146 protein-coding genes, 1 tRNA gene and 1 pseudogene are annotated in these 163037 nt (G+C 71.8%); 62 read left to right on the forward strand and 86 right to left on the reverse strand.

Annotated features, from left to right (window positions below; all coding sequences use genetic code 11):
- Window positions 1-165 precede the first annotated feature (165 nt).
- The 4 genes from ABZ862_RS26710 to ABZ862_RS26725 all read right to left on the reverse strand — a co-directional run bounded on the left by ABZ862_RS26710 (window position 166) and on the right by ABZ862_RS26725 (window position 4251).
- On the reverse strand, window positions 166-1866 hold the full coding sequence (locus ABZ862_RS26710) for a methylmalonyl-CoA mutase family protein (RefSeq protein WP_360962882.1): 1701 nt from the start codon (window positions 1864-1866) through the stop codon (window positions 166-168).
- 145 nt (window positions 1867-2011) lie between these two features.
- On the reverse strand, window positions 2012-2350 hold the full coding sequence (locus tag ABZ862_RS26715) for a DUF3817 domain-containing protein (RefSeq protein WP_360962885.1): 339 nt from the start codon (window positions 2348-2350) through the stop codon (window positions 2012-2014).
- Window positions 2351-2395: 45 nt separating this feature from the next.
- Window positions 2396-2920: a MarR family transcriptional regulator gene (locus ABZ862_RS26720; protein WP_360962887.1), complete on the reverse strand. Its 525-nt coding sequence runs from the start codon at window positions 2918-2920 to the stop codon at window positions 2396-2398.
- Window positions 2921-2931: 11 nt separating this feature from the next.
- Window positions 2932-4251 (reverse strand): MFS transporter, encoded by a 1320-nt coding sequence (locus ABZ862_RS26725; RefSeq protein WP_360962890.1) that lies wholly within the window; start codon window positions 4249-4251, stop codon window positions 2932-2934.
- A gap of 140 nt (window positions 4252-4391) precedes the next feature.
- Here ABZ862_RS26725 and ABZ862_RS26730 point away from each other — a divergent pair, with 140 nt between their 5' ends.
- Window positions 4392-5372 carry a DUF5937 family protein gene (locus ABZ862_RS26730; protein WP_360962893.1) on the forward strand — a complete coding sequence of 327 codons (981 nt, stop codon included), beginning with the start codon at window positions 4392-4394 and terminating at the stop codon, window positions 5370-5372.
- A gap of 203 nt (window positions 5373-5575) precedes the next feature.
- Here the strand turns inward: ABZ862_RS26730 and ABZ862_RS26735 are convergent, their stop codons facing one another.
- Complete coding sequence (locus ABZ862_RS26735) at window positions 5576-5869, reverse strand: MTH1187 family thiamine-binding protein (RefSeq protein WP_360962895.1); 294 nt, start codon at window positions 5867-5869, stop codon at window positions 5576-5578.
- Complete coding sequence (locus ABZ862_RS26740; protein ID WP_360962898.1) at window positions 5866-6210, reverse strand: DUF3817 domain-containing protein; 345 nt, start codon at window positions 6208-6210, stop codon at window positions 5866-5868. Before ABZ862_RS26740 ends, ABZ862_RS26735 begins: the two co-directional genes overlap by 4 nt.
- A gap of 205 nt (window positions 6211-6415) precedes the next feature.
- Here ABZ862_RS26740 and ABZ862_RS26745 point away from each other — a divergent pair, with 205 nt between their 5' ends.
- The 4 genes from ABZ862_RS26745 to ABZ862_RS26760 all read left to right on the forward strand — a co-directional run bounded on the left by ABZ862_RS26745 (window position 6416) and on the right by ABZ862_RS26760 (window position 9068).
- A complete protein-coding gene (locus tag ABZ862_RS26745) occupies window positions 6416-7048 on the forward strand; it encodes an AIM24 family protein (RefSeq protein ID WP_360963243.1) in 633 nt (210 codons plus the stop codon).
- Complete coding sequence (locus ABZ862_RS26750; protein ID WP_360962901.1) at window positions 7048-7698, forward strand: AIM24 family protein; 651 nt, start codon at window positions 7048-7050, stop codon at window positions 7696-7698. The genes ABZ862_RS26745 and ABZ862_RS26750 overlap by 1 nt, the downstream gene beginning before the upstream one ends.
- Window positions 7699-7742: 44 nt before the next feature.
- Window positions 7743-8498 (forward strand): AIM24 family protein, encoded by a 756-nt coding sequence (locus ABZ862_RS26755; RefSeq protein WP_360963246.1) that lies wholly within the window; start codon window positions 7743-7745, stop codon window positions 8496-8498.
- Window positions 8499-8591: 93 nt separating this feature from the next.
- Complete coding sequence (locus ABZ862_RS26760; protein WP_360962904.1) at window positions 8592-9068, forward strand: MarR family transcriptional regulator; 477 nt, start codon at window positions 8592-8594, stop codon at window positions 9066-9068.
- A 238-nt stretch (window positions 9069-9306) separates the two neighbouring features.
- Here the strand turns inward: ABZ862_RS26760 and meaB are convergent, their stop codons facing one another.
- Together meaB and ABZ862_RS26770 are read right to left on the reverse strand one after the other, a co-directional pair.
- The gene (gene meaB / locus ABZ862_RS26765; protein ID WP_360963249.1) at window positions 9307-10263 is read right to left on the reverse strand and encodes a methylmalonyl Co-A mutase-associated GTPase MeaB; all 957 of its coding nucleotides are present in this window, start codon (window positions 10261-10263) and stop codon (window positions 9307-9309) included.
- An 82-nt stretch (window positions 10264-10345) separates the two neighbouring features.
- Window positions 10346-11557: an acetyl-CoA C-acetyltransferase gene (locus tag ABZ862_RS26770; protein WP_360962907.1), complete on the reverse strand. Its 1212-nt coding sequence runs from the start codon at window positions 11555-11557 to the stop codon at window positions 10346-10348.
- Between the two features lie 146 nt (window positions 11558-11703).
- Between ABZ862_RS26770 and mce the strand changes: the two genes are divergently transcribed.
- The 7 genes from mce to ABZ862_RS26805 all read left to right on the forward strand — a co-directional run bounded on the left by mce (window position 11704) and on the right by ABZ862_RS26805 (window position 21802).
- On the forward strand, window positions 11704-12144 hold the full coding sequence (gene mce / locus ABZ862_RS26775; protein WP_360962909.1) for a methylmalonyl-CoA epimerase: 441 nt from the start codon (window positions 11704-11706) through the stop codon (window positions 12142-12144).
- A 237-nt stretch (window positions 12145-12381) separates the two neighbouring features.
- Entirely contained in the window at window positions 12382-16224 is a 3843-nt protein-coding gene (gene scy / locus ABZ862_RS26780) for a polarized growth protein Scy (protein ID WP_360962912.1), read from the forward strand.
- 256 nt (window positions 16225-16480) lie between these two features.
- Entirely contained in the window at window positions 16481-17419 is a 939-nt protein-coding gene (locus tag ABZ862_RS26785; RefSeq protein ID WP_360962915.1) for a cellulose-binding protein, read from the forward strand.
- Window positions 17420-17620: 201 nt separating this feature from the next.
- Window positions 17621-18634 carry an ABC transporter ATP-binding protein gene (locus tag ABZ862_RS26790; RefSeq protein WP_360962918.1) on the forward strand — a complete coding sequence of 338 codons (1014 nt, stop codon included), beginning with the start codon at window positions 17621-17623 and terminating at the stop codon, window positions 18632-18634.
- Window positions 18635-18637: 3 nt separating this feature from the next.
- Window positions 18638-19408, forward strand: coding sequence for an ABC transporter permease (locus ABZ862_RS26795; protein WP_360962921.1), 771 nt, complete (start codon window positions 18638-18640; stop codon window positions 19406-19408).
- Window positions 19409-19616: 208 nt separating this feature from the next.
- On the forward strand, window positions 19617-20918 hold the full coding sequence (locus tag ABZ862_RS26800; RefSeq protein ID WP_360962923.1) for an ABC transporter ATP-binding protein: 1302 nt from the start codon (window positions 19617-19619) through the stop codon (window positions 20916-20918).
- Complete coding sequence (locus ABZ862_RS26805; protein ID WP_360962926.1) at window positions 20915-21802, forward strand: ABC transporter permease; 888 nt, start codon at window positions 20915-20917, stop codon at window positions 21800-21802. The genes ABZ862_RS26800 and ABZ862_RS26805 overlap by 4 nt, the downstream gene beginning before the upstream one ends.
- 47 nt (window positions 21803-21849) lie before the next feature.
- Here the strand turns inward: ABZ862_RS26805 and ABZ862_RS26810 are convergent, their stop codons facing one another.
- On the reverse strand, window positions 21850-22188 hold the full coding sequence (locus ABZ862_RS26810; RefSeq protein WP_360962929.1) for an ATP/GTP-binding protein: 339 nt from the start codon (window positions 22186-22188) through the stop codon (window positions 21850-21852).
- Window positions 22189-22413: 225 nt separating this feature from the next.
- On the opposite strand from ABZ862_RS26810, the gene ABZ862_RS26815 reads away from it, so the two are divergent.
- Complete coding sequence (locus tag ABZ862_RS26815) at window positions 22414-23442, forward strand: LLM class flavin-dependent oxidoreductase (RefSeq protein ID WP_360962932.1); 1029 nt, start codon at window positions 22414-22416, stop codon at window positions 23440-23442.
- Between the two features lie 148 nt (window positions 23443-23590).
- Here ABZ862_RS26815 and ABZ862_RS26820 read toward each other — a convergent pair whose 3' ends face one another.
- A complete protein-coding gene (locus ABZ862_RS26820) occupies window positions 23591-23983 on the reverse strand; it encodes an SCO5389 family protein (protein WP_360962935.1) in 393 nt (130 codons plus the stop codon).
- Between the two features lie 249 nt (window positions 23984-24232).
- On the opposite strand from ABZ862_RS26820, the gene nucS reads away from it, so the two are divergent.
- The gene (gene nucS, locus ABZ862_RS26825; protein WP_360962938.1) at window positions 24233-24904 is read left to right on the forward strand and encodes an endonuclease NucS; all 672 of its coding nucleotides are present in this window, start codon (window positions 24233-24235) and stop codon (window positions 24902-24904) included.
- Between the two features lie 58 nt (window positions 24905-24962).
- Here the strand turns inward: nucS and ABZ862_RS26830 are convergent, their stop codons facing one another.
- On the reverse strand, window positions 24963-27515 hold the full coding sequence (locus ABZ862_RS26830; protein WP_360962940.1) for an ATP-binding protein: 2553 nt from the start codon (window positions 27513-27515) through the stop codon (window positions 24963-24965).
- Window positions 27516-27892: 377 nt separating this feature from the next.
- Window positions 27893-28216, reverse strand: a complete 324-nt coding sequence (locus tag ABZ862_RS26835; protein ID WP_360962943.1) for an STAS domain-containing protein — start codon at window positions 28214-28216, stop codon at window positions 27893-27895.
- Window positions 28217-28559: 343 nt separating this feature from the next.
- Between ABZ862_RS26835 and ABZ862_RS26840 the strand changes: the two genes are divergently transcribed.
- Window positions 28560-29132: a cob(I)yrinic acid a,c-diamide adenosyltransferase gene (locus tag ABZ862_RS26840; protein WP_360962946.1), complete on the forward strand. Its 573-nt coding sequence runs from the start codon at window positions 28560-28562 to the stop codon at window positions 29130-29132.
- A 25-nt stretch (window positions 29133-29157) separates the two neighbouring features.
- Here the strand turns inward: ABZ862_RS26840 and ABZ862_RS26845 are convergent, their stop codons facing one another.
- Genes ABZ862_RS26845 through ABZ862_RS26860 form a run of 4 tightly spaced genes read right to left on the reverse strand, consistent with a single transcriptional unit; the run spans window position 29158 to window position 32110 of the window.
- A complete protein-coding gene (locus ABZ862_RS26845; RefSeq protein ID WP_360962949.1) occupies window positions 29158-29415 on the reverse strand; it encodes a hypothetical protein in 258 nt (85 codons plus the stop codon).
- Window positions 29412-29873 carry a hypothetical protein gene (locus tag ABZ862_RS26850; RefSeq protein ID WP_360962952.1) on the reverse strand — a complete coding sequence of 154 codons (462 nt, stop codon included), beginning with the start codon at window positions 29871-29873 and terminating at the stop codon, window positions 29412-29414. Before ABZ862_RS26850 ends, ABZ862_RS26845 begins: the two co-directional genes overlap by 4 nt.
- Window positions 29874-29925: 52 nt before the next feature.
- The gene (locus ABZ862_RS26855) at window positions 29926-31392 is read right to left on the reverse strand and encodes a HAMP domain-containing sensor histidine kinase (RefSeq protein WP_360962955.1); all 1467 of its coding nucleotides are present in this window, start codon (window positions 31390-31392) and stop codon (window positions 29926-29928) included.
- A gap of 19 nt (window positions 31393-31411) precedes the next feature.
- The gene (locus tag ABZ862_RS26860; RefSeq protein ID WP_360962957.1) at window positions 31412-32110 is read right to left on the reverse strand and encodes a response regulator transcription factor; all 699 of its coding nucleotides are present in this window, start codon (window positions 32108-32110) and stop codon (window positions 31412-31414) included.
- Between the two features lie 272 nt (window positions 32111-32382).
- Here ABZ862_RS26860 and ABZ862_RS26865 point away from each other — a divergent pair, with 272 nt between their 5' ends.
- Together ABZ862_RS26865 and ABZ862_RS26870 are read left to right on the forward strand one after the other, a co-directional pair.
- Window positions 32383-34209 carry a glycoside hydrolase family 18 chitinase gene (locus ABZ862_RS26865; protein ID WP_360962960.1) on the forward strand — a complete coding sequence of 609 codons (1827 nt, stop codon included), beginning with the start codon at window positions 32383-32385 and terminating at the stop codon, window positions 34207-34209.
- 339 nt (window positions 34210-34548) lie between these two features.
- Entirely contained in the window at window positions 34549-34815 is a 267-nt protein-coding gene (locus tag ABZ862_RS26870) for a hypothetical protein (RefSeq protein ID WP_360962963.1), read from the forward strand.
- Here the strand turns inward: ABZ862_RS26870 and ABZ862_RS26875 are convergent.
- The 26 genes from ABZ862_RS26875 to ABZ862_RS27000 all read right to left on the reverse strand — a co-directional run bounded on the left by ABZ862_RS26875 (window position 34794) and on the right by ABZ862_RS27000 (window position 64195).
- Entirely contained in the window at window positions 34794-35240 is a 447-nt protein-coding gene (locus ABZ862_RS26875) for a DUF2550 domain-containing protein (protein ID WP_360962965.1), read from the reverse strand. The genes ABZ862_RS26870 and ABZ862_RS26875 overlap by 22 nt on opposite strands.
- A gap of 144 nt (window positions 35241-35384) precedes the next feature.
- Window positions 35385-35759, reverse strand: a complete 375-nt coding sequence (locus ABZ862_RS26880) for a F0F1 ATP synthase subunit epsilon (protein ID WP_360962968.1) — start codon at window positions 35757-35759, stop codon at window positions 35385-35387.
- A gap of 149 nt (window positions 35760-35908) precedes the next feature.
- Window positions 35909-37345, reverse strand: coding sequence for a F0F1 ATP synthase subunit beta (gene atpD, locus ABZ862_RS26885; RefSeq protein WP_360962971.1), 1437 nt, complete (start codon window positions 37343-37345; stop codon window positions 35909-35911).
- The gene (locus ABZ862_RS26890) at window positions 37342-38262 is read right to left on the reverse strand and encodes a F0F1 ATP synthase subunit gamma (RefSeq protein WP_360962974.1); all 921 of its coding nucleotides are present in this window, start codon (window positions 38260-38262) and stop codon (window positions 37342-37344) included. Before ABZ862_RS26890 ends, atpD begins: the two co-directional genes overlap by 4 nt.
- A 21-nt stretch (window positions 38263-38283) precedes the next feature.
- On the reverse strand, window positions 38284-39873 hold the full coding sequence (atpA, locus tag ABZ862_RS26895) for a F0F1 ATP synthase subunit alpha (RefSeq protein ID WP_360962976.1): 1590 nt from the start codon (window positions 39871-39873) through the stop codon (window positions 38284-38286).
- 183 nt (window positions 39874-40056) lie between these two features.
- Window positions 40057-40872 carry a F0F1 ATP synthase subunit delta gene (locus ABZ862_RS26900; protein ID WP_360962979.1) on the reverse strand — a complete coding sequence of 272 codons (816 nt, stop codon included), beginning with the start codon at window positions 40870-40872 and terminating at the stop codon, window positions 40057-40059.
- Complete coding sequence (locus ABZ862_RS26905; RefSeq protein WP_360962982.1) at window positions 40869-41414, reverse strand: F0F1 ATP synthase subunit B; 546 nt, start codon at window positions 41412-41414, stop codon at window positions 40869-40871. The genes ABZ862_RS26900 and ABZ862_RS26905 overlap by 4 nt, the downstream gene beginning before the upstream one ends.
- 40 nt (window positions 41415-41454) lie before the next feature.
- Entirely contained in the window at window positions 41455-41694 is a 240-nt protein-coding gene (atpE, locus tag ABZ862_RS26910; RefSeq protein ID WP_360962985.1) for an ATP synthase F0 subunit C, read from the reverse strand.
- Between the two features lie 87 nt (window positions 41695-41781).
- Window positions 41782-42552 carry a F0F1 ATP synthase subunit A gene (atpB, locus tag ABZ862_RS26915; protein ID WP_360963251.1) on the reverse strand — a complete coding sequence of 257 codons (771 nt, stop codon included), beginning with the start codon at window positions 42550-42552 and terminating at the stop codon, window positions 41782-41784.
- A 273-nt stretch (window positions 42553-42825) separates the two neighbouring features.
- The gene (locus tag ABZ862_RS26920) at window positions 42826-43263 is read right to left on the reverse strand and encodes a hypothetical protein (protein ID WP_360962988.1); all 438 of its coding nucleotides are present in this window, start codon (window positions 43261-43263) and stop codon (window positions 42826-42828) included.
- Between the two features lie 301 nt (window positions 43264-43564).
- The gene (locus tag ABZ862_RS26925) at window positions 43565-44986 is read right to left on the reverse strand and encodes an MraY family glycosyltransferase (RefSeq protein WP_360962991.1); all 1422 of its coding nucleotides are present in this window, start codon (window positions 44984-44986) and stop codon (window positions 43565-43567) included.
- A 176-nt stretch (window positions 44987-45162) separates the two neighbouring features.
- Window positions 45163-46422, reverse strand: a complete 1260-nt coding sequence (glyA, locus tag ABZ862_RS26930; protein ID WP_360962994.1) for a serine hydroxymethyltransferase — start codon at window positions 46420-46422, stop codon at window positions 45163-45165.
- 407 nt (window positions 46423-46829) lie between these two features.
- Window positions 46830-47504: a protein-tyrosine-phosphatase gene (locus tag ABZ862_RS26935; protein ID WP_360962997.1), complete on the reverse strand. Its 675-nt coding sequence runs from the start codon at window positions 47502-47504 to the stop codon at window positions 46830-46832.
- Window positions 47501-48148, reverse strand: a complete 648-nt coding sequence (locus tag ABZ862_RS26940; protein WP_360963000.1) for an L-threonylcarbamoyladenylate synthase — start codon at window positions 48146-48148, stop codon at window positions 47501-47503. The genes ABZ862_RS26935 and ABZ862_RS26940 overlap by 4 nt, the downstream gene beginning before the upstream one ends.
- Window positions 48149-48203: 55 nt before the next feature.
- Window positions 48204-49049, reverse strand: coding sequence for a peptide chain release factor N(5)-glutamine methyltransferase (prmC, locus tag ABZ862_RS26945; RefSeq protein WP_360963003.1), 846 nt, complete (start codon window positions 49047-49049; stop codon window positions 48204-48206).
- Window positions 49050-49236: 187 nt separating this feature from the next.
- Window positions 49237-50313 carry a peptide chain release factor 1 gene (gene prfA, locus ABZ862_RS26950; protein WP_360963006.1) on the reverse strand — a complete coding sequence of 359 codons (1077 nt, stop codon included), beginning with the start codon at window positions 50311-50313 and terminating at the stop codon, window positions 49237-49239.
- Window positions 50314-50430: 117 nt separating this feature from the next.
- Window positions 50431-50655, reverse strand: coding sequence for a 50S ribosomal protein L31 (rpmE, locus tag ABZ862_RS26955; protein WP_190206740.1), 225 nt, complete (start codon window positions 50653-50655; stop codon window positions 50431-50433).
- Window positions 50656-50924: 269 nt separating this feature from the next.
- Entirely contained in the window at window positions 50925-52085 is a 1161-nt protein-coding gene (locus ABZ862_RS26960; protein WP_360963009.1) for an LCP family protein, read from the reverse strand.
- Between the two features lie 242 nt (window positions 52086-52327).
- Window positions 52328-54193: a trypsin-like serine protease gene (locus ABZ862_RS26965; protein ID WP_360963011.1), complete on the reverse strand. Its 1866-nt coding sequence runs from the start codon at window positions 54191-54193 to the stop codon at window positions 52328-52330.
- A 208-nt stretch (window positions 54194-54401) separates the two neighbouring features.
- Entirely contained in the window at window positions 54402-56528 is a 2127-nt protein-coding gene (rho, locus tag ABZ862_RS26970) for a transcription termination factor Rho (RefSeq protein ID WP_360963014.1), read from the reverse strand.
- 405 nt (window positions 56529-56933) lie between these two features.
- The gene (gene thrB, locus ABZ862_RS26975; RefSeq protein WP_360963016.1) at window positions 56934-57851 is read right to left on the reverse strand and encodes a homoserine kinase; all 918 of its coding nucleotides are present in this window, start codon (window positions 57849-57851) and stop codon (window positions 56934-56936) included.
- Between the two features lie 469 nt (window positions 57852-58320).
- On the reverse strand, window positions 58321-59379 hold the full coding sequence (gene thrC / locus ABZ862_RS26980; protein WP_360963019.1) for a threonine synthase: 1059 nt from the start codon (window positions 59377-59379) through the stop codon (window positions 58321-58323).
- Window positions 59380-59385: 6 nt separating this feature from the next.
- Window positions 59386-60675, reverse strand: coding sequence for a homoserine dehydrogenase (locus tag ABZ862_RS26985; protein WP_360963254.1), 1290 nt, complete (start codon window positions 60673-60675; stop codon window positions 59386-59388).
- A gap of 293 nt (window positions 60676-60968) precedes the next feature.
- A complete protein-coding gene (lysA, locus tag ABZ862_RS26990) occupies window positions 60969-62360 on the reverse strand; it encodes a diaminopimelate decarboxylase (protein ID WP_360963022.1) in 1392 nt (463 codons plus the stop codon).
- Between the two features lie 165 nt (window positions 62361-62525).
- Window positions 62526-63518: an ArgS-related anticodon-binding protein NrtL gene (nrtL, locus tag ABZ862_RS26995; protein ID WP_360963025.1), complete on the reverse strand. Its 993-nt coding sequence runs from the start codon at window positions 63516-63518 to the stop codon at window positions 62526-62528.
- Between the two features lie 185 nt (window positions 63519-63703).
- Entirely contained in the window at window positions 63704-64195 is a 492-nt protein-coding gene (locus tag ABZ862_RS27000; protein WP_360963257.1) for a response regulator, read from the reverse strand.
- Window positions 64196-64325: 130 nt separating this feature from the next.
- On the opposite strand from ABZ862_RS27000, the gene ABZ862_RS27005 reads away from it, so the two are divergent.
- Window positions 64326-64397 (forward strand) — tRNA-Arg (locus ABZ862_RS27005).
- 143 nt (window positions 64398-64540) lie between these two features.
- Here the strand turns inward: ABZ862_RS27005 and ABZ862_RS27010 are convergent.
- Window positions 64541-65296, reverse strand: a complete 756-nt coding sequence (locus ABZ862_RS27010) for a hypothetical protein (protein ID WP_360963028.1) — start codon at window positions 65294-65296, stop codon at window positions 64541-64543.
- 304 nt (window positions 65297-65600) lie between these two features.
- On the opposite strand from ABZ862_RS27010, the gene ABZ862_RS27015 reads away from it, so the two are divergent.
- Complete coding sequence (locus tag ABZ862_RS27015) at window positions 65601-65798, forward strand: hypothetical protein (RefSeq protein ID WP_360963031.1); 198 nt, start codon at window positions 65601-65603, stop codon at window positions 65796-65798.
- 131 nt (window positions 65799-65929) lie between these two features.
- Here ABZ862_RS27015 and ABZ862_RS27020 read toward each other — a convergent pair whose 3' ends face one another.
- The 6 genes from ABZ862_RS27020 to ABZ862_RS27045 all read right to left on the reverse strand — a co-directional run bounded on the left by ABZ862_RS27020 (window position 65930) and on the right by ABZ862_RS27045 (window position 70526).
- Entirely contained in the window at window positions 65930-67057 is a 1128-nt protein-coding gene (locus ABZ862_RS27020; RefSeq protein ID WP_360963034.1) for a tyrosine-type recombinase/integrase, read from the reverse strand.
- A 195-nt stretch (window positions 67058-67252) separates the two neighbouring features.
- The gene (locus ABZ862_RS27025; RefSeq protein WP_360963037.1) at window positions 67253-68092 is read right to left on the reverse strand and encodes a transposase family protein; all 840 of its coding nucleotides are present in this window, start codon (window positions 68090-68092) and stop codon (window positions 67253-67255) included.
- A 57-nt stretch (window positions 68093-68149) separates the two neighbouring features.
- The gene (locus tag ABZ862_RS27030; protein WP_360963040.1) at window positions 68150-68608 is read right to left on the reverse strand and encodes a hypothetical protein; all 459 of its coding nucleotides are present in this window, start codon (window positions 68606-68608) and stop codon (window positions 68150-68152) included.
- A gap of 124 nt (window positions 68609-68732) precedes the next feature.
- Window positions 68733-69329, reverse strand: a complete 597-nt coding sequence (locus ABZ862_RS27035) for a DUF429 domain-containing protein (RefSeq protein ID WP_360963043.1) — start codon at window positions 69327-69329, stop codon at window positions 68733-68735.
- Between the two features lie 127 nt (window positions 69330-69456).
- A complete protein-coding gene (locus ABZ862_RS27040) occupies window positions 69457-69654 on the reverse strand; it encodes a DUF397 domain-containing protein (RefSeq protein ID WP_360963046.1) in 198 nt (65 codons plus the stop codon).
- Window positions 69651-70526, reverse strand: a complete 876-nt coding sequence (locus ABZ862_RS27045) for a helix-turn-helix transcriptional regulator (protein ID WP_360963049.1) — start codon at window positions 70524-70526, stop codon at window positions 69651-69653. Before ABZ862_RS27045 ends, ABZ862_RS27040 begins: the two co-directional genes overlap by 4 nt.
- 160 nt (window positions 70527-70686) lie before the next feature.
- On the opposite strand from ABZ862_RS27045, the gene ABZ862_RS27050 reads away from it, so the two are divergent.
- Both ABZ862_RS27050 and ABZ862_RS27055 read left to right on the forward strand, forming a co-directional pair.
- Window positions 70687-71202, forward strand: coding sequence for an ATP-binding protein (locus ABZ862_RS27050; RefSeq protein ID WP_360963052.1), 516 nt, complete (start codon window positions 70687-70689; stop codon window positions 71200-71202).
- 104 nt (window positions 71203-71306) lie between these two features.
- The gene (locus tag ABZ862_RS27055; RefSeq protein WP_360963055.1) at window positions 71307-71480 is read left to right on the forward strand and encodes a hypothetical protein; all 174 of its coding nucleotides are present in this window, start codon (window positions 71307-71309) and stop codon (window positions 71478-71480) included.
- Window positions 71481-71702: 222 nt separating this feature from the next.
- On the opposite strand, the gene ABZ862_RS27060 is transcribed toward ABZ862_RS27055, so the two are convergent.
- A complete protein-coding gene (locus ABZ862_RS27060; RefSeq protein ID WP_360963058.1) occupies window positions 71703-72437 on the reverse strand; it encodes a calcium-binding protein in 735 nt (244 codons plus the stop codon).
- 474 nt (window positions 72438-72911) lie between these two features.
- Between ABZ862_RS27060 and ABZ862_RS27065 the strand changes: the two genes are divergently transcribed.
- Both ABZ862_RS27065 and ABZ862_RS27070 read left to right on the forward strand, forming a co-directional pair.
- Window positions 72912-73901, forward strand: coding sequence for an alpha/beta hydrolase (locus ABZ862_RS27065; RefSeq protein ID WP_360963060.1), 990 nt, complete (start codon window positions 72912-72914; stop codon window positions 73899-73901).
- 70 nt (window positions 73902-73971) lie between these two features.
- A pseudogene (locus ABZ862_RS27070) lies at window positions 73972-74094 on the forward strand (VOC family protein); the annotation flags it as partial.
- A gap of 12 nt (window positions 74095-74106) precedes the next feature.
- Here ABZ862_RS27070 and ABZ862_RS27075 read toward each other — a convergent pair.
- The 4 genes from ABZ862_RS27075 to ABZ862_RS27090 all read right to left on the reverse strand — a co-directional run bounded on the left by ABZ862_RS27075 (window position 74107) and on the right by ABZ862_RS27090 (window position 78105).
- On the reverse strand, window positions 74107-74502 hold the full coding sequence (locus ABZ862_RS27075; protein WP_360963063.1) for a DUF6083 domain-containing protein: 396 nt from the start codon (window positions 74500-74502) through the stop codon (window positions 74107-74109).
- Between the two features lie 166 nt (window positions 74503-74668).
- Entirely contained in the window at window positions 74669-75988 is a 1320-nt protein-coding gene (locus tag ABZ862_RS27080; RefSeq protein ID WP_360963066.1) for a phosphoribosyltransferase family protein, read from the reverse strand.
- Window positions 75989-76061: 73 nt separating this feature from the next.
- Window positions 76062-77492 (reverse strand): RtcB family protein, encoded by a 1431-nt coding sequence (locus ABZ862_RS27085; protein WP_360963068.1) that lies wholly within the window; start codon window positions 77490-77492, stop codon window positions 76062-76064.
- A gap of 127 nt (window positions 77493-77619) precedes the next feature.
- Window positions 77620-78105, reverse strand: coding sequence for an archease (locus ABZ862_RS27090; protein WP_360963071.1), 486 nt, complete (start codon window positions 78103-78105; stop codon window positions 77620-77622).
- A 229-nt stretch (window positions 78106-78334) separates the two neighbouring features.
- Between ABZ862_RS27090 and ABZ862_RS27095 the strand changes: the two genes are divergently transcribed.
- Window positions 78335-84346 (forward strand): ATP-binding protein, encoded by a 6012-nt coding sequence (locus ABZ862_RS27095; RefSeq protein WP_360963074.1) that lies wholly within the window; start codon window positions 78335-78337, stop codon window positions 84344-84346.
- Entirely contained in the window at window positions 84343-86376 is a 2034-nt protein-coding gene (locus ABZ862_RS27100; protein WP_360963076.1) for a hypothetical protein, read from the forward strand. The genes ABZ862_RS27095 and ABZ862_RS27100 overlap by 4 nt, the downstream gene beginning before the upstream one ends.
- Before the next feature lie 18 nt (window positions 86377-86394).
- Here ABZ862_RS27100 and ABZ862_RS27105 read toward each other — a convergent pair whose 3' ends face one another.
- The 3 genes from ABZ862_RS27105 to ABZ862_RS27115 all read right to left on the reverse strand — a co-directional run bounded on the left by ABZ862_RS27105 (window position 86395) and on the right by ABZ862_RS27115 (window position 89173).
- Window positions 86395-87060: a response regulator transcription factor gene (locus ABZ862_RS27105; RefSeq protein ID WP_360963079.1), complete on the reverse strand. Its 666-nt coding sequence runs from the start codon at window positions 87058-87060 to the stop codon at window positions 86395-86397.
- A 35-nt stretch (window positions 87061-87095) separates the two neighbouring features.
- On the reverse strand, window positions 87096-88262 hold the full coding sequence (locus tag ABZ862_RS27110; RefSeq protein ID WP_360963260.1) for a histidine kinase: 1167 nt from the start codon (window positions 88260-88262) through the stop codon (window positions 87096-87098).
- A 71-nt stretch (window positions 88263-88333) separates the two neighbouring features.
- Window positions 88334-89173, reverse strand: a complete 840-nt coding sequence (locus ABZ862_RS27115; protein WP_360963263.1) for a CPBP family intramembrane glutamic endopeptidase — start codon at window positions 89171-89173, stop codon at window positions 88334-88336.
- A 303-nt stretch (window positions 89174-89476) separates the two neighbouring features.
- On the opposite strand from ABZ862_RS27115, the gene ABZ862_RS27120 reads away from it, so the two are divergent.
- Window positions 89477-90976, forward strand: coding sequence for a hypothetical protein (locus ABZ862_RS27120; RefSeq protein WP_360963082.1), 1500 nt, complete (start codon window positions 89477-89479; stop codon window positions 90974-90976).
- A gap of 81 nt (window positions 90977-91057) precedes the next feature.
- Here the strand turns inward: ABZ862_RS27120 and cobT are convergent, their stop codons facing one another.
- The 3 genes from cobT to ABZ862_RS27135 form a co-directional block, all read right to left on the reverse strand.
- Window positions 91058-92182 (reverse strand): nicotinate-nucleotide--dimethylbenzimidazole phosphoribosyltransferase, encoded by a 1125-nt coding sequence (gene cobT / locus ABZ862_RS27125; RefSeq protein ID WP_360963085.1) that lies wholly within the window; start codon window positions 92180-92182, stop codon window positions 91058-91060.
- Window positions 92183-92643: 461 nt separating this feature from the next.
- The gene (locus ABZ862_RS27130; protein ID WP_360963088.1) at window positions 92644-93138 is read right to left on the reverse strand and encodes a hypothetical protein; all 495 of its coding nucleotides are present in this window, start codon (window positions 93136-93138) and stop codon (window positions 92644-92646) included.
- Window positions 93139-93206: 68 nt separating this feature from the next.
- Entirely contained in the window at window positions 93207-94103 is an 897-nt protein-coding gene (locus ABZ862_RS27135) for a DUF2249 domain-containing protein (RefSeq protein ID WP_360963091.1), read from the reverse strand.
- Window positions 94104-94866: 763 nt separating this feature from the next.
- Here ABZ862_RS27135 and ABZ862_RS27140 point away from each other — a divergent pair.
- From ABZ862_RS27140 to ABZ862_RS27150, 3 genes are read left to right on the forward strand one after another with little or no spacing between them, the layout of a single operon-like run.
- Window positions 94867-97329, forward strand: a complete 2463-nt coding sequence (locus ABZ862_RS27140) for a nitric-oxide reductase large subunit (protein WP_360963094.1) — start codon at window positions 94867-94869, stop codon at window positions 97327-97329.
- Window positions 97326-97697, forward strand: a complete 372-nt coding sequence (locus ABZ862_RS27145; RefSeq protein ID WP_360963097.1) for a hypothetical protein — start codon at window positions 97326-97328, stop codon at window positions 97695-97697. The genes ABZ862_RS27140 and ABZ862_RS27145 overlap by 4 nt, the downstream gene beginning before the upstream one ends.
- A gap of 37 nt (window positions 97698-97734) precedes the next feature.
- Window positions 97735-98517 (forward strand): helix-turn-helix domain-containing protein, encoded by a 783-nt coding sequence (locus ABZ862_RS27150; protein ID WP_360963100.1) that lies wholly within the window; start codon window positions 97735-97737, stop codon window positions 98515-98517.
- 180 nt (window positions 98518-98697) lie between these two features.
- On the opposite strand, the gene ABZ862_RS27155 is transcribed toward ABZ862_RS27150, so the two are convergent.
- Window positions 98698-99501 carry an NERD domain-containing protein gene (locus ABZ862_RS27155; RefSeq protein ID WP_360963103.1) on the reverse strand — a complete coding sequence of 268 codons (804 nt, stop codon included), beginning with the start codon at window positions 99499-99501 and terminating at the stop codon, window positions 98698-98700.
- 100 nt (window positions 99502-99601) lie between these two features.
- Between ABZ862_RS27155 and ABZ862_RS27160 the strand changes: the two genes are divergently transcribed.
- From ABZ862_RS27160 to ABZ862_RS27175, 4 genes are all read left to right on the forward strand, one after another.
- Window positions 99602-100108: a dual specificity protein phosphatase family protein gene (locus ABZ862_RS27160; protein ID WP_360963106.1), complete on the forward strand. Its 507-nt coding sequence runs from the start codon at window positions 99602-99604 to the stop codon at window positions 100106-100108.
- Between the two features lie 108 nt (window positions 100109-100216).
- Window positions 100217-100840, forward strand: a complete 624-nt coding sequence (locus ABZ862_RS27165) for an SH3 domain-containing protein (RefSeq protein ID WP_360963108.1) — start codon at window positions 100217-100219, stop codon at window positions 100838-100840.
- Window positions 100841-100881: 41 nt separating this feature from the next.
- Window positions 100882-102348 carry an FtsW/RodA/SpoVE family cell cycle protein gene (locus tag ABZ862_RS27170; RefSeq protein ID WP_360963111.1) on the forward strand — a complete coding sequence of 489 codons (1467 nt, stop codon included), beginning with the start codon at window positions 100882-100884 and terminating at the stop codon, window positions 102346-102348.
- A complete protein-coding gene (locus ABZ862_RS27175; protein WP_360963114.1) occupies window positions 102345-103796 on the forward strand; it encodes a penicillin-binding transpeptidase domain-containing protein in 1452 nt (483 codons plus the stop codon). Before ABZ862_RS27170 ends, ABZ862_RS27175 begins: the two co-directional genes overlap by 4 nt.
- Before the next feature lie 73 nt (window positions 103797-103869).
- On the opposite strand, the gene ABZ862_RS27180 is transcribed toward ABZ862_RS27175, so the two are convergent.
- A complete protein-coding gene (locus tag ABZ862_RS27180) occupies window positions 103870-104976 on the reverse strand; it encodes a ferritin-like domain-containing protein (protein WP_360963117.1) in 1107 nt (368 codons plus the stop codon).
- Between the two features lie 173 nt (window positions 104977-105149).
- On the opposite strand from ABZ862_RS27180, the gene ABZ862_RS27185 reads away from it, so the two are divergent.
- The 4 genes from ABZ862_RS27185 (at window position 105150) to ABZ862_RS27200 (ending at window position 108551) form a co-directional block, all read left to right on the forward strand.
- Window positions 105150-106088: a diiron oxygenase gene (locus ABZ862_RS27185; protein WP_360963119.1), complete on the forward strand. Its 939-nt coding sequence runs from the start codon at window positions 105150-105152 to the stop codon at window positions 106086-106088.
- Between the two features lie 147 nt (window positions 106089-106235).
- On the forward strand, window positions 106236-106925 hold the full coding sequence (locus tag ABZ862_RS27190; protein ID WP_360963122.1) for a TetR/AcrR family transcriptional regulator: 690 nt from the start codon (window positions 106236-106238) through the stop codon (window positions 106923-106925).
- On the forward strand, window positions 106918-107256 hold the full coding sequence (locus ABZ862_RS27195; RefSeq protein ID WP_360963125.1) for a hypothetical protein: 339 nt from the start codon (window positions 106918-106920) through the stop codon (window positions 107254-107256). The genes ABZ862_RS27190 and ABZ862_RS27195 overlap by 8 nt, the downstream gene beginning before the upstream one ends.
- Before the next feature lie 101 nt (window positions 107257-107357).
- The gene (locus ABZ862_RS27200; protein ID WP_360963128.1) at window positions 107358-108551 is read left to right on the forward strand and encodes an NlpC/P60 family protein; all 1194 of its coding nucleotides are present in this window, start codon (window positions 107358-107360) and stop codon (window positions 108549-108551) included.
- Between the two features lie 26 nt (window positions 108552-108577).
- On the opposite strand, the gene ABZ862_RS27205 is transcribed toward ABZ862_RS27200, so the two are convergent.
- From ABZ862_RS27205 to ABZ862_RS27225, 5 genes are all read right to left on the reverse strand, one after another.
- Entirely contained in the window at window positions 108578-109825 is a 1248-nt protein-coding gene (locus tag ABZ862_RS27205) for a styrene monooxygenase/indole monooxygenase family protein (protein WP_360963131.1), read from the reverse strand.
- A 91-nt stretch (window positions 109826-109916) separates the two neighbouring features.
- Window positions 109917-110492 (reverse strand): ATP/GTP-binding protein, encoded by a 576-nt coding sequence (locus tag ABZ862_RS27210; RefSeq protein ID WP_360963266.1) that lies wholly within the window; start codon window positions 110490-110492, stop codon window positions 109917-109919.
- A gap of 70 nt (window positions 110493-110562) precedes the next feature.
- Window positions 110563-111027 (reverse strand): DUF742 domain-containing protein, encoded by a 465-nt coding sequence (locus ABZ862_RS27215; RefSeq protein ID WP_360963134.1) that lies wholly within the window; start codon window positions 111025-111027, stop codon window positions 110563-110565.
- Window positions 111024-111527, reverse strand: a complete 504-nt coding sequence (locus tag ABZ862_RS27220) for a roadblock/LC7 domain-containing protein (RefSeq protein WP_360963137.1) — start codon at window positions 111525-111527, stop codon at window positions 111024-111026. Before ABZ862_RS27220 ends, ABZ862_RS27215 begins: the two co-directional genes overlap by 4 nt.
- Entirely contained in the window at window positions 111524-114691 is a 3168-nt protein-coding gene (locus tag ABZ862_RS27225) for a nitrate- and nitrite sensing domain-containing protein (RefSeq protein WP_360963140.1), read from the reverse strand. Before ABZ862_RS27225 ends, ABZ862_RS27220 begins: the two co-directional genes overlap by 4 nt.
- A 401-nt stretch (window positions 114692-115092) precedes the next feature.
- Between ABZ862_RS27225 and ABZ862_RS27230 the strand changes: the two genes are divergently transcribed.
- Entirely contained in the window at window positions 115093-115881 is a 789-nt protein-coding gene (locus ABZ862_RS27230) for a hypothetical protein (RefSeq protein ID WP_360963143.1), read from the forward strand.
- A gap of 156 nt (window positions 115882-116037) precedes the next feature.
- Here ABZ862_RS27230 and ABZ862_RS27235 read toward each other — a convergent pair whose 3' ends face one another.
- Window positions 116038-116487, reverse strand: a complete 450-nt coding sequence (locus tag ABZ862_RS27235) for a MarR family transcriptional regulator (RefSeq protein ID WP_360963269.1) — start codon at window positions 116485-116487, stop codon at window positions 116038-116040.
- A gap of 460 nt (window positions 116488-116947) precedes the next feature.
- Between ABZ862_RS27235 and ABZ862_RS27240 the strand changes: the two genes are divergently transcribed.
- The gene (locus ABZ862_RS27240) at window positions 116948-117775 is read left to right on the forward strand and encodes a lysozyme (protein WP_360963271.1); all 828 of its coding nucleotides are present in this window, start codon (window positions 116948-116950) and stop codon (window positions 117773-117775) included.
- 158 nt (window positions 117776-117933) lie between these two features.
- Here ABZ862_RS27240 and lon read toward each other — a convergent pair whose 3' ends face one another.
- The 5 genes from lon to ABZ862_RS27265 form a co-directional block, all read right to left on the reverse strand.
- Window positions 117934-120357, reverse strand: a complete 2424-nt coding sequence (lon, locus tag ABZ862_RS27245; protein ID WP_360963146.1) for an endopeptidase La — start codon at window positions 120355-120357, stop codon at window positions 117934-117936.
- 89 nt (window positions 120358-120446) lie between these two features.
- Complete coding sequence (locus ABZ862_RS27250; RefSeq protein WP_360963149.1) at window positions 120447-121514, reverse strand: rhomboid-like protein; 1068 nt, start codon at window positions 121512-121514, stop codon at window positions 120447-120449.
- Window positions 121515-121703: 189 nt separating this feature from the next.
- Window positions 121704-122126 (reverse strand): hypothetical protein, encoded by a 423-nt coding sequence (locus ABZ862_RS27255; RefSeq protein ID WP_360963151.1) that lies wholly within the window; start codon window positions 122124-122126, stop codon window positions 121704-121706.
- Window positions 122123-122497, reverse strand: coding sequence for a hypothetical protein (locus ABZ862_RS27260; RefSeq protein WP_360963154.1), 375 nt, complete (start codon window positions 122495-122497; stop codon window positions 122123-122125). Before ABZ862_RS27260 ends, ABZ862_RS27255 begins: the two co-directional genes overlap by 4 nt.
- 96 nt (window positions 122498-122593) lie before the next feature.
- On the reverse strand, window positions 122594-125956 hold the full coding sequence (locus tag ABZ862_RS27265) for an AAA family ATPase (protein WP_360963157.1): 3363 nt from the start codon (window positions 125954-125956) through the stop codon (window positions 122594-122596).
- Between the two features lie 129 nt (window positions 125957-126085).
- On the opposite strand from ABZ862_RS27265, the gene ABZ862_RS27270 reads away from it, so the two are divergent.
- The 7 genes from ABZ862_RS27270 to ABZ862_RS27300 all read left to right on the forward strand — a co-directional run bounded on the left by ABZ862_RS27270 (window position 126086) and on the right by ABZ862_RS27300 (window position 135809).
- Window positions 126086-126850: a spermidine synthase gene (locus ABZ862_RS27270; RefSeq protein ID WP_360963160.1), complete on the forward strand. Its 765-nt coding sequence runs from the start codon at window positions 126086-126088 to the stop codon at window positions 126848-126850.
- Between the two features lie 124 nt (window positions 126851-126974).
- A complete protein-coding gene (locus tag ABZ862_RS27275) occupies window positions 126975-127715 on the forward strand; it encodes a response regulator transcription factor (protein WP_360963163.1) in 741 nt (246 codons plus the stop codon).
- 104 nt (window positions 127716-127819) lie between these two features.
- The gene (locus ABZ862_RS27280; protein WP_360963166.1) at window positions 127820-128875 is read left to right on the forward strand and encodes a HAMP domain-containing sensor histidine kinase; all 1056 of its coding nucleotides are present in this window, start codon (window positions 127820-127822) and stop codon (window positions 128873-128875) included.
- Window positions 128876-129157: 282 nt separating this feature from the next.
- Window positions 129158-133015, forward strand: coding sequence for a multifunctional oxoglutarate decarboxylase/oxoglutarate dehydrogenase thiamine pyrophosphate-binding subunit/dihydrolipoyllysine-residue succinyltransferase subunit (locus tag ABZ862_RS27285; protein WP_360963169.1), 3858 nt, complete (start codon window positions 129158-129160; stop codon window positions 133013-133015).
- A 128-nt stretch (window positions 133016-133143) separates the two neighbouring features.
- Window positions 133144-133323, forward strand: coding sequence for a DUF6104 family protein (locus ABZ862_RS27290; RefSeq protein WP_360963171.1), 180 nt, complete (start codon window positions 133144-133146; stop codon window positions 133321-133323).
- A 535-nt stretch (window positions 133324-133858) separates the two neighbouring features.
- A complete protein-coding gene (locus ABZ862_RS27295) occupies window positions 133859-134737 on the forward strand; it encodes a DUF4097 family beta strand repeat-containing protein (RefSeq protein WP_360963174.1) in 879 nt (292 codons plus the stop codon).
- Between the two features lies 1 nt (window position 134738).
- The gene (locus tag ABZ862_RS27300; RefSeq protein ID WP_360963177.1) at window positions 134739-135809 is read left to right on the forward strand and encodes a PadR family transcriptional regulator; all 1071 of its coding nucleotides are present in this window, start codon (window positions 134739-134741) and stop codon (window positions 135807-135809) included.
- 44 nt (window positions 135810-135853) lie between these two features.
- On the opposite strand, the gene ABZ862_RS27305 is transcribed toward ABZ862_RS27300, so the two are convergent.
- The 4 genes from ABZ862_RS27305 to ABZ862_RS27320 form a co-directional block, all read right to left on the reverse strand.
- Window positions 135854-136447 carry a Clp protease N-terminal domain-containing protein gene (locus tag ABZ862_RS27305; RefSeq protein ID WP_360963179.1) on the reverse strand — a complete coding sequence of 198 codons (594 nt, stop codon included), beginning with the start codon at window positions 136445-136447 and terminating at the stop codon, window positions 135854-135856.
- Window positions 136447-136656: an HTH domain-containing protein gene (locus ABZ862_RS27310; RefSeq protein ID WP_360963182.1), complete on the reverse strand. Its 210-nt coding sequence runs from the start codon at window positions 136654-136656 to the stop codon at window positions 136447-136449. The genes ABZ862_RS27305 and ABZ862_RS27310 overlap by 1 nt, the downstream gene beginning before the upstream one ends.
- Window positions 136657-136767: 111 nt before the next feature.
- The gene (locus tag ABZ862_RS27315) at window positions 136768-137733 is read right to left on the reverse strand and encodes a zinc-binding dehydrogenase (protein WP_360963184.1); all 966 of its coding nucleotides are present in this window, start codon (window positions 137731-137733) and stop codon (window positions 136768-136770) included.
- A gap of 177 nt (window positions 137734-137910) precedes the next feature.
- On the reverse strand, window positions 137911-139143 hold the full coding sequence (locus ABZ862_RS27320; protein WP_360963187.1) for an NADP-dependent malic enzyme: 1233 nt from the start codon (window positions 139141-139143) through the stop codon (window positions 137911-137913).
- Between the two features lie 581 nt (window positions 139144-139724).
- Between ABZ862_RS27320 and ABZ862_RS27325 the strand changes: the two genes are divergently transcribed.
- The 4 genes from ABZ862_RS27325 (at window position 139725) to ABZ862_RS27340 (ending at window position 143260) form a co-directional block, all read left to right on the forward strand.
- The gene (locus ABZ862_RS27325) at window positions 139725-140687 is read left to right on the forward strand and encodes an ABC transporter substrate-binding protein (protein WP_360963189.1); all 963 of its coding nucleotides are present in this window, start codon (window positions 139725-139727) and stop codon (window positions 140685-140687) included.
- Window positions 140688-140719: 32 nt separating this feature from the next.
- Window positions 140720-141646, forward strand: coding sequence for an amino acid ABC transporter permease (locus ABZ862_RS27330; RefSeq protein WP_360963192.1), 927 nt, complete (start codon window positions 140720-140722; stop codon window positions 141644-141646).
- Window positions 141643-142443, forward strand: coding sequence for an amino acid ABC transporter ATP-binding protein (locus ABZ862_RS27335; RefSeq protein WP_360963195.1), 801 nt, complete (start codon window positions 141643-141645; stop codon window positions 142441-142443). The genes ABZ862_RS27330 and ABZ862_RS27335 overlap by 4 nt, the downstream gene beginning before the upstream one ends.
- A 193-nt stretch (window positions 142444-142636) precedes the next feature.
- A complete protein-coding gene (locus tag ABZ862_RS27340; RefSeq protein ID WP_360963198.1) occupies window positions 142637-143260 on the forward strand; it encodes a CGNR zinc finger domain-containing protein in 624 nt (207 codons plus the stop codon).
- Here the strand turns inward: ABZ862_RS27340 and sodX are convergent.
- Window positions 143167-143601: a nickel-type superoxide dismutase maturation protease gene (gene sodX / locus ABZ862_RS27345; protein WP_360963201.1), complete on the reverse strand. Its 435-nt coding sequence runs from the start codon at window positions 143599-143601 to the stop codon at window positions 143167-143169. The two genes, ABZ862_RS27340 and sodX, sit on opposite strands and share 94 nt — an antisense overlap.
- 144 nt (window positions 143602-143745) lie before the next feature.
- Here sodX and sodN point away from each other — a divergent pair, with 144 nt between their 5' ends.
- Window positions 143746-144141, forward strand: a complete 396-nt coding sequence (gene sodN, locus ABZ862_RS27350) for a superoxide dismutase, Ni (RefSeq protein ID WP_020136639.1) — start codon at window positions 143746-143748, stop codon at window positions 144139-144141.
- A 161-nt stretch (window positions 144142-144302) separates the two neighbouring features.
- Here the strand turns inward: sodN and ABZ862_RS27355 are convergent, their stop codons facing one another.
- Together ABZ862_RS27355 and ABZ862_RS27360 are read right to left on the reverse strand one after the other, a co-directional pair.
- The gene (locus ABZ862_RS27355; protein ID WP_360963204.1) at window positions 144303-145511 is read right to left on the reverse strand and encodes an acyltransferase; all 1209 of its coding nucleotides are present in this window, start codon (window positions 145509-145511) and stop codon (window positions 144303-144305) included.
- Between the two features lie 81 nt (window positions 145512-145592).
- Window positions 145593-146165 (reverse strand): hypothetical protein, encoded by a 573-nt coding sequence (locus ABZ862_RS27360; RefSeq protein WP_360963207.1) that lies wholly within the window; start codon window positions 146163-146165, stop codon window positions 145593-145595.
- A 132-nt stretch (window positions 146166-146297) separates the two neighbouring features.
- On the opposite strand from ABZ862_RS27360, the gene ABZ862_RS27365 reads away from it, so the two are divergent.
- The 3 genes from ABZ862_RS27365 to ABZ862_RS27375 are packed head-to-tail and all read left to right on the forward strand — an operon-like array spanning window position 146298 to window position 147950.
- A complete protein-coding gene (locus ABZ862_RS27365) occupies window positions 146298-146708 on the forward strand; it encodes a helix-turn-helix transcriptional regulator (protein ID WP_360963210.1) in 411 nt (136 codons plus the stop codon).
- Window positions 146709-146734: 26 nt separating this feature from the next.
- Window positions 146735-147151 (forward strand): VOC family protein, encoded by a 417-nt coding sequence (locus ABZ862_RS27370; RefSeq protein WP_360963213.1) that lies wholly within the window; start codon window positions 146735-146737, stop codon window positions 147149-147151.
- Between the two features lie 25 nt (window positions 147152-147176).
- Window positions 147177-147950 (forward strand): VOC family protein, encoded by a 774-nt coding sequence (locus ABZ862_RS27375; RefSeq protein ID WP_360963216.1) that lies wholly within the window; start codon window positions 147177-147179, stop codon window positions 147948-147950.
- Here the strand turns inward: ABZ862_RS27375 and ABZ862_RS27380 are convergent.
- The 3 genes from ABZ862_RS27380 to ABZ862_RS27390 form a co-directional block, all read right to left on the reverse strand.
- On the reverse strand, window positions 147925-148338 hold the full coding sequence (locus ABZ862_RS27380; protein ID WP_360963274.1) for a YciI family protein: 414 nt from the start codon (window positions 148336-148338) through the stop codon (window positions 147925-147927). The two genes, ABZ862_RS27375 and ABZ862_RS27380, sit on opposite strands and share 26 nt — an antisense overlap.
- 373 nt (window positions 148339-148711) lie before the next feature.
- A complete protein-coding gene (locus ABZ862_RS27385; protein ID WP_360963219.1) occupies window positions 148712-149857 on the reverse strand; it encodes a family 2 encapsulin nanocompartment cargo protein polyprenyl transferase in 1146 nt (381 codons plus the stop codon).
- Window positions 149858-149972: 115 nt separating this feature from the next.
- A complete protein-coding gene (locus ABZ862_RS27390) occupies window positions 149973-151379 on the reverse strand; it encodes a family 2B encapsulin nanocompartment shell protein (protein ID WP_360963222.1) in 1407 nt (468 codons plus the stop codon).
- A gap of 294 nt (window positions 151380-151673) precedes the next feature.
- Here ABZ862_RS27390 and ABZ862_RS27395 point away from each other — a divergent pair, with 294 nt between their 5' ends.
- Both ABZ862_RS27395 and ABZ862_RS27400 read left to right on the forward strand, forming a co-directional pair.
- Window positions 151674-152267, forward strand: coding sequence for a peptidoglycan recognition family protein (locus ABZ862_RS27395; RefSeq protein ID WP_360963224.1), 594 nt, complete (start codon window positions 151674-151676; stop codon window positions 152265-152267).
- A gap of 285 nt (window positions 152268-152552) precedes the next feature.
- Window positions 152553-153428 carry a pyridoxal-phosphate dependent enzyme gene (locus ABZ862_RS27400; RefSeq protein ID WP_360963277.1) on the forward strand — a complete coding sequence of 292 codons (876 nt, stop codon included), beginning with the start codon at window positions 152553-152555 and terminating at the stop codon, window positions 153426-153428.
- A gap of 73 nt (window positions 153429-153501) precedes the next feature.
- On the opposite strand, the gene ABZ862_RS27405 is transcribed toward ABZ862_RS27400, so the two are convergent.
- Window positions 153502-155097 (reverse strand): Na+/H+ antiporter, encoded by a 1596-nt coding sequence (locus ABZ862_RS27405; protein WP_360963279.1) that lies wholly within the window; start codon window positions 155095-155097, stop codon window positions 153502-153504.
- Window positions 155098-155157: 60 nt separating this feature from the next.
- Between ABZ862_RS27405 and ABZ862_RS27410 the strand changes: the two genes are divergently transcribed.
- The 3 genes from ABZ862_RS27410 (at window position 155158) to ABZ862_RS27420 (ending at window position 157250) form a co-directional block, all read left to right on the forward strand.
- Complete coding sequence (locus ABZ862_RS27410) at window positions 155158-155418, forward strand: UBP-type zinc finger domain-containing protein (protein WP_360963227.1); 261 nt, start codon at window positions 155158-155160, stop codon at window positions 155416-155418.
- Window positions 155419-155685: 267 nt separating this feature from the next.
- The gene (locus tag ABZ862_RS27415) at window positions 155686-156099 is read left to right on the forward strand and encodes an anti-sigma factor (RefSeq protein WP_006136266.1); all 414 of its coding nucleotides are present in this window, start codon (window positions 155686-155688) and stop codon (window positions 156097-156099) included.
- A gap of 17 nt (window positions 156100-156116) precedes the next feature.
- On the forward strand, window positions 156117-157250 hold the full coding sequence (locus tag ABZ862_RS27420; RefSeq protein WP_360963230.1) for an RNA polymerase sigma factor SigF: 1134 nt from the start codon (window positions 156117-156119) through the stop codon (window positions 157248-157250).
- Between the two features lie 208 nt (window positions 157251-157458).
- Here the strand turns inward: ABZ862_RS27420 and ABZ862_RS27425 are convergent, their stop codons facing one another.
- Entirely contained in the window at window positions 157459-157953 is a 495-nt protein-coding gene (locus ABZ862_RS27425; RefSeq protein ID WP_360963233.1) for a hypothetical protein, read from the reverse strand.
- Between the two features lie 182 nt (window positions 157954-158135).
- Between ABZ862_RS27425 and ABZ862_RS27430 the strand changes: the two genes are divergently transcribed.
- Together ABZ862_RS27430 and ABZ862_RS27435 are read left to right on the forward strand one after the other, a co-directional pair.
- A complete protein-coding gene (locus ABZ862_RS27430; protein ID WP_360963236.1) occupies window positions 158136-159104 on the forward strand; it encodes a diacylglycerol kinase family protein in 969 nt (322 codons plus the stop codon).
- A gap of 320 nt (window positions 159105-159424) precedes the next feature.
- The gene (locus ABZ862_RS27435) at window positions 159425-159682 is read left to right on the forward strand and encodes a WhiB family transcriptional regulator (protein ID WP_003992873.1); all 258 of its coding nucleotides are present in this window, start codon (window positions 159425-159427) and stop codon (window positions 159680-159682) included.
- 203 nt (window positions 159683-159885) lie between these two features.
- On the opposite strand, the gene ABZ862_RS27440 is transcribed toward ABZ862_RS27435, so the two are convergent.
- The gene (locus ABZ862_RS27440; RefSeq protein WP_360963282.1) at window positions 159886-161352 is read right to left on the reverse strand and encodes a PAS domain-containing sensor histidine kinase; all 1467 of its coding nucleotides are present in this window, start codon (window positions 161350-161352) and stop codon (window positions 159886-159888) included.
- A gap of 783 nt (window positions 161353-162135) precedes the next feature.
- Here ABZ862_RS27440 and nagB point away from each other — a divergent pair.
- Window positions 162136-162921, forward strand: a complete 786-nt coding sequence (nagB, locus tag ABZ862_RS27445) for a glucosamine-6-phosphate deaminase (protein WP_360963240.1) — start codon at window positions 162136-162138, stop codon at window positions 162919-162921.
- Window positions 162922-163037: the final 116 nt, after the last annotated feature.

The raw sequence follows: 163037 nt of genomic DNA on the forward strand, positions 1-163037 counted from the left end.
CCCAGACCCCCCTTGTCGGCCCTTCGGGCCTCGTCCTCAAACGCCGGACAGGCTGACTTCCAGCCCCTCCGGCGTTTGAGGAGCGGGGGTACGGGGGCAGCGCCCCCGTGACGGGACGGGAAGGGGCGGCGGGGGCGAAATCCGCGCCGCAGGCACCCCCCGTCCTCAGAACCCCGGAGGCTCCACGTACACCCCCCACTCCTCCCGCAGCACCCCGCAGATCTCCCCCAGCGTCGCCTCCGCCCGCGCAGCGGCCAGCATCGGCCCGATCAGGTTTCCCCCGTCCCGCACCACCGCGACCATCCCCGCCAACGCCTCCCGCACAGCACCCTCGTCCCGCCGGGCCCGCCGCTCCCCCAGCGTCCGCACCTGCTCCCGCTCCACCTCGTGGCCGACCCGCAGGATCTCCAGATCCCCCGTCACCGACCCCTCGTGGACGTTGACGCCCACCACCCGCTTCTCCCCCTTCTCCAGCGCCTGCTGGTACCGGAACGCGGACTCCGCGATCTCCCCGGTGAACCACCCGTCCTCGATCCCCCGCAGGATCCCGGACGTGACGGGCCCGACCGGATGCCGCCCGTCCGGATGCGCCAGCAGCCCCCGCTCCTTGATCTGTTCGAAGACCGCCTCGGCCTCCGCCTCGATCCGGTCCGTCAGTTGCTCGACGTACCACGAACCACCCAGCGGATCCGCGACGTTGGCGACCCCGGTCTCCTCCATCAGCACCTGCTGCGTACGCAGGGCGATCTCGGCGGCCTGTTCGGAGGGCAGCGCGAGGGTCTCGTCGAGGGCGTTGGTGTGCAGCGAGTTGGTGCCGCCCAGCACGGCGGCCAGCGCCTCCACCGCGGTGCGCACCACGTTGTTGTACGGCTGCTGCGCCGTCAGCGACACCCCCGCGGTCTGCGTGTGGAACCGCAGCCACTGCGCCTTCTCGCTCCGCGCGCCGTACACGTCGCGCATCCACCGCGCCCAGATGCGCCGCGCCGCGCGGAACTTGGCGATCTCCTCGAAGAAATCGACGTGGGCGTCGAAGAAGAAGGAGAGACCCGGCGCGAACACGTCGACGTCCAGCCCCCGCGACAGGCCGAGTTCGACGTATCCGAAGCCGTCCGCCAGCGTGTACGCCAGTTCCTGAGCGGCCGTCGAGCCGGCCTCCCGGATGTGGTACCCGGACACCGACAGCGGCTTGTAGTCGGGGATGCCGGCGGCGCAGTACTCCATCAGGTCGCCGATCAGCCTCAGATGCGGCTCGGGCTCGAAGAGCCACTCCTTCTGGGCGATGTACTCCTTGAAGATGTCGGTCTGCAGCGTGCCGTTGAGCACCGCCGGGTCGACACCCTGCCGTTCGGCGGCGACGAGGTACATGCAGAACACCGGGACGGCGGGCCCGCTGATGGTCATCGAGGTGGTGACGTCGCCCAGCGGGATGTCCCGGAACAGCACCTCCATGTCGGCGGCCGAGTCGATCGCGACCCCGCAGTGGCCGACCTCGCCCAGCGAGCGGGGGTCGTCGGAGTCACGGCCCATGAGCGTGGGCATGTCGAACGCGACGGACAGCCCGCCGCCGCCCGCCGCGAGGATCATCTTGTAGCGCTCGTTGGTCTGCTCGGCGTTGCCGAACCCGGCGAACTGCCGGATCGTCCAGGTGCGCCCCCGGTAGCCGGTCGGATGGAGCCCCCGGGTGAAGGGGTACTCCCCCGGCCAGCCGATCCGGTCGAAGCCCGCGTAGGTGTCCCCGGGCCGGGGCCCGTAGACGGGATCGACGGGGTCACCGGACAGCGTCGAGAAGTCCGCGTCCCGCTTGCGTGCGGCGTCGTACCGGGTCTGCCAGCGACGGCGACCCTCTGCGATGTCGTCAGCGTCCATGCGGCAAATTTACTAGGACGTCCAACTAAATGTCGACGGGAAACCAGGACGTCCCGGGAGCACCCCGGGAACACCCTGGAAACGCCCTGGTGGAAGCAGCGGCCGGACGAGCCGGACAGCCGAACGGGGCAGACGGCCGGACGGGTCAGACCTTGGCCACCGCGGGCGCCGGAGCCTCGACCCGGCCCTCCAGCTCATGGCTGATCTTCCGCTCCACGAAAAAAGCGGCGGTCGGGATGGTCCCGGCGAGCAGGACCCACAGCTGCTTGGCGACCGGCCACTTCGCCTTGGAACCGAGGTCGAAGGCGACGACGAGGTAGACGACGTAGAGCCAGCCGTGCGCGATGGCGACGACACGGGTGAAGGAGGTGGCGCCGTCGACGTCGAGGCCGTACTTGGCGATCATGCTCAGGCAGAGCAGGACCAGCAGGACACCGGTGGTGTAGGCCATGACGCGGTAGCGGGTCAGCACGCTGCGTTTCATGCGTACGAGCGTAACCACCGGTTTGGGCAGATCTTCGACCGCCCCCTACGGGGCCGAGCGCGCGTCGTCGTCGAAGTCCCGCGCCGCGACCCGCAGCGGGCGCAGCAGCGCGAAGATCTCCGCGCACTCCTCCGCGTCGTAGACGCCGAGCCCGAAGTCCATCGCCATGAGGTCGCCGGTGGCGGCCTCCACGACCTCGCGGCCCTTGTCGGTGATGGAGGCGAGGGTGCCGCGCCCGTCGTTGGGGTTGGGCCGCTTGTCGACCAGACCGGACCTCACCAGCCGGTCCACCGTGTTGGTCACGGAGGTGGGGTGCACCATGAGCCGCTCGCCGATCTTCGACATGGGCAGCTCGCCGGCCTTGGAGAAGTTCAGCAGGACGAGTGCCTCGTAGCGCGCGAAGGTCAGCCCGTACGGTTTGACGACCGCGTCGACCTCACCGAGCAGGATCTGCTGCGCCCGCATGATCGAGGTGATGGCGGCCATCGACGGGACGTTTCCCCAGCGCTGTTTCCAGAGCTCGTCGGCGCGGGCGATGGGGTCGAACGGGAGACTGAGGGGCTTCGGCACGTCATCAGACCTTACCCGCCGGTCACATTCCGGTCAGCACTGTCTCGGTCTTCGGTCGCCCGCCGTCCGTCCGCGCCGCCCTGCCGGGCCGCGCCGGCCACCACCGCCGTTGTCCCCTCCGCCCCGGCCGTCGCCCCGCTGCGCCGGGCGGCCCGCGCCAGCAGCGCACAGCACGCCGCCCCCACCACCCCGGCCCCCGCCACGGTGGCCCGCACCCCGGCGAACTCCGCCACCACGCCCGCCAGGGCCATGCCCGTCCCCTGCACGGTCATCAGCCCGGCCGTGAGCAGCGTCATCGCCCGCCCGCGCAGTTCCTCGGGCACCGTCCGTACGAACCACTGGTCCAGGCCCAGCGTGTACGCGGATCCCGCGCCGGAGACCAGCAGGAGCAGCAGCGACACGCCGAGCCCGGGCCGCAGGACGTACCCGGCGTACGGCAGCAGGGTCAGGCAGACCAGCGGCAGCGCGATCCGTTCCCGCGCCGCCGGCCGCAGCCGGGCGCCCGCCCAGATCTCCCCGGCGATCGTGCCGAGCGGCAGCGCGCACATCAGCAGCCCGAGTCCGGTGGACCCGGCGCCGAGATCGTCGGCGTACGGCGCGGCGAGCGCCTCCGGGGCCACGGCGAACAGGGCCGGCAGCCAGAAGAGCAGCAGCAGGACGCGCACCCGGCGGTCGGCCAGGACCAGCCGGGCGCCGCGCAGCGAGCCGGTGAGCAGCGCGCCGCTCCGCCGGGTCCGGGCCGGGCGGCGGCGGGTGCCGAGGCGCAGCAGGGCGGCGGAGGCGAGGAAGGTGCCGACGGTGATCAGCAGGGCGTGGCGGGGCGCGAGGACGGTGAGGAGCAGCCCGCCGAGGCCGTACCCGGTGAGCAGGGCGCTCTGGGAGACGATCCGCAGCAGGGAGCGGCCGAGGACGAAGAGGTCGCCCTCGCCGAGGACGTCCGCGAGGGTGGCCATCCGGGTCCCGGCGAACACCGGGGAGACGACGGCGATGGCGCAGCGCAGGGCGAGCAGGACGGCGAGGGGGGCGCCGGGCGCGGCCATCCCGGCGACGCAGGCCGCGCACACCAGGTCGCAGCCGACCAGCACCCGGCGGGCGGGGAGGCGGTCGGCGAGCCCGGCGAGGAGGGTGCCGCCGGCCAGGTAGGGCAGGAAGCCGAGCGCGAAGGCGAGGGCGCTCATCAGGGGGGAGCCGGTGAGGTCGTAGACGAGGACGGAGAGGGCGATCTCGGTGACGACGACGCCGAGCATGGACAGGGTGTGGGCGGCGAAGACGGCGCGGAACTCGCGGACGGCGAAGACACGGGCGTAGCCGCGGGCGGGCTGGTCGGGCATGACCGCAGCGTGCCGGGACGGGTGCCCCGCGCCGTAGAGTTTCGGCAGCAGCCGAATCTTCCCGGGTCCGGGGCCGGGCTCGGGCCTGGACCCGGGCTCGGACCTGGACTCGGACTCGGCCCCGTCGACGGAGCACTCCCATGCCCTCACTCCTGCACTTCGGTGAGGAGGACTTCCTCCGCTGTCGCTTCGCCGTGTCACCGCTGTGGGAGACGCAGCAGGTGGTGCGGACCCTCAAGCGTCCGGAGCGGCACGGCTACCACCCCCGCTGGCTGCGCCGCGCCCGTGCCGCGGCGGCGTCGCTGGACCTCACGCCGCTGTGGCTGCTGATGCCGCGCCGGGGTCACAACCCCGAGTGGCTCTCGCCGCCTCCGGCGGGGCCCGCGGCGACGTTCGAGGAGGAGATCGCGGCGGTCCGGGCGGCGGACCCGGCGGCGGCCCGCGCGGACACGGCGCGGTCGCTGGCGGCGACGCCCGGTGCCGCCGGGTCCGCGCACGGGCGGGCGTGGCTGGCGGATCCGGAGCGGATGGTGCGTGAGCTGGCGGACGCGCTGGAGGAGGTGTGGCACACGCTCGTCGCACCCGACTGGCCCCGGCTGCTCGCCCTGCTGGAGGCGGACATCGCCTTCCACTCGCGCCGGCTGGCCCAGGTGGGTCTCGGCGGTCTGCTGCCGGAGATCGCCCCGGGCTGCGAGTGGCGGGCCGGGACGCTGACGGTCGCGTTCCGGGGCGAGTACGAGCGGCATCTGGACGGGCGGGGCCTGGTGCTGATGCCGAGCGTGTTCATCTGGCCGGACGTGGTGAGCACCTTCGAGCCGCCGTGGCAGCCGACGCTGGTGTATCCGGCGCGCGGGATCGGCGGGCTGTGGGGCGAGCGGGACGGCCGGACCCCGGACGCGCTGGTACGGCTGCTGGGGCGGGGCCGGGCGGCGGTCCTGACGGCGCTGGAGGAACCGGCCGGCACGACGGAGCTCGCCCGCCGTCTGGAGCTGGCGCCGTCGTCGGTGTCGGCGCATCTGACGGTGCTGCGCGACGCGGGGCTCCTCACGGCGCGGCGCTACGGGCACCGGGTGCTGTACGAGCGGACACCGCTGGGGATCGCACTGATGTCGGGCGAGTGATCCGGGCACCCGGCCCATGACGACCGCCCTGCCCGTGACGACCGCCCCGCGCGGAGCGACGCCCGACGGCTGCGGCACGAAGCCACGCCCGACGGCTGCCGCGCGCGGGGTGAGACCCACCGACCCCGGCGCGCCACATGACACCCGCCGTCCGGCGCGCCGGGTGACGCCCGGCGGCTGCTCCGCGAGGCGACGCCCGGCGGCTACCGCGCGAGGTGACGCTCGACCGTCTCCACCTTGGAGGTGAGCCCGTCCGTCACGCCGGGCCGGATGTCCGCCTTGAGGACGAGGGACACCCGGGGCGCCCGCGCCTCCACGGCGGCGACGGCACGCCGGACGACGTCCATCACCTCGTCCCAGTCGCCCTCCACCGAGGTGAACATGGCGTCGGTGCGGTTCGGCAGCCCGGACTCCCGGACCACCCGTACGGCGTCGGCGACGTACTCCCCGACGTCCTCGCCGACCCCGAGCGGGGTCACGGAGAAGGCGACGATCATGCCTGCACCACGCCTTCCTCGCGGGCGCGGGCGGCGACGACCGCGTCCTCGGCCTCGCGGCGCAGCCTGCGCTCGGCGAAGAAACCGCCGGTGGGCAGCACGGAGAGGACGAAGTAGAAGGCGGCCGTGCCCGCGCTCCACCTGGCGCGGTTCCAGGCGTCGGCCCAGAAGACGACGTACAGGATGAACAGGACGCCGTGGACGGAGCCCATGACGGGTACGGCGTTGAAGTCCGTGGTCCGCTTGAGTACCGAGCACAGCAGCAGGAGGAGGAAGGAGACGGCCTCGGGGGCCGAGACCAGGCGGAGACGGCGGAGGGCGGTGGCGGTCTTGAGGTCCACGGATCACCTTCGGTCGGGGGCGTGGCGGTTCCCGCGGCCGGTCCACGGCGTCGCGCGGTCTGCGGGTCCGCACGGCTTGTGAACACGGGCACAAGGGCCCGCTCATTCTCGCAAACGGCGCCCCCGCTGCCGGGCGCGGGGTCGGCAGGGGCCCTGTGACCCCCTGTCGGAGGGCGCTGCCTGCGGTTATCTTCGCTCCGTGGCGATGTTCCGACTTCAAGGCAGCAAGGTGCTGGCCGTCGACGTGACCGGGGACGCCGTGAAGGCGAAGAACGGCTCCATGGTCGCGTACGACGGGCAGATGGCCTTCAAGAAGATGAGCGGCGGCGGCGAGGGCCTCCGGGGGATGGTGACCCGGCGGCTCACCGGCGAGCAGATGACGGTGATGGAGGTGCGGGGGCAGGGGACGTGCTGGTTCGCCGACCGGGCCACCGAGATCAACCTCGTCACCCTCCGGGGTGACACGCTGTACGTGGAGGCGAGCAATCTGCTCGTCACGGACGCCGGGCTGCGCACCGGGACGACCTTCACGGGACTGCGCGGCGCGACCCAGGGCAACGGGCTGTTCACGACGACCGTCGAGGGGCACGGACAGGCGGCGATCACCTCGGACGGCCCCGCGGTGGTGCTGCGGGTGAGTCCGCAGTACCCGCTGACCGTCGACCCGGGCGCGTACATCGCGCACCAGGGCAACGTGCGGCAGTCCTTCCAGTCCGGGGTGACCTTCCGCACCTTCTTCGGCGAGGGCGGCGGCGAGGCCTTCCAGGTCCGCTTCGAGGGCGACGGCCTGGTCTACGTCCAGCCCAGTGAGCGGAACACGATCGCGGGGGATCTCTGATGGCGTTCCGTGAGCTCAACTCCAAGATGCTCGAGGCGACCGTGATGCCCGGTCAGCGGCTGTTCAGCCAGCGCGGGGCGATGCTCGCCTACAAGGGCGAGGTGTCGTTCACGCCGAACATGCAGGGCGGCCAGGGCGGGATCATGTCGATGATCGGGCGCCGGGTCGCGGGCGAGGCGACACCGCTGATGACCGTGGAGGGCAGCGGCACGGTGTTCTTCGGGCACGGCGGCCACCACGTCCAGGTGATCGAGCTCGCCGGGGACACCCTCTACGTCGAGGCGGACCGGCTGCTGGCCTTCGAGGGCACGCTGCGGCAGGGCACGATGTTCATGGGCTCGCAGGGCGGGGTCATGGGCATGGTGCGCGGCCAGGTGACCGGGCAGGGCCTGTTCACCACCACCTTGCAGGGGCACGGCGCGGTCGCCGTGATGGCGCACGGGGGCGTGTTCGAGCTGCCGATCACCCCGCAGCGCCCCGTCCACGTCGACCCGCAGGCCTACGTCGCCCACCACGGCGACGTCCGCAACAAGCTGTCGACCGCGCTGGGCTGGCGGGACATGGTGGGCCGGGGCTCCGGCGAGGCCTTCCAGCTGGAGCTGAGCGGCAGCGGCACGGTGTACGTCCAGGCCTCGGAGGAGAAGCTGTGAACGCCCCTTACCCCGGTGCCGGCGGCCCGGTCGTGCACGACCCGATGACCCTGCCGGTGGACGACAACGTCAACAAGTACACCTTCTGCGTGGAGCTCAAGAGCGGGCAGTGGTTCCTTCAGAAGGGCAAGATGATTGCCTACTACGGGTCGATCGACTTCAACGGCGTCGGGCACGGGCGGCTGGACCGTCTGGTGCGTACGTCGTTCCATTCGCCACTGCACGCCAGCGACTGGGTGGTGGCGGAGGGCTCGGGCAAGATGCTCCTCGCCGACCGGGCCTTCGATGTGAACTCGTACGACCTGGACGACGGCAATCTGACCATTCGCTCGGGCAACCTTCTCGCTTTTCAGCCAACTCTGTCACTCAAGCAGTCCATCGTTCCGGGGTTTCTGACCCTGATCGGGACCGGCAAGTTCGTGGCCGCGTCGAACGGTCCGGTGGTGTTCATGGAACCGCCCATCCGGGTGGACCCGCAGGCACTGGTGGGCTGGGCCGACTGCCCCTCCCCCTGCCACCACTACGACCACGGGTACCTCACGGGTGTCATGGGCGGTCTACGTGCGATGACGGGCCTCGGCGGGGCCTCCGGGGAGGAGCACCAGTTCGAGTTCGTCGGGGCGGGCACCGTACTGCTCCAGTCCACCGAGACCCTGATGGCCGAGCAGGCCACCGGCACCCCTCCGGCACAGCCCGGAGTGCCCGGCGGAGGGGCCCCTTCCGGGGGTCACGCACCGCAGGCCGGGGCACCGCGCCTTCCCGGACAGCTGGGAGATCTCCAGCGGCGCTTCGGGCTGTGAGCGGTAATCTGCGGAGTGTGACGATCGAACGCGTGCGCACTGTCACACCACCCTCACTAGTTCATCTTTCAACTTTTTAGGTAGACTTCATTCATGGAGACCGAGACGGCCACGCGCTGGCTGACCGACGCCGAGCAGTGCGCCTGGCGCACCCACCTCGAGGTCAACAGGCTGTTGACGTATCAGCTCGAGAAGGATCTGCAGCCGTTCGGCCTGACGATCAACGACTACGAGATCCTCGTCAATCTCTCCGAGTCCGAGGACGTACGGATGCGGATGAGCGACCTCGCCTCCGCCACCCTCCAGTCCAAGAGCCGGCTCTCGCACCAGATCACCCGCATGGAGAACGCGGACCTGGTGCGCCGCGAGAACTGCGAGTCCGACCGGCGCGGGCTGTACGCGGTGCTCACCGAGCACGGCATGGAGACGATGCGGAAGGTCGCGCCGCACCATGTCGCGTCGGTGCGCCGCCACTTCATCGACCTGCTGTCCCCCGAGGCGCTCGTCGAGCTGGACAAGGCCCTGAAGCCCATCGCGGACCACCTCCGCGGCCAGCGCGGCCGCCCGTGACCTCGGCGACCGGCCCCGGCGACTGAACCCCGGCCCCCCGTATCGGCAGGCGGAACCCCACCGGGCCCCCCTGCCGATACGTTTCTGCTGCCCCAGCCGGCACGCCGGGACGCTCCCGGCCCCGGCGCGGCCCGCCGCCATGGCCCGTGCGGCCGGTCAGGCCGGAGGGAACGGGCGGCGCCCATCGGTCCGGGCGTGCCGGACCCCCGCGTCTCCCGGTCGATCCGCCGGACAGGCCCTACGCGGTCGTCAGGCTCGCCACCAGTTCGTCCGCCGCGCGGTACGGGTCGGTCTCGCCGGACACCACGCGTTCCGCGAGAGCGGTCAGGTGGCGGTCGCCGTGCAGGTCGCCGATGCGTGCGCGCAGGGCGGTGACGGCGATGGTCTCCACCTCGTGGGCCGCGCGGGCCAGGCGGCGGGCCGTGAGGACGCCCTGCTCCGCCATCCAGGCGCGGTGCTTCTCCAGGGCCTGCACGAGTTCCCCGACGCCCTCGCCCCGGGAGGCGACCGTCCTCACGACGGGCGGGCGCCAGTCGCCCGGCGCGCGGGCCTCGCCGAGGCCCAGCATGTGGTTGAGTTCGCGCGCGGTGGCGTCGGCGCCGTCCCGGTCGGCCTTGTTGACGACGTACACGTCACCGATCTCCAGGATCCCCGCCTTGGCCGCCTGGATGCCGTCGCCCATCCCGGGGGCCAGCAGGACGACGCTGGTGTCGGCCTGGGAGGCGATCTCCACCTCCGACTGGCCCACGCCGACCGTCTCGACCAGGATGACGTCGCAGCCCGCCGCGTCCAGCACCCGGATCGCCTGCGGCGCGGCCCAGGCGAGGCCGCCGAGGTGGCCCCGGGTGGCCATGGAGCGGATGTACACACCGGGGTCGGAGGCGTGCTCCGACATCCGGACCCGGTCGCCGAGCAGGGCGCCCCCGGAGAACGGCGAGGACGGGTCGACGGCGAGCACGCCGACCCGCCTGCCCTGCTCCCGGTACGCCGTCACCAGCGCCGACGTCGTCGTGGACTTGCCGACGCCGGGCGAACCGGTGAGGCCGACGACACAGGCGTTGCCGGTGAGCGGGGCGAGGGCCGCCATGACCTCCCTGAGCTGCGGGGACGCCCCCTCGACCAAGGAGATCAGCCGGGCCACGGCCCGCGGCCTGCCGTCCCTGGCCTGGGCCACCAGAGAGGGGACGTCCTGCATCACAGCTCCGATCACTCCGTTCCGGTACTCCTGGCTGCGGAGGGGCGACCGCCCCCGCACGGGCGGTGTCCCCGTCGCCGGCTCAGGCCTTCGGCACCCGCACGATCAGCGCGTCGCCCTGACCGCCGCCCCCGCACAGGGCCGCCGCGCCGACGCCGCCGCCCCGGCGCTTGAGCTCCAGCGCCAGATGCAGCACCAGACGGGCGCCGGACATCCCGATCGGGTGACCCAGGGCGATGGCGCCGCCGTTGACGTTGACCTGGTCCGTGGACACGCCGAGGTCCTTCATCGACTGGACCGCGACCGCCGCGAACGCCTCGTTGATCTCGATGAGGTCGAGGTCGGAGACCTCGAGCCCCTCCTTCTTCAGGGCGTGCAGGATGGCGTTGGACGGCTGCGACTGGAGCGAGTTGTCGGGGCCCGCCACATTGCCGTGGGCGCCGATCTCGGCGAGCCACTGAAGGCCCAGCTCCTCCGCCTTGGCCCTGCTCATCACGACGACCGCGGCGGCACCGTCGGAGATCTGCGAGGACGTGCCCGCGGTGATCGTGCCGTCCCGGGTGAACGCCGGGCGCAGCCGGCCGAGGGACTCCGCGGTGGTCTCGGCGCGGATGCCCTCGTCCTGGCTGAAGACGACCGGCTCGCCCTTGCGCTGCGGGATCTCCACCGGGGTGATCTCGGCCTCGAAGACGCCGTTCTTCTGCGCGGCGGCGGCCCGCTGGTGGGAGAGGGCGGCGATCTCGTCCTGCTCGGCGCGCCCGATGCCCAGGCGGGTGTTGTGCTTCTCCGTGGACTCGCCCATGGCGATGTTCTCGAAGGCGTCGGTGAGGCCGTCGTACGCCATGGCGTCGAGGAGTTCCACGGCGCCGTACTTGTAGCCCTCCCGGGACTTCGGGAGCAGGTGCGGGGCGTTGGTCATGGACTCCTGGCCGCCCGCCACGACGATGTCGAACTCACCCGCACGGATCAGCTGGTCGGCCAGCGCGATCGCGTCGAGCCCGGACAGGCACACCTTGTTGACGGTGAGCGCCGGGACGTTCATCGGGATGCCCGCCCGGACGGCCGCCTGGCGCGCCGGGATCTGCCCCGCCCCGGCCTGCAGCACCTGGCCCATGATCACGTACTGCACCTGGTCGCCGCCGATGCCCGCGCGGTCCAGGGCCGCCTTGATCGCGAAACCGCCCAGGTCGGCGCCTGAGAAAGACTTGAGGGAGCCCAGCAGCCGTCCCATAGGCGTGCGTGCGCCCGCCACGATCACCGAGGTGGCGCTGTTCGTTCCTGACGTTCCTGACATGAGGTGCGATCCCCTTTCAGCTGCACAAGCTGAGGAGTGAACGAGGGTTTACCCGAATGTACTGAGCGGTACCGTGCCCGTCATCGGGCCGTCGGTGTGATCGCGCGCACGTTGCGTAACCATCCGGGGAGCGCTGCACTGACTACATGCTGACGCGAATCGACCACATCGGGATCGCCTGTTCCGACCTCGACGCGACCGTCGAGTTCTACCGTGCCACGTACGGCTTCGAAGTGTTCCACTCCGAGGTCAACGAGGAGCAGGGCGTGCGCGAGGCCATGCTGAGGATCAACGGGACCTCGGACGGCGGCGCCTCCTACCTCCAGCTGCTGGAACCGACCCGCGAGGACTCCGCCGTGGGGAAGTGGCTGGCGAAGAACGGAGAGGGCGTTCATCACATCGCTTTCGGTACGGCGGACGTGGACACGGACGCCGCGGACATCAGGGACAAGGGGGTACGCGTTCTGTACGAGGAGCCACGACGCGGCTCCATGGGGTCGCGGATCACCTTCCTGCACCCCAAGGATTGCCACGGTGTACTGACAGAACTGGTCACTTCGGCGGCAGTTGAGTCACCTGAGCACTGACCCTCGTACATATGGGCCGGTAGGGTTGGGGGCGGTCGCCGCTCCCACCAGGGTGACCGGGTCCTGTCGTCTGCGACGGCGGGACCGGGCCGGGGTCCGGGTTTCGGGGGACGAGCGTCGGGGCAGCAGCCCGTGCTCCGCCGTATGATCTGACACCATTCCCCGGGGGCCCCGTCCGGCGGATGGACGGAGCTCGTGTGGACAGGCTTGCGACCACGGGACGGATGGGACCGCGCAGTGCGGGGCTACGAACGCCAGGAGCGAGAGCCGGCGGCTGACGTCGACAGTCTCTCTCGGTTCGAGGCCGAGATGGACCGGCTGAAGACCGAGCGGGAAAAGGCGATCCAGCACGCCGAGGACCTCGGCTACCAGGTCGAGGTGCTGCGCGCCAAGCTTCACGAGGCGCGCCGCACCCTCATGTCCCGGCCCGCCTACGACGGCGGCGACATCGGCTATCAGGCAGAGCAGATGCTGCGCAACGCGCAGCTGCAGGCCGATCAGCTGCGCGCCGACGCGGAGCGCGAGCTGAGTCAGGTCAGAGCGCAGACGCAGCGCATCCTGCAGGAGCACGCCGAGCAGGCGGCGCGGTTGCAGGCCGAGCTGCACGCGGAGGCGGTGACGCGCCGCCAGCAGCTGGACCAGGAGCTGGCCGAGCGCCGGCAGACCGTCGAGTCGCACGTCAACGAGAACGTGGCGTGGGCCGAGCAGGTGCGGGCGCGCAGCGAGTCGCAGGCGCGCCGGCTGGTCGACGAGGCGCGTGCCGAGGCCGAGCAGGCCATGGCCGCGGCCCGCGCGGAGGCCGAGCGGGTCGCGCTGGAGGCCCGCCAGCGGTTGCAGGCCGACGCGGAGGCGGCGCGTGCCGAGGCGGAGCAGCTGCTGCGCCGGGCCCGTACGGACGCCGAGCGGCTGCTGAACGCGGCTTCCACGCAGGCGCAGGAGGCCACCGACCACGCCGAGCAGCTGCGCAGCTCCACGGTCACCCAGTCGGAGGCGGCGCGCCGTGAGGCCGCCGAGGTGAGCCGGGCCGCCGAGCTGCGGATGGCCGAGGTGGAGACGTCGGTGCGCGCGGCGCGTGCCGAGGCGGAGAAGGTGCTCGCCGAGGCGAAGGAGGCCGCGGCGAAGGCGCTGGCGAGCGCCGAGTCGACGAACGAGCAGCGCACCCGGACGGCGAAGGAGCAGGTCGCCCGGCTGGTCACGGAGGCCACGAAGGACGCCGAGACCACCAAGGCGGAGGCCGAGCAGGTCGTCGCGGACGCCCGTACGGAGGCCGAGCGGATCGTCGCGGAGGCGTCCGAGAAGGCCCGCACGCTCACCGCGGAGGAGTCGGCCTCCCAGCTGGCGAAGGCGGCGAAGACCGCCGAGGACGTGCTGGACAAGGCGTCCGAGGACGCCCGGCAGACCATCCGGGGCGCCGCCGAGGAGGCGGAGCGGATCCGTTCCGAGGCGGAGGCCGAGGCGGACCGGCTGCGCGGCGAGGCGCACGACATCGCCGAGCAGCTCAAGGGCGCCGCGAAGGACGACACCAAGGAGTACCGCGCCAAGACCGTCGAGCTCCAGGAGGAGGCGCGGCGGCTGCGCGGGGAGGCCGAGCAGCTGCGGTCCGACGCGGTCGCCGAGGGCGAGCGCATCCGGGCCGAGGCACGGCGTGAGGCCGTCCAGCAGATCGAGGAGGCGGCGAGGACCGCCGAGGAGCTGCTGGCCAAGGCGAGGGCCGACGCGGACGAGCTGCGGCAGGCCGCCACGGCGGACAGCGAGAAGGTCCGCACCGAGGCCATCGAGCGGGCCACGGCGCTGCGCCGGCAGGCCGACGAGGCCCTGGACCGCGCCCGTAAGGACGCCGAGCGGCAGCAGGCCGAGGCCACCGAGCGGGCCGGGGCGATCGAGGCGGACGCCGAGCAGGCCGCGCGGGAGCTGCGGGAGCAGACCGAGCAGGCCGTCGCGGACCGGCAGGCGCAGGCCGCCGAGGAACTGGAGCGGCTGAAGGCGGAGGCCGAGGAGCGGCTGACCGGCGCCGAGCAGGCGCTGTCCCAGGCCCATGAGGAGTCCGCCCGGATCCGCCGCGAGGCCGGTGAGGAGACGGAGCGGCTGCGCTCCGAGGCCGCCGAGCGGATCCGTACGCTGCGCCAGCAGGCGCAGGACGAGGCCGAGCGGCTGCGTGACGAGGCCGCGGCGGACGCGTCGGCGTCCCGCGCGGAGGGCGAGAACATCGCCGTACGGCTGCGCTCGGAGGCCGCCGCGGAGGCGGAGCGGCTGAAGGCGGAGGCGCAGGACACCGCGGACCGGATCCGCAGCGAGGCGCAGGCCGCCGCCGAGCGGCTCGCCACCGAGGCGTCGGAGACGCTGGCCGCCGCGCAGGAGGAGGCCGTACGGCGCCGTCGTGAGGCCGAGGAGCTGCTGGGCACCGCGCGGGCCGACGCGGACCAGGAGCGTGAGCGGGCCCGCGAGCAGAGCGAGGAACTGCTGGCCTCCGCCCGCAACCGGGTCGAGGAGGCGCAGGCCGAGGCGACCAGGCTGGTCGAGGAGGCCGACCGGCGGGCCACGGAGATGGTGTCCGCGGCCGAGCAGCACGCCCAGCAGGTGCGGGAGTCGGTCGCCGGGCTGCACGAGCAGGCGCAGGACGAGATCCAGGGTCTGCGGTCGGCGGCCGAGCACGCGGCGGAGCGGACGAAGCGGGAGGCCGAGGAGGAGTCGGACCGGGTCCGCGCGGACGCCTACGCGGAGCGGGAGCGCGCCACCGAGGACGCCAACCGGGTACGCCGTGAGGCGCGCGAGGAGTCGGAGGCGGCGAAGGCGCTCGCCGAGCGCACGGTCACCGAGGCGATGACCGAGTCGGAGCGGCTGCGTTCGGACGCGGCGGAGCACGCCCAGCGGGCGCGCACCGAGGCCTCGGACACCATCGCGCAGGCCGACCACGACGCGGACCGCACCCGGGCCGACGCCCGCGAGGACGCCAACCGGATGCGGTCGGACGCGGCGACGCAGGCCGACACGCTGATCACCGAGGCGCGCAACGAGGCGGAGCGGCTCCAGACGGAGACCGAGCGGGAGGCCGAGCGGGTCCGCTCGGAGTCGGTCGCCGCGGCGGAACGGCTCGTCGAGGACGCCGCCGGGGACGCGGAGCGGCTGCGGGCCGAGGCCGCCGAGACGGTGGGCGCCGCCCAGCTGCACGCCGACCGGGCCCGGCACGACGCGCGGCAGCTCAAGGCCGACGCGGAGGCGGCGGCGGACCGGATGCTGACGTCGGCGCGCACCGAGGCGGAGCGCACGCTGGACGAGGCGCGCAAGGACGCCAACAAGCGGCGTTCCGAGGCGGCCGAGCAGGTCGACACGCTGATCACGGAGACCGCCGCCGAGGTGGACAAGCTGCTGTCGGAGGCGCAGCAGCAGGCGCACAAGACGACCGCGGAGGCGGAGGAGCGGGCCGACTCGATGGTGGGCGCGGCCCGCACCGAGGCCGACCGGCTGGTCGCCGAGGCGACGATCGAGGGCAACTCGCTGGTGGAGAAGGCCCGTACGGACGCGGACGAGCTGCTCGTCGGTGCGCGCCGGGACGCCACGGCCATAAGGGAGCGGGCGGAGGAACTGCGCGACCGCGTCACGAGCGAGATCGAGACGCTGCACGAGCGGGCCCGCCGTGAGGCCGCGGAGACCATGAAGTCCACCGGCGACCGCTGCGACGCGCTCATCAAGTCGGCGGAGGAGCAGCACGCCAGGGCGCAGGCGAAGGCGAAGGAGATCGTCTCCGAGGCCAACTCCGAGGCGGGCAAGGTCCGTATCGCCGCCGTGAAGAAGGCGGAGGGCCTGCTCAAGGAGGCCGAGCTGAAGAAGGCGCGGCTCGTGAAGGAGGCCGAGGACCTGAAGGCCGAGGCGATCCGCGAGGCGAAGGCCACGGTCGAGGAGGGCAAGCGCGAGCTGGAGATCCTGGTGCGCCGCCGCGAGGACATCAACGCGGAGATCTCCCGGGTGCAGGACGTCCTGGAGGCCCTGGAGTCGTTCGAGGCGCCGGGCGGCGGCACGGGTGTGAAGGCGGGCGCCACGATCGGCGGTCCGCGGGCCGGGGGCAAGGGGTCGGACGGGTAACGGGGCTGACGGGTGACCGGTCCGCCGGGCCGGGTTGCGGTTGGGCGGCACTTTGTCCGCCGACCACCGCTGCTCACATCGGTCGCTTCGTGCCCCTTTCGGGGCATTTCGGTGATCGTTTAACGAGTCAACCCGGGTTCAGCCACTCAAAAGGGGTGTCATTCTCCAGATCAAACGCGCATCCGCTCGATGACACACCGTTTTGGCCCCTAGGATTCCACCTATCACCTCACCGGTCTCATTCGACAGGAACCCCATGAGCGACACTTCCCCCTACGGCTTCGAGCTAGTGCGGCGTGGGTACGACCGCGCTCAGGTGGACGAACGGATCTCGAAGCTCGTCTCCGACCGTGACAGTGCTCTGGCCCGCATCACCGCTCTGGAAAAGCGCATCGAGGAGCTGCACCTCGAGACGCAGAACGCCCAGGCCGCGATCACCGACGCCGAGCCGTCGTACGCAGGCCTCGGCGCGCGTGTCGAGAAGATCCTGCGTCTCGCAGAGGAAGAGGCCAAGGATCTGCGCGAGGAGGCCCGCCGCGCCGCCGAGCAGCACCGCGAGCTCGCGGAGTCGGCCGCCCAGCAGGTCCGCAACGACGCGGAGTCCTTCGCCGCGGAACGCAAGGCCAAGGCCGAGGACGAGGGCGTCCGGATCGTCGAGAAGGCCAAGAGCGACGCGTCGCAGCTGCGTACCGACGCGCAGAAGGACGCGCAGTCCAAGCGCGAGGAGGCCGACGCCCTCTTCGAGGAGACCCGCGCCAAGGCCGCGCAGGCCGCCGCGGACTTCGAGACGAACCTCGCCAAGCGCCGCGAGCAGTCCGAGCGCGACCTGGCCTCGCGTCAGCAGAAGGCCGAGAAGCGCCTGGCGGAGATCGAGCACCGCGCCGAGCAGCTCCGTCTGGAGGCGGAGAAGCTGCGCACCGACGCCGAGCGCCGGGCCCGTCAGACGGTCGAGACGGCCCAGCGCCAGGCCGAGGACATCGTGGCCGACGCGAACGCCAAGGCCGACCGGATCCGCTCGGAGTCCGAGCGCGAGCTGGCCGCCCTCACCAACCGCCGCGACAGCATCAACGCGCAGCTGACGAACGTCCGCGAGATGCTCGCCACGCTGACCGGCGCCGCGGTGGCCGCCGCGAGCAGCCCGGCCACGGACGACGAGCCGATCTCCCGCGGAGTCCCGGCCCAGCAGTCCCGCTGACGCACCTCCTCTCTCGAACGCCGGACGGGCACATCCAGCCCCTCCGGCGTTTGAGGAGCGGGGGTACGGGGGCAGAGCCCCCGTGACGGGACGGGAAGGGGCGGCGGGGGCGGAACACCCTCTGGCTCTCCCTCCCTCGCACCCGGGCACCGAACCCCACGCCACCTTGCGGGGACCGCCCCCGCGGCCTAGCGTGACCGCATGATCGAGCTGGCGGGCCTGACCAAGCGGTACGGGGAGAAGGTCGCGGTCGACGACCTCACCTTCACCGTCCGCCCCGGCCTCGTCACCGGCTTCCTCGGCCCCAACGGCGCGGGCAAGTCCACCACCATGCGGATGATCCTCGGTCTCGACCGCCCCACCGCCGGCGACGTCCGGATCGACGGCACGCACTACGACCGGCTCAAGGACCCGCTGACGTACATCGGCGCCCTCCTCGACGCGCAGTCCGTGCACGGCGGACGCAGCGCCTACAACCACCTGCTGTGCCTCGCCCAGAGCAACGGCATCCCGCGCGCCCGGGTGGCCGAGGTGCTGGACACCGTCGGGCTCACCGCGGTCGCCCGGAAGAAGGCCAAGGGGTTCTCGCTCGGCATGGGCCAGCGGCTCGGCATCGCGGGCGCGCTGCTGGGCGATCCGCGGATCCTGATGTTCGACGAGCCCGTCAACGGCCTCGACCCCGAGGGCATCCACTGGATCCGCAACCTGATGAAGTCCCTCGCCGCGCAGGGCCGTACCGTCTTCGTCTCCTCCCACCTGATGAGCGAGATGGCCCTGACCGCGGACCACCTCGTCGTCATCGGGCAGGGCAGACTGCTCGCCGACACCTCCATGGCGGACTTCATCGAGCGCAACTCCCGCTCGTACGTCCGTATCCGCACCCCGCAGCGCGAACGGATGCTCGACGTGCTGCACGAGGCGGGGATCACCGTCGTCGAGGCGGGCGGTGAGGCCCTGGAGGTCGACGGGCCCCGGGCCGCGGAACTCGGCGGACTGGCCGCCCGGCACCAGCTGGTGCTGCACGAACTGAGTCCCCGCCAGGCGTCCCTGGAGGAGGCGTTCATGCAGCTGACGGCGGAGTCGGTGGAGTACCACGCGCACACCGGCACCGGGATCGACAGCGCGGGCGCCGGCATGGACAGCGCGGGCGCCGACGGCGGCGGAGTGGCTCCGGCCCGGCAGCAGTGGGGCGCCGGCTGGAAGAAGGAGAGCTGAGACGTGGCGGCCTCGCAGGTCATCCGGTCCGAATGGACGAAGATCCGTTCCGTCGCCTCCACGGTGTGGACGCTGTCGCTGGCCGTGGTGGTCTCCATCGCCCTCGGCATGCTCGTCTCGGCGCTGTCCCGCAGCCAGTTCGACCAGCTCAGCCCGCGTGACCGGCTCTCCTTCGACCCGACCTACATCAGCTTCGCCGGGATGAGCCTCGGCCAGCTCGCGATGATCGTCTTCGGGGTGCTGGTGGTGTCCAACGAGTACAGCACCGGCATGATCCGTACCTCCCTCGCGGCCGTTCCGCAGCGCGGCACCTTCCTGTTCGGCAAGATCGCGGTGGCGGCCGTCCTCGCCCTGGCGGTCGGCCTGGTCACCGGCTTCGCGGCGTTCTTCCTCGGCCAGGCGGTGCTCGGCCCGCACCGCGCCGGGATCGGCGACCCGGGCGTGCTGCGCGCGGTCCTCGGCGGCGGCCTCTACATGGCCCTCATCGCCGTCTTCTCGATGGGCGTCGCCGCGATGCTGCGCTCGCCGATGCTGTCCCTCGGCATCCTGATGCCGTTCTTCTTCCTGATCTCCAACATCCTCGGCAACGTCGACGCCACGAAGAAGGTCGGCCGCTATCTGCCCGACCAGGCGGGCAGCCGCATCATGCGGGTGGTCACCCCGATCGGCGACGACACGCCGTACGGGCCCTGGGGCGGGCTCGGGATCATGGCACTGTGGGTGATCGCGGCGCTCGCCGGCGGCTACCTGCTGCTGAAACGCCGGGACGCCTAGCGCCTGTCCGGCGCCGGGGAGGGTGAAGCGGGACGGACCGAGGGCGAACCGGGACGGACCGGGAGCGAACCGGGACGGACCGGGCGACGTTCGCCACACCTGGTGTTTTTACCTCCCCTTGAGCGGAACCGTCAGCGCATCGATAAGCTCCTAACCCTTACGGGGGGCATGTGCCCCGCTGTCCTGAACCTCTCGATGGGTGCGGAGCATGATCGAGGCAGTCGGCCTGACCAAGCGCTACGGCGACAAGACCGCTGTGTACAACCTTTCCTTCCAGGTGCGCCCCGGCGCGGTGACCGGCTTCCTGGGCCCCAACGGCTCCGGCAAGTCGACCACCATGCGGATGATCCTGGGCCTGGACAACCCCAGCGCGGGTCAGGTGACCATCGGCGGCTACCCGTACCGCAAGCTGCCGAACGCCCCCCGCCAGGTCGGCGCCCTGCTCGACGCCAAGGCCGTGCACGGCGGCCGGCACGCCCGCAGCCATCTGCTGTGCCTGGCCCAGCTGTCCGGCATCCCGCCCCGCCGGGTCGACGAGGTGCTCGGCGTGGTCGGCCTCCAGGACGTGGCGCGGCGGCGTTCCAAGGGCTTCTCCCTCGGCATGGGCCAGCGCCTGGGCATCGCCGCGGCGCTGCTCGGCGACCCGCAGGTCCTGCTCTTCGACGAGCCCGTCAACGGCCTCGACCCCGAGGGCATCCTGTGGGTGCGCAACCTGATGAAGGCGCTCGCGGCGGAGGGCCGTACCGTCTTCGTCTCCTCCCATCTGATGAGCGAGATGGCGCTGACCGCCGACCACCTCATCGTGATCGGGCGCGGGCAGCTGCTCGCCGACATGAGCGTGCAGGACTTCATCGCCGCCAACTCCGCCGGTTTCGCGCGGGTGCGCACCCCGGACACCGAGCCGCAGCTGCGCGAGAAGCTGACGTCCGCGCTCACCGAGGCGGGCGGCCAGGTGCTGCCCGAGCAGGACGGCGCGCTGCGCGTCATGGGGCTGCCGCTGCCGCGCATCAGCGACCTCGCGCACGACACCGGCGTACGGCTGTGGGAGCTGTCGCCGCACCAGGCGTCGCTGGAGGAGGCGTACATGCGGATGACGCAGGGCGCCGTCGACTACCGCTCCACCGCCGACCAGAAGGCGGGGCTCATGCAGCCGCTGCCGCCCGGCTTCCAGCCGCCCGCCCCGGTGCCGGGGCAGGGCCAGCCCGGCTGGTACGCCCCGCCGCCGCCCGGACAGGGCGGCCACCCCTTCGCGATGCCGGCGGGCGGCCCGCCACCGGGGCAGCCGGGTCCCTACGGCGCTCCCTACGGCCCGCCGCCGGGCGGCGCGGGCGGCGGCACCCCGAACCCGTACGCCGCCCCGGCCGCACCCGCGGCCCCCGCCGCACCGCCTTCCCCGGCACAGCCGCAGCAGACCCCGGCCCAGCCGCCCGCGGGCACGCCCGCTCCCGCCGAGGCATCCGCCGCCGGCCGGCCCGCCACCGACCTCACCAAGCCCGAGGACGCCCGATGACCACCCCCCAGCCCCCGATGCCGCAGGCCGCGCAGGCCGCGCCGCCCGCGTGGCAGCAGGCCCCCGGCGCCCCGTACCCGACCTACACCTCGCCCATCCCGATCGTGCGCACCCATCTCGGACACGCCCTCGCCTCGGAGTGGACGAAGATCAGGTCGGTGCGCTCGACCCTGTGGACCCTGGGCGTGTTCGTGGTCCTGGTGGTCGGCATCGGCCTGCTGGCCGGTGTCATCGTCGCCGACGCCACGTCCGGCGAGTCGGACTACAGCGACGGGACCGCGCTGTCCCTCGGCTTCTTCGGGCTGCTCCTCGGCAGCATGTGCGTCATGACGCTCGGCGTGCTGACCACCGCCTCCGAGTACGGCACGGGCATGATCCGCACGACCGCCACCGCGTGTCCCTCCCGGGTGCGGGTGCTGGCCGCCAAGTCGATCGTGTTCTTCACGGTGGCCTTCGTGGTGACCCTGGCGGCGGTGTCCTTCGTGGCCGTCGTCCAGGTCGGTCTGGTGGACGCGGCGCACGCGCCGACGACCGCGGAGTGGTTCAAGGGCACGGTCGGCGTCAGCCTCTACATCGCGCTGCTCGGGCTGCTGTCCCTGCTCATGGGCTCGATCGTGCGGCACTCGGCGGGCGCCATCACCATCATGATCGGCGCGGTGCTCGCCCCGCTGGTGATCGCGCTGTTCATGTTCTCGTCCTCGCTGGAGAAGGTGCGCACCGCCCTCTTCGAGTACTCGATCCCCAACCAGCTCGCGGTGTTCTACTCCACCTCGCTCAGCGACAGCGGCGGCCCGAGCGGCTGGGACCCGCTGTGGATCATGATCGGCGTGACGGCCCTGGCGTTCGGCGGCGCGTGGGCGCTGCTGGAGAGCCGGGACGTGTAGGCGCCGGCGGACCGGGGTCCGGCCCGCACGCCGTACCGGCGGCGGGGTCAGAACCTCGGCGCGTTACGGGACCGCTGCACCCGCGTGGTGCGGCGGTCCTTCGCGTTCCAGCACGCCTTGTGCCAGTGCCTGCGGTCGTCCACGCCCGCGTGCTGGGGCCAGGCCACCACGTGCGGGACGCCGGAGGGGATCGTCTGGTCGCAGCCCGGGCAGCGGTACGTCTTGCCCGCGGCGGTGGCGCCCGCCACGTGCCGCACACTCCAGTCCTCGCCCTGCCAGTTCTCCGAGGACTGCCAGCCGCCGTACCGGTCCGAGCGGTCGTCGCCGGCGCCGCGGTCCGCGGCGGCTGCCCTGGGGTCCTTGGGTCGGTTGCGGCGCGGAGACACGGAACACCTCACGGATGCGTACGGGGAACGGGGACCCTGTCCAGCCTACGCGGCACGGACAGGGGTATGCGTAGGCGGCCAATCATGACAAGTCACCCTGTGCGCCGCCCCGTTCTCCGGAAAATCCGCAAATCTCTTCGCCAGGCCGTGTCCTCGGCACGTGTCGCCCGGTTATGCGGGGTGGGGGAGCTCCGTGTCGGAGCCGAGGAAGCGGGAAAGCACAGCATGCACGTGGGAAGTTTCGTACTGGCGGCCCAGTTCCCGGGCCAGGGCCAGGGGGAGGCGCTGCACCGGGCGGTGCGTTCGGCGGAGGCCGCGGAGGAGGCCGGACTCGACTCGGTGTGGGTGGCCGAGCACCACTTCGTACCGTACGGGGTCTGCCCGTCGGCCGTCACGCTGGCGGCGACCCTGCTGGGGCGCACCCGGCGCATCAGGGTGGGTACGGCGGTGAGCGTGCTGCCCACCGTGCATCCGGTCGCCCTCGGCGAGCAGGCCGCGCTGCTGCACCTGACGAGCGGCGGGCGGTTCTCGCTGGGCGTGGGCCGCGGCGGGCCGTGGGTCGATCTGGAGGTCTTCGGCGCGGGCCTCGCGGCCTACGAGGAGGGGTTCCCGGAGTCGCTGGACCTGCTGCTGCGCTGGCTGCGCGAACCGGCGGTGTCGGCGTCGGGCGGACGGTTCGCGTTCCGTGAGGTTCCGGTGGTGCCCCGTCCCGCCGAGGCGCTGACGGACGCCTCCGGGCCCGAGGTGCTGGTCGCCTGCACCTCGCCCGCGAGCGTGCGTCTCGCGGCCGGGCGCGGGCTGCCGATGCTGCTGGGGATGCACATCGGGGACGAGGACAAGGCCGCGATGGTCGCCCTGTGGCGGGAGGAGGCGCGGGCGGCCGGGCACGGGGCGGACCGGATCCGCGCGGCGGGCCATGTGTCCGCCGGTGTCGTCCAGATCGCCGACCGGCGCACGGACGCGGTGGAGACCCTGACGAAGGCCATGCCGGGATGGCTGAAACAGGGGCTGGAGGCGCATATGACCGTGGACGGCCGGCCGCGCTCGATGCGTGATCCGCTGGCCTACACGGAACTGCTGTGCGGCCTGCACCCGGTGGGCCCGCCGCGGCTGTGCGCCGACCGGCTGGCGGCGACCTCGGAGCGCACCGGGGTCACGCGGTTCGCGCTGCTCGTCGAGGGCTCGGGCGATCTGACGGCCACCGAGGAGAACGTGCACCGGCTCGGTACGGAGGTGCTGCCGCAGCTGCGCTGAGCCCGGCGGCCGCAGCCGCGCCGGGCCCGGCGGCGTGCGGGGCAACTCCCCTTGCCCCGCACGTGACCCGCCGCCCCACGGTGAGCGCGCCTCCCGTGGGGAGCGGCAGGCCGGGGCCGGCCGCGCGAGCGGTCCGGCCCGCCGCGCGTCAGCAGTCTCTGAACTCCGGGGACTGGTTGAGCACCTGGCTGCGCACCGAGGTGAAACGGGCCAGGTTCTGGTCCACCGAGGTGCCCACCGGGAACACGGCGACCCGGTGGCAGTTCTGGAACGCCAGCCGGACACCGAAATGCCGTTGGAGCGCGCCGCGTATCGCGTCACTCGCCAGCGCGCGCAGCAGCTGACCGCGCGCGTGCTCGTCCGGCGGGGGCGTCCGGTTGTCGGCGAACGGTCCGCCGTCGACCTTCAGCTGGGCCACCAGGGAACTGATCATCTCCCATGCGTAGGGCAGGGAGGTCCGGACGCAGTCGACGAATTCCGCTTCGTCGACCTCGCCTCGCTCGGCCTGTTCGAGTAGGGCCGGTGAGACGTCGAGCGACATGGGTTCTCCTCTCGCACCCCCGCGGGTGCGGGGGTTGCCGGACACTGGTCACGGGGAGTCGGCGATATCGGCCACGGTGCGTACACGCGCCGCGACCTCCCGTTCCCTACCGTAGGCAGCGGACGGTGACCGCACCAGCAGAACCCGGACACGGGGCGCCCCCTTTGAGCCCTTAATCGGCCACGGGGGAACACGGGTTTTCCCGGGCGAATCGCGCCGGGCCCGGCGGGTCGAGTAGCGTTGCGCACCATGCGTCTCGTCATTGCCCGGTGCTCCGTCGACTACGCCGGCCGGCTCACCGCCCATCTCCCCACGGCACCCCGTCTGATCCTGGTGAAGGCCGACGGCAGCGTCTCGGTCCACGCGGACGACCGGGCCTACAAGCCCCTGAACTGGATGTCGCCGCCCTGCACGCTGAAGGAGGGCTCGGGCGACGAGGACGGTGTGTGGACCGTCGTCAACAAGGCGGGCGAGAAGCTGATCATCACGATGGAGGAGATCCTCCACGACTCCTCGCACGAACTCGGCGTCGATCCCGGCCTGATCAAGGACGGCGTGGAAGCGCACCTCCAGGAACTGCTCGCCGACCGCATCGACACGCTCGGCGCGGGCTACACGCTCATCCGCCGCGAGTACATGACGGCCATCGGCCCGGTCGACATCTTGTGCCGCGACGCCTCCGGCGGGACGGTGGCGGTGGAGATCAAGCGGCGCGGTGAGATCGACGGGGTGGAGCAGCTCACCCGGTACCTGGACCTGCTGAACCGCGACCCGCATCTCGCCCCGGTCCGGGGGGTGTTCGCGGCCCAGGAGATCAAGCCCCAGGCGCGGGTCCTCGCCACCGACCGGGGCATCACCTGCCATCTGATGGACTACGACGCCCTGCGGGGCATCGAGGACGACAAACTCCGCCTGTTCTGACCGTCCCGCCCGCTCCCGGGGCCGCACCTCCGCGGCCCCGGGGGCGGGTGACGTGCTGTCAGATCAGTGGGGGCGACGTCGAGTCGGACGGGGTGACGGCCGAACTCGTCGTCACCGCCGGAGCACTGGACGTGGGGCCGCTGGCGGAGGCCGACGTGGACGGGCTGGCGGAGCCGCTCTCGCTCGGCGTCGGTCCCGTCGAGGGCGGCGTCGACCTGGACGTCGAGGGCGACGGCTTGGACGGCGACGGCTTCGGGCTGGACGGCTTCGTCGTCTTCGAGGGGCTCGACGGCGTACGACTGGCCGCGCCCGAGCGGCGCGTCCCCGTGGGGTCCGGCGCCGGGACCACCGCCGGGGGCGTCGGGTCGTCCGAGGTGCCGTAGGTGCCGTCCGGACCGGGGTCGGTGGGCCTGCTGGTGGCTTTCCCCGTGTCGCCCTTGCCGGCCTTCTTGGGCGTGACCGCGCCGAGGTCGCCGTCGTCCAGGCCCACGCTGATGGACGGGTTGACGCCGACCTGGTCGGAGGGGTTGTCGGCGCTGTCGTGGGACGTCATGCCGAGCGTCACCACCGTCCCCAGCAGCGCGACGAGCACCGCGCCGGACCCGGCCGCGACCAGGTTGCGCCGGACGGGCCTGCGTACGCCCCCGCCGGCGGGCGGCTTCGTGGCGTCGTAGGCGATCAGCGTCGCCGTGGCGTCGTTCGACCCGGGCGGGAGGGCCGCGCGCACGGCACCCGGCGGCAGCGCCCGCTCGTCGCCGTACCCGTCGTCGAACTCCTCGCCGATCAGCGCGGCCAGTCCCAGCGCCGTGCCGGTGCGGTCCGCGACCAGGGCCAGTGCGCGGCGGCCCGCGACGGTGCCGCGCTTCTCGGCGAGCGCGGCGTGCAGGCGGATGGACGCCTCCAGTTCGGCGCGGGCGCGGTCCATCTCGCCGAGGCAGAGGGCGAGGACGCCCAGTTCGTGGCGGAAGTACGCCTGATCGGAGACCGCGTCGGTGAGCCGGGCGGCCTCGGCCCCGGCGCGCAGCGTCTGTTCCCAGGCGTTCCAGTCCAGGCCCGCGGCGAAGGCGGGGGCGGCGGTGCGGGCCAGCCGCAGGGCGAGGGCCGCCTGGGCCTCGTCGATCTCGGCGGCCGGGGCCGGGGGCTCGGCGGTCTCGAAGGGGGCGCCGGTGTCGAACGGGCCGGCGGGCTCCGGGGCGGCCGGCGGCACCAGTACGGCCAGGGCCGCCAGCACCGCGTCGGCCTCGGCGCACACCCGTTCCGGGGTGACCGACGGATGCCCGGCCCACCAGGTGTAGTGCTCGGCGGCGGTGCGGGCACCGGCGCCGAGGTCGTCGGCGTATCCGGCGGCGGCCAGCTGGGCGACCGCTCCGGTGGTGAGCCGGTAGCGGGAGCCGACCGCGGTGACCAGGCCGCAGCCCGCGAGTTCGCCGAGCGCGGCGTCGGCGTGGGTGTCACCGACCAGGGCGGGCAGATGCGCCTGGTGGGGCAGCTCGCCGCCGAGGGCGACGGCGAAGCGCAGGGCGGCGCGGGCGGAGAGGCCGAGCCGGGACGCCAGCAGCGCGGCCGGTCCGGCCGCCTCGCCGACGGACGGCAGCGGTATCTGCTCGCCGTCGTCCACGGCGCCGTCCGGAGCCTCGGCGGGGACGTCGGCCGGGGGCACGTCCTGGAAGACGCCGAACTCCTCGACGGCGTGCGTGCTGGCCCGCAGCCGGTCGCGCTGCCGCAGCAGGGCACCGGCCTGGACGAAGCGCAGCGGCAGGCCCTCGGACTCGAACCAGAGGTCACCGGCCCAGTGCTCCTCCTCCTCGGTGAGGGAGCGTCCGGCGGCGGCCTCCAGGAGGCGGACGCTCGCGGCGCGGTCGAGGCCGGTGAGGACGACGTCCGCGACGTCCGAGTCGGCGGCCGGGGCGGGGGCCTCCGGGGTGGTCGCGATCAGGAAGGCGCACTCGGGCGTCGCGTCGAGCAGCTCCTCCAGCTGGGCGCCGCCGAAGGCGGCGTCGTCGAGGACGACGACCGCGCCGATCTCCCGGACCAGCTCCAGCAGTTCGTCCCGCTCGGGGCGGTACAGGGGGGCGCGGTGGACGGCGTGGAAGAGGTCGTGGAGCACGTCGTCCGTGGTGCGGCGGAAGCCGCTGAGGCGGACGACGCCCTGGGGGGCGAGGTCCGCGCAGTCCTCGGCGACGAGGTCGAGGAGCCGGGTGCGGCCCGAGCCGGGTGCGCCGACCAGCCGTACGGAGCGGCCCCGGGCGAGCAGCCGGACCAGTTGCTCGCGGTCCTCCTGACGCTCCAGCAGGGGCAGGGCGGCCTGGAGGGGACCGGGTGGCACGGGAGGCCGGGCGGCGCGTTCGGTCTCGGCACGCTCGTCAGGGGTGCGCTTCTCGGGGCGGGCGGGGCGCTGGGCGGGCGGGCACACCTCGATCTCGCTGCCGTCGACCGGATTGACCGTCAGCAGGTACTCGCCCGTGACGAGCCGCGCGGTCCGCGCGAGGGCCGGTGCGCTCGCGCCGAAGTCCGTGGTGAGGGATTCCCGGGGCGTCCGCCGGCCGGCCGCGAGTGCGTCGCCGTCGCCCCCGTCGCCGTACGCTTCGGGTCCCGCGTTGTTCGGGTCCATAGGTCCTAGCCCCCAAAAGCGTCGCTGTGCTCTGAAGCCCCTCCCGGCCTTGCCGCACACCGCGCTGTCGCTTCTGGTCCGGGCCCGCGCGAGGGTACGTACAGCGGCGGGCGTCCGCACCCTAAACCTTTGGTAAGTATCTCCGACAGTCCGGGTACCGCGCTGCCCGGGACATCACGTTCTCATGAGAATTGCACGTCAGATGCGCTTCACCCGGAACGCCCGGCTCGCCCCGCTCGTCCGTCCTCCGGCGGACCACCCGGACATCTCCGGCAAAACCGAGGGGACAACTCCGGCCATATGGCCGGTCCGTCACCCTGCCGCACCCTCACCGCACCGGCCCCGTACGGCCGGCCGCGGCCCGACGGCGACGAGGATCACACCCGCGGCAGGGACTCCGCCGCGAGGCCTCCCTCGACGGTGAGGATCCGGTGCAGCCGGGTGGCCACCAGCAGACGCTGCATCTGCGGCGGCACACTGCGCAGCACCAGGCGCCGGCCGCAGCGGCCGGCCCTCCGGTGGACGCCCATGATCACCCCGAGTCCGGTGGCGTCCCAGGAGTCCAGTCCGGACAGGTCGAGCACCAGATCACCGGCCCCGTCGTCGACGGCCGAGTGCAGGGCCGTACGGGCGTCCGCCGCGCTGCGTACGTCGAGGCGGCCCCCGACGACCAGTTCTGCGTGGTCGCCCCTGATGTACATATGCGCTCCCCGTGAGTGCCGTGTGGTGGACGCGGTGCTGTGCGCGGTACTGCGCGCGGCGTGCGCGACGGGGGACGCGGTGCCGTTCTCCGCGAACTCCGTGACGCAGGCTGTGCAACGTCTGACTGCTTCAGCGGCACAGCGGTTGCCGCTCGTAAGCGAACCGGTACCGATTTCACCCGCAGGGGTGAGCAGTGTGGCGCATGCCGTGCTCAAATGCGCCCTTCACCGGACACTAGCGCCCGGGAACGCACTCTGTGACCGCCAAGTAACGCGTTTCACGTCTCAGGGCGTGAGACGCCTGTCACGTCCGGCACACGGGCGGTCGGTCTAGATTGGCCGCATGGTCAATCTGACGCGTATCTACACCAGGACCGGCGACCAGGGCACCACGGCCCTCGGGGACATGAGCCGCGTCGCCAAGACCGATCCGCGCATCACGGCGTACGCCGACGCCAACGAGGCGAACGCGGTCATCGGCACCGCGATCGCGCTGGGCGGTCTGGAGGCGGAGGTCACGGAGGTGCTCACCCGGGTCCAGAACGACCTGTTCGACGTGGGCGCGGATCTGTCCACACCGGTGGTGGCGGAGCCGAAGTTCCCGCCGCTGAGGGTGGAGCAGTTCTACGTCGACCGCCTGGAGGCGGACTGCGACCGTTTCAACGAGCGCCTGGAGAAGCTGCGTTCCTTCATCCTGCCCGGCGGCACCCCGGGCGCGGCGCTGCTGCACCAGGCCTGCACGGTCGTCCGCCGCGCCGAACGCTCCACCTGGGCCGCCCTGGAGGTGCACGGCGAGACGATGAACCCGCTCACCGCGACCTATCTCAACCGGCTGTCCGATCTGCTGTTCATCCTGGCGCGGACGGCCAACAAGGCGACCGGGGACGTGCTGTGGGTACCGGGAGGGGAGCGCTGAGCCGGGTGCCGCCCTCCCGGCACCCTCACTTGCCGGCGTCGCCCGCCGCGTCGGAGTCGACTGCCGCGGCGGCGGACTCGGCGGCGTCGGCCTTCTTCCGCATCTCCGCGTAGCCCGACGGCACGGCCGACTCCCGGGCGGCGTTCTGCGCGGAGTTCGGGGCGGACTTCTGCGGGGCCGCCGTGCCGCTGTGGCCGTGCCCTGCGCAGCCCGCGGTGAGCAGCACCACGGCGGTCGCGAGGGCCGCCGCGACCGCCAGGACCGGCCGGGACCGGCGCGTCACTTCGTGCCCGCCGTGTAGCCGTTGTCCCGGCACCAGGTGCGGACCTCGCCGAGGTCCTTCTGACGCTGCTTCAGCATGCCCGGCAGGGTCTTGCGGAACTCCAGCCGGTGCTTGAGGTAGGTGGCGATCTCGTCGTGGCCGGCCTTCTCGGCGTTGTCCACGCGCAGTTGCAGCCGGGCGACCGAGCCCCGGGTGGCGGAGTCGCCGCCGAGGCGTGCGAGGGCGCGGTCGATGCGCCGGTCGATCTTCGGCACCCGCTTGCAGAGCGCCTCGGCGCCGTCGCCCGTCGGAGCGGCGGCGGGTGCGGTGGCGGCCGGTGCGGTGGCGGGTGCGGCCGACGGGGTGGTCCCGGCGGCCGAGGCGCTTCCGGCGGCCTGTGCGGCGCCCGCCGTGCCGGTCAGCACGACCGTCGCGGCGAGCCCCACGAGCAGGACGCGAGCCCTTCGTCGTTCGAACATCTCTGTCTCCGTTTCCGCGGACGGCCCCCATGTCCGTCCGGCGGGACGCAGCCTAGGAAGGCTCTTTGGGGAAACTCTGTGACCGGTTTGCCCCGGCTGTGCCGATCAGCCAGTCCCGCCGCGCGGGCAGGCTCCCGCCGCCGGACGGCAGCCGCACCTCGAAGCGTGCGCCGGTGCCTCCCGGCCCGCCGGCCACGGTGACGCTCCCCCGGTGCAGCGCGGCCTGCTGGGCCACCAGGGTCAGCCCGAGGCCGGAGCCCGCGCTGCCGGGTCCGCGGTGGAAGCGCTCGAAGATCCGGTCGCGGGCCTCCGCGGGCACCCCGGGCCCGCGGTCGTCGACGGTCACCACGACCTGGTCACCCACACCGCGCACCCCCACGGTGACGTCCGCCCGGCCCTGCGCGTCGCCGCCGTGCGTGAGGGCGTTGCCGAGCAGGTTGTCGAGCAGCAGCCGCAGTCCGGGCTCCCAGCCGTGCACGGTGAGGCCGGGGGCGGCACGCAGGATGATGCGGGCGTCCGGCACGCGGCGGCGGGCGTCGGCGACGGCCGCGTCGGCCGCCTCGGTCACGTCGACCGTGCGGAAGGCGTCCGCCTCGACGAGGTCGCCGCGCCCGAGTTCGCGCAGCATGACCAGCAGGCCCAGCAGCCGGGCGTGTTCGCGGTGCAGGTCGGTGAGGACCTCGGTGCGGTCCGGGTCGGGCAGGCCGGGGTGGCCGGTGAGGATGTCGAGGTTGGTGCCCATGCTCATCAGCGGGGTGCGCAGTTCGTGCGCGGCCGCGGAGGAGAACGAGCGGGCGGTGCCGAGGGCCTCGGCGGCGCGGGCGGCCTGTTCGTCGTAGCGGGCGAGCACCGTCCTGACGGTGGCGGCCAGTTCGTCGACCTCGGTGACGCCCGTGGGTTCGGGGCCGGGGCGCCGGGCGGTGGTGCGCGGGTCGAGTCCCGCGGTACGGCGGGTGAGGCGGCGCAGCGGGCGGGCCGCGCCGGTGGCCGCGGACCAGGCGAGCAGCCCGGACAGCGGCGCGGCCAGCAGCGCCATGGACAGCACCCGGCGCCGGACGAGACGGAGCTGGGTGTTGTCCGCGGTGTCGGGGGCGAACACCCATACGGTGCCGGACGCCCGGCTGTCCCGCACCGGCAGGGACAGCGTCCGCCAGCTGCGGCCCGCGGCACGGACGGTGACGGGGGTCGCGGCGGACGCGGGGAGGACCACCGAGAGGCCGGGCTGGGGGCCGCCGCGGAAGTCGGCACCGCCGGGCCCCACGACCCGTACTCCGACATCCAGGGCGGCGCTGTAGAGCCGCCGCTCGCGGGTGTCGGCGACCTTGGGCCGGTCGTTGGCGGTGGCCCGCAGCAGCAGTCCGGCATCGGGCAGGACTGCGGCGGCGCGCTCGCGCAGATGGTCGTCCTCGGCGCCGTGCAGATCGTGTGCGACCAGGCGCAGCAGCAGCCAGCCGGAGGCCAGCACCAGGACGGGGACGGCGCAGCCGACGGCGAGGCCGATCCGGGTGGACAGTCTCACGGCTTCCTCCTCCCCGCGCTCACGGGTTCTCCCGCAGGACGAAACCCACGCCCCGTACGGTGTGCACGAGGCGGGCGGCGCCGCCGGCCTCCAGTTTGCGGCGCAGGTAGCTGACAAAGGTGTCGACGGTGTCGGTGCGCACGTCGAAGTCGTATCCCCAGACCCGGTCGAGGAGTTGGTCGCGGGTGAGGACCAGCCCGGCGTTGCGGGCGAGGACCTCGAGGAGTTCGAACTCACGGCGGGTCAGTTCGAGGCGCCGGCCGTCGCGTCGCGCGGTGCGGGCCGCGGGGTCGATCTCCAGGCCTGCCACCCGCAGCACCTCACGGCCGCCCGACGGCGGTCTGCGGCGCAGCAACGCCCGCAGTCTGAGAACGAGTTCCTGGAGGGCGAACGGCTTCACGAGATAGTCGTCACCGCCCGCCTGGAGCCCGGCGATGCGGTCGGCCGTCTCGTCGAGCGCGGAGAGCATCAGCACCGGGAGGTCCCGGCCCTCGGCGCGCAGCCGGGCGCACACCTCGGTGCCGCTGAGGCCGGGCATCGACACGTCGAGCACGACGACGTCCGGTTCCGTGGCGGCGATCACGGCGAGGGCCTCGGTGCCGTCGGCGGCGGTGCGCACCGCGAAGCCGCTCAGCCTGAGCCCGCGCTCCAGGGAGCGCCGGATGGCCGGGTCGTCGTCCACGACGAGCACGGCGCCGGACGGTCCGGGTTCGGTCATGCACGCCTCCTCACGGTGCCTCACGGTGCGGTCAGGGTACGACGTGGTCCGCGACGGAACGCGAGGTGCGAGCGGGTACGGGCGGGCGCGGCAGGGGCGCCGTCGGCGCGCCCGATCAATACCCCATATCCGAAAGGAAGTTGAGGATCAAGCCGACCTACGGGACGAGTGGTCCAGACCTATTGACCAATGGTCCAGACCTTCCTATCCTCTCGACACTGAGGGTGTGAAGGCTCAGTCACGCCCCCTCCCCCCATACCAAGGAGGCGCTTGTGCGCTTCAGACACAGAGCTGTGGCGGGTTTCGCGACCCTGCTGCTTCCGCTCGCCGGTCTGGTAGGACTGGCGAGCCCCGCTCAGGCCGCGTCCACCGCGACCGCCACCTTCGCCAAGACCCAGGACTGGGGCACCGGCTTCGAGGGCAAGTGGACCGTCACGAACACCGGCTCCAGCGCGATCAGTTCCTGGACGATCGAGTGGGACTACCCGTCCGGCACCTCGGTCACCTCCGCGTGGGACGCGGACGTGACCAGTTCCGGTACCCACTGGACCGCCAAGAACAAGTCCTACAACGGCTCGATCGCCGCCGGTGCCTCGGTGTCGTTCGGCTTCAACGGCACCGGCTCCGGCTCGCCGAGCAACTGCGCCCTGAACGGCGGCAGCTGCGACGGCGGCACCACGGTTCCCGGTGACAGCGCGCCGTCCGCGCCGGGCACCCCGACCGCCTCCGGCATCACCGACACCTCGGTGAAGCTCAGCTGGAGCGCGGCCACCGACGACAAGGGCGTCAAGAACTACGACGTCCTGCGCGACGGTTCGAAGGTCGCCACGGTGACCGACACCTCGTACACGGACTCCGGTCTGACCGCCGGTACCGACTACTCGTACACCGTCCAGGCGCGGGACACCGCCGACCAGACGGGTCCCGCGAGCGGCTCGGTCGCCGTGCACACCACCGGCGGCGGGACCACTCCCCCGACCACCGGTGACAAGGTCAAACTCGGTTACTTCACCGAGTGGGGCATCTACGGCCGCAACTACAACGTCAAGAACCTGGTGACGTCCGGCTCGGCCGCCAAGATCACGCACATCAACTACGCCTTCGGCAACGTGACCAACGGCCAGTGCGCGATCGGCGACTCCTACGCCGACTACGACAAGGCGTTCACCGCGGACCAGTCGGTCAGCGGCGTCGCCGACACCTGGGACCAGCCGCTGCGCGGCAACTTCAACCAGCTGCGCGAGCTGAAGGCCAAGTACCCGAACATCAAGGTGCTGTGGTCCTTCGGCGGCTGGACCTGGTCCGGCGGCTTCGCCCAGGCGGCGGCCAACCCGGCCGCGTTCGCGCAGTCCTGCTACAACCTGGTCGAGGACCCGCGCTGGGCCGATGTGTTCGACGGCATCGACATCGACTGGGAGTACCCGAACGCCTGCGGTCTGAGCTGTGACACCAGCGGTGCCGCGGCCTACAAGAACCTGATGGCCGCGCTGCGGTCCAAGTTCGGCTCCGCCGCCCTGGTCACCGGCGCGGTCACCGCGGACGGTTCCGCCGGCGGCAAGATCGAGGCCGCCGACTACGCGGGCGCCGCGTCGTCCGTGAACTGGTTCAACGTGATGTCGTACGACTTCTTCGGCGCCTTCGACGCCCAGGGCCCGACCGCCCCGCACTCCCCGCTCACCTCGTACAGCGGCATCCCGAAGGCCGGGTTCGACACGGCCGACGCGATCGCCAAGTACAAGGCGATCGGGGTGCCCGCGAGCAAGCTGCTGATCGGCATCGGCTTCTACGGCCGCGGCTGGACCGGAGTCACCCAGGACGCTCCCGGCGGCACCGCCACCGGCCCGGCGCCCGGTACCTACGAGCAGGGCATCGAGGACTACAAGGTCCTCAAGACGTCCTGCCCGGTCACCGGCACCGTCGCGGGCACCGCGTACGCCCACTGCGGCACCAACTGGTGGTCCTACGACACCCCGAGCACGATCGCCGGAAAGATGACCTGGGCCAAGAACCAGGGCCTCGGCGGCGCGTTCTTCTGGGACTTCAGCGGTGACACCAGCAACGGTGAACTGGTGAGCGCGGTCAGCAGCGGCCTCGGCTAGACCGGAGCCCCCAGGGGCACCACCGGTCACTCGAACCGCACCTCACCCAACCCCCCACCCCGTCGCGGGCGGACCCCCACGGTCCGCCCGCGGCGGGCTTTTCCGTGCGCCGCGCACGCCCCCGGCGTGCGCGGTACGGGGCCGATCGGTACCAGCGGCGGGAAGGTCGGCGGGTGAAGAGTGACCCTGGAAACCGGAACACTCTGTAAGAGACAGAGTGCATCGGACTACGACACGACCACCACGACCACCACGACACCGCCCCACCACGGGACCACCACACTGCGGCACGACGAAGCAGTGACACAGCGACGCGACAGCGCACGCGGGGGAAGAAAAATGAAACGCCGCACCAACCGGGCCGACAGGCCCAGCAGCTCCCACCGGTACAGCACCACCGAACGCCGCGCGCTCGCGGCCCTCGGCACCGTCACCGGTGCCGCCCTGGCCACCCTGCTGGCCACCTGCCCGGTCACCGTCACGGTCACCGTGTCGCTGAGCCCCGAGCAGCGCACCGTGGTGGTCGGCCGGGCCGGCGCCGGTCTCGACGACGGGCCCCGCCCGGTGTGCCCCGTGCTGCCGTCTCAGGCCACGTTCACGCGCTGACCGGGAGGGGCCGCCTCCAGCCAGGCGAGGAAGCCGGTCAGGGCGTCGTCGCTCATCGCGAGTTCGAGGCGCGTGCCGCGGTGCAGACAGACCAGGATCACCGCGTCCGAGAGCAGCGCGAGCTCTTCCTCGCCGTCGGGGACCCGGCGGCCGGCCACCTCGATGGACGAGCGCTCCAGCGCCCGGCGCGGCCGGGGGGCGTAGGAGAACACGCGGTACCACTCGACGCTGTCACCGCTGTAGCGGGCGACGCCGTAGCTCCAGCCCTTGCCGCTGGGGTCGGGTTTCTCCGGCACGTCCCAGCGCAGCGAGCAGTCGAAGGTGCCGCCGGAGCGCTGGATCAGTCTGCGGCGCAGGCCGAAGACGAACAGCCCCACGGCCACCAGGGCCACGACGATTCCGCACACAGTCAGAGCGAGGACCATCGACACCGACCTCCTCGTCTCCTAGGTACCGAACAAACAGGTAACGTAACGGAAAAATCATCCGGATTCGCCTCAGCCGCGGCCGGCTCCGGATTGCTCCGGTGCCGACCGCGGCTGAGGTACGTCATCGCTCGCAGCGCTGGTTCAGCGCGTGGTCACCGCCCGCAGGCGGACCTCCGCGCGGCGTTCCGCCAGGGCGTCCGCCGCGCGTTGCGCGCGTTCCAGGGCCCGCTCCGCGCGCTGGACGTCGATCTCCTCGGAGAGCTCGGCGATCTCGGCCAGCAGCGAGAGCTTGTTGTCGGCGAACGAGATGAAACCGCCGTGCACCGCGGCGACGACCGTTCCACCATCACTCGTCCGGATGGTCACCGGGCCCGACTCCAGCACACCGAGCAGCGGCTGGTGACCGGGCATGACGCCGATGTCGCCGGAGGTGGTGCGCGCGACGACCAGGGTGGCCTCGCCGGACCAGACCTGGCGGTCGGCGGCGACCAGCTCGACGTGCAGCTCAGCAGCCAAGGAAGGCTCCTCGGGTCATCACCCGGCGGTAGTGCCGGGTGTGGGTCGATTCTATCGGGCGTGACGGGAGGGGCCGGACACACCCCGGGGCGAACGGTGCCGCCCCGGGACGGGAGCTGTCCGGGCCCTTCCCGGTCGGAGCGCGGGGGTCAGGAGACGCCCAGCTCCTTCGCCTTGTTCTTCAGGTCCTCGAGACCGCCGCACATGAAGAACGCCTGCTCGGGGAAGTGGTCGTACTCGCCGTCGCAGATCGCGTTGAACGCGGCGATCGACTCGTCGAGCGGCACGTCCGAACCGTCCACACCGGTGAACTGCTTGGCGGCGTGGGTGTTCTGGGACAGGAAGCGCTCCACGCGACGGGCACGGTGGACGACGAGCTTGTCCTCCTCGCCGAGCTCGTCGATACCGAGGATCGCGATGATGTCCTGGAGGTCCTTGTTCTTCTGCAGGATCGTCTTGACGCGCATGGCGGCGTCGTAGTGGTCCTGCGCGATGTACCGCGGGTCCAGGATGCGGGACGTGGAGTCCAGCGGGTCCACGGCCGGGTAGATGCCCTTCTCCGAGATCGGACGGGAGAGCACCGTCGTCGCGTCGAGGTGGGCGAAGGTGGTGGCCGGGGCCGGGTCGGTCAGGTCGTCCGCGGGGACGTAGATCGCCTGCATCGAGGTGATCGAGTGACCGCGCGTCGAGGTGATGCGCTCCTGGAGGAGGCCCATCTCGTCGGCCAGGTTCGGCTGGTAGCCCACCGCGGACGGCATACGGCCGAGCAGGGTGGAGACCTCGGAGCCGGCCTGGGTGAAGCGGAAGATGTTGTCGATGAAGAACAGCACGTCCTGCTTCTGCACATCGCGGAAGTACTCCGCCATGGTCAGACCGGCCAGGGCGACGCGCAGCCGGGTGCCCGGCGGCTCGTCCATCTGGCCGAACACCAGCGCGGTCTTGTCGAGGACGCCGGACTCTTCCATCTCCGCGATGAGGTCGTTGCCCTCACGGGTGCGCTCACCGACGCCCGCGAAGACGGAGACGCCCTCGTGGAGGTTGGCGACACGCATGATCATTTCCTGGATCAGCACGGTCTTGCCGACGCCGGCACCACCGAACAGACCGATCTTGCCGCCCCTGACGTACGGGGTGAGCAGGTCGACCACCTTCAGGCCGGTCTCGAACATCTCGGTCTTCGACTCGAGCTGGTCGAACGCCGGGGCCGTGCGGTGGATGGTCCACCGCTCGCCCTCGTAGGCCTCTTCGGAGTTCAGCACCTCACCGAGGGTGTTGAACACCTTGCCCTTGGTGTAGTCGCCGACCGGGACGCTGATGCCCGACCCCGTGTCGGTCACCGCGGCCTGGCGGACCAGGCCATCGGTGGGCTGCATCGAGATGGTGCGGACCACGCCGTCGCCCAGGTGCTGGGCGACCTCCAGGGTCAGCGTCTTCCGCTGGCCCTCGTTCGCCGGGTCGGCGACCTCGACGTGCAGGGCGTTGTAGATCTCCGGCATCGCGTCGACGGGGAACTCCACGTCGACGACCGGGCCGATGACCCGGGCGACGCGGCCCGTGGCCGTCGCGGTCTCCACAGTGGTGGTCATGAGCGGTCACTCCCCGCGGTCGCGTCGGCCAGGGCGCTGGCGCCACCGACGATCTCGCTGATTTCCTGGGTGATTTCGGCCTGGCGGGCCGCGTTGGCAAGTCGGGAGAGCGTGTTGATCAGGTCTCCCGCGTTGTCGGTCGCCGACTTCATCGCGCGGCGGGTGGCCGCGTGCTTGGAGGCGGCCGACTGGAGCAGCGCGTTGTAGATCCGGCTCTCGACGTACCGCGGCAGGAGGGCGTCGAGGACTTCCTCCGCCGACGGCTCGAAGTCGTACAGCGGAAGGATCTCGTCCTTGGCGGACGACTCCTCCGCGACCTCGTCGAGGCGCAGCGGCAGCAGGCGCCTGTCGGTCGCCGTCTGCGTCATCATCGAGACGAACTCGGTGTAGACGATGTGGAGTTCGTCCACGCCGCCGTCCGCCGTCTCCTTCTCGATGGCCTCGATCAACGGACCCGCGACCTGCTTGGCGTCCGCGTAGGCGGGCTCGTCGGTGAAGCCCGACCACGATTCCACGACCGTGCGCTCGCGGAAGTTGTAGTGGGCCAGACCGCGGCGGCCGACGATGTACGTGTCGACCTCCTTGCCCTCGGCCTCGAGACGGGCGGTCAGGTGCTCCGCCGCCTTGATGGCGTTGGAGTTGAAGGCGCCGGCCAGTCCGCGGTCGCTCGTGAGGAGCAGCACCGCGCAGCGGCTCGCCGACTCCGCCTCGGTGGTCAGCGGGTGCTTGGTGGTCGATCCGGTACCCACCGCCGTGACCGCGCGGGTGAGCTCGGTCGCGTACGGCGTGGAGGCCGCCACCTTGCGCTGCGCCTTGACGACGCGCGAGGCGGCGATCATCTCCATCGCCTTGGTGATCTTCTTGGTCGCGGTGACGGATCGGATGCGACGCTTGTAGACCCGGAGCTGGGCTCCCATGAGTCAGGTCCCTTCCTTACGTCACTTGGCGGCGGCGGGCGCGTCCTCGCCGAGCAGCTTGCCGTCCGAGGTCTCGAACTGCTTCTTGAACTCGGCGATCGCGTCGGCGATGGCGGTGAGGGTGTCGTCCGACATCTTGCCGCCCTCCTTGATGGAGGTGAGAAGTCCCTGCTCCTTGCGGTGCAGGTACTCGAGGAGCTCCTTCTCGAAGCGGCGGATGTCGTTCACCGGGACGTCGTCCATCTTGCCGGTGGTGCCGGCCCAGATGGAGATGACCTGGTCCTCGGTGGCCATCGGCTGGTACTGCGGCTGCTTGAGCAGCTCGACCATCCGCTGACCGCGGTCCAGCTGGTTCTTCGACGCGGTGTCCAGGTCGGAACCGAAGGCGGCGAACGCCTCCAGCTCACGGAACTGGGCGAGGTCCACGCGGAGCCGGCCGGAGACCTGGCGGATCGCCTTGTGCTGGGCGGAACCACCGACGCGGGAGACCGAGATACCGACGTTCAGCGCGGGGCGCTGACCGGCGTTGAAGAGGTCCGACTCCAGGAAGCACTGGCCGTCGGTGATGGAGATGACGTTGGTCGGGATGAACGCCGAGACGTCGTTGGCCTTCGTCTCGACGATCGGCAGACCGGTCATCGAGCCCGCGCCCAGCTCGTCGGAGAGCTTCGCGCAGCGCTCCAGCAGGCGGGAGTGCAGGTAGAAGACGTCGCCGGGGTAGGCCTCGCGGCCCGGCGGGCGGCGCAGCAGCAGCGACACGGCGCGGTAGGCGTCGGCCTGCTTCGACAGGTCGTCGAAGATGATCAGGACGTGCTTGCCCTCGTACATCCACTGCTGGCCGATGGCCGAACCGGTGTACGGCGCCAGGTACTTGAAGCCGGCCGGGTCGGACGCCGGGGCGGCGACGATGGTCGTGTACTCCAGGGCGCCGGCCGCCTCGAGGGCGCCGCGCACGGAGGCGATCGTCGAGCCCTTCTGTCCGATGGCGACGTAGATGCAGCGGACCTGCTTGTTCGGGTCGCCGGTGCGCCAGTTGTCGCGCTGGTTGATGATCGTGTCGACGGCCAGGGCGGTCTTGCCGGTCTGGCGGTCGCCGATGATCAGCTGGCGCTGGCCGCGGCCGATCGGGGTCATCGCGTCGACGGCCTTGTAGCCGGTCTCCATCGGCTCGTGCACCGACTTGCGCTGCATGACCGTGGGGGCCTGCAGTTCCAGGGCACGGCGGCCGGACGTCTCGATCTCGCCGAGGCCGTCGATCGGGGCGCCGAGCGGGTCGACGACGCGGCCGAGGTAGCCCTCGCCCACCGCCACGGAGAGCACCTCACCGGTACGGGTGACCGGCTGTCCCTCCTCGATGCCGCTGAACTCACCGAGGACGATGGCACCGATCTCGCGCTCCTCGAGGTTGAGGGCGAGGCCGAGGGTGCCGTCCTCGAACTTCAGCAGCTCGTTGGCCATGGCCGAGGGAAGTCCCTCGACCTTCGCGATGCCGTCGCCGGCAACGGTGACCGTACCGACCTCCTCGCGCGAGGCCGCGTCCGGCTGGTACGACTGGACGAAGTTCTCCAGCGCGTCCCGGATCTCCTCCGGCCGGATCGTGAGCTCCGCCATCTGGGTTCCCTGCTCTCCTTGTTGGGCCCGAAGTTTCACTTGGGGGGTTGGGGACTCCCCCCAATTCGAGGTGAATCCTCTGCACGGCCCAACCAGGGCCGTAATGAGTTCGTAGTGCTGTTGTGGGTCGACCGCGCCGGCGGGCCGGTGCCCGGCTGCCGCCGGGCCGGCGCCTCGGAACGGTCAGCCCGCCATGCGGCGGGCCGCGGTGTCGAGCCGGTCGGCGACGGAGCCGTTGATGACCTCGTCGCCCACCTGCACCCGCATCCCGCCGACGACCTCGGGGTCGACGTCGAGGTTGAGGTGCATGGTGCGGCCGTAGAGCTTCGCCAGGGCGTCGCCCAGGCGCTGCTTCTGCCGGTCGCTCAGCGGGACCGCCGAGGTGACGACGGCGACCATCCGGCCCCGGCGCTGCGCGGCGAACCCGGACAGGGACTCGAGTCCCGCCTCAAGGCTACGTCCCCGCGGCGCGGTGACCAGGCGCGTGACCAGACGCTCGGTGACGGCGTCGGCACGCCCGCCGAGCAGGCGGCGCAGCAGCTCCGTCTTGGCGGCGGCGGTGGCCGTGTGGTCGGTCAGCGCGGCGCGCAGCCCGGTGTTCGAGGAGATGATCCGGCTGAAGCGGAACAGTTCGTCCTCGACGTTGTCGAGCGTGCCGCGGCGCTGGGCGGCGGTGAGGTCGGCGGTGTCGGCCAGCTGCTCGAGGGCGTCCACCAGGTCGCGGGGCTGCGACCAGCGGGAGCGCACCATGCCGGACAGCAGGTCGGTGGTGGCGTCGCCGATCTGGGCCGACAGCAGGCCCCGGACGAGCGTCGCCTTGGCCTCGCCGGCCTGCGCCGGGTCGGTGAGGACCCGACGCAGCGACACCTCTCGGTCGAGCAGCGCGGTGACGGCCGCCAGCTCGTCGGCGAGCCGGACGGCGTCCACGGACCGGGAGTCCGTGAGCGCGTCGAGACGCTCGCGTGCGGCTGCCAGGGCCTCGCGGCTCGCTCCGTTCATCGCGCGGCCTCGGCCTTCTCCTCGAGCTCGTCGAGGAAGCGGTCGATGACACGGCTCTGGCGGGCGTGGTCCTCGAGGGACTCGCCGACGAGCTTGCCGGCCAGGTCGGTGGCGAGCTTGCCGACGTCCTGGCGCAGGGCCGACGAGGCGGCCTTGCGGTCGGCCGTGATCTGGGCGTGACCGGCGGCGACGATCTCCTCGCGCTGCCGCTGGCCCTCGGCCCGCATCTCGGCGATGAGGGCGGCACCCTGCTCCTGCGCCTCCTGGCGCAGTCGCGCGGCCTCGTGCCGGGCCTCGGCGAGCTGGGCCTTGTACTGCTCGAGGACGCTCTGTGCCTCGACCTTCATGGTCTCGGCTTCTTCGATACCGCCTTCGATCGCCGCGCGGCGCTCTTCCAGGACCTTGTTGATGGTCGGGAGGAGCTTCTTCCAGAAGAAGAAGAACACGATGGCGAAGGCGATGGTGCCGACGAGCAGCTCGGGCCCCGGCGGGACGAGGGGGTTCTCCTCCTCGGCCGCCAACTGAACCAGGTTGGCGATCACATCAGTGCCTTTCGTGGATACGTGCTGGGTAAGAAGGGAATTACTTACCGAACACGAACGGCATAACGATGCCGATGAGGGCGAGGGCCTCACAGAAGGCGAAGCCGAGGATCTGGTTGGCGCGGATCAGGCCGGCCGCCTCGGGCTGGCGGGCGAGGGCCTGGGTGCCGTTACCGAAGATGATGCCGATACCGATGCCGGGGCCGATCGCGGCGAGGCCGTAACCGATGGAACCGAGGGAACCGGAGACGCCGGCGGCGAGCTCGATGGCAGCGGACATGCCGTTTCTTCCTTCTCTGTTACGAACCGGTGGGGGTTGGCCACCGGACGAATGGTGGGTGGGTGCGGACGGGGGGTCCGGGGCGGCTCAGTGGTGCTCGGCCAGCGCGCCCTGGACGTAGGAGCAGGCCAGCAGTACGAACACGTACGCCTGGATGGCCTGGACGAAGAGCTCGAAGAGGATCATGACGATGGTCATGATGAACGAGACGCCCGCCGCCGGGATCATGTAGCTGTTCAGCAGGTACCAGCTGGCGACGGTGAACATCACGAGCAGCAGGTGACCGGCGAACATGTTCGCGAAGAGTCGCACGGCGTGCGTGAAGGGGCGGACGATCAGGTTCGAGAAGAACTCGATCACGACGACCAGCGGCAGCACCGCGCCGAGGGACTTGTCGAAACCGGTGAGGTTCTTCACGCCGCCGGTGAAGCCGTGCTTCTTGAACGTCAGGACCACCCAGGTCACGTAGACGATCGCGGCCAGCACCGCCGGGTAGGCGATGATCGACGAGACCGGGAACTGGGCCAGCGGGATCACGGACCACACGTTCATGATCCAGACGAAGAAGAACAGCGAGACCATCAGCGGGACGAACTTCTCGCCCTCGCGCTTGCCGAGCGTCTCGTAGACGATGCCGCGGCGTACGAAGTCGTAGCCGGCCTCGCCGATCATCTGGAGCTTGCCCGGCACGACCTTGGCCTTGCCGAACGCCGCGTAGAAGAAGGCGATGACGAGCACGGTGGTGACGAGCGCGAGCAGCATCACCTTGTTGAACTCGAAGCCCCCGACGGTGGCCAGGGGGGCGAACAGGAACGAGTGCAGGCCCGGAGCCGGGAAGCCGCACCCGTTGTCGGACATGATCCGGCAACTCCAGTCAAAGGCGAGCTGGGTCTGGTCAGCACTCACCGCGGGCTCCTTCGGCGTGACGCATGGGTACGGCAACCTCGTTGTGTCGGCGCGGCGCGCAGCCGCGGATCGGCACCGGACTGGTGTTACGGATGGGGGAGCGGCTGGGGGGCCTCGAGCCTCGCGACGGAACAGGCGTCAGCTCGGATGCCCGCGCCCTCGATGCCGCAGTTGGCACCGGACGATAGCAGGAGGTCTCCCACGTCTTTATCCCGCCCCTACCACTCACGACCTCGACCCGGTCCCGGCAGCCCCGCCGCTGTTCACCGTGTCCGGATCGATGTAGAAGATCTTGGACTTGAGGTGCGCGCGGGCCTGTGCCCCCATCCACACCACGGTGCAGATGACGAGCGACAGCGCGAACGCCCTGGGGTTGAAGAGCGACGTGTGCTTGAAGACGGCCACGAAGATCATGAGCAACAGGAGCTGGGCGACGTAGAGCATCAGGCCCATGGCCTGGAAAAGCTGGGGAAGAGCCTTCGCCGTCCACTGGAGGACGACGATACCCAGTCCCATGAAGAGCAGCGTCAGCACCAGTCCCACGGCCGCACCGGTCGCGCCTTCACCGCCGGCCACCGCGCCGCTGACAGCGACAGCGATGGCGCCGACGGCCGCGGTCGGGACCGCGATCGGCAGGAGACTCCGGACGTCATGGGACGGCATGGCGGCAACTCCGCTTTCAAGGGGGGGCAGGGTGTCGTCATGGACGAGCGTAGACCCGGTCGGAGGAGCGATCCCTCACGCCAATAGACCGTCGCGCTAGGGCCCTTCGGCTCTATCCGGGGTTTAGTGAACGGTATCACAAACTATTTGATGAGGTCTTTACCTGGTAGGTGTGCGCGCTGTCACACATGAGTATGACAGCGCGCGTCTGTGCAGAATCCGGGTCTTTATGTCTGGTATTAACCCGCTCTGCACTCCCACGAATTGGCAACGCTTTAGTCAGATTCTTACCTTGGGACCTTCAGCGGGACGACCCGGTCTTGCGCCCGCCGGTGAAACGTGCTGTGCGTCCCCGGAGGGCGGTGGCACCGTTCACGCGGTTCGCTCCGGCCCCCGCGGACACCCCGGCACCGACCGGAGCACAGTCCTGGGGGTCCGTTTGACATTCCGGCTCCGGGGCGTCCGGCTGCCCGCTTTCCTGTGCGTTTTCCTGCCCGTTCTCCTGGGCACCGTCCGCTGCGTCCTCCGTCACGTCGTGCTGTGCGGCGACCAGCGACCGGCGGCGGTAGCGCGGCGGCACGAAGGCCTCGGCCCAGCGCGGGGCACGCGGCGTGAAGCGCGGCAGCAGGAGCAGGAGCAGGCCGACGGCGCTGAGGAACACCACCCCGAGGACGATCCACATCGACGCGGAGTTGACGGAGTAGCCGAGGGCGCCGAACGCGATCAGGGCCGACCAGAAGTACATGATCATCACGGCCCGGCTGTGCGAGTGGCCGATCTGCAGGAGCCGGTGGTGCAGATGGCCGCGGTCGGCGGCGAACGGCGACTGGCCGCGCCAGGTCCGGCGGACGATCGCCAGCACCAGGTCGGCGGTGGGCACCGCGATGATGGTGAGCGGCAGCAGCAGCGGGATGTACACGGGCACCGTCTGGTGCACGGCCGCCTGCTCGGACCCCGCGAACAGCGAGAGCGCGTCGGGGTCGACCTGCCCGGTGATCGAGATGGCGCCCGCCGCGAGCACCAGGCCGATGAGCATGGAACCGGAGTCGCCCATGAAGATCCGGGCCGGGTGCATGTTGTGCGGCAGGAAGCCGAGGCACATGCCCATCAGGATCACCGCGAAGAGGGTGCCGGGGGCGGCGGCCTCGATGCCGTACGAGTACCAGATCCGGTAGGCGTACAGGAAGAACGCCGCCGCCGCGATGCACACCATGCCGGCCGCGAGACCGTCGAGACCGTCGACGAAGTTCACCGCGTTGATGGTGACGAGGACCAGGCCCACCGTCAGCAGCGTGCCCTGCCACTGGGTGAGCGCCACGTTGCCGACACCGGGGATGGGCAGCCACAGGATCGTCAGACCCTGCATGACCATGACGCCGGCGGCGATCATCTGGCCGCCCAGCTTGATCAGCGCGTCGATCTCGAACTTGTCGTCCAGGACACCGATCAGCCAGATCAGCGCGGCGCCGGAGAGCAGGGCGCGCGGCTCGTTCGACTTCGCGAACACGTCGTTGAGGTTGTTCAGGTGGTCGGCGGTGAGCAGCCCGGCGCACAGTCCGAAGAACATGGCGATGCCGCCGAGGCGCGGAGTGGGCTCCCGGTGCACGTCACGTGCCCGGATCTCCGGCATGGCCCCGGCCACGATCGCGAACTTCCGCACCGGCCCGGTCAGCAGATACGTCACCGCGGCCGTGATGCAGAGCGTCAGGAGATATTCACGCACGGGCTTCCCCACAGGTCTCGCTGGCCATCTCAGCCACACACCCTAGCGAGGGATGCATACGGGTGAGGACTTCCGGGTAGCGAGGATGGTTGCACGTGTGGCTGTGCACGGCTCTCTCCACTCCGGCGACCACCCCGTTTCGGCCGGAAGTGTCGTGGACATCGTGGCACGAACCGTCACCGGGGATATGGCGGGAACCCTGCGGTGAGTTCCCGTACCCGCTCCCGCAGGTCCGCCCCGCCGGTGTCCGTCACGCCGGCCCGCAGCGCCCGTGCCATGAACTCGGCGATCCGCCCCATCTCCTTCTCCCCCATGCCCTGGGTGGTGACGGCGGCGGTGCCGAGCCGCAGTCCGCGGGCGTCGCCGCCGGCGTCGCCGTGGGGCAGCGCGCAGCAGTCGAGCACGATCCCGGCGGCGGCGAGCCGCGTCTTGGCGGCCCGTCCGTCGGCTCCGAGCGGCCCGGGGTCCACGGTGATCAGATGGGTGTCCGTCCCCCCGGTGGTGACCGTGAACCCCTCCTCCTCCAGGGCGTGCGCGAGGACCCGGGCGTTGTCGACGACCTGATGGGCGTAGACGTCGAACGCCGGGGCGGCGGCCTCGCCGAACGCGACGGCCTTGGCGGCGACGGAGTTCATCTGGGCGCCGCCCTGGGAGAACGGGAACACGGCCCGGTCGACCCGCTCGGCCAGCTCCGCCCCGCACAGGATCATCCCGCCGCGCGGCCCGCGCAGCACCTTGTGCGTGGTGGCGCAGACGATGTCGGCGTACGGCACCGGGCTGGGCGCCGCTCCCCCGGCGACGAGCCCGATGGGGTGGGCGGCGTCGGCGATGAGAGAGGCGCCCACCTCGTCGGCCACCTCGCGGAACGCCGCGTAGTCGATGTGCCGGGGGTAGGAGATGGACCCGCACACCACGGCCTTGGGCCGGTGCGTACGGGCGAGGGTGCGGACCTGCTCGTAGTCGATGAGCCCGCTCTCCGCGTCGACGCCGTAGGAGACGAAGTCGAACCAGCGGCCGGAGAAGTTGGACGGCGAGCCGTGGGTGAGGTGACCGCCGTGGGGCAGCCCGAGGGCGAGGACGGTGTCTCCGGGGCGCAGCAGGGCGGCGTAGGCCGCCAGGACTGCGGAGGAGCCGGAGTGGGGCTGCACGTTGGCGTGGGCGGCGCCGAAGAGCGACCTGGCCCGGTCGATCGCGACGCGCTCGACGGCGTCGACGATCTCGCACCCGCCGTGGTGCCGGGCGCCGGGGTATCCCTCGGCGTACTTGTTGGCGAGGGGCGAGCCGAGCGCGGCGAGGACGGCGGGCGAGGTGAAGTTCTCGGCGGCGATCAGCTGGAGCGCGCCCTCCTGCCGCTCGGCCTCCGCGGCCAGCAGCCCGGCGATCTCGGGATCCTGCCGCCCCGGCACATCCGTCTCAAGGCCGCGCACAACCGCCATGACACTCTCCGCACCACGTCGACGACGACGTAACCACCCCCAATGTAGGCCCATCCCCCCTGCCCCGCCCGCCACCCGGGACCGACCCCCGCCCGGGTCACGGGAGCGGTCCCAGAAGAGGTCACGGGTGGGGTCCCGGGTGTGGTCACGGCAGTGCACCAGGGCCGCGGGGCGCAGCCCCGCAGGGGGTCCCGGGGCGCAGGGGCGCAGCCCCGCCGGGGTCACAGGGGCACAGCCCCGCCAGAGGGTCCCGGGGCGCAGGGGCGCAGCCCCGCCGGGGTCACAGGGGCGGAGCCCCTGGGGACGGGAACGGGTAGGGGCGGCGGGGGCGAGATCCTCCCCGGCCGGCCCGCCCGACGCGCACCGTCACCCCCGCAACCGGCGCGGCAGCGCAACCGCCCCCGGGATCACATCCGGGCCGGAACCCCGGTCAGCGCCGTCACCACAGGATCCAGCGCCTCGTTTATCTCGTCCCCGATGGACCGGAAGAACGTCAGCGGCGCCCCGTAGGGGTCATGGACCTCGTCCGCCTCCGCCGTGGGCGCCAGCAGCCACCCCCGCAGGGCGGCAGCCGCCCGCACCAGCGCCCGCGCCCGCGCGACGACCCCGTCCTCCAGCGGAGGCAGCGTCGCCGGGTCGATGGCCCGGACCAGCCGGGTGAACTCCTTGAGCGTAAAAGTCCGCAGCCCCGCCGAATGCCCCATCGAGATGACCTGCGCCCGGTGGTCCCGCGTAGCGGTCAGCACCAGATCCGCCCGGATCACGTGCTCGTCGAGCAGTTCCCGCCCCACGAAGCCGGAGGCATCCGCCCCGAAGTCCGCCAGCACGGTCTCCGCGTTGGCCTCCATGGGCGCGCCCTCGTGCCCCCACGTCCCCGCGCTCTCCACGATCAGCCCGCCCCACAGCGGGTCCCCCAGCCGGTCCGCGACGGCATGCCGGGTCAGCCGCTCCGTGATCGGCGAGCGGCACACGTTGCCGGTGCTGACGTGGAGGATGCGGAAGCTGTCGGTGGGGATCCCCGGAGTCACCAGGTGTCCCATCTCCACCCCGTTGCCTATGCCACGCCCCTCAGGGGCAGTCAATTCGCCACCTCGAGGTCGGGTACCACCTTCCGCAGCTCCTCCGCGCCGATGGCCCCGGCCCGCAGCAGCACCGGCACCTCACGGCTGACGTCGACGATCGACGAGGGCACGTTGCCCGGCGTGGGGCCGCCGTCGAGGTAGACGGAGACCGAGTCGCCGAGCATGTCGCGCGCGGCGTCGCAGGTCTCCGGCGAGGGGTGACCGGTGAGGTTGGCGGAGGAGACGGCCATCGGGCCGACCTCGGTCAGCAGCTCGATGGCGACGGGGTGCAGCGGCATCCGGACGGCGACCGTGCCCCGGGTGTCCCCCAGGTCCCACTGGAGGGACGGCTGGTGCCGGGCGACGAGGGTGAGCGCGCCCGGCCAGAACGCGTCGACGAGTTCCCAGGCGAGCTCGGAGAAGTCGGTGACGAGGCCGTGCAGGGTGTTCGGGGAGCCGATGAGGACGGGGGTGGGCATGTTGCGGCCACGCCCCTTGGCGTCCAGGAGGTCGGCCACGGCTTCCGAGGAGAACGCGTCGGCACCGATGCCGTAGACCGTGTCGGTCGGCAGGACCACCAGCTCGCCGCGGCGGACGGCGGACGCTGCCTCACGCAGACCGGTAGCGCGGTCGGTCACGTCATTGGTGTCGTATCGCCGAGCCATGTCTAGCGGGCCTCCTCGTACACGTACTGCTGGGGGAATGAGGTCTGGGGGGTGGTCACGGCAGCGCCTTGCGGGCGGTGGCGAAGCGGGGCCGCCGGTTGAGGTCGGGGTGGTCGGCGGCGTCGGCCCAGCCCCGTTCCTCGGTGAAGATCCACGGCACCTGCCCGCCCTGGGTGTCGGCGTGCTCGATGACGACGACCCCACCGGGGCGCAGCAGCCGGTGCGCGGTGCGTTCGATGCCCCGGATGAGGTCGAGGCCGTCCTCGCCGGAGAACAGCGCGAGCTCGGGGTCGTAGTCGCGGGCCTCGGGGGCGACGTACTCCCACTCGGTGAGCGGGATGTACGGCGGGTTGGAGATGACCAGGTCGACATGGCCGTCGAGGTCGCGGAAGGCGTCGAGGGCGTTGCCCTGGCGCAGGTCGACGCGGGAGTCGGCCATGTTCTTGCGGGTCCAGACGAGGGCGTCCTCGGACAGTTCCACGGCGTGCACGCGGGACCGCGGGACCTCCTGGGCGAGGGCGAGCGCGATGGCGCCGGAGCCGGTGCACAGGTCGACGATGCGCGGCTCGACCACGTCCATGGCGCGGACCGCGTCTATCGCCCAGCCCACCACCGACTCGGTCTCGGGCCGCGGCACGAACACCCCGGGGCCGACCTGGAGCTCCAGATAGCGGAAGAAGGCCCGCCCGGTGATGTGCTGCAGCGGTTCACGCTGCTCGCGCCGGGCGATGACCTCCCAGTAGCGGGCGTCGAAGTCGGAGTCCTTGACGGAGTGCAGCTCGCCCCGCTTGACCCCGTGCACGAACGCGGCGAGCTCCTCCGCGTCGGTGCGCGGCGAGGGCACGCCGGCGTCGGCCAGCCGCTGGGTGGCCTGGGCCACCTCTGCGAGCAGCAGGTTCACGCGAGTCCTCCGAAGTGTCCGGTACGAGGGATCCGGCCGGGGCCGGGCGGGTGCGGGGGGTGGGGGCGAGTGGGGGGCGAGTGGGGGCGGGCGGGGTCCGGCCGGTCCGGGACCGGTCGCTCCGGGGCCGGGGGTCCGGGCCGCGACCGGGCCGGTCCCGGGACCGGGGCCCGGCCGGGGCCGGTGGTCAGGCGGCCGCCAGTTTGGCCGCCGAGTCCGCGTCGACGCACGCCTGGATGACCGCGTCGAGCTCGCCGTCGAGGACCTGGTCGAGGTTGTACGACTTGAAGCCGACGCGGTGGTCCGAGATGCGGTTCTCCGGGAAGTTGTACGTGCGGATCTTCTCGGAGCGGTCCACGGTGCGGACCTGGCTGCGGCGGGCGTCGGCGGCCTCCCGCTCCGCCTCCTCCTGCGCGATGGCGAGCAGCCTGGAGCGCAGGATGCGCAGCGCCTGCTCCTTGTTCTGGAGCTGGCTCTTCTCGTTCTGGCAGGAGGCGACGACGCCGGTGGGCAGGTGGGTGATGCGCACCGCGGAGTCGGTGGTGTTGACGGACTGGCCGCCGGGTCCGGAGGAGCGGTAGACGTCGATGCGCAGGTCGTTGGGGTTGACCTCGACGTCGACCTCCTCCGCCTCGGGGGTGACGAGGACACCGGCCGCGGAGGTGTGGATGCGGCCCTGGGACTCGGTCGCCGGGACGCGCTGGACGCGGTGCACGCCGCCCTCGTACTTGAGGCGGGCCCAGACGCCCTGGCCGGGCTCGGTGGCGCCCTGGCCGCCCTTGGTCTTCACGGCGACCTGGACGTCCTTGTAGCCGCCCAGCTCGGACTCGGTGGCGTCGATGATCTCGGTCTTCCAGCCGACGCGCTCCGCGTAGCGCAGATACATGCGCAGCAGGTCACCGGCGAACAGGGCGGACTCGTCGCCGCCGGCGCCCGCCTTGATCTCGAGGATGACGTCCTTGTCGTCGCTGGGGTCGCGCGGCACGAGCAGCAGGCGCAGCTTCTCGGTCTGCTCCTCGCGCTGCTTCTCCAGCACCTTGACCTCGGCGGCGAAGTCCGGGTCGTCGGCGGCGAACTCGCGCGCGGTCTCGACGTCGTCGCCGGTCTGCTTCCAGGAGCGGTACGTGGCGACGATCGGGGTGAGCTCGGCGTAGCGCTTGTTCAGCCGGCGCGCGTTGGCCTGGTCGGCGTGGACCGACGGGTCGGCGAGCTGTTTTTCCAGGTCGGCGTGCTCTGCGACGAGTTCCTCGACGGCCTCGAACATCTGGGGGCTCCTGAGTGGTGCTGCTGCGGGTGGCGGGGAAGGGCGGGTGACCAAAAACGCCGGTCCCGGCGGCACCCCGGGCAGGGGTGCCGCCGTGGACCGGCGGTCTGGGACTCGCTACTTCTTGGAGCCGGCCGCAGCCTTGCCGAAGCGGGCCTCGAAGCGGGCCACTCGGCCACCGGTGTCGAGGATCTTCTGCTTGCCCGTGTAGAACGGGTGGCACTCGGAGCAGACCTCGGCCCGGATGGTGCCGGACTGGATCGTGCTGCGGGTGGTGAACGACGCGCCACAGGTGCAGCTGACCTGCGTCTCGACGTACTCGGGGTGGATTTCGCGCTTCAAGGTGTCTCCTAGATTTCGGGAGGGCGCCGGGTCGCCGCCGCGGGATGCGGGGGCGTGAACCGGAGCCGACGTACCAGTCTGCCAGGACTGGCCGTATCCCCCAAAACCGGGGACGGCCCTGTGGTATTCCCAGGGCCTCCGGGACCTCGCCGCCTGTCCGGGGAGCCTCGCCCGGGGCCCTGCCGCGGCCCTGCTGCGGCCCTGCTCGGGGCCTTGCCGCGGGTGCCGCCGCGGGTCCTGCGGGGTCCTGCCGCGGGTGCCGCGCGGTCCTACCGGGCGGAGGCCGTCGCCTTGCCCGACGCCACGGGTGTGGCCGACGTCACCACGCCCTTGGCCTCGCCCGTGGCCGTGCCCTTGGTGGCGCCCGCCGGGATCGGCAGGTCGTTCTCCAGGGCGGTCCAGACGAGCCTGGCCTGCGCCTCGGCGACGATCACGCGGTTCGGGTTCGCGGGGTCGTACCGCACCGGCATCGTGATCATCTTCATCTTGGACGAGCTGATGCCCTTGAGGCCGTAGGCGAACGACATCAGGGAGTTCACCGAGCCGAGGTCGGAGTCGGTGGTGACGGCACTGGTGGCGGTGTCGCCGAGGTCGAGCAGCTGTTTGTAGTTGCCCAGGATGCCGATGTGCTTGACCTGGTCGACCAGGGCCTTCACGAACGCCTGCTGGAGCTGGATGCGGCCGAGGTCGGAGCCGTCGCCGACACCGTGCCGGGTGCGGACCAGTCCGAGGGCCTGCTGCCCGTCGAGGGTGTGCGTGCCGGCCTTGAGGTCGAGGTGGCTCTGCGGGTCCTCGATGTCCCGGGTGGTGGTGACCTGGACGCCGCCGAGTTCGTCGATGAGCTTCTGGAAGCCCTTGAAGTCGACCTCGAGGTAGTGGTCCATCCGGAGCCCGGTGAAGGACTCGACGGTCTTGACGGTGCAGGCGGCGCCGCCGGTGGAGTACGACTCGTTGAACATGACGTGCGAGGCGGCCGGGTGGGTGGCGCCGCCGGTGTCCGTACACCGCGGCCGGTCGACGAGGGTGTCGCGCGGTATGGACACGACACTCGCCTTCTTGTGGCCCTTGTACACATGGATGATCATCGCGGTGTCGGAGCGCGCGCTGCCGTCGTCGGTGCCCCCGCCGAGCTTCTTGTTGCCGCCGGAGCGGCTGTCGGAGCCGAGGACGAGGATGTTCTCGGAGCCGTTGTCGGCCTTCTGCGGCCGGTCCGTGCCGAGCGCCTGGTTGATGTCGACGGTCCTGATGTTGCCGTTGAGCCTGAACCACAGGTACGCGGCCCCGCTGCCGCCGATCACGACCACGGCCGTCGCCGTCCAGGCCATGATCCTCAGGGCCTTGCGGCGCGAGCCGCTCACTCGGTGACCGGGGCCCTCACTGGTGCCGTTCTCCCCCGTTATGCCGGGTTCCGGCGTGCTCTCGGCAGACATGCGCTCCTCGGTTCTGTGTCTCCGGTCGGTTACCCCCTGCGTTCAGGGTCAGGCCCGGTGCGGGCGACATCGGCGCACGGCACCATCGTCACCCCGACGGGTCAGACGGCGAAACTCGGGAAAGGGTTGCACAGCGTGGCCGGAGGTCCCGGAGCGTCCACGAGGGCCGCCGGGAAGGCCGTGGAACGCGGAGTGCCCACCGCCTGGGGGCGGTGGGCACTCCGGGGTGAGCGGTGACCCGATCAGCCGATGAGGTCGTACTTCTGGTAGCCCGTGCCGAGCGAGACGCGGGTGCCGAAGATCGTGCTGCTCGCCGAGCCGGTGCCCGGGTACAGGTACAGCGTGCCGCCGGTCGTCCGGGCCAGCAGGTCGGCCTTGCCGTCGCCGGTGAAGTCGCCCACGGCGGCCAGGCGGTTGTAGCCGGTCCAGGCGCTGCGCACCTTGATCCGGGCCGAGAACGCGGCGCTGCCGGTCTTGCCGGTGCCCTTGTAGAGGTACAGGTCGCCGGTGCTGGACTTGCGGGCGAGCAGGTCGGCCTTGCCGTCGCCGGTGAAGTCACCGTGCCCGACCACCGCGTTGTACTGGCTCCACCCGGTGCCGACCGAGACCCGCGTGCCGAAGGTGCCGTTCCCGTTGCCGGGGTAGATCCACAGCGTGCCGCCGGAGTCGACGGACAGCAGGTCGGGCTTGTAGTCGCCGGTGACATCGCCCGGGGTGATGATCCGGGTGCGGGTCTTCCAGTTGGAGAAGAGCTTCGAGGTGACCCAGGAGCCCGAGGTGCGGGCCGAGTTGATCACGAAGTGGTCCCAGTAGACGTCACCGGTGGAGCCGACCCGGTAGATGTCGTCCTGGTAGCCGTCCCGGTTCAGATCGCTCTGGGTGTAGAGGTTGACGGCGCTCCAGCTGCCCAGGTTGGTCGTCGTGCCGAAGGACGTGCCCTTGGAGTCCTTCTCGTAGCCGGTCTTCGTGGAGGAGTTGCGCAGGAAGACGTCGGCCTTGTTGTCGTAGTAGCTCAGGTTGCTGTCGTCGGCCTGCGGGTAGGCCGCGCCGACGTACGAGCTCACCTTGGTGAAGACGCTGTAGGCGCCCTTCGCCACGCAGTCCGTGACGCCCCAGGAGACCACGCCCGCGATCCGGCCGTTCACGACGAGCGGTCCGCCGGAGTCACCGTTGCAGGCGGTGGTGGTGCCGGTGTCGCTGCCGGTGGCGGGCTTGCCGGCGCACACCATGTGGCCCTTGACGAACTTGACGGTCCCGGTGCCGTAGGCGCCCGAGCAGGTGGTGTCGGACTGGATCGGCAGCGTGGCCGTCTTCAGGGTCTGCGAGATGTCCTGCGTGGTGGAGCTGGTACGGCCCCAGCCGTAGAGCTTCCCGGAGGTGCCGGCCGCGTAGGAGGCGGTGTCACCGGAGGTGACCATGCGGATCGGCGTGGCCTTGACCGGGACGGCCAGGGTGAGCACGGCGATGTCGTTGTTGATCGTCGTCGAACTGTACGACGGGTGGTTCCACTGCCGGAGCAGACCGGTGGCCTGGCCGCCGTGGAGGTCCGTACCGCCTGCGCCGTCGTCGGTGGGCTGCTGGTCGGTGCCGGTGATGATCGCGCCGTTGGCCTTCCAGTTGTAGCCCTTGACGCAGTGCGCGGCGGTGAGGATCTTCGACGGCGAGATCACCGAGCCACCGCAGAAGAAGCCGATGTCGTCGGTGGTGGACGCGGTGCCCTTGTCGTCGTAGTACCAGAGCTGCGCCATCCAGGGCGCGGAGCTGATGGTGGTCGTGCTGCCGCCGATGATGTACGGGCTGACCGTGCCGCTCGACGTGCCGGTGCCGGTGCTGCCGGACGTGGCCGCGCTGAACGACGCCTTGGAGGTCGTCCGGCCAGGAACGTCGTCCTGGGTGAGAGCACCGGCGACGCGCCGCTTCAGTTCGGTCTGCGACGGCGAGCCCTGGACGGTGGGCTTCGCGGTCGGCTTGGGAAGCGCCGGGGCCGCGTTCGCGGTCGAGGTCAGGAGCGCCGCCGTGACGGCCGCGGCGACACCGGCCCCGGCCAGGGGCAGCGCGAAGCGTATCCGGCGTCTGTGGCGAGCCGTGCCGGACGTGGCTGTGGACAAGAGAGTCCCCCCATTGAGACATGTTTCAGGGGGGCGCGCAGAGGGCGCCCCTCCGTACTGCGCCGAAAGGCCGCCCGATGTTACAGCTGCGAACAGCTGCGTACCGGGCGGCCTGTGTGCAGGCTGTGCCTAGCCTAGTCGGCGACCATGTCCCAACCGAAGCCGATTAGACGGCCGTTGAGGCAAATTCAGGCCAAATGAGACCGGCTCAGTCGCCGTTTCCAGGTGTCGGAGTGGTCTTCTGGATCTGCATCAGGAACTCGATGTTCGACTTGGTCTGCTTCATCTTGTCGAGGAGCAGCTCGATCGCCTGCTGCTGGTCGAGCGCGTGCAGCACCCGGCGCAGCTTCCAGACGACGCCCAGCTCCTCGTTGCCGAGCAGGATCTCCTCCTTGCGGGTACCGGACGCGTCGACGTCCACCGCGGGGAAGATGCGCTTGTCGGCGAGCTTCCGGTCGAGCTTGAGCTCCATGTTGCCGGTGCCCTTGAACTCCTCGAAGATCACCTCGTCCATGCGGGACCCGGTGTCCACCAGGGCGGTGGCGAGGATGGTCAGCGAGCCGCCGTCCTCGATGTTGCGGGCCGCACCGAAGAAGCGCTTCGGCGGGTAGAGGGCCGTGGAGTCGACACCACCGGACAGGATGCGGCCGGAGGCGGGGGCGGCGAGGTTGTACGCACGGCCCAGACGCGTGATCGAGTCGAGCAGGACGACGACGTCGTGACCCAGCTCCACCAGGCGCTTGGCGCGCTCGATGGCGAGCTCGGCGACCGTGGTGTGGTCCTCGGCGGGACGGTCGAAGGTCGAGGAGATGACCTCGCCCTTCACCGACCGCTGCATGTCGGTGACCTCTTCCGGACGCTCGTCGACGAGGACGACCATCAGGTGGCACTCGGGGTTGTTGTGGGTGATCGCGTTGGCGACCGCCTGCATGATCATGGTCTTGCCGGTCTTCGGCGGGGCCACGATCAGACCGCGCTGGCCCTTGCCGATCGGCGACACCAGGTCGATGATCCGGGTCGTCAGCACACCCGGGTCCGTCTCCAGGCGGAGGCGGTCCTGCGGGTAGAGCGGGGTCAGCTTGTTGAACTCCGGGCGGCCACGGCCGTGTTCGGGCGCCATGCCGTTGACGGAGTCCAGGCGGACCAGCGCGTTGAACTTCTCGCGGCGCTCGCCCTCCTTGGGCTGGCGGACCGCGCCGGTGACGTGGTCGCCCTTGCGCAGCCCGTTCTTGCGGACCTGGGCGAGGGACACGTACACGTCGTTCGGCCCCGGCAGGTAGCCGGACGTGCGGATGAACGCGTAGTTGTCGAGGATGTCCAGGATGCCCGCGACGGGGATCAGGACGTCGTCGTCGGCGACCTGCGGCTCGGGACCCATCTCGTCACGGCCGCGACGGCCCCGGCGGTCCCGGTAGCGCCCGCGACGGCCGCGCCGGCCGCCGTCGAAGTCGTCGTCGTCCTGCGGACCGGTGTTGCGGTCCTGACGGTCCTGGCGGTCCTGACGGCCGCCCTGCTGCTGGCCCTGCTGCGGGCGCTGGCCGCCCGGACCGGCCTGGCCCTGCTGCTCGTCGCCCTTGCCGCCCCGGCGGTCGCGGTCACCGCGGTCCCGGTCGGTGCGGTCGGCACGGTCGGTGCGGTCCCCGCGGTCGGTACGGTCCCGGCCGCGCTCACGGCGGTCACGGCGGCGGCCCTCGGCGCCCTCACCGGCGTCGCCCTGCGGCTGCGCCTGGGTCTGGGGCTGCGTCTGGGTCTGCGCCTGCTGGGCGGGCGCCTCGGCCCTGGGCTCGTTCCTGGCCTCCGTCTTGGCCTCGGCGGCGATCGTCTCGGCGCTGCCGGAGGCGCCGCCCGCGGGGCTGCCCGCGTCGGCGGTGGCGCGGCGCCGGCGGCGCTCGACGGGAGCGGCCTCGTCGGCGGCGGTCTGCTCGGCGGCGGACGCCTTGGGGGACGGCTGGCCGGGGATCTCGATCTGCTGCGCGGCGGCGGCCTGCTCGGCGGGGGCCGCGGCGGCCGAGTCACCCGTACGGGTCTTGGAGGTGGCGCGGCGCTTCGGCTTGGCCTCGGCGGTGTCGCCCGCGGCCGTCGCCTTGGGGGCGGGGGCGCCGCCGGCCTGGGCCTCCTTGATGACCTCGATCAGCTGGCTCTTGCGCATACGCGCGGTGCCCCTGATACCGAGGCCGGATGCGACCTGCTGCAACTCGGCCAGCACCATGCCCTCGAGTCCGGTGCCACGGCGCCGCCGGGAGCCGGCACCGGTGGCAGGCGCGGAGGCGTCCGTGGCGGGCGCGGCAGCGGTCTCCTCGACACGTGCGCCCATCAGATCGGTGGTGTCGCTCACGAAGGGTCCTTCCCTGGAGCGGACGTCGGCCTGTCTGGCTCGGCGACCGGTTGTGCTGTCCGGCTTCGGTCCTGATTCGGTGAACCAAGCCGGTGCGGTGGTCCGCCTGAACGGCGGAAGAGATATCTGGTGATGGCGCCACCTCGAGTCGTGACACCCGGTGTCACGTGGTGGGGTCGCACCGATTCCGGAGCGTGCTGCCCTGTGGGCCGTTCAGTGCGCGCGTACGGCATATTGCCCGGATACGACGTACGGAACACAGTGCGGCTTGGGGAGCTCCCGGAAGAATGTCTGTCCCGGACGGGGACAACAAGCACCTCGCCATGGTGGGGTCGGGTGCAGACTTGAGATTAACACTACCGGATCCAACAAACATTCCCCCTCTCCACATCCGGCATTCGGGTGTCAGGACGCAAGCGGCAGCACGCTCGCTCCCCGCATGTCGAGGGCGAGCCGGTTCGCGGCCCATTCCGGACCGGCCAGGGCCTGCACCTTGTCGGCGGTGGCCTCGTCGGCCAGCGCCATCACCGTCGGTCCGGCACCGGAGATGACGGCGGGGACGCCGTCGGCGCGCAGCCGGTCGACGAGCGCGGCGCTCTCCGGCATCGCCGGCGCGCGGTACTCCTGGTGCAGACGGTCCTCGGTGGCGGGCAGCAGCAGCTCGGGGCGCCTGGTCAGGGCCTCGACGAGCAGGGCGGCACGGCCCGCGTTGGCGGCGGCGTCGACGTGCGGCACGGTGCGCGGGAGCAGTCCGCGCGCCGTCTCGGTCAGGACCGGCTTCCCGGGGACGAAAACCACCGGAACGATGGAACCCGCGGGCTCCATCCTGATGGCGCGGGCGGCGCCGCTCTGCATCCAGGAGAGGGTGAACCCGCCCATCAGGCAGGCGGCGACGTTGTCGGGGTGGCCCTCGATCTCGTTGGCGAGCTCCAGCAGCGCGGTGTCGTCGAGTTTCGTGTCGCCGCCTATGGTCACGGCACGCGCGGCGACGATGCCCGCGCAGATGGCGGCGGAGGAGGAGCCCAGGCCGCGGCCGTGCGGAATGCGGTTCGCGCAGACGATCTCGAGGCCGCGCGGCTGTCCGCCGAGGATGTCGAAGGCGGTGCGCAGGGACCGTACGAGCAGGTGTTTTTCGTCACGCGGCAGCGTTTCGCCGCCCTCTCCCGCGATGTCGATGTGCAGCCCGGAGTCCGCCACCCGGACGACGACGTCGTCGTAGAGCCCCAGTGCGAGGCCGAAGGCGTCGAAGCCCGGGCCGAGATTGGCGCTGGTGGCGGGGACGCGCACCCGTACGGCGGCGGCGCGGAACGCTGGACCGGCCATCGCTCGTTGACTCTCCTTGAGCTTGAGCTGCGTGATTCTTGACGATCGGAATGCGTGGAGCGGAATGCGGGAACCGGGGATCGGGGCTGGGAACGGGGAATGCGGCACGGCCGGCATGGGACGACGGCCTCTCGCCCGCGGCGGCGACGCGGGGGCAGCGCGGCGCCGGGCCGGATGCGACCGTGCGCGCCCGGGTCCGGACGGGTACGGACGCGGCGGCGGCCTGTGCGGCGGGCGGGTTGAGTACAGCTTATCGAAGGAAGGTTCCCTCACGACATAGGGCGCACAGGAGGCGCACGATGCGTGTCGCCGGCCTCTTGTGCACCCCTCGTGCCGTGCTCGGTCCTTACCTCAGCCGTACTCCGGACTTCAGCCTGCCGTCGGATCCGCGGTCGGGTCCGCCGTCGGGACTCGCCCTCGGACCTGCCGTCGGATCCGGCGTTCGGCCGGGACCGGGGTGGCGGTCAGGTCAGACGAGGCCGAGGCGCTCGGCCGCCGTGGCGGCGTCGACGGGGACGGTGACCGGCTGCGGTGCGCCGGCGACGGCCCAGTCGGGGTCCTTCAGCCCGTTGCCGGTGACGGTGCAGACGATGGTCTGGCCGGGATCGACCTTGCCCTGCTCGGCGGCCTTCAGCAGACCGGCGACGGAGGCGGCGGAGGCGGGCTCCACGAAGACGCCCTCCTGGGCGGCCAACAGCCGGTAGGCGCGCAGGATCTCACGGTCCGTCACCTCGTCGATGAGCCCGCCGGACTCGTCGCGCGCGGCGAGGGCGTACTGCCAGGACGCGGGGTTGCCGATGCGGATGGCGGTGGCGATGGTCGACGGGTCCTTGACGACCTCGCCGCGCACGATGGGCGCGCTGCCGGACGCCTGGTACCCCCACATGCGCGGGGTCCGGGAGGCGATGCCGTCGGCGGCGTACTCCTTGTAGCCCTTCCAGTACGCGGTGATGTTGCCCGCGTTGCCCACCGGCAGGACATGGACGTCGGGCGCGTCGCCGAGCATGTCGACGATCTCGAAGGCGGCCGTCTTCTGCCCCTCGATACGCACCGGATTGACCGAATTGACCAGGGCGACGGGGTAGTTGTCGCTGAGGGCGCGGGCGAGGTCGAGGCAGTCGTCGAAGTTGCCGTCGACCTGGAGGATCTTGGCGCCGTGGACGAGGGCCTGGCCCATCTTCCCTATGGCGATCTTGCCGCGCGGTACGAGCACCGCGCAGACCATCCCGGCCCGTACGGCGTAGGCGGCGGCGGAGGCGGAGGTGTTGCCGGTGGAGGCGCAGATGACGGCCTGGGCACCCTCCTCCTTGGCCCGGCTGATGGCCATGGTCATGCCGCGATCCTTGAAGGACCCGGTGGGGTTGGCGCCCTCGACCTTGAGATGAACGTCACACCCGGTGCGCTCGGAGAGAACCTGCGCGGGTACGAGGGGCGTACCGCCTTCGCGGAGCGTCACGACCGGCGTGCTGTCGGACACCGGAAGCCGGTCCCGGTACTCCTCGATGATTCCGCGCCACTGATGGGTCATTGCTGGTTACTCTCCTTCAACCCGCATGATGCTGGCGACACCCCGCACGGTGTCGAGCTTGCGCAGCGCGTCGACGGTCCCGGAGAGGGAGGCGTCAAAGGCGCGGTGCGTGACGACGACGAGGGACGCCTCGCCGTCCTTCCCCTGCTGCCGAACGGTATCGATGGATACGCCGTGTTCGGCGAACACGGTGGCGACCTGGGCGAGGACACCCGGTTTGTCGGCCACGTCGAGGCTGATGTGGTAGCGCGTGACGACGTCGCCCATGGGCGAGACGGGCAGCGCGGCGTAGGCGGACTCGCCGGGTCCGGTGGCCCCGTTGAGCCGGTTGCGGCAGACGGCCACCAGGTCGCCGAGCACGGCGGAGGCGGTGGGGGCGCCGCCGGCGCCGGGCCCGTAGAACATGAGCTGCCCGGCGGCATCGGACTCGACGAACACGGCGTTGTAGGCGCCGCGCACGGAGGCGAGCGGGTGGCTGAGCGGGATCATGGCGGGATGCACGCGCGCGGTGACGGACCCGCCGTCCGCGGCCCGCTCGCAGATGGCGAGCAGCTTGATGGTGCAGCCCATCTCCTTGGCGGAGGCGAAGTCGGAGGCGGTGACCTCGGTCATGCCCTCGCGGTAGACGTCGTCGAGCCGCACGCGGGTGTGGAAGGCGATCCCGGCGAGGATGGCGGCCTTGGCGGCGGCGTCGAACGCCTCGACGTCGGCGGTCGGATCGGCCTCCGCGTACCCGAGGGCGGTGGCCTCGTCCAGGGCCTCCTGGTACCCGGCGCCGGTGCTGTCCATCTTGTCGAGGATGAAGTTGGTCGTCCCGTTGACGATGCCGAGCACGCGGTTGACCTTGTCCCCGGCGAGGGACTCGCGCAGCGGCCGGATGAGCGGGATGGCACCGGCGACGGCGGCCTCGTAGTAGAGGTCCCGCCCGTTCTCCTCGGCGACGGCGTGCAGGGCGGCGCCGTCCTGGGCGAGGAGGGCCTTGTTGGCGGAGACGACGGAGGCGCCGTGCTCGAAGGCGGTGGTGATGAGCGTACGGGCGGGCTCGATACCGCCGATGACCTCGACGACGACATCGAGGTCGCCGCGTTTGACGAGGGCGGTGGCGTCGGTGGTGACGAGGGAGGGGTCGATGCCCTCCCGCACCTTGGAGGGCCGCCGGACGGCGACACCGGCGAGCTCGACGGGAGCCCCGATCCGGTTGGCGAGATCGTCGGCGTGCGTCGTCATGATGCGCGCCACCTCTGAGCCGACAACCCCACAGCCCAGCAGCGCCACCTTCAGCGGACGCGTACGCATCATCCGACCTCGTCTCCTCATACGGTCTGTACCGTCATACGGCGTGAGCGGCCGCCTGACGCTGCCGCCGTCCCGTTCCGTCCCGTTCCCGTTCCGCTCGTACCGCCTGCACAGATGACTCTGGCACACCCGGTGAGTGGTCCGCGCGGACATGGTCCTTCGATGCAACAAGTCTCACTCACCGGACCGGGCTTTTTGTGCCCGGTCCGGATGGTGAGACATGTATTTCATTTCCCCGGAGCCGGAAAACGGAAGATCTTCGACGCTCCGGAGTCCTTCACCGTCCCCTGCTGTCACCCGACGTCGAGACGGAGGAGATCCTCCTCGGTCTCGCGGCGGACGATGACACGGGCCCGGCCGTCGTCGACGGCGACGACGGGCGGCCGGAGGGCATGGTTGTAGTTGCTCGCCATGGACCGGCAGTAGGCACCGGTGGCCGGTACGGCGATGAGGTCGCCGGGCGCGAGGTCGGACGGCAGGAAGGCGTCCTTGACGACGATGTCCCCGCTCTCGCAGTGCTTGCCGACGACGCGGACGAGCATGGGCTCGGCGTCGGAGGCCCGGGAGACGAGGGAGACGCTGTACTCGGCGTCGTAGAGGGCGGTCCGGATGTTGTCGGACATCCCGCCGTCGACGGAGACGTACGTCCGCAGCCCCTCCAGCGGCTTGATGGTGCCGACCTCGTAGAGGGTGAAGGCGGTGGGCCCGACGATGGCGCGCCCGGGCTCGACGGAGATCCGGGGCGTACGGAGGCCGGCGCGCTCGCACTCCCGGGTGACGATCTCGGTGAGGGCCTTGGCGATCTCGTAGGGCTCGCGGGGATCGTCGTCACTGGTGTAGGCGATGCCGAGCCCGCCCCCGAGGTCGATCTCGGGCAGCTCGACCCCGTGCTCGTCACGGATGTCGCGCAGCAGCCCGACCACGCGATGGGCGGCGACCTCGAAGCCGGACATGTCGAAGATCTGGGACCCGATGTGGGAGTGGATCCCGATGAGCTCGAGCCCGTCGAGCATCAGCGCGCGCCGCACCGCCTCGGCGGCCTGCCCGCCGGCGAGCGGAATCCCGAACTTCTGGTCCTCGTGGGCCGTGGCGATGAACTCGTGGGTGTGCGCCTCGACACCGACGGTGATCCGGATCTGCACGCGCTGCCGCCGGCCGAGGCCCTGGGCGATGTGGGCGACGCGCACGATCTCCTGGAAGGAGTCGAGGACGATCCGCCCGACCCCGGCCTCGACGGCGGTGGTGATCTCCCGCGCGGTCTTGTTGTTGCCGTGGAAGGCGATGCGCTCGGCGGGCATCCCGCCGGAGAGGGCGGTGGTGAGCTCGGTCCCGGAACAGACGTCCAGGTTGAGCCCCTCCTCCTCCAGCCACCGCACGACGGCACGGGAGAGGAACGCCTTGCCGGCGTAGAAGACGTCGGCGCCGGGCCCGAAGGCGGTACGCCAGGCACGGGCCCGCTCACGGAAGTCGGCCTCGTCAAGGATGTAGGCGGGGGTGCCGAACTCCTCGGCGAGCCGCTTCACGTCGACCCCGCCGACGCTGACGACACCGTCGGCCCCGCGGCTGACCGTCTCGGCCCACACCTTGGGGTCGAGGGTGTTGAGGTCGGTGGGCGGGGCGGAGTAGTGACCCTCGGGAAGGACGTCGGCGTGACGGGGTCCGGCGGGGTGGGCGGAACGGCTCATGGTGGCGGGGCTGCTCTCTCGTCTGTCTCGGCGATGTTTGTAATGTTTGTGATGTTTTTGATGTCTGTGGTGTCTGTGGTGTCGGTGTTTTTGAAGGTCGGCGGATATGCCCGCCGGCCGCCTGGGCATGCCATGGGCCCGTACGACCGGCGGCGCGCCCGTCCCTCAGAGGTGATCGGGGGCGTCGATGCCGAGGAGGGAGAGGCCACCGGCGAGCACCGTCCCGGCGGCGTCGGCGAGCGCGAGCCGGTCCCGGTGGGCGGCCGAGGGTTTCTCGTCGCCGAAGGGCAGGACGGTGGGCGCGAGGGCGAGCACGGCATCGGCGAGGGTGACGAGATGCCGGGCAAGACGATGGGGCGCACGGTCGGTGGCCGAGGCGGCGAGGACGCGGGGGTGGGCGGTGAGGGCGGCGACGAGGCCGTCGGCGCCCCCGGTGTCCGTGCCGGGCAGCTCGCTGTCGGGGGTGTAGCCGAGGCGGGCGGCGTTGCGCAGCAGGGCCCGGGTGCGGGAGTGGGCGTAACGGACGCGGAAGAGCGGATTGGCCTCGCGCTGCACGAGATGGTCGGCGGTGATCCGCGGCCGGTCGTGCGGGGCGGGATACAGCAGGGCCCAGCGGGCGGCGTCGGCACCGAGAGGGGCGGGATCCTCGGGCGAGGGCACGGGCCGGAGGTTCACCGGCTCACCGTGCCCGATCTCGACCCGCCCGCCCTGCGACCCGACGATGCGTACGAGCGCGTCGGCGACGACTTCGGCACGCACCTCGTACGGCACGCGGAGTTCGACGACCTGCCCGGCGAGGGTGTCGCTGTGCCCGTAGGCGTGACCCTGGGCGCGGATCCGGCCGACGAGGGCACGGGCCGCGGCGGTACGGGTGCCGGTGTCGAGGCTGATGTTGAGGAACCCCGGCCCGGTGACGTCGACGCGGGCGACTCCGGGGGCGGCGGCGAGACGGGAGCGGAGGATCTCGGCGACGCGGAGGGGGGGCTGGTGGGCGGGGCGGGCGAGCTGGAGGGCGACGTTGGTGGCGTAGTCCCCGCACCCCCCGGGCCCGGGCACCTCCACGACAACGTCCTCGGGCACCTCCACACTGAGCTCCCCTTCGACGACGGCGCGACGCACGGCATGCAGCACGATGCGCGAGAGCTCGACGGGGGTCACGGACCCAGCGTAGGGGAGGAGAGGGGGAGAAAAGCGAGCGGGTTTGCGGGCTTCCCGCGATGTGGACGCCCCCGAGCCCCGAAGGCACAGAGAGCCGAAGATCCACAGAACAGCGCTCCGAAAACCGGGGCAGAGCCCACTGCCCCTCAGGACCAGACGCCAGACCCAGGCGTCAGGACCAGAGGTCAGGACCAGGCGGACGACTCAGGAGCAGCCTCCCGAGGCACATCACACCCGCCGACCCCCCGCCGGGCCCCTCCCTCAAGAAGACGCCGAACGAGCTGAACCAGCTCGGCGGGATCGAAGGGCTTGGCAAGAAACGCATCGACACCGGCATCGAGCCCGCTCTCGACCTCGAACTGACTGCACGCACTGATGATCGCGAGCGGCAGATCCCGGGTCCGGGGATCGGCCCGCAGCAGGGCAGCCGTCCGCAGCCCGTTCAACCGGGGCATCACCACATCCAGGGTGACGAGGTCGGGCCGCACCTGATGGACGACTTCCAGACACTCGACACCATCGACCGCGGTCACGACCTCGAGCCCCTCCAGCTCGAGATTGACCCTGATCAGCTGGCGGATGACCTTGTTGTCGTCCACAACAAGCACCCGACCCGACGCGCCTGGCACAACTCGAGAGTAGGTCGGACCCGGCCACCGCGTCCGGCTTTTCCCCACTTCCACCCCCGTACGAGGTACGACCCCACCCCCCGCTGACCCACCGGGCCACCCCTAAACCGTTCATGAACACCCGGCCGGAGCTGGTAGTGTTCTACCCGTCGCCGCGAGCAAGCGCTCAACGCCAGACGCCCCCGTAGCTCAGGGGATAGAGCAACGGCCTCCGGAGCCGTGTGCGCAGGTTCGAATCCTGCCGGGGGCACTTCGCCTCAACCAGCACAATCATGCGGTTGACCAGCGCAGATGCCTTGAACAAAGAGCCGGACTCAGTCTCACTGAGTCCGGCTCTTTATCGTTGCTGCGCGTCGATCGCGATAGACCTGCGATAGATGGGACCGCCTGACCTCAACTCGGAGACGGCTCAGGCGGCTCCTTGAGCCGATCAACGTCAAGCCAGTAGAGGTTCCTCAACCGTTCGTAGTCGAAGAAACTCCCCTGCGGCTCTCGCCTCACGGTCAGAAGGCCATACCCCCGCAGCTCTTTGGTCGCCTTGGTCCAGGTGTCGGAAGAGAGGCCATAGAGCCGGCGCTTCTCCGTCGAAACGTACTGGGGTTCGCTGTGCCCGCCCAGCGCATCCATGAGAACGAGCAGGAGCGCGATCGCCGTCGGCGACAGTTCCAGCACCCAGCCTCTTGTCCAGAACTCCACAGGTACGCCGATGTACCGACCTTGCTCTATGGGGCGGACGTACTCACGCCCGTTCCCAGCGGCGCTGCACAGCGTGATCGCAGGCGGACTGCCCCAACGGGGGGTGAGCTTGATGAATTTGTTGTCCGCGAGCCACTTCAGGTTGCGCACCACGTTCCGATCACCGGTTGGCGGGTCCAGTGCCAGCAACTTCGCCCATGACTTCGGCTTGGGTGGCGCCTTGAGATCGAAGGGCTTGCTCGTAGCCATCATCGTGATGCACATGTAGAGCCGAAGCCTGACAGAGCCTCCTCGGCCACCCTGAATCATGCGAGCCAACGGTGCGGGGCGTTCTTGCCCTGCCTTGGCGGTGACGAACTCCGGCGGAAACGGCACGTTGCCGGTGCGCTTGGACCTTGCCGCCGCTCCCCGCAAAAGCTCTTCCGCCTCGGCGCGCAAGTCGAGATTTTCCAAGATCTTTTGCCTTCCTGCAGGAGAAACAGGGGTGTGGGGGTACTGGGGTCATGGGGGTCATGGGCGTTCTTCCTTATAAGGATTCCGCCATGGTCGTCAAACTACAGCAGCACAGCAGCGCAATAGCCATGGCCAAAGAGGCTAACGAAGCCTGCGTTAGCGTTCTTATCCTCCTTCACAAACGCATCACAGGCCATTTGACCTGCGACTTTACCTCCTGCGAAGGTTCTTCATGTAGCTAGCCCACTTACCAGTTCGCTAGCCGCAGCGACCCCCTGGACCCGTTCGAGAGGAACTACGCACCATGGCCAACACCGACATGTCACTCCGCGGCCTCTGGGCAGCGATCATCATGACCGTCGCCCTGACCATCGCCACTGCCACTACAGGCATCTTTTGGAGCACCGGCACGCAGGTATCAGCGGCACTGGGAGCAGGTGGCGCGGCTTTCATCGGTGCCGCCACGCTTGGGATCACAGTTCGAAGGTTCGTTGCCGGTTGATCGACGGATGTACGGTCACTCCGCCTTGATCACTACGGCCCGCAAGGCACGGCACGCTCCGCCCGCCAAGCAGGGAACGCCCGGCAACGGCTCGCAGCCCGGCATTCCCTGCATCGGCACCAGAGGGAGACTCAGTCGCCGCCTGCACCTTCTGGCCAGTCGAGTTCCTTTTCGATCTTCTTGTTCATGGCCTCCTCCTGACCGTAGATGCACCCTTCGTAGACGCGGTGAATGACCTCGGGCGAGTTGCCGACCCGCCGGGCAACCTCCGCAACGGGCACGCCGGCGTTCAGCCACGTTGTGATGCAGGTGTGCCGCAGGTCGTACGGCCGGCCCCCGAGGATGGAAGCCTGAAGGTCCGGCGAGAGTGCGTACTCCCGAGCGTCCCGCCACACGCGCCAATAGGTGCTGCTGCCCACGAGACCGCCCCGCTCGTTCGTGAAGAGCCGCCCGTCCTTGGCCGTGCCGAAGTCCTTCAGGTGGGCGCGGAGCATGGCCACGAGCGGCGGGGGGATCGGGACAGGCCGGTCTTCCTTGGCCTCCCTGGACTTCAGGCCGCGCTTGTCGTGGCGCTCTCCGCTGTCTGTCCACTGCTTGCCCGACACGGGGTGTGTGTCGTGAAGCGTCAGAACGCCCCACCCCTTCTCCGGGAGGAAGCAATCAGCCTTCCTGAGGCCGACAGCCTCACTCGGGCGGAGCCCGGCGAAGTACATGACCGCGTAGAAGCCCACCAGGCGCCGGCCCTTCTTGCGGTCCCATGTCCCGACGTACGAGACCGAGGCGAGGAGTTGCGCAGCCTGCGTCTTGTTCACGAGAACGCGGGGGTCCACACGATCCGATGAACCACTCTTCACCCTCTTGATTGCGGTGAGCGGGTTCTCAGCCAGAAGCTTGCGCTCGATGGCGTATTCAACCGCAGTGTTGAGAGCGCGCCGACGGCGTCGCGAGGTCTCCCCCGCCGCGGGGGTACCGTCCAGTTTGAAGGAGATCCGATACTGAACATCGCGAAGAATCTTCGGGTCTTCCAGCGAGGAGACGAGAAGTGATTTCTTGGATATCCACCGATAGGCGTCCTCAAGTTCCTCCGGCGGGTCCAGTTCGGCGTTCTTGGGAATGACCGCCCACCGGAAGGCGAGGCGCAGCTCTTCCGGTGACGGCATTTTCTGTTCCTGCTCCACCAACGCCAGCGTCACCGCGGCGAGCCCGTCGGCGATGCCCTCACGGGTCTTGGCAGCAGCGGTCGGCCAGCGCATCGCCATGTACTCGCGACAGAACGCGAACCAAGGCAGTTCCTCACGAGCTTGCTCCGCACTGGCCTCTGCCCGTACCTCGGATTCAGGCAGACCATCCGTGAAGCCCCGCCATCTTGAATTTGTAGGTCAGCGGGGTGGTGTGATCGCTGAGGGGCGTACTCGCCCTGGTCGTGGGCGGCTGTCTTCGCTCTTGATCATCCGTCAGCGGTTGACCTCAAGGTTCGTGAGTACGAGCAGGGCCCATAGGAGACCGGTGGCGCGGGCGGGGTCGGTGCGGAGTTTGGTGAGGGTGCGCCACATCTTCAGGTTGGCGAAGCCGTGTTCGACGGGGGCACGTCCAGCGGCCAGGACGCGGTTGGCCTGCTTCTGTCCCGGGGTGAGCTTGTGCCAGCGGGTGGCCTTGTAGCCGGTGACGATGACCAGGTCGTCGGGGTTCTCGGGTTTGTCCACGCCGATGAAGCCGAGGTCACCGAGTGCACCGAGGCCGGCCGCCCGCAAGTGCTCGACGATCTTGTCGTGGCGGGCGGCGGTGGCGTCGTGGGTGCGTCCCGGCCGGGACGCGGAGATCCAGAGCAGGCGGCCCTTCTCGTCGGTGAGCGCGAGGAAGTGCAGGCCGTGGCGGTGGTGCTTGCCCGAGTAGTTGGGCCGGTCGTCGCGTCCGGTGCGGCGACCGGTGGGGATGAGGGTGCCGTCGATCAGAACGACTTCGCCGCCCCTCCTGGCGATCTTCTTCAGGGCGCGGTCCAGGCGCGGGGAACGGGCCGCGAGCAGAGCAATCAGCTCATCTCTCCAGCGCCGTATGGTCGTGTCCCCGACCCGGTTGCCGCCGGCCATGTCGGCGATGCGCTGGTCGTGGCGGAGCACGGCGAGCACGATGACGACGATCTGTCCGGGCGGCAGGACGCGCCACCGTGAGCCGATCTCCTTGATGTGGCGGCGGAGCAGGCCGGCGCAGTATTCGGTGGTTTTCCGGGACACCGGCAGGCGGCACTGGTAGACAGGGAAGCCGGTGTCCCCGGCGGGCTCGTTGATCTTCTTCATGCACACGTCGGAGTCAACGGCCGTCGGGGGCACGCCGGTTACGGCCTCGTGCCGGTTCTACGGCGTGAGCTGGAAGCGCCCGTCGGGCAGCTTGCGCAGCCAGCCCCGGCCGGACAGCTTGGTCAGCTTCCCACGCAGTGGCTCCAGTCGCCCCTTGACCTCGACTTCAAGGCCCAGGGGGCGGCCGACGTCCTTGACGCGTACCGGGCCGCCTGCCTCCCGGACGATCTTCATGATCCGCTGGTAGTCCGGCGGCAGCGCCTCCTCGTCGATTCCGGTCCCGCGGTGCGGGACCAGCAGCACGCCACGGCCGGCGACCTGCGCGGGCACCGCTTGTGCGGTGGCCTTCTCCGTCTCCAGCTGAGCGTGCATGCGCTCCCATACACGTATCGCCGCAGCGAGATCCTCGCGCTCCGCCCGGACGTCCTCGAGTCGTTCGACCAGGAGCTTCTCCTCCTCGTCGAGTTCGGCCCGACGGGCGGCGACGCGTTCGGCGACTTCGCTGATCTCCGTCATCCCGCGAGCCTACGAACCCGCCCCGCCTCGTGACCTGGAAACGGACAGACCGCCCATGACCGGTGCCGGACGATCAAGACGGCGGACTCCTGCCCGCCACCAGCCCGAGGACCCCTCCACAACATCACGCCAGCCCTCGTGAACAGCGGAAATCAAGTTGGCGGGGCTTCACGGGGATACGGTTCGCCTCGCCGAGCTCGTCCGGTAGGACGATGCCGGCCTCGGCCAGCAGAGAGCGGCGCAGGGCCTCGCCGCGCCACGTCTTCTTGGCGTAGGCCAGGGGCACTCCGGCAGCCAAGGTGCAGAAGGACACCTCAGGGTGCACCTCGTGGATCCGCTCGTCGGCGAGCCAACACGCCCGCGCCTCGGACATCTTCGGTTTCAGCGCCCACGCCTGCCGGCTCAGCCGATTGCCGGTGAGCTCCTGGCATCGGTCGGCGGCTGCCACGTAGTCCTGTTCCTGCCACGCCGTCCTTGGCGCCACGAGGAAGACGCTGCTGCGCCGCACCCCGAGCAGTGCCTTGGCCGCAAGATCCGCTGCCCGCCAGCCTTTCTCCACCAGGCCCAACGGCATGTCCACTGCGATCGCGTCCACCTCGGCGGCGCGCTCGATCAGTTTCTCGAGCCGGACATCCACCAGGCTGCCCGCGTACACGCCGTCCGTGAGCCTGATCCCGACCCACCCCTGCTTACCGCAGGCGTCGATCCCAAGGACGTTCATCGCCCTCCATCCCTCGCGCACGAGCCCACGCCGGAGCGGAAACCGAAGGCGCGACGTAGCGGCGCCCACGGTTCCGGGAACTGTCGGTCGCCGCCGTTCCCATCCGGGGTACGGGCCATCGCCCCGATTATCGGGGTCGTCCCGTGAAGCCTGCGAACGCCGCCCAGCTCTGCCGGGTGAAGACGATCTGGGCTCGGGTCGGTTTCTTGGAGTCCCGCACGTGGACGGCGTTCGGTGTGGTGGCGAGTTCCAGGCAGGCGCCGCCCTCGTTGCCACTGTAGGTGCTCTTGAACCAGGCGAGTCGTGCGGAGTCCTCGGTGGTCATCGGTCCGTCTGCATCCTTTCGATCAGCTCCAGGGACTCACACGGCGTGAGTGCCTGAGCTCTGAGGGTGCTGTAGCGTGCGGCCAGAATACGGACCTCCTCGACATCCGTCGCCAGTCTTGCGCTGTTCTGGACCTCCGTGTACCCGACCTGCGGCTTCCCCTTGGGAGTCAGGAGGATGAACGCCCCTCCCATTCCCGCATGCTCGCTCCTGTCGGCCGGCATCACCTGAAGCTCTACGTTGCGCAACCGGCCGAGTCGCACCAGTTGTTCCAGCTGCTCCTTGTGCACCTCCCAGCCTCCCAGTGGCCGGCGCAGGGCGGCTTCCTCGATCACGGCAGTCACCATAGGCGGAGGCCAACAGGTGAGGATCGTCTGGCGGTGGAGCCGAGAGGCGACCCGGCGTTCGATCGTCTCCTCGTCGAGCAGCGGCTTCCGCATTTCGTAGAGGGCCCGCGCTCGCCGTTCCGTCTGGAAGAGGCCCGGGATGTCGTGGCTGCTGTAGTCGTTGACCTCCACCGCCTCCGACTCCAGCCGTGCGTAGTCCCTGAACCATGCCGGGTGCCGAACTCGTGCCTTGGCCTTCGCCCTTGCCACGTCCTCCTTGGTCGCCTTCAGCAGGCCGCGGGCGTCCAGGAGGTCGTCCACCGCGTCCAGGAACTCCGGTTGCGGTGTCCGGCGGCCTCGTTCGATGGAGGAGATCAGGTCCTCGCCGTAGCCGAGGCGGTCCGCCAGTTCCCGCTGGGTCCAACCCGCGCGTTCGCGCAGCAGTTTGATCTGTCTCCCGATCGCGCGGTTCAGGTCCGTCATGCCGTCCCCGTCGTCCGGGGGCTCCGGTCGCTGTTCGCCGGTGCGGTCGACGTCCGCACCCATACCCGTGGTCCTGTCCGTCACCGGGACACCGCCCTTCGGTCGTAGGTCTGTCCGGTTGCGCCCGACGCCTCCGACGGGCGACCTTCCGTGTCGGTACGGGCACTCTCCGTACCGATTTCGGTGCTGGCCAGCGTAAAGTCGTCCGGGCACGCTCTGTCACATGAAGTCGGAAATCTCACCCGCTCGTGAGCACAGCTCGCCGGCCGGCTGCCTCTTCTTCAGGCAGCAGTTCAGTTCCACCGAACGCGGAGCCCGCCTCGCCCGGCTGCTCGCCGTGCAGCAACTCGTCGACTGGGGCTGGGATCGGGACGGTGAGGGTGTGGCCGACGCTGCCCTGGTTGTTGCGGAACTCAGTACCAACGCCGTTGTGCATGGGCGGCTGCCCGGGCGGGGCTTTCTCCTCAGCCTCGCCCTGACGGCAGCGGCGGGCGGGGCGTCCGTCTCGCTGCGCATCGAAGTCGCCGACAGCCGCGGTGAGCTGGCGCCCCATCCGGATACGCGCAACCAGCCCTGGGACGAGCACGGCCGCGGGCTGCTCATCGTCCAGTCGCTTGCGGCGCGTTGGGGCACCGTGCCGCGTCCGCCGTCCGGGAAGACCGTCTGGGCGGTCATCGACCTCGCTGATGGTGGCGCTTCGAGGCCGGGACCCGTTCACTCTGTTCCCTGCGTGGGGTGACAGGGCGGGAGCCATGGGCAGTGTGGCGGGCTCAGCCCCCGGTCACCCACCGCACCGCCGCGACCCCTCCGAGGAGCAGGGCCGGTCCTACCCACCACCACCGCATGACCCGACGTATCGGCGGAAGCAGCCACAACACCGCCGCCGCGCCCGCCGCAGTGATGGTGAGGACGCAGGACAGCACGATGCCGGCGTATGCGTCGTCGTCCCAGGGTCCGGACGGCCGGATGGCCAGTGCGGTCCAGCAGAAGTACGCAGCGATCAGGGTGAGCAGGTAGCAGGAGGTGAGCTCCTGGTGCTGCGTCGGGGCCGCTCGGCGGGGACGTCGGCGAAGTCGCTCTCCGCCTTGCCGGGCCAGGTGTTCCGATGCGATGACAGGGCCGGGCAGCGGCTCGTCGCCCGGGCTGCCGTGTTCCGGTTCGCCGGCCGAGGCGGGGATCCGGCTCCTGGGGAGCGTTACCGCCTCGGCGTGCGCGAGCGCCGGAGCCGCCGGGGCTCGGTTACCGCACGTCGACGTAGTCGCTGGTGGAGGTCTTGGCGGAGGTGGTCGTGGTGCCCGCGAAGTTCCACCGCCAGTAACCGTCGGCGGTGGCGGTGACCGTGGTCTTCAGGGCACCGCCGCTGCCGGTGTTCACCGTCTTCACGGTGGTGTAGGTGCTCGTACCCTTCTTGCGGAACTGGAGCTTCACGGGCTGACTGGTGTAGCCGTGGTACTGGTAGTCGTCCCAGCTCGCGCGCTTGAGCACGCCCGTTACGGTGAGCGTCTTGTTCTTGGTCACCGGTTCCGGGGACGCGTTCGTCGTCAGCGTGCTCGCGCGCTTGAGGCGGAAGCTGTCGATGCGCTCGTCCCACCGGTAGTCGTCATCGAGAGCGTCCACCCAGGAACCGACGTACCAGGTACCGGCCATGCTGTTGTCCAGGTCGACCCGCGGGTCGAAGGTGAACGAGTGCGTGCACTCGCTGTCGCTCTCGCAGTAGGTCGTGTCGTTGGCGTACCCGTAGCCGGGGCCTTCCAGAGTGGTGTCCGCCGACAGCAGGCCCCAGTCGTCGTAGGCGTAGATCGTCACGTCGAACGACTTCGCGTACGTGGTGCCGACGACGACGCTGGAACCGTTGTTGACGGTCGCGCCCAGGATCTCGGTGTCGCCATAGCCTCCGTCGGCGTAAGCCGCCGGAGCCGCGAGGCCGATGACGCCGAGCGCGGCGGCGACAGACAGCGCTACGCGCTTGCCCATGTGGTGTCTCTCTTTCTTCCAGGTCACCGCGCGCACCGAAGTGCGCCGGTGGCCTTACAAGCAACCTCGTCGGCGCGGTCCTCCCTCAGCTGCCGGATGTGCGGTTGAGGGAGCGTCACGTGCCGTAGGTCAGGTGGTGAACAGTGAGTTTCACAGAAGGTCACACCTTGTGCAGCCCTCATGGTGATCTTGTGATGGAATTGAAAACATGCACTTCGGAGACCTTGTTCGCTCCGTTGTCCTCGGACGGATGGAGCGTCAGGCGTCCGCGTCCGCCGAGTCGTCGCAGTTCTCCGAGTCGTCGCCGTGCTCCTCGGCGTCAGGGCCGCAGGTTCGGTTTGCCGGTTCGGCAAAACGGTTCGGCTTCTCCGGGCCGGGGTGCGCAGGATCGTCGTGGAGCCCGTGGAGCGGCAGGTCAGGCCGGTTTCGGTGAGGCTCGGCAGTGGTGACGGCACACGGTTCCGGAGGCGACGTATGGCACAGCACAGCTCGCAGTTCACGCACCGGTCGGTCGTCACGCCGGGCGGGGGCCGGGTGCATCTCGTCGAGCAGGGGGACGGGCCGCTGGTGCTGCTCGTCCACGGGTTTCCGGAGTCCTGGTACTCGTGGCGGCATCAGCTGCCGGTCCTCGCGGCGGCGGGGTACCGGGCGGTCGCCGTCGATGTACGCGGCTACGGGCGCTCCAGCAAGCCGGGCGCGAAGGATGCGTACAGGATGACGGAGCTGGTGGCGGACAACGTCGCCGTCGTGCGTGCCCTGGGCGAGGAGTCGGCCGTGGTCGTCGGGCACGACTGGGGCGCCGCCATCGCGGCGAACTCCGCGCTGCTGAGGCCGGAGGTCTTCCGTGCGGTGGGGCTGCTGAGCGTTCCCTACGCCCCGCGCGGCGGGCCGCGGCCGAGGGACGTCTTCGCCCGGATGGGTGGCGGGGACGAGGAGTTCTACGTCTCGTACTTCCAGGAGCCCGGCCGGGCCGAGGCCGAGATCGAGCCGGACGTACGCGGCTGGCTCGCGGGCTTCTACGCGGCTCTGTCCGCCGACACCATGCCCGGGGGCGGTGCGCCGGACCCGCACTTCGTCAGCGAGGGCGGGACCCTGCGCGACCGGTTTCCCGTCGGGCGGGTGCCCGGGTGGCTCGGTGAGGAGGACCTCGACTTCTACGCCGGCGAGTTCGAACGCGCCGGTCTCACCGGGTCGCTGAACCGGTACCGGAACATGGACCGCGACTGGGAGGACCTCGCCGCTCTCGACGGCGCCCCCGTCACGCAGCCGTCGCTGTTCATCGGTGGCGCTCTGGACGCCTCCACCACCTGGCTGGCCGACGCGATCGACGCCTTTCCGGTCACGCTTCCGGGGCTGGTCTCCTCCCATGTCCTCGACGGATGCGGCCACTGGATCCAGCAGGAGCGCCCCGCCGAGGTCAATCGGCTCCTGACCGGCTGGCTCTCCGCTCTGCCTGCCGTCTGACGTCCGCCCACGCACGTCCGCGGGCGCACGCCCACAGGCGCGTCCGGAGCGGGTGTCCAGGATCATCGGCATGGCGCTGCGGCCTGTGCCGATGAACATCAAGGCTGTTGGTCCCTCGGCGGTCGGCCGGTTCCGGGCTCGGGCTCTCGGCCGGAACGCCTACAGCACCGGCCTGACCACCTGTGTCGGCCCCGGCCGGCAGCCGTCATCCGGCATCCGGCCACCGGTCCGGGAGCCGCGGTGGCTGCGGCGGCGGTTCCGGAGCCGACCGGCGCTCCGCGCGGCGGGCGTTCTCGGCGCGGAGGGTCGTCAGCCATGGCCAGAGATCCGGCAGCGGCTGCGCCGAGCACGCCAGGCGGTGTTCGACGCGGCAGCGCTGATACGGGTCGGGCGGACACACTCCGTAGACGGTGACGCGTCCGTCCGACAGGACGATCCAGCGGTGCTCCGCCGGCACCAGGTGGGCCAACGGCGTCATGTCCGGCTCCAGCAGCACCCAGTCGTACTCGAGGGTCGCCACCCGGTCCTGCGGCAGCCCGCAGTACGGGCAGCACGACTGCCCCCCGTTCAGCCGCCGCGGCCCTTCTTCCCCATGCCTCATAGGGTGAGGTTCGGTAACCGGACGGCACCTGCGTAGAGCGCGAACCGGACGGGAAGGACGGGGCAGTTGCTCATCAGCGGGCCTGAACACGACGCGGTAGGTGCAGTCAGCATCCAAAGGCTGCCGGTACGCGGCCGATATGCGACGGAGCCGGGTTCCGGCGGACTCAGCCCACCCTGTGCGGGATCGGGGCCATGTGGTCGGTGAACCAGTCCCTGGCCAGGTCGGTGACCTGTTCCAGGGTGCCGGGTTCCTCGAAGAGGTGGGTGGCGCCGGGGACGATCTCCAGGCGGTTCTCGCAGCGCAGGCGGGACTGCGCCTCCCGGTTGAGGTCCAGGACCAGGTGGTCGTGGCTGCCGACGATCAGCAGTGTCGGGGACGGGACGGCGGGCAGGCGGGGGCCCGCCAGGTCGGGGCGGCCGCCCCGGGAGACCACCGCCGCGATCCCCGTGTCCGGCTCCGCCGCCGCCCACAGCGCCGCCGCCGCGCCCGTGCTCGCGCCGAAGTAGCCGACCGCCATGCCCCCGGTCTCCGGCTGTCCGCGCAGCCAGGCCGTGGCGTCCACCAGGCGGCGGGCCAGCAGGTCCGTGTCGAAGACGTTGGCCCGGTCCCTCTCCTCCTCCTCGGTCAGCAGGTCGAAGAGGAGGGTCGCCAGACCGGCGCGGTTCAGGCCGGCGGCCACGAAGCGGTTGCGCGGGCTGTGGCGGCTGCTGCCGCTTCCGTGGGCGAAGAGCACGGCTCCGACGGCGCCTTCGGGTACGGTCAGCCGGCCGCGCAGTACGGTCGTACCGGCTTGTACGTCCGTCTCGCGGTCCTGCTCGGTCCCGGTCGTCCGGTGGGTGTCCCGCGGGTGGGTCCGTGCGGCTCTCAGGCAGGCTACGACCTCCTCGTCCTCCGTCTGGGCGAAGTCGGCGTAGAACTGGCCGATCGCGTAGAAGTCACGGGGCGTGTACGGGCATACGACGTCGTCCGCGTCCTGGCCCAGGCGCTCGGTCCAGTCGTACGGCGCCACCGGGACCGCGAGGACGACCCGCGCCGCTCCCCTGGCGCGGGCGATCCGGCAGGCGGCGCGTGCCGTCGAGCCGGTGGCCACCCCGTCGTCGACCACCAGCACCGTACGGCCCTCCAGCGGCACCGGTTCCCGGCCGTGCCGGTAGCGGCGCGCACGGGTCTCCAGGACCGTCCGCTCCCGGGCCTCGACCTCGGCCAGGGCGTCGGGCGTGACCCCCGCCGTGATCACCACCTCGTCGTTGATGACACGGACGTCTCCCTCACCGATCGCGCCCATCCCCAGCTCCGGCTGGTACGGCACGCCCAGTTTCCGTACCAGGCAGACGTCCAGCGGCGCGTTCAGCGACCTCGCGACCTCCGCGGCGACCGGGACCCCGCCACGGGGCAGGCCCAGCACCACCACATCGGAGTTCCTGAGATGTTCCAGCCGGGCGGCCAGTTGCCGGCCGGCGTCACGGCGGTCCATGAAGAACACGGTCCCGACCTCCTCATCGCATCGACTTCGTGGGTCGTTCGTCCCCTCGCGTGCCCTCGCGATCAGCTTGTGTTCAGCCCTTGACGACGCCGAGCGGTACCAGCCGTACCACCGGCCTCGCGAGGCCCGCGCCCTCGGTGGCGGCCGCCACCGCGTCCACGTCCTTGTACGCGTCCGGGGCCTCCTCGGCGAGGCCGCGCCACGAGGACGGGCGGACGGCGACGCCGTGCGCCTCCAGGTCGTCGCGCAGGTCCTCGCCCCTGACCCGGCGCAGCGCCTGGTGGCGGCTCCAGACCCGGCCGGCGCCGTGGCAGGCGGACGCGAACGCGTCGTTGTCCGGGGTGCCGACCATCACGTACGAGGCGGTGCCCATGGTGCCGGGGACCAGGACCGGCTGTCCGGCCTCTGCGAGGTCCGGCGGCAGGCCCGGGTGGCGGGGCGGGAGGGCCAGGGTGGCGCCCTTGCGGTGGACGCACAGGCGGCGCGGTACGCCGTCCACCTCGTGCGTCTCGATCTTGGCGGTGTTGTGGGAGACGTCGTACACCAGGTCCAGGACCGCCCCGGCGGCGGTCGTGAAGGCGTGGCGGACCGCCTCGGTGAGCAGCTGGCGGTTGGCGCGGCCGTAGTTCGCCGCGGCCGCCATCGCGCCCAGGTAGTCGCGGCCCGGCGCCGAGACGACGGGGGCGCAGGCGAGCTGGCGGTCGGGGAGGGTGATGCCGTAGGCGCGCAGCGAGTGGTCCATGACGCGTACGTGGTCGGTGCACACCTGGTGTCCGAGGCCGCGCGAGCCGCAGTGGATCATCACGCACACCTGGCCGGGGTACAGGCCGAACGCGGTCGCGGTGTCCGCGCCGTAGACCCGGTCCACGGCCTGGACCTCCAGGAAGTGGTTGCCCGAGCCCAGGCTGCCCACCTGGTTCAGGCCCCGGTCCACGGCCCGCTGCCCGACCTGGGACGGATCCGCGTCCGCGAGCGCGCCGCGGTCCTCGCAGCGGTCCAGGTCGCGGGGCACGCCGTGGCCGCTCTCGACGGCGTACGCGGCCCCGCCCGTCAGCAGTTTCTCCATCTGCGGGCGTCCGGACAGCTTCCACAGCCCGCCACGGCCCATGCCGCGCGGGATCGTGTCGCCGAGGATGTCCATGAGCGTCCGCAGCCGGTGCCGGTGGGCGAGGCCGTCTCTGCCCAGGTCGGCGGCGAGGAGCCGTACGCCGCAGGAGATGTCGAACCCGACACCGCCGGGCGAGATCACCCCGCCCGCGTCGATGTCCGTGGCCGCCACGCCGCCGATCGGGAAGCCGTAGCCCCAGTGCACGTCGGGCATGGCGTACGAGGCGCGGACGATGCCGGGCAGGGTCGCCACGTTCGCGACCTGCTCCAGTGCCTTGTCGCCGGTGGCCTGCGGCAGGAGCGGACGCGTCGCGAAGACGATCCCGGGCACGCGCATCCCGCCCTGCCGCTCCACACGGAACCGGAACGGGGTCTCCTCCGCCAGTGTGATCTCCATGGCCGTCACCCCGGTACGCCTACTGCTCTCCAGTACATCGTCAGTGGCCCGGCCCCGCGCGCTGGAGCCCGGCCGGTCCCGTGCGGTGGTGCGGTGGTGAAGTGGGGAAGCGGGGCGGGGCGGGTGGTCATACGTCGAGCGTCACCGAGCACGTCCAGCCTTCCGGGCCCCGGGTGACGTCCAGTTCGTGCAGGGTGACCGCCTTCGGTACGGCTCCCGTCACGGGGAACGCGCCCGCGTCGGCCATCCTGAGGGCGCAGCGCAGGCCACCGGTGACCGGCGTCAGCTCCACCTCCAGCGGCACCTCGTCCTCCGTGTCGAGCCAGAACACGACCTCTTCGAGGAGGGCGGTCAGGAGGTCCTCGTCCCGGGCCGCCCGCAGCTCGGCATGCCGCGTCCGGGCCGCCCCGGGTGCCCCAGCCGTCCCTGCGGTCACCGTGCCGGTCAGGTCCAGGAACGACTCGCAGACCCCCCGCACCGCCTGCGCCAGGCACTCCTCACGCGTCGGGGCCCACGCCTCCACCCGCAGATCAGCGGTGTGCGGAACCCCGCGATGCCCGGCGCGGGGCGCGGGGCGGTGGGTGGGGCGGTGTGCGGGGCTCTCCGGCTTCATCACTCCATCGTCGCGGTACGGGGGCGTGCCTGCGCGTCGGCCTCATGAGGGTCGGGGCAGGGCGCGGGGCAGGGGTCGGGGCGGTGAGCGCGGCCGATATGCGTACATCTGGTCGGTGGCGAGATATGCGTTTGATTGATCAGGCGGTACGGGACCGGCAAATAACTCCGAACCCAAGGGGGTTCTCCAAGCCGCTGCGCAACGCGGTCCGCTCTGGCAGCCTTTCGCCATGGCAAGTGCAGGTGGGGAGCTCAAGGCCTGGCTGACAGGGCTCGACGACGGCCGGATCCAACAACTCCTGCGGATCCCGACTCCGTTGATCTTCCAGGCCGGGCTTTCGCTCCGCCGGGACAGTTTCCGGTTCAACCGCCGCGAGGTGCGCTCCGTCCGTACCTGGCTCCAGCGGGCCCAGATCCGTGATCTCAAACCGGTCGCCGACGCCGCGGCCGCCTTCGCCGCTCTTCTGCTGCGGCACCGGGACCGCTACCCGGCGGACGTCCTGCTCGAACCCGATCTCGACAGCCTCGACTCGGTGATCGGCTCCCTGCCGCCGGTGCTCGCCCGGCTCACCCTGCACTCCATGGTCATGGGGGACGCCGGTCCCCGGCAGGCTCTCGCCGAGCGGCACTGGGAACGGCTGGTGGACGCCGCCGAGCGTCCCGGGGACGACTTCACGGTCGACGCCGCCGGGTGCCGTGACGGCGGTGGTGATGACGGCGGTGGTGACGATGACGGTGACGGCGGCGGGAGTGGCGGTGGTGTTCAGGTGGGTGTGGAGGACGGCTGTACTGAGGGTGCGGAGGGTTCGGAGGACGCTCAGGGCGGTCCGGGGGCGCGAGCGGATGAATCGGGGGGTTCTGTGATGCCGGGTGAGGGTGCGGAGCCGGACCAGGAGCAGGTGGAGGAGCAGGGGGTGGGGGCCGCCGGTGCGTTGCGGGCTTTGCAGGACCTGCGTTCTCGTGCCTCCGCGCTCGTCGACGTTCTCGGGGTGGCCATCGAGCGGGTGGGCGGCGGGTTCGACCTGCCCCCTGAGGTGCGCGAGCAGGTCGCTGCCTGGTCGCCTGCTCGGCGCCAGGTCGCCGATCTTGTCGGGCAGGCCGGGAGCGAGTGGGCTACTGAGGACGGGTTCGGTGAACTCGAAGCGGTGGTCGAGCAGTTGCGTGACGTGGAGGAGCGGCAGGCTCAGCGTGGCCGTCAGCTCGCCATGCTTCTGGAGCAGCGGGAAGGGCTCTTGTCGCTCGTCGGGCGGGCCGAGGAGGGGGGAGGTGAGGGTGGGGCCTATCTCGACTCCCTGCGGGTGACCCTTCGGACGCTCGATGCGGAGATCGCCGGGCTGGGGACGGACATCGCCGTCCCGGCTCCGGTCGTCCCGGCTGCGATCGTCCCGGCTCCGGCTGATCCGGCTCCGGTCGAGACGGACGTGGTGACGGCTGTGGCGGTCGGGGAGCGTCCGGTGGATTCGGGCGGGGCGGCCGTCGTCACGGGTGATCTGCCGGGCGAGGGCGGAAGCGTTGCGGTCGTCGACGTGACCGGCACACCGGAGACACCCGCCGCCGTACCCGACGCCCCCGTCGAGCTGCCCCGGCCTCGTGGCGACGTGCCGTCCGCCCGTGTGGCCGCGGCCGACGCCGCCCTCGCCGTCGAACCGGAACCCGGCGTCGTACCGCAGGCCGACATCGAGCCCGGACCCGAGACCGAGCCCGAGCCCGCCGCCGACTTCGAAGCCGAAGCCGAAACCAAAGACGACGCCGACGCCGAAGACGAAGACGAAGAGGCGCCAGACCCCGAACCCCCCGCCGAGGCATACCTCCCCTGGCACTCCCCCACCCCCGACGCCACCGCCCCCACCCCCGCCCCCGCCCCCGTGGAGCAGTTCATCCGTTCCGCGCGTTTCCAGGAGGCCTACTGGATGACCGTCGGCTCCGCCGAGCCGCCGCACCGGGCCGAGTGTCTGGCGTTCGCCGATGCCGCCTTCTCCTGTGTGACGCCCGAGGACGCCATGCCGGTGATGACCCGGTTCACGCCGGATCTCGACAAGGTGCAGAGCGACCGGGCGGCGCTGGTGCTGGCCGCCGTGGCCTCCGCGCGGGCCGGGCTGGTGGTCGGGTGGCCGAACGATCTGCTGTTGCAGACGGATCCCTGCGCCGCGCTGGACGGGGAGTGGGGGCAACTGCTCGAAGCCGTCGGTGAGGTGCTGCGGCGGTACCAGCGGGTGGATCCCGGCATGCTGCGTCCCGCCGGCGACGACACCGATCCGGTCCTCACCCGGTCCGGGGTCGCCGAGGAGGCCGGGCAGTTGCGGGTCGAGCTGCCGCGGCGCAAGATCGGGTACGCCCGTGCCACCCAGGTGCAGAACCTGCTGATGCGCCCCGATCAGCCCCTCGGTCACGCCCTGGAGGTCGTCCACGACTGGGCGTCCGGGCAGGCGGACGCGGCGGTGCTGGACGAGGTCTGGCAGGTGTTCCGCAAGCGGGACTCGTCCGAGCGGATCATCGAGGAGGCCGACGCCGCCATCCGCACCCCCAAGCAGGCCAAGGAGCCGATCGAGGCCAAGGCCAAGCGGGCGCTGCTCAACCGCATCGAGCAGGTGGCCACCCTGCTGTCCCGGGCCCGCGCGCTGGCCGCGCCGGAGGTGGAGGAGCGCGGCGACACCGTGACCGCGCTGAACCACGCCCTCGGTCAGGTGCGCGGGCTCGATCCCCTGCCGGGGGTGGAGGGTGCCGCCCTGCTGTGTCTGCGGCGCTGGCTGGAGGGGGAGTTGCCGTCGGCCGTCTCCCGGCCGCCCGTTCCCGTACGGCCCGTCGTGCCCGCCGACGGTGACCTCGCCGTCGACGACGACACGGAGGCGGCCGTCGCCTCGGACGCCGACGTGCCGCTCGGCGCCGCCGGGTTCGTGCCCGGACCGGAGGCGCTGCTCGCCGCCCCCGACCTGCCCCGTACCCCGGACGGAGCACCCGACCCGACCGCTCCCGGGTTCACCCGGGCCGTCGCCTCGCTGCTGGAGCCGGTGGACGTGCCGGCCGTGGTGACCGCCTACGCCCAGCGGGGTGATCTGCATCTGGCCGACGCCTTCGTCGAGGCGCTGGAGGCGGGGCTCGTGCCGGCGGCCGCCGAGGGGGCGCAGGCACTGCCGTCCGGGTGGCGGGGGCTGCGCGACGCCCAGTGGGCGCGGTGGTCCAACGTCCGGTCGGAGACGCACCGGATCGCGGCCGGGCTGCTCGCCGAACTGCGTACCCAGCAGAGTCTGGACGAGCTGGACGAGCGTGAACTCGTCGGTCGGCTGGAGCGGTTGGAGCAGCCGGTCCCCGAGGGTGCCTTCCGGACGGCCGTCGACGGGATCCGGCGGCTGGAGAAGGACCTGCGGGCGCTGGTCGACGCGTATGTGCGGCGGCTGCGGGAGCAGTTGGAGACGCTGACGCTCTCCGAGAAGGACCACAAGCGGATCAGCAGTCTGCTGGAGGCCGGTGACACCGTCACCGCGGAGGAGTGCCTCGCGCTGCTGCGCAAGGGGGACGCGCTGCCGGACTGGAGCGGCGCCGACCTGGGCGGGGAACTGGACCGGTTCGTCGCGGGGCTGAGCGCCGTCTCCCCCGTCAAGGCGGGGCAGCAGGGCTTCTCCGCGCTGCCGTGGGCCGAGCACTACGCGGACGGACAGCCCCTCACCGAGGGCGCGTTGGCGGGTCTCGAGTCCTGGGACGCGCTGAGCAAGCCGTCCACGCGGGGCGCGGAGTGGCAGAAGCACGTGCCCACCGTGCTGCGGCTGCTCGGGCTCGAGGGGCGGCCGCCGACGCGGGACGACGGCCGTCAGGTCCGGGGGATCTCCCGGCTGACCGCCAAGGTGCGGGCCGGTGAGAGCGTTCCGGGGTACGTCGCCGAGCTCGGGTCCGCCGCGACCGCGTACACCGTGCTGGTCGTGTCGGACGAGCAACGCGGGCGCAGCCCGCTGGAGTTGCTGGACCGCGGTGACACCGGGGCGTGCGTCATCCTCTATCTGTATCCGCTGGGGCTGACCGGGCGGCGGGCCATGGCGCAGCACGCCCGGACCTCGGTGCCGCAGGCCCTGGTCGTGGACCCGGCCGTGTTCGGGTGGGTGGCGGCGCGTTCGCCGCGGTCGTTCCGGGCCGTGCAGCGGGTGACGCTGCCGTGGACCGGCTTCAACCCGTACACGCCGTTCGTGGCGGGACTCGTACCGCCCGAGGTGTTCTACGGCCGTACCCGTGAGATGGCCACCGTGACCGATCCGCTGGGTGCGCTGTTCCTCTACGGCGGGCGGCAGTTGGGCAAGTCGGCGCTGCTGCGCACCGTCGAGGCCGACTTCCCGTCCACGCCGGACCGCAAGGCCGTGTACCTGGATCTGAAGGCGCGCGGGGTCGGTGAGGCGGAGCCCGCCGACCGCATCTGGCCGGTGCTGGCGGCCGAGTTGCGGCGGGTCGGCGTCCTGGGGCCGAAGGTGTCGACGACCGTGTCGCCCGACGTGCTGCTGGAGCAGGTGCGGCGCTGGCTGGAGGAGAACCGTGAGCGGCGGGTGCTGGTCCTCGCCGACGAGGCGGACGCCTTCCTGACCGCCGACTCGAAGGCGGTCCGGGGCAGCGGTGGGGAGGGCACGTTCGCCAACGTGGCGCAGCTGAAGGGGCTGATGGACAGCACCGACCGGCGTTTCAAGGTGGTGTTCGCCGGGCTGCACCAGGTGCAGCGTTTCAGCCGGCTGTCCAACGTGCCGCTGGCGCACGGCGGTGAGGAGTTGATCGGCCCGCTCAAGCCGGCCGAGGCGCAGCGTCTCGTGGTGGAGCCGATGGCGGCGTTCGGGTACCGCTTCGAGCGCCCGGAGCTGGTGTGGCGGGTGCTGGCGGCGACCAACTACCAGGCGTGCCTGGTGCAGATCTTCTGCGAGCGGCTGGTCACCGCGCTGCGGGAGAAGCCGCTGGGGTCGGCGCAGTGGCCGGTCACCGTCACGGAGGACGACATCCGGGGGGTGACGGGGGCGCCCGAGGTGCACCGGCACATCGCCGAGCGGCTGCGGCTGACCATCAACCTGGAGGACCGCTACCGGGTGCTGGCGCTGCTGATCGCGCTGCGCAGCCAGGCCGACGGCTTCCATCTCGGCTATGACGCGGACGAGTTGCTCAGCGAGGCCAAGCGCAACTGGCCCGACGGGTTCCGTCGGCTGACCGCCAGCGACGTGAAGATCTATCTGGAGGAGATGGTGGGCCTCGGGCTGCTGATCCAGCAGGCCGACCGGCGTCACTACGCGGTCCGCAGCCCCAACGTGGTGCATATGCTCGGCACCCGTGAGGATCTCGAACTGGAGCTGCGGCAGACCGAGTTCAGCCTCCCCTACGACTACAACCCACGTTTCTCGCGGCGCCTGCTGGGCACCGACCGCGCCGGTATCAGCCGTTACAGTCCGCTCACCGAGCAGCAGTTGTACGAGGCGACGAGCGCCGGTCTGACCCTGGTCTGCCTCACCAGGGCGCACGGGCCGGAGCTGGTGGAGCCCGCCATCCGGTCCTACGCCGACGCGCGCGCCCTCACCGTGCACACCGCGGACCCGGACACCCTGGTGGACGTCCTGACCCGTGCCACGCGTGCCACCCGCGACAAGGATCCCGGCGTGGTCGTCGCCGACCTGCGCCCCTGCGGTCCCGACACCGTCGGGCAGGCTCTGGAGCGGCTGTACCAGCACACCGTCGGCGCCAAGGGGATGCCGCAGCGTCCGGCGATCGCCCTGGTCGGCCCGCGGGCGCGGGAGGTCATCGGGGACGAGCGGGCCGTACGGGTGATGCGGCCGGAGCGGTGGAACACCGACAGTCTGCGGGCCTGGCCGGAGTGCCCGTTCGACACCCCGGACAAGCGGCGGCGGCTGATGGAGGCCACCGGCGGCTGGCCCAGCCTCGTCGAGCGCACCGTCGATCTCGCCACCCGGGGCGGCGCCACCCTGGAGGCGGCGCTGGAGGCGACGCTGACGCAGTACGCCCGGGAGAGCGTGGCCCGCGACCATCTGGACCGGGTCGGACTCGACGAGGACGTGCGGGACCTGCTCACGGTGTGGGTGCAGTACCTGGAGCCCGGGGAGCGGTGCAACGGCGGTGACATCGCGGCGGCGACCGATCTCGGGCTCGACGAGGTACGCCGGTTCACCGACCGGCTCGCCGACCACGGGGTGCTGGACGACAACGAGGACGGGTACGCGCTGGACCCGGTCACGTTCCGCGCACTGGGCACGGCGGTGCGGGGCCGGTGAGCACGGTGACGGGGGCCGGCACGGGCGGTGCCGGCGAGATGACCACGCTGCCCGGGGTCAGGATCCGGCTGGGCCGTCTGCTGGCCGACCTGAACGCCGGCCGCAGCTGCCTGTGGCTGCTGCCGCGGACCCTGCTGGCGGAGCCGGACGGAGCGGCGGAGCGGCTGCTCGGCGAAGTGCTGCACGAACTGGCCGACTTCATCCTGCTTCCGGCCGACGACCCGGCGGCACCGCGGGCCGCGTTCCGGCCGCCCGCGCTGCCCTCGGCCCGGTTCCCGGACCCTTTCCCGGCGCGGGAGAGGTGGTCGGGTCTCGCCCCGGTCCTGGACTACGACGACGGCCTGCCGGATCTGGCGGCCGTCGTGCCCGCGCCGTTCACCGCGGGCCCTCCGCCTCCCGGGGCGGTGCCGGACGGACGGGAGGATCCCGCGGGACCCCACGGGCTCGAGGATGTCGAGGGTGCCGAGGGTTCCTGGGGCGCCTCGGGTTCCTGGGGCGCCTCGGGTGCCTCGGGCGGCGAGAAATCCGACGGACCTGACGGGCCGGACGTACCTGACGGGACTGACGGGCCGGACGTCCCGGACGGACCGCTTCCCGGGGCCGTGCCCCCTCCCGTCCTCACCCTCACCCCCGCCGAGGCCCTGGCCGGTCTGCTGGAACGGCTGGCCAAGGAGGTGGCGCCGGGCTTCGCCGATCCCGCCCGTCCGGCGCTGACGAGGGCCGCCGGTGACAACACCGCCGGCGATGTGCTCGTCCGCCTCGCCGGGGGCCGCCGGGGTCATCCGGCCGAGACCAGGCCCGTGATCGTACGGGGCTGGCGCGAGCCGGTGCCGTCGGCCGCCGCCGATCTGCTGCGCCGTCTGGTGGCGACCGGCAAGGAGGCCGGGCTGCCGCCCGCGCGGGGGCCGCGTGCCCTGGTCGTGGCGTGCACCGAGGACATACCGGCCGGGCTGCCCGGCCAGTTGGCGCGCGAGGACATCGCGGTGCACTGGTGGTGGGGTGCCGTCGGCCGGCTGGACACCGCCACGGTGGTGGCGCTGTCCCGGCCGCCGCTGCACTCCGACGTGGACCGGCGGCACCTGCTCGAAGCGGTCACGCAGGCGACCGTCACGGAGCTCTGCGGCCCGTTCCTCGACGTGGCCGCCGCGCTGGCCGCGCGCTGGACGGACGGCCGTCTGGAAACCCTGCCGGACGCGCTCCGCGAGGTGATGGCCGTACTCCCGCTCCCGGACGACGCGGCCGGCGCGGCGCACCCGCCGGGCGCCTCCGGCGGAACCGACAACCCGCAGCACGTCCCGGACGAGGCCGCGCCCCCGCAGCGCATCCCGGACGGCACAGCGCCCCCGCAACGGGTCCCAGGCGGCACGGCGCCCCCGCAGCGCACCGGGCCCACCGCACATCTCAGCGGCACCGGACCCGTTCCCCATCCCGGCCGCACCGGACCCGTTCCCCACCCTGGCCATCCCAGCCACCCCGGCCGTCCCGGGCCCGCCCCGTACCCCGGCCGCGCCGAGGCGACGAGGAATCCGGGCCGTCACCCCGACGAGAGTCTGCTGGCCGCCTGGAACGCGGGGGCCGTGGAGAGCTGGGACGGCAGGCTGCGCTCCCACCCGCACCACGACCTCGACCTCGACCTCGGTCCCGGCCACGAACCAGGGCCGGGGCACGGGCATGTGGTGGCCGCCCGGGTCTGGCTCGCCCAGAACCACGTGCTGCTGCCGCTGCTGGACGACGCCCGTGAGCGCTTCGCCGCGACGGTACGGCGCCGGGCCCGTGTCCCGCTCCCCCGGCTCGCGGAGGAGTACGGTCCGCACCGTGACGCCGACGCCCCCGCCGAGTCGCCCGCCAGGATCATCGACACCCTGGAACTGGGCGCGATGTGGGCGGCGCACTGTGACTCCGCGATCACCCTGACCCCCGTGGAACGCCACCATCTCCGGGTCCTGCGCGACACCCGTAATCTCCTGGCCCACCGCATTCCGCTGGACGGCGATCATCTGCACCGGCTGATCAAGGAGTTGTGCCGCTGAGCGGGCCGGGCGAGGTTCTCAGGTCACCAGGCCCTGCCGGTAGGCGTAGACGACCGCCTGGACGCGGTCCCGGAGGTCGAGTTTGGCGAGGATGCGGGAGACGAAGGTCTTCACCGTCTCCTGGCTGATCAGCAGCGTGGCCGCGATCTCGCTGTTGGAGAGGCCGCCCGCGATGAGCCGCAGGACTTCCAGCTCGCGGGGTGTGAGGGGGAGGCCGGGCGGGGCGGCTCCGGTGGCGGGGCGGATGCGGGCGGCGTAGCGGCCGACCAGCTGGCGGGTGACGTCCGGGTCCAGCAGGGCCGCTCCGGCGGCCACCGTGCGGATGCCGTGCAGGAGCTGGGCGGGCGGGGCGTCCTTGAGGAGGAAGCCGCTCGCGCCCGCCCGGAGGGCCTCGTAGACGTACTCGTCGAGGTTGAAGGTGGTCACCACCAGGACCTTCACCGGGTTCTCGACTCCGGCTCCGGCCAGTCGGCGGGTGGCCTCGATCCCGTCGAGGACCGGCATGCGGACGTCCATCACCACGACGTCCGGGCGGAGTTCGTGCGCGAGGTCCACCGCCGTCCGGCCGTCTCCGCACTCGCCGGCGATCTCCAGGTCCGGCTGGGCGCCGATGATGGTCACCAGGCCGGTGCGGATCAGGATCTGGTCGTCGCAGACGAGGACACGGATCGGTGGTGCGGTCACGGCCGGCCTCCCGCCCCCTGAGTCGGCGGCCGGGCTCATGACGTGCTGCTCGCGGGGATGCGGGCCCGTACGACGAAACCGCCGTCCGTCCGCCGGTCCGCGCTGAAGTCGCCGCCGAGGACGTCGACCCGCTCGCGCAGACCGGCGAGGCCGCGTCCGCCGCCGCCGGGGGAGGCGGACGCCCGCGGCGCGGTACCCGGAGGGCGGCCGTCCGTGCTGACCTCCACGGTGATGTCGCGGGCCCCGTGGCTCACCTGGACCGAAGTGGGGCTGCCGTGGGCGTACTTGAGGGCGTTCGTCAGGGCTTCCTGGACGACCCGGTAGGCGACCAGGTCGGCGCTGCCGGTGGATTCGGCCGGGGTGCCGTTCTCGGTGAACTCCACGGGCTGGCCCGCCCGCCGGGTCTGTTCGACGAGGGTGAGGAGCCCGCCGACGGCGGGGGTCCTCGCCTCGCCCTCCTCGTGCCGGACCGTCATGGACGAAGTCCCCGTGCCGTGGTCGGGGTTGAGGAGGTCGAGGAGGTGCCGCAGGTCCGTGATGGCCCTGCGGCCCGTGTCGGTCACGGCGGTCAGGGACTCGTCGAGGCGGTCGGGCGCGGCGGTGAGATAGCGGGCGGCCTCCGCCTGTACCACCATGGCGGTCACGTGGTGGGTGACCACGTCGTGCAACTCGCGGGCGATACGGGCGCGTTCGGCGGTGCGGGTGTCCTCGGCGACCCGGCGGCGCTGCTCGGCCTCCGCGGCGCGGGTGCCGCGCAGCCAGGCCCCGGCGCCCCAGAGCAGGACCACCGCCAGGTAGAACGTCACGAACTCGCCGGCCGGTTCGCCCGTTCCGAGCCGGTACAGCGCCACCGCCAGCGCGAGGTACGCGGCGGAGAGGACGGCGGCGGTGGGACGGCGGTGCCGTTCGAGGTGGGCGCCCGCGCTCAGCAGGGCGATCGGCAGGGCCGTACCGGCGACGGAGTGGTAGGCGCGCAGCTGGTCGGTGGCGAACCCCAGCGACACCAGGGCGAGGCAGAGCGCGGGCCGGCTGCGGCGCAGGGCGAGCGGGAGGCATTCGAGGGCCAGCGCGGCGACGGCCAGGGCGTCGTAGGGGCGGGGGGTGAGGCCGCCGAGCCGGGTGCCGTGGCTCTGGAACGACGGCAGGAGCGCCAGGGTGAGGATCAGGAGCCCCAGGGGGAGGTCCCGGACCGTGACGTCCAGCCGGTTCCACCGGTTTCCCCGACTCGAGCCGGACCAGAGGCTCCACAGCTTCGGAGCCTGCCGCAGTGTGCTCACCGGGGGAGTGTAGCGACGGCGGGGGTCTCGGCGGTGCGGCGGCTGCGGCGGGGCAGGACGGTGCCGCGCCGGCGGGCCAGCCACATGAACGCGATCGTCGTCAGCAACCCGAACAGCACCGAGTACAGGCTTCCCTCCGGCCCGAACGAGCCGCCCGTGATCAGCTTCGCGCCGGACATCGAGGAGTCCAGCAGGCCGTGCGTGGAGCCGTTGCCGGAGACCTCGGTGCTGAAGATGCCGGACTCGGCGAAGTTCCAGCCGAAGTGCAGGCCGATCGGCAGCCACAGGGAGCGCGTGGCGACGTAACCGGCGGTGAGCATGCCGCCGGCCTCGATGGCGATGGCTATGGCGCCCCACAGGGTGGCGTCCTTGTTGAGCAGGTGGGAGAGGCCGAACAGGGTGCCGGTCAGGACCAGGGCGATCCAGGTGCCGGTGCGTTCCTCGATGATCCTGAACAGGACGCCGCGGAAGAGGAGTTCCTCGGTGGCCGCGGCGGCGGCCATGAAGCCGACCAGTCCCGTGGCGCCCGGGAGGGAGCCGAGGCCGTCGACGTGGTAGTCGCCGAGGAAGGCGATGTTCCCGATCACGGCGCCGAACAGCGCGGCTCCGAGCAGCGTGCCGCGCACGATGCCCGGCACGGCGCCGTCGCGGGCGGCTTCGGTGACCGGGCGGTGCTCGGTGCGCCGTACGACCCAGCGGTAGACCGCCACCGAGAGGACGGCCGTCAGCAGACCCAGGACGAGGGTGAGGAGGTCGTTGTCCTGCACCGCGGCCACCGCCTGGCTGCCCGCCGCCGCGATGGCGGCAACGGCGAGGAGCTGCCACACCAGCCTCAGCCTCGAGATCATGAGAATTCCCTCCCTCTGTGCGGCCGGAGCGCCGCGACCAGGGGAAACGCTACGGATCCGGCGGCCGGGAATCGTCACCGCGCAGAGGGCACTTGCGTGTAGCTCTCACGGGGGACGAGCCGCACAAGCCGTCCGGACCCCCCCGGGCGGTCCGGGTGGTCCGGTGCCGGGGCCGTGTTTGGTGCGCGGTTGATTGGTTGATCGAACTTCCCGGGTTCCGCCTTGTCGTGCCGCCGTCGCGGCGCGCAGCCTCGGTGGCGCATCCCCACACCACCGACCGGGAGGTCACCCATGTCCGTTTTCCGTACCGGCCGTTCGCCGGGACGCCGTCGGCGGTCGGCCCTCGCCGGGCTCGCGTCCGCGGCGGTGCTCGGCGCGAGCGCGCTGCTCGCCGTGCTGGCGCCGTCCGGCACCGCGGCCCCCGGGACGGCCGCCGCCACCGCCTCCGACCCCCTCCTCGGCGTCAACATGTCGTTCTTCGACGGTGCCGACCATCTCGCCACCGACTCCGCGACCCAGACCCTGTTCAGGGGCTGGGGCACCCCGATGGTGCGGGTCCCGCTGCGGTCGGCGTTCGACGACGGCACGGCCGTCACCGACGCCCAGCTGCTGACGGCGCTGCGGGGCGTGCAGGCGGTCGGCGCGGCTCCGGTGCTCATCCTGCACGGGCCCGGGGGCGGCCGTACCGACGCCGACATCACGACGTCCGACAGCCATCTGCTGGACCTGGTCCACCAGGTGTTCGGGAACTCCACGGCCTATCTGGAGTTCGGCAACGAGCCCGATCTGGGGTCCGCCACCGCGGAGGCGTACGCCGCCTCCTGGAGCGCGGTGATCCCGACGCTGAAGTCCCTCTACCCGTCCGCCGACTACCAGTTCGTGGGCCCGGACACCTCACGGGTGGACGGCACCTACGCGGACTACATCGGCACGTTCCTGGCGAACGCCTCGCCCGCGCCGGACCTGCTGTCCTGGCACGAGTACGTCTGCGACACCACCGCGAGCGGGTGGCAGAGCACCTGCACGAGTCATCTCGCCAACTGGCAGACCCATGTCACCAACGTGGAGAACATCGTCAGCGCGACGATCGGCCGCACCCTGGACTACCTGATCTCCGAGTGGAACATCGACGCCGACTCCGCCGGACAGGCCTACACGAGCGCCAACACGGCCTACCTGTCGACGTGGACGACCCAGGCCATCGCCACCCTGCGCGCCCTCAGCCCCGCGCCCGCCGGCGCGATGATCTACACCGCCACCGACCACGGCGACTTCGCGCTGGTCAAGGGCAGCACCACCCTCACCACCCAGGGCACCGCCTTCCAGGCCGCGATCGGCACGGGCGGCGGCGGGACCACACCGCCGCCGTCGAGCGGGGTGACGGTCGGGTTCGAGGACGGCACGACGCAGAACTGGTCCGGCTACTACGGCAACGCCAATCCCGCCGTGACCACCGACCTCGCCTACGAGGGCACCCACGCCCTCCGCTTCACCCTCAACTCCGGCGGCCACACCGCCGTCGGCACCGGCACGAACCTCAGCGCCGTACAGCCCGGTTCCACCATCACCTACCACGTGTACGCCGCCCAGTCCGGCACCACCGTCACGCCCTTCGTCCGCGACAAGAACTACTCCCCCACGTCGGTCGGTCCGGTCGCCCTGCCCGCCGGCCGGTGGACGACCGTGACGTGGACGGTGCCGTCCGTCGCGAGCATCGGAGCCATCGGCCTCGACGCCTCCCCCGGCACCGGGACCGTCACCCTCGACGCCCTCACCTGGCCCACGCCCTGAACCATGACCGGGACCGGGCACCGGACGCCGGAGCACCCGGGCGGGTCGTCCCGTCCGGGTGCTCCGGTGTGCGGGCGGGGCTCAGCCCCCGGCGACCCCGGTCGACTCGAAGGTCGCCATCTCCCGCAGGGCCCGTACCGCCGACCGCACCAGCGGCAGGGCCAGGACCGCGCCCGTGCCCTCGCCCAGGCGCAGGCCCAGGTCGACCAGCGGGTCGAGGCCGAGATGGCGCAGGGCGGTGGTGTGGCCGGGTTCCACGGAGCGGTGACCGGCGATGCAGGCGTCGACCGACGCCGGGGACAGGGCCGCCGCCACCAGGGCGGCGGAGGTGGCGATCACGCCGTCCAGGATCACGGGCACCCGGTGTGCGGCGGCACCGAGGACGAAGCCCGCCAGCGCGGCGTGTTCCAGGCCGCCCACCGCCGCCAGCACGCCGACCGGGTCGGCCGGGTCGGGGGTGTGCAGGGCGAGGGCCTTGCGGATCACGTCCACCTTGCGGCGGTGCGTGAGGTCGTCGATGCCCGCGCCGTGTCCCGTGACGGCGACCGGGTCCGCGCCGGTGAACGTGGCGATGAGGGCCGACGACGGGGTCGTGTTCGCGATGCCCATGTCGCCGGTGAGCAGGCAGCGGTGTCCGTCGGCGATCAGGTGTTCCGCCACCTCGATACCGGCTTCCAGTGCCCGCGTCGCCTCCTGCCGCGTCATGGCGGGGCCCTCGGTGAAGTCCGCCGTGCCGTTGCGCACCCGGCGGCGCAGCAGGGCGTCCGGGGCGGCGACCGGCCAGTCGGGGGCGGGGGTCGCCACGCCCACGTCCACCACGACCACCCTCGCGCCGTTCTCGGCGGCCAGGGCGTTCACGGCCGCTCCGGAGGCCAGGAAGTTGGCGACCATCTGCGTCGTCACCTCCTGGGGCCAGACGGTGACCCCCTGGGCGTACACGCCGTGGTCGGCGGCGAACACCGCCACCGCCGCCGGTTCGGGCATCGGGGGCGGGCACTGGCCCGACAGCGCCGCGAGCCGGACCGACACCTGCTCCAGCAGGCCGAGCGAGCCGGGCGGCTTGGTGAGCCGGCTCTGACGGTCCTCGGCGGCGGCGTACGCCTCGGGGTCGGCGGGGGTGATCGCGGCGAGGGTGCGTGCCAGCAGGCCGCCGGGGGTGGCGGGGGCGGGGGAACGTACGGGATCGGAGCCGGGCGACGGCGTCACGACAGGAGTCCTTCCGGGTGCGGCGGGGCTCCACGCCGCCGTGACGGACCGCGCGGGACGGCCGGTACGGCCGCCTGGTCGCGGGACGGGCGGAATGTCCTGGCTCCCGGATCTCGGCGTCCGGCCCGTCCCGCGCCGCTCGGGCGGCCGGTACGGTCCGGACGGCGGCGCCGGCCTCCCGGCCTTCCCGGCAGCCGGTTCACACCGGCCGGCCAGTGGCCGTACGAGGGGAGGCGGCTCCCCGGTCACAGTGGCGGGCCCGCCCCGGAGTTGGGCCCTGTGGCCCGCACCGGAGTTCCTCCGCGTCCGTCACCCGCATCCTGCCACACGGCCCGCGCGGGCCGCACGAGCCGAACGGCCTGAACAGCCCGAACGGCCCGCGCGGCCTGCTTGACCCACGTGGCTCACCCGGCTGCGTGACCATGACGGCCACGGGTCGCCGGTTCGTGCGGCGGTGTCGCTCAGTTGTCCTTCGTCAGCGCCCGCGCCGTGCCCACCAGGGCCGTGCCGAGGCCGGTCAGCAGGCCGCCGAGGCCCATGACCAGCGTGGTGAGGTGCCATGCCTGGTACGCGGACATCAGCGAGCCGCGCAGGGTCTCGCCCATGAACGCGGTCTGGCGCAGCTCGGTCAGCTTCTCCTCGTCCTCACCGCCGCCCGCCATCAGCTCGTTGCTGATCTCGGAGTAGGTGCGGCCGCCGGTGGCGTGGTTGAGGTGGTCCTTGATCAGCTCGGAGTACGCGTACGCCGTCTGGCCGGTGTCCACGGTGCGTCCCGCGTACGGGGTGAGCTCCGGCGGCAGTCCGTGCTCGGGGAACGCGATCTTCTGGGCGGCGAGTTCGGTACGGATCTGCTTGCGGCCCGTGGCGCCGCGCAGCAGCATGACGGGGCCGGCGGCCAGCAGAGCGGCTCCCGCCATGCCGGTCAGGGCCGCGATCCGCCGGTGCGTTCGGTCCATGAGGTGCCTTCCTAGGGTCGGTCGGGGTGAGGAGGGAGGAGAAGGATCGGGGGTGCGCGGGTCGCGCGTCAGCGGTGGCTGAGCAGGAGGCGCCAGGCCGACGGGCCGCGCTGGAGGTACTGCACCGCGAAGTGGCCGCGGCTGCGCTGCTCGATCTGGGTGAGCAGCCGCTGCGGGTCGTGCGGGGCGACGAGGACCAGGGAGCGGCCGACCGGTACGGCGTCCAGGGCGCCGAAGACCGTGGCGTGGCGCAGGGCGTGCGGGATCTCGCGTACGTCCAGTTCGGGGACGTCCGCCTCCGTCTCGCCGCAGGTACAGCCTCCGCCGCAGCCGTCCCCGGCGGGCCTCGGCGCGGGCACCGACCCCCTGGGGACCGGTGCCGCGGGAACCGACGCCTCGGGGACCGGTGCCCCGGGGGCCGTACGGGCCGCAGGCGCCGCCTCGGTCAGCGCGGTCTCCGCCGTGCGCGCCTCCTCCTCGAACGCGCGGTGCATGTCCGTCAGCAGCGCGGCCAGGCGCACCCCGGGTGTCACCGCGAGCAGCGGCAGGACCAGCCCGTTCTCCGCGGCCACGTGCTCCTCGACGAGTACCTGGAGCGCCCGCGCGTCGGACGCGGCGGTCAGCGGGGTCCCGGTCTCACGCAGGGCGTCGACGAGGGCGGCGATCCGGGTGTGCGCGGCGAGCAGGCTCTCGATGAGCAGGCGGCCGTCGGCGGTGCGGCGGGCGGCGGCGTAGAGCGTGGTCTCCTCGGCGGCGGTGTGCGGGAGGAGCTGGGTGTCGCAGAAGGTGACCAGGCCACGGCGGATGCGGTCGGCCGCGGCGGCGTCCCGGGCGGCGGCCGCCAACAGCGTCGCCACCCGGCCGGACAGTTCTCCGGCCAGGTGCGCGTGGTGTTCCTCGGCGGCGGCGAGCGCCGCCGCGTCCACCGGATTCGCGGCAAGCGTGAGATCGCTCATGGCGGTCATGTCTCCCATGGTCGAGCAGGCAGGAAGTGCGGGCACGGCAGGACGGGCAGAAGGGGCGGCGGGGACGGCGGGGGCAGGGGCGGAGGCGGGACGTACTCCCCGGGCCTCGTGCGCGTCCCGGATCCCGTTCACGTCCCGAGCCTCGTGCACGTCCCGGACCTCGTTCATGTCCCGGATCCCGTCGTGTCGTCGGCCGGCCCCGTGCCGCTGCGCTCCCCGTCCGGCACCGCGTACGGCACCGGACGTATCGGGCCGCCGCCCGACCGCTGGCGACGTGCAGCGGGCGGCGGCCTCGAAGCGACCGGACGGGTGGGTGCGGGCGCGGCAAGCCGCCGCGTCGCTCGGGGACGTGCTGGTCGGGCAGACGAACCAGCGGTTCTCGGCGCCTCCGCACCGGTCACCCGCCAGCATCACCCGCCGTCCTGACGGCTGCGTGGGCCGCGCGGTCCCGGGTGCCCCGACCGGCGGTCCCTGATGGAGAGGGCCGACCGGCCCTGAACCAGGTCCTGGCAAGGGGGGCGTTGGGCCCGGGTCCGCGCGGATCGCCCGCCGCCCGCGGGGACATCTTCCGCGGACGGGGCGGAACGGGGACACACCGCCACCGCGAGCACCTTCACACGCCCTCCCGCCCATCGCCCCCCTTCGACCCGCCCTTCGAACCTCTTTTACACGATGCTAATTTGTTTTTACTCTGCTGATCGTCATTACTCCGCAGAGGAACGACCCGACCCCTCCCGCGCACCACCTGTCCTGAGGAGTACATATGGGGACACCCGACATCGTGGTTCCCTCGAACAGACGGCCCCGCATGATCGCGCGCGGCTGGATCCAGGCGGCGGTCCTGGTGACCGCCATCGGCTTCCTGGTCATGGGACTGCTCGCCATGCGCACCTACCAGGCCGAACCGCCCATCCCGGACCGCGTGGTCACCACGAGCGGGGAGCAGCTGTTCACCGGTGACGACGTGCGGGAGGGCCAGAAGGCGTTCCTGCGCAACGGCCTCATGCAGTACGGCTCGATCTTCGGCCACGGCGCCTATCTGGGCCCCGACTTCACCGCCGACTATCTGCACCGCGCCGCCGGGTCCGTGCAGCAGCAGTACGCGGCCTCGGCCACCGGCTCCACGGACGCGCACGAGCGCACCGTCAAGGACTTCCGCACCAACCGCTACGACGCGGACACCAGGACCCTCACCTGGTCCGCGGCGCAGGGCACCGCGTTCCGGCAGGTGACCGCGCACTACGCGGACCTGCTCGGCCGCCCCGACGGCAAGCAGGGCCTGCGCCCGAACGCGATCACCGACCCGGAGGCCATCCACCGGCTGACCGCCTACTTCGGCTGGTCGGCCTGGGCCGCCGCGGCCGACCGGCCCGGCGAGAACTACAGCTACACCAACAACTGGCCGGCCGAGAACCTGGTGGACAACCACCCCACCGGCCACACCATGACGTGGAGCGTGCTGTCGCTGATCTTCCTGCTGGTGGGCACCGGCGGGCTGTTCGCGGCGTTCGGCCGCTGGAACTTCCTCGGCTGGCACGGCCGCGACCAGCGGGTGCTGCGCTTCCACGCGCCGCGCGACGTGCGGCTCACCCCCGCGCAGCGCACCACCTCCTGGTTCTTCCTCGTGATGGCCGCGCTCTTCCTGATCCAGTCGCTGCTCGGCGCGGCCACCCAGCACTACCGGGCCGACCTCGGGAGTTTCTTCGGCATCCCGCTCGACCGGCTGCTGCCGTACAACGTCACCCGGACCTGGCACACCCAGCTGGCGATCTTCTGGGTGGTCACCTCGTTCCTCGCCATCGGCATCTTCCTCGCGCCGCTGATCGCGCGCGGCTGGGAACCGAAGCGGCAGGCGCTGCTGTCACGGCTGCTGCTCGGAGCCCTCGCGGTGGTCGTGTTCGGCTCGCTGCTCGGCGAACTCGCGGGCATCCGCGGCTGGTTCGGCAGCATGTGGAGCTGGCTCGGCGACCAGGGCTGGGAGTACCTGGACCTCGGACGGCTGTGGCAGGTGCTGCTGGTCGGCGGTCTGGCGATGTGGACGGTGATCCTCTACCGGGGACTGCGCCGCCGGCTCGCCGCCGAGAGCGTGGCCAACATGCCGTGGCTGTTCTTCATGGCCGCCCTCGCGCTGCCCGCCTTCTACGCCGTCGGCCTGGTCGCCTCCCCCGACTCCGCCTACACCGAGGCCGACTTCTGGCGGTTCATCGTCGTGCATCTGTGGGTGGAGGACTTCCTGGAGCTGTTCACCACCGTCACGGTCGCCTACCTCTTCGTGCTGCTCGGCGTGGTCCGCGAGCGCGTCGCGCTGGCCGTGATCTACCTGGACATCGTCCTCTACAGCGCGGGCGGCATCGTCGGCACGATGCACCACCTGTACTTCTCCGGCGAGCCGGCCGAACACCTCGCCCTGGGCGCGATGTTCTCCGCGCTGGAGGTCGTGCCGCTGCTGTTCCTGACCGTCGAGGCCTGGGGCTTCCTCCAGCTCGGCGCCCGCAGGCACAGCCCCTCGTCGACGCCGTTCCCGCACCGCTGGGCGGTCATGTTCCTCGCCGCGGTGGGCTTCTGGAACTTCCTCGGCGCCGGTGTGTTCGGCTTCCTGATCAACCTGCCGATCGTGTCGTACTACGAGATCGGCACCGGCCTCACCGCCAACCACGCGCACGCCGCCATGATGGGCGTCTACGGGATGCTCGCCGTCGGCTTCGCCATGTTCGCGCTGCGCTATCTCATCCCCGAGGACCGCTGGAGCGACAAGTGGCCGCGCATCTCCTTCTGGTCCCTCAACCTGGGCCTGGCGTGGATGAGTTTCGCCACGCTGCTGCCCGGCGGCGCGCTCCAGCTCTACAAGGTCGTCGACGCCGGGTACGCCGACGCCCGCAGCCTGGGCTACCTCCAGGGTCACGCCAACACCGTGCTGGAGTGGCTGAGGCTGCCCGGTGACGTGGTGTTCCTGGTCGGCGGGGTGCTGCCGCTGCTGTGGATGACCTGGCAGGGCGTCAGGTACCGGAATTCGGGCGCCCAGAAGGGTGATCCGGTGGGCGGTCCGGCGGATGGCCCGGTGAGTGGTCCGGTGGGTGCGGCGGTACCGGACGTGTCCGCCGGGGCACCGCCGGCGAGCGGGACCGCCGCCGTCGTCGACGACGATCTCGAATGCGCCGAGCGGGACCTGCTGTTCACCGAGATCGTGCCCGCCGAGGCGGCGGCCCGCGGCCGGGAGGAGACGTGAGCGGCGAGGTCGTCTTCGTCGCGCTCTACTCCGCCGTCCTGCTGGTCGTGGCCGGAGTGCTGGAGTTCTACGGCAGCCAGCCCACCAGCGCCTGGGCCTCGCAGGTCTTCGCCGGGTACCGGCGTGCCGTACCGGACGCGCCGGAGCCCGCCGAGCCGACCGAGTGGCCGCACTCGGAGGTGGGCCGCTTCCACCGGGTGCTGTCGGCCTTCGTGTCGGTGATCGCCGTCCTGCTGGCCGTGGCGACCCTGCTGTTCCACCACCGGCTCCTGGAGTCCCTCGTGCTCCTCGCGGCGGGCGGCCCGCACGCGCTGATCGCCTACCGGCTGCTGCGGCGGCTGCGGCGGGCCCCGCGGCAGGCACCGTGAGGTAATTTTTACGGAGGTATTCGAATAAACTGGTGCCATGAGCGAGCAGGTACTGACCGACCCGCGTCCGTCGCAGCCCCTGGGTGAGAGCCGCACCCGGGTGCTGGAGATCCTGCGCGCCGCGGCAGGACCGGTGGGGGTGCAGGACGTCGCCGCGCGCGCCGATCTGCACCCCAACACCGCCCGGTTCCATCTCGACGGGCTGGTCGACGCGGGACTCGCCACGCGCGACCCGGAGGAACGCGACCAGCCCGGCAGGCCCCGTATGGTCTACCGGGCCGTCGCCGTGGACGCCGGCGGCGGGCTGCGCAGCTACCGGATGCTGGCCGAGATGCTCACCGGCCTGGTCGTCGGCTCGGTACCGCACCCGGAGCGGGCCGCGATCGAGGCCGGGGAGAGGTGGGGGCGCTATCTCGCCGACCGGCCGGCCCCGCTGGAGCAGATCGACGCCGCGGAAGCGGTACGGCGGCTGGTGAAGGTGCTGGAGAGCGTCGGCTTCGCCCCCGAGACACCGACCGCCGTCACCGGCACCGTCACCGGCACCGGCACCGGCACCGGCACCGATGCCGACGGAGCCGGGGCCGGGGCCGCGTCCTGTCCCGTCACGGAGATCCGCGTCCGGCACTGCCCGTTCCGGGAGATCGCCGAGCAGCACCGCGAGGTGGTGTGCTCCCTGCACCTGGGGCTGATGCGGGGCGTGCTCGCGGAGGTACGCGCGCCGCTGACCGCCGAGCGCCTCGAGGTCTTCGCCGAACCGTCGCTGTGCCTGGCCCATCTGCGGCCGGCGGACGCCACCCGGGGCGACACGGCGAAGCCGTAGCGGCCGTACCGTCGCACACCGGATCGCGGCCGGTGTCCGGCGTCCGATGTCCGGTGCCCGGCACGCGGTGGGCCTGCGCGGCGCCGTCTTCGCCGGATGACCCGCGGCCTGCGGTCTGCGGCCGGGGAGGGTGTTCGCCGACCGGGGCCGGGACGCGGCCCGTGAGACCACCGCCGCCCCTCACGCCCTCCCCCACGTCCCCCGGTCCCGGGCCAGCGCGTGGAGGGTCTCCACGTCCGCCGGTTTCAGTACCCCGCCCAGCCGGGCGAGGCCGGGGATGTCGGCGGCGGTCAGGATCCGTACGTCGGGCGGCGCGGCCAGGACGCGTATCCCGGTCGGGTCGACCAGGGCCAGCACCGGGCGTACCTCGGCGGTGAGGGCGTAGGAGGCGCGGTCGGCGTCGGCGCGTACCCGGCGGAGCAGGGCGCTGGGTTCGTGGCGGCCCAGGGTGATCATCGGGTCGGCGACCAGGACCCTCTGTCTGCGGGCGTGAACGGAGTGGATCGCGAGGAGTCCGCCGGGACCGATGGCCAGGTGGTGGACGCGGTCGCCGCCGGGCAGCGGCAGGGAGTGCAGGGTGTGCCAGCCGGCGCCGTCGAGCCGGTCCAGTTCCCCGCCGACGGTCTGCTCGGCCTGAAGGGCCCGGCGGCGCGGGTCGGGGCGCAGCCGGTGCGGAGGTGCCGGGTCGCGGTCGAGGGCGACGAGGAGCGCCTCGCCGGGACGGTTCGGGGCCAGGTCGTCGTCCGGGTGGAGGGCGAGCCTGGCCAGTTCGGCGGGGGTCGGCACGGGTGGCGGGCCCACGGCGACCGGGCCGGTCAGGAAGGGGCCGAGGGCGTCGAGGACGCCTTCCCGGTGGTCCTGGCTGAGCAGGTTGACCCGGGCGGCCTCCCTGTCGTACCAGGCGATGTTCCGTCCGTCGTCGAGCCGGACGTAGAGACGTTCCTGGCCGTGACGCCAGGCCGGTACGACGCGCAGTCTCTTCATGCACCATCACCCCACGACCATGGGACCAGGCGGGGTGCTCCCGGGGCAAGAACTTGGCTACCTTGGGAGAAGGACGGGAGGGGGACCTGGGGAGGCGCTGGTGCGTACCCGCTGGAGGCAACCCGATGTGCCGGCTCCGGAGCGGCCGTGGGACGAGATCGTGCCGGGGCTGTGGATGGGCGGGCACGAGTTCCGGGGGCGTTCGGGGCATCTGGAGTTCGCCGTCGTGGCGGACGAGTTCGATCTCGTGCAGACCCTGCTCAGGTTCCCGGGGCACGGTCCGGGGCCCGGGGTGGAGCACCAGGTGTGGCCGATCCCGGACGGGCCGCTGGACGGGACCCAGCTCGCGGGGGTGATCCGGCTGGCGCAGGCCGCGTGCGAGGCGGTGGAGCAGGGCCGCAAGGTGCTGGTGCGGTGCTATCACGGCTACAACCGCTCGGGGCTCGTGGTCGCGCACACGCTGGTGCGGCAGGGGCGGACGGCGCAGGACGCGATCCGGCTGATCAGGACCCGGCGCTCGCCGTGGGCGCTGCACAACGACCTGTTCGTCGGGTATCTCCGGACGGGGCTGCCCACGGCACGACTGCTGGAGGAACTGGCGGAGTAGGCCCCGATGGCGCAGCGCGACGGGCGGCTCACACAGCGTACTCCTAGTGTGGCATTTGATCAGATATATCCCGTCTGCTCATGACGCCATGACCCCGGAGGTACCCCCATGTCCCGTTCGCCCCGCACGTCCCTGCGTTCCTCGCTGGCCCGCCTGGCCATAACAGCCGCCGCCGGCGCCCTCGTGACCACCGTGGCGGTCGCGCCCGCCGTGGCCGACGAGGACTGGGGAGCGGCCCAGGGCGGCGACCTCGCCGCCGCGCAGTTCGCCGGCGGCGGGGACGGTGGGGACCTCGACCGGAGCCAGGCGGGACAGCAGGGCCTGAACCAGGGGTTCGATCAGGCCCAGGGCCTGAACCAGGACCTGGGCCAGGACCTGGGACAGGGACTGGGACTGGGCCAGGACCTGGGCCAGGAGGAGGGCCGGGGCCAGGGGCAGGGACTGGAACAGGGCCGGGAGCAGGGCCGGGACTCCGGACAGGAGCAGGGCCGCGGGCAGCGGAACGCGCGAGGCGTCGTCACCGCGCGCCGGCTGGTGCTGCGCAGCGCGCCGAGCGGGGGCGGCCGGGTGATCCGGGTCGTGCGCCGCGGACAGTTCGTCCCGATCTACTGCCGGACCCGCGGGCAGGCCGTCGACGGCAACCGGATCTGGTACCTGCTCCCGGACGGCACCTGGGCCTGGGGCCCGGCGCGCTACATCGACGTCATCGGGCCCGCGCCACGCTGGTGCTGAGCCTCAACGGCACAAGTACCTCCATTGGGTAGGTTCCGGACATGATCAAGGCCGGAACGACCGTGGCGGCGGCGGATCCGCCCGAGTCCGCCGTGCGCCTCCCCCGGCGCCGGGGCGTGGAACTCGCCCTGCTCGCCCTGGCCGTGCTGCTGTGCGTGTACGGCTACTGCGCCGTCGGCCTCGCCCGGACGGGCGCGGTCCCGCCCGGCGCCGCCGGGTACGGTGCCGGGCTCGGCGGACTCGCGCTGCTCGCGCATCTCGCGGTGCGGCTGCGGGCGCCGTACGCCGATCCGCTGACGCTGCCGATCGGCGTGCTGCTCAACGGGATCGGTCTGGTGCTGATCTACCGGCTCGACCTGGAGACCCCGGCCGACCCGGCGGCGCCCGCCCAGCTGGTCTGGTCCACGCTCGGCGTGGGGGTGTTCATCGTCGTGGTGCTGCTGCTCGGCGACCACCGGGCGCTGCGGCGGTACGCGCGTGTCTGCGGGGGCGCCGCGCTGGTGCTGCTGACGCTTCCGGTGTTCTTCCCGGCGGTCAACGGCGCCCGCATCTGGATCAGGGTCGCCGGGCTGTCCATCCAGCCGGGCGAGTTCGCGAAGGTGCTGCTCGCGGTGTTCTTCGCCGCGTATCTCGCCGCCAACCGCGAGGCGCTCGCCCATGCCGGGCGCCGGCTGTGGTGGATGCAGATGCCGACGGGGCGGGTGCTGGGGCCGGTCGCCGCGGTGTGGCTGCTGAGCATCGGGGTGCTGGCGCTGGAGCGCGATCTGGGCACCTCGCTGCTGTTCTTCGGGCTGTTCGTGGTGCTGCTGTACGTCGCCACGGGCCGGGTCGGCTGGATCGCGGTCGGGCTGCTGCTGGCGGTGCTCGGCGCGATGGCGGTGGGACGGCTCGAACCGCATGTGCACGGCAGGATCACGGACTGGCTGCATCCGCTGGCGTCGATCGAGGCGGGCCGGGGCCCCAACCAGCTGGCGCAGTCGCTGTTCGCGTTCGCGGCGGGCGGGGTGCTCGGCACCGGGCTGGGGCTCGGGCACTCGATCCTGATCGGTTTCGCCGCCAAGTCGGACTTCGTGCTGGCCACGGCGGGTGAGGAACTGGGCCTGGCCGGGCTCGCCGCGCTCTTCCTGCTGTACGCGCTGCTGGTGGAGCGCGGCTTCCGGGCGGGACTCGCCCTGCGCGACCCGTTCGGGCGGCTGCTCTCGGTGGGGCTCGCCTCGCTCCTGGCGCTCCAGGTGTTCGTGATCGCGGGCGGCGTGACGGGGCTGATCCCGCTGACCGGCATGGCGATGCCGTTCCTGGCGCAGGGCGGTTCGTCGGTCGTCACCAACTGGGCGATCGTGGCCCTGCTGATCCGCCTGGGCGACTCGGCCCGCGGGAACCGGGGCGGCACCCCGGAAGACACCCCGACGGATACCATGCCCGATGCGCCCAATACACCCAATACACCCGATGCGCCTGACGCACCCGATACACCTGATGCCGTGACAGACGAGGAGGCCCGCCGGTGACCCGGTGCATCCGCCACTCGGCCGCCTTCTGCGTCCTGCTCCTGCTGGCGCTCCTCGTGAACGCCGCCCGTGTGCAGGTGGGGCACGCCGGGGCCTACGCCGGCAACCCCGCCAACCGGCGTACGGGCATCGTCCGTTACGGGCAGCCGCGCGGTGACGTCCTGGTCGGCGGGACGCCGGTCACCGGCTCCCGGGACACCGGGCAGCAGCTGCGCTACGAACGGACCTACGCGTACGGGCCGTTGTACGCGCCGGTGACCGGGTTCGCGTCGCAGGAGTACGGCACCACGTTCCTGGAGCACGCCGAGGACGCGGTGCTGTCCGGCACCGCGCCGCTGCTGGCGCGACTGTTCGGCGGACTGACGCGGACCCGGCCGCCCGGCGGTGACGTGGTCACCACGATCGATCCGGCGGTCCAGCAGGCGGCGTACGAGGGGCTGGACGGCCACAAGGGCGCGGTGGCCGCGCTGGAACCGTCCACCGGGCGGATCCTGGCGCTGGTGTCGTCGCCGTCGTACGACCCGGCCGAGCTGTCCGGGAACGGTACGCGGGCGGTGCGGGCGTGGGCGCGGCTGAACGCGGATCCGGCCAGGCCGATGCTCAACCGGGCGGTACGGCAGACGTATCCGCCGGGTTCGACGTTCAAGGTGGTCACCGCGGCGGCCGCGCTGGACGCCGGGGTGGTCACGGACCTGGACGCGCCGACCGACTCCCCTGATCCCTACCGGCTGCCGGGGACGCGGACACTGCTGACGAACGAGAGCGACGGCTGCGCGGACGCCTCGCTGCGGGAGGCGTTCGAGTGGTCGTGCAACACGGTGTTCGCGAAGCTCGGTGTGGACGTCGGCGCCAGGGCCATGGCGGCGACGGCGGAGGGCTTCGGGTTCGGCGACGCCACGCTGCGCGTCCCGTTCGGCGTGGCGCGCAGCACCTTCGACCGGCACGTCGACCGGGCGCAGCTGGCGCTGGCGTCGATCGGGCAGTACAACACGCGGGCCACGCCGCTGGAGATGGCGATGGTGGCGGCGGCCGTGGCGAACGGCGGCCAGGTGCGGGAGCCGTACCTGGTGGAGCGCACCACGAACGGGGCGGGCCGCACGATCGCGTCGACGGCCCCGCGCCCGGCCCGCCGGGCGATGAGCCGGGAGACGGCCGACCTGATGAAGGAGCTGATGACCGGCGTCGTGACGGAGGGCACCGGACGCAACGCCGCGATCCCGGACGCCGTGGTCGGCGGCAAGACCGGTACCGCCCAGCACGGCCTGGGCAATGCCGCGATGCCGTACGCCTGGTTCGTCTCCTGGGCCCAGCCCGACGACGAGGTGCAGCCGAGGGTGGCGGTGGCCGTGGTGGTGGAGGACGCCTCGGACGACCGCGGTGAGATCACCGGCGGGGGCATCGCGGCACCGATCGCGCGTGCGGTGATGGAGGCGGTGCTGAATCCGTGAGAGCGCTCAGTCACCGGCCGCGTCGGGAGAGGTACGGCCCGGCGGCCGGCGGTCGACGGCATCGACCCGCGCCTCACCCCTCCGCCCCGGCCTCGATCGCCCCCGTCACCTCCGCCATCCTGGCCCTCTCCTCCGCGGCGAAGCGTTCGGCGTCCAGGTGGTCGGCGATCTCCTCGTCCTGGGCCATCAGGAGCTCCAGGTTCGAGTCGCCCAGTTCCAGGACGCCCATGTCGACGTAGGCCTGCTGGAGGCGCTTGCCCCACAGGCCGATGTCCTTGACGCAGGGGACGATGCGGGAGAAGAGGAGTTTGCGGAACATGGCGAGGAACTCGGACTGTTCGCTGTACTCCTCCGCCTCGGCCCTGGGGATGCCGAAGTTCTCCAGGACCTCGACACCGCGCAGTCGGTCGCGCATGAGGTAGCAGCCCTCGATGACGAACTCCTCGCGCTCGCGGAGTTCGGCGTCACCGAGTTGCCGGTAGTAGTCCCGCAGGGCCATCCGGCCGAACGCCACGTGGCGGGCCTCGTCCTGCATGACGTAGGCCAGGATCTGCTTCGGCAGCGGTTTGTCGGTGGTGTCGCGGATCAGGCCGAAGGCGGCGAGGGCCAGGCCCTCGATCAGGACCTGCATCCCCAGGTACGGCATGTCCCAGCGGCTGTCGCGCAGGGTGTCGCCGAGCAGGGACTGGAGGTTGTCGTTGATCGGGTAGAGCATCCCGACCTTCTCGTGCAGGAAGCGGGCGTAGATCTCGGCGTGCCGGGCCTCGTCCATGGTCTGGGTGGCCGAGTAGAACTTGGCGTCCATGTCCGGCACCGACTCGACGATCCGCGCCGCGCACACCATCGCGCCCTGCTCGCCGTGCAGGAACTGACTGAACTGCCAGGCGGCGTAGTTCTGGCGCAGCTCGCCCTTGTCCTTGTCGGTCAGCTTCGCCCAGTGGGCGGTGCCGTAGAGGGGGCTGACCTCGTCGGGGGTGCCGAGGGGGTCACAGGGGTCGACCTCCAGGTCCCAGTCGATGCGCTTCTGGCCGTCCCACTGCTTGTCCTTGCCCTTCTGGTACAGGGCGAGCAGGCGGTCACGGCCGTCGTCGTACTCCCAGCTGAACCTGGCGGCGCCGTTCGCGGGCACCTGCCAGTGGGGGTCTCCCCCGGGGACGGCGTAGAGCTCATGCGTCGGCATACCCCGCAGGCTCACACGCGGTAGACCCGCCGTCAACAAGTCGCGCACGGGGGATTGACGGTCTTGCTGACAGGCAGTCTCATAAGGGGGTACCGCGGGTAACCCCGTGCCGGATCGCACCGGCCCGCACCGACCCACGCCGACACATTCCCGTACCACGAGGTGGACCAGCCATGACGACCGTGACGGAAGCCGACGCGCTCGCCGGGGTGCGTGACGCGCTCGGGCTGCTCAAGGACCGCGAGCAGGTGGCCGAGCGGCTCCTCGACTCCTCCGCCAGGCACTCCTTCGACCCCGACCGGGAGCTCGACTGGGACGCGCCCTTCGAGGAGGGCAAGTGGTTCTGGCCGCCCGAGCTGGTGTCGCTGTACGACACGCCGCTGTGGAAGCGGATGGGCGAGGAGCAGCGCGTCCTCCTCTCCCAGCACGAGGCCGCGGCGCTCGCCTCGCTGGGCATCTGGTTCGAGCTCATCCTCATGCAGCTGCTGGTCCGGCACATCTACGACAAGGCCGCCACGAGCGCCCACGTCCGCTACGCCCTCACCGAGATCGAGGACGAGTGCCGGCACTCGAAGATGTTCGCCCGCCTCATCTCGCGCGGCGACGCGCCCTGGTATCCGGTGAGCCGGGCCCACAGGAACCTGGGCCGGCTGTTCAAGACGATCTCCACGACCCCGGGCTCCTTCACGGCCACCCTGCTCGGTGAGGAGGTCCTCGACTGGATGCAGCGGCTCACGTTCCCCGACGAGCGGATCCAGCCGCTGATCAGGGGCGTCACACGGATCCACGTCGTGGAGGAGGCGCGGCACGTGCGCTACGCCCGCGAGGAGCTGCGGCGGCAGATGACGACCGCGCCCCGCTGGTCCCGGGAGTTCACCCGGATCACCTCCGGCGAGTTCGCCCGGGTGTTCTCGGTCGCCTTCGTCAACCCCGAGGTCTATACGAACGTCGGCCTCGACCAGCGGGAGGCCCTGGCCCAGGTGAAGGCCAGCGGGCACCGGCGGGAGGTCATGCAGACCGGGGCGAAGAAACTGACCGACTTCCTCGACGACATCGGTGTGCTGCGGGGAGCCGGGCGGCGGCTGTGGCGTTCGTCGGGACTCCTGGCGTAGCCGCTGCGCAGCCGCTCCGCACGGGGGTGCTTCGGCGTGCTCGGGCCCGGGGCAGGGGCAGGGTCCGGGCCCGGCGGGCCGAGGGGCGGCGGGGGGGCCGGCGCAGTGCGGAGGCCGTGGTGGGGGCGTGGCGATTACGCTGCGGGTATGGCCCCCTCCGCCCCCACGCCGTCCGCTGCGTCCGGCCGGTCCGTTCCGGCCGCCCCCGCCTACCGGCGGCTCAGCGTCGAGCAGCGGCGCAGCCAGCTGCTGGAGGCCGCGCTCACGCTGTTCGCGCACCGCGCGCCCGAGGAGGTGTCGCTGGACGACGTGGCGGAGGCGGCGGGCGTGTCGCGGCCGCTGGTGTACCGCTACTTCCCCGGCGGCAAGCAGCAGCTGTACGAGGCCGCTCTCCGCTCCGCCGCCGACGAGCTGCGGGGGTGCTTCGACGAGCCGCGCGAGGGTCCCCTGCTCCCCCGGCTGCACCGTGCCCTGGACCGCTATCTCGCCTTCGTCGACCAGCACGACGCCGGGTTCAGCGCCCTGCTCCAGGGCGGCAGCGTCGTCGAGACGTCCCGGACGACGGCCATCGTGGACGGGGTGCGCCGGGCCGCCGCCGAGCACATCCTCCGCCATCTGGGGGTCACCGGCCCGGGTCCGCGGCTGCGCATGACCGTACGGATGTGGATCACGGCGGTGGAGGCGGCCTCGCTGATCTGGCTCGACGAGGGCAAGCAGCCGCCGGTGGACGAGTTGCGGGACTGGCTGGTGGAGCAGTTCACCGCCGTGCTCACGGTGACCGCGGGGCGCGACCCGCAGACGGCGGCGATCGTCGCGGCGATCGCGGGAGATGGCTGACACTGGTCGTGTGAAGAGCGAAGACACCCCGTTCGAGGGCGGGCCCATGGACGGGCGCGTGCTGCCCGTGCTGGTGGGGCCGACCGGGCAACCGCCCAAGACCTATCGCATCCCGGTGCCGGACGCGCACGGCGGCCCGCCGACCGTCCTGGTCTACCGCAGGGTGCCGCGGGGCCACAGCAAGCGGCTGGGCACTCCGCAGGGGTGGAAGTACACGTTCGACCCGGCGGACGCCGGGACCCGGCGCACCGGCCTCGGCGGCCTCCGCCGGCTGTGGTCCCGGCCGGCCGGTGAGCCGCCGACCGGGTCGGGAGACGACACGCACGGGTGACCGATTGCGCCGATCCGCGCACACCCGGCGCGCGGATCCGGCGCACCCGTCGGAAGCTCTCGGTGCGGAGCGGCCCCGCTCCCCGTACCGGAGGTGATGGCGTGTCAGGAAGGTTGCCCCGTCTGTTCTGTACCGCTGCTCTCGCGGTCGGCACGGCCCTCGCGCCGCGACCCGCGACCGCCGCGCCCGACCCCGGACCACCCGAACGGCCCGGAACGCTCGGACAGCTCGAACGGCCCAAAGAGCCCGGTCCGACCGGACAGCGGACCACCGCCGAGCTGCTGACGGACCTTCACCGCCTGTACCAGGACGTGAAACGGGCCACCCAGACCTACGACGGCACCTCCCACCAGCTGGCGAAGCAGCGCGCGGAGGTGGAACGCTTGCAGGACGAGCTGGCCCGCGCCCGCCTCGCACTCCGGAACAGCCGGAACACGGCGGGACGGCTGGCCCGCCAGCAGTACCAGGCAGCCGCGGGCGGCGTCTCCCCCTACGTACGGCTCCTGCTCGCCCGCGATCCCCAGCGCGCCCTCGACGAGGGCCACGTCATCGGCCGGCTCTCCCACGAACGAGCCGCCGGGGCGCGGAGACTGGCGACCGGTGAGCGGCGTACCGCCACCCTGGCCCGCGCCTCCCGTGCCGCGCTGGACCGGCAGCTCTCCCTCGCCGGACGGCAGCAGAAGGACCGCGACGCCGTACGGGCGAAACTGGCCGACGTGGAGGCCCTGCTCGCCGCCCTCACCCCCGAACAGCTCGCCGCCGTCGCGCAATCGGAGAAGGGCGGGGCCGGCGCCGCGCAGACGCGGCAGCGGCCGGACGCGTCCGGGGCGCCCGGCACATCCGGGGCGCCAGGCCCGTCCGGCACCCCCGGTGCCCGGGGCGGCGAGGACGCTCCGGACACCGGCGACGACGGCAGGCCGTCCTCGTCGGCCCACCGGGCCGTGACCTACGCGCTGCGGCAGCTCGGGAAGCCGTACGTATGGGGCGCACAGGGCCCCCGGGCGTACGACTGTTCGGGGCTGACCTCCCAGGCGTGGGCCCACGCGGGTCACCCCGTCCCCCGGACCAGCCAGCAGCAGTGGGCGCGGCTGCCGAGGGTCCCGCTGGCCAGGCTGCGGCCCGGTGACCTGGTCGTCTACTTCCCCGCGGCCACGCACGTCGCGCTCTACATCGGCGGCGGCAAGGTCGTCCAGGCCCCGCGTCCCGGCCAGGACATCAAGGTCTCCCCGCTGGCCTTCGCCCCGGTCCTGGGGGCCGTACGCCCGGACGGGCGCCCGGGACCGGGCCGGCACTAGCGACCGGCGGCGGTGCCGGAGGACGGTCAGGAGAGGGAGGCGAGGTAGGCGCCTGTCCTGTCCGGGTCGTAGAAGAAGTCCTCGAAGTCCGCCGGGTCGTCGAAGCCGTTGGCGAACCGGTCGGCGGCGGGCTGGAGGTGCCCTGCCGCGCCGATGAGGTCCAGGACGTGCTCCGGAGGCGGGGTGAGCATCGCGTTGGTCCACTTGACGGCGTGCCGGGCGGTCGCCCAGTAGCGGTCGAAGGTGGCCTGCATCCAGGTCTCGTCGAACGCGCCGTCCCCGTGCTCCAGGATCGAGGCGAGATACGCGGCGGCGCACTTGGCCGCGGAGTTGGCGCCCTGCCCGGTGATCGGGTCGTTGGCCACGACGACGTCGGCCACGCCCAGCACCAGTCCGCCACCCGGCAGCCGGCCGACCGGCTTGCGGACGGTCGGGGCGTAGCGGCCGGACAACGTGCCGCCCGCGTCGGTCAGTTCGACCTTGGTCGCCCGCGCGTACTCCCAGGGGGTGTACCGCTCCATGAGGTCCAGGGTCAGGGCGAGGTGCTCGGCCGGGTCCCTGACGCCGTCGAAGACGTCGAGGGGGCCGCCGGGTATGCCCTCCCAGAACAGGATGTCCGCGCGCCCGGACAACGTCAGCGCCGGCATCACGAACAACTCGCCCACCCCGGGCACGAGGTTGCAGCGAACCGCGTCGTGATCCGGGTGCTCGGGACGCGGGCCGAGCCCGTGGACGTAGGCGACAGCCAGCGCGCGCTGCGGGGCGCCGAACGGGGAGCGGACGGCGTCACGCTCGAACATCGACACCAGTTCGCCCTTGCCCGCCGCGACCAGCACCAGGTCGTAGGCGCGGGAGAAGTAGTCGAGGTCGCCGACGGCCGCGCCGTGGATGACCAGTTGGCCGCCGCGCTGCGCGAACGCGTCCATCCAGCCGGCCATCTTCAGCCGCTGGTCGACCGACTGGGCGTACCCGTCGAGCCTGCCCACCCAGTCGACGGCACGCTGTGCCGGGCCCTGCGCCCACGAGCCCGGGGCCGCGACCGAGACGCCGAGGCCCTCGATCCTCGGGGCCTGGGATTCCCAGAAGCCGAGCTGGAGATCGCGCTCGTGCTGGAGTGCGGTGTGGAACATGCACTGCGTCGACATGACCCGGCCGGAGCGGATCTCGTCCGCGGTCCGGTGGGACATGAGGGTGACCTCGTACCCGTGCGACTGGAGTCCGAGGGCGAGCTGGAGTCCGGACTGGCCGGCTCCCACGACGAGTATCTTCCGCATACGGCAGGTGTCTCCCTGGTCGGGGGTGGTCCCGGGCGTTTCGGTTCGGGGGTGTCCGGCGTGCCGGGCTGTGTTCCAGCCGGCCCGAGCGCTATCCGGGGGCGGTCTCGAGGGCGTGGGCCACGAGGGACAGCAGGGTCTCGATCACCGCGATCCGGCGGCGGGCGTCCATGATCAGGACCGGTATGTGCGGGGGTACGGTCAGCGCCTCCCGTACGTCCTCCGGCTCGAACAGCTCGGTGCCGTCGAAGTGGTTGACCGCGACGACGTACGGCAGCCCGCAGCTCTCGAAGTAGTCGAGGGCGGGGAAGCAGTCCTTGAGGCGTCGGGTGTCGGCGAGCACGACGGCGCCGATCGCACCGCGCACCAGGTCGTCCCACATGAACCAGAACCGCTGCTGGCCCGGTGTGCCGAACAGATAGAGCACCAGGTCGTCGTCGAGCGTGATGCGGCCGAAGTCCATGGCCACCGTGGTGGTGGTCTTGCCGGGCGTGGCGGTGAGGTCGTCGGTCGCCTCGCTCGCCTGCGTCATCAGCGCCTCGGTCTGCAACGGCGTGATCTCGGAGACCGCCGTGACCAGGGTCGTCTTGCCGACGCCGAAGCCGCCGGCCACGACGATCTTCGTCGCGACCGGGGCCCGGGTGGTGTCCGTCTGCCAGGGCTTCAGGTCCTCCTCCGCGCCGGGTCCGGCACCGGCGGCGGCAACGTCGGAGACCGCGGTGTCAGAGACGGCGGCGTCAGAGACGGCGTAGTCCACTCAGCACCCTTTCCAGCAGAGCCCGGTCCGGACGGCCCACCCCGTGACCCGTCCCCGTGCCGTACACCCGGATCTTCCCCTGGTCCGCGAGATCGCTGAGCAGGACGCGGACCACGCCGAGCGGCATCTGCAACAGCGCGGCGATCTCGGCCACCGTACGCATCCGGCGGCACAGTTCGACGATCGCCCGCATCTCCGGCATGACCCGGGCGCCGAGCGTACTGTTCGTCAACTCCTTGTGCTCCGGCCCGGCTTCGAGGGCGGCGGTGCTGGCCACGAACGTCTCCACGAGGAGGACGTGGCCGAAGCGGGTACGGCCGCCGGTGAGCGAGTAGGGGCGGACCCGGGCCGGTCTGCGGTCACCGCCGCGGACCGGGAGCTGCTTCCTGGGCTGCGCCTCCCGGTGCGGTTTCCGGGACTTCGGCTGCTTCGGGGCGTCGGTCATCGGCCGCCGCCCGTCCCCGCCGACTCCACGGATCTGCGGAGTTCGCCGCGGAGTTCGGGGGTCAGGACGTGACCGGCGCGGCCGACGAAGAGTGCCATGTGGTACGCGACCACGTTCATGTCGCAGTCCGGGGAGCCGTGCACTCCGAGCAGCGAGCCGTCGCTGATCGACATGACGAAGAGGCTGCCCTCCTCCATCGCGACCATGGTGTGCTTGACCCCGCCGAACGCCAGCAGGCGGCCCGCGCCGACGGTGAGGCTCCCGATGCCGGAGACGACGGTGGCGAGGTCGGCGGCGGAACCCCGCGGGCCCTTGGGAGCGGCGGCACGCACCGCACGGGCGTCGGCGGCGGCGCCCGGGTCGGAGGACAGGAGCAGCAGGCCGTCGGACGAGACGACCGCCACCGACTGGATGCCCGGCACCTCCTCGACCAGGTTCGTCAGCAACCAGTGGAGATTGCGGGCTTCACTGCTCAGTCCGAAGGTACTGGGTGCGGTCAACTGCTTGCCTCCTCGACAGTTCCCCCCGTGGCTTCTTCGGCGGTTCGCTCCGCGGACCGGTCCGCGGGTCTCCTGTTCTGACCGGTCTGCTCGGCGATCTCCGCCGCCACGTCCCGGCGGCCGGCGTCCGCCCCCTGGCGGAAACCGCCCAGCTTGCGACGCAGCGCCTCGGCGTCCACGGACCGGGTCCGCGGGCCTGGAGCCTGGGTGGGTGCGGTGATGTTCGGGGTGCGCTTGGGAAGCCCCTTCGCCGTGACGACCTCGTCGGCCTCTTCGGCCTCGCCGGCCTCGCCGGGTTCATCGAGGCCGTCGGTGTCCTCGACGGCGAGGGCGTGCTTGGTGGTGCCGGTGGTGCCGGTGGCGTCAGGGGTGCGGGCGTGGTCGGCGGGCTGGGCCGGGTCGGCGTCCTCCAGGCCCGGACCGGGGCCGGCATCAGGATCGGCCGGGCCGGGGACCGTTCCGGCGCCGGATCCGGCGGCGAGGCCAGGTCCCGGGGCGCTGGGGTCCGGTCCGGCCGCGGGTTCGGGGATCAGCAGCTCCATCGTCGTCTCGGACGTGCGCTGCTCCGGTACGGCGGCGTGCTCACGGGCCTGCTCGGCGTGCGGGGCCGGCTGCATGGGCACGGGGGCCGACGTGTGCTCCCGCGCCGGGGCCGGGATGTCCCGGGTGGGTCCGGCTCCGGTCGCGGGCGCGGCCGTCTCCGGGTCCTCGTCGGCCTCTTGGTCCTCGTCTGCCTCGTCGACCTCGTCGTCGGCCTCTTCGTCGTCGGCCTCCGGGTGTCCGGCCGGGGCTTCCGCGGCCTTCCCGGTTGCTGCGGGTTCCCCGGCCTCCCTTGCCTGCCCGGCCTTCCCCGTGTCGTCGGCCTCCCCGGCCTCTCCCGTCTCCCCGGCCGACCCGACCGCCCGCTCCGCGAGCGTCACCAGCGGGTCGCCGTCGGCTTCCGGACCGGCGCCGCCGCCCGCCGCCGTACGGCCGGGCAGCACATTGCCGTTGGCCTCGGCGTTCGCCCCCGGCAGGGAGAACGCGGGCGTGCCACCGTTCACCGGGCCGGCGGCCGGGACCGCGGCCGACGGCGCCGCCGCGAGCAGGGGCTGGGGCAGGACCACGACGACCGCGGTGCCGCCCTGCTTCTGCTCGCGCAGCTGGACGCGCACACCGTGGCGGTGGGCGATACGGGCGACGACGTAGAGGCCGAGGCCCAGGCCCTCCTCGCCCTCCTGGTCGTACGGTGACTCGGGGTCGAACCCGGCGAGGCGGGTGTTGAGCCGGGTCATGCGCTCGGCGGCCATGCCGATGCCCTCGTCCTGGACGGAGAGCATGACCTCGCCGCTCTCCAGCAGCCAGCCGGAGATCTCGACGGGCAGGTCGGGCGGCGAGGAGGCGGTGGCGTTCTCCATCAGCTCGGCGAGCAGATGGCTCAGGTCGTCGGCGGCGAAGCCGGCCACATGGGCGTGCGGGGGCAGGGCGGCGATGCGGACCCGGTCGTAGCGCTCGATCTCGCTGACGGCGGCGCGCACCACGTCGACCAGCGGGACGGGGCCCGCGGACTGCTGGACGTGCTCGGAGCCCGCCAGGACGAGGAGGTTCTCGCTGTGGCGGCGCATCACCGTGGCGAAGTGGTCCAGCTTGAAGAGCGTGGACAGCCGGTCGGGGTCCTGCTCCCGTTCCTCCAGCCCCTCGATCACGGTGAGCTGGCGCTCGACCAGGCCGAGGGTGCGCAGCGCGAGGCCGACGAAGGTGCCGCCGATGCTGCTGCGCAGCCGCTCCAGCTGGGCCGCGGCGTCGGCGAGTTCGGTGCGCAGGTCCTCGCGGGCGTCGGCCATCTTCTGGCGCTGGCCGACGAGGTGCCTGCGGTCGGTCTCCAGGGTGGTGACCCGCTCGTGGAGGGCCGCGGCGTGCGCGTGGAGGGCGTTGACGGAGCGAACGACCTGGGCGAACTCGTCGTTGCGGCCGGTGAACCTGACGGGTTCCTCGGCGACCGGGTCCGCCGCCTCGGCCAGCCGGGCGGAGCCGCGGCGCAGCGCGGACAGCGGACGGGTGAGGGTGCGGGCCATGGCGGTGCTGACGCCGAGGGTGACGAGGAGGAGGACGCCGAGGGCGGCGACGCGGATCTCGAGCGCGGTGACGTCGTCGTCGCGCAGCCGGGCCAGATCCTTGGTGCGGTGGTCGTAGAGCGAGGACTCCACGCCGCGCATCATCTCGACGCGGGCCGACAGGGCCGCGTCCAGCTTCTTGGCGCTGGTGCCGAGTTCGCTGTCGCTGAGGGTGGGCTGGCCGGTGAGCCTGGTGAGGTAGGAGTCGGCGGAGTCGGCCTCGGGTCCGGTGACCGTCGTGTCGTAGGAGTGGACGGCGGACTGGGGCGCGTTCTCCCGGAAGCCGGCGAGGGCCGCGTCGGAGCGCACCCGGGCCTGCTGGGCGGCGGCGCTGAGGGCGTCGCGCTGCTTGGCGTCGGCGGCCGTGGAGACGGTCGTGGTGGTGGGCAGGCCGGTGAGGGGGTTGTAGACGGTCTGCGTGGTGGACGGCACGTCGAGCGCGGCGAGGAGCAGGCCGCGGGCCGCCGCCGACTGCTGGACGGCGGAGTCCAGTTCGGCGAGGGAGTAGGCGCCGGAGCCGGCGCGCGGGGGCATCTGTTCGGCGAGGTCCTCGGCGAGCCGGTGGAGCCGGCCGATCGTCGCGGAGTACGCCTCGTGCGCCTCGAGAGCGGTGCTCTTGCCGGTGAGCGCCGCTCGGCGTACGGACGCTATGGCGTCGAGGTCGGTGCGCAGCCCGGCGGGCGTGTCGGTGTCGGCGCGCAGGTCCTCGACCTCGCGGTCGACGCGGGCGCCGCGCTGCTCGTCGGGCGCCTTGTCCTTGGGGCGGCCCGCCGCGATGTAGGAGGTGACCTCGTCCCGCTCGTCGGCGAGCGAGTGGGCGAGGGTCAGCGCGTCCTGGGTGCGCTGCGCCAGCGTCACCAGGTCCTGGGAGTCGTTGAGCCGCTGCGAGGCGGCCAGCACGGTGGGCGCCCCGGCCGCGGCCACGGCGGCGGCCACCACGGCGACGGCCACGACGAGCCGATTGCGCACATGGGTGGGACGGCCCTTGCCGACGGGGGCGGCGGGCGTCTGCTCCGGACCTCCCGCGGGGGCCGACTGCTTCTCTGTGCGCCGAGGCCGCTTCTTCTGCACCGGTGCTCGCATTCCTGTACTCGGTACTCGTGTACTCAGGGGCCCGGGTCATGATGCTCCGTCATGCCGGAGCGTGGCGGCGCGCTGTCGTGAAACGCCGTCCCCCGGGGTCCCGACCCTCCCAGCGCTTCCGGGCAGTGGTCTCCCATCGCCCGACCCGCCACCCGAAGGAGTGAACATCGGGGAAGAGTTGGCGGGCAAGTTCCGGCGGCCTGTGCGCGTGCCCTGTCCGCCGGGCCGGTTGGACGCGGACGGCGGGGTTTGACAGTATTCGCCGCCACGGGTTTGCGGACCGCGCCAATCCCGGCCAAAACAGGCGCCTGAGCTGCGGGTGCGGGGCCTCGCCAAGACCGTCGCCGGCCTTTCGTGAAGCCTGTGGAGGGCTGGTGCAGACTGGCCGGATGCGTACGGACGTGGTTTCGGAGCCCGGTGCGCCCGGCCGCGCCGACGAGGACTTCGCGGGCATCGGGCTGCCGGTCTCGGGGCAGGGCGGCTGCCTGGTGGTCCTGGACGGGGTGACACCGCCCAGGAGCGGCACGGGGTGTCTGCATTCCGTTCCCTGGTTCACCGCGCGGCTCGGTGGTGCGCTGACCGAACTGACCGTTTCCCGTGAAGATCTGACGCTGGCCGAAGTCCTCTCCCGGGCGATCGTTCGCACAGGTGAGGCACACCGGGGCACCTGTGACCTTTCTCACCCGCGCACACCCCAGGCGACGGTGGTCCTGGCCCGCTGGTCACGGGAGACGGTCGAGTATCTGGTGCTGTGCGACTCGGTGCTGCTGCTGGAGTCCCCCGGCGGCACGGTGACCCCGGTGCGGGACGACCGGCTCTCCCGGCTGCCGCGCGCCGCGCTGGCCAGTGACGCGATCGTGGACGCCACGGTGCGCAACAAGGAGGGCGGCTTCTTCACCGCCGCCGCCGATCCGGCGGTCGCCGCCCGCGCGGTGACCGGCACCCTCCCGCGTACCGAGGTGCGTGCCCTGGCCGCGCTGACCGACGGCGCGGCCCGCTGGACGGAGTGCTTCCACGAGGGCGGCTGGACGGACCTGTTCGCCTTCGTCCGCGAGCGGGGCGCCCGGGCCCTGGTGGAGCGCGTACGGGAGCTGGAGACGGCGGACCGGGAGGAGCGGAGGTTCCTGCGCCGCGGCAAGACCCACGACGACGCGACGGTGGCGTACGCGGAGCTGTGACCTCCCCGGCCGGGCCGGGCCGGCCGGCCGGCTTGGACCGGACGACCGGACCCGGACGGCCTGGACCCGGGCGGTCGGCGCCCTGCCCGGCGCGCCCCGAGGTCCGCCCGGTCGCCGCCGCCGGGGTGTCACCTCTTCAGGCCGTTCTTCAGGCCGTCATCTCTCCATGCTCCGGTTGAGGTGGTTCAGGAGGCGGGCGAGTTCGGCGACCTCGTCGGGGTTCCAGTCGGCGAGCCTGTGGACGTAGGAGGCGCGTCGTGCCTCACGGACCTTCCCGACCCGGCCGCGGCCCTCCTCCGTCAGATGGACGAGCCAGGCCCGGCCGTCGGCGGGGTCGGGTTCGCGGGCCACCAGGCCGAGGTCCTCCAGGGCGCGCAGCTGCCGGGACATGGTGGCCTTGCCGACCCCGATGTAGGCGGCGAGCTCCGTGGCGCGCTGGCGGCCGCATTCGTCCAGACGGACCAGCAGACCGTACGCGGCCGATTCCAGGTCGGGGTGCACCTCCCGCGCCATCTCGGTCTGGTTGGACCGGGCGCGGCGCAGGAACACCGTCAGCTCGCGCTCCAGGGAGAGGAATTCCCTCTCGGCGCCCCCCGGCGACGGCATCCCGGTCTCCGCCCGGTGCTCCTCGCCGATTCCGTCCTCGTGCACGTCAGCCCCTCTGACCCGGTTTCCCGCTCGTGAAAGTTTCCGCCAGACGCAGCCATAGCCGCAGCTCGGCAAGTATTTCGCAGGCGTAGACCAACGGCAGCCTCCGGACCCCCTTCCCAGCGGCCGGTCTACGTGCGTAGCGTCGCGGCCGGAGCGGCAGTGACATGTACGCGCCATAACTCCCCGGTGCGGGTCAATCCTGCCCCCGTACGGCGGACATCCCCGCCCTCCCCACCGCGCACCACCCAGCCCGCGGAGGCACGATATGCCCGTGCTCAGATCCCAGATAACCCAGTTTCGCCGCATAGGCGCCATACGCCCCTCACGGGACGTCAGCTCCCGTACCGACCGGAACTCTCCCGCCTCCCTCACCACGCCCGCACCGCGCGCCCGGGTCCTCCGCGGACCGCGCCGGCTGCTCCGCCTCACCACCGCGGGTGTGCTGCTCGCCGCACTCTCCTCGCTGTCCGCCCTCCCCGCCTCCGCCTCCGACACGGCCTCACCGGTCTCACCGGTCTCTCCGGCCTCACCCGGACGCGGCAGCGCCTACATGGGCATGGGCGTGCTCTCCCACGACGGACAGGACGGTTCCCCGTCCGAGCGTGCCGCGGCCACCGCCCAGACGGAGGGCGTGGACGTCGCCAGCTACCAGGGCGACGTCTCCTGGTCCACCCTGTGGAGCAGCGGCGTCAGATGGGCCTACACCAAGGCGACCGAGGGGACGTACTACACGAACCCCTACTTCTCGCAGCAGTACACCGGCTCCTACGACGTCGGCATGATCCGCGGCTCGTACCACTTCGCGACCCCCGACACCACGAGCGGCGCCAGCCAGGCGAACTACTTCGTCGACCACGGCGGCGGCTGGTCCGGGGACGGCAGGACGCTGCCGGGTGTGCTCGACATCGAGTGGAACCCCTACGGCGACGCCTGCTACGGCAAGTCCACCGACGGGATGGTCAGCTGGATCTCCGACTTCCTCAGCACCTACAAGTCCCGCACCGGACGCGACGCCGTGATCTACACGGCCACCACCTGGTGGACCCAGTGCACCGGGAACTACAGCGGTTTCGCCTCCGCCAACCCGCTGTGGATCGCCCGGTACGCCTCCGACGCGGGGACACTGCCGGCCGGATGGTCGTACTACACGATGTGGCAGTACACGTCGTCCGGGCCGACCGTCGGTGATCGCGACAAGTTCAACGGCGCCCTCGACCGCGTCCAGGCGCTCGCCAACGGCTGAGTCCGCGTCCCCCGCCGGTGGCTGAGTCCGTGTCCGGGCGCTCGCCGGCGGCTGAGTCCGCGTCACGCGGCAGCGGCCGGGCCCGTGCCGTACGGTGCCGGCGAAGGCCCGGGTCTCCCTCACGGAACCCGGGCCTTCCCCTGATCCGGCCGCCTCCGTCACGCGGCGACCGGAACCTCCGGCGCGGCCCCGCTGACGGCGGGTGCGAGCGCCAGCTCCAGGACCTGGCGGACGTCCGTCACCGTGTGGACGTCCAGCCTGTCCAGCACCTCGGCCGGGACGTCGTCCAGGTCGGGCTCGTTGCGCTTGGGGATGATCACCGTGGTGACCCCCGCCCGGTGCGCGGCGAGCAGCTTCTGCTTCACGCCGCCGATCGGCAGCACCCGGCCGGTCAGCGACACCTCGCCGGTCATCGCCACGTCCGTACGGACCAGCCGGCCGGAGAGCAGCGACGCGAGGGCCGTCGTCATGGTGACGCCGGCGCTCGGGCCGTCCTTGGGGACCGCGCCCGCCGGGAAGTGGATGTGCACGCCCCGGTCCTTCAGATCGGCGACGGGCAGCTCCAGTTCGGCACCGTGGGAGCGCAGGAAGCTCAGCGCGATCCGCGCCGACTCCTTCATCACGTCACCCAGCTGGCCGGTCAGGGTCAGTCCGGCCGCACCGGTCTCCGGGTCGGCCAGCGACGCCTCGACGAACAGGACGTCACCCCCCGCGCCGGTGACCGCGAGACCGGTGGCGACACCGGGGACCGCCGTACGGCGCTCGGCCGGGTCCTGCGCCGACTCGGGCACATGGTGCGGCCGTCCGAGCAGACCGCGCAGATCGGCGTCGGTGACGGTGGACGGCAGCTCCCGCTCGCCGAGTTCGTGCTGCGCGGCGACCTTGCGCAGCAGCCGTGCGACGGCCCGCTCCAGGTTGCGCACGCCCGCCTCACGCGTGTACTCGCCGGCCAGCCTGCGCAGCGCGCCCTCGTCGAGGGCCACCTCGTCCTGGTGCAGACCCGCCCGCTCCAGCTGACGCGGGAGCAGGTGGTCACGGGCGATGACGACCTTCTCGTCCTCGGTGTAGCCGTCCAGCCGGACCAGCTCCATACGGTCGAGCAGAGCCTCCGGGACGGCCTCCAGCACGTTGGCCGTGGCGAGGAAGACGACGTCGGAGAGGTCGAGCTCGACCTCCAGGTAGTGGTCGCGGAAGGTGTGGTTCTGTGCCGGGTCCAGGACCTCCAGCAGGGCCGCCGCCGGGTCGCCGCGGAAGTCGGAGCCGACCTTGTCGATCTCGTCGAGCAGCACCACCGGGTTCATCGACCCGGCCTCCTTGATCGCCCGCACGATCCGGCCGGGCAGCGCGCCGACATACGTACGGCGGTGGCCGCGGATCTCCGCCTCGTCGCGGACGCCGCCGAGGGCCACGCGGACGAACTTGCGGCCCATGGCGTGGGCCACGGACTCGCCGAGGCTGGTCTTGCCGACGCCGGGCGGGCCGACCAGGGCCAGCACCGCGCCGCCGCGCCGGCCGCCCACGACCCCCAGGCCGCGGTCGCTGCGCCGCTTGCGCACCGCCAGATACTCGGTGATGCGCTCCTTCACGTCCTCCAGGCCCGCGTGCTCGGCGTCCAGGACCGCCTTGGCGCCCCGGATGTCGTAGGCGTCCTCGGTGCGCTCGTTCCAGGGCAGTTCGAGGACCGTGTCGAGCCAGGTGCGGATCCAGGAGCCCTCGGGCGACTGGTCGGAGGCCCGCTCCAGCTTGTCGACCTCCTTGAGGGCGGCCTCGCGGACCTTCTCCGGCAGGTCGGCTGCCTCCACCCGGGCGCGGTAGTCGCCGGACTCCTCGCCGTCCGACTCCCCGTTCAGCTCGCGCAGCTCCTTGCGGACGGCCTCCAGCTGACGGCGCAGCAGGAACTCGCGCTGCTGCTTGTCGACGCCCTCCTGGACGTCCTTGGCGATGGACTCGGCGACGTCCTGCTCGGCCAGGTGGTCGCGCAGCTGCTGGGTGGCGAGCTTCAGCCGGGCCACCGGGTCGGCGGTCTCCAGCAGCTCCACCTTCTGCTCGGTGGTGAGGAACGGCGAGTAGCCGGAGTTGTCGGCGAGCGCGGCGACGCCGTCGATGGCCTGCACCCGGTCCACCACCTGCCAGGCGCCGCGCTTGCGCAGCCACGCGGTGGCCAGCGCCTTGTACTCCTTCATCAGCTCGGCGGCCTGACCCGGCAGCGGCTCGGGCACGCTCTCGTCGATCCGGGTGCCCTCGACCCACAGTGCCGCACCGGGCCCCGTGGTCCCGGCGCCGATCCGGACCCGGTCCCGGCCGCGGATCAGCGCGCCCGGATCGCCGTCGGCCAGCCGTCCGACCTGCTCGACGGTGCCGAGCACACCGGTCGTCGCGTACGTCCCGTCGATCCGCGGCACCAGGAGGACCCGGGGCTTCCCGGGTTCGGCGCGCGCGGCGGCCTGGGCGGCCTCCACCGCGGCGCGTACATCGGCGTCGCTCAGGTCCAGCGGAACCACCATCCCGGGCAGCACGACCTCGTCGTCGAGCGGCAGCACGGGCAGGGTGAGCGGTGTGAACGCCGTGGACTCAGCAGCCATGATCTCCCCTTCGGCAGTCAAGTTGAGTTATGCCGACTCAATGCACGGGGGCGATCGATTGTTCCCCTGGGGGCGTTCGCTGTCAGCGATCAGTGACGGGCACGGGCGCCGGAGGCGGCCGAAGCGCAGGAACCGGCGGACGCGGCAGGCGCGGCGGGCACGGCGGCAGGCGCTGTGGTCGCCGCGGACACGGCGGGCGCCGCGGGCACGGGCGGCCGGGTGCGGGTCTGCCGCCACCGGCGGAGGAGGGGCCAGGTCGCCACCCCGATGGCCAGGGCGATCAGATGACCCCAGTTCGTCATCGGGTCGCTGAACTGGAGCAGGTCCTCGCCGAGCATCCCGCCGAACAGGGCCAGCAGCGGCCAGCGCAGCCACGATGTGAGCAGCCCGGCCAGCGCCCCGACGCTCGCGGCGACACCGAAACTGATGCCGTAGTCGAGCCGGTGCAGCGAGCTTTCGGGCAGGTGCCCGACCAGGACGGCGATCCCGACCGTGCCCTCGGTGAGGAGGGTGGCCAGGATGTGGCCGAGCAGGAACACGGCGGCGGCGCACCACGCGCCGGTACGGCGTTCCAGCGCGGTCAGCACCAGCAGGAACCCGCACACGAACGGCGACGCGAACCCGCCCGCCACCCACAGCGCGCTGGCGAGCAGCACCGTGCCCGGGTCGGACAGCAGATGGGCCACGTCGGTGCTGGAGCTCTGTTGCAGGGCGTCCACGAGAGCGGGGTCGGCGTACCGGGCGATCAGCGAGGTGACGGCCAGGACGACGGCGTAGCCGAAGGTGAAGGGGGTGCCGGTGGGGGTGGGGAACAGCCGCCAGGGCCGGAACCCGGCACGAGCGGCACGGAACCGGGCCGGGACGGCTTCGAACCGGGCGGCTGCGGTGCGAGGACGGCGGGGGGCCTGGGCGGACGGGGTGGACAGGGTGGACGGGACGGGCGCGGCGGGCAGGGCGGGAACCACGGACACCGCCGCGCGCGGGTCCGGGCGCGTCGGTCCCGGCTGGGCGGGCAGCGCGTCGAGGAGGTCGCCGGTCCCGGTGTCGAGGAGACAGCCGGTCCCGGAGGCGCGGAGATCACCCGTCCGGGGAAGAGGCGTGCGCGGGGCCGCAGGACTGTGTTCCTCCGTCGTGTCGGCCGTCGCGGTACGTTCCACGGTGGGGTGCTCCTTCCGTCGTACCCCACCTTTCGGGCCCCGCCCGGCCGCTGTCTGTGACCGACACCACGCGGGGCGCGATTCTCAGGAACTTCGAAGGCGTCTCACGCGTCCCTCTCATACGGGCGCCCGTGGATGCTCACGGATGCCGGCCGGGGACGTCGGGGGACGTTCCGGGGCGGACGGTGCTCAGGGCCGCAGCAGCGTCACCTCCCGGGCGTGGGCGGCCCGGAGGGCGGCGTCCCAGTCGCCCGTGCAGTAGACCGAGATCTCACCGATGGCGCCGTCGCGGACCTCGGCACGCATCAGCTCACGGCAGTACCAGCTCCCCTGCTCGTCCTCCCAGCGTTCCTCCCACTCGAGGACCAGCCCGGTGTCGGTCACGTCAACACGGTGGCGCGGCACGGTGCCCAGGGACGGGTGGAACCGGCGGCGCAGACCGACGAGTTCGTCGCGCCCCGCGGTCTGGACCCGCCACCGGGGCAGGGTGAGGTCGAGGAACACGTCGTCGGTGAAGAGGCCGTCGGGCGCGGTGTCGGTCTCGATGAAGCACACGAAGAGCTCGGCGAGCTCCTTGGCGCGGACGGTGTCGAGGGAGCCTCGCGGGTTCATGACGCCGCCTTCGCGAGGTTGGCGCCGACGACCTCCATCGTGCGGTCCAGCTCGGCGGTCGGGCTGAACTCGACGATCTCGGTGCCGGCGAAGAGGAGCGGGAGGTGACCGGGGGCGCCGTAGTAGGTGTCACCGGCGTGGAAGACCTCGTCATGACCGGCGTAGCGGAACACGAGCCGGCCGGTGAGGACCTGGCCCCAGTGCGGGCACTGGCAGCGGTCCTCGGGCAGTCCGCGGAACAGCGGTGCGGGGTCGATGTCCTGCTTCACGGTCTCGTAGCCGACGGTGTAGGGCCCGAGCCGGGCGTAGCGGCCCTCGATGACCGGCTCGTCCAGCGTCAGCTCGGCCTCGGCCTTGGATGTACGGGGCATGATGTCCTGCCTTCACCTTCACGGCCGTACCTCTGTCGTACGGCGCCCTGTGCCCCGTAGGGCGTGAGGCCGGGCGGCACGATGTGCGACGGGGCCTCACAGCCGCCAGTCGGGCGGGGTCTCGGGCCGGTAGACGCAGAGGGTGCCGGTGCTCAGGGCGGTGGTGAGGTGCCGGCCGAGGTCGGGGTGGGCGTCGGCGACCCGGCGTACGGCGGTACGGATGCGGGCGGTGACGGCGGTGCGGGCGCGCTCGGCGGGCGAGCCGGCCCGGCGGACGCGGCCGCCGATGCCGTAGGCCGCGGACAGCTGCCCGAGCAGGGCGTCCCGCTCGGCGGCGACACGCTCCGAGCGCCGGGCGTCGCCGGCCGTGTCCGCGTCCTCGGCCTCCGTGTCCAGCTCGCGCAGCCGGCGCCGGTAGGCGGCCCGTGCGGTGGCGTCGACGACCTCGCCGGTGTCGCCCACCGGGTGCAGCCCCTCGGCGCGCGCGACTGTGGCGGGTGCCGCGGCGGCGGGGGCGGCGGCCAGCTCGACGGCGGGGACGGGGATGCCGGGGCGGGCGAGGAGCACGGCGATGTCACGCAGCCCCTTGCTGTCGGCGAGCCGCACCTCACGGCCGGCGTAGGCGAGGTGCCAGAGGGGGCCTTCACGCCGGAAGACGGCCACCGCGGATCCTGGGCGGAGCCCTTCGGCGGCACGGGAGCCGCCGGGACGGGCGGAGGCACGACGGTCACCGGGGCCGACGGCCCCACCGGACCCGTCGGACCCAGCGGACCCGGCGGCGCCGGGGTCGCCGCTCTCCGTCCCGATCCGTGCGGCAAGCGCCGGCGCGCCCGCTTCCCGGGCCGCCCGCAGGGCCCGTTCCCGGTGGGCGAGCGCCCGCTCCGGGTCGGCCATGGCCGCCGCGAGCAGCGCCAGATGCCGCTCGACCGGTCCGCGTACCGCCGCGCCGATGCCCTCGACGACGAACAGCCCGGCGTACGGAGCGAGGAGGTCGTACAGCAGCGGCGCCGCGGGGTGGGCGCCGAGTACGCCCACCGTCTCCGCCGCCTGCGCCGCCATCGGCAGCCACTCGCTGTCGCGCGGCCCGGTGGCGAGCCGGGGTGCCACGGCCGACAGCCGCAGCGCGGCCTCGTCGAGGCGGCCGTACTGCGCGGCGAGCAGCGCCAGCGTGACCCGGGGCCACAGGCCGGGCAGCCGGTCCAGCGGGGGCATGGCGGCGAGCAGCCGGGTCATGGCGCCGAGGTCACCGGTCTCGGTGTACAGGCACCAGCGCTGGGTGCCGGCCAGCAGGGCGGCGTTGGCGCTGCCGGCGGCCCGGCCGAGCGCCTCCGTCTCCTCGGCGGCGGCCGCGCAGTCGTCGTAGCGGCCCTCGCGCAGCGCCCGGGAACCGCGCCAGAGCGGCACGTACCAGGCGTACAGGGGCCGCCGCAGCGGCCGTACGGCCGTCTCGTACGCGAGGGCCTCGGCGTCGGCGGCGCCGAGGTCACCGGTCTCCAGGAGTGCGACGAGCCGGAAGCGGCGCCCGAGCAGTTCCAGCACGGGATCGGACAGAGCGCGGCCGATGCCGACGGTCTCACCGCTCCGGGCGAGCCGCTCCCGGCAGTGGTCCGGCCCGGACCGGGCGTCGCACAGCGCGGCGAGCGCGGGCCCGAGCGCGACGGGGTCACCGGCCTCACGGGCCGTGCGTACGGCCTCCTCGGCGAGGCCGACCCGCCGTTCCTCGCTCTCCACGAGGGCGGTGGCGAGCGAGAGCCGGGCGGTGACGAGGGCGCGCAGGGCGGGGTGCGCGGCCGGGAGGGCGGCACGGGCCTCGGTGAGCAGGTCGAGCTGCTCACGGTCCGCGAGGTCGACCTCGAAGCCGACGGCTCCGGTACCGAGCCCGAGGGCGGCGCGGGCGAGCAGGTCCGGACGGCGCGCGGCACGGGCGAGACGCGCGGCGCGCAGCAGAACGGCACGCGAGCCCTCCCGCTCGCCGGCCCCGAGACGCGCGGAGCCGAGGCCGAGCAGCACTTCGACCAGGTCGGTGTCACTGTCGGTGTCGGTGTCGGTGTCGCCGGGAGCGGGGCCGGCGTGTTCGTACGCCTCCGCGGCGCGCTCGTACCAGCGGGCCGCGTCCTCGAAGGCGGACAGGGCCTCGGCGCGGACGGCGGCCTCGCGGGCGTACGCGGCGGCCTTCCGGATGCGCTCGGGGCCTGCCAGCAGGAGATGGTGCGCGACCTCGGCGGGGCCGGTGTCGCGGCCCCGGCGGGCGTGGCCGGCCAGGACCTCGGCGACGGCGTGGTGCAGCCCGGCCCGCCCGGCGGGGGTGAGGATGCCGTAGACGGCCTCGCGCAGCAGGTCGTGGCGGAAGGCGGCCCGGTCCGGGGCGACCTCTCCCAGCAGTCCCGCCCTGTCCGCCTCCCCGAGCAGTCCCCGTACCTCCGCGAGCGGCACCCCGGCGGCCTCGGCGAGCACGTCGATCCGGAACCGTGTGCCGAGCACCGCGGCGACGTCCAGGACACGGGCGGCGCGCGGACCGAGTTCCCCGAGCCGGGCGGCGACCGCCGCACGGACGGCCGCGGAGGGCACCCCCGCGGTCTCCGCCGCCTCCGCCGACCCTGCCGCCTCGGTCGCGGGCGTACCGCCGCCGTCAAGGCCGCCGCCCCGGAACGGCTCCGCGGCACCCCCGGCGGGAACCACGCCCCCGGCCCGCAGCGCCTCCGTGACGAAGAACGCCTCGCCCCCCGTCCGGCGCAGCAGGGCGCGGAGCACCTCCGCGGTGGGCGGGGCGCCGGTCGCCGTCTCGACGAGGGCCGCCACGTCCGGTGCGCGCAGCGGACCCAGCGGCAGGGTGCGGCCCCGGCGGAGGAGCTGGGCACGGGCCCAGGCACGGTCGTGCCAGGCCGAGTCGTCTTCGCGGGCCGTCGCCAGGAGCAGGACGGGGGCCGTACGGGCGGTGTCCGCGAGCTCCAGGAGCAGGCGCAGGGAAGAGGCGTCCGCGGCGTGCAGGTCGTCCAGCACCAGCAGGAGCGGGCGGCGCAGGGCCGCCGTGGTGAGGAGTTCGGCCACATCGCCGGTCAGGCGCAGTCGAGCGCTCTCCGGATCCGCGTCACCGCCGGGCGAACGCGGTCCCGCCGCCGCACCCGGCACCGTGTCCGGCGCCGCACCCGACACCAGCGTCCGCAGTGGCGGTGACGCGGCGACCAGCCGGCCGCACCGCACGTCGTCGGCCGCCAGTTCGCGCAGCAGGCGTGACCAGGGGCGGAAGGCGCGGCCCGCCGTGCCCGGCGGGCACCAGATCCACAGGGGGCGGAAACCGGCGGACCGCGCGGCGGCCTCCTCGGCGGTACGGGTCTTGCCCGCCCCCGACGCGCCGGTCAGCGTGACGAGGCCGCCCCGGCCCACGGCGGCACGCTCCAGCGCGTCCCCGAGTTCGCCCAGCACGTCCTCGCGTCCCACGAAGGGGTAGCCCGCGGCCACCGCATCACCCCGCAGTCGTCCGCATCCCGGTGCTCCCGGCTTCGAGCGTAGGCACAACTGGTCCCGGCGGCGCGCGGTCACCCGTAATTCCCATGGCCGACACGGGCCGTTGGGGCAGGATGGGGTTCCATGACCACCTCGTACGACACCACGCCCGTGGTGCTGGACCGTCGTGAGGGACCGTACGGCGAGGTCGTGCTGCGCAGGCACGGCACGTTGTTGCAGATCATCGCGAACGGCTGCTTCCTGATGGACACCTCCGACGGCCGGTCGGAGCGGCGTCTCGTGGACGCCGCAGCCGACGCGCTGGAGGCAGCCGCCGCACCCGGGGCGCCGGGGGCGCACGCCGCCCGCGAGGCGCCCGGAGGGCGGCGCGGCTCCCAGGACCCGCCGGACCGGCGGAGCCGACCGGCGCTGCTCATCGGCGGGCTCGGTGTCGGGTTCTCGCTCGCGCACGCCGCCGCCGACCCCCGCTGGGGCCGGATCACGGTCGTGGAGCGGGAGCCGGCCGTCATCGACTGGCACCGCGCCGGACCGCTCTCCGGACTGTCCGACGGGGCGCTGGCCGACCCGCGCGCCGAGATCGTCGAGGCGGATCTCCTGACCCACCTCGATGAGACGTACGCCACGTACGACGCCCTGTGCCTCGACATCGACAACGGCCCCGGCTGGACGGTCGACGAGGGCAATGACGGGCTGTACTCACCGGCCGGACTGGCAAGCTGTGCAAGGGCTCTGAGGCCCCGTGGGGTACTCGCCGTATGGTCCGCGCAGCCCTCTCCGGAATTCGAGAGAACCTTGTGGAATGCCGGGTTCAAACAGGTGCGTACCGAAGAGATCCCCGTTGCCCGGGGCGTTCCCGACGTCGTCCACCTCGCTGTCGGACCTGGATAGAAAACTCGCGGTAACTCCCCGTACGCTGCATGCCTGACGCGGATCACTCATCGATCGTTCACGCGTCGGGCGCAGTCATGGGATCACCCCACTGGTTCCGGAAAGCACACTTCAGGGGCGGGCGATGGAGCAGACACACACCTCGCACAGCAGCACGGCGACGGCCACGGCGGGCGCACAGCGCCGGGTGCTGGTCGTCGAGGACGACCCCACGATCGTCGACGCCATCGCGGCCCGTCTGCGCGCCGAGGGATTCCTCGTGCAAACCGCGGGGGACGGCCCGTCGGCCGTGGACACCGCCGAGGCCTGGCAGCCCGATCTGCTGATCCTCGACATCATGCTGCCCGGCTTCGACGGTCTGGAGGTCTGCCGCCGGGTGCAGGCCCAGCGCCCGGTGCCGGTGCTGATGCTCACCGCGCGCGACGACGAGACCGACATGCTGGTCGGGCTCGGGGTCGGCGCCGACGACTACATGACCAAACCGTTCTCGATGCGCGAGCTGGCCGCGCGCGTGCACGTCCTGCTGCGCCGGATGGAACGCGCGGCGATCGCCGCGTCAACTCCGCGATCCGGCACCCTTCGTCTGGGTGAACTGGAGATCGATCACGCGCAGCGCCGGGTGCGGGTCCGCGCCGAGGACGTCCATCTGACGCCCACCGAGTTCGACCTGCTGGTGTGTCTGGCCAACACGCCGCGTGCCGTGCTCTCCCGGGAGCAGTTGCTGGCCGAGGTGTGGGACTGGGCGGACGCCTCCGGCACCCGCACCGTGGACAGCCACATCAAGGCACTGCGCCGCAAGATCGGCGCCGAGCGGATCCGCACCGTGCACGGTGTGGGCTACGCGCTGGAGAGCCCGGCACCGTGAGCGGCGCCCGGCCGCCCGCCCGGCCGCCCACGCCGCAGTCGGGCCCGCAGCCGGGTCCGCCACCGGGTCCCCAGCCGAATCCCGGGGAGCCCTGGGGCTCGGCGGTGCGCCCGTTCTCGATCAAGACCAAGCTGGGCGCGCTGGTCGTCACCTCGGTGCTGATCACCACCGGTCTGTCGATGATCGCGGTGCACACCAAGACGGAGCTGCGCTTCATCACGGTGTTCTCGATGATCGCCACCCTGCTGATCACCCAGTTCGTGGCGCACTCGCTCACCGCCCCGCTGGACGACATGAACACGGTGGCCCGCGCGATATCCCACGGCGACTACACCCGCCGGGTGACGGAGAACCGGCGGGACGAGCTGGGCGACCTGGCACAGACGATCAACGTCATGGCCGACGAGCTGGAGGCGCAGGACCGGCAGCGCAAGGAGCTGGTCGCCAACGTCTCGCACGAGCTGCGCACCCCGATCGCCGGACTGCGGGCGGTGCTGGAGAACGTCGTCGACGGCATAGCGGAACCCGACACCGAGACCATGCGCACCGCGCTGAAGCAGACGGAACGGCTGGGGCGCCTGGTGGAGACCCTGCTGGACCTCTCCCGCCTGGACAACGGCGTCGTACCGCTGCGCCGACGGCGCTTCGAGGTGTGGCCTTATCTGTCGGGCGTGCTGAAGGAGGCCAACATGGTCGTCTCGGCACGCGGCGGCCTCGCCTCCGGCTCCGGCACCCACACCCGCACCGACGTCCATCTGCACCTGGACGTGTCACCGCCGGAGCTGACCGCGCACGCGGATCCGGAGCGCATCCACCAGGTGGTCGCCAATCTGATCGACAACGCGGTGAAGCACAGCCCGCCGCACGGCCGGGTCACGGTGAAGGCCCGGCGCGGCGTCCAGCCCGAGTCGCTGGAGCTGGAGATCCTGGACGAGGGACCCGGCATACCGCGGTCGGAGTGGCACCGCGTCTTCGAGCGGTTCAACCGGGGGGCGGTCAGCCGTCCGCACGGGCCGGGCAGCGACGGGGGTACGGGGCTCGGGCTCGCGATCGCCCGGTGGGCGGTGGATCTGCACGGCGGACGGATCGGGGTGGCCGAATCCGATCGGGGTTGCCGAATTCGTATCACTCTTCCGGGAGACTCCACGGCATCGAGTTGACGTACAGTGCGAGGCGGAGCCGCAAGATCCGGTGAACCCCGGCGCTGACGGACACGTGTGATCAGGCAAGGGGCCGCAAACGCCGGATGCGGGACCCGCGCCCCCGCACGCGTTTCTTCGTGAAACCCCGCTTGTTTCCCGCCAATTCAGCGCCCGAAACACCCGTGCCGATGTGACTTACGCGACGAAGCATCGGCCCGACCTGACCTTCCCGGCCAGGGGGGCGTAGCCTTTATTCCCGCTGTCCATCACCTTGTGAAGCGGAAGAGGGCGGTTGCCGCCGTGTCGCCACAGTCCCCCAGTAACGCATCGAGCATCTCGACCGACACCGACCGAGCGGGAAAGAATCCCGCCGCCGCGTTCGGTCCGAACGAGTGGCTCGTCGACGAGATCTATCAGCAGTACCTCCAGGACCCGAATTCGGTAGACCGCGCCTGGTGGGACTTCTTCGCCGATTACCGGCCGGGGGCTCCTGCCGCGGGGGGTGAGACGGGGGGTCCGGCGCCCGCGGCCACGCCCGCGCAGGCCACCCGGCCCGCCGCACCGGCTCCCGCTCCCGCGACCCCCGCCCAGGCCGCTCCGGCTCCGGTGGCGCCCGCCTCCCCGCCCGCGCCCGCCGCTCAGGCCCCGGCCGCCGCGCCGGCCCCCGCCCCCGCTCCGGTGCAGCCCGCCGCGGCCCCGGCTCCCGCGAAGGCCGCCGCCAGGCCGGCCGCCGCCGCGAAGCCCGCGCCCGCCGCGGCGCCCGCCACCGCCGCCGAGGGACCCGAGCTGGTCACCCTGCGCGGCCCGGCCGCCGCGGTCGCCAAGAACATGAACGCCTCCCTGGAACTGCCGACCGCCACCTCGGTCCGCGCCGTCCCGGTGAAGCTGCTGTTCGACAACCGCATCGTCATCAACAACCACCTCAAGCGGGCCCGGGGCGGGAAGATCTCCTTCACGCACCTCATCGGCTACGCGATGGTGCAGGCCATCAAGGCCATGCCGGCGATGAACAACTCGTTCGGCGAGAAGGACGGCAAGCCGACCCTCGTCAAGCCGGCCCACGTCAACCTCGGCCTGGCCATCGACCTGGTGAAGCCCAACGGCGACCGCCAGCTGGTCGTCGCGGCCATCAAGAAGGCCGAGAGCCTGAACTTCTTCGAGTTCTGGCAGGCCTACGAGGACATCGTCCGCCGGGCCCGCGACGGCAAGCTGACGATGGACGACTTCACCGGCGTCACCGTCTCCCTGACCAACCCCGGCGGCCTCGGCACCGTGCACTCCGTGCCGCGTCTGATGCCCGGCCAGTCGGTCATCATGGGCGTCGGCTCCATGGACTACCCGGCCGAGTTCCAGGGCACCTCCCAGGACACCCTCAACAAGCTCGGCATCTCGAAGGTCATGACGCTCACGTCGACCTACGACCACCGGGTGATCCAGGGCGCCGCCTCCGGCGAGTTCCTGCGCCAGGTCGCCAACCTGCTGCTCGGCGAGAACCGCTTCTACGACGAAGTCTTCGAGTCGCTGCGCATCCCCTACGAGCCGGTCCGCTGGCTGCGGGACATCGACACCTCGCACGACGACGACGTCACCAAGGCCGCCCGGGTCTTCGAGCTGATCCACTCCTACCGGGTGCGCGGCCACGTCATGGCCGACACCGACCCGCTGGAGTACCGCCAGCGCAAGCACCCCGACCTCGACATCGTCGAGCACGGCCTCACGCTGTGGGACCTGGAGCGCGAGTTCGCCGTCGGCGGCTTCGCCGGCAAGTCCATGATGAAGCTGCGCGACATCCTCGGCGTGCTGCGCGACTCGTACTGCCGCACCACGGGCATCGAGTTCATGCACATCCAGGACCCCAAGCAGCGCAAGTGGATCCAGGACCGGGTGGAGCGCCCGCACACCAAGCCGGAGCGCGAGGAGCAGCTGCGCATCCTGCGCCGCCTCAACGCGGCGGAGGCGTTCGAGACCTTCCTTCAGACGAAGTACGTCGGCCAGAAGCGCTTCTCCCTGGAGGGCGGCGAGTCGGTCATCCCGCTGCTGGACGCGGTCCTGGACAGCGCGGCCGAGTCCCGCCTCGACGAGGTCGCCATCGGCATGGCCCACCGCGGCCGGCTGAACGTGCTCGCCAACATCGTCGGGAAGTCGTACGCGCAGATCTTCCGCGAGTTCGAGGGCAACCTCGACCCGAAGTCGATGCACGGCTCCGGCGACGTGAAGTACCACCTGGGCGCCGACGGCACCTTCACCGGCCTGGACGGCGAGCAGATCAAGGTGTCGCTGGTCGCGAACCCCTCCCACCTGGAGGCCGTCGACCCGGTCCTGGAGGGCGTCTCCCGCGCCAAGCAGGACATCATCGGCAAGGGCGGCACGGACTTCACCGTCCTGCCCGTGGCGATCCACGGCGACGCGGCCTTCGCGGGCCAGGGCGTGGTGGCCGAGACCCTCAACATGTCGCAGCTGCGCGGCTACCGCACCGGCGGCACGGTCCACGTCGTCATCAACAACCAGGTCGGCTTCACCGCGGCCCCCGAGTCCTCCCGCTCGTCGATGTACGCGACGGACGTGGCCAGGATGATCGAGGCCCCGATCTTCCACGTCAACGGCGACGACCCCGAGGCCGTCGTGCGGGTCGCCCGGCTCGCCTTCGAGTTCCGCCAGGCGTTCAACAAGGACGTGGTCATCGACCTCATCTGCTACCGCCGCCGCGGGCACAACGAGTCCGACAACCCGGCCTTCACCCAGCCGCTGATGTACGACCTGATCGACAAGAAGCGCTCGGTGCGCAAGCTCTACACCGAGTCCCTGATCGGCCGCGGCGACATCACCCTGGACGAGGCCGAGCAGGCCCTGCAGGACTACCAGGGCCAGCTGGAGAAGGTCTTCACCGAGGTCCGCGAGGCCACCTCGCAGCCCGCCCCGGCGCCCGCGCACGACCCGCAGGACGGCTTCCCCGTCGCCGTGGACACCGCGATCTCCGCCGAGGTCGTCAAGCGCATCGCCGAGTCCCAGGTCAACGTCCCCGACCACATCACCGTCCACCCGCGCCTGCTGCCGCAGCTGCAACGCCGGGCGGCCATGGTCGAGGACGGCACCATCGACTGGGGCATGGGCGAGACCCTCGCCGTCGGCTCACTGCTGCTGGAGGGCGTCCCGGTGCGGCTCGCCGGCCAGGACTCCCAGCGCGGCACCTTCGGCCAGCGGCACGCGGTGATCATCGACCGCGAGACCGGTGAGGACTTCACGCCGCTGCTGTACCTGTCGGAGGACCAGGCGCGGCTGAACGTCTACAACTCGCTGCTGTCCGAGTACGCCGCGATGGGCTTCGAGTACGGCTACTCGCTGGCCCGGCCCGACGCGCTGGTGATGTGGGAGGCGCAGTTCGGCGACTTCGTCAACGGCGCGCAGACGGTCGTCGACGAGTTCATCTCCTCGGCCGAGCAGAAGTGGGGTCAGACCTCCGGCGTCACCCTGCTGCTGCCGCACGGCTACGAGGGCCAGGGCCCGGACCACTCGTCCGCCCGCCCGGAGCGGTTCCTCCAGCTCTGCGCCCAGAACAACATGACGGTCGCCATGCCGACCCTCCCGTCGAACTACTTCCACCTGCTGCGCTGGCAGGTGCACAACCCGCACCACAAGCCGCTCATCGTCTTCACCCCGAAGTCGATGCTGCGCCTGAAGGCGGCGGCCTCGAAGGCGGAGGAGTTCACCACCGGGCAGTTCCGGCCCGTCATCGGCGACTCGACGGCCGACCCGGCCGCCGTGAAGAAGGTCGTCTTCTGCACGGGCAAGGTCTACTACGACCTCGAGGCCGAGCGGCAGAAGCGCGGCGCCACCGACCCCGCCGCCGCGGAGACGGCGATCATCCGGATCGAGCGCCTGTACCCGCTGCCGGGTGCCGAGCTCCAGGCCGAGATCGCCAAGTACCCGAACGCGGCGAAGTACCTGTGGGTCCAGGAGGAACCGGCGAACCAGGGCGCCTGGCCGTTCATCGCCCTGAACCTCATCGACCACCTGGACCTCGCGGTCGGCGCCGACGTGCCGCACGGCGAGCGCCTGCGGCGGATCTCCCGCCCGCACGGCTCGTCCCCGGCGGTCGGCTCCGCCAAGCGCCACCAGGCGGAACAGGAGCAGCTGGTCAGGGAGGTCTTCGAGGCGTAGGCCTCCGGCCCGGCCCGCCCCGCCACCACGGACGGCCCCGTCCCCCATCCCCCGGGGGACGGGGCCGTCCGTGTCCCTTCCCCTCCCCTAACCTGGACGTGTACAACCCACCGACACCGGAGAACCCCGTGTACTTCACCGACCGAGGCATCGAAGAGCTGGAGAAGCGCCGCGGCGAGGAGGAGGTCACCTTCGAGTGGCTGGCCGAACAGCTCCGCACCTTCGTCGACCTGAACCCCGACTTCGAGGTCCCGGTGGAACGCCTCGCCACCTGGCTCGCCCGCCTGGACGAAGAAGAAGACGACTGACCCCCGCCCCCCTTCCCGCCCCCTCACCGCCGCCCCGCACCCCCTGCGGCGCAGGACCCACGGACCGAGGCCGTCAACGGCCTTCCCCAGAAGGCCCCGGCACACCGGCCGGCCGCCACAAGGGCCCACACCCTGCTGAAGGCGGCAAGGGCCCACACCACGCCGGAGGCGGCCGCCACCCCGCCCTCCCCACCCCCAGCCGCGGGCAGTCATGCTTCCCCCTCCCCCCAGCCGCGGGCAGTCGTGCCTCCCCCAAGCTCTTCGAGCAGGGGGGGACCCCCAGGGCGGCACGGGTGGGCGCGGGCGGCACCCCGTAAACGCCGGGCTGCGCACCCACCCCCGGCCAGCACCGGCCGACGGTAAGCCCCCCAGCCACGGCACCCAGCGCACCGGCTCAGGCACCGGCCAGGCACCGGCACCGCCCCCCTCACCCGAAGAGGTGTCTTGACTTTCCGCACCCGCGATATATCGTGTTTCACGTAAGACGCGATATGGCGCGTAGATGTATCGGAAACCACCCAGGAGGAGCCCACCCATGCCCGACTGGCAAGTCACCGCACCGAGCAAACTCACCTTCGACACCCCGGTGACCACCCTCCACGTCCGCATAGTCAACGGCGCGGTCAACGTGGTGGGCACGGAAGACGGTTCCGCCCGCCTGGAAGTCACCTCCATCGAGGGACCGCCCCTGCTGGTGACCGAGGAGGCCGGCACCCTGACGGTGGCCTACGAGGACCTGCCCTGGAAGGGCTTCCTGAAGTGGCTCGACCGCAAGGGCTGGCGCCGCTCCGCGGACGTCACCCTGGCCGTCCCGGCGCACACCCGCGTCGTGGTCGGCGTGGTCGGCGCCACCGCGGTGGTCTCCGGCATCGACGCCCGCACCGAGGTGAGGGGCGTCACCGGCGACACCACCCTGCTCGGCCTGCACGGCCCGATCCGCACGGACACCGTCTCGGGCAACGTGGAGGCCCAGGCCCTCGGCGGCGACCTCCGCTTCAACTCGGTCTCCGGCGACCTGACGGTGGTCGAGGGCGCGGGCTCCTCCGTGAAGGCGGACACCGTGAGCGGTTCGATGATCGTCGACCTGGATCCGGCGGGCGGCCCCACCGACATCAGCCTGACCAGCGTCTCCGGCGAGATCGCCATCCGGCTCCCCCATCCGGCGGACGCGGAGGTCGAGGCCAACACCGCGAGCGGAACGCTGTCGAACGCGTTCGAGGACCTGCGGGTGAGCGGCCAGTGGGGCGCCAAGCGGATCACGGGGCGGCTGGGCGCGGGCAACGGCCGGCTGAAGGCGACGACCGTCTCGGGCTCCATCGCCCTGCTGCGGCGGCCCCCCGCGGAGGACGAACCGTGGGACGCCCCCGAGAAGCCCGGAGACCCCGGAAACACCGACGACAAGAAGGTGCTCTGACATGCCCCCCGTCTTCGCCCACGGCCGCCTGCGCCTCTATCTCCTCAAACTGCTGGACGAGGCACCGCGCCACGGGTACGAGGTGATCCGCCTCCTGGAGGAGCGCTTCCAGGGGCTGTACGCGCCCTCGGCGGGCACCGTCTACCCCCGGCTGGCCAAGCTGGAGGCCGAGGGCCTGGTCACCCACACCACCGAGGGCGGCCGCAAGGTGTACGCCATCACGGACGCCGGCCGCGCCGAACTGGCCGACCGCAGTGGTGAACTGGCCGATCTGGAGCTGGAGATCCGCGACTCGGTGGCGGAACTCGCCGCGGAGATCAGGGCCGATGTGCGCGGTGCGGCCGGCGATCTGCGGCGCGAGATGCGGGAGGCGGCCTCGCAAGCGCGGCGTGGCGGCGCCCGGGCCGGATCGGCGGCCTACGGCGACATCGGTGACATCGGGGACGTCGGCGACAAGGAGGCGTGGCGCGCCGCCAAGGAGGAGTTGCGGCGCGCCAAGCAGGAGTGGAAGGAGCAGGCGAGGCGGGCCAAGGACGAGAGCCGCCGGGCCCGCGACGAGGCCCAGCGTGCCCGGCGCCAGGCCCAGGAGGCGCAGGCGAACGCCCGCGCCCAGGCACAGGAGGAGATGCAGCGCATCGCCCGCCGGGTCCAGGAGCAGGTCCAGGACCACTTCACCCGCGGCGACTGGCCGACCGGTGTGCGTGAGGGCCTGACCGAACTGGCCAAGGAGTTCGGCGAGTTCGGAAAGGACTTCGGGAAGGGGTTCGGCAAGGACTTCGGCTTCGGCCGCCCCGGCACCGCGTCCGCCCCGGCACCGTCCCCGCCGCCGGGCCCGGAGTACAGCAAGGCCCCGGAGGACTTCCCCGTCGAGTACGAGCCGGCGTGGGCGCACGAGTCCCCCGGCGGGGACCCGGCCCGCGACCTGGACCGCCTCCTGGACCGTTTCCGCGACGACATCCGCGACGCGGCCCGGGACCACGGTGTCACCCCGGACCAACTCGTCGAGGTACGGAGTCACTTGTCCTCGGCAGCGGCCCGCATCGGCGCGATACTGCACGGCCCGCGGGTCTGAGCCGGCCGGACGGCGCCGGACACGGACGGCAAGGACGACCGCCCTCAACCCGCCTTCGCCCGACCCGGGTTCCCCCGGCCGCCCGCCTCTCCTCCGCCGTACAGCACCCGGACCAGAGCCTCATGGGTCACCCCGTGGTCGGCGAGGGTCTCGGCGGGGACTCCGGGGAGGACCGTCAGGGCGAGGAGGAGATGCTCGTCGCCGATATGCCTGTCGCGGTGGGCCACGGCGATACGGAGGGCGCGTTCGAGGACCGCCTTGGCACTGCGGTCGAAGGAGCGACGACCGCCCGGACGGCGATCGGCGGACCCGCGGTCACCGGACATCGCTCCGGCGCCGTGCACCTCCTCCATACGGGCGACGAGGTCCGAGACGTCGATGCCCAGCCCGGCCAGGGCCTCCGAGTCGGCGCGTGACAGCCCGGCCCTGCGCCGCGCCTCGGCCAGGTCCCGGACCACCGCGTCACGATGGCCGCCCAGGCCGACCGCGGCCAGCGCGAACGAGGCGCGACCGGACTCCCTGCCGAGCAGGGCGAGCAGCAGATGCCCCGCGTCGACGTACCGCGCGCTCGACCGCACGGCATGCTCCATCGCGCCCTGTACCACCGCCCGGGCGTCCTTGGTGAACCGTTCGAACATCAACGCCTCCCGTATTTCTTGTGCACGGCCTGCCGGCTGACACCGAGCTCAGCGGCGATCTCCTGCCACGACCAGCCCTGATTGCGGGCGTTGCGCACCTGCACGGCCTCCAGTTGCTCCAGCAGCTTGCGCAGGGCGGCGACTGCCCGCAGTCCGATCCGCGGATCACGGTCACCGGCGCGCTCGGCGAGTTCCGTTGCTTCGGTCATGACGTCAATCTAGGTTGACATCTCGCTCGCGTCAACCCTGGTTGACGATCGGGGTACGGAAAAGGCGGACCCGGGAACCCGGGCCCGCCTGCCGAAGCCGGGAGCGGCCGGTCAGTCGTTGGTGAGGACGATCTTCCCGAACTGTCCTCCGGACTCCATCCGCTCGAAGCCCTCGCGGGCACGGTCGAGCGGGAGCACCTCGTCGATGACGGGGCGTACGCCGGTCGCGGCGCAGAAGGACAGCAGGTCCTCCAGCTCGTCCTTGGTGCCCATGGTGGAGCCGACGATCCGGAGTTCCAGGAAGAAGATCCGGGTGAGTTCGGCGTGCGAGGGCCGGTCGCCGCTGGTGGCGCCGGAGATCACCAGGGTGCCGCCGGGCCTCAGCGACTTCACCGAGTGGGACCATGTGGCCGCGCCGACGGTCTCGATCACGGCGTCCACCCGCTGCGGCAGCCGGGCGCCCGGCTCCACCGCGTCGACGGCGCCGAGCTCGACCGCCCGCTTACGCTTGGCCTCGTCCCGGCTGGTGGCGAACATCCGCAGGCCGGCCGCCTTGCCGAGGACGATCGCCGCCGTGGCGACACCGCCGCCCGCGCCCTGCACGAGGACCGAGTCACCGGGCCGCACACCGGCGTTGGTGAAGAGCATCCGGTACGCGGTCAGCCAGGCCGTGGGCAGACAGGCCGCCTCCGCGAAGGACAGTTCCCTGGGCTTGGGCAGGATGTTCCACGTCGGCACGGCGACCTGCTCGGCGAAGGTGCCCGGGTAGCGCTCGGTGAGGATGGAGCGGGGTTCCTTCGGGCCGACGCCGTGACCGGTCTGGCCGATGACGGAGTGGAGGACGACCTCGTTGCCGTCCTCGTCGATCCCGGCGGCGTCACAGCCGAGGATCATGGGCAGCTTGTCCTCCGCGAGGCCGACGCCCCGCAGGGACCAGAGGTCGTGGTGGTTGAGGGAGGCGGCCCTGACATCGACGGTGCTCCAGCCGGGGCGGGCCTCGGGGGCCGGGCGCTCCCCCAGTTCCAGTCCGGCGAGCGGCTGGTCGCGGTCGATTCGGGCGGCGTAGACGGCGAACATGACCTTGACAATAGGTTCCCGGCCCGGACAACGGAACTCGAGTGGTCTGTGACACATGCCTTCTTGCGGCGGGGGACACGGACGGCCCCGCCCGGTGCCGGGTTCTCCCCGGCCGGGCGGAGCCGTCCGCACCGTCACACCGTCGGGCCGACCGCCGGATGGGCCGCCGGCTTCACCTCACCGCCGTGCGACGCCCTCCGCGCGGGCCGCCGCGGCCACCGCGGCGGTCACCGCGGGGGCGACCCGCTCGTCGAAGGGCGAGGGGATGACGTAGTCCGCAGCGACGTCGTCCCCGACGACGGAGGCCAGCGCCTCGGCCGCCGCCAGCTTCATGCCCTCGGTGATCCGCGACGCCCGCACCTGGAGCGCGCCCGCGAAGATCCCGGGGAACGCCAGCACGTTGTTGATCTGGTTGGGGAAGTCGGACCGCCCGGTGGCGACGACCGCCGCGTACTTGCGGGCGATGTCCGGGTGGACCTCGGGAGTGGGGTTGGCCATGGCGAAGACGAACGCGCCCTCGGCCATCGAGGCCACCGCGGCTTCCGGCACCGTGCCGCCGGAGACGCCGATGAAGACGTCGGCACCCGCGAGGGCGTCCTTGAGGGAGCCGCTGATACCGGCCCTGTTGGTGAGCTCGGCGAGCTGGCGCTTGACCGGGTTGAGGTCGTCGCGGTCGCGGGAGACGACGCCCTTGCGGTCGGTGACCGCGACGTCCCCCACTCCGGCGCCGACGAGGATCTTGGCGATGGCGACCCCGGCCGCCCCGGCTCCCGAGATCACCGCTCGCAGATCGCCGAGGGTGCGTCCGGTCAGCCGGGCCGCGTTTCGCAGGGCGGCGAGGGTGACGACGGCCGTACCGTGCTGGTCGTCGTGGAAGACCGGGACGTCGAGCCGCTCCTGGAGCCGGCGCTCGATCTCGAAGCAGCGCGGCGCGGAGATGTCCTCGAGGTTCACTCCGCCGAAGGAGGGGGCGAGCCGGACGACGGTCTCGACGATCTCGTCGGTGTCGGTGGTGGCGAGCGCGATCGGCACCGCGTCGACCCCGCCGAACTGCTTGAAGAGGATGGCCTTGCCCTCCATCACCGGGAGGGACGCCTCGGGCCCGATGTCGCCGAGGCCCAGCACGGCCGTGCCGTCGGTCACGACCGCGACGACGGACGACTTCCATGTGTAGTCGTGGACGAGTTCCGGCTGTTCCGCGATCGCGGTGCACACGCGCGCGACGCCGGGGGTGTAGGCGAGGGCCAGTTCTTCCTTGTCACGCACGGGAACGGTGGCCTGAACAGCCATTTTGCCACCGCGGTGCAGCGCGAATGCCGGATCGAAGGAATCGAGGGGCTCGGCCCCGCCTTCCTGCCCGTCCGCTTCCGTTGTGCTGTCGCTGCGAGGATTGACGATCTCCGCTGCCACTTTGTTTTACCCCTTAAGTCTTCATGGTTTGAGGGTGGCCACTCCTGGTTGAGAAGTGGGCGGGACCGCGTATGAACCGGTCGACTGTTCCGTGCAGGTCCGTACGCGACGAGCGCGCCGCACACGCGCTCTGAGCCCCGGATGAGGGGTGTGGGGATCCTTCTTACCGGACCGGAGACACCGGCGACGAGTGCATTGAGCGAATGGCCGTAACGCGGCACCGGACCGGGCAGGTCAGCGACCCGCTCGGACACCGGAAAAACTGAAACTGAGGACAAGATCACACCAAGGTCTTGACACCCGCAGAAGCGGCTTCGGACGACAAACCGAACTCGACCACATCGTGAGATGTGCCGAAGATCTTCCGGCCCGAAGCGGGGAGCACCGCAGATGGTGCGGCCGGGATGGGTCGAACTGATGCGGTTCGGGGGTCACCCGTTATCCGATTTTGACATATCAGGTCCCCTGAACGGCGTAGTCCGAATGGCAAGATGCCGTAATCACACGAGGTCGCGACACCCGATGGTGTGTGTTCTCGTCGACCATCGGCATCTGAACCCCTTCCGCCGGAGGAACTCACCATGACCGGTCGCTCCACCCGTCCTACGGCCCCCGCGTCCTCCCGTCTCGCCGCGGTCGGCGCGATCGCGGTGGCCGGCGCCCTGCTCCTCACCGCCTGCGGTGACCAGACGGACAAGGGCGGCAGCAGCTCCGGCTCGTCGTCGTCCGCCTCGGCGCCCCTGGCCGCCAAGCTGCCCGCGGACATCAGAAAGGCCGGGGTCATCAAGGTGGGCTCCGACATCGCGTACCCGCCGGTCGAGTACATGCAGGGCGGCAAGGCCGTCGGCATCGACCCGGACATCGCGGACGCGCTGGGCAAGCAGCTGGGCGTCAAGTTCCAGTTCCAGAACGGCAAGTTCGACGAGCTGATCGTAGGCCTCCAGGCCAACCGCTTCAACATCATCATGTCGGCGATGAACGACACGAAGGACCGCCAGAACGGCGTCAACTCCGACACCGGCAAGAAGGCGGGCACCGGCGTCGACTTCGTCGACTACTTCACGGCCGGCACGTCGATCCTGGTCCAGAAGGGCAACCCGAAGGGCATCAAGTCGCTGGACGACCTGTGCGGCAAGGTCGTCGCCCTGCAGCGCGGCACGACCTCCGAGGGCATCGCCAAGGCGCAGAACACGAAGTGTACGAAGGACGGCAAGAAGGCCATCACGCTGCAGACCTTCGACACCGACCCCGAGGCGCTGCTCCGCCTCAAGCAGGGTGCCTCGGTCGCCGACCTGAACGACTTCCCCGTCGCCGCCTACAACGCCAAGACCTCCGGCGGCGGCAAGGACTTCGAGGTGGTCGGCGACCAGATCGAGGCCGGTCCGTACGGCATCGCCACCGGCAAGGAGAACACGCAGCTGCGGGACGCCCTGCAGGCCGCGGTCGGCGCCATCATCAAGAATGGTGACTACCAGAAGATCCTGGAGAAGTGGAACGTCACGGACGGCGCGGTCACCGAGGCGAAGACCAACGGCGGCTCCTGAGCCCCGCCGGACGGCAGCGAAGGGCTCATTCTGTGACTGACATTCTCGACAAGGCTCCGGCGGACGTCCCGCCGGAGCAGATCAAGGCCATCCCGGTGCGCCACTACGGCCGCTGGGTCGCCGGCGTGGTCGTCCTCGGCCTGGTGGTGCTGGTGGTCATCGCGTTCTCCAACGCGAAGATCAACTACAGCGTCGTCCCGGACTACCTCTTCGACGGGACCATCCTGTCCGGCGCCTGGCACACGCTGTACATCTCGGTGCTCGCCATGGTGCTCGGCCTCGCGCTGGGCATCGTGCTCGCCGTGATGCGGATGTCCCAGAACCCGGTCACCAGCACGGTGTCCTGGTTCTACATCTGGTTCTTCCGCGGCACCCCGGTCCTGGTCCAGCTGCTCCTCTGGTACAACATCTCGCTCGTGTTCCCCATCCTGAACCTGGGGTTCTACAAGGACGAGATGAACCAGGTGATGACGCCGTTCCTCACGGCGCTGCTGGGTCTCGGCCTGAACGAGGCCGCGTACATGGCGGAGATCGTCCGCGCGGGCATCCAGTCGGTGGACGAGGGGCAGACCGAGGCGTCCCACGCGCTGGGCATGTCGCACGGCCAGACACTGCGGCGCGTCGTGCTGCCGCAGGCGATGCGGGTGATCGTGCCGCCGACCGGCAACGAGTTCATCAACATGCTGAAGACCTCGTCGCTGGCCTACGCGGTCCAGTTCAACGAGCTGATCAAGCGGGCCACGGACATCTCCAGCACGTCGCTCGCGGTGGTCGAGATGTATTTCGTGGCGTCGATCTGGTACCTGTTCCTCACCACGATCTTCAGCATCGTCCAGTACTACGTCGAACGCCGCTACGCCCGCGGTTCGGCGCGCAGCCTGCCGCCGACCCCCTTGCAGCGGCTGCGCAGGAACCTCAGGCAGTGGGGCTCCTTCCGGCGCCCGGAGGTGGCCCGATGAGCGATCCCGTCAAGGACATGGTGCAGAGCGCGGGCGGGCGGCCGATGGTGCGGGCGGAGGGCGTCCACAAGTCCTTCGGGCTCGCCCACATCCTGCGCGGCATCGACCTGGAGGTGAACCCGCGGGAGGTGTTCTGCCTGATCGGCCCGTCCGGTTCCGGCAAGTCCACCTTCCTGCGGTGCATCAACCACCTGGAGAAGATCAGCGCCGGGCGGCTCTACGTCGACGGCGAGCTGGTCGGCTACCGGCAGCAGGGCGACAAGCTGTACGAGCTGAAGGAGAAGGAGGTCGCGGCGCAGCGGCGGAACATCGGCATGGTGTTCCAGCGCTTCAACCTCTTCCCGCACATGACGGCGCTGGAGAACGTCATGGAGGCGCCGGTCCAGGTCAAGCGGGAGTCGAAGGCGGTCGCCAGGGAACGCGCCCAGCGGCTGCTGGACCGCGTCGGGCTGGGTGACCGGGTCGGCCATTACCCGGCACAGCTGTCCGGCGGCCAGCAGCAGCGTGTCGCCATCGCACGGGCACTGGCGATGGAGCCGAAGCTGATGCTGTTCGACGAACCGACCTCCGCGCTCGACCCGGAGCTGGTCGGTGAGGTGCTCGACGTGATGCGGGACCTCGCGGAGGACGGCATGACGATGATCGTCGTCACGCACGAGATGGGCTTCGCGCGCGAGGTCGGCGACTCGCTGGTGTTCATGGACGGCGGTGTGGTCGTCGAGTCCGGCCACCCGCGGGACGTGCTGACCGATCCGCAGCACGAGCGCACGAAGTCGTTCCTGTCGAAGGTGCTCTGAGAGAGCCGTTCCCCTCCCTGCGACGCCACCGGCCCGGGGAGGGGAGGCCGGGCACCGCCCGCCCGGGCCCCGTCCGTCCCGGCCCCGGCGGCCTCCCCGCACGCACGGCGCAAACGTAATACCCTGAGGTCGCAGCCGGCCATTACCGATCACCTGGACGGCCGGCCGAAGAGTGCCTGCGTAAGGACACCAAGTGGAACTCGCCTATTACTCGGACTACGCCGTGCGGCTCGTGAACAGCGAGGAACCGGCCCGGGGCAAGGACTCGCTGACCTCGGTCGAGGCCGTCCGCGCGCTGTTCGGCGACTCCACGGCGGCCCGCCGCGCCGCCGACGCCGACGTCACGCGCTTCCGCTCGGTGCGGGCCAGGCTGCGGGCGGTCTTCGAGGCGGCCGACGGGGGCGACGAGACACTCGCCGTGGACCTGCTGAACTCGCTGCTGCTGGAGTTCCCGGTCAGCCCGCAGATCTCCGGCCACGACCACCGGGACGAGGACGGCCGCCCGCTGTGGCACATGCACCTCGCCGACCACCCGTCCAACGCCACGGCCGGGTACGCGGCGATCGCGGCGATGGGCCTGGCCTTCCACCTCACGTCCTACGGCGTCGACCGGCTCGGCCTGTGCGAGGCGGCGCCGTGCCGCAACGCCTACCTGGACACCTCGACCAACCGTTCGAGACGCTACTGCTCCGACCGCTGCGCCACCCGGGCGAACGTGGCCGCCTACCGGGCGCGGAAACGCCTCGCGGACCGGTCGGCGAGCACCGGCCTGGCCGCCGACAGCGCCCAGCGCACCAGCGCCAGCGGCGAGCGCTGATCAGGGCGCGGCGGCCGGTAACGGAAGCGGACCCGACCGAGGATCAGCTCCTCGGGCACCGTCCCGTAGTCGGTGCTGTCACCGCCGGCGTACGAGTTGTCGCCGAGCACCCACCAGCCCGTCCCGCGCCGCTCCGCCGCCCGTTTGACGACGAGCAGGTCCTGCTGGAAGGGGTGCCGCAGGACGACCACGTCCCCCGCCCTGATCCGCGCCCCGTAGTGCACCAGGAGCCGGTCCCCGTGGTACAGCGTGGGAACCATGGACGGCCCGGTCACCTCGGCGACCCCGAACGGCGCCACCGTCGTCCTCCCCCGCTCGCTCTCCTGCGACAGCTCCGGCATCCCGGCACCTCCCCGCTCTCATGCTCCACCAGTGTCAGTCTCGCCCCGGACTTTTGTCCTAAGCCCTCGGGGGCACCCGCGAAAACCCGGGACCCAGGGAGTAATGTCCCACCTGAGAAGACGATCACGAGGAAGGAACGCTTCATGCTTTCCCGCCTGTTCGCCCCCAAGGTCAAGGTCAGCGCCCACTGCGACCTGCCCTGTGGCGTGTACGACCCGGCCCAGGCCCGCATCGAGGCGGAGTCGGTGAAGGCCGTGCAGGAAAAGATGGCCGCCAACGACGACCCGCACTTCCAGGCGCGGGCCACCGTCATCAAGGAGCAGCGCGCCGAGCTCGCGAAGCACCACGTCTCCGTGCTCTGGAGCGACTACTTCAAGCCGCCGCACTTCGAGAAGTACCCCGAGCTGCACCAGCTGGTCAACGACACCCTGAAGGCCCTCTCGGCCGCCAAGGCGTCCACCGACCCGGCCACGGGCCAGAAGGCCCTGGACTACATCGCCCAGATCGACAAGATCTTCTGGGAGACCAAGAAGGCCTGATTCTTTTTTACGCCTTCTGACCTGCAGTTCATTCGGTTGCAGTGTCTTTCTGTCCGCACCCGGTCCGCAGGCCGCCGAGCACGGCGTCCAGGGCGGTCCGGGTGCGGTCTTCTGTGCCCGGCCGCGGCGGGGGCGGCCGGATGCCCGACGGTGGGGGCAGGTCACCGCGGCGGGTCTGCCGGGGCAGCGCGCCGCCGGGTCGGGGCGATCAGGGCCTTCCATGATCTGCTGCGTTTGAAGGGCAGTTCGAAGACCTGGGAGAAGAGCCGCGCCCCGAGCACCGAGACCGGCAGGGCCACGGCCAGCGTGAACCAGAACGTGGGCAGGCCGGGCGGCACGAAGTGCGGGGCCGTGCGGCGCATCACGGCCAGCACGATCGGCAGATGGATCAGGTAGAGGCTGTAGGAGAAGTCGCCCAGGCTCCGGAGCGGGCGCGTGGTGAGCAGCCGTACCAGGGGGGCGGGTCTGCCGGTGGCCACCGCGGCGATCAGCAGGGCCATGGCGGGGGCGACGGCGAGATCGATCCAGAAGTAGTGGGTCACCGTCCACACGGAACCCCGGACGGCGCAGAGAACCAGGACGGGCAGGGCCGCCGTCACGGCGAACCATCCCCAGGGCAGACGCCTGACCCGGTCCCGCGCGGCGACGGCTCCCGCTCCGATCACGCCCGCGACGAACACGGGGGCGAGGTGGGGGGCCAGCCAGTTGTCGCCTTCCGCGGGGGACGCTCCGGGCGCCGTCAGACCGCGGGCGATCACCGGGAGGGTCACACACGCGGCCAGCACCGCCGCGCTCGACCGCCGCCGGACGAAGAGGAGGAGGGGGAAGAGGAGATAGAGCTCGGCTTCGACGCCGATCGACCAGAACGCGCCGTTCGGTGTGGGCGCGGTGACCATGTCCTGGGCGAGGAGGCCGTACACCAGGAGCGACGCCCGGGTGGGGGGTCCGAAGTGCGAGGCCGGGACGAGGTACGCGGATATGACCAGGCTCAGGGCCAGCGCCGCCCAGTACGGCGGCAGGATCCGCCAGGCGCGCCGGCGCAGGAACCGGATAATGCCGCCGGACCGCCAGCCGTGACGCGCCGGCGAGACGGCCAGGGAGAAGCCGGACAGCACCAGGAAGAAGACGACGGCCAGCCGCCCGAACATCAGCCCTTTCAGCCAGAAGGGCGCCGAACTGTGGGGATAGCCGGGAAACGCGTACAGCCAGCAGTGGAACAGCACCACGTACAGGGCCGCCAGGCCGCGGAGACCGTCCAGGCCCGGCAGGTGCGGCCCGTGCGGCCCGACGGGTGCTTCGTTCTCAGGTGCCTCATGCCCCGCTCGGGCGGCCGGGTCCAGAACGCCGCCGGCCGGCGGGCGCGAGTCCACGGAAATGGGTCAGCCCTTCTCTCTCCGCATGCTCTCGCAGCATGCTCTCTCCCTGCGCTCCGCATGTTCTCCGCGGCACGCTCAGCCCGTCGTGGCGAGCTTCTGTCCGGACGGGGTGACGGCGTGCCACTCCCCGTCCTTTCCCTGGCCGTTCACCTGGCCGGCCCCGGTGTCGCCCACGTACCGGTAGAGCGGCCAGCCGGCGAGGGTGAGCTGCTTCATGCCGTTCCGGTGGACCGTCCCGAGGAGGCTCGCCTCCACCCCCGAGGTCCGTACGGAGTCCTGCCTGATGACGGGCACCCACGTCGTGGTGCACGCACCGGCGCACGTCCACTTGGAGGGACTCGGCTGGTCCTTGTCGTAGCGGTAGAGGGTCATGCCGTTGCCGTCGGTGACCACGGTGCCGATGCCCTTCAGTGCCCGGGCCGCCACCACGGCCGTCGGACCTGTTTGAGCCGTCCGGGCCGTCCGGCCGCTCCCGGAGGCGGCCGGTGCGGAGGCCACGGGTTGTGAGGTGGCCGGCTGTGAGGTGGCCGGCTGCGCCACCGGGGCGGCGGTGGCGGAACCGGTACCGTCCGAGGAGCCGCACGCCCCGAGGAAGAGCGTGGCGGTGAGCCCTACGACGAGGCTCAGGACGATGCGTCGCGGGATCAAGGAGTTGCCCTTCGTCGGGAGTGGCGTCCACTTGCCCCCTTACTACGTCGACCGGCATCCGCCCTCTCAGCCGCCGGCGTCACATGACGCAGTCTTGACCATCGCCGCCCGCGGGCGTGCGACGCTGGGGGCGTGGACCGTGACGACCTCGTACGGTTGCGGCGGGCCCGTGACCGGATGGACCGTGAGTACGCCGAGCCGCTCGACGTGGCCGCGCTGGCGCGGACCGCGCTGATGTCGGCGGGGCACTTCCAGCGCAGCTTCCGGGCGGCCTACGGGGAGACGCCCTACGGGTACCTCATGACCCGGCGGATCGAGCGGGCCAAGGCCCTGCTCCGGCGGGGCGACCTGAGTGTCACCGAGGTGTGTCTCGCGGTGGGGTGCACCTCGCTCGGGTCGTTCAGCGCACGTTTCACGGAGCTGGTGGGCGAGACACCGAGCGCGTACCGGGCGCGGTCGCACGAGGAGAGCGCGGTGATCCCGGCGTGCGTCGCACGGACCTTCACCCGCCCGAACCGGGCAGGCCCGAAGCCGCGCCCCTAGGGCAAGGAACGTCCTAGCGTGGGGTCATGGACCTCAGACTTCACCAGTGCTTCATCGCCGTCGACGATCACGACAAGGCGCTCGCCTTCTACCGCGATGTGCTGGGGCTCGACGTGCGCAACGACGTCTCCTTCGAGGACATGCGCTGGGTGACGGTGGGCTCGCCGCTCCAGCCGGACGTGGAGATCGTGCTGGAGCCGCCGGCCGCCAGCCCGGACATCTCCCCCGCCGACCGGCAGGCCATGGCCGAGCTGCTCGCCAAGGGCGTGCTGCGGGGCGTCATCTTCACCACCGCCGACTGCGACGCCCTCTACGACCGGGTACGGGAGGCCGGTGCCGATGTCCTCCAGGAGCCCATGGACCAGCCGTACGGGGTGCGGGACTGCGCCTTCCGGGACCCGGCGGGCAATCTGCTGCGGTTCATGGAACGGTCCGGCGACTGACACCGCACCGTCCTACGATCACTTCATGACCGTCCGCTGGACCTACGCCTTCGTCGACCGTCCCGCCCCGCGCTTCCCCGAAGCGGTCGCCTTCTGGGCGGCCGTCACGGGTACCCGGCCGTCCGGGCCGCGGGGGGAGCGGGGCGAGTTCACGACGCTGGTGCCCGACGGCGGCGCCGACGCCTGTCTGAAGGTCCAGGCACTCGACCGGGGCGAGGCCGACGGCGGCAGCGGCGGTGTGCATCTCGATCTCGCCGTCGAGGACGTCGGCGCCTTCACGGCGGTGGCCGTGGCGGCGGGGGCCGTATGCGTCGCCGGGCATGCGGGGTGGGCCGTACTGCGGTCTCCCGGCGGGCAGATGTTCTGTGCGGTGCCGTGGCACGGGGAGACGGTACGACCGCCCGTGGTGGACGGGTGCCGGGCGGACCAGGTGTGCCTCGGCAGCGGGCCGTCCGCCTACGACGCCGAGGTCGTCTTCTGGACACGGCTCACCGGCTGGGCCTCCGTGGCCGGTTCGCGGCCGGAGTTCCATGTCCTCCAGTCACCGCCGAGGTCTCCTGCGCGGATCCTGCTCCAGCGGTTCGACGACGAGGGCCCCGCCGTCGCCCATCTCGACCTCGCCTGCGCCGACCGCACCGCTGCCCGCGCCCGGCACGAGGAGCTGGGCGCCTCCCACGTCGCCACCGGTCCCCGCTGGACCGTGATGCGGGACCCGGCGGGCGGCGTCTACTGCCTCACCGACCGCGACCCGCAGACCGGCATCCTGCCCGGCGTCAGATCTCGTCCGCGCCTTCCATGATCGGGCGGATCACCACCGGGTGGCGGGGCGCCCCCTCCGGAGCGGGTGAGCGGGCGGCGCGCTCGGCGATCTCCGTGACACGCTCCAGGCTGTCGCACTCGACCACCCAGTAGCCCGCCACGACCTCCTCGGTGGGACCGTACGGCGCGTCGGTGACCACGGCCGTACCGTCGGCGCCGAGGGTGACCGTCCGGGCCCGCCCCGGCTCCAGCAGTCCCTGGGCGTCGATGAGTTCCCCGCTCTTGGCGAGTTCGTCGTTGATCTCGCCCATATGGGCGAACATGGCCTTCCGGTCCTCCTCGGTCCAGGCCGGGGAGGCCTCGGACGCCGTACCGCGAACGGCCTCGTAGTCGGTCTGGGTGCCCCGCACCATGACCAGGTACTTCATCGGTCCGCTCCTCTCGGCCCCGGGCCGGGACTCCGGATGCGGCGCGGCGTCCTCCCCGGTGACCGGCGGGACGTACGCCGCGCAGGCGGGGTTGTGGCAGGGCCCGGGCGTCCACACGGGGACGAACACGCCCAGCGTCCTGTGCCGCCGGACAGCCGTGGCGACACGCCGTCCGCACACCGGACAGGCGCTCTCCCGGCCCTCCGCGTCCTCCGCGCCGCCCATGCACTCAGCCTAGGCCGGGCAGCGCCTGCTCGCGCCCGGTGCGGACCGGCGCCGGGTGCGGTGCGGGGTCAGGAACCGCACCGTCCCGGCGCCGGGGTCATCACGGCCGGCGGCATCGCCGCCGGGCGCCGTCAGCCGCCGCCCGCCGTCAGCTGCTGCGCCGTGTCACGAACTCCGCGAGCGCCAGCAGGCCGCCCGCGTCGTCCGGGTCCGGGAGGGCGCGGGCCAGCGATCCCAGGGCGCGGGCCATCCGGTCCGCGGCCTCGGCCTGGGCCCAGTCCCGGCCGCCCGCCCGCTCCACCGCGAGAGCGATGCGTGCGAGCCGTGCCGGGTCGTCCTCCTCGTGCGGCAGCCGGTAGAGCTCGGCGAGTTCGGCCGCCGCCGGGGTTCCCGAGGTGAGCGCGGCGACCACCGGCAGGGACTTCTTGCGGGCCGCCAGGTCCGCTCCGGCCGGCTTCCCGGTGCGGTCGGGGTCACCCCATATGCCGATCACGTCGTCGATCAGCTGGAACGCGAGCCCCGCCTCCCGGCCGAACGCGTCCAGCGCCTCCACCGCCCCGGAGTCCGCTCCCGCGTACAGCGCGCCCAGCGCGCAGGCGCAGCCCAGCAGCGCACCGGTCTTGCCCTCGGCCATGTCGAGCACCTCGGCGAGGGTGACCTCATCGGGCTCACGCTGCTCCAGGGCGGTGTCCGCCTGCTGTCCCGCGCACAGTTCCACCACGCATCCGGCGAGCCGGGCGGCGGCCTCCGCGGCGGCCGGGTGCGGATCCTCGGCGAGCATCCGCAGGGCCAGCGCCTGGAGGGCGTCGCCCACGAGGATCGCGTCGGCGTCGCCGAACACCGTCCAGGCGGTGGGCCGGTGGCGGCGGGTGGCGTCGCGGTCCATCACGTCGTCGTGCAACAGCGTGAAGTTGTGGACCAGTTCCACCGCGACCGCCGCCCGCACGGCCGCCCCGCGGGCCCGCGGTCCGCCCAGCGCGCCGGCCGCGGTGAGGACGAGCGCGGGACGGATGGCCTTGCCCGAGTCCCCGTCGGCCGCGGTGCCGTCCGCGTTCCGCCAGCCGAAGTGGTAGAGCCCGATACGGCCCATCGGCCCGGGCAACGACTCGACGGCCGACCTCAGTTCGGGGTTGACCGACGCCCTGACCGCCTCCAGGATCGCCGCCGCCTCATGCCCGTCGTGCGGTGCTGCCGAGGCCCCGGCGCCGAGCGGGGTCCCGTTGTCCGGCCTGTCCTCCGTGTCCTGTCCGCCGTGCTGCAGTTCCGGCTCCGACTCCGTGATGAGCTCGGGCATCAAGTCCCTTTCGGACGAGGCGCGGACACTGGCGCTTCCGCGGCGGCTGGGGGCGCGTACCACCGAGGTCTACCCGCACCGGCGGCCGGGGACACGGCGAGCGGGCCCGGAATGATCACCTCCAGCGGCCGATCTCGACGTTCTCCAGGACACCGAGCGCGTCCGGGACCAGCACCGCGGCCGAGTAGTAGGCCGTGACCAGGTACTTGATGATCGCCTGCTCGTTGATGCCCATGAACCGCACGGACAGGCTGGGCTCCAGCTCGTCCGGGATGCCGGACTGCCGCAGCCCGACGACGCCCTGATCCTCCTCCCCGGTACGCATGGCGATGATCGAGGACGTGCGCGCCCCGGTGACCGGGATCTTGTTGCACGGGTAGAGGGGCACCCCGCGCCAGGTGGGGATGCGGTTGCCGCCGACGTCGATGGTCTCCGGGACCAGGCCCCGCTTGTTGAGCTCACGGCCGAACGCGGCGATCGCACGCGGGTGGGCCAGGAACAGCTTGGTGCCGCGGCGCCTGCTCAGCAGCTCGTCCATGTCGTCGGGGCCGGGCACGCCGTCGTGCGGCTGGATCCGCTGGTCGTACTCGCAGTTGTGCAGCAGTCCGAACTCCCGGTTGTTGACCAGCTCGTGCTCCTGACGCTCCTTCAGCGCCTCCACGGTGAGACGGAGCTGCTGCTCGGTCTGGTTCATCGGCTGGTTGTAGAGGTCGGCCACACGCGAGTGGATGCGCAGCACGGTCTGGGCGATGCTCAGCTCGTACTCGCGGGGCCGGGCCTCGTAGTCGACGAAGGTGTGCGGGATGTCCGGCTCGCCGCTGTGGCCGGCCGCGAGGTCGACCTCCTTCTCCCCGTACTTGTTGGTCCGCTGCGAGGGCAGGGTGCGCAGGCGCCGGAGGTGCCCGGCGAGCGAGTCGGACCGCTCGGCGATCTGGTCGAGGTCCTGGCGGGCCAGGACGAGGACGGTGCAGGCGGTGTCCGCCCGGACGGTGTGCTCCCAGATGGCCTCCGCGTCGAGGAGGGCGGCGTCCCCGAAGTACGCGCCGTCGGCGAGCACGCCGAGCACCGCGTCGTCGCCGTAGGGGCCGGTGCCGACCTTCTCCACCCTGCCGTGCGCGAGGAGGTAGACCTCGTCGGTCCGGCTGCCGAAGGAGGCGATCACCTCCCCCGGGGCGAACTCGTGCTGCCGGCAGCGCCGTGCGAGCTCGGTGAGCACCTCCTCGTCCTCGTAGTCCCGCAGGGCGGGCAGTTCGCCGAGTTCGGCGGGGATGACCTCGACGCGGTCACCCGTCTTCACGAAGGTGATGCGGCCGTCGCCGACCGCGTAGGTCAGCCGTCGGTTCACCCGGTACGTGCCGCCCTGCACGTTCACCCAGGGCAGCGTGCGCAGCAGCCAGCGTGAGCTGATCTCCTGCATCTGCGGAGCCGACTTGGTGGTGGTGGCCAGGTTCCGCGCGGCCGCGGTGCCGAGACTCTGCTGCGGCTGGTTCTGCTCCGCGCGGACCTCTTCGCCTACCGACATGAGAAACGCCCTCCCAATGATGCACCGGCGCCCCTCGCGCCGTGCACTGATCTCGCGACCAAGCATTTCTCACCCAGCGTGGTCGTGCCATTACCCGAAAGAGCGGGAATGGATCACGGTACGACGGGGCAGGTGCGGCATTTCCGTCCGGTTCCCGGTGTCCGGAATCGTTCGCACGGCTCCCGAACGGTGTGTGACCGGACGGGCACCTTCGGTACAAAACCCGGAACACCGGCCGCACAGGGCGGCGGGTGCACGGCACGCACAGCACGCACGGCACGTAAGGAGGCGGTCATGTCGTCACCCATGTCCGCGGGAAGTTTTCTGGCCGCTCTGAGAGCGGAGGGCGTCACGGTCGTCGAGGTCGGCGAGTGGCGCCGTCACAACAGGAACCGCCAGGGTTCCTGGGGCCCGGTCCACGGAGTGATGATCCACCACACGGCGACCTCGGGCGACGCGCACACCGTCCAGGTCTGCCGCGACGGCCACCCGGGACTGCCCGGACCGCTGTGCCACGGGGTGATCACCAAGGACGGCAGGCTTCATCTCGTCGGCTACGGCCGCGTCAACCACGCGGGGCTCGGCGACGACGACGTACTGCGCGCGGTCATAGCCGAGAAGGCCGTCCTCCCGCCGGACAACGAGTCGGACACGGACGGCAACCGGCACTTCTACGGCTTCGAGTGCGAGAACCTCGGCGACGGCAGGGACCCCTGGCCGGCGGCGCAGCTGGAGACCGTGGAGAAGGTGGCGGCGGCCCTCTGCCGGCACCACGGGTGGACGGAGCGGTCGGTCATCGGCCACCTGGAGTGGCAGCCCGGCAAGGTGGACCCGCGGGGCTTCACGATGAAGTGGCTGCGGGAGCGGGTGCGCGACCGCCTGAAGTGACGCGCGGGAGCCGGGCCGGGGCCGGGTCGTCACGACCCGGCCCTCACGCCCCGGCCCCGGTCCGGCCGCCCGGCCCTCGTCCCAGGTCCCCGGTCCGGCCGCCCTGAGTCCGCCCCCGCCCGGCCCGGACTCCGGGCGGCCGACGACAATGGACCGGTGACCAGCCCCACCGGCCCGGCCTCCGCCCCGACCTCCGCCCCGACCGCCGGGCCCGCCGCAGACCCGGCCGCCGGTGCCGCAGCAGCCGTTGCCAGAGACGCCCGGACCGGCGGCCGGACAGCCGCCCTGGGCCCCCGGCTCCCGTCGCCTCTCCAGGAGGTCGCCGACGAGCGCTTCGCCCGGCACGGTGTGCGGCTGCTCCTCAAGCGCGACGACCTGATCCACCCGGAGCTGATCGGCAACAAGTGGCGCAAGCTCGTGCCGAACCTCGCACCGGCGGCCGGGCGGACCGTGCTGACCTTCGGCGGCGCCTACTCCAACCATCTCCGGGCCACCGCCGCCGCGGGCCGCCTCCTGGGCTTCCCGACCGTCGGCGTGGTCCGCGGCCAGGAGCTCACGGACCGCCCGCTCAACGTCTCCCTGACCCGGTGCGCGGCCGACGGCATGCGGCTGCACTTCGTGGACCGCGCGACGTACCGCCGCAAGGCCGAGCCGGAGGTGCTGGCGGAGATCCTGCGGGCCGCGGACGTGCGGGACGCCTACGTGATCCCTGAGGGCGGCAGCAACTCTCTCGCCGTGCACGGCTCCCGGGCGCTCGGCGAGGAGCTGCGCGGCCGTGCCGACGTGGCCGCCGTCGCCTGCGGCACCGGGGGCACGCTGGCGGGGCTCGCCGCCGGTCTCGGCGCGGGGCAGCGGGCGCTGGGGGTGGCCGTGCTCGGGGGCGGGTTCCTGACCGACGCGGTACGGGGGCTGCAGGAGCGGGCGTTCGGTGCCCGGCGGGGTGACTGGCGGGTCGACGACCGCTTCCACTGCGGCGGCTTCGCCCGTGTCACCCCCGAACTGGACTCGTTCGCGCAGGAGTTCGAGAAACGCCACGGAGTGCCCGTGGAGCGTCACTATGTCGCCAAGTTGCTCTACGGACTTGTCGTCCTCACGGCGGAAGGCGCCTTCCCGCCCGGCACCGTCCTCGCGGCGGTGGTCACCGGCCGCCCCTTCCCGTAGAACGGTCCCCGCTCCCGCGCCGGAGCCCTCCCCCGGCCCCTTTCCCCCGGGCCGGGCCGGCGCCGCACCGCTGCTACGCCGTCTCCCGGTAGGCCGCCGCCTCCTCCAGGTCCAGCCGCCGCAGCAGGGTGCGGAGCATCTCGTCGTCGATGTAGCGGTGGTCCCTCAGCCGTACGAAGACCGAACGCTCGGCGCTGATCATCTCCCGGGACAGCCGCCGGTAGGTGTCGTCGACCGTCTCCCCGGTGACCGGGTTGACCTGGCCGAGCCGTTCCCAGACCGCGTTGCGGCGGCGCTCCAGCACATCGCGCAGGCGGTCGGCCAGCGGCGGCGGCAGGGCGTTGCGCTCGTCGGCGAGGAGATCGTCGAGGCGCTGCTCGGCGGCCCGGGACGCCTGGGCCTGGGCGTTGGCCTCGGCGAGGGTCTCCGCCTGCGCGTCCCGGCCGGGGAAGCGCAGCACCCTGATCACCGCGGGCAGGGAGAGGCCCTGCACGACCAGCGTGCCGATGACGGTGGTGAAGGTGAGGAAGAGGAGCAGGTTGCGCTGCGGGAAGGCGGCGCCGCCCTCGACGGTGAGCGGGACGGAGAAGGCGATGGCGAGGGAGACCACGCCGCGCATCGCCGCCCAGGAGGTGACGGCCGGCCCGCGCCAGGTCGGATCGGGCTCGCGTTCGCGGATCCGGGCGGACAGCAGACGCGGGAGGAAGGTCGCCGGGTAGACCCACACGAACCGGGCCGCGACGACCACCACGAAGAGGACCACCGCGTACCAGACCGCGTCCGCCCCCGAGTACGCCCCGAGTCCCTTGAGCACGACCGGCAGCTGCAGACCGATCAGGGCGAACACCGCCGACTCCAGCAGGAAGGCGACCATCCGCCACACCGCGTCCTCCTGGAGCCGGGTGGCGAAGTCGACCTCCCACGCGTGGTGGCCGAGATAGACGGCGACGACCACGACCGCGAGGACTCCGGAGGCGTGCACCTGTTCGGCGACGCCGTAGGCGACGAACGGGATCAGGAGGGAGAGGGTGTTCTGCAGCAGCGCCTCGCCGAGACGGGTGCGCAGCCAGTGGATCGGCATCATCAGCAACAGGCCGACGACCACACCGCCGACGGCCGCGATCAGGAACTCGCCGATGCCGCCCGCCCAGGTGGCGCCCTCGCCGATCGCGGCGGCCAGGGCGACGTTGTAGGCGGTGATCGCGGTGGCGTCGTTGAGCAGGGACTCGCCCTGGAGGATGGTGGTGATCCGGGAGGGCAGGCCCACCCGGCGGGCGATCGCGGTGGCCGCGACCGCGTCGGTGGGCGCCACGACGGCGCCGAACACCAGCGCCGCGGGCAGCGGCAGCCCCGGCACGACGAGATAGGCCGCCCAGCCGACCACGAAGGTCGCGAAGAGCACGTAGCCGACCGACAGCATGGCCACGGGACGCAGCTGCGCGCGCAGGTCGAGGTACGAGCTCTCGGTGCCCTCCCGGTAGAGCAGCGGGGGCAGGACCAGCGGCAGGACGATCTCGGGGTCCAGGGTGTAGTCGGGCACCCCGGGCAGGTACGACACCGCGAGACCGGCGGCCACCAGGAGCAGCGGCGCCGGCACCGGGGTACGACGGGCCGCGGCGGCCACCGCGACACTGCCCGCCACCAGCAACAGCAGCGGCATCACGTCCATGTCCTCGCCCGCCCTCGGTTCCGGCACGGTCGCCCGTGCGCGCGTCGTAATCTGGCAATCATGAAACAGTGCACGCACGCCGACGCGCTGCCGGATCCGGCACCCGGGGCGCTCGACGAGACCTGCCCCGAGTGTCGCAGGGACGGTACTCACCCGGTTCAGCTGCGGAAGTGCCTGACCTGCGGCCACGTCGGATGCTGCGACTCCTCTCCCGGCAGGCACGCCACCGCGCACCACAAGGAGTCCGGGCATCCGGTCATGCAGACCTTCGAGCCGGGCGAGAGCTGGCGCTGGTGCTTCGTGGACCACGTACTGGTGTGAGCGGGGGCGGCGGAACGGACGATTCAGCGGTCTGACGTCTGGGTACGTCAATCCGGCGCGTCCTCTTCCCAATTGGCGCCGCGAAACCCCTAGACACGGAGCGTGTTCACAGGTTTACTGTGAGTGACACCACGGGGTCGGGGTCCACCGGGGTCCCAGGGGACAGAAAATCCGCGAGCGCGATAGCGTCACCGCTGCACCACACATCGCGTTACCCCGGGGGGCGACCCTCGGCCCTGAAAAGCTTGTACCACCTTGGAGGTGAGGGTGTCCCAGATCGCAGGCGAGCCCGCGACCCAGGACTTCGTGGAAGTCCGGCTGCCGGCTGCGGGTGCCTACCTGTCGGTGCTGCGTACGGCCACGGCCGGTCTCGCGGCCCGTTTGGACTTCACCCTCGACGAGATCGAGGACCTGCGCATCGCGGTCGACGAGGCCTGCGCGATCCTGCTGCAGCAGGCCGTGCCGGGCTCGGTGCTCAGTTGTGTCTTCCGTCTCGTCGACGACTCGCTCGAGGTCACGGTGTCGGCACCGACCACGGACGGCCATGCCCCTTCGCGCGACACCTTCGCCTGGACCGTGCTGTCGGCCCTCGCGGGCAAGGTCTCGTCGGCCGTCGACGAGGACAGAACCGTTTCGATCAGCCTCTACAAACAGCGCGGCGCGGGACCCGGGCCGGCGTGAGGAACGAGGACGGGCAGGTGCGGGACGAAGAGCGCGGCACACGGGAGCTGCCCGCCGGGGACGCTGTCGCGCCCCGGCCGGGCGGAGCCGGTCGCTCGGCGGAAGGAGGCCCGAACGTGTCCCGGCGCACGGCGGACGGTGTCGACGGCATCCCCGAACAGGCCAGACCGCACCCGGAGGACACGCCCTCGGAGGGCGGCTTCCCGGTCGGCGGGCAACGGGATCAGGAAGGTGCCGTGCAGAGCGCGCCCCCGGCGGCGCGGACCGGGGACACCCCGGCCCGCACGGGGGCGAGGGCTCGGAGAAGGACTACGGGCGGAACGATGAGCGAGCACGAACGGGACGGCGGGCCGGGCGCGGAAGGCGGGCCCGGTCTTCAGGGGGCGCAGCACGACCCGCACGACCGCAGCGGGGCGCGGGCGATGTTCGTCCGGCTGCGCACCCTGCCGGACGGCAGCGCCGAGTACGCGGAGCTGCGCAATCAGCTGGTCCGTATGCACCTGCCGCTCGTCGAGCACCTCGCGCGCCGCTTCCGCAACCGGGGCGAGCCGCTGGACGACCTCACCCAGGTCGCCACCATCGGCCTGATCAAGTCGGTCGACCGCTTCGACCCGGAGCGCGGCGTGGAGTTCTCCACGTACGCGACACCCACGGTCGTCGGTGAGATCAAGCGGCACTTCCGTGACAAGGGCTGGGCGGTGCGGGTGCCGCGCCGGCTCCAGGAGCTGCGGCTGGCGCTCACGACGGCCACGGCCGAGCTGTCCCAGCAGCACGGCCGCTCCCCCACGGTCCATGAACTCGCCGAGAAGCTCGCCATCTCGGAGGAGGAGGTCCTGGAGGGCCTGGAGTCCGCCAACGCGTACTCCACGCTGTCCCTGGACGTCCCCGACACCGACGACGAGTCCCCGGCGGTCGCCGACACCCTCGGCGCCGAGGACGAGGCGCTGGAGGGCGTCGAGTACCGCGAGTCCCTCAAGCCGCTGCTGGAGGACCTTCCGCCGCGCGAGAAGCGGATCCTGCTGCTGCGGTTCTTCGGGAACATGACGCAGTCGCAGATCGCGCAGGAGGTCGGCATCTCCCAGATGCACGTGTCACGCCTGCTGGCGCGCACCCTGGCCCAGCTGCGGGAGAAGCTCCTGGTCGAGGAGTGACGGCAGGCTCACCGCCAGGGGCTCACCACCCGGCCGGGACGGGACCGTGACGGGACCGGGCTGCGGCAGGACCTGACACGCGCGGCTGTGCGGGGGTGCGCCGTATCGCGACGGCCCTTCGTGCACCTGACGGGGCGCAGCGACGGCGGCGCCGGTGACAGTGGCGCCGGCGGAGACGGAGGCGGGGGGCGGCTGCCTGCCCCGTCGGCTATCGCTTCCCGGGTCGTGCTTCCGGCCGCCCGGCACTCCGTCCGGTGTCCTGTCCGCGGCCCGGGCCGCGGATGCCGAGGGCCTGGGTGGTCGCCGGGCTGACCAGCAGGACCAGGGCGGCGACGGCCACGACGGCCAGGGCGATGCCCGCGGGGATCGCCGCGCTGTCGGCCCGGAGCAGGTTGTAGGCCACCGGCAGCGCCATGATCTGGGTGATGACGGCCGGCCCGCGGCTCCAGCCGCGGCGGGCGAGCAGTCCCCGCGCGGCGAGCAGCGGCAGCAGCGCGAGCACGACCAGGGTGATGCCGCCGGTGACGGCCTGGCTCCGGTCGTCCGGCTTCCCGGTGATGCCGAGGACCAGGATCCAGATCCCGCCGATCGCCAGGGCGAGCCCTTCCAGCGCGGTCAGCGCGGCGGCGTACGTCAGCCGGTGCGGGCGGGGTCCCGCGGCGCTCTGCTCGGCGGCGGGGGCGGCGTTCTGCTCGCTGGTCACCTTTGAAAGGGTAGCCGCGGGCCTGTGACGCCCGGAGACCACCCCGCGGGTACGCCTCCGGGTGTCACAGGCCCGCGGCCCGCGTCCGGCGGTGCCGGAGTGTCCAGGCTCACGTGATGATCTCTTACCGGTTCCACACCTCGGTATGGGCCGAGTACCGCCCAGTAGGTACGCTGCAATCCATGCGTGCACTACTCGTGGTCAACCCGGCGGCAACCACCACCAGCGCACGTACGCGCGACGTCCTGATCCACGCGCTCGCGAGCGAGATGAAGCTCGAGGTGGTCACCACCGAGTACCGCGGCCACGCGCGCGATCTGGGCCGGGACGCCGCGGACAGCGACGACATCGATCTGGTCGTGGCACTGGGCGGCGACGGCACCGTGAACGAGGTCGTCAACGGCCTGCTGCACGACGGCCCGGACCCCGACCGCCGTCCCGGACTCGCCGTGGTCCCCGGCGGCTCCACCAACGTCTTCGCCAGAGCCCTGGGGCTGCCCAACGATCCCGTCGAGGCCACCGGCGCGCTGCTGGACGCGCTGCGCGAGGCCCGCGAGCGCACGGTCGGGCTCGGTCTCGCCGCCGGCACCCCCGGCACCGCGGACGAGGCGGTGCCCTCCCGCTGGTTCACCTTCAACGCGGGGCTCGGATTCGACGCCGGTGTGGTGGGCCGGGTCGAACAGCACCGGGAACGCGGCAGGAAATCCACGCACGCGCTCTATGTGCGCCAGGCCATGCGTCAGTTCTTCGGAGAAGCGCACCGACGACGCGGGACAATCACAATTGAGCGGCCGGACGCCGAACCCGTGACCGATTTGGTGCTTTCCCTGGTCTGTAACACGGCTCCGTGGACCTATCTGGGCAATCGCCCGGTGTACGCATCGCCTAAGGCCTCGTTCGATACAGGGCTCGACGTACTCGGTCTCAGCCGTCTGTCCACCGCTTCCGTCGCCCGGTATGTCACACAACTCCTCACTTCGTCCCCCGAGCGCGGCCCTCAGGGCAAGCACGCCGTCTCCCTCCATGACCTGGACCACTTCACCTTGCATTCGAAGGTTCCGCTGCCCCTCCAGATGGACGGCGACCACCTCGGACTGCGCACCAGCGTGACGTTCACAGGCGTACGCCGTGCACTGCGTGTGATTGTGTGAGTGGATTCCGCTAAAGTCCTTTCACTCGAACGTTTAGGCCAGGGTCCACCCCATGGAAGTAGGGCTGTGACCTAGTCGACACCGAGGAATCAAAAAAAACTTTCCAGAAGGGGTTGTATCCGCCGCTGAGGTTTGCGAGTCTCTACGTGGCGATCGGGACGGCCCGCAGCATCGGCCTCCACTGATCACCGGAACCCCTCCACGAATCACAGGACCCACGCCAGGGAACCTGGCGCTAGGCCCTTCCCTTGTCGGGGGATTCGTGAAAGCGTTCACATTCACAAGCAACCCGCATGTAATATCAAGGAGAGGTAGCAGCCATGGACTGGCGTCACAACGCCGTGTGCCGCGAGGAAGACCCCGAGCTCTTCTTCCCCATCGGCAACACTGGTCCCGCGCTGCTGCAGATCGAGGAAGCCAAGGCTGTCTGCCGTCGCTGCCCTGTTATCGAGCAGTGTCTGCAGTGGGCGCTCGAGTCCGGTCAGGACTCCGGCGTCTGGGGTGGTCTCAGCGAGGACGAGCGCCGCGCAATGAAGCGCCGCGCCGCCCGCAACCGGGCCCGTCAGGCATCCGCCTGACACAACCACCCGTAGCAACAGCCTGAGCTTGGCGGCGCGTACAGCGAGTACGCATCTCCCGCCCCCGAGCCGCAGCGCGCAGTACCCCGATGCGCCCCCATAGCCTCAAGGGCATGGCGGTACGCCCATCGCAACGAGCACTCAGCCCCGGACCGACGACGGTCCGGGGCTCTTTGCCGTGACCGCCCCGGCCCCGCCCCCGGCTACTTGTGGGCGTTCACCGGGATGTCCAGGATCACCCTGGTCCCCCGCGCCGGTGCCGGCACCATGTCGAACGTGCCGCCCAACTCGCCCTCCACCAGGGTCCGTACGATCTGGAGTCCCAGGTTGCCCGAGGTGTGCGGGTCGAAGCCCTCGGGCAGGCCGACGCCGTCGTCCTGGACCGTGACCAGGAGGTGGGCCTCCTTGGTCGTGCCGCCGCGCACCACGGACACCTCGACCGTGCCGGTGTCGCCCTGGCGGTAGCCGTGCTCGAGGGCGTTCTGGAGCACCTCGGTCAGGACCATGGACAGCGGGGTCGCGACCACGGCGTCGAGTACGCCGAAACGCCCGCTGCGGCGGGCGGCCACCTTGCCCGGGGAGATCTCGCTGACCATGGCGAGCACCCGGTCGGCGATCTCGTCGAACTCCACGCGCTCGTCCAGGTTCTGAGACAGCGTCTCATGCACGATCGCGATGGAGCCGACACGCCGTACGGCCTCCTCCAGTGCCTCCCGGCCGCGCTCGGAGTCGATCCGGCGGGCCTGCAACCTGAGCAGCGCGGCGACCGTCTGGAGGTTGTTCTTGACCCGGTGGTGGATCTCCCGGATGGTCGCGTCCTTGGTGATCAGCTCGCGTTCCCGGCGGCGCAGTTCCGTGACGTCCCGGAGCAGGACGAGCGAACCGACGCGGGTGCCCTTGGGCTTGAGCGGGATCGCCCGGAACTGGATCACCCCGTCCTCACCCTCGATCTCGAACTCCCGGGGCGCCCAGCCGCTGGCCACCTTGCTGAGCGCCTCGTCCACCGGCCCCCGGGTGGGCGCCAGTTCCGCGGTGGTCACGCCCAGATGGTGGCCCACGAGGTCGGAGGCCAGGCCGAGGCGGTGATACGCGGACAGGGCGTTCGGCGAGGCGTACTGGACGAGGCCCTCGGCGTCCAGGCGGATCAGCCCGTCACCCACGCGCGGTGAGGCGTCCATGTCGACCTGCTGGCCGGGGAACGGGAAGGAACCGGCCGCGATCATCTGCGCCAGATCGGACGCGCTCTGCAGATAGGTCAGTTCGAGCCGGCTCGGGGTGCGCACGGTCAGCAGGTTGGTGTTGCGGGCGATCACGCCGAGGACGCGGGCCTCGCGCCGTACCGGGATCGACTCGACCCGTACGGGCACCTCCTCGCGCCACTCCGGGTCGCCCTCGCGCACGATGCGGCCCTCGTCCAGCGCCGCGTCCAGCAGGGGCCTGCGGCCGCGCGGGACGAGGTGGCCGACCATGTCGTCCTGGTAGGAGGTGGGGCCGGTGTTGGGGCGCATCTGGGCGACCGAGACATAGCGCGTACCGTCCCGGGTGGGGACCCACAGGACCAGGTCGGCGAAGGACAGGTCGGAGAGCAGCTGCCACTCCGAGACCAGCAGATGGAGCCACTCGAGGTCGGAGTCGTCGAGCGCGGTGTGCTGGCGGACCAGTTCGTTCATGGAGGGCACGTCTGTGAGCGTACCCGGCGGTTTGTCCCGTACGGAAAAACCGTCCTGGAAACACCCGCGGGCCGCGGCGCCAGAGGGACCCTCAACCCTCGCGGCACCGCAGCCCGGAGCAATGTCGGCCGTGGGGTGTGCGGTCCCGGTCGGCCGAGGATGAGGAACCGGGGCGATCAGGGCAGAGAGCTCCGGATCCTCGTCCGCCCTCCTGTGCGGGGAAGGCGGAAGTCTTTGTGTCGCGATCTGTGGTCGTCGTGCCGCTCTCCGGCAATTCTGGACTAGACCACTATCCGTGTCCATGCGCCGGGGGGAGTTTGTTGCCGGTTCTTTTGCAGCCTAGCCGTCCCCGGAGGTCTGCGGGACAGGAAAAGCAGGGCAATTTCGCCGGGTACGCCAGAGGGACTCCCGGCTCCGCACGGCGCGCGTCGGGGCCGTATCGGGGAGTGTTCACGTCAGTGCTTTTCCGTCACCTCCGCATGTCGATCACGGATCACGGATCACGTGTCGCAGATCGCGACTCCTCTTTCACTCCCTTTCATCCCTCACCGGCTCCACCGGAGCACTCGTGGTGCGCCCGCGGTGCGCCCGGAGCGGATCACGCGTTCCGGGCGGCACACGCGGGGGCCGTCGACTAGACTATAGATTGGTCTAAACCACATGGGAGCCAGCACCGGCTCCGGTGCGGACTCCGGTCGGCGTCCGCGCGGTGCGCTGTGCCGGTCCCCCGTACCGAAACCCCAGTTCCCGGGCCTCTCCGGGGCTTCAGAACGGCAGGCCAGCATGGAAGTTGTCATCGTCCCGGACGCCAAGGCGGGTGGCGAGCTGATCGCCGGTGCCGTGGCAGACCTCATCGGGCGCAAGCCCGAAGCCCTCATCGGTGTGATCACCGGCTCGACCCCGCTGCCCATCTACCAGGCACTCGCCGAACGCGTCCGCGCGGGCTCGGTGGACGTCTCCAAGGCGCGGTTCGCCCAGCTCGACGAGTACGTGGGGCTGCCCGCCGACCACCCCGAGTCGTACCGCTCGGTGCTGAGGCGTGAGTGCCTCGAGCCGCTCGGGGTCGGTCTCGACGCGTTCATCGGTCCCGACGGGACCGCGACCGACGTACAGGCCGCGGCCGACTCGTACGACCGTGCGCTGGTCGAGGCCGGCGGTGCGGACCTGCAGCTGCTCGGGATCGGGACCGACGGGCACATCGGGTTCAACGAGCCCTGCTCGTCGCTCGCCTCGCGTACGCGGATCAAGACGCTGACGGAGCAGACCCGCGTGGACAACGCGCGCTTCTTCGGCGGTGACATCGACGCGGTTCCGCATCACGTGCTCACCCAGGGCATCGGGACGATCCTGTCCGCCCGGCACCTGGTGCTGCTCGCCACCGGGGAGCAGAAGGCGGACGCGGTGGCCGCGGCCGTGGAGGGACCGGTCGCCGCGGTGTGTCCCGGGTCGGCGCTGCAGCTGCATCCTCATGTGACGGTGGTGGTCGATGAGGCGGCTGCGTCGAAGCTGAAGCTGGCGGGGTACTTCCGGCACGCGTACGACAACAAGCCGGAGTGGCAGGGGATCTGACGGACGGTGACCGCGCCGGTGGGGCGGCGGGGGCGTCGGCCGGGATCACAAGGTCGCAGTGCGTGTGGGCGACGGTGCCGGAGCGGGCGCCGGTCATCCGGATGCCGTCGAGGCGG

This window comes from Streptomyces sp. NPDC047000, from assembly GCF_040644295.1.
GTDB lineage: Bacteria > Actinomycetota > Actinomycetes > Streptomycetales > Streptomycetaceae > Streptomyces.

Coding starts and splice junctions, on each gene's coding strand:
- ABZ862_RS27325 (WP_360963189.1), top strand. CDS start 139,725: ATGACCGGTCGCTCCACCCGTCCTACGGCCCCCGCGTCCTCCCGTCTC.
- ABZ862_RS27310 (WP_360963182.1), bottom strand. CDS start 136,656: ATGACCGAAGCAACGGAACTCGCCGAGCGCGCCGGTGACCGTGATCCG.
- ABZ862_RS26870 (WP_360962963.1), top strand. CDS start 34,549: ATGAAACGCCGCACCAACCGGGCCGACAGGCCCAGCAGCTCCCACCGG.
- thrB (WP_360963016.1), bottom strand. CDS start 57,851: ATGGCCGGTCCAGCGTTCCGCGCCGCCGCCGTACGGGTGCGCGTCCCC.
- ABZ862_RS27215 (WP_360963134.1), bottom strand. CDS start 111,027: ATGACCGACGCCCCGAAGCAGCCGAAGTCCCGGAAACCGCACCGGGAG.
- ABZ862_RS26715 (WP_360962885.1), bottom strand. CDS start 2,350: ATGAAACGCAGCGTGCTGACCCGCTACCGCGTCATGGCCTACACCACC.
- ABZ862_RS27275 (WP_360963163.1), top strand. CDS start 126,975: ATGGAGCAGACACACACCTCGCACAGCAGCACGGCGACGGCCACGGCG.
- ABZ862_RS26815 (WP_360962932.1), top strand. CDS start 22,414: ATGCACGTGGGAAGTTTCGTACTGGCGGCCCAGTTCCCGGGCCAGGGC.
- ABZ862_RS26805 (WP_360962926.1), top strand. CDS start 20,915: ATGACCACCCCCCAGCCCCCGATGCCGCAGGCCGCGCAGGCCGCGCCG.
- ABZ862_RS27155 (WP_360963103.1), bottom strand. CDS start 99,501: ATGAAGAGACTGCGCGTCGTACCGGCCTGGCGTCACGGCCAGGAACGT.
- ABZ862_RS26800 (WP_360962923.1), top strand. CDS start 19,617: ATGATCGAGGCAGTCGGCCTGACCAAGCGCTACGGCGACAAGACCGCT.
- ABZ862_RS26750 (WP_360962901.1), top strand. CDS start 7,048: ATGGCGTTCCGTGAGCTCAACTCCAAGATGCTCGAGGCGACCGTGATG.
- ABZ862_RS26860 (WP_360962957.1), bottom strand. CDS start 32,110: ATGACCGAACCCGGACCGTCCGGCGCCGTGCTCGTCGTGGACGACGAC.
- ABZ862_RS26710 (WP_360962882.1), bottom strand. CDS start 1,866: ATGGACGCTGACGACATCGCAGAGGGTCGCCGTCGCTGGCAGACCCGG.
- ABZ862_RS27165 (WP_360963108.1), top strand. CDS start 100,217: ATGTCCCGTTCGCCCCGCACGTCCCTGCGTTCCTCGCTGGCCCGCCTG.
- ABZ862_RS27315 (WP_360963184.1), bottom strand. CDS start 137,733: ATGTTCGCCGTCTACGCCGCCCGAATCGACCGCGACCAGCCGCTCGCC.
- ABZ862_RS27370 (WP_360963213.1), top strand. CDS start 146,735: ATGGACCTCAGACTTCACCAGTGCTTCATCGCCGTCGACGATCACGAC.
- ABZ862_RS27390 (WP_360963222.1), bottom strand. CDS start 151,379: ATGTCGGTAGGCGAAGAGGTCCGCGCGGAGCAGAACCAGCCGCAGCAG.
- ABZ862_RS27405 (WP_360963279.1), bottom strand. CDS start 155,097: ATGGACGTGATGCCGCTGCTGTTGCTGGTGGCGGGCAGTGTCGCGGTG.
- ABZ862_RS27075 (WP_360963063.1), bottom strand. CDS start 74,502: ATGAGGCATGGGGAAGAAGGGCCGCGGCGGCTGAACGGGGGGCAGTCG.
- prfA (WP_360963006.1), bottom strand. CDS start 50,313: ATGTTCGAGGCCGTCGAGGAACTCGTCGCAGAGCACGCCGACCTGGAA.
- ABZ862_RS27025 (WP_360963037.1), bottom strand. CDS start 68,092: ATGAAGAAGATCAACGAGCCCGCCGGGGACACCGGCTTCCCTGTCTAC.
- ABZ862_RS26875 (WP_360962965.1), bottom strand. CDS start 35,240: ATGGTCCTCGCTCTGACTGTGTGCGGAATCGTCGTGGCCCTGGTGGCC.
- ABZ862_RS27195 (WP_360963125.1), top strand. CDS start 106,918: ATGGCTGACACTGGTCGTGTGAAGAGCGAAGACACCCCGTTCGAGGGC.
- ABZ862_RS27230 (WP_360963143.1), top strand. CDS start 115,093: ATGCGTACGGACGTGGTTTCGGAGCCCGGTGCGCCCGGCCGCGCCGAC.
- ABZ862_RS27055 (WP_360963055.1), top strand. CDS start 71,307: ATGACCCGACGTATCGGCGGAAGCAGCCACAACACCGCCGCCGCGCCC.
- ABZ862_RS27430 (WP_360963236.1), top strand. CDS start 158,136: ATGCGTGCACTACTCGTGGTCAACCCGGCGGCAACCACCACCAGCGCA.
- ABZ862_RS27050 (WP_360963052.1), top strand. CDS start 70,687: ATGAAGTCGGAAATCTCACCCGCTCGTGAGCACAGCTCGCCGGCCGGC.
- glyA (WP_360962994.1), bottom strand. CDS start 46,422: ATGGCGGTTGTGCGCGGCCTTGAGACGGATGTGCCGGGGCGGCAGGAT.
- ABZ862_RS27380 (WP_360963274.1), bottom strand. CDS start 148,338: ATGAAGTACCTGGTCATGGTGCGGGGCACCCAGACCGACTACGAGGCC.
- ABZ862_RS26730 (WP_360962893.1), top strand. CDS start 4,392: ATGCCCTCACTCCTGCACTTCGGTGAGGAGGACTTCCTCCGCTGTCGC.
- ABZ862_RS27090 (WP_360963071.1), bottom strand. CDS start 78,105: ATGAAGCCGGAGAGCCCCGCACACCGCCCCACCCACCGCCCCGCGCCC.
- ABZ862_RS27060 (WP_360963058.1), bottom strand. CDS start 72,437: ATGGGCAAGCGCGTAGCGCTGTCTGTCGCCGCCGCGCTCGGCGTCATC.
- ABZ862_RS26770 (WP_360962907.1), bottom strand. CDS start 11,557: ATGTCAGGAACGTCAGGAACGAACAGCGCCACCTCGGTGATCGTGGCG.
- ABZ862_RS26920 (WP_360962988.1), bottom strand. CDS start 43,263: ATGCCGTCCCATGACGTCCGGAGTCTCCTGCCGATCGCGGTCCCGACC.
- ABZ862_RS26830 (WP_360962940.1), bottom strand. CDS start 27,515: ATGGACCCGAACAACGCGGGACCCGAAGCGTACGGCGACGGGGGCGAC.
- atpA (WP_360962976.1), bottom strand. CDS start 39,873: ATGGCGGAGCTCACGATCCGGCCGGAGGAGATCCGGGACGCGCTGGAG.
- ABZ862_RS26820 (WP_360962935.1), bottom strand. CDS start 23,983: ATGTCGCTCGACGTCTCACCGGCCCTACTCGAACAGGCCGAGCGAGGC.
- ABZ862_RS26985 (WP_360963254.1), bottom strand. CDS start 60,675: ATGCGTACGCGTCCGCTGAAGGTGGCGCTGCTGGGCTGTGGGGTTGTC.
- ABZ862_RS27065 (WP_360963060.1), top strand. CDS start 72,912: ATGGCACAGCACAGCTCGCAGTTCACGCACCGGTCGGTCGTCACGCCG.
- ABZ862_RS27335 (WP_360963195.1), top strand. CDS start 141,643: ATGAGCGATCCCGTCAAGGACATGGTGCAGAGCGCGGGCGGGCGGCCG.
- ABZ862_RS27140 (WP_360963094.1), top strand. CDS start 94,867: ATGGGGACACCCGACATCGTGGTTCCCTCGAACAGACGGCCCCGCATG.
- ABZ862_RS27235 (WP_360963269.1), bottom strand. CDS start 116,487: ATGCCGTCGCCGGGGGGCGCCGAGAGGGAATTCCTCTCCCTGGAGCGC.
- ABZ862_RS27180 (WP_360963117.1), bottom strand. CDS start 104,976: ATGCCGACGCATGAGCTCTACGCCGTCCCCGGGGGAGACCCCCACTGG.
- meaB (WP_360963249.1), bottom strand. CDS start 10,263: ATGCAGGACGTCCCCTCTCTGGTGGCCCAGGCCAGGGACGGCAGGCCG.
- ABZ862_RS27260 (WP_360963154.1), bottom strand. CDS start 122,497: ATGCCCCGTACATCCAAGGCCGAGGCCGAGCTGACGCTGGACGAGCCG.
- nucS (WP_360962938.1), top strand. CDS start 24,233: ATGCGTCTCGTCATTGCCCGGTGCTCCGTCGACTACGCCGGCCGGCTC.
- mce (WP_360962909.1), top strand. CDS start 11,704: ATGCTGACGCGAATCGACCACATCGGGATCGCCTGTTCCGACCTCGAC.
- sodX (WP_360963201.1), bottom strand. CDS start 143,601: ATGCCGGAGCTGTCGCAGGAGAGCGAGCGGGGGAGGACGACGGTGGCG.
- ABZ862_RS27410 (WP_360963227.1), top strand. CDS start 155,158: ATGAAACAGTGCACGCACGCCGACGCGCTGCCGGATCCGGCACCCGGG.
- ABZ862_RS27135 (WP_360963091.1), bottom strand. CDS start 94,103: ATGACCGCCATGAGCGATCTCACGCTTGCCGCGAATCCGGTGGACGCG.
- ABZ862_RS27015 (WP_360963031.1), top strand. CDS start 65,601: ATGGCCAACACCGACATGTCACTCCGCGGCCTCTGGGCAGCGATCATC.
- ABZ862_RS26850 (WP_360962952.1), bottom strand. CDS start 29,873: ATGTTCGAACGACGAAGGGCTCGCGTCCTGCTCGTGGGGCTCGCCGCG.
- nagB (WP_360963240.1), top strand. CDS start 162,136: ATGGAAGTTGTCATCGTCCCGGACGCCAAGGCGGGTGGCGAGCTGATC.
- ABZ862_RS27190 (WP_360963122.1), top strand. CDS start 106,236: ATGGCCCCCTCCGCCCCCACGCCGTCCGCTGCGTCCGGCCGGTCCGTT.
- ABZ862_RS27395 (WP_360963224.1), top strand. CDS start 151,674: ATGTCGTCACCCATGTCCGCGGGAAGTTTTCTGGCCGCTCTGAGAGCG.
- ABZ862_RS27300 (WP_360963177.1), top strand. CDS start 134,739: ATGCCCCCCGTCTTCGCCCACGGCCGCCTGCGCCTCTATCTCCTCAAA.
- ABZ862_RS27040 (WP_360963046.1), bottom strand. CDS start 69,654: ATGACCACCGAGGACTCCGCACGACTCGCCTGGTTCAAGAGCACCTAC.
- sodN (WP_020136639.1), top strand. CDS start 143,746: ATGCTTTCCCGCCTGTTCGCCCCCAAGGTCAAGGTCAGCGCCCACTGC.
- ABZ862_RS27130 (WP_360963088.1), bottom strand. CDS start 93,138: ATGGACCGAACGCACCGGCGGATCGCGGCCCTGACCGGCATGGCGGGA.
- ABZ862_RS27305 (WP_360963179.1), bottom strand. CDS start 136,447: ATGTTCGAACGGTTCACCAAGGACGCCCGGGCGGTGGTACAGGGCGCG.
- ABZ862_RS27085 (WP_360963068.1), bottom strand. CDS start 77,492: ATGGAGATCACACTGGCGGAGGAGACCCCGTTCCGGTTCCGTGTGGAG.
- ABZ862_RS27030 (WP_360963040.1), bottom strand. CDS start 68,608: ATGACGGAGATCAGCGAAGTCGCCGAACGCGTCGCCGCCCGTCGGGCC.
- ABZ862_RS27185 (WP_360963119.1), top strand. CDS start 105,150: ATGACGACCGTGACGGAAGCCGACGCGCTCGCCGGGGTGCGTGACGCG.
- ABZ862_RS26785 (WP_360962915.1), top strand. CDS start 16,481: ATGAGCGACACTTCCCCCTACGGCTTCGAGCTAGTGCGGCGTGGGTAC.
- ABZ862_RS26760 (WP_360962904.1), top strand. CDS start 8,592: ATGGAGACCGAGACGGCCACGCGCTGGCTGACCGACGCCGAGCAGTGC.
- ABZ862_RS27270 (WP_360963160.1), top strand. CDS start 126,086: ATGACCACCTCGTACGACACCACGCCCGTGGTGCTGGACCGTCGTGAG.
- ABZ862_RS27045 (WP_360963049.1), bottom strand. CDS start 70,526: ATGGGTGCGGACGTCGACCGCACCGGCGAACAGCGACCGGAGCCCCCG.
- ABZ862_RS27170 (WP_360963111.1), top strand. CDS start 100,882: ATGATCAAGGCCGGAACGACCGTGGCGGCGGCGGATCCGCCCGAGTCC.
- ABZ862_RS27120 (WP_360963082.1), top strand. CDS start 89,477: ATGTCCGTTTTCCGTACCGGCCGTTCGCCGGGACGCCGTCGGCGGTCG.
- ABZ862_RS27020 (WP_360963034.1), bottom strand. CDS start 67,057: ATGGCGATGCGCTGGCCGACCGCTGCTGCCAAGACCCGTGAGGGCATC.
- ABZ862_RS27255 (WP_360963151.1), bottom strand. CDS start 122,126: ATGAACCCGCGAGGCTCCCTCGACACCGTCCGCGCCAAGGAGCTCGCC.
- atpD (WP_360962971.1), bottom strand. CDS start 37,345: ATGACCACCACTGTGGAGACCGCGACGGCCACGGGCCGCGTCGCCCGG.
- ABZ862_RS27385 (WP_360963219.1), bottom strand. CDS start 149,857: ATGCCCGAGCTCATCACGGAGTCGGAGCCGGAACTGCAGCACGGCGGA.
- ABZ862_RS26735 (WP_360962895.1), bottom strand. CDS start 5,869: ATGATCGTCGCCTTCTCCGTGACCCCGCTCGGGGTCGGCGAGGACGTC.
- ABZ862_RS26745 (WP_360963243.1), top strand. CDS start 6,416: ATGTTCCGACTTCAAGGCAGCAAGGTGCTGGCCGTCGACGTGACCGGG.
- ABZ862_RS27095 (WP_360963074.1), top strand. CDS start 78,335: ATGGCAAGTGCAGGTGGGGAGCTCAAGGCCTGGCTGACAGGGCTCGAC.
- lysA (WP_360963022.1), bottom strand. CDS start 62,360: ATGAGCCGTTCCGCCCACCCCGCCGGACCCCGTCACGCCGACGTCCTT.
- ABZ862_RS26790 (WP_360962918.1), top strand. CDS start 17,621: ATGATCGAGCTGGCGGGCCTGACCAAGCGGTACGGGGAGAAGGTCGCG.
- atpB (WP_360963251.1), bottom strand. CDS start 42,552: ATGTCCGACAACGGGTGCGGCTTCCCGGCTCCGGGCCTGCACTCGTTC.
- ABZ862_RS27035 (WP_360963043.1), bottom strand. CDS start 69,329: ATGAACGTCCTTGGGATCGACGCCTGCGGTAAGCAGGGGTGGGTCGGG.
- ABZ862_RS26725 (WP_360962890.1), bottom strand. CDS start 4,251: ATGCCCGACCAGCCCGCCCGCGGCTACGCCCGTGTCTTCGCCGTCCGC.
- ABZ862_RS26960 (WP_360963009.1), bottom strand. CDS start 52,085: ATGTCTGCCGAGAGCACGCCGGAACCCGGCATAACGGGGGAGAACGGC.
- ABZ862_RS27435 (WP_003992873.1), top strand. CDS start 159,425: ATGGACTGGCGTCACAACGCCGTGTGCCGCGAGGAAGACCCCGAGCTC.
- ABZ862_RS27440 (WP_360963282.1), bottom strand. CDS start 161,352: ATGAACGAACTGGTCCGCCAGCACACCGCGCTCGACGACTCCGACCTC.
- thrC (WP_360963019.1), bottom strand. CDS start 59,379: ATGACCCATCAGTGGCGCGGAATCATCGAGGAGTACCGGGACCGGCTT.
- ABZ862_RS26940 (WP_360963000.1), bottom strand. CDS start 48,148: ATGGCTCGGCGATACGACACCAATGACGTGACCGACCGCGCTACCGGT.
- lon (WP_360963146.1), bottom strand. CDS start 120,357: ATGGCTGCTGAGTCCACGGCGTTCACACCGCTCACCCTGCCCGTGCTG.
- ABZ862_RS26900 (WP_360962979.1), bottom strand. CDS start 40,872: ATGAACGGAGCGAGCCGCGAGGCCCTGGCAGCCGCACGCGAGCGTCTC.
- ABZ862_RS26835 (WP_360962943.1), bottom strand. CDS start 28,216: ATGTACATCAGGGGCGACCACGCAGAACTGGTCGTCGGGGGCCGCCTC.
- ABZ862_RS27150 (WP_360963100.1), top strand. CDS start 97,735: ATGAGCGAGCAGGTACTGACCGACCCGCGTCCGTCGCAGCCCCTGGGT.
- ABZ862_RS27375 (WP_360963216.1), top strand. CDS start 147,177: ATGACCGTCCGCTGGACCTACGCCTTCGTCGACCGTCCCGCCCCGCGC.
- atpE (WP_360962985.1), bottom strand. CDS start 41,694: ATGTCCGCTGCCATCGAGCTCGCCGCCGGCGTCTCCGGTTCCCTCGGT.
- ABZ862_RS26890 (WP_360962974.1), bottom strand. CDS start 38,262: ATGGGAGCCCAGCTCCGGGTCTACAAGCGTCGCATCCGATCCGTCACC.
- ABZ862_RS27205 (WP_360963131.1), bottom strand. CDS start 109,825: ATGCGGAAGATACTCGTCGTGGGAGCCGGCCAGTCCGGACTCCAGCTC.
- ABZ862_RS26755 (WP_360963246.1), top strand. CDS start 7,743: ATGACCCTGCCGGTGGACGACAACGTCAACAAGTACACCTTCTGCGTG.
- ABZ862_RS27295 (WP_360963174.1), top strand. CDS start 133,859: ATGCCCGACTGGCAAGTCACCGCACCGAGCAAACTCACCTTCGACACC.
- ABZ862_RS26840 (WP_360962946.1), top strand. CDS start 28,560: ATGGTCAATCTGACGCGTATCTACACCAGGACCGGCGACCAGGGCACC.